163 protein-coding genes, 1 tRNA gene and 2 pseudogenes (1 of these 166 only partly in view) are annotated in these 179,291 nt (G+C 63.6%); 105 read left to right on the top strand and 61 right to left on the bottom strand.

Going from position 1 to position 179,291, the window contains the following annotated elements:
- The 6 genes from P9217_RS24785 to P9217_RS24760 form a co-directional block, all read left to right on the top strand.
- The coding region (locus P9217_RS24785) for a VCBS domain-containing protein (RefSeq protein ID WP_278088317.1) at positions 1 to 1,901 on the top strand (1,901 nt) is incomplete at its 5' end.
- A 180-nt stretch (positions 1,902 to 2,081) separates the two neighbouring features.
- Positions 2,082 to 3,782 carry a type I secretion system permease/ATPase gene (locus tag P9217_RS24780; protein ID WP_278088139.1) on the top strand — a complete coding sequence of 567 codons (1,701 nt, stop codon included), beginning with the start codon at positions 2,082 to 2,084 and terminating at the stop codon, positions 3,780 to 3,782.
- Positions 3,779 to 5,119: an HlyD family type I secretion periplasmic adaptor subunit gene (locus tag P9217_RS24775; protein ID WP_095824821.1), complete on the top strand. Its 1,341-nt coding sequence runs from the start codon at positions 3,779 to 3,781 to the stop codon at positions 5,117 to 5,119. Before P9217_RS24780 ends, P9217_RS24775 begins: the two co-directional genes overlap by 4 nt.
- 148 nt (positions 5,120 to 5,267) lie before the next feature.
- Complete coding sequence (locus P9217_RS24770; RefSeq protein ID WP_278088138.1) at positions 5,268 to 5,699, top strand: hypothetical protein; 432 nt, start codon at positions 5,268 to 5,270, stop codon at positions 5,697 to 5,699.
- Positions 5,699 to 6,565: an alpha/beta hydrolase gene (locus tag P9217_RS24765; RefSeq protein WP_278088137.1), complete on the top strand. Its 867-nt coding sequence runs from the start codon at positions 5,699 to 5,701 to the stop codon at positions 6,563 to 6,565. Before P9217_RS24770 ends, P9217_RS24765 begins: the two co-directional genes overlap by 1 nt.
- Positions 6,566 to 6,592: 27 nt before the next feature.
- A complete protein-coding gene (locus P9217_RS24760; protein WP_278088136.1) occupies positions 6,593 to 7,411 on the top strand; it encodes a hypothetical protein in 819 nt (272 codons plus the stop codon).
- On the opposite strand, the gene P9217_RS24755 is transcribed toward P9217_RS24760, so the two are convergent.
- Positions 7,400 to 8,788: a cytochrome P450 gene (locus P9217_RS24755; RefSeq protein ID WP_278088316.1), complete on the bottom strand. Its 1,389-nt coding sequence runs from the start codon at positions 8,786 to 8,788 to the stop codon at positions 7,400 to 7,402. The two genes, P9217_RS24760 and P9217_RS24755, sit on opposite strands and share 12 nt — an antisense overlap.
- Between P9217_RS24755 and P9217_RS24750 the strand changes: the two genes are divergently transcribed.
- From P9217_RS24750 to P9217_RS24715, 8 genes are all read left to right on the top strand, one after another.
- On the top strand, positions 8,783 to 9,706 hold the full coding sequence (locus P9217_RS24750) for an Lpg1974 family pore-forming outer membrane protein (protein WP_278088134.1): 924 nt from the start codon (positions 8,783 to 8,785) through the stop codon (positions 9,704 to 9,706). The two genes, P9217_RS24755 and P9217_RS24750, sit on opposite strands and share 6 nt — an antisense overlap.
- 19 nt (positions 9,707 to 9,725) lie before the next feature.
- Positions 9,726 to 10,583: an alpha/beta hydrolase gene (locus P9217_RS24745; RefSeq protein WP_278088147.1), complete on the top strand. Its 858-nt coding sequence runs from the start codon at positions 9,726 to 9,728 to the stop codon at positions 10,581 to 10,583.
- Positions 10,584 to 10,758: 175 nt separating this feature from the next.
- On the top strand, positions 10,759 to 13,200 hold the full coding sequence (locus P9217_RS24740) for an ATP-binding protein (protein ID WP_278088133.1): 2,442 nt from the start codon (positions 10,759 to 10,761) through the stop codon (positions 13,198 to 13,200).
- A gap of 5 nt (positions 13,201 to 13,205) precedes the next feature.
- Positions 13,206 to 13,592: a response regulator gene (locus P9217_RS24735; protein ID WP_278088132.1), complete on the top strand. Its 387-nt coding sequence runs from the start codon at positions 13,206 to 13,208 to the stop codon at positions 13,590 to 13,592.
- 183 nt (positions 13,593 to 13,775) lie between these two features.
- The gene (locus P9217_RS24730; RefSeq protein ID WP_067000929.1) at positions 13,776 to 14,168 is read left to right on the top strand and encodes a response regulator; all 393 of its coding nucleotides are present in this window, start codon (positions 13,776 to 13,778) and stop codon (positions 14,166 to 14,168) included.
- Positions 14,168 to 15,916 carry a YaiO family outer membrane beta-barrel protein gene (locus tag P9217_RS24725; RefSeq protein ID WP_127325160.1) on the top strand — a complete coding sequence of 583 codons (1,749 nt, stop codon included), beginning with the start codon at positions 14,168 to 14,170 and terminating at the stop codon, positions 15,914 to 15,916. The genes P9217_RS24730 and P9217_RS24725 overlap by 1 nt, the downstream gene beginning before the upstream one ends.
- 2 nt (positions 15,917 to 15,918) lie before the next feature.
- Positions 15,919 to 16,956, top strand: a complete 1,038-nt coding sequence (locus tag P9217_RS24720; protein ID WP_278088131.1) for a HEAT repeat domain-containing protein — start codon at positions 15,919 to 15,921, stop codon at positions 16,954 to 16,956.
- On the top strand, positions 16,953 to 18,380 hold the full coding sequence (locus P9217_RS24715) for a glycosyltransferase family 2 protein (RefSeq protein ID WP_278088130.1): 1,428 nt from the start codon (positions 16,953 to 16,955) through the stop codon (positions 18,378 to 18,380). The genes P9217_RS24720 and P9217_RS24715 overlap by 4 nt, the downstream gene beginning before the upstream one ends.
- A gap of 15 nt (positions 18,381 to 18,395) precedes the next feature.
- On the opposite strand, the gene P9217_RS24710 is transcribed toward P9217_RS24715, so the two are convergent.
- On the bottom strand, positions 18,396 to 18,647 hold the full coding sequence (locus P9217_RS24710; RefSeq protein WP_278088146.1) for an Hpt domain-containing protein: 252 nt from the start codon (positions 18,645 to 18,647) through the stop codon (positions 18,396 to 18,398).
- A 202-nt stretch (positions 18,648 to 18,849) separates the two neighbouring features.
- On the opposite strand from P9217_RS24710, the gene P9217_RS24705 reads away from it, so the two are divergent.
- Entirely contained in the window at positions 18,850 to 19,497 is a 648-nt protein-coding gene (locus P9217_RS24705) for a class I SAM-dependent methyltransferase (RefSeq protein ID WP_127247005.1), read from the top strand.
- Positions 19,498 to 19,652: 155 nt separating this feature from the next.
- Positions 19,653 to 21,425, top strand: coding sequence for an SLC13 family permease (locus P9217_RS24700; RefSeq protein WP_127243199.1), 1,773 nt, complete (start codon positions 19,653 to 19,655; stop codon positions 21,423 to 21,425).
- 51 nt (positions 21,426 to 21,476) lie between these two features.
- Here P9217_RS24700 and P9217_RS24695 read toward each other — a convergent pair whose 3' ends face one another.
- Positions 21,477 to 22,556 (bottom strand): mechanosensitive ion channel family protein, encoded by a 1,080-nt coding sequence (locus P9217_RS24695; protein WP_127239984.1) that lies wholly within the window; start codon positions 22,554 to 22,556, stop codon positions 21,477 to 21,479.
- A 467-nt stretch (positions 22,557 to 23,023) separates the two neighbouring features.
- Between P9217_RS24695 and P9217_RS24690 the strand changes: the two genes are divergently transcribed.
- From P9217_RS24690 to P9217_RS24665, 6 genes are read left to right on the top strand one after another with little or no spacing between them, the layout of a single operon-like run.
- Complete coding sequence (locus P9217_RS24690; protein ID WP_278088129.1) at positions 23,024 to 23,989, top strand: amino acid ABC transporter ATP-binding protein; 966 nt, start codon at positions 23,024 to 23,026, stop codon at positions 23,987 to 23,989.
- A 41-nt stretch (positions 23,990 to 24,030) separates the two neighbouring features.
- Positions 24,031 to 24,849 (top strand): transporter substrate-binding domain-containing protein, encoded by an 819-nt coding sequence (locus P9217_RS24685; protein ID WP_278056079.1) that lies wholly within the window; start codon positions 24,031 to 24,033, stop codon positions 24,847 to 24,849.
- A 54-nt stretch (positions 24,850 to 24,903) separates the two neighbouring features.
- Entirely contained in the window at positions 24,904 to 25,617 is a 714-nt protein-coding gene (locus P9217_RS24680; RefSeq protein WP_095801181.1) for an ABC transporter permease subunit, read from the top strand.
- 1 nt (position 25,618) lies between these two features.
- The gene (locus tag P9217_RS24675; RefSeq protein ID WP_067329696.1) at positions 25,619 to 26,338 is read left to right on the top strand and encodes an ABC transporter permease subunit; all 720 of its coding nucleotides are present in this window, start codon (positions 25,619 to 25,621) and stop codon (positions 26,336 to 26,338) included.
- Positions 26,326 to 26,679 (top strand): cupin domain-containing protein, encoded by a 354-nt coding sequence (locus P9217_RS24670; protein ID WP_067329699.1) that lies wholly within the window; start codon positions 26,326 to 26,328, stop codon positions 26,677 to 26,679. Before P9217_RS24675 ends, P9217_RS24670 begins: the two co-directional genes overlap by 13 nt.
- A gap of 47 nt (positions 26,680 to 26,726) precedes the next feature.
- The gene (locus P9217_RS24665; RefSeq protein WP_278088145.1) at positions 26,727 to 28,058 is read left to right on the top strand and encodes an FAD-binding oxidoreductase; all 1,332 of its coding nucleotides are present in this window, start codon (positions 26,727 to 26,729) and stop codon (positions 28,056 to 28,058) included.
- A gap of 186 nt (positions 28,059 to 28,244) precedes the next feature.
- Here the strand turns inward: P9217_RS24665 and P9217_RS24660 are convergent, their stop codons facing one another.
- On the bottom strand, positions 28,245 to 28,919 hold the full coding sequence (locus P9217_RS24660; RefSeq protein WP_095783156.1) for an FCD domain-containing protein: 675 nt from the start codon (positions 28,917 to 28,919) through the stop codon (positions 28,245 to 28,247).
- Positions 28,920 to 29,056: 137 nt separating this feature from the next.
- Here P9217_RS24660 and P9217_RS24655 point away from each other — a divergent pair, with 137 nt between their 5' ends.
- From P9217_RS24655 to P9217_RS24630, 6 genes are all read left to right on the top strand, one after another.
- Positions 29,057 to 30,553 carry an NAD-dependent succinate-semialdehyde dehydrogenase gene (locus P9217_RS24655; protein WP_278088128.1) on the top strand — a complete coding sequence of 499 codons (1,497 nt, stop codon included), beginning with the start codon at positions 29,057 to 29,059 and terminating at the stop codon, positions 30,551 to 30,553.
- Between the two features lie 321 nt (positions 30,554 to 30,874).
- Positions 30,875 to 31,930 (top strand): LacI family DNA-binding transcriptional regulator, encoded by a 1,056-nt coding sequence (locus tag P9217_RS24650; RefSeq protein ID WP_278088127.1) that lies wholly within the window; start codon positions 30,875 to 30,877, stop codon positions 31,928 to 31,930.
- 65 nt (positions 31,931 to 31,995) lie between these two features.
- Positions 31,996 to 33,243, top strand: coding sequence for a sugar ABC transporter substrate-binding protein (locus P9217_RS24645; RefSeq protein ID WP_095824811.1), 1,248 nt, complete (start codon positions 31,996 to 31,998; stop codon positions 33,241 to 33,243).
- 397 nt (positions 33,244 to 33,640) lie between these two features.
- Positions 33,641 to 34,564, top strand: a complete 924-nt coding sequence (locus P9217_RS24640; protein WP_095780001.1) for a sugar ABC transporter permease — start codon at positions 33,641 to 33,643, stop codon at positions 34,562 to 34,564.
- Positions 34,564 to 35,421, top strand: coding sequence for a carbohydrate ABC transporter permease (locus P9217_RS24635; RefSeq protein WP_067000383.1), 858 nt, complete (start codon positions 34,564 to 34,566; stop codon positions 35,419 to 35,421). Before P9217_RS24640 ends, P9217_RS24635 begins: the two co-directional genes overlap by 1 nt.
- 27 nt (positions 35,422 to 35,448) lie before the next feature.
- A complete protein-coding gene (locus P9217_RS24630) occupies positions 35,449 to 37,446 on the top strand; it encodes a glycoside hydrolase family 127 protein (protein ID WP_278088126.1) in 1,998 nt (665 codons plus the stop codon).
- Between the two features lie 10 nt (positions 37,447 to 37,456).
- On the opposite strand, the gene P9217_RS24625 is transcribed toward P9217_RS24630, so the two are convergent.
- Positions 37,457 to 38,257: an endonuclease/exonuclease/phosphatase family protein gene (locus P9217_RS24625; RefSeq protein WP_278088125.1), complete on the bottom strand. Its 801-nt coding sequence runs from the start codon at positions 38,255 to 38,257 to the stop codon at positions 37,457 to 37,459.
- Positions 38,258 to 38,282: 25 nt separating this feature from the next.
- Positions 38,283 to 39,743: a phospholipase D-like domain-containing protein gene (locus P9217_RS24620; RefSeq protein WP_278088124.1), complete on the bottom strand. Its 1,461-nt coding sequence runs from the start codon at positions 39,741 to 39,743 to the stop codon at positions 38,283 to 38,285.
- On the opposite strand from P9217_RS24620, the gene P9217_RS24615 reads away from it, so the two are divergent.
- Complete coding sequence (locus P9217_RS24615; RefSeq protein ID WP_245476926.1) at positions 39,663 to 42,704, top strand: PAS domain S-box protein; 3,042 nt, start codon at positions 39,663 to 39,665, stop codon at positions 42,702 to 42,704. The genes P9217_RS24620 and P9217_RS24615 overlap by 81 nt on opposite strands.
- A 40-nt stretch (positions 42,705 to 42,744) precedes the next feature.
- Positions 42,745 to 43,206, top strand: a complete 462-nt coding sequence (locus P9217_RS24610) for a response regulator (RefSeq protein WP_082954105.1) — start codon at positions 42,745 to 42,747, stop codon at positions 43,204 to 43,206.
- On the opposite strand, the gene P9217_RS24605 is transcribed toward P9217_RS24610, so the two are convergent.
- Both P9217_RS24605 and P9217_RS24600 read right to left on the bottom strand, forming a co-directional pair.
- Positions 43,137 to 43,466, bottom strand: a complete 330-nt coding sequence (locus P9217_RS24605) for a hypothetical protein (RefSeq protein WP_278088123.1) — start codon at positions 43,464 to 43,466, stop codon at positions 43,137 to 43,139. The genes P9217_RS24610 and P9217_RS24605 overlap by 70 nt on opposite strands.
- Before the next feature lie 77 nt (positions 43,467 to 43,543).
- Positions 43,544 to 44,293, bottom strand: a complete 750-nt coding sequence (locus tag P9217_RS24600; protein ID WP_067329733.1) for a DUF899 family protein — start codon at positions 44,291 to 44,293, stop codon at positions 43,544 to 43,546.
- Positions 44,294 to 44,427: 134 nt separating this feature from the next.
- Here P9217_RS24600 and P9217_RS24595 point away from each other — a divergent pair, with 134 nt between their 5' ends.
- The 3 genes from P9217_RS24595 (at position 44,428) to P9217_RS24585 (ending at position 46,637) form a co-directional block, all read left to right on the top strand.
- The gene (locus tag P9217_RS24595; protein ID WP_278088122.1) at positions 44,428 to 45,648 is read left to right on the top strand and encodes a helix-turn-helix domain-containing protein; all 1,221 of its coding nucleotides are present in this window, start codon (positions 44,428 to 44,430) and stop codon (positions 45,646 to 45,648) included.
- Between the two features lie 31 nt (positions 45,649 to 45,679).
- Positions 45,680 to 46,339, top strand: a complete 660-nt coding sequence (locus P9217_RS24590) for a PQQ-binding-like beta-propeller repeat protein (protein ID WP_278088121.1) — start codon at positions 45,680 to 45,682, stop codon at positions 46,337 to 46,339.
- A gap of 109 nt (positions 46,340 to 46,448) precedes the next feature.
- Positions 46,449 to 46,637 (top strand): DUF1059 domain-containing protein, encoded by a 189-nt coding sequence (locus P9217_RS24585; RefSeq protein ID WP_278088120.1) that lies wholly within the window; start codon positions 46,449 to 46,451, stop codon positions 46,635 to 46,637.
- Positions 46,638 to 46,650: 13 nt separating this feature from the next.
- Here P9217_RS24585 and P9217_RS24580 read toward each other — a convergent pair whose 3' ends face one another.
- From P9217_RS24580 to P9217_RS24570, 3 genes are all read right to left on the bottom strand, one after another.
- The gene (locus P9217_RS24580) at positions 46,651 to 47,739 is read right to left on the bottom strand and encodes an acyltransferase family protein (RefSeq protein WP_278054891.1); all 1,089 of its coding nucleotides are present in this window, start codon (positions 47,737 to 47,739) and stop codon (positions 46,651 to 46,653) included.
- A 113-nt stretch (positions 47,740 to 47,852) separates the two neighbouring features.
- The gene (locus P9217_RS24575; RefSeq protein ID WP_278088144.1) at positions 47,853 to 49,094 is read right to left on the bottom strand and encodes an MFS transporter; all 1,242 of its coding nucleotides are present in this window, start codon (positions 49,092 to 49,094) and stop codon (positions 47,853 to 47,855) included.
- Entirely contained in the window at positions 49,082 to 49,813 is a 732-nt protein-coding gene (locus tag P9217_RS24570; protein ID WP_095801194.1) for an MBL fold metallo-hydrolase, read from the bottom strand. Before P9217_RS24570 ends, P9217_RS24575 begins: the two co-directional genes overlap by 13 nt.
- Before the next feature lie 101 nt (positions 49,814 to 49,914).
- On the opposite strand from P9217_RS24570, the gene P9217_RS24565 reads away from it, so the two are divergent.
- The 7 genes from P9217_RS24565 (at position 49,915) to P9217_RS24535 (ending at position 57,865) form a co-directional block, all read left to right on the top strand.
- Positions 49,915 to 50,580, top strand: coding sequence for a metalloregulator ArsR/SmtB family transcription factor (locus P9217_RS24565; RefSeq protein ID WP_278088119.1), 666 nt, complete (start codon positions 49,915 to 49,917; stop codon positions 50,578 to 50,580).
- A 486-nt stretch (positions 50,581 to 51,066) separates the two neighbouring features.
- Complete coding sequence (locus P9217_RS24560; RefSeq protein WP_278088118.1) at positions 51,067 to 52,086, top strand: ABC transporter substrate-binding protein; 1,020 nt, start codon at positions 51,067 to 51,069, stop codon at positions 52,084 to 52,086.
- A 46-nt stretch (positions 52,087 to 52,132) separates the two neighbouring features.
- On the top strand, positions 52,133 to 53,140 hold the full coding sequence (locus P9217_RS24555) for an ABC transporter substrate-binding protein (RefSeq protein ID WP_127215904.1): 1,008 nt from the start codon (positions 52,133 to 52,135) through the stop codon (positions 53,138 to 53,140).
- A gap of 20 nt (positions 53,141 to 53,160) precedes the next feature.
- Complete coding sequence (locus P9217_RS24550; RefSeq protein WP_278088117.1) at positions 53,161 to 53,721, top strand: SCO family protein; 561 nt, start codon at positions 53,161 to 53,163, stop codon at positions 53,719 to 53,721.
- Positions 53,687 to 56,341 (top strand): GAF domain-containing protein, encoded by a 2,655-nt coding sequence (locus P9217_RS24545; protein ID WP_278088116.1) that lies wholly within the window; start codon positions 53,687 to 53,689, stop codon positions 56,339 to 56,341. The genes P9217_RS24550 and P9217_RS24545 overlap by 35 nt, the downstream gene beginning before the upstream one ends.
- On the top strand, positions 56,338 to 56,703 hold the full coding sequence (locus P9217_RS24540) for a response regulator (protein WP_127323842.1): 366 nt from the start codon (positions 56,338 to 56,340) through the stop codon (positions 56,701 to 56,703). The genes P9217_RS24545 and P9217_RS24540 overlap by 4 nt, the downstream gene beginning before the upstream one ends.
- A gap of 13 nt (positions 56,704 to 56,716) precedes the next feature.
- The gene (locus tag P9217_RS24535) at positions 56,717 to 57,865 is read left to right on the top strand and encodes a response regulator (RefSeq protein WP_278088115.1); all 1,149 of its coding nucleotides are present in this window, start codon (positions 56,717 to 56,719) and stop codon (positions 57,863 to 57,865) included.
- A 197-nt stretch (positions 57,866 to 58,062) separates the two neighbouring features.
- On the opposite strand, the gene efp is transcribed toward P9217_RS24535, so the two are convergent.
- The gene (gene efp / locus P9217_RS24530; protein ID WP_067000944.1) at positions 58,063 to 58,632 is read right to left on the bottom strand and encodes an elongation factor P; all 570 of its coding nucleotides are present in this window, start codon (positions 58,630 to 58,632) and stop codon (positions 58,063 to 58,065) included.
- 129 nt (positions 58,633 to 58,761) lie between these two features.
- On the opposite strand from efp, the gene epmA reads away from it, so the two are divergent.
- The 7 genes from epmA (at position 58,762) to lpxK (ending at position 65,679) form a co-directional block, all read left to right on the top strand.
- Positions 58,762 to 59,805, top strand: a complete 1,044-nt coding sequence (gene epmA / locus P9217_RS24525; RefSeq protein WP_067329773.1) for an EF-P lysine aminoacylase EpmA — start codon at positions 58,762 to 58,764, stop codon at positions 59,803 to 59,805.
- 218 nt (positions 59,806 to 60,023) lie between these two features.
- Positions 60,024 to 61,367, top strand: a complete 1,344-nt coding sequence (locus P9217_RS24520) for a TldD/PmbA family protein (RefSeq protein ID WP_278088114.1) — start codon at positions 60,024 to 60,026, stop codon at positions 61,365 to 61,367.
- Position 61,368: 1 nt separating this feature from the next.
- Positions 61,369 to 62,163, top strand: a complete 795-nt coding sequence (locus P9217_RS24515) for a 3'(2'),5'-bisphosphate nucleotidase CysQ (protein WP_278088113.1) — start codon at positions 61,369 to 61,371, stop codon at positions 62,161 to 62,163.
- A gap of 75 nt (positions 62,164 to 62,238) precedes the next feature.
- On the top strand, positions 62,239 to 62,484 hold the full coding sequence (locus tag P9217_RS24510; protein ID WP_040973997.1) for a DUF4170 domain-containing protein: 246 nt from the start codon (positions 62,239 to 62,241) through the stop codon (positions 62,482 to 62,484).
- A gap of 5 nt (positions 62,485 to 62,489) precedes the next feature.
- The gene (locus P9217_RS24505; RefSeq protein WP_067329783.1) at positions 62,490 to 63,266 is read left to right on the top strand and encodes a lysophospholipid acyltransferase family protein; all 777 of its coding nucleotides are present in this window, start codon (positions 62,490 to 62,492) and stop codon (positions 63,264 to 63,266) included.
- The gene (waaA, locus tag P9217_RS24500; RefSeq protein ID WP_127217314.1) at positions 63,263 to 64,579 is read left to right on the top strand and encodes a lipid IV(A) 3-deoxy-D-manno-octulosonic acid transferase; all 1,317 of its coding nucleotides are present in this window, start codon (positions 63,263 to 63,265) and stop codon (positions 64,577 to 64,579) included. Before P9217_RS24505 ends, waaA begins: the two co-directional genes overlap by 4 nt.
- Positions 64,580 to 64,641: 62 nt before the next feature.
- The gene (gene lpxK, locus P9217_RS24495) at positions 64,642 to 65,679 is read left to right on the top strand and encodes a tetraacyldisaccharide 4'-kinase (RefSeq protein WP_128293275.1); all 1,038 of its coding nucleotides are present in this window, start codon (positions 64,642 to 64,644) and stop codon (positions 65,677 to 65,679) included.
- 6 nt (positions 65,680 to 65,685) lie between these two features.
- Here lpxK and P9217_RS24490 read toward each other — a convergent pair whose 3' ends face one another.
- Positions 65,686 to 65,919, bottom strand: coding sequence for a DUF2093 domain-containing protein (locus tag P9217_RS24490; protein ID WP_067000947.1), 234 nt, complete (start codon positions 65,917 to 65,919; stop codon positions 65,686 to 65,688).
- A gap of 113 nt (positions 65,920 to 66,032) precedes the next feature.
- Between P9217_RS24490 and P9217_RS24485 the strand changes: the two genes are divergently transcribed.
- Positions 66,033 to 66,515: a hypothetical protein gene (locus P9217_RS24485; RefSeq protein WP_278088112.1), complete on the top strand. Its 483-nt coding sequence runs from the start codon at positions 66,033 to 66,035 to the stop codon at positions 66,513 to 66,515.
- A gap of 75 nt (positions 66,516 to 66,590) precedes the next feature.
- Here the strand turns inward: P9217_RS24485 and P9217_RS24480 are convergent, their stop codons facing one another.
- Complete coding sequence (locus P9217_RS24480; protein WP_278088143.1) at positions 66,591 to 67,517, bottom strand: LysR substrate-binding domain-containing protein; 927 nt, start codon at positions 67,515 to 67,517, stop codon at positions 66,591 to 66,593.
- A 90-nt stretch (positions 67,518 to 67,607) separates the two neighbouring features.
- On the opposite strand from P9217_RS24480, the gene P9217_RS24475 reads away from it, so the two are divergent.
- Positions 67,608 to 68,501, top strand: coding sequence for a DMT family transporter (locus tag P9217_RS24475; RefSeq protein WP_278088111.1), 894 nt, complete (start codon positions 67,608 to 67,610; stop codon positions 68,499 to 68,501).
- 185 nt (positions 68,502 to 68,686) lie between these two features.
- Here the strand turns inward: P9217_RS24475 and mutL are convergent, their stop codons facing one another.
- Entirely contained in the window at positions 68,687 to 70,564 is a 1,878-nt protein-coding gene (gene mutL, locus P9217_RS24470; RefSeq protein ID WP_067329800.1) for a DNA mismatch repair endonuclease MutL, read from the bottom strand.
- 45 nt (positions 70,565 to 70,609) lie between these two features.
- A complete protein-coding gene (locus P9217_RS24465) occupies positions 70,610 to 71,512 on the bottom strand; it encodes a LysR substrate-binding domain-containing protein (RefSeq protein WP_067000463.1) in 903 nt (300 codons plus the stop codon).
- 90 nt (positions 71,513 to 71,602) lie between these two features.
- Between P9217_RS24465 and P9217_RS24460 the strand changes: the two genes are divergently transcribed.
- Positions 71,603 to 73,153: a trimethylamine methyltransferase family protein gene (locus P9217_RS24460; RefSeq protein ID WP_278088110.1), complete on the top strand. Its 1,551-nt coding sequence runs from the start codon at positions 71,603 to 71,605 to the stop codon at positions 73,151 to 73,153.
- A 52-nt stretch (positions 73,154 to 73,205) separates the two neighbouring features.
- Here P9217_RS24460 and P9217_RS24455 read toward each other — a convergent pair whose 3' ends face one another.
- The gene (locus tag P9217_RS24455; RefSeq protein WP_067000956.1) at positions 73,206 to 73,889 is read right to left on the bottom strand and encodes a GntR family transcriptional regulator; all 684 of its coding nucleotides are present in this window, start codon (positions 73,887 to 73,889) and stop codon (positions 73,206 to 73,208) included.
- Between the two features lie 247 nt (positions 73,890 to 74,136).
- Between P9217_RS24455 and P9217_RS24450 the strand changes: the two genes are divergently transcribed.
- From P9217_RS24450 to P9217_RS24430, 5 genes are all read left to right on the top strand, one after another.
- Entirely contained in the window at positions 74,137 to 75,177 is a 1,041-nt protein-coding gene (locus tag P9217_RS24450) for a proline racemase family protein (RefSeq protein ID WP_278088109.1), read from the top strand.
- Positions 75,178 to 75,395: 218 nt separating this feature from the next.
- Positions 75,396 to 77,045 (top strand): ABC transporter substrate-binding protein, encoded by a 1,650-nt coding sequence (locus P9217_RS24445; RefSeq protein ID WP_067329806.1) that lies wholly within the window; start codon positions 75,396 to 75,398, stop codon positions 77,043 to 77,045.
- A 100-nt stretch (positions 77,046 to 77,145) separates the two neighbouring features.
- Positions 77,146 to 77,619 (top strand): DUF3828 domain-containing protein, encoded by a 474-nt coding sequence (locus P9217_RS24440; RefSeq protein ID WP_067000473.1) that lies wholly within the window; start codon positions 77,146 to 77,148, stop codon positions 77,617 to 77,619.
- A 4-nt stretch (positions 77,620 to 77,623) separates the two neighbouring features.
- Positions 77,624 to 78,211: a hypothetical protein gene (locus P9217_RS24435; protein ID WP_127241729.1), complete on the top strand. Its 588-nt coding sequence runs from the start codon at positions 77,624 to 77,626 to the stop codon at positions 78,209 to 78,211.
- Between the two features lie 124 nt (positions 78,212 to 78,335).
- Positions 78,336 to 79,100 carry an alpha/beta fold hydrolase gene (locus P9217_RS24430; RefSeq protein WP_278088315.1) on the top strand — a complete coding sequence of 255 codons (765 nt, stop codon included), beginning with the start codon at positions 78,336 to 78,338 and terminating at the stop codon, positions 79,098 to 79,100.
- 16 nt (positions 79,101 to 79,116) lie between these two features.
- On the opposite strand, the gene queF is transcribed toward P9217_RS24430, so the two are convergent.
- Positions 79,117 to 79,578, bottom strand: coding sequence for a preQ(1) synthase (gene queF / locus P9217_RS24425; protein WP_067330169.1), 462 nt, complete (start codon positions 79,576 to 79,578; stop codon positions 79,117 to 79,119).
- Positions 79,579 to 79,778: 200 nt separating this feature from the next.
- Here queF and P9217_RS24420 point away from each other — a divergent pair, with 200 nt between their 5' ends.
- The gene (locus P9217_RS24420) at positions 79,779 to 81,824 is read left to right on the top strand and encodes an NADH:flavin oxidoreductase (RefSeq protein WP_278088107.1); all 2,046 of its coding nucleotides are present in this window, start codon (positions 79,779 to 79,781) and stop codon (positions 81,822 to 81,824) included.
- A gap of 105 nt (positions 81,825 to 81,929) precedes the next feature.
- Entirely contained in the window at positions 81,930 to 82,667 is a 738-nt protein-coding gene (locus P9217_RS24415; RefSeq protein ID WP_278088106.1) for a hypothetical protein, read from the top strand.
- A gap of 124 nt (positions 82,668 to 82,791) precedes the next feature.
- On the opposite strand, the gene P9217_RS24410 is transcribed toward P9217_RS24415, so the two are convergent.
- Positions 82,792 to 83,199: a hypothetical protein gene (locus tag P9217_RS24410; RefSeq protein WP_278088105.1), complete on the bottom strand. Its 408-nt coding sequence runs from the start codon at positions 83,197 to 83,199 to the stop codon at positions 82,792 to 82,794.
- Between the two features lie 170 nt (positions 83,200 to 83,369).
- Here P9217_RS24410 and P9217_RS24405 point away from each other — a divergent pair, with 170 nt between their 5' ends.
- Positions 83,370 to 83,798 (top strand): MarR family winged helix-turn-helix transcriptional regulator, encoded by a 429-nt coding sequence (locus P9217_RS24405; protein WP_278088104.1) that lies wholly within the window; start codon positions 83,370 to 83,372, stop codon positions 83,796 to 83,798.
- Here P9217_RS24405 and P9217_RS24400 read toward each other — a convergent pair.
- Positions 83,795 to 85,864: an EAL domain-containing protein gene (locus tag P9217_RS24400; protein ID WP_095801219.1), complete on the bottom strand. Its 2,070-nt coding sequence runs from the start codon at positions 85,862 to 85,864 to the stop codon at positions 83,795 to 83,797. The genes P9217_RS24405 and P9217_RS24400 overlap by 4 nt on opposite strands.
- A gap of 299 nt (positions 85,865 to 86,163) precedes the next feature.
- On the opposite strand from P9217_RS24400, the gene P9217_RS24395 reads away from it, so the two are divergent.
- The 3 genes from P9217_RS24395 to tdh are packed head-to-tail and all read left to right on the top strand — an operon-like array spanning position 86,164 to position 88,897.
- Positions 86,164 to 87,351, top strand: a complete 1,188-nt coding sequence (locus tag P9217_RS24395) for a glycine C-acetyltransferase (RefSeq protein ID WP_278088102.1) — start codon at positions 86,164 to 86,166, stop codon at positions 87,349 to 87,351.
- Between the two features lie 27 nt (positions 87,352 to 87,378).
- Positions 87,379 to 87,822 carry an SRPBCC family protein gene (locus P9217_RS24390; RefSeq protein WP_095801221.1) on the top strand — a complete coding sequence of 148 codons (444 nt, stop codon included), beginning with the start codon at positions 87,379 to 87,381 and terminating at the stop codon, positions 87,820 to 87,822.
- A 40-nt stretch (positions 87,823 to 87,862) separates the two neighbouring features.
- Positions 87,863 to 88,897 carry an L-threonine 3-dehydrogenase gene (gene tdh, locus P9217_RS24385; protein WP_095801222.1) on the top strand — a complete coding sequence of 345 codons (1,035 nt, stop codon included), beginning with the start codon at positions 87,863 to 87,865 and terminating at the stop codon, positions 88,895 to 88,897.
- 82 nt (positions 88,898 to 88,979) lie between these two features.
- Here tdh and P9217_RS24380 read toward each other — a convergent pair whose 3' ends face one another.
- Positions 88,980 to 89,423, bottom strand: coding sequence for a MarR family transcriptional regulator (locus tag P9217_RS24380; RefSeq protein WP_164746692.1), 444 nt, complete (start codon positions 89,421 to 89,423; stop codon positions 88,980 to 88,982).
- A gap of 132 nt (positions 89,424 to 89,555) precedes the next feature.
- Between P9217_RS24380 and hmgA the strand changes: the two genes are divergently transcribed.
- From hmgA to P9217_RS24355, 5 genes are all read left to right on the top strand, one after another.
- Positions 89,556 to 90,869: a homogentisate 1,2-dioxygenase gene (gene hmgA / locus P9217_RS24375; protein ID WP_095801224.1), complete on the top strand. Its 1,314-nt coding sequence runs from the start codon at positions 89,556 to 89,558 to the stop codon at positions 90,867 to 90,869.
- A 106-nt stretch (positions 90,870 to 90,975) separates the two neighbouring features.
- A complete protein-coding gene (locus P9217_RS24370; RefSeq protein WP_095824778.1) occupies positions 90,976 to 92,001 on the top strand; it encodes a fumarylacetoacetate hydrolase family protein in 1,026 nt (341 codons plus the stop codon).
- 4 nt (positions 92,002 to 92,005) lie between these two features.
- Positions 92,006 to 92,542 (top strand): DinB family protein, encoded by a 537-nt coding sequence (locus P9217_RS24365; RefSeq protein WP_095801226.1) that lies wholly within the window; start codon positions 92,006 to 92,008, stop codon positions 92,540 to 92,542.
- Between the two features lie 75 nt (positions 92,543 to 92,617).
- Positions 92,618 to 92,878 carry a BrnT family toxin gene (locus P9217_RS24360; protein WP_278088101.1) on the top strand — a complete coding sequence of 87 codons (261 nt, stop codon included), beginning with the start codon at positions 92,618 to 92,620 and terminating at the stop codon, positions 92,876 to 92,878.
- Complete coding sequence (locus P9217_RS24355) at positions 92,865 to 93,185, top strand: BrnA antitoxin family protein (RefSeq protein ID WP_095801227.1); 321 nt, start codon at positions 92,865 to 92,867, stop codon at positions 93,183 to 93,185. Before P9217_RS24360 ends, P9217_RS24355 begins: the two co-directional genes overlap by 14 nt.
- Positions 93,186 to 93,214: 29 nt before the next feature.
- On the opposite strand, the gene hppD is transcribed toward P9217_RS24355, so the two are convergent.
- Positions 93,215 to 94,330, bottom strand: a complete 1,116-nt coding sequence (gene hppD, locus P9217_RS24350) for a 4-hydroxyphenylpyruvate dioxygenase (protein ID WP_278088100.1) — start codon at positions 94,328 to 94,330, stop codon at positions 93,215 to 93,217.
- Positions 94,331 to 94,468: 138 nt separating this feature from the next.
- On the opposite strand from hppD, the gene P9217_RS24345 reads away from it, so the two are divergent.
- On the top strand, positions 94,469 to 94,936 hold the full coding sequence (locus P9217_RS24345; protein WP_059187534.1) for an Lrp/AsnC family transcriptional regulator: 468 nt from the start codon (positions 94,469 to 94,471) through the stop codon (positions 94,934 to 94,936).
- 78 nt (positions 94,937 to 95,014) lie between these two features.
- Here the strand turns inward: P9217_RS24345 and P9217_RS24340 are convergent, their stop codons facing one another.
- The 4 genes from P9217_RS24340 to aztA all read right to left on the bottom strand — a co-directional run bounded on the left by P9217_RS24340 (position 95,015) and on the right by aztA (position 98,160).
- Positions 95,015 to 95,353, bottom strand: a complete 339-nt coding sequence (locus P9217_RS24340) for a TIGR01244 family sulfur transferase (protein WP_127246897.1) — start codon at positions 95,351 to 95,353, stop codon at positions 95,015 to 95,017.
- A gap of 146 nt (positions 95,354 to 95,499) precedes the next feature.
- Positions 95,500 to 96,441, bottom strand: a complete 942-nt coding sequence (aztC, locus tag P9217_RS24335; protein ID WP_278088099.1) for a zinc ABC transporter substrate-binding protein AztC — start codon at positions 96,439 to 96,441, stop codon at positions 95,500 to 95,502.
- Between the two features lie 25 nt (positions 96,442 to 96,466).
- Positions 96,467 to 97,342: a zinc ABC transporter permease AztB gene (gene aztB / locus P9217_RS24330; RefSeq protein ID WP_278088142.1), complete on the bottom strand. Its 876-nt coding sequence runs from the start codon at positions 97,340 to 97,342 to the stop codon at positions 96,467 to 96,469.
- Positions 97,342 to 98,160 (bottom strand): zinc ABC transporter ATP-binding protein AztA, encoded by an 819-nt coding sequence (gene aztA, locus P9217_RS24325; protein ID WP_278088098.1) that lies wholly within the window; start codon positions 98,158 to 98,160, stop codon positions 97,342 to 97,344. Before aztA ends, aztB begins: the two co-directional genes overlap by 1 nt.
- A gap of 229 nt (positions 98,161 to 98,389) precedes the next feature.
- Here aztA and P9217_RS24320 point away from each other — a divergent pair, with 229 nt between their 5' ends.
- Entirely contained in the window at positions 98,390 to 98,734 is a 345-nt protein-coding gene (locus P9217_RS24320; protein WP_095778583.1) for a RidA family protein, read from the top strand.
- A 51-nt stretch (positions 98,735 to 98,785) separates the two neighbouring features.
- On the opposite strand, the gene hutC is transcribed toward P9217_RS24320, so the two are convergent.
- Together hutC and P9217_RS24310 are read right to left on the bottom strand one after the other, a co-directional pair.
- Positions 98,786 to 99,532 (bottom strand): histidine utilization repressor, encoded by a 747-nt coding sequence (gene hutC / locus P9217_RS24315; RefSeq protein ID WP_278088097.1) that lies wholly within the window; start codon positions 99,530 to 99,532, stop codon positions 98,786 to 98,788.
- Positions 99,533 to 99,537: 5 nt separating this feature from the next.
- Positions 99,538 to 100,893, bottom strand: a complete 1,356-nt coding sequence (locus P9217_RS24310; protein WP_278088096.1) for a formimidoylglutamate deiminase — start codon at positions 100,891 to 100,893, stop codon at positions 99,538 to 99,540.
- 97 nt (positions 100,894 to 100,990) lie between these two features.
- On the opposite strand from P9217_RS24310, the gene hutI reads away from it, so the two are divergent.
- From hutI to P9217_RS24270, 8 genes are all read left to right on the top strand, one after another.
- Entirely contained in the window at positions 100,991 to 102,220 is a 1,230-nt protein-coding gene (gene hutI, locus P9217_RS24305; RefSeq protein ID WP_278088095.1) for an imidazolonepropionase, read from the top strand.
- On the top strand, positions 102,217 to 103,752 hold the full coding sequence (gene hutH, locus P9217_RS24300) for a histidine ammonia-lyase (protein ID WP_278088094.1): 1,536 nt from the start codon (positions 102,217 to 102,219) through the stop codon (positions 103,750 to 103,752). The genes hutI and hutH overlap by 4 nt, the downstream gene beginning before the upstream one ends.
- Positions 103,753 to 103,972: 220 nt before the next feature.
- Positions 103,973 to 104,788 (top strand): N-formylglutamate deformylase, encoded by an 816-nt coding sequence (gene hutG, locus P9217_RS24295; RefSeq protein WP_278088093.1) that lies wholly within the window; start codon positions 103,973 to 103,975, stop codon positions 104,786 to 104,788.
- 36 nt (positions 104,789 to 104,824) lie between these two features.
- Complete coding sequence (gene hutU, locus P9217_RS24290; protein ID WP_278088092.1) at positions 104,825 to 106,495, top strand: urocanate hydratase; 1,671 nt, start codon at positions 104,825 to 104,827, stop codon at positions 106,493 to 106,495.
- A gap of 4 nt (positions 106,496 to 106,499) precedes the next feature.
- Entirely contained in the window at positions 106,500 to 107,087 is a 588-nt protein-coding gene (locus P9217_RS24285) for a HutD family protein (protein WP_278088091.1), read from the top strand.
- A 270-nt stretch (positions 107,088 to 107,357) separates the two neighbouring features.
- Entirely contained in the window at positions 107,358 to 115,937 is an 8,580-nt protein-coding gene (locus tag P9217_RS24280) for a glucoamylase family protein (protein WP_278088090.1), read from the top strand.
- 375 nt (positions 115,938 to 116,312) lie between these two features.
- Entirely contained in the window at positions 116,313 to 118,082 is a 1,770-nt protein-coding gene (locus P9217_RS24275; RefSeq protein ID WP_067000546.1) for a glucan ABC transporter ATP-binding protein/ permease, read from the top strand.
- Between the two features lie 207 nt (positions 118,083 to 118,289).
- Positions 118,290 to 119,048 (top strand): heme ABC transporter permease, encoded by a 759-nt coding sequence (locus P9217_RS24270; RefSeq protein ID WP_067000549.1) that lies wholly within the window; start codon positions 118,290 to 118,292, stop codon positions 119,046 to 119,048.
- Positions 119,049 to 119,281: 233 nt separating this feature from the next.
- Here P9217_RS24270 and P9217_RS24265 read toward each other — a convergent pair whose 3' ends face one another.
- Positions 119,282 to 120,340 (bottom strand): D-TA family PLP-dependent enzyme, encoded by a 1,059-nt coding sequence (locus P9217_RS24265; protein WP_278088089.1) that lies wholly within the window; start codon positions 120,338 to 120,340, stop codon positions 119,282 to 119,284.
- A gap of 208 nt (positions 120,341 to 120,548) precedes the next feature.
- Between P9217_RS24265 and P9217_RS24260 the strand changes: the two genes are divergently transcribed.
- The gene (locus P9217_RS24260; RefSeq protein WP_067329872.1) at positions 120,549 to 121,235 is read left to right on the top strand and encodes a D-lyxose/D-mannose family sugar isomerase; all 687 of its coding nucleotides are present in this window, start codon (positions 120,549 to 120,551) and stop codon (positions 121,233 to 121,235) included.
- A gap of 9 nt (positions 121,236 to 121,244) precedes the next feature.
- Here P9217_RS24260 and P9217_RS24255 read toward each other — a convergent pair whose 3' ends face one another.
- From P9217_RS24255 to P9217_RS24225, 7 genes are read right to left on the bottom strand one after another with little or no spacing between them, the layout of a single operon-like run.
- Positions 121,245 to 121,598, bottom strand: coding sequence for a hypothetical protein (locus P9217_RS24255; RefSeq protein WP_278088088.1), 354 nt, complete (start codon positions 121,596 to 121,598; stop codon positions 121,245 to 121,247).
- Positions 121,599 to 121,613: 15 nt separating this feature from the next.
- A complete protein-coding gene (locus tag P9217_RS24250; protein WP_067329877.1) occupies positions 121,614 to 122,477 on the bottom strand; it encodes an RDD family protein in 864 nt (287 codons plus the stop codon).
- Positions 122,464 to 123,480, bottom strand: a complete 1,017-nt coding sequence (locus P9217_RS24245; RefSeq protein ID WP_278088087.1) for a stage II sporulation protein M — start codon at positions 123,478 to 123,480, stop codon at positions 122,464 to 122,466. Before P9217_RS24245 ends, P9217_RS24250 begins: the two co-directional genes overlap by 14 nt.
- On the bottom strand, positions 123,477 to 124,781 hold the full coding sequence (locus tag P9217_RS24240) for a DUF58 domain-containing protein (protein ID WP_278088086.1): 1,305 nt from the start codon (positions 124,779 to 124,781) through the stop codon (positions 123,477 to 123,479). The genes P9217_RS24245 and P9217_RS24240 overlap by 4 nt, the downstream gene beginning before the upstream one ends.
- Positions 124,778 to 125,734, bottom strand: coding sequence for a MoxR family ATPase (locus P9217_RS24235; RefSeq protein WP_067000979.1), 957 nt, complete (start codon positions 125,732 to 125,734; stop codon positions 124,778 to 124,780). The genes P9217_RS24240 and P9217_RS24235 overlap by 4 nt, the downstream gene beginning before the upstream one ends.
- Positions 125,721 to 126,932: a DUF4350 domain-containing protein gene (locus P9217_RS24230; protein WP_278088085.1), complete on the bottom strand. Its 1,212-nt coding sequence runs from the start codon at positions 126,930 to 126,932 to the stop codon at positions 125,721 to 125,723. Before P9217_RS24230 ends, P9217_RS24235 begins: the two co-directional genes overlap by 14 nt.
- Positions 126,929 to 127,561 (bottom strand): DUF4129 domain-containing protein, encoded by a 633-nt coding sequence (locus P9217_RS24225; protein WP_278088084.1) that lies wholly within the window; start codon positions 127,559 to 127,561, stop codon positions 126,929 to 126,931. Before P9217_RS24225 ends, P9217_RS24230 begins: the two co-directional genes overlap by 4 nt.
- Before the next feature lie 143 nt (positions 127,562 to 127,704).
- Between P9217_RS24225 and P9217_RS24220 the strand changes: the two genes are divergently transcribed.
- Positions 127,705 to 128,481 carry a hypothetical protein gene (locus P9217_RS24220; protein ID WP_278088083.1) on the top strand — a complete coding sequence of 259 codons (777 nt, stop codon included), beginning with the start codon at positions 127,705 to 127,707 and terminating at the stop codon, positions 128,479 to 128,481.
- Positions 128,482 to 128,729: 248 nt separating this feature from the next.
- Positions 128,730 to 129,512, top strand: coding sequence for a hypothetical protein (locus P9217_RS24215; RefSeq protein WP_278088082.1), 783 nt, complete (start codon positions 128,730 to 128,732; stop codon positions 129,510 to 129,512).
- Between the two features lie 15 nt (positions 129,513 to 129,527).
- Here P9217_RS24215 and P9217_RS24210 read toward each other — a convergent pair.
- From P9217_RS24210 to P9217_RS24190, 5 genes and pseudogenes are all read right to left on the bottom strand, one after another.
- Positions 129,528 to 129,755 (bottom strand): annotated as a pseudogene (locus P9217_RS24210) (hypothetical protein); the annotation flags it as partial.
- A gap of 17 nt (positions 129,756 to 129,772) precedes the next feature.
- Positions 129,773 to 131,413, bottom strand: a complete 1,641-nt coding sequence (locus tag P9217_RS24205) for an ABC transporter substrate-binding protein (protein WP_095801244.1) — start codon at positions 131,411 to 131,413, stop codon at positions 129,773 to 129,775.
- 273 nt (positions 131,414 to 131,686) lie between these two features.
- Entirely contained in the window at positions 131,687 to 132,364 is a 678-nt protein-coding gene (locus P9217_RS24200; RefSeq protein WP_067329902.1) for an isochorismatase family protein, read from the bottom strand.
- Positions 132,361 to 132,690, bottom strand: coding sequence for a hypothetical protein (locus P9217_RS24195; protein WP_141247075.1), 330 nt, complete (start codon positions 132,688 to 132,690; stop codon positions 132,361 to 132,363). Before P9217_RS24195 ends, P9217_RS24200 begins: the two co-directional genes overlap by 4 nt.
- Positions 132,687 to 133,982, bottom strand: a complete 1,296-nt coding sequence (locus tag P9217_RS24190; protein ID WP_095801245.1) for a Xaa-Pro peptidase family protein — start codon at positions 133,980 to 133,982, stop codon at positions 132,687 to 132,689. Before P9217_RS24190 ends, P9217_RS24195 begins: the two co-directional genes overlap by 4 nt.
- A gap of 198 nt (positions 133,983 to 134,180) precedes the next feature.
- Between P9217_RS24190 and P9217_RS24185 the strand changes: the two genes are divergently transcribed.
- Entirely contained in the window at positions 134,181 to 134,528 is a 348-nt protein-coding gene (locus P9217_RS24185; protein ID WP_067329908.1) for a hypothetical protein, read from the top strand.
- A gap of 2 nt (positions 134,529 to 134,530) precedes the next feature.
- Here the strand turns inward: P9217_RS24185 and P9217_RS24180 are convergent, their stop codons facing one another.
- Entirely contained in the window at positions 134,531 to 135,427 is an 897-nt protein-coding gene (locus P9217_RS24180) for a GlxA family transcriptional regulator (RefSeq protein WP_245433081.1), read from the bottom strand.
- A gap of 191 nt (positions 135,428 to 135,618) precedes the next feature.
- Between P9217_RS24180 and P9217_RS24175 the strand changes: the two genes are divergently transcribed.
- Together P9217_RS24175 and P9217_RS24170 are read left to right on the top strand one after the other, a co-directional pair.
- The gene (locus P9217_RS24175) at positions 135,619 to 136,116 is read left to right on the top strand and encodes a GAF domain-containing protein (RefSeq protein WP_278088081.1); all 498 of its coding nucleotides are present in this window, start codon (positions 135,619 to 135,621) and stop codon (positions 136,114 to 136,116) included.
- Between the two features lie 122 nt (positions 136,117 to 136,238).
- Complete coding sequence (locus P9217_RS24170) at positions 136,239 to 137,672, top strand: aldehyde dehydrogenase family protein (protein ID WP_095801246.1); 1,434 nt, start codon at positions 136,239 to 136,241, stop codon at positions 137,670 to 137,672.
- Between the two features lie 109 nt (positions 137,673 to 137,781).
- Here P9217_RS24170 and P9217_RS24165 read toward each other — a convergent pair whose 3' ends face one another.
- Both P9217_RS24165 and P9217_RS24160 read right to left on the bottom strand, forming a co-directional pair.
- Entirely contained in the window at positions 137,782 to 138,015 is a 234-nt protein-coding gene (locus P9217_RS24165; RefSeq protein WP_067329916.1) for a hypothetical protein, read from the bottom strand.
- A gap of 997 nt (positions 138,016 to 139,012) precedes the next feature.
- A complete protein-coding gene (locus P9217_RS24160) occupies positions 139,013 to 139,276 on the bottom strand; it encodes a hypothetical protein (protein ID WP_095801247.1) in 264 nt (87 codons plus the stop codon).
- A gap of 101 nt (positions 139,277 to 139,377) precedes the next feature.
- Here P9217_RS24160 and P9217_RS24155 point away from each other — a divergent pair, with 101 nt between their 5' ends.
- From P9217_RS24155 to P9217_RS24145, 3 genes are read left to right on the top strand one after another with little or no spacing between them, the layout of a single operon-like run.
- Positions 139,378 to 139,842 (top strand): hypothetical protein, encoded by a 465-nt coding sequence (locus P9217_RS24155; protein ID WP_067329922.1) that lies wholly within the window; start codon positions 139,378 to 139,380, stop codon positions 139,840 to 139,842.
- A gap of 46 nt (positions 139,843 to 139,888) precedes the next feature.
- Positions 139,889 to 140,404: a metallophosphoesterase gene (locus tag P9217_RS24150; RefSeq protein WP_067329925.1), complete on the top strand. Its 516-nt coding sequence runs from the start codon at positions 139,889 to 139,891 to the stop codon at positions 140,402 to 140,404.
- Between the two features lie 44 nt (positions 140,405 to 140,448).
- On the top strand, positions 140,449 to 140,673 hold the full coding sequence (locus P9217_RS24145; protein ID WP_067329928.1) for a hypothetical protein: 225 nt from the start codon (positions 140,449 to 140,451) through the stop codon (positions 140,671 to 140,673).
- Positions 140,674 to 140,683: 10 nt separating this feature from the next.
- On the opposite strand, the gene P9217_RS24140 is transcribed toward P9217_RS24145, so the two are convergent.
- Positions 140,684 to 141,577 (bottom strand): lipid kinase, encoded by an 894-nt coding sequence (locus P9217_RS24140; RefSeq protein ID WP_067329930.1) that lies wholly within the window; start codon positions 141,575 to 141,577, stop codon positions 140,684 to 140,686.
- Between the two features lie 266 nt (positions 141,578 to 141,843).
- On the bottom strand, positions 141,844 to 142,212 hold the full coding sequence (locus tag P9217_RS24135; protein WP_278088080.1) for a hypothetical protein: 369 nt from the start codon (positions 142,210 to 142,212) through the stop codon (positions 141,844 to 141,846).
- A 155-nt stretch (positions 142,213 to 142,367) separates the two neighbouring features.
- On the opposite strand from P9217_RS24135, the gene P9217_RS24130 reads away from it, so the two are divergent.
- The 4 genes from P9217_RS24130 to P9217_RS24115 all read left to right on the top strand — a co-directional run bounded on the left by P9217_RS24130 (position 142,368) and on the right by P9217_RS24115 (position 146,932).
- A complete protein-coding gene (locus P9217_RS24130; protein WP_127216275.1) occupies positions 142,368 to 142,583 on the top strand; it encodes a hypothetical protein in 216 nt (71 codons plus the stop codon).
- 403 nt (positions 142,584 to 142,986) lie between these two features.
- On the top strand, positions 142,987 to 144,942 hold the full coding sequence (locus tag P9217_RS24125) for an HWE histidine kinase domain-containing protein (RefSeq protein WP_245433073.1): 1,956 nt from the start codon (positions 142,987 to 142,989) through the stop codon (positions 144,940 to 144,942).
- A gap of 174 nt (positions 144,943 to 145,116) precedes the next feature.
- Positions 145,117 to 146,586 (top strand): winged helix-turn-helix domain-containing protein, encoded by a 1,470-nt coding sequence (locus tag P9217_RS24120; protein WP_278088079.1) that lies wholly within the window; start codon positions 145,117 to 145,119, stop codon positions 146,584 to 146,586.
- 100 nt (positions 146,587 to 146,686) lie between these two features.
- Positions 146,687 to 146,932 (top strand): hypothetical protein, encoded by a 246-nt coding sequence (locus P9217_RS24115; RefSeq protein WP_067000612.1) that lies wholly within the window; start codon positions 146,687 to 146,689, stop codon positions 146,930 to 146,932.
- A 772-nt stretch (positions 146,933 to 147,704) separates the two neighbouring features.
- On the opposite strand, the gene P9217_RS24105 is transcribed toward P9217_RS24115, so the two are convergent.
- The gene (locus P9217_RS24105) at positions 147,705 to 148,070 is read right to left on the bottom strand and encodes a hypothetical protein (protein ID WP_278088078.1); all 366 of its coding nucleotides are present in this window, start codon (positions 148,068 to 148,070) and stop codon (positions 147,705 to 147,707) included.
- A 2,172-nt stretch (positions 148,071 to 150,242) separates the two neighbouring features.
- Here P9217_RS24105 and P9217_RS24100 point away from each other — a divergent pair.
- Positions 150,243 to 150,356 (top strand): annotated as a pseudogene (locus P9217_RS24100) (PilZ domain-containing protein); the annotation flags it as partial.
- Positions 150,357 to 151,045: 689 nt separating this feature from the next.
- Here the strand turns inward: P9217_RS24100 and P9217_RS24095 are convergent.
- Together P9217_RS24095 and P9217_RS24090 are read right to left on the bottom strand one after the other, a co-directional pair.
- A tRNA-Gln gene (locus P9217_RS24095) sits at positions 151,046 to 151,119 on the bottom strand.
- 143 nt (positions 151,120 to 151,262) lie between these two features.
- Entirely contained in the window at positions 151,263 to 152,195 is a 933-nt protein-coding gene (locus tag P9217_RS24090; protein ID WP_067000626.1) for a YbhN family protein, read from the bottom strand.
- A 249-nt stretch (positions 152,196 to 152,444) separates the two neighbouring features.
- On the opposite strand from P9217_RS24090, the gene P9217_RS24085 reads away from it, so the two are divergent.
- Together P9217_RS24085 and P9217_RS24080 are read left to right on the top strand one after the other, a co-directional pair.
- The gene (locus P9217_RS24085; RefSeq protein ID WP_278088077.1) at positions 152,445 to 153,782 is read left to right on the top strand and encodes a Ppx/GppA family phosphatase; all 1,338 of its coding nucleotides are present in this window, start codon (positions 152,445 to 152,447) and stop codon (positions 153,780 to 153,782) included.
- Positions 153,779 to 154,474, top strand: coding sequence for an RlmE family RNA methyltransferase (locus P9217_RS24080; RefSeq protein ID WP_067329957.1), 696 nt, complete (start codon positions 153,779 to 153,781; stop codon positions 154,472 to 154,474). Before P9217_RS24085 ends, P9217_RS24080 begins: the two co-directional genes overlap by 4 nt.
- A 45-nt stretch (positions 154,475 to 154,519) precedes the next feature.
- On the opposite strand, the gene P9217_RS24075 is transcribed toward P9217_RS24080, so the two are convergent.
- Complete coding sequence (locus P9217_RS24075) at positions 154,520 to 155,941, bottom strand: MFS transporter (protein WP_127404114.1); 1,422 nt, start codon at positions 155,939 to 155,941, stop codon at positions 154,520 to 154,522.
- 210 nt (positions 155,942 to 156,151) lie between these two features.
- Here P9217_RS24075 and P9217_RS24070 point away from each other — a divergent pair, with 210 nt between their 5' ends.
- The 5 genes from P9217_RS24070 to P9217_RS24050 all read left to right on the top strand — a co-directional run bounded on the left by P9217_RS24070 (position 156,152) and on the right by P9217_RS24050 (position 159,514).
- A complete protein-coding gene (locus P9217_RS24070; RefSeq protein WP_278088076.1) occupies positions 156,152 to 156,397 on the top strand; it encodes a type II toxin-antitoxin system prevent-host-death family antitoxin in 246 nt (81 codons plus the stop codon).
- Entirely contained in the window at positions 156,394 to 156,843 is a 450-nt protein-coding gene (locus tag P9217_RS24065; RefSeq protein WP_127246925.1) for a PIN domain-containing protein, read from the top strand. The genes P9217_RS24070 and P9217_RS24065 overlap by 4 nt, the downstream gene beginning before the upstream one ends.
- Positions 156,844 to 156,985: 142 nt before the next feature.
- Positions 156,986 to 158,488 (top strand): IMP dehydrogenase, encoded by a 1,503-nt coding sequence (guaB, locus tag P9217_RS24060; RefSeq protein ID WP_067000642.1) that lies wholly within the window; start codon positions 156,986 to 156,988, stop codon positions 158,486 to 158,488.
- Between the two features lie 43 nt (positions 158,489 to 158,531).
- On the top strand, positions 158,532 to 159,080 hold the full coding sequence (locus P9217_RS24055; protein WP_278088141.1) for a hypothetical protein: 549 nt from the start codon (positions 158,532 to 158,534) through the stop codon (positions 159,078 to 159,080).
- Positions 159,081 to 159,094: 14 nt separating this feature from the next.
- The gene (locus tag P9217_RS24050) at positions 159,095 to 159,514 is read left to right on the top strand and encodes an MAPEG family protein (RefSeq protein ID WP_278088075.1); all 420 of its coding nucleotides are present in this window, start codon (positions 159,095 to 159,097) and stop codon (positions 159,512 to 159,514) included.
- A gap of 105 nt (positions 159,515 to 159,619) precedes the next feature.
- Here the strand turns inward: P9217_RS24050 and rnd are convergent, their stop codons facing one another.
- The 3 genes from rnd to P9217_RS24035 form a co-directional block, all read right to left on the bottom strand.
- A complete protein-coding gene (gene rnd, locus P9217_RS24045; protein ID WP_067329970.1) occupies positions 159,620 to 160,771 on the bottom strand; it encodes a ribonuclease D in 1,152 nt (383 codons plus the stop codon).
- 169 nt (positions 160,772 to 160,940) lie between these two features.
- Positions 160,941 to 162,179 carry an MFS transporter gene (locus P9217_RS24040; protein WP_127847432.1) on the bottom strand — a complete coding sequence of 413 codons (1,239 nt, stop codon included), beginning with the start codon at positions 162,177 to 162,179 and terminating at the stop codon, positions 160,941 to 160,943.
- 129 nt (positions 162,180 to 162,308) lie between these two features.
- Positions 162,309 to 163,082 (bottom strand): MFS transporter, encoded by a 774-nt coding sequence (locus tag P9217_RS24035; protein WP_278088074.1) that lies wholly within the window; start codon positions 163,080 to 163,082, stop codon positions 162,309 to 162,311.
- On the opposite strand from P9217_RS24035, the gene P9217_RS24030 reads away from it, so the two are divergent.
- Both P9217_RS24030 and aspS read left to right on the top strand, forming a co-directional pair.
- Positions 163,074 to 163,541: a DeoR/GlpR family DNA-binding transcription regulator gene (locus P9217_RS24030; protein ID WP_245457249.1), complete on the top strand. Its 468-nt coding sequence runs from the start codon at positions 163,074 to 163,076 to the stop codon at positions 163,539 to 163,541. The genes P9217_RS24035 and P9217_RS24030 overlap by 9 nt on opposite strands.
- A gap of 118 nt (positions 163,542 to 163,659) precedes the next feature.
- Positions 163,660 to 165,447, top strand: coding sequence for an aspartate--tRNA ligase (gene aspS / locus P9217_RS24025; RefSeq protein WP_067329976.1), 1,788 nt, complete (start codon positions 163,660 to 163,662; stop codon positions 165,445 to 165,447).
- Positions 165,448 to 165,756: 309 nt separating this feature from the next.
- Here aspS and P9217_RS24020 read toward each other — a convergent pair whose 3' ends face one another.
- The gene (locus P9217_RS24020; protein ID WP_278088073.1) at positions 165,757 to 166,947 is read right to left on the bottom strand and encodes a hypothetical protein; all 1,191 of its coding nucleotides are present in this window, start codon (positions 166,945 to 166,947) and stop codon (positions 165,757 to 165,759) included.
- A 391-nt stretch (positions 166,948 to 167,338) separates the two neighbouring features.
- On the opposite strand from P9217_RS24020, the gene parC reads away from it, so the two are divergent.
- Both parC and P9217_RS24010 read left to right on the top strand, forming a co-directional pair.
- The gene (parC, locus tag P9217_RS24015; protein ID WP_278088072.1) at positions 167,339 to 169,594 is read left to right on the top strand and encodes a DNA topoisomerase IV subunit A; all 2,256 of its coding nucleotides are present in this window, start codon (positions 167,339 to 167,341) and stop codon (positions 169,592 to 169,594) included.
- 242 nt (positions 169,595 to 169,836) lie between these two features.
- Positions 169,837 to 171,036, top strand: coding sequence for an AI-2E family transporter (locus P9217_RS24010; RefSeq protein WP_067329987.1), 1,200 nt, complete (start codon positions 169,837 to 169,839; stop codon positions 171,034 to 171,036).
- Here the strand turns inward: P9217_RS24010 and P9217_RS24005 are convergent.
- The 3 genes from P9217_RS24005 to P9217_RS23995 form a co-directional block, all read right to left on the bottom strand.
- Positions 171,024 to 171,920 carry a DMT family transporter gene (locus P9217_RS24005; protein ID WP_278088071.1) on the bottom strand — a complete coding sequence of 299 codons (897 nt, stop codon included), beginning with the start codon at positions 171,918 to 171,920 and terminating at the stop codon, positions 171,024 to 171,026. The genes P9217_RS24010 and P9217_RS24005 overlap by 13 nt on opposite strands.
- Positions 171,921 to 172,040: 120 nt before the next feature.
- Positions 172,041 to 172,805 (bottom strand): arginyltransferase, encoded by a 765-nt coding sequence (locus P9217_RS24000; RefSeq protein ID WP_278088070.1) that lies wholly within the window; start codon positions 172,803 to 172,805, stop codon positions 172,041 to 172,043.
- A gap of 140 nt (positions 172,806 to 172,945) precedes the next feature.
- A complete protein-coding gene (locus tag P9217_RS23995) occupies positions 172,946 to 173,416 on the bottom strand; it encodes an RDD family protein (RefSeq protein ID WP_278055998.1) in 471 nt (156 codons plus the stop codon).
- Positions 173,417 to 173,616: 200 nt separating this feature from the next.
- On the opposite strand from P9217_RS23995, the gene sthA reads away from it, so the two are divergent.
- Entirely contained in the window at positions 173,617 to 175,005 is a 1,389-nt protein-coding gene (gene sthA / locus P9217_RS23990) for a Si-specific NAD(P)(+) transhydrogenase (RefSeq protein ID WP_127216644.1), read from the top strand.
- Positions 175,006 to 175,030: 25 nt separating this feature from the next.
- On the opposite strand, the gene P9217_RS23985 is transcribed toward sthA, so the two are convergent.
- Complete coding sequence (locus P9217_RS23985; protein ID WP_067330003.1) at positions 175,031 to 175,693, bottom strand: alpha/beta hydrolase; 663 nt, start codon at positions 175,691 to 175,693, stop codon at positions 175,031 to 175,033.
- A 203-nt stretch (positions 175,694 to 175,896) separates the two neighbouring features.
- On the opposite strand from P9217_RS23985, the gene opgC reads away from it, so the two are divergent.
- The gene (opgC, locus tag P9217_RS23980; protein ID WP_067330202.1) at positions 175,897 to 177,069 is read left to right on the top strand and encodes an OpgC domain-containing protein; all 1,173 of its coding nucleotides are present in this window, start codon (positions 175,897 to 175,899) and stop codon (positions 177,067 to 177,069) included.
- A gap of 9 nt (positions 177,070 to 177,078) precedes the next feature.
- Here the strand turns inward: opgC and P9217_RS23975 are convergent, their stop codons facing one another.
- Positions 177,079 to 178,158, bottom strand: a complete 1,080-nt coding sequence (locus P9217_RS23975; protein ID WP_278088069.1) for a substrate-binding domain-containing protein — start codon at positions 178,156 to 178,158, stop codon at positions 177,079 to 177,081.
- 174 nt (positions 178,159 to 178,332) lie between these two features.
- Between P9217_RS23975 and P9217_RS23970 the strand changes: the two genes are divergently transcribed.
- Positions 178,333 to 178,476 carry a hypothetical protein gene (locus P9217_RS23970; RefSeq protein ID WP_082954112.1) on the top strand — a complete coding sequence of 48 codons (144 nt, stop codon included), beginning with the start codon at positions 178,333 to 178,335 and terminating at the stop codon, positions 178,474 to 178,476.
- 57 nt (positions 178,477 to 178,533) lie between these two features.
- Complete coding sequence (locus tag P9217_RS23965) at positions 178,534 to 178,671, top strand: hypothetical protein (protein ID WP_095801262.1); 138 nt, start codon at positions 178,534 to 178,536, stop codon at positions 178,669 to 178,671.
- Between the two features lie 44 nt (positions 178,672 to 178,715).
- Here P9217_RS23965 and P9217_RS23960 read toward each other — a convergent pair whose 3' ends face one another.
- A complete protein-coding gene (locus P9217_RS23960) occupies positions 178,716 to 179,090 on the bottom strand; it encodes a DUF423 domain-containing protein (protein ID WP_095824748.1) in 375 nt (124 codons plus the stop codon).
- Positions 179,091 to 179,120: 30 nt separating this feature from the next.
- A protein-coding gene (locus P9217_RS23955; protein ID WP_127215870.1) for a multidrug efflux MFS transporter crosses the window boundary here: on the bottom strand, positions 179,121 to 179,291 show its 3' portion. 1,074 nt of this gene lie beyond the right edge of the window; only the last 171 of its 1,245 coding nucleotides appear in the window; its start codon lies off the right edge, out of view; it ends in the stop codon at positions 179,121 to 179,123.

Raw genomic sequence — 179,291 nt, 5'->3', positions numbered from 1 at the left:
GCTTCACGGTGACGAGCCAGGACGGCACGGCGACGGGGACGGTGACGGTGACCATCACCGGCACCAACGACGCGGCGGTGATCACCGGCGATGCGAGCGGCTCGGTCACCGAGGCCTCCGGCGTTGCCAATGGCACGGCCGGCACCTCGCCGGCGACCGGCGACCTCGACGCCAGCGACGTCGACAGCGACACCGACTTCTCGGTGGTAAGCAACGGCGTGCACGGCACGCTGACCATCAATGCCGCCGGCGAGTGGAGCTACGCGCTCAACGAGAACGATGCCGCGGTGCAGGCGCTCAACGCCGGCGATCCGGCGCTGACCGACACCATCACCGTGCAGACCTCAGACGGCACCCAGCAGAACATCGTCATCTCGATCAACGGCGCCAACGACGCGGCGGTGATCACCGTCAACGGCGCCCAGGATGTCTCAGTCACGGAGAAGAGCGGCGTCGCCAACGGCACACCTGGCGATGCTTTCGCTTCGGGCGACCTCAATGCGACCGACGTGGACAATCCCGCGACCTTCAACATGCAGGCCGCAGTCGCCAAAAGCTATGGCACTTTCTCGATCGATGCCAACGGCGCCTGGAGCTACACGCTCGACGACAACAATGCGACCGTTCAGGCGCTCAACAGCAGCGGCGCGAACACCACGCTGCATGAACTGGTGACGGTCTCGACCGTCGACGGCACGCAGCAGGTGATAGACATCACCATCCACGGCGCCAACGACGCCGCGGTGATCAGCGGCACCTCGGCGGGGACCGTCATCGAAGCGGGCACCTCCAATGGCGGAGGCACGCCGACCGCCACCGGGGACCTTCTGTCGGCTGATGTCGACAACAGTACGGACGCCTTCCAGGCCGTCAATTCAGCGACGGCCAGCGCGCTCGGCTACGGCAGCTACACCGTGACCGCCGCGGGAGTCTGGACCTACACGCTCGACAACTCGAATCCGACGGTCAATGCCTTGACCGGCAGCCAGTCCTTGAGCGACAGCTTTACTGTCTTCTCCGAGGACGGCACGGCGAAACTGGTCTCGATTACCATTAATGGCGCTGACGACGGCGCACCGCGCTTTGCTCCGACTGACATCCAGCTTACACCAAGCACCACCACCGGGGATGTGAACTTCAGCTCGTTCCAGTTCACCGGAACACTGAGCGCCACCGATCCGGATCCGGGCAGCTTCGTTTACAGCATCACTTCGCAGTCGGATGCAGGCCTGTTCTCGGTCTCGGGGAACACCCTGAGCTCGGGAGATCTTTCGCCAAGCAAGACCTTCTCGGTGACCATACAGGCCACCCAGGTTGGCGACCCGATCGGACCCGCCTATCAGTATTCTGAGACCTTCCAGGTCATCACCGGCAGCAACGGTAATACTCCCAATTCACTCAATGGCGCCGCCGGTGCAGACGACATCCTCTATGGCAACGGCGGCGTGGATCAGATTTTCGGTTTGGCCGGCAACGATACACTGTTCGGCCAGAGCGGCAATGACACGCTGAACGGCGGCGATGGCAACGATATCCTTGTTGGCGGTATTGGCGCCGATACGCTCACGGGTGGCGCCGGCAACGATACGTTCCGCTATGGCTCGACTGTAACGGATTCCGCCCCTGGCGCCGGCAACTTCGACACCATCACCGACTTCGTCCATAGCGTCGACAAGATCGACCTGTCATCGATCGATGCCAATACGGTCAGCGGCGGCGATCAGGCCTTCCTGTTCGGCGGTCAGACCTCGGCCACCGTCGCCAACAGCATCACTTGGTCCGAAGTCGGCGGCAACACGATCGTTCGAGCCGATGTGAACGGAAACACCGCAGACACCGAATTCCAGATCACGCTGACTGGCGTCAACCTCGGACTGACGGCCAGCGACTTCGTGCTGTAACCAAAGAGGTGAGCCGCGCCCGCGCGGCTCACCTCGTATCCCGCTACCCCAGGATTCAGCTTACGAATTAAGGTTTACGACAGGTTTACGAGCGGATCGCGTGGCCGGGCGAGGGATCCGGAGTAGTATCGTTCCGGGCATGCAGTTTGAACAGGGGGCGGTTCTGCCGCTGGGTATTTTTTGAGTCTCGACAACAAATCCAGGATCGTCAGGGAAGCGCTTCGCGCCTGCCGCCGCTATTTCCTGTTTGCGGCGGTGTTCAGCCTGGCCATCAACCTGCTTTACCTCGCATCGCCGCTCTACATGCTGCAGATCTACGACCGGGTGGTCACCAGCGGCAGCGAGACGACGCTGGTGATGCTGACGCTGGTGCTGCTTGCGGCGTTCCTGGCGCTCGCCGGTCTGGACCTCGTGCGCGCCGCGATCCTGACGCGCGCCAGCGCGCGGCTCGACCGGCTGCTTTCGGCCAGGATCCTGGCGGCTTCCGTCGAGACCCCGTCGCAGGGTGCCTCGCCAAGCCAGCCGATCCGCGATTTCGACACCTTCCGGCAGGTGATCACCGGCAGCGGTATCCATGCCCTGTTCGACCTGCCCTGGTCGCCGATCTATATCGGCATCATCTTCCTCCTGCATCCCTGGCTCGGCTTCTTCGCGTTGGGCTCCTCGCTGCTTCTCATCGCCATGGCGGTGCTCAACGAATATATCGTGCGGGCGCCGCTGAAGCAGGCCAACGACCTTGCCACGGCCAACTACAATTTCACCGAAATGAGCCTCAGGAACGCGGAAGTCATCCGCGCCATGGGCATGATCGACGGCCTCGTCCGGCGCTGGGGGCGCGATCGCGGCCTGGCGCTCGGCCAGCAGGGGCGGGCGAGCGACCGGGCAGCGGTCATGTCCGGGCTGATCCGCTTCCTGCGCCTCACCATGCAGTCGCTTATCCTCGGCCTCGGCGCCTATCTGGTGATCGAGCGGCAGATCACCGGCGGCTCGATGTTTGCGGCCAGCCTGCTGCTGGGCAGGGGGCTGCAGCCGGTCGAGCAGATCGTCGGCCTCTGGCGCAGCCTGATCCTGGCGCGGGCCGCCCTTGGCAGGGTCGAGAGGCTGCTGGACGGCGGCGCGCAGGGCGAACGATCGTTCAACCTGCCGAAGCCCTCCGGCAAGGTCGCCGTCGAGCAGTTGAGCTTCGCCATTCCCAGCCTACAGAAGGTGCTGCTGCGCGATGTGTCGTTCCGGCTCGAAGCAGGCGAGGCGCTCGGCATCGTCGGCCCTTCCGGCGCCGGCAAGTCGACGCTGGCGCGTCACCTAGCCGGCATCATGCAGCCGAGCCGCGGCACGGTCAGGCTCGATGGCGCCGACATGACGCAGTGGGGAAGGGAGGCGCTCGGCGACCATATCGGCTACCTGCCGCAGGACATCGAGCTGTTTTCAGATACGGTGGCCGCCAATATCGGCCGCTTCAAGACCGATGTCGACCGCGAGGTGATCGAGGCGGCACGGCTCGCCGGCGTGCATGAGATGATTATCCGGCTGCCGCAAGGCTACGAGACGCAGATCGGCGAGGGCGGGGCGGTGCTGTCCGGCGGCTACCGGCAGCGCATCGCGCTTGCCCGCGCCGTCTTCGGCCTGCCGAACCTCATCGTGCTCGACGAGCCGAGCTCCAATCTCGATGCCGACGGCGATCGCGCCCTGGCCGAATGCGCGCTGGAGCTGAAGCGTCGCGGCAGCACGGTGATAATCGTCTCGCACCGGCCCTCGACTTTGGCCAATGTCGACAAGATCCTGCTCTTGCGGGATGGCGCGGTCGAAGCCTTCGGCATGAGAAACGAGATCGTGGCGCTGCTCAACCAGCGCGCGGCACCGATCACGGTGGCGGCCCAATGACCGATATCGCCGCTACCTATCGCAACCTCGCCGGCACCGAAGATGCGGGCGCCAATGCGGACTCGATCCGGGCACCGGTGTGGATCGGCCTGCTCATCATCGCCGCCTTCTTCGGCGTGTTCGGCGGCTGGGCCGCGGTCGCGCCGCTCAATGGCGCGGTGCTTGCCGATGCGGTGGTGAAGGTCGAAGGCAACCGCAAGAGCGTCCAGCATTTCGATGGCGGCACGGTGAAGGAAATCCGGGTCAAGGATGGCGACATCGTCAAGGCCGGCGATGTGCTGGTGCTGCTCGACGACACCCGCGCCCGGTCGGAATTCAACCTCTATTCCCAGCAATATGCGCTGCTGCGCGCCACCGATGCCCGCATCCGCGCCGAGCTGGACGGCCATGAGGCGGTTGCCTTCCCGAACGACATCACCGCCGAGCACCAGGCCTATCTGCAGGACGCCATGGCCAACCAGATTGCCGACCTCGAGAGCCAGCGCGCCTCGATGGCCGGCGCCAGGCAGATCCTGCAGAAGCGCATCGCCGAGCTCGACGAGCAGATCGATGGCAAGCAGGCGCGCGTCGAATCCTTTCGCGCGCAGCTCAAGTCGACGATCGACGAAAAGGCAAGCCTCAACAAGCTGCTGAAGGCGGGACTGACGACGAAGCCGCGTATCCTGGAGCTCGACCGCTCGGCCTCCGATCTGCAGGGCCTGATCGACCAGGCGCTCGGCGAGATCGCCGGAAATCGCCAGAGCAAGGCCGAACTCGAAAGCCAGATCGCGCAGCTCACCAACGAGCGTCGCGCAAAACTTTCGGCCATGCTGATCGACACCCAGTCGAACCTTGCCGATCTGGTGCCGAAGATGTTTGCCGCACAGGCCACGGTGGACCGCGCCGAAGTGCGCGCGCCCTATGACGGCCAGGTGATGGACTTGACCGTCTTTTCGACCGGCGCGATCGTCGCGCCCGGCCAGACCATTTTGGATATCGTGCCGACCAGGAATTCGCTGATCGTTCAAGCGCAGGTCAAGGTCGAGGACATATCCAGCCTGCGCGCCGACATGACGGCCGAGGTCCGCTTCACCTCGTACAAGCAGCGCACGACGCCGGTCATCCACGGCCGCGTCACCCGCGTCTCAGCGGACCGCGTCACCGATGCCAAGACCGGCTTTCCCTATTACGTTGCCGACGTGGCGGTGAATCAGCAGGAACTCGCCGCCGCGCCGCAGATCCAGCTCTATCCCGGCATGCCGGCGCAGGTCATGATCGTCACCGAGGAACGCACCGCGCTGGACTACATTCTGGGGCCGCTGACCACGTCGCTGCATACGGCCTTCCGGCAGAAGTGAGGGAACTGCCCGTCAAGGGGTAGCGCAAGCATTGGACGGCTGCAGTCCAAGCATTGCGGCGGTGCCGGCGGTCGATTCCCATTTCCGCACTAGCCCTACCTTGGCTGCTCAGCATAATCTCGCGCCCGTTTCCAACCCCCGAGTCCGCATGAGCAATCTCCTCTTCACCCGCGTTCCTTTCAACCCGGTCTCGCTCGGGCTTGTCTGCAACTTCATCGCTCACTATCCGCCATTCGACGGCTATGAATTCGGCCAGATGGTGAAGTCGCTTCGTTACCAGCTCGAGCAGCAGACGCATCTGATCGGCTCGATCGACGATGCAATCGTTGCCTATTTGGGATGGATCGTGACCAGCAGCGAAATTGCTGAGGCGTGGGTCGCGAACAATGGTCCGCTCAATTCCGATCCCAGTGGCAACTCCGTTGCCGCTACGATAATGGTGACGCGCTCATCCTCGCACATCCTGCCCTTGATCAAAGAGGCGAAGCTGCTCAACCCCGACAAATCCGTCTACTGGAAGCGCGACTTTATCGATGCGCGCGGCTCCATGAAGCGCGCCGTCCGCAAGCGGGACGCATGATGGACAAGGTAGTGTCCATCGAGGCGCTGACCCAGGAAATCCTCATCCGCCTTGGCGACCGCTATGCGTCGATGTTCGTGCGCATCTGGCAGCCGGCAGCCCAGCCGCGCGGCACCGTTTTTTGTCTGCACGGGTTCACCGGCAATGGAGCCGATTTCGACTATCTGGCGGCCTTCCTCTGCCGCAACGGCTATTTGGTAATTTGCCCTGACCTGCTCGGCCGTGGGCGCAGCGCCTATCTGGGGTCGGGTTACGACATCGAAGTCTATTCGAGGTGCTTGCGGGCGCTCGGTCAATTTGCCGGCAAGGAGAACCATTTCGTCGGCACATCGTGGGGCGGTTTGATCCTGATTCTGTTCCTGTACACGAACCGGGGCCGCGTCGATAAGATTGTCCTCAATGATGTCCCAATGATCGGCGGACCGAGAGTCGACGCGCTGCGGCGAGAGGTGATCCAGGAAAGCACGCTCATTTTCGAGACGCGCGCTGCAGCGAGGGAATATCTTCGCGCCTCAAAGCCGAGCATGGTGCAGGTCGAACAGCCGGTTTTGGACCGTTTCATCGACAACAGAATTGCTTCAGGTCCGGGCGGCTTTCGATTTGGGTTCGATCCCGCCACGACCGGAAATTTCGAGGCGATGACCGGGCGCGAGTATGACCTGTTCCCAATGATGGCCAAGCTCGACGCCCGCGTGATGCTCATGTACAGCCGCGAGAGTGAGTTCGTTGAGAGGAAGGCCTTGGAACGAGCTCGTCGCGCCCGCCCTGATCTCTGTCTCGTCGACAATATTGATGTCGGCAACTCCCCGTCGCTGATGACGCCTGATCAGCTTTACCTGATCCTCGGCTTTCTCTCGGCAGCTTGAGCGAGGTCTGCCCTGGCGAAACCACAAATGCACTTCGAGGAGGCGTATAGCAGGCTCCTTTCGACAGCTTTCGACCGACATGGTTCGTCGAGCAATCCGGCCAGGGTCTTGATCTGCACAACGCCGCGGACAGCCGGCCATACCTATTGTATGGTCATGCGGCATCTCGGGCTCGGCCTGCCGACCGAATACTTCCAGTGGCAATTTGCGGTGCCGCTCATGCGTCGTTGGACTGATGACGATACGATCGACGTCCTGGCACTTGATCGCCTGGCGGCCTCATACGGAAGGCAGCTTCTGGACAAGCGCTCGGTGAACGGCGTGTTTGCAGCCAAGCTGTTTGTCGGGAACCTGAATTTTGCCCGCCGCGCGGTCGGTGATGACGATGCCAACTCGTTTTATGTCTTCCTGAGCCGGCGGAACAAGTTTGATCAGACCGTCAGCCTGCTTTCGTTGCTCTATACCGGGCAACCATTCGACGGCGGAGAAACGCTGCCAGGAATCCCGGCGTTGAAAACCATAAGCCAGAAGGCCGTCATCGACACAGTGCGACACATTGCGGACTGCGAGGTAAGGTGGCGGAGCTACCTTTCGAGGATCGATGCGGCGAGGATAGTCCATGTCGCCTATGAGGACTTTGTTGCCAGTCCATATGACAATGTCCGGGCGACAATGCGAAACTGGTTTCCGGCCCACGACCTGGATATCGCTCCCGTGGCCGAAAGTCGGCGCTATGGAAATGATGCGGCCGTAAAGAAAATCATCGCAAGGCAATTCGGAGGCTTGATCCGGGAGCTTTGGCGCGACATGCCTGTCGGGGCGGATCAGAGCCCGTCAGCGCCTTGATACCGTTACCGACATACCGCTCGCCGGGCGCAGCGCCAGGGCATAGTCGAAGCGGATGATATCGTCCGCACGGGCGAATTCGAATTGCCGCACCACCGCGCGAACCGCCTGCTCCACTTCAAGGCGGGCGAGGCGCGCGCCTCCGCACATGCGCGGTCCGGTCAGAAAGGGGATGAAGGCGCGCCGGTCGAAACTGTTGTCGATGAACTCCTTGCGACTGGCATCGAAGGTCCGCGGATTTTCCCAGAAATCGGGATGCTGGTGCACGCCGACGACAGAAAGCATGACAAGCTGTCCGGCGCGCAATGCCGTGCCATCCAGAATGGTGTCGGAGCTCACTTCGCGCGTCAGGAATGGAATGGGCGGAAAATACCGCATCGTTTCATTGATGAAGCAGTCGGTGAATGGCGTCTGCCGCCCGTCGCCCAAGATTTCATCATGGATGCGCTCCTGCACTTTCTGGTTTGCGCCGAGCCTGTCGACCACCCACAGCACCGTCGTCACGGTGGTTTCGACGCCGGCGAAGAGGTTCATTACGAACTCCTCGATCGGGGAAAAGCTTTCGATCCCTCGGGCTTTCTCGGCGAAGCGCCCCATCTCGGCCGCCGCCCGAGGCTCTGCCATCAGTTGCGAGCCGAAATCCGCAATGACGGCGCGGGCATCCTGGATGGCGCTGTTTCGTTCGTCATTGCTCGGCGTGACCCAGGAATAGTACTGGAGACGGCGCAGTACCTCACGCACCCGGCCAAGCAGCGCCGCCGTCGGGCGGGCATCAGCAGCAAGCCCGAACGCTTGGTAGAAGATTTTCATGGCGCCCGCGAAGAGGGCCTGTTGGATGCCGACAAGCGAGGGCTCGGAGCCGGCAAGACAGTCGCTGAAGATCTCGTATACGCCTGCCTCGTGCGTGGGCTTGGCGGCAGTGAGATAGCGGTCCTGCGTGATCGCGCGCCTTGTCGACCACTCCTCGTCATTAGTGTTGAAGCGGCTGAAGCCGAGCGCCGAGATCAGCGAGAAGTTCTTGCGGAACAGGGTTGCGGCTTTGACGATCTTGTCGACGCTGTCGGGATGGTCGAATACGACGAGGTTGCCGATCTCCTTGGGACCAGCACCTTCCCGGTCATCTCGTCCGCTTTGTGCGAACAGGTTGGAGACGAGATTGTTGAGCATGCCTTCGATTTGCGTGGAATTGCTCACTCTACCTCCATGCCGGAACGCCCACGACCGCGACGTCCCTCCCAACCGGGCGATGTGCGCTATTGTTGCAAAGACGTGACAGTGACGCCGTAAAGTTGTTGGCGTCCCGCAGCGGGAATATGCCTTTATGAACTTGTCTGCAATAACACGCGGGCTGGATTCTGGGTGGGGATTGAAATGCATTCGCAGGGCAAGGGTAAACTTTTGGCGACGATGGCGGCATCGGCTGCCTCGGCGACAACTCTGGGCATGGCCACGGCTCACGCTACAGAGACGCAGCCGTCGGACCAGACCGTCATCGATTCGCGCATCAAGATGTCGTTCGAAGGTTCGTACTTCTGGAACAATGTCCATAAGGACGACAAGCTCAGCAGCGACAAGCTCGGCAACAGCAACGGCGACATCTCCGGGTCGGTCTCATTAACCAAGCAGATTTCCTCGGACTTGGATTGGCGTCTTGCCGGCGCTTTCCATATCGGCAAGGACCGGTCGGTCATCCTTGGTGAAGGACCAGTGACTGATCCAGACGGTATTTTGAGCCTTGGCTACGGCGACGGTTACACCTTCCAGGCTTTCGATTTCGACGTCGGCAAGCACGTGAAGGTTCAGCAGGCCGATATCCGCTTCTTCGGCGGCCTGCGGCTCGTGCATTCCGACGAAACGGTATTCGACGTGTCCAGCACATTCACGCCGACCAATCCTGCCGACAAGGGGGGCTCCGCCGACAAGATGGGCACGTCCGAATACTGGGGCATCGGTCCCCGGGCCGGTGCGGAGGCTTACTACCCTGTCGGCGAGAACTGGGGCCTGACGGGTGCCGTTTCGGGTGCCATCATGTGGGGCCGCCGCATCGACCGCGTCGGTCTCAACCTCTCGCAAACAAATCCGGACGCGCACGTTTCCGAGACGCTGTTCAGTCAGGGCTCGAGCGAAACGGTCTCGAACCTGGATGCATCGCTCGGCTTGAGCTGGACGCCGGTAGCAAACACCACATTCACCGCAGGCTACAAGATCGAAGCATGGCACAACCTGCTTGTGAACGCAGACCACGAAAATCAGGTTTTCCAAGGCCCGTTCCTGCGCCTCGAAGTAAAGATGTGATCGAAGTCGGTTGACTAAGGTGACTTCGGATACAGGTTTTGAGTCGAAGTTCGCATCGAACGGCAAAATAAAGCTACATTACGTTGCGGCGGGCTCAGGCCCGCCGATCGTTTTTCTACATGGGTTTCCCGATCATGGTCTCGGTTGGCGCAGGCAACTGGAAGCTCTGTGCGGCAACTTCAGGGTGCTGGCGCCGGATTTGCGCGGCTTTGGGCGAAGCGACGCTCCGCGGGGACACGCCCACTACGCCCTGCTGCCGAACCTTGTGGAGGACGTCCTGTCCGTGCTCGTGGCGGAGCAACTTTCCCAGGCCTCGATCGTCGGTCATGACTGGGGTGGAACCATAGCATGGTGGCTGGCCATGCGTGTTCCGCAGGCTGTACGCCATCTGGTTGTTCTGGCTACGCCTCACCCCCGGAATTATCTTCGTGCCATCGTCGATCCGGCCAACGCCCGATATTTCGCCTATATGCGTCTCTTCCAGGAAGTTGGTGCGGCCGCCTTGCCGGCGCCTGACGAGCTTGCCGCATGGGTTGCCGACGAGAGCGACCGGCAGGCGCTCTCGGCGTCGCTCCGACATTCCGATCCCGAGGCTATGCTGGGCTACTACAGCGCCAATATTCCGCTCGGCAGGGTGCCGGATATTGGCCAGTTGCCATTAGTCAAGGCGCCGACGTTGGTGATGTTCGGCGCTCAAGACCCGTATGTTCCTGCCGGCGCCTTCGATGGCACATACCGCGAAGTCGACAACGTCACATCGCTGCTGGCGTTGCCTGGTGCCGGGCATTTCATCCATCACCAGGCCGCTGCCTTCGTCACCCGCGAGATCGAGGGCTGGGTGTCGCGGCCACCGTCGAGCTTCCGCAGTCTGGCTTAGAGCCACTCGCCGCCGAGCTCCTCGACATATCCCGGCATGATCACGTCGGTCCGACGGGATCTTGGCGCCATGTCTCGTATTCGGCGTGTCACTCCGAATCAGCCTACTCCGCTCCCTCTTTAGACCTCGGATAGGTTTTGCCGGTATTTGTCGGAAAAAACGGAGCCGGAAAATCATGACCGAGATCTGGCACTCACTGCTGGCCAATCTTGCGCTGGTCTCCATCCTTATCGTCGCCTGGGACCTTGTGGCGGATTTCACCGGGCGTCTCTCGCGGCGGGCACATTCGCTGCTTTTGGGCGTGGTCATGTGCGCGGGCGCGGTCATTTCCATGGCGACGGCCTTGTCCGTCTCCGGCTTCATCGTCGACCTGCGTGCCGCGTTTATCGGCGCGGCCGCGTTCTTCGGCGGATGGCCGGCGATGCTCATCGCCGCTGCCGGCTCCATCGCCTATCGTCTTCATCTGGGCGGTCAGGGCGCCGAAGTCGGCGTCATGAGCATCCTGATCACCGCCGTCGTCGGCCTGGCCTGGCACCACATCGTCGCGGTCCGCTCGCGCACCATGTTCGACATACTCGGCCTCGGCCTGTCGGTCGCGCTGGCCGGGCTCATCACGCTTCTGGTCATTCCCTCGCAGGTCGTGACCGGCTTCGTGCAGCAGAGCACGTTGCCGTCGCTCCTGTTCCGCTTCCTGAGCACCTTCATCATTGCCGTGCTGCTCGACCGGCAGCAGCGGCGACGCGATCTCGCCATGTCCAACATGATATTCCGTGCCATGGTTCGCGAGCTGCCGGACAGTCTCAACGTGAAGGATGCTCGGGGGCGCTTCATCGCGGCCAATCCAGCCACCGCCGAACTGGTGCGCGCCGCCTCCGTCGAGGACCTCATCGGAAAGACGGATTTCGATTTCTATCCCAAGGACGTGGCCGAGCGCTTCAGGCAGGATGAATTGGGCGCACTGGAGGCCGGGCAGACGTTGCGCATCGATCAGCCCGCGCTCCTGCCTGACGGCAGGCAGGGCTGGCTTTACACGCTGAAGGCGCCGTTCCGCGACGAGGCCGGCAAGATCGTCGGCGTCATCACCTACAATCGCGACATCACCGAGCAGAAGCGAAACGCCCAGCTCAAGAACGACTTCATTTCCACGGTCAGCCACGAATTGCGAACGCCGCTGACATCCATCCGCGGCTCGCTTGGCCTGATCGCAGCCGGCGTCGCGGGCGAGCTGCCGCCCAAGGCCGCCAACCTCGTCAACATCGCCCACAACAACAGTGAAAGGCTGGTTCTTCTCATCAACGACATTCTCGACATGGAGAAGATCGAGTCGGGCGTCATCACCTTCAAGATCAAGCAGATGCCCGTGCGTGCGGTCCTGGAGCAGGCCATCGCCGCCAGTTCCAATTACATGGCCGATAGCGGGATCCGCATCGTCCTGGTCGACGATGCCCCGCGCGCCGAAGCCAGTATCGACCCCGATCGCCTGCACCAGGTGATGGCGAACCTGCTGTCGAACGCGATCAAGTTCTCCGATCCCGGCGGCACTGTCATGGTGAAGCTCCAGCGTCGCGAGCGCGACATGCTGCGCATCTCCGTTGTCGATGAAGGCGCCGGCATCCCGGAAGCGTTCCGCAGCCGCATATTCGGCAAGTTCGAGCAGGCCGATGCCTCCAGCACCCGCAAGAAGGGGGGCACCGGCCTGGGCCTGAGCATCGTGAAGACTATCGTCGAAAAGCTCGGCGGCGCCGTTTCCTTCGAAAGCGAGGAAGGCAAGGGGGCCTCGTTTCACGTCGATCTTGCCGAAGCGCAGAGAAGTGTCGAGAAGCCGGTTTTGGTCGAGCGCCGGTCGCGAAAGCGCGATGGCCGCCTGCGCGTCCTCATCTGCGAGGATGAGCCCGACATCGCTGCGGTGATCGCAGCGCTTCTCGACGCCGACGGCTTCTCCAGCGATGTCGCCCCCGATATCGGTACCGCAAAAGCGCTCCTGAACTCCCGCGACTATGTGGCGCTGACGCTCGACATCAAGCTGGCCGGGGAATCCGGCATCAAGCTTTTCCACGACATCAGGGTCTCACCGGTGAATTCCGAGATTTCGGTCATCGTCATCTCCGCCATCGCCGACGAGGCCAGGCGCTCGCTGAACGGAACCGCCATCGGCATCGTCGACTGGCTGGAGAAGCCGGTGGATTCGGCGCGCCTTCACGCCGCTCTCGCCAAGATCCTCGCCAGCAAGGTCGAGCGGAGGCCGAGGATCCTCCACGTCGAGGACGACGAGGGCGTCCTTGCCGTGATGTCAGCTGGCTTGGGTCCGGGCGTCTTGATCGCTTCCGCCAAAACGCTGCAGGAGGCGCGGAAGGCGGTCGCAAAGCATCGCTTCGACCTGGTCATCCTGGACATACTGCTTCCCGACGGATCGGGACTGGATCTGCTCATCGATCTGCCGCTGGAAACCCAAGTCATCGTGTTCTCGGCGGCCGAGTTGGATCAGAACCTCGGTGACCGGGTGCAGGCGATGATGACCAAGACCAAGGCGTCGGAGATCGATGTCGCCAGGCTGGTCAGGAGCATGTTGGTCTCATCGCTCGATAGCGCCAGACCCGCCTCCAGTGCCAAGGAGTGATGATTATGCCGGCAAGGATCCTCTATGTGGATGACGAGGACGACATCCGCGAAATCGCCCAGATGTCGCTGGAACTCGAGCCGGAATTCGAGGTGCGGTCCAGCGCCTCGGGCATCGCAGCGCTGACCGATGCCGCCGATTGGCGCCCTGACCTCATCCTGCTCGACGTGATGATGCCGGACATGGACGGGCCGGAAACACTGAAGCGCCTGGCCGATTCGCCGCTGACCGCCGCGATTCCGGTGGCGTTCATCACGGCGCGCACCCAGACGCATGAGGTGGAGCGTTATCTCGCCATGGGAGCCGTGGGAGTGATCGCCAAGCCGTTCGACCCGCTGGCGCTTGCGGGCGAGGTGAGAAGGCTGCTTTCGGGTCGTTCCGGCCCGGTTTAGCCGGCGAGAAAGCCGCGCAAAAGATGCCTGTCGGCAAGGTCGGTTTTGCGTTTGCCGCTCCTATACCATGGCCCAATATTCATCTAGTGATTGTGTCGAAATGCGGCCGCCGCGAATCGGCTTTATCTAAGATCGCGCGGCGTCATCTCTCCGGGGGGCGATGGAACCGGAGCAGGACTGGTGGTGGATGGAGCGAAGGCAAGAGTTCTGATCTGCGATGATGATCCCTTGTTGCTCGAGCTGATGGAATTCAGGCTGAGGGCGAAGGGCTACGAGGTCATCAAAGCGGTGGACGGCGCCGAGGCGCTGGCGAAGGCGGAGCAGGATGGCCCCGACATCATCGTGCTCGACGCGATGATGCCCAAGGCCGACGGCATCGAGGTGCTGGCGCGCATCAAGGGCGACCCGGTGCTGTCGAAGACTCCGGTGGTGATGCTGACCGCCCGCAAGGCCGAGAAGGACATCGTTTCGGCGCTTGAGAAGGGCGCCGACGATTATCTGGTGAAGCCGTTCATTCCCGAGGAGCTACTGGCCCGGCTGGCGCGTCTCATCGCCCGCAAGGGCGGGAAGCGCTGATGCGGCGCGGCCGGCGCTCAGCCTTTGCCGCATGCCTGATCCTGGCGATCGCCGCCGCTCCCGGCGCGGCGCTGGCGCAGACCGTCGACGAGCTCTACGCATCCGGCGTCAAGGCCAGGCAGGCGCAGCATTTCGACGAGGCCGCCGATCTTTTCCGGCGCGCCTTGGCGCTGAAAGCTGACAATGCCGACGCTCTTGTGCAGCTTGGCTTCGCCGAGCTCGGCCGCAACGATCTGCCGGCGGCGCGCGACGCCTTTTCCAGGGCGCTTTCCCTTGCCCCGGCCTATCGCGATGCGAGCTTCGGCATGGCCCAGGTCGAATTCCGCTCCGGCAATCTGGATGCGGCGCTGCCGCTCGCCGAGAAGGTCGCTGAGGCAGAGCCCGGCAATGCCGACGCGGCAGCACTTCTAGAGAACATCCGCAAGGCCAAGCAGGCCAGCCAGGCGAAGCCGGTTCCGGCTGCCGCGGCGCCGGCGAAGAAGCCGCCCCACCGGCGGCCCGATCCCGTCGCGATCCAGTTGGAGCAGGGCAGGCGGTTGCGGGCGGCGGGAAAGCCGGCCGAGGCCGAGACCGCCTATCGCCGCGCGCTCAAGCTGTCGCCCAGGAACACCGACACCCTGGTCGCGCTCGGCCTCGTTGTCGGCTCCACCCAGCGCTTCGACGAGGCCGGGCGGTTCTTCGACCGGGCGCTTGCGATCAGGCCCGGCCTTCTCGACGCTCGGTTGGGCAAGGTGCGCCTGGCGATCTGGCAGGGCGACGCGCCGCGCGCCCGCGCCCTGGTCGGTGATGTGCTGGCCTCGGCGCCGGACAATGTCGAGGCCCTCAACCTTGATGCGAGAATCGCCTTGCTCGAGGCCGACTACCAGCGGGCCGGGCAATCGTTGCAGCGCGCGCTGGCGCTCGATCCGCGCAATGCCGAGGCGCTGGTCGGGCTCGGCGACGTGCGCCGTGCCGAGGGCGACGACGAGGCCGCGCGGCAGGCTTACGGCCAGGCGCTCGCCATCGAGCCGGGTTCGGCCGATATCGAGCAAAGGCTGGCCGCGCCGCCGCCGCGCAAATGGCGGCTCGACCTCGGCAGCGAGGTGAGCGATCTCACCGACGGGCTTGGCGACTGGACCGACAGTTCGGCCGGCCTTTCCTATCGGCTATCGCCCCAAACGACGATCTCCGGCCGCACGCGGCTCGCCACCCGCTTCGGCAACACCGACGTCCAGATCGAGGGCCGCGTCGACCAGGCCTTCTCGCCGGCCTTCTCCGCCTATGCGCTGGCCGCGGCGACGCCGGATGCCGACTTTCTGGCGCGCTATTCGATCGGGGCCGGCGCTTCGTGGCAGGTCGTGGCGCCGGCGAAGGTCTTCGGCCCGCTTTCGCTCAACGTCGACGCCCGCTACGACAATTTCGCCGACGCCGACGTCACCAGCATCCAGCCCTGGCTGCAGGGCTATCTCCTCGACGGCCGTCTGGGGCTTTCCGCCCGCTGGGTGCATGCCGAGGACGATATCGGGACGCGCGCGGACGGCTATGTGCTTCGTGCCGACCTCGCGGTGACGCCGCATGTCAATCTCTTCGGCGGCTATGCCGACGCCCCCGAAATCTCCGACGGCACGCTGGTGCCGACGCGCACCGTCTTTGGCGGCCTCTCCGTCGACGTCAGCGATCCGCTGACGCTGCGCGCCAGCATCGCGCATGAACAACGCCCGACATTCGACCGAAGCATATTCGGGCTCGGGCTGACGGCGCGGTTCTGACCATGTGGTACGTCTGGAATCTCTCCATACTGCTCAGCGCGCTCTCCCTGGTGATCATGCTGTTTTTGATCGCGCGCCGTTTGCTGCGGGAGCGCCGGGACAGCGCCAGAGCCGGACAGCGGCGCCAGCTTCTGACGGCGCTGATCGCCTTCACCGAAGATCGCGACCGCCAGACGCTGAAAACGGCCATTCTTTCGGTGCCGCCGGGCGTGGCGATCGAGGCCGGCTTCGAGTTCGTTTCGCTGCTGCGCGGCGAGGAGCGTGACGAGGTCCTTGTCGCCTTCAACGAATGCGGCCTGCCGGCCCTCGTCGGCAGGCAGCTGGAACGGGGCAATGTGGCCGAACGCATCCACGCGGCCGAGATGCTGGCGGCGCTGGGGTCGCAGAATGCGACGGCTAGCCTGCTTTCGGCGCTGGACCAGGACCGCTCGCGCGAAGTCAGGATCGCCGCCGCCATCGCGCTCTGCGATCTCGGCAGCCTGCCCCTGCTCGGCGTCGCGCTGGACAAGATCGGCGTGGCGGGACAGCGCTCGCGACGCCTGATCGAACTGTTCAGGCGCTTTCCGCGCACGCGCTTCAACGAGCTTGCGATCCATGCATCGCGCGTCGACGCCGTGCCCTTCATCAGGGCGGCCGCGATCGACGCGCTCGCCCGCGCCGGCGGCTTCGGCTTTGCCGCCTTCTTCGCCGGCTTGACCGGCGATGCCTCACCCGAGGTTGTCGCCGCGGCTCTGCGCGCGCTGGGCCTCACCGGACACGCCGATGCACCGGCGATCCTGACGAGCGCGATGGCAAACGACGACTGGGACGTGCGCGCCGCCGCCGCCGAGTCCGCGCGACGCCTCGGCCTTCCCGAACTTGCCCCGCCGCTGTCCAGGCTGCTGGACGACGAGGTCTGGAGCGTGCGCTATGCCGCCGCCAAAGCGCTGCGCTCCTTCGGCCAGCCGGGCGAGCGGCTGCTGCGCCAGATTGCCGACAGCGAGGTCTCGCGCAGCCAGCGCACCGCCTCGCTCATTCTTGCCGAGGGGCCGGCCGCATGATTGCCGATTGGAGCGACGAGATCGTCCTTGCCGCCACCATCCTGTCCTGGTTCATCATCGCGGCGGGGCTGGCGCAGACGACAATCTATCTGCTGCAGCTCGTCCTCGCCGGCTATGCGCTGTCCAAGCGCCCGCCGGTGGCGCGCTCGGCGCTGCTCTGGCAGCGCTACGGCGAGGTCGCGCCGCCAATCGCGCTTCTGGTGCCGGCCTATAACGAGGAAGTGAATGTGGTGGAGAGCGTCCATTCGATGCTGGCGCTCGAATATCCGAATTTCGAGGTCATCGTCGTCAATGACGGCTCGAAGGACCAGACCTTGCAACGCCTGATCGAGGGCTTCAAGCTGGTGAAGTTCCATCGTCCCTACGAGGACGCGCTGGCGCACAAGCCGATCCGCGGGCTCTATTCCTCGCCGATGACCGAGCGGCTGTTCGTGGTCGACAAGGAGAATGGCGGCAAGGCGGACGCGCAGAATGCCGGCATCAATGTCTGCCGCGCGCCGCTCTTCTGTGTGATCGACGGCGATTCCATCCTCGAGCCCGACGCGCTGATGCGCGCCGCCCAGCCCTTCATCGACGATCCCGAGCGCATCATCGCCGTCGGAGGCACGATCCGCATCGCCAACGGCTCGAAGATCGAGGCCGGCAGGGTGCGCGAGGTCCATTTGCCGAGCCGCCTGCTGCCGCTCTTCCAGGTGGTCGAATATCTGCGCGCCTTCCTGATGGCCAGGCTTGCCTGGAGCAGCGTCAACACGCTGATGCTGGTTTCCGGCGCCTTCGGCATGTTCCGCCGTGCCGAAGTGGTGGCGGTGGGCGGCTTCACCAAGGGCTCGATGGGCGAGGACCTCGACCTTGTGATCAAGCTGCACCGCCACATGCGCGACAAGAAGCGCAAATACCGCGTTCAGTTCATTCCCGAGCCGGTGTGCTGGACCGAGGCGCCGGAAACGCTGAGCGTTCTGGCGAGGCAGCGCACGCGCTGGCAGCGCGGAGCGCTCGAATGCTTCTTCCGCTACCGCGCCATGTTCTTGAACCCGCGCTATGGCCGCGTCGGCTTCCTCGGCTTCGGCCACATCTTCATCGTCGATGTGATGGGGCCGGTGGCGGAGGTGCTGGGCTATATCCTGATCCCGGCCTTCTGGCTGCTCGGCATCCTGTCGGCCGAATATCTCCTGGCCTTCACCTCGCTGATCTTCACCTATGGCGTCTGTGTCAGCGTCTGCTCGCTCATCCTGGAAGAGGCCGAGCTGCAGCGCTTTCCGCGCGCCAGGGATCTCGCCGTGCTGACGGCGGCCGCCGTGATCGAGAATTTCGGCTACCGCCAGCTCAACAATTTCTGGCGCGTGAAGGGCTGGTGGCAATTCGTGCGCGGCAACCAGGGCTGGGGCGAGATGACCAGGACCGGCCTCGGCGCCGCCAAGAAGTGAGCCCGGCGGGTGCCGTCAGGCCAGCGTCCGCTCGATCTCCGCGATTAAGGCATCGAGCGCCGCGCGGACATCGCCGCTTTCCGCCTGCTCGATGAGCAGCGTCTCCAGCTCTGAGGCCCGCACGCTGATCTCCGCAAAGCCGAAAGTGCCGGCCGCGCCGGCGAGCGAATGCGCGAGCTTGGTCAGGTCGGAGCCGGGCAGCGCCTCGCGCGCCGCCTGCAGCTCCGCGAGCTGAGCCGCGCAGCGGGTGAGGAAACGTTGGCGCAGGGGGGCGAAGGGATCGGTTGAGATGGAGATTCTCCCGAGCGAATGAGGAGATATTGAAACAGAAAGCGGAGCGAAGCGGAATGGCGAGTGGGGCTACCTGTCGCTCATCTGTCGCCTTGCTTGGCTGCGTCGCCGGCCCCGCCAGTTACGCTGCGTTTAGCGCCGCCGTATAAAGAATGGGAATCCGGAGGGCAGCACGCTGATGTTGGACAATTACGAGGTGGACCGATTTGGCGTGATCCACCAGATCGACTTCACGCCGATCAAATACGACAAGCAATATATTTCCTATTACGAGGACCTGAGCGACCGGACCATCAAGCTCGGATATCAGCGGCTTGGCTGGGTGCTGGGATTGACCGGCGCGATCCCCCGCTCGGTGCTGGAGATTGGGTACGGCACCGGCACCTTCATCGAAGCCGCGAAGATAACCGGGGTCGCCGATTGCGCCGGCTACGATATCGCCGAGTTCCCGCTGCCCGCGGGGGTCCGCTTTGTCGGTTGGGACGAGGCGCTGGCCAGTTCGTGGGATCTGGTCGCCATGTTCGACGTGCTCGAACACATCCCGGATCTGGGTTTCCTTGGCCGCCTGCAGACCCGGCACCTGGCCGTCGCCGTCCCTTATTGCCGCTGGCGCGAGCTCGGCGCCGACGGCGACGCCTGGTTCCGAAGCTGGCGTATGCGTCTCCCCAACGAGCATTTGCACCACTTCGACCGCGACTCGCTGGTGGCGTTGCTCGCCCACAGCGGCTTCGAATGCGTGACGCTGAACTGCTTCGAGGACGGCATCAGGCTGCGGCCCGGCGAAGCCGGCCCGAACATTCTGTCCGGCTTCTTCAGCAAGCGATAGGGCAATTTCGCCCGCGCGCGAGGGCAGAGCCGGGCGATGGGCCGCGCTCATGCGCGATGGCCTTCAGCTCCGCCAGCAGCCCAAGACCGTCGGGCCAAAGCAACAAAGGAGCAGTCTGGGCGTTCTGATCAGCCGCTTGCGGAGCAGCCGAAGACATGACCATGCCGCAAATCCTGTCGTTCGCCGTCACCTTCGTGATGATGGCAGCGTTCGTATGGGGCCGCTATCGCTATGATCTCGTCGCTGCCGCGGCGCTGTTGCTCGCCCTCGCCGTTGGGATTGTGCCCTTTGACAAAGCCTTCAGCGGGTTTAGCGACGATATCGTGATCATTGTCGGCAGTGCTCTGCTGGTGAGCGCAGGCATAGCGCGATCGGGCATCATGGAACTCGCCATCGCGCGCTTTGCTCCGAAATTGTCGGGAGTTCGCTCGCAACTGGCGCTGCTGGTGATCGTGGTGACGTGCCTGTCTGCCTTCGTCAAGAATATAGGCGCGCTGGCGATCATGATCCCGATCGCCTTTCAGTTCGCGCGCCGGTCCGGCACCTCGCCATCGATATTTCTGATGCCCATGGCGTTCGGGTCATTGCTCGGCGGTCTCATGACGCAGGTGGGCACTTCCCCGAACATTGTTGTCTCCCGGGTGCGAGAGCAGCTGACCGGAACGGCGTTCACAATGTTCGACTTCGCGCCCGTTGGAGCGGCCGTCGCCGCCGCCGGAATGATCTTTCTGCTGTCTTTCTATTGGCTGTTGCCGGTGCGCGAAAAGCTCGGCGGGGCGCTGAATGAAGCCCTCGACATCAAGGACTACCTAACCGAGGCGCGCGTTGTCGGAGATTCCACCGTGCTTGGGAAGACCGTCGCCGACGTCATAAAGCTTGCCGGCGGCGATGCCGTCGTGACGTCGATCCTGCGCAATCGGACGATGCGGATGACGCCGCTGCCCGATGCTGTCCTGAAGGTGAACGACATCCTGTTGCTCGAAGGCGACCCGGCGGCGCTGGATCGCCTTGTCTCGCAAGGCAAGCTCAGCGTCACGGGCGATCGGGTGAATGAAGAGGTCACCACCAGCGAGATGGTCGCTATCGAGGCCGTCATTGGCGAAAGCTCGCCTTTGATCGGCTGGACGGCCCAGCGACTTGCCCTCTACGATCGCTTCAACGTCAACCTCCTGGCTGTCAGCCGTCGCGGCCAGCGCCTCGATCGCAGGCTCGCCAAGGTCGAGCTAAGGCTCGGGGACGTCGTCGTGTTGCAGGGCAATGCAACCACAATGCCCGAGACACTGCGCGGACTCGGCTGCCTGCCGCTGGCGGAAAGGCCTATCCTTCTTGGCAGCGTGCGCAAGGGTATCGTGCCCGTGGTAATCCTCGCCCTTGCCATGCTCACGACTGCCGTGGGTCTGCTCCCTGTTCCCGTCGCTTTCTTTGCGGCCGCGGTCGGGATCGTGCTGTTCAAGGTCATCCCGCTCCGCGACGTCTACCAGTCGCTGGATGGCCCAATCCTGGTGATGCTCGCCGTTCTCATCCCGGTGAGCGATTCGCTGCGCACTACGGGGGCGACCGCGCTGGTCGCCGCGGAGCTTGCCAGGTTCGGGACCGTTCTTCCGGCGCCCGGCGCCCTGACGCTGATCCTCGTTGCCGCCATGGCCGTGACGCCATTCCTCAACAATGCCGCGACCGTGCTAGTCATGGCGCCCGTCGCGTCGGAATTCGCCGCCGATCTGGGCTATAGGCCGGAAGCATTTCTGATGGCTGTCGCCATTGGCGCCGGCTGCGACTTCCTCACGCCGATCGGGCACCAATGCAACACCCTTGTCATGGGGCCGGGAGGCTATCGTTTCAGCGACTATCCGCGTCTGGGGCTGCCGCTGTCGTTCCTTGTCGTCATTGTTGCCGTGCCGATGCTGGCGATCGTCTGGCCAATGAACTGACAAGCCGTAGAAGGATGCGAACGACCTCGCTCTACCAAGCTGCCGGGAAGTTCACCGCAAATTGCTCTTTGGAAACAGCACGCGATCGGGTTCTGCATTCATTCGCGCCAGCATTTCCTTGATCAAGCGTGTCTTGGTGCGCCCCGCTTCCTTGGGCGGCACGAGGTAGCGCACGATGGCTTCGAGCCAGGTATTTTCACTGACGCGAAAATGAACCACCGGATGCTCCTTCACTTGCAGCTCGTCCACCGGCGTTTTCGACAGGATGTCCTTATAGACCTTCACCTTCTGGCTCATGATGTCGCCGATCTGCTCGTCCACGACCTCTCGCATGGTTTTCGCCACGAATTCCAGATCGCTGTCGTAGGCGAGCTGGAACTTGATTTCGTTCCAGACATAAGGAAACAGCGGCCAGGAATAGTTGAAGACCGGCGTGTCGAACACGGTGGAGTTCGGGAACTTGATGACGCGTCCGCTCGGATGATCGGTCCAAAGATGTTCGCCGCCGAATTCCCACAACGTCGTGTCGAGATAGCTGACGTCGATGACATCGCCATGGGCGTCGCCGATGCGAATCCGGTCGCCGACGCGATAGGGCGCCCGGGCCAGAATATAGATCCAGGCGATGAAACTGGAGATCGGCATCTGCAGCGCGAAGCCGAGAGTCAGTGAAATCAGCCCGAGCGAAACGACGGCGGCGTACCAGTTCACGAACAGAACCGAGATGGCCACGAAGACGACGGCGACCACGACGATCAATCGAAAGATTCGTTTCAGGTTGAAGCGCGAAACGCGATTGGGAATTCGGCCGATGAGAAAGACTTCGACGATATTCGCTATCGTCAACATGACGAAGATGAGAAGGCCGCCCCAGACGTAGTTCAGCACGCGGGCGCGCAAAGGCGCCTCAAACCATTCCACGCGCCAATTGATGAGAAGTTGGACGGCAAAGAGCAGCAAGGCTACGGCAGCGAAACCAGCCGTCCACCAGAGGTCTTCCTTGCGAAAGCTGAAGCGGAACTTTTCCTCGGGCTTTTTCGCCTGCTGCTGGATCGTTTTCGGATCGGCAGTCCGCTGCGCGGCCCGTTCGAGCCGGGAAAGGTTCTCCTGTTCCTTGTCGCGCCGTTCCATGGATTCGCCATCCGATGTCGCATCAACATCGAGGAGCGGCTAATCGTTCCGCAACGGCGGCGTTGGAATGAGGCGTTTGCCGGCGCGTGGGTCTCGTCGCTATGTGGACGTGCTCGAACCGGATCGGGTTCCCCGACCGCTGCCGACCCGTCACCTGGCGCCGCCGTCCCTTAATGCCGCTGGCGCGGGCTCGGCGCCGGCGGCGACGCGTGGGCGGCCCGGCGGAGCGACATTCTGTTTAGGAAGCGATAGGCGAGTCTATGTTCGCCTGAGGCCGGGCGAGGGGCGGATTATCTGCGATGATCTTCATTCCGCGAATTGGATCCGACGCGCCAAATGTAAGCTGTTCCTGTAGATTTTTCTCGCAACCAATTTGATCTATCTTGACACCGGTTGCGATACCAATGTCATATTGGTCCTAAGAATCCCGAGATTGGTTTCAAATAGTTGCTAGAGGCAGCGAGCCGATGAACGTGACTGACAGCAAGGGATATCGAACCGTTTCGAGGAGGAGCGCCATAGACGGCGCCGTCACCGACGAAAGTGGGAGCGATGGTCACAGTCGCCTAACACTTAACGAACTCGCGCAGACGATGGACAGCCGGGGCCAGCCCCATGTTGAGAAGGTGCGATCTGAATGGAACCGAAGACGCCGTGACACGGCCCCGGTTCTAAAGGTCCATGAACTCAGTAAGAATCTCGGCGCGATCAGGATCCTTAACGACGTCACTTTCCAGATGGCGGAAGGGGAGGTCATATCCCTTATCGGCGCGTCTGGCTCGGGAAAGAGCACGTTGTTGCGCTGCATAAATTTTCTGGAGACGCCGACCTCAGGGAGGATCGAGGTGATGGGCGACGCAATCTCCATCACCAATCGACCGGGCAAGAGCGAAATCACCAACCGCGCGAAGATCCGGCTCTTTCGCCAGCGGACTGGCATGGTGTTCCAGAACTTCAATCTCTGGCCGCACCGGACCGTGATCGGCAACGTGACAGAGGCGCTCGTCTACGTGCTCGGGAAAGGAAGGCGGGAGGCCGAGGATATGGCGCTTTCGGCGCTTTCCAAGGTGGGGATGGCCGAATTCCGCGACCGCTATCCCAGTCAGCTTTCAGGCGGTCAACAACAGCGCGTGGCGATCGCACGGGTGCTGGCGATGCGACCAAAGATCATGCTTTTTGACGAGCCCACATCCGCGCTCGATCCGGAACTCGTGGGCGAGGTGCTGAAGGTGATCCGCACGCTGGCCGAAGAGGGGGCGACCATCCTTCTCGTCACCCATGAAATGCGGTTTGCGCGCGACGTGTCGAGCCGAATGATATTCCTGCGCAAAGGTATCCTTGAGCAGGACGATGCGCCGGAAGAGTTGTTTCGCAACCCTGCCTCGGAGGCGGTGAAACGGTTTCTCTCCAGCGTCATGCCAGCCGCCGCGTGATCGCGGTTTTCTTCAGCAGAACAAGAAAAGGGGTAACACTCATGCTTTCAGTTCAAACGTTTCGTTCGATTTTCGTATCCGGTTTCATGCTCGCCGCCGCAGCCGGTGCTGCGCGCGCCGAGGAAGGCGTCCTACGCGTCGGCACGGAAGGGGACGCGCCGCTGTTCAGCATGGCCGACGCCAACGGAAACGTCACCGGCTTCGACGCCGACGTTGCCAACGGTATCTGCGCCGAACTCAAGATGAAGTGCAAATTCGTGGTGCAGGCTTTCAGTTCGCTGGTTCCCTCCATGGATAGCGACCGCTTCGACGTGATCATTTCCGGCCTTGGCATCACTGCCGAGCGTCAGAAGAAGATCGACTACTCCATCCCGTACGCCACCACCCCGCTCTATTTCGTGGTCCCCAAAGATTCCGCTCTTGCCGGGCTCAAGAGTCTCGAGGAGATCGAAAAGGCGCTCGCGGGAAAGAGTGTCGGCGTCGTGACAGGTACGACCTATGCCAAATTCATCGGCAAGCGGGCGACCAGCGCCGATCTCAAGACTTATGATGCCACCACTCAGCAGACCGCTGATCTTGCGGCTGGCCGCCTGGATGCCGCTTTCGGCGACTCCCCGACCTGGATGGATTTCCTCGCTACACCGGACGGCGCCAACTTCACGAAGATCGATGTGAAGATTACGGCGATGAGCGATCCTGAAACCCTCGGCCACGGCATGGGTGTCGGCATGCGCAAGGGGAATGCCGAACTCAAGGCTAAGGTAGATGCCGCGCTCTGCAACATGATCGATGGAGGTAAGATCAAGGAGTCTTCCCTCAAGTGGTTCAAGGACGACTACACCATTCCGTGCAATAAGTGATCCTCTCGCAACAACTGGCCGTCGCAGCCCGCGGCGGCCCGACGGGTGTCATCCATGTTTGAAACTATCTGGTCGCTGGTTGTGGAGCAGGGCTGGGGACTCGCTTTGCTGCGCGGCGCCTTCGTGACGATCTGCATCGGGCTGGTCGGCATGATGATCGGGTTGATCGCAGCCGTCCCGTTTGCCATAGCGCGCTGGCAGCGGCTCCCGGTGCTGTCCCAGATGATCGATGTCTACAGCATCGTCGTCCGCGGCGTGCCGGGTCTTCTTGTGATCTATCTCCTGTTCTTTGGCTCTGTCGACTGGGTGCAGAAGATAGCCGTTGCCTTCGGCTACCGAGACATGGCTGAAAGTGCCTACCCGTCCATTATCGGCATCCTCGCCATCGCGACCATTTCCTGCGCCTATTCGATCGAGGTGATGCGAGGCGCTTTGGAAGCCGTTCCCAACGGTCTTCTTGAAGCCGCGAAATCTTTGGCGTTGCCTCGATCGGTCGCCTTTTTCAGAATCACGTTGCCGCTCGCGTTGAGACTTGCTCTCGGCGGGATCAACAATGTCTGGCAGATGACGATCAAGGATACTTCACTCGTTTCCATCGTCGGCATGCAGGAACTCATGCGTATGGCGGCTATCGCAGCGGGCATCACGCGCTCGCCACTTCTCTTTTACTGCATCGCTGCCTCGCTGTTCTTCGCCATGACAGCAGTCAGCCAGACCCTGTTCGGCCTGGCTGAGCGCCATATCAATCGCGGCTTCAGCGGAGGTTAGAATGGATTTCACCATTATTGCCTATGCGATTCCGTTCCTTCTCACCGGCGCAAAGACAACGCTTCTGATCTCGGTGTTCGGCGTGGGCTTAGGACTGCCATTCGGCATCCTGGTGGCGCTCGCGCGCACTTCGCGCAATCGCTTGGTTTGCACGGCGGCCGACGCCTATTGCGCCGTCTTTCGCGGCACGCCCATGCTGGTGCAGATATTCGTGATCTACTACGGATTAGGGCAGGTCGGGTTCTTTCGCTCCAACCCGGTGATTTGGTGGCTGATCGGCGACGGCCTGCACGCAGCCATTCTCGCGGTCCTGTTGAACACCGGTGCCTACACAGCCGAAATCTTTCGAACCGCGTTTTTATCCCTGCCGCGCGGGCTGATCGAGGCGGCGGAAGCCTGCGGCATGTCGCCTTGGATTATCTTGCGCCGGATCAAGTTCCCGCTGGCTTTGCGACAAGCGCTGCCATCCTACAGCAGTGAGGTTGCCATCATCGTCAAAGAATCCAGCCTCGCTTCGACCATCGCTGTGCTCGAAATCACCGGTTGGGCCAAACGCCTGATGAGCGAAACCTTCGCCATTATGGACATCTTCATCATCACCTCCGTCTTCTACCTCACCCTCAATGTCGTCGGACTGACTGCCTTGAAGCTTTTGGAGCGGCAACTTTGGTTCGAACGGCGTTCAACGCGCAGAAAGGCCACATCCCTATGTCCAAGTTGACGTTCATCGACCAGAATGTTCTTCCGCGCCCACGCGAAGGGCAGCCTCTGCCCGACCGCCTTGTGGAGGGCGATCCACGTTTTCTGAGCTGGGATATCGCCCAGACCGCAGACGGCGCCGTGAAGGCAGGGGTCTGGGAGGTCACGCCTGGCGCCTATCGTTCGATTAAGGGCGAGACTTTCGAGTTCTGCTACATCCTTTCGGGTGTCTCCGAACTCACTGAGGATGGCTGCCCGCCGCGCCGCATCGCGGCTGGCGACGCCTTCGTCATGCATCCGGGATTCACCGGCGTATGGCGTGCCATCGAAACCACGCGCAAACTCTGGGTCTCACGTGATTGACCGGTTTGCGCTTGCCCGCCGATCCGACCAAAAGCTGGTATGTTCCCATGACCGCCGATTCCGCTGGCCCCTTCAAATCCACGCCCTATTGGTGGGAGGATTGCACCTTCTCTCCCCTCCCAGTCCGCCGGGTCGCCTCCAAATGCGACGTGGCGATCGTTGGGGGAGGCTATGCAGGACTTTCGGCGGCCATCGAGCTTGCTCGTGCCGGTCGCAGTGTTCAGCTTTTCGATCGCCAGTCGCTGGGGCAGGCGGCTTCCAGTCGTAATGGCGGCATGGCGAGCGGGAGCATTCGACCCGGGCGCAAGGAATTGATCAGAAGATTCGGCGAGGCCCGCGCCACCGAGATCCTGATGGAGGGAAAGGCCGCACGGGAAGACCTGTGGGCCTTTCTGAAGGAGGAGAAGGTGGAGTGTGACTTCCATCTCTCCGGCCTGTTCGTCGGCGCGATCAACGCTGATGAATGCGACGAACTCAGCCGCTCCGCCGATCTACTGCGGCGCTTTCTGGGCATCGAGGCTCATCCCGTTGGCCGGTTGGACGTGCCGACCTATATCGGAACGGATTTCTACACGGGTGGATTCGTGCGGATGGATACCGGTGGCCTGCATCCGGCCAAGCTGCTTGCGGGTATTATACGGGTGGCAATGGCAACCGGAGCGGTAATCCATGAGAACACAGCCGTTACGGGAACCATCGCCGAGGCCGGCGGGGTCCGTGTGAGAACGTCGCGCGGTGACGTTCTCGCCAGGAAGGTGCTGATCTGCACGGATGCCTATACCGACGGCTTCGATCCTTGGCTGCGACGCCGTATTGTGCCGGTGCGCAGCCGCATCATCGCTACCGAGCCATTGGCAGAAGGCGTCATGGACCGGTTGATGCCGAAGCGCATGATGTATGGCGATATGCGCCAACTCAGCTATTACTATCGCCCTTCGGCGGACGGATCGCGCATCCTCTTCGGCGGCAGGGACGGCACCACGGCGGGTGACGCGCTGGCGCCGACCATCCATTTGCGCAGCGAACTTGGCCGAATTTTCCCCGAACTGAGGGGCGTCGGCCTGACGCATAGTTGGTTTGGCCAGGTCGCCATGCATCGCGACATGGTGCCTCGGATTTTCACCTCGGGCGATACGGTTTACGCCACCGGCTTCTGCGGCTCCGGAGTGGTCTGGGCCCGCTGGCTGGGCAAGAAGGCCGCCTTCAAGATCCTCGGCGAAACCGAAAAGGCGCAGTCCGCGTTCGATTTCGACCCCGCTCCGAAGGCCGTGCCGTTTTACCGCGGCAAGCCATGGTTCATCCCGCTTGTCTATTCCCTTTACGAATGGCGGGATAAGCGTGCGATGCGCCGTCGCCAGCCCGAAGCAAAGAGGCGATAACCTTGCTCTTCCTTGGGGACGGGCCCGCCGCGTACAGGAACCTCATCTTGTCTGGATGGCGCGCACCGCGTCCGTCGTGAAAACAGTGTCAGATGCCCCGCCTTGAATAGAACGACAGGCGATTAGCGTTCGAACGCGCCATTCCGCTCGGTTCGGCAATCTCAAAATTTTGGCGATGAGGCCTACTCACCCCATTGTCTCCGATCCGAGTATGTTGGCTCTCGCGGTCAAGATATGGCTATGCATTCTTTGTTCGGCCTGCCCACCATCGCGGTCAGTGATCGCCTGTAAGATCGCGCGATGATGGGCCGTATACTCCTGCATACGCTCTTTCGTCAGAGACAGCTCTTTCATGCGCCCCCAAAGACGCCCCGCCCGAAGCGAGTGAATACCTTCGTAGAGCGAGGCCAGCAATCCATTGCGGGCCGCCACCACTACCAGTTGATGGAACGCGGCGTCCCAACGCTCGAACTCCGCCAGCGTCGCGGCGGTACTGCCATGCTGGATGACCTTGTGCATCTCTTCAGTTTCATAGGGGGTCGCCCGCAACGCCGCGAGCGCCGCCACCTTCGGCTCGATGATTAATCGTGCTTCGAAGACCTCAGCGGGATAGGTCCACAGTTCCTTCCGGGAGGCGTCGTGTGCGCGATACGGAGCGCTGGCAGTTGCCCCTCGCTCGGCGACGAAAGTGCCACGCCCGACATGGCGAAGCAGGCGCCCCTCTTGCTCCATCTCAGCCAGCATGCGCCGGAGGGCCGTGCGGGGTAAACCTAGCTTGAGCGCCAGATCGCGCTCGGGTGGCAGCCGGTCGCCTGGCTGCAATCCTGCCGCCTCGATGAAATCCCTCAAAACGACGGTCATGCAGCCACTCCAGAACGAATCGGGCAGATTTCTCCGCAACCAATTTGATCTATATTGACACCGGTTGCAATACCAATTTCATATTGGTTCCAGCGATCGTCCGACTGGTTGCGCATGTTTTCTAAAGCCGCGAGAGGATGGGTGTGAGTCAGACAGCAAGGGATATCGAACCTTTTTGCGTGGATGCTGCGGCTATCATTGCAAGCGCTCCTGTGGATCTGCTGGTGGGCGGCAAATGGACAAGTGCAACCGGCAGCAATCGGTTTAATGTCGCCGATCCATCCAACGGGCGCACGATCGCATCTGTCGCAGACGGCGCAGTCGCCGACGGAATCCGGGCGATCGATGCTGCGGAGGCTTCTGCGACGATGTGGAGGCAAACACCCTCACGCCGGCGATCGGACATCCTGATGCGCTGCCACCAGCTCATGCGCGATCGTGCCGAATGGCTGGCGCAACTGATATCTCTGGAGAACGGCAAGGCCCTCCCGGACGCTCGCGCAGAGGTAACCTATGCCGCGGAGTTTTTCCGATGGTACGCCGAGGAGGGGGTGCGTACTCTCGGCGACATCGGCCACGCGCCGGGCGGTGCAAACCGAATCCTGGTTCAATACCAGCCGATTGGCATCGCCGTTCTCGTCACGCCCTGGAATTTCCCTGCGGCCATGGCGACCCGCAAAATCGCCCCGGCGCTCGCGGCGGGTTGCACGTGCGTACTGAAGCCGGCGGCTGAGACTCCACTGACCGCGTTGGCGATCGGTGCGATCCTCATGGAAGGCGGTTTGCCCGAAGGTGCCGTCAACATCGTGACGACCACGGCCGCGGGGCCTGTGGTGAGCGCGATGCTGCACGACAGTCGGGTGCGCAAACTGTCATTCACGGGTTCGACCGCCGTTGGGCGCATCCTGTTGCGTGAGGCCGCCAACCGGGTCATCAGCTGTTCCATGGAACTCGGCGGCAACGCTCCTTTCATCGTGTTCGATGATGCGGATCTGGACGATGCCGTGGCAGGCGCCATGGTCGCCAAGATGCGCAACGGCGGAGAAGCCTGCACTGCGGCGAATCGCTTCTATGTGCAGCGCGGCATTTACGACGCTTTTGTCCGCCGGCTTACCCAGGAAATGTCGTCGCTTTCAGTGGGGCCGGGTCTTCAAGCGACGACCCAGCTCGGGCCCCTTATTACCGCGACGGCCGTGGAGAAGGTTGATCGCTTGCTGAAGGATGCCGTTGCCCGTGGGGCGCGTATCGAAACGGGCGGCAAACCGCGGCCTGGCGAGGGCTTCTTCTATCCTCCGACAGTCCTAGCTGACGTTTCCCCCGATTCCGACATCGCGAAGGAAGAGATCTTTGGGCCGGTCGCAGCGGTCACGCCCTTCGATACGGAAGACGAGGCTGTCCGGCTGGCGAACGACACGGAGTATGGCCTCATATCCTACGTCTACAGTAGTGATCTCAGACGCGCCCTGAGGGTCGCCGAACGCATCGAAAGTGGAATGGTCGGCGTCAATCGTGGCCTAGTTTCGGACCCGGCAGCGCCGTTCGGGGGGATGAAGCAAAGCGGGCTCGGCCGCGAGGGAGGGCATCACGGCCTGCTTGAATATCTCCAACCAAAATACATCGCGACCAACTGGTAAAACCGCAAAATCGCTTCTCCGCCGAGTTGCGCCACATATCGGTCGTGCAGGTTTACGCTAGCTACTTCTGGGAAACCGACAAGTCTGCTTGCGGGCCCTTCCGGTTCTTCGAGACTGGAACTTATGATATCCCACGCACGTCAACGATTGGGCGAGCAGCCGCGTCGAGTCCTTTCCCCTTGCCAACGCCGCCACCTTCGCCTAATCTCCCTTTGAGAAAACCTTTTCCCAAATCGCCCCGCGTCCGCTGACCTCACCCGTCATCTTCGCGCAGGACGATAAGGGAAAACCTTTTCCCAACTTAGGGATGCGCCTCGAACTATGTCTTCCGACGCCGAGCCAGCGCCAGTTTCCGCCAAGCCGCCGGTCACGCTGCGCGAGGTGGCGGCTGCGGCCGGCGTCAGCGTGGCGACGGCGTCGAAGGCGCTGAACGGGCAGGGGCGGATGACCGCCGAGACGCGCGAGCGCATTCGTGAGGTGGCGCAGCGTCTCGGCTTCCGGCCGAACCACCTGGCGCAGAGCCTGCTGCGCAAGCGCTCCTTCACCGTCGGCCTGCTTACCAACGATACCTATGGCCGCTTCTCGCTGCCGCTGATGGCCGGCGTTTCGGATGCGCTGGTCGACAATGGCGTCTCGGTGTTCCTGTGCAATGTCGAGGACGACACGCGGCTCGGCCAACTGCATGTCGAGGCCATGCTCGACAAGCGCGTCGACGGCATCATCGCCACGGGAAAGCGCATCGACCGCCATCTGCCGATCGATCTCTCCAATTTGCGCATTCCGGTCGTCTATGCCTTCACTCAGCCGTATGCCGGCGCGGTCGGCCTGGTCTCCGACGATGCCGGCGGCGCGCGGCTGGCGGTCGAGCATTTTTTGCGGCTCGGGCGCCGCCGCATCGCCCATGTCACCGGACCGGCGGGCTTCGCCGTGGTGCACGCGCGGGCCGAGGCTTACCGGGAAGTGCTCGAGGCGCATGGCCTGCCGGTCGGCGAGCCGCTGCTCGGCGCCTGGTCGGAAGCCTGGGGCCACGATGCGGTGGCGAAACTGTTCGGCAACGGCCGGGGCAGGCAAGGCTGGCCCGATGCCGTCTTCTGCGGCAACGACCAGATCGCGCGCGGCGTCATCGACGCGCTGCGCGAGCGCGGCATCCGCGTGCCCGACGATGTCGGCGTCATCGGCTTCGACAATTGGGAGATCGTGGCCGAGGCGACGCGCCCGCCGCTGACCTCGGTCGACATGAACCTTTCAGCGCTCGGCCGCGAGGCCGGGCTCGCTCTGCTTTCGCTCGTGGGCGGCCAGCCGGCCGCGCCGGGAATCAGGAAACTGCCGTGCCGGCTGGTGGTGCGTCAGTCATGCGGCCGTCCGCCGGGCGGCTGAGGCATCGAACGAAACGGCCGTCGCGCAACGGCCAAACTGGGAGGAGAACCATGAGGAGGAATACCGTGAAAACCATGTTTGCCAAGCTGGCCCTGGCCGCGGCCGTGATCGGCGGCGGCCTGCAGGCGGCGTCCGCCGAGACCGCCAACATCTGGGTGCGCGCCGACGGCTCGAATTTCATGCCGCGCATCGTCGACGCCTTCAACAAGGCGCATAAGGACCAGATCAAGCTCGACATCATCCCGAACGCCGAGATCATCCCGAAATATGGCGCGGCCGCAGCCGGTGGCACCGCGCCCGATGCGCTGTCGCTCGACCTGATCTACACGCCATCCTTCGCCGCCGCCGGCCAGCTCGAGGACATCACCGACTGGGCGAAATCCTTGCCCTATTTTTCGAGCCTCTCGCCGGCGCATGTGAAGACCGGCACCTATAAGGGCCGCATCTACGGCCTGCCGTTCTCGGCCGATTCTTCGGTGCTGATCTGGAACAAGAAGCTGTTCAAGCAGGCCGGGCTCGACCCCGAAAAGGGGCCGAAGACCTGGGCCGAGATCGAGGCCGACGCCGAGAAGGTCAACGCGCTCGGCGGCGACATCAAGGGCTTCTACTTCTCCGGCAATTGCGGCGGCTGCAACATCTTCACCTTCACGCCGCTGGTCTGGGCCTCGGGCGGCGACATCCTCTCCGAGGACGGCTCCAAGGCGACGCTCGATAGCCCGCAGCTGCGCGGCGCGATCGACCTCTACCGCTCGATGGTCAAGAAAGGGCTGGTGCCCGAGGGTGCGCAGACCGACACCGGCGCCAACTTCTTCGCCGCCTTTGCCGGCGGCAAGATCGGCCTCTCGCCGTCCGGCGCCTTCGCCATCGGCGCGCTCAACACGCAATACCCTGATATCGACTACGGCATCACCTTCCTGCCGGGCAAGGATGGCGGCTGGTCGTCCTTCGCCGGCGGCGACAATTTCGTCGTCACCAAGGGCACCAAGAAGATCGCCGTGGTGAAGGAGTTTTTGGACTTCGCCTACTCGCTCGAGGGCCAGACCATCCTCGCCAAATATGGTAGCCTTCCGGTGCGCGGCGACATCGCCAAGGAGGCGCTCAAGGACCTCGATCCGCGCTACCAGGTGGCGGCCGAGGCGATGGCCAAGGGCCGTACGCCCTATTCTGTGGTGTTCAACGACCTGATCAACTCCGCCAACGGGCCGTGGACGCAGATGGTCAACGAGGTCTTCTTCGGCGACGATGTCGACGGCGCCATCGCCAATGCCCAGGAGACCATGCAGTCGATCATCGACCAGGCGCCGCAGAAGTAAAGCGCGGCCCTAAACCTCCCCTCGAGGGGAGGTCGGACCGCAGGTCCGGGTGGGGTCGCCCGCGAAGTACGCCGACGCTATCTCCCCGTAGGCGCACTTCACAGCGGACCCCCACCCCCGGCCTTCGGCCGGACCCTCCCCTCAAGGGGGAGGGGGACGCCGCGCTAAATGGCAGGATTATCGCGTTGAGAAAGCTCACTCACCAGCATCGCCAATTTGAGGCGCCGCGAGGTTCGCTCCCGCTTCTCGCCCTGTGGGAGAAGGTGGATCGGCGCGCAGCGCCGAGACGGATGAGGGGTGTTCCAGGAAACACCAGCATCTCACTCCGCTGGAACACCCCGCATCCGTCGCCTTCGGCGACACCTTCTCCCACAAGGGGAGAAGGGGGAGCTCAGCCATGACCACCCTCACTGCAACCTCCGCGCCCGCCCGAGCCAGACGCATCGGCGTCAGCCGCCGGCAATGGGTGGGCCTGCTCTATGTCCTGCCGGCCGTCGCCTTCGTCACCGTGTTCTTCGTCATCCCGCTCGGCATGACGGCGTGGATGTCGCTGCACAACTGGCCGCTGATGGGCGAGCACGCTTTCATCGGCCTCGATAACTATGTCGCCATCCTGCGCGACACGCGGTTCTGGAACGCGCTCAAATTCACCTTCTACTACACGCTGATCGTCACCATCGCGATCTTCGCCGTCGCCTTCCCGCTGGCGATCTTCATCGAGCGGCCGCGCCCGCTCACCAATCTCTACCGCACAGCCTTCTTCATGCCGGCGGTGGTGGGCTTTGCTTCCGCAAGCCTGCTGTGGTCGTGGCTGCTGAACGTCGATTCCGGCCTGTTCAGCCCGGCCGCTTACGACCTCGGCCTGACCGAGAGGAAGGTCAATCTTCTCGCCACCTTCCAGCCGGCCTTCTGGTCGATCATCGCCATGGTGGTCTGGAAAGTGGCCGGCTTCACCATGATCATCCTGATGACCGGCCTGCAGTCGATCCCGCAGGACCTGCAGGAGGCCGCCGTCATCGATGGGGCAGGGCCGTTCGCCCGCTTCAGGGCGATCACCCTGCCGCTGATGCGCCGCACCTTGGCGCTGGCGCTGATCCTGTCGGTCGCGGGCTCGATCCTCGCCTTCGACCAGTTCTACATCATCCTGCGCGGCGGCCCGCGCAACCAGACGCTGACGGCGGTCTACTGGATCTTCAACCAGTCCTTCGTCTCGTTCAAGCTCGGCTACGGCGCGGCACTTTCCATGGTGCTGCTGGTCATCCTGGTGGCGCTCAGCCTCATCCAGCTCTGGCTGCTGCGCAAGCCCGAGGGGCTCGACTGATGGCCGAGGCGATGTCGCAGCACCGCAAGGCGGCCTTCAGCCTCGCCAGGCATTCCACCGGCATCATCGCCTCGGTGCTGTTTTTGGCGCCGATCGTGTGGACGGTGCTCTCCACCTTCAAGCCGGCGCAGGAAGCGCGCCAGCCGCCGCTGCCGCCCTGGCCGACCACCGGCTTCTCGGTCGAGAACTATCAGACGCTGAACACCTTCGGCGACGGGCTTTGGGCCTCGGCGCAGAACAGCATCTATGTCTCGGTGATGACGGTATTGCTCTCCGTACTGGTCAGCGTGCTTGCCGGCTACGGTTTCTCGCGTTTCCGCTTCCCGTTCCGGGACTTCTTCTTCATCCTCATCCTGTCGACGATCATGATCCCGTTCCAGTCGATCCTGACGCCGATCTTCCTGGTGCTGACGAAACTCGGTCTGCACAACACGCTGACCGGCCTGGTCTGCGTCTATGTCACGCTGCAGCTGCCGTTCTCGATCTTCATGATGCGCAACGCCTTCGACGCCGTGCCGCGCGAGATCGAGGAGGCGGCGCGCATGGATGGCGCCAACAATGTCACCATGCTGGTCAAGGTGATGCTGCCTTTGGTCTGGCCGGGCGTCGTCACCATCGCGCTTTTCGCCTTCCTCGGCGCCTGGAACGAGTTCCTGGCCGCGCTCGTGCTGATGACCGACCAGTCGAAATTCACCCTGCCGGTGATGATGACCGCGCTTCAGTCCGGCCGCTTCGGCGCCATCGATTGGGGCGCGGTGCAGGCGGGCGTCACGGTGATGATGGTGCCCTGCCTGATCCTGTTCCTGGCGCTGCAGCGCTTCTACATCCGCGGCCTGATGGCCGGGGCCGTCAAATGATTTCGCGCATTCGAATGGAGTGACGTTATGACCGCAGCACAATCCGCCACCGCAGCCCAGGCAGCCGCGGCCGCGAAGCCGAAGCTTGCCTTCCGGCCGCTGCCCGTGCCGCAGGTCGATGTCCGCGGCTTCTGGGGTGACCGGGTCGACGCGGTCGCCGCCAAGACCGCCGGCATCCTCTACGACCGCTGCGTCGAGGCGCGCATGCTTGAGCAGATCGATCCCGACCGGCCGTCGCCCGGCGTCGTCATTCCGTTCCATTCGCCGTCACCCGACGAGGCCGACGCGCAGGGCGCCGAGTTCACCGGCTCGACGGTGACGACCCAGATGTTCTGGGATTCCGATTGGGGCAAGACCATCGAGACCGCCGCCTATTCGCTTTACCGGCGCCGCAATCCGGAGCTGGAGAAAAAGATCGATGCCGTCATCGACATGTACGGCAAGCTGCAGCAGGAGGACGGTTATCTCTCGAGCTGGTACCAGCGCATCCAGCCGGGTCTCCGCTGGACCAACCTGCGCGACTGCCACGAGCTCTACTGCGCCGGCCATCTGATCGAGGGCGCCGTCGCCTACTTTCAGGCGACGGGCAAGCGCAAGCTGCTCGACATCATGAGCCGCTACGCCGACCACATCGCCTCGATGTTCGGCCCGGAGCCCGGCAAGAAAAAGGGCTATTGCGGCCATGAGGAGATCGAGCTGGCGCTGGTGAAGCTCGCGCGGGCGACGGGCGAGAAGAAGTACATGGATCTGGCGAAGTACTTCATCGACCAGCGCGGCCAGCAGCCGCATTATTTCGACGAGGAGGCGCGCGCCCGCGGCGCCGACCCGAAGGCCTATCATTTCAAGACCTACGAATACAATCAGTCGCACAAGCCGGTGCGCGAGCAGGACAAGGTCGTCGGCCACGCTGTGCGGGCGATGTACCTCTTCTCCGGCATGGCCGACATTGCCACCGAATATGGCGACGACAGCTTGCGCGCGGCGCTCGACAGGCTGTGGGACGATCTGACCACCAAGAGCCTCTATGTCACCGGCGGCCTCGGGCCGTCGGCTCACAATGAGGGTTTCACCAGCGACTACGACCTGCCCAACGAAACCGCCTATGCCGAGACCTGCGCCTCGGTCGGCCTGGTGTTCTGGGCGAGCCGGATGCTCGGCATGGGGCCGAACCGCCGCTATGCCGACATGATGGAGCGGGCGCTCTACAACGGCTCGATCTCGGGCCTGTCGCTCGACGGCTCGCTGTTCTTCTACGAGAACCCGCTGGAAAGCCGCGGCGGCCACCACCGCTGGAAATGGCACCGCTGCCCCTGCTGCCCGCCCAATATCGGCCGCATGGTGGCTTCGATCGGCAGCTATTTCTACGGCCTCGCCGACGATGCGCTGGCCGTGCATCTCTATGGCGACTCCACTGCACGCTTCGAGATCGCCGGCCGGCCCGTCAGCCTGGTCCAGACCAGCAACTATCCCTGGGACGGCGCGGTCTCGATCGAGATCGGGGCACAGACACCGCTGGAATTCACGCTTTACCTGCGCATACCCGCCTGGTGCCGCAACGCGGCGCTGAAGCTGAACGGCAACACGCTCGATCTCGATGCCTCCACGGTCGACGGCTATGCCGCGATCCGCCGTGAATGGCAAAAGGGCGACCGCGTCGAGCTCGACCTCGAAATGCCGATGGCGCGCCTCTTCGCCAATCCGGAGGTGCGGCAGGACATCGGCCGCGTCGCGCTGTCGCGCGGCCCGCTGATCTACTGCGTCGAGGAGACCGACAATGGCGGTGGTCTGCACCGCATTGCGCTGCCGCGCACGGCCAGGCTGGAGGCGCACAAAGAGCCGAACCTGCTCGGCGGTATCGTCACGCTTTCGGCTATCGGCAGCCGGGCCGAGGCGAAGAACTGGGGCGGCGATCTGTACCGCCCCGAGCCTCCGAAAACCGAAGAGACGACGCTCAAGGCGATTCCTTATTTCGCCTGGGACAACCGCGATCACGGCGAGATGCTGGTCTGGCTCAGGGAAGGGTGAGCTACCCTCCCTATAGATGCACGTAAGCCGTGAGCGGCAGGTGGTCGGACGCCACGCGCGACAGCGGCGTGTCATGCGCTTCCACCGCAGACACCATGCCGTCGCGGTTGCCCATGATCCGGTCGAGCGCCAGCACCGGCAGGCCCGACGGAAAGGTGGGCACAGCGGGCAGCGGGGGGCCGAAGGTGGTGTGCAGCGTGTTGAGCGCGGAGCGGTTGCCCAGCCGCCATTCGTTGAGGTCGCCGAGCAGGAGCGTCGGCCTTTCGTCGGCGCTGCTCATGATATCGAGCACGACGCGGGCCTGTTCCGAGCGCGAGCGCCGCAACAGGCCGAGATGCGCAGCGATCACGCGCAGCGTCCGGTTCTCGTCGAGGTCGATCTCGGCGACCAGCGCCCCGCGCGGCTCCAGGCCGGGCAGCTTGATCTGGTGCACGTCGCGCACCGTGCCGCGCTTGAACAGAAGCACGTTGCCGCGCCAGCCATGTGCCTTGCCGTTTCCGGTGACCGGCACCGGCACCAGCCCCGTTTCGATTTCGAGGCGGTTGAGGTCGAGCAGTCCGGCGCGGTCGCCGAAGCGGTTGTCGGCCTCCTGCAGCGCGATCACATCGGGGCTGATCTCGCGGATGACGCGCGCGGTCCGCTCGGGGTCGAACTTGCGGTCGGTGCCGATGCATTTGTGGACGTTGTAGGAGGCGACCACCATCTCGGCGCCGCCGACCCGTTTCGGCGCCGTGGCTTTCGCTTTCCGCATCTTTCTGCCGCGGATCGACAGGAGCACGGTTTCGGGGAGGGTGCGTCCGTTTCTCTCCATGGTTCCTGCTGCTCGTCTTCCTTGCCTACAGATAGGGCGATCCCAGCCACAGCAATCGGTCGAGGACACGAATGACGAAGGCTCTGGCCCTCAGCATCTCGAGTGTCACCGGTTTCGCCGACGCGATCGCCGCGTCGATACGCGCCTCGATCGCCCGGGCGAAGTTGGCATCCAGGACCTCCATGTCGATCTCGAAATTCAGCCTGAGCGACCGGGCGTCGAGATTGGACGAGCCGACATAAGCCCACGCGCCGTCGATTGCCATAAGTTTCGAGTGATCGAAGGGGCCCTCGTGGCGCCACACCCGGCAATAATGCTTCAGCACCTGGTCGAATTGTGCCGTCATGGCGCGGTCGACGAGGAAAAGGTTGTTCACCGCCGGCACCACGATGTCGATCTCGACACCGCGCGCGCCGGCCGTGGTCAGCGCGCTGATCAGCTCACGGTCCGGCAGGAAATAGGGCGACATGATGCGGATCGATTTGCGGGCGACCGAAAACGCACCCATCAGCAGCTTGTGGTTGGTTTCGTTCGCGGCATCCGGTCCTGTCGCCACGGCTCTGACCAGCATCGGCTGGCCGGGCGGCGGGGCGGTTCGCTCGACCTGCCAGGCGTCGCCCTTCAGCGCCTCGTTGCTGGCGAAGCGCCAGTCCTCGGCGGCGACTGAGAACAGGTCGGCCACCACCGGCCCGGTGACCTCGAAATGCGTGTCCCTGGAGCTGTCGGAACCGGCGAATTCGGCCGAGAACCCCTTGCGGATGTTCATGCCTCCGGTAAACGCCACTGTCGCGTCGATGACCAGGACCTTCCTGTGGGTTCTGAGATTCGCATAAGGAAGTCTCAAGCCCATGACGATGTTGCCGTTGAAGAGATCGACGGCGACGTTGGACACCCTGAGCTGCTTCAGGATGCTGGGTACCGAATAGCGCACGCCGACGGCGTCGATCAGCACGCGCACGGCAAGGCCGCGTTTGACCGCGGCGGAGAGCGACTGCGCGAACATCTGTCCGACGGCGTCGTTGTCGAAGATGTAAGTTTCGAGAAGCACGCTCTTTTGCGCGCCGTCGATCGCCCGGCACATCGCCGTATAGGCCTCGTCGCCGGTCTCGAGCACGGCGATCGTGTTTCCCGAAGTCAGCGGACGCCGCGCCACCCTGTCGCCCAGTGTCTTCAATCCGACGAAGCGCTGGCCGAATTGGGCCTCGATCAAGGCTTCGACGGCGACGTCGCGATTGTGCCCGGCCTCATCCGCCGAACCGGCGCTGGGTCGCATGGCGCTGATCGTCGCGCGGCGGATGCGGTTGATGCCGGCGATGGCGTAGATGATCGCGCCGAGGAAGGGCGACAGAAGCATCACGCCGACCCACCCCGTGGCGGCGCGCACGTCTTCCTTCGTCATGATGGCATGGACGATGCCGACCGCCGCCATCGCCAACGACAGGAAAAGGATAAGCGTCGACCAGTGACTCGCTATCGCCTCGAACATCGGCCCGACTATTGTGCGAGCCGGCGCGGAAGGCAATGCGCCAGGTCAAGGCGGCACGGATTCGCATGCAGCTCTTTCCGGCCCGGTTGCATGAGGGATCCCGCCAGTGTGACCGGTCGTTCGAACGCTTTGCGCCTCTGTGCGAAAATCGGTCCACCAGGCAAGACGAAATCGTCGTCGGCATTGTGTCGGCGCTGCCTCAGTGCCGAAGTGTCGGAGCTCACGCGGGAACCTTCGGCGATCCGATGCGTTTGGCTCTTCGTTGCCGAGCGGGAATGGGAGATGCGCATCGAAAGCCTTCAAGGAACCGAGGGGTTTATCCGTACCCCGCAGGACGCCGTCGCCCTGCAAATCCCGCCCGACTTCATCGAGACGCTGCCCATTGCGATCTACGCTTGCGACGCGCAAGGCCGATTGCTTTGGTTCAACAAGCGCGCTGCCGATTTGTGGGGGCGAACGCCCTTGCTTGGCTCGGACAGCGAACTCTATTGCGGATCCCACAGGCTCTATCTCGATGGACGGCAGATCGCGCGCGCCCAAACCCCGATGGCCGCGGTGCTGCGAACCGGCATTCCCGTCAGGGGGGTTGAAGGAAAGCTCGAGCGGCCGGACGGCACGGCGATATGGGTGATGGTCCACATCGAACCGATCGAAGACGAGGACGGTCGGGTCGTCGGAGCCATCAACTGTTTCCATGACGTCACGGACCGGCGTCTGACCGATGAGATCATTGGGCAACAGGAGCAGCGGCTCGCTGCAACTTACCAGCATGCGGCGATTGGCATCGCTGAAGTCAACGCGAAGGGCGAACTCGGGCGCGTCAACGGCTACCTGGCCGACCTGCTCGGCTATTCCGCCGATGAACTTGTCGGCAGGTCGGTGTTCGATGCCACTCTGGCGGAGAATGTCGATGCGGACCTGCGTCAGTTCGAGCGTCAGGTGCGAGGCGAGATCGACAGCTACCGGCACGAAAAGCGCTTCATCCGCAAGGACGGGGCAAGAGTCTGGGTCGCGGTCACGTCCTCGAGCGTAAGGGACTCCGAAGGCCGCTTCTTGTATGCGGTGCGCGTCCAGCAGGATATCACCGCCCGCAAGAAGGCCGAGGCCGCGCTCGTCCGGCATCTGGAGCAGCAGGCGGCGCTTTACGAATTCACGGACAGCCTTCAGCGCGCGGCGAATCTCGGCGAGGTTCACGAGATAGCCCTCAGCACCATCATTCGCGCATTGGGTGCGGACCGGGCCTCCATACTCTTCTTCGACAACACCGGCTTCCTCAGATTTGCCGCCTCGCGAGGCCTGTCGCAAGCTTACAGAACGGCCGTCGAAGGCCATTCCCCCTGGTCGCGCGACACACGCGATCCCGAACCGATCGCTATTGCCGACGTCGAGCAAAGCGGATTGCCGGACGACCTCAAGGCGGCTGTGCGGGACGAAGGCATTGCAGCGCTGGCTTTCATTCCGATCTCGGTGCGCGGTCAGCTGCTCGGCAAGTTCATGTCCTATTACGATCATCCGCACGATTTCGTGGAGTCCGAGCTTCGTTTTGCGCTGACAGTGGCCGGACAACTCGGCTTCGCGGTCGACCGCGTACGGCTCGAGACCGCCCGCCAGACGACGGAACGCGCGGCAAATCAGCTCGTGGCCGTTGTCGAATCCTCTCACGACGCGATCATCAGCAAGGACCTCAACGGCATTATCGCCTCATGGAATGCCAGCGCGGAGCGGCTGTTCGGCTTCACGGCCGACGAGGCGATCGGCAGGCACATCACGATGATCATCCCCGATGACCGGCTGGGCGAGGAGCCGGAGATCATCAGGCGCATCAGCAGCGGCGAAAACGTCGATCACTTCGAAACGGTGCGTCGCCGCAAGGACGGCAATCTCGTCGATATTTCCCTGACGATTTCGCCGATCCGCAACAGCCAGGGCCTCATCATCGGCGCCTCGAAGATTGCGCGCGACATCACCGACCAAAAGATGGCTGAAGCCAAGCTGCGGGCGAGCGAGCGTCAGCTGCGCGACCTGCTGGCGGCAATTCCGGCGGCGATCTACACGACGGATGCCGACGGCACGATAACCTTTTTCAACGAGGCGGCCGTCGAGCTTTCCGGGCGCGTTCCGCAGATCGGCAAGGATAAGTGGTGCGTGACGTGGAAACTGTTCTGGCCGGACGGAAGCCCGCTTCCTCACGACCAGTGCCCGATGGCGGTCGCCCTGAAGGAGGGGCGTCCGATACGCAACGCTGAAGCCGTCGCCGAGCGCCCGGACGGCGTGCGCATTCCCTTCATCCCGTATCCGACGCCGCTGCGCGATGAAGATGGCAAGATCGTCGGCGGCATCAACATGCTGGTCGATATCAGCGAACGCAAACAGGCCGAAACACAGCAGCGGCTGCTCTTCAATGAGCTCAATCATCGTGTGAAGAACAACATGCAGATGCTGCAGTCACTGCTGAGCTTGGCGGGTCAACGGGCAGCGAACCCGCAAGCGCGAGAAATCTTGCGTGAAGCCGGCAACCGCGTCGCGGCCATGGCCGCTGCTCAGCAGGTCCTGTACGAGACGGTCGATTCGACGCAGTTCAACGCGAAGGGTTTCTTGCTTGCGGTTTGCGGGACAATAAAGCAGACCTTCCCGAAGGAAGTCGCGGTTGAGTTCGAGGCTGATGATGCAAAGCTTTCGAATGACGTTGCAATGCCGCTGGCGCTGATCCTGAACGAGCTTCTGACCAACGCCATAAAATATGGAACTCCCGACGGAGCCGGCACAATCCGGGTCGGGCTTCGGCGCGATGTCGACGGCTTCCAGGTATTCGTCGAAGACAGCGGTCCCGGCTTTGACCTGGCTTCGGTCCGCGACCGTTCGTCCGGATTGAAGCTGGTTCAGGGCTTGGCGCGGCAGCTGCACGGCAAGCTTGTCGTTACCAAGGAACCGAAGACGCGCTGCAGCATTCGGTTCTCATGAAGCTCTTGCCGGCTCTTCTTCAGTTCCTGGATGGCTCTCGATGACCGAGCTTGCTGCCCCACACGGACGCCGTCGGCCAATCCCAACGAAAGCCGCGTCGGCCGAACCTGTGGCCGCCGCATTGCCCACGCGGATCTTGGTCGTCGAGGACGATTTTCTCATCTCCCTCGAGATGGAGAGCACTCTGACCGCGGCCGGTTTCGAGGTCGTAGTCGTCGGCTCGGGCGAGGAAGCGCTCGATAGCGCAGCTGCGGACCGGCCTGATCTGGTTGTGATGGATATCCGGCTGTCCGGCGCCATGGATGGAATTCAAACTGCCCTGGAGTTGTTTCGAATTTACGGTTTGCGGTCGGTTTTTGCGACGGCGCATTCCGATTCCGACGTCCGCGCCCGGGCAGCGCCAGCGGAGCCGCTGGGCTGGCTGGTAAAACCCTACACGCCGGCATCCCTGCTCTCAGCCATCCGCTCCGCGCTTAGGTCCGGCAGCTCGTCGGCAGGTTGAAGCGCCGATTCCGCCACCCCTCTGGCGAGCAGCCGCAGCCAGGGCGCGAGGTGGAAGGCAGCCATCAGGAAATACATCGGCGCCATGCCGCTGAGCACGGAGGCTCCGGGTCCGGACATGCACATCGCGTCCGGTCCGCTATCGGCGGCCGTGAGCAACGCCATGACGACAAAGGTCGGCGCCGCCGCGAGACATAACCAGTCGGCCAGGCCGAATCCGCTCAGGCCTGCCGGGCGAGGGGCGGGATTGTCGATGCTCATGATCTCCACCCTTCCAACTGCTTTCAGGAAAGTTCGGCTCTGGCGGCGCGGGCGACGCCGCCAGAGTCGCTTCGCGCTCAGGCGTTCTTGTTGCGAAACGCCGCTTCGCCGGCATCCGAGACCTCGACCCATCGCTGGTCGGGCGCGGCGCCTTCCTCATAGTTGTCGTGCCAGTTCCACCACTTGTAGGTCTGGGTCTGCGGATAGCCCTCGGGCGAATCCTCCCACACCTCCTGGCGACCGAGCGGGGTGACGTCGAGATAGCTCCACACCGTGCCGAACGCCTCGTCGCCGCGATTGTTGACGAAATAGGTGCGGAAGATGCGGTTGCCGTCATGGATGAAGACGTTGTGGCCGTGCCATTCGTCGACGCCGAAATCCTTGTCCCAGCTGTCGGTGATGGTGTACCAGGGCATCTTCCAGTCCATCCGCTGCTTCAGACGCTGAATGTCAGCCTGCGGCGCCCGGGATGCATAGGCAAGCGTAGTGTCGCGGGCGTTGAGATGGGCGAGGTTGCCGACCATGTCGGCGCCGAGCGAGCAGCCCCGGCAGGCGTGCTCCGGCCAGCCATAGACGCCGGGCTCGAAGAAGGCGCGGTAGATGACCAGTTGCCGGCGGCCTTCGAAGAGGTCGAGCAGGCTTGCCTTGCCGTTTGGGCCTTCGAACACATAGTCCTTCTCGACAGGCATCCACGGCATGCGGCGGCGTTCCGCAGCCAGCGCGTCGCGGGCGCGGGTGAGCGCCTTTTCCTTCACCAGCATTTCTTCATACGCGCCTTCCCAGGCTTCCGGCGAAACGACCGGTGGTGTCTTCATGTGTTGGGTCATTGCTCTTGTCCCGTTCTTGCGTTTGGTTGGGGTGACAAGGGAAACTTAGAGCCGGATGGCGCGATGGTGAGAGTTACAAGTGTGGCGCGATTTGATCCGGCAGACCCGGAAGGGGGCATCGGGGCGGGCATTGCATGGACTCGATGATCAATGCCGCCGGCCGCGCGCTCGCGACCGGTGATCCGCTGGCCGCCCTGAAGCGCGTCGCGCTGCGCGACGACGCCCCCGCGCTGGCGCTGCGCGGCATCGCGATGGCGCAGCTCGGCGATTTCGCCAAGGCCAAGGCGCTGCTGAAGAGCGCCGCCCGCGCCTTCAGCCCGAAAGAGGCGGTTGCGCGCGCCCGCTGCGTCGTCGCCGAGGCCGAGATCGCGCTGGTCTCGCGCGATCTCGGCTGGCCGGACAAAGCGTTGCGAGCCGCCCGCACGACGCTTCAAGCGCATGGAGATCGGGTCAACGCCGCCTATGCCGGCAGCCTCGAAGCGCGTCGCCTTATCCTGATCGGCCGGCTCGACGAAGCCGAGCGGCTGCTTGCCGGCTTCGATCCGGGGCCGTTGCCGCCGGTCGCGCGCGTCGCGCACGAGCTCGCGGCCGCGGGTATCGCGGTCAGGCGCCTGCGGACGAAGGCCGCGCGCGCCGCGCTTGGCCGGGCCGCGCTCGCAGCCTACGAAGCCAATATCCCGGCGCTGAAGGCGGAGGTCGAAAGCGCGTCGCTGGTGCTGAACACGCCCGTCGCGCGGCTCGTGTCGAAGGGCACGGAGATGCCGCTGCAGCTCGACGAAGTCGAGGCGCTGCTCACCTCAGGCGCCCTCGTCGTCGATGCCTGCCGCAATGTCGTGCGCAAAGCCGACATGGTGGTCTCGCTGGCGACGCGGCCGGTGCTGTTTGCGCTGGCGCGCACGCTGGCCGAGGCCTGGCCCGCGGATGCGTCGCGGGAGGCGCTGCTGAAGCGCGCCTTTCGCGCCAGGCACGCCGATGAATCGCATCGTGCGCGGCTCAGGGTCGAGATGGGCCGGCTGCGCGCTGAAATGAACGCGCTGGCGGAAATCAACGCGACGGCGGCCGGTTTTGCGTTAATGCCGCTGACCGCAGCCGAGGTCGTGGTGCTGGCGCCGCCTGTCGAGGAGGAGCATGGCGCGGTGCTCGCCTTCCTCGCCGACGGGGAGTCCTGGTCGAGCTCGGCGCTGGCGATCGCGCTCGGTGCCAGCCCGCGCACCGTGCAGCGGGCGCTGGAAGCGCTTTCGGCCGACAACAAGGTGCAGGCGGTCGGCCGCGGCAGGGCGCGCCGCTGGATGACGCCGCCGGTGACCGGATTCCCGACTGTCTTGTTACTCCCGGGTCCGCTGCCGAGCGACTAGTCTGCGGCCATTGTTCGAATGGAGATCGAAAATGAAACGAGCCGCTGCCGAGATCCTGCGCGAATACGGCCCCTTTCCGGATGCCGAGCGCATCAATGGCGTCACCTATGACGGCAAAAAGGTCTGGTTCGCCACCGGCGACAAGCTGAAGGCGCTTGACCCGGAGAGCGGCGCGATCGTGCAGTCGATCGACGTTGCCTCCCATGCCGGGACCGCCTTCGACGGCGAGCATCTCTACCAGATCGGCGAGGACCGCATCCACAAGGTCGACCCGAAGACAGGCAAGGTCGTTGCCACCATTCCCGCCCCCGGTAATGGCGGCGACTCTGGGCTTGCCTGGGCCGAGGGCTCGCTCTGGGTCGGCGAATACAGGGCCCACAAGATCCATCAGATCGATCCTGAAACGGGCAAGGTGATCCGCACCATCGAGTCGAAGCGTGTCGTCACCGGCGTCACCTGGGTCGACGGCGAGCTTTGGCATGCCACCTGGGAAGGGGAGGAGGGTGATCTCCTGCGCATCGACCCCCAGACGGGCGATGTGCTGCAGGAGCTGGCGATGCCCTCCGGCGTGTCGGGACTGGAATCTGACGGTGGCGGCTGCTTCTTCTGCGGAGGCGGCAGCAGCGGCAAGATCAAGGCCGTGCGCCGTCCTGGGTACAACCATGACAAGGACACGACAGTCGGCAAATAGCCGGCTCCAGTCAGGCCTTGCACGGCGGTGGTCTTCAGTCTAAGACCAGTCCATTGACAAAGGTCTCGCCCCATCGCTCCATTAGGCGTTCCTAAAAAGGGAGGCAGCGATGGCGTATACGTATCGGTGCAAGGACTATCCGGGAATGGAAGCCTGTCCCGGGAGCTTCACGGCAGAAAACGCGGAAGAGGTGATGAAGCACGTTGAGCTTCATGCCCGGTCAGCGCATGGTGAAGACCCGAGCCAATGGTCCCAAGAGGACCGGAAGCAGCTACAGGCGATGATGATCGGAAGCTAGGCGCGCTTCTGCATCAAGCCGCCTCGCGCGCCGGCCGGGCAACGCCCTTGTTTGAGATCTGGCCGGCAGTCGGTCTGTCGACATGCGCCCAGGCCGGTCGCTCGAACAGGAAGGTTCCGAAGCCGGTGCGCTTGACGATGAAGTAGAGAATGACCGGGCTAATGACCGAGACGAGCAGCACCGCGAGGCTGAGCATGCCGGTATCGGTCAGAAGGCCGCTTGCCAGCATGATCCCGCGGAAGATCGACATCGGGATGGTGAAGGCGACATAGACGACCAGCGAATGCTCGCCGAGCCAGCGCAGCCATTCCATCGCGGCGAATTTCGACAGGAAACTGCCGGCGACGCAGAGCGCCACCGCGCCGGCGACGGCCAGCGTAAGATGCAGCGGCGGCCATGCCGCCAGGCCCATCTGCATGCCGACCGGCTCGACGGCGTAGCCCGGCGAGTAGACGAGCAGGCCGTTGACGATGGCCCACACGATCAGCCCGGCAGCGGCGATCGCCGGACGAGCTTGCGTCCACGCGACCAGCCGGAACACCAGCGGCGCCATGACGAAGCCGAGATAGAAGAACACGAAATAGGCGGCGAATTGGGTGAGCGCATAGCTGTCCGAATGCGGTGCCCACATCTGCAGCGCGGCGGCAGCCGAGATGACGATCCAGTGCGGCACGCCTAGCTCGCGCAGGATGCGCGCCACGAGGCCGAACACGGCCAGCATGTAGATGAACCACAGCACGCCATAGGGCTGGACGACAGCCACGGCGAGGTCATGCAGCATGCCGGCGGGATCGCGGCTGAAGATGCCGATCTTCAGCCCGATCGAGATGACCGCCCACAGGACATAGAAATAGAGGTAGTGGACGACGCGCCGGTCGATATAGCGCCGCCAAGGCCGGTCGATCACCTGCGACAGGAAGAGCCCCGAGATCAGGAAGAATTCCGGCATCCGGAACGGGGTCGCGAAGCCGATGACATAATGCAGGAAGCCGACGCCGCCGGTATATTCACCGGTGTTGTAGGCGGAATACATCATCACCACCAGGATGATCGAAAGACCTTTTGCCGTGTCCACCCACGGCATGCGCGTCGAAATGTTCATGAAAGACCCCGCAAAGGCACCCAGCGCCATAGTACCGGACAGGCGCGTCTCTAGCAGCATGAAGCTTCGGATATCGTAAACGCGGCGCTGTCGGGCTGGAGCTCGGTGCCGGGTCAGCGGCTGGTCTCTCCCATCGCCACCGCCACGATTGCGCCCGAGAGGAAGGTCAGCGCCGCGATCGCCGCGATCGCCGCGACGAAGCCGAAGAAGTCGGCGATGAGGCCCGCCGACAGCGCTCCGATTGCGTAGCCGAGATCGCGCCAGAAGCGATAGACGCTGAGCGAGCGCGCCCGCCAGGAGGGATGCGATGCGTCCGATACCGCCGCGATCAGGCTTGGATAGACCATCGCCGTGCCAAGGCCGAGCAAGAGGCTTGCCAGCAGCCACCAGCCGAAGTCCCGCGTCATGGCGGTGAGCAGAAGTCCGGCAGCCTGCACCCACATGCCGGCGACGATCAGGCCCTTGCGGCCCCAACGGTCGCTCAATGGCCCGGTTGCGACCTGCAAGACGCCCCAGACAGCGGGATAGACCGCCTTGAGGATGCCGATGCGCTCGACGCCAAGCCCGTTGGCGACGAAGAAGAGCGGAAAAAGCCCCCAGCTCATGCCGTCGTTCAGATTGTTGACCAGGCCCGCCTGCGAGGCCGCGAACAAATTGCGGTCCCGGAAAGAGGTCAGCATGAAGATCTCGCGAAAGCCGAGCGGGGAGACAGCTTTCGGATCGTTGGCCAGTTCCAGCCGCACATGCTCGCGCGTGTCGCGCACCAGAAGGATCGACAGCGCGGCACCCAGGATCGCATAGCCGATGCCGAGATAGATCGGCACCGGGCGCAGCCCGTAGCGGCTGGCCAGATAGCCGGTCAGAAATGCGGTGACGCCGACGGCGAGGTAGCCGGCGAACTCGTTGAGGCCGACGGCGAGCCCGCGCGATTTCGGCCCGACCAGATCGACCTTCATGATGACGGTCATCGACCAGGCAAGTCCCTGGTTGATGCCGAGCAGCGCGTTGGCGGCAATGATCCACCCCCAACTCGGCGCCCAGATGATCATGAAGGGCACCGGGAGGCCGAACAGCCAGCCGAGGATCAGCACGCGCTTGCGACCCCATGTGTCGGCAAGCTGGCCGGAGACGAGATTGGCGCAGGCCTTAACCACGCCGAAGCTCACGATGAACGAGGTGACGAGCGTCGTGGAAGCAACGTGGAATTCCTCCGCGCCGATCAGCGGCACGACGGTTCGCTCGATGCCGACCATGCCGCCGACAAAGGCGTTGATCAGCACCAGCAGCGCGAACTGTTTCCAGTTGGCCTTGAGGCCGAGCGCGACGGCAGGCGCCGTTGCGCTCACGATCGCGATCCGGCGTTGGCGGCGCGGGTCCGGGCCGCGTCCGGCGGCGGGGGAGGGATGTCGGCGGTCATGGCGGCGATGAACTGGTCGACGTCCTCGATGCGGAAGGCCTTGTTGAAGCGCCGCTCAAAGCCGATGGTCGATGTCGGCTTGCCGCTGAGCGAGCGGCCGCACACCGAGCCGGAATAGGCGCCCGGCAGCACCTCGATGTGATCGGGCAATTCCTTCAGCCGGCGCACGCTGGCATAGAGCGCGCGGGCTCCGTCCTCGGCGCTCGAAGCAAGCTCGGTGCGACCGAGATCGCCAACCATCAGCGTGTGACCGGTGAGCACGAACCAGGGCTCGGTCGACCGCGTTCGGTCGGTGACTAAAAGGCTCAGATGCTCCGGCGTGTGGCCGGGCGTGTGCATCACGGTCGCCGTCACATTGCCGAGCTCCAGCACCTCGCCGTCCTTCACGTGGCGGAACGGGAAGCCCGCCTCGGCACCTTCGAACAGCACGTATTCGGCGCCCGTCGCTTCGGCGAGCGCACGGCCTGCCGAGATATGGTCGGCGTGGATATGCGTGTCGACGACATAGAGGATGCGCATGCCTGTCGCGCGCGCCGCCTCGACATAAGGCGCGATCTCGCCGACCGGATCGACGACGGCAGCAGACGCCTTGCCGCCGCAGCCGAACAGATAGGAGGCGGCAACCGGGTCGGTATGCAGGAACTGCCTGAGAATCATCGCTTTTCTCCAAAGGGCAATTGCGGGTCGCTTGGCTTGACGGCAGGTCGAAACCATCATTCAATAATTACATTGAATGACGATGGGTCGCAGAAAGGTCGATGTCAATCCGCAATCCGAAGCTGGCGCTGTACGAACAGTTCGCGATCGTCGCCAAGGCGCTCGGCAATCCGCTGCGCCTGGAACTGATCGAGCATTTGGCGCAAGGCTCGCGCAGCGTCGAAGCGCTTGCTGCGAAGCTCGGCCAGCCGATCGCCAACATCTCCCAGCATCTGCAGGCGCTGCGCCGCGCCGGCATCGTCTCGGCCGAACGCGACGGCAAATACGTGCGCTATTCGCTGAGCGATGCGAGCGTGCTGTCGGCCTTTGCTGCGGTGCGCGGCATTGCCGAGCGGCAGCTTGCTGAGGTCGATCGCATTGTGCGCGACTGTTTCGAGGCACGTGACGACATACAGCCGGTCACGCGCGGCGAGCTTCAGGCGCTGATGCGCGACGGGCTGGTGACGCTGATCGACGTGCGCCCGCCGGACGAGTTCGCGCTTGGCCACGTGCCCGGCGCGGTCAATGTTCCCCTCGGAGAAGTAAAGGTCTGGTCCCAGGGTGCCGACCCCGGCCGGGAAATCGTCGCCTACTGCCGCGGCCCCTGGTGCGTGATGTCCTTCGAGGCGGTGGCCGCGCTGCGCTCGCTTGGCCATTCGGCGCGCCGCCTCGAGGACGGCATGCCGGAATGGAAAGCCGCTGGCCTGCCGGTGGAAATGGCGGCCTGACGGTGTCGCTAAGAAATGCATGTCGCCCAGAAATGGGCAGCGGTTCTGCGACAAGGGGCGCGAGCAAGTTTTGGGCTCGCAGCCAACGCAAATTGGGCGTATCGTGACATATCGTCGGTTGCTAATAAATGAGCCGGCGACTGAGAGCGCAAGACTCCCGCATCGGACTGGGCGCTAGCATCCACACCGCTCGTCGCGCCCACAAGACCACCTGCCTCTGTCGAAACCTCTTTTGCTCGGTTCCGGCCAGAATTGCCCTTCGCAATTCGGAATGGGAGCGTTCTGATGCAGCAGATCACGCAAACCCCCCGACGTTTCCTAGCCGGTGCTGCCCTGGCAGGCGCTGCCGGTGTCGTCGTCCTTAAGATGTGAGCAACAGGCAAGCCCAGAGCCCGCCATGCAGGTACGGCCGACTGTGCACAACACAGCATCCACGGGTCAGCGTTCTCAGTGTCGCACTGGCCACCATCTGGAAAGGAGGTTCCCATGCATACCGTATATCCCGGACGGTTCAGCCGACGGAGGTTCCTGCGTGGGATGACGCTGGCGGGGACGGCGGGGCTTCTGGGCTGGCACCCCAGGCGCGCCGCTGCGGAGCCACCGCCTGAGACGACGCGGATCCGGCTCGTCCGGGTTCCCAGCATCTGTCAGGCCCCCCAGTATGTAGCCGAAGAACTGTTGCGCAGCGAAGGGTTCACCGAGGTGCACTACCTCCAAAGAGAGGGGACGGCAGACATCGCGCCGGCCCTCGCCTCCGGTGAAGCCGACCTCAGTGCGCATTTCGCCGCCCCGCTCCTTCTCCGCCTGGAGGCGGGGGATCCCATCGTCATCCTGGCAGGCCTCCACGTCGGCTGCTTTGAACTGTTCGGGACCGATCGCATCCAGTCGATCCGCGATCTCAAGGGGAAGACCGTGGCCGTGCCAGCGCTAGATTCCAGCCGATACGTCTTTCTCGCCACTATGACGGCGTATGTCGGCCTGGACCTCCATAAGGACATACACTTCGTCATGCATCCGGGACCCGAGTCCATCCGGCTCCTAGGTGAGGGGAAGATCGATGCCTATTTAGGCTTTCCCCCTGAACCGCAGGAGATGCGGGAGCAGCAGATCGGCCATGTGGTGATCAGCAGCACCGTGGACCGGCCCTGGTCGCAATACTTCTGTTGTATGTTGGCTGGGGAGCGGGAGTTCGTCCGTACGCATCCGGTGGCCACCAAACGCGCCCTCCGCGCCATCTTGAAAGCGGCGGATTTCTGCGCCAGCGAGCCCGAGCAGTCCGCCCGGTTCTTGGTGCAGCAGGGTTATACTAAGCGCTATGACCATGCCCTCCAGGTCATGAAGGCGATCCCCTACGGTTGGCGTGAGTATAGCGCTGAGGACACCCTGCGCTTCTACGCCCTGCGTCTCCACGAGGTCGGGATGCTGAAGAGCACCCCCCAGAAGCTGTTGGCCCAAGGCACCGACTGGCGTTTCTTCAACGAACTGAAGCACGAGCTGAAGACCTGACTAGGCGGCCAGCCGCGTGCCCATTTACCACGCGAGGGAGAACCCCATGCAAATCATCCAGAACCGTCGCCACTTCATGGCCGGAGCTGCGGCAGCAGGCGCTTCAGCTCTCATCGGCACAACGACTGACGCTTGGGCCGAGGCACTCCCTGAAACGACCTCCGTTCGCTTGCCGCGGTGGATCGATGGTGCCTACTGCTGGGCAGGCATGTACCTGGCCGGAGAGTTCCTCAAAGCGGAGGGCTTCACCGACGTCCGCTACGTGCAGGGCGACGAAAAAGTCGATCAGGCGGTGTGGATTGCGCGCGGCGACACGGATTTCAGCATGAACTACGCGCCGGTCCATGTCGCGTCGATCGACGCGGGCGTGCCAATCAGGGTGCTTGGCGGTCTGCATTCCGGGTGCCTCGAGCTGATCGCCAACGACAGCATCCAAGGCATCCCGGACCTCAAGGGCAAACGGGTAGGCATGCATGACATCCATGCGCCGTCGCGCGTGCTGGTCGCCCTGATGGCCGCCTATATTGGCCTGGATCCCGTCAACGACATCGAATGGGTCGAGGAAAGCAAGCCGGTGGAAGCCTTCGCCGACGGAAAGTTCGATGCATATCTCTTCACGCCTCCGGAGACGCAGCAACTGCGCGCCAAGAAAATCGGCCACACGATCCTCAACACGACCCTCGATCGCCCTTGGTCGCAGCACTTCTGCTGCATGACCTCGGCCGCTGCGGACTACGTGAACAGATACCCGGTGGCGACCAAGCGCGTGCTCAGGGCCATCCTCAAGGGCGCCGACCTATGCATTTCGGATCCCGCATGGAGTGCAGCGCAAATGGTCGATCGAGGTTTCGTCCCCAGCTACGAAATCGCGCTGCAAACGCTGAGCGACACGCGGTACGACGTATGGCGGGACTACGATGCCGAAGCCTCGATGCGCTTCTACGCGCTCCGCATGCAGGAGACGGGCATGATCAAGTCGAGCCCACAGCAGATCATCGCCGAGGGAACAGACTGGCGATTCCTGGAGCAGCTGAAGCGTGAGCTCAAGACGTGAGCGGGTTGGCAGCCCGTATCTTGCTGCTGGCGCTGGTGGCCGGGCCAGCGCAGGCGCATGATGCGCAGCACGATGAGCGATTGCCGGCAATCGGACCGGCTCCGGACTTTACGCTGACGTCGCAGGACCGGGAGCGCGTCTCGCTGCACGACTTTCGCGGCAAGGCGATCGCCATTGCATTCATCTATACGCACTGTACCGACGTCTGTCCCATGCTGACCGCCCAGATGGCCAGCGTGCAGGAAAAGTTGGGCAGTGCGTTCGGACCCAAGATCGCCTTCATTTCGATCACCGTCGACCCGGAGCGCGATACGTCCGATGTTTTGAACGAATATGCGCAGAATTTTGGCGCCGATCTGAAGGGCTGGTCGTTTCTTACCGGCGATCCGGCGATTGTCCATGAGGTTGGACGGAAATACGGGGTCTTCGCGAAGAAGGCGGCGAACGGTGAAGTCGACCATACCTTGTTGACCTCGCTCGTAGACCCGAATGGCATCTTGCGAGTACAATATCTTGGCGTCCGGTTCGACTTGGAGGAGTTCCGGGGTGACCTTCTCGGCCTCTTGGACGAAACCAAATAGCATAACGAACTGGCTCGTTGGCTGGGTTGCCCGGCTGCCGGCGCGCGTCCAGACCAAGCTCTTGATCGCGTTCCTGTCGATCGTCGGCCTGCTCATCGTGCTCGGGGCCGTCGGGTTGCAGGTGCTGAGTGGGGTCAACGATCAGACCAACGAGCTGATCAAGCTGCAGCGCAGGATCGCGGCCTACCGCCAAGTACAGCACGATACGACCACCCAGCTCTACGGTATCTCCACCGCCCTGTTGCTGCAGGATAACCGGATGCTGGATACGGCGCTGCGCCAGCTCAATCAGTTCGGCTACGACCTCGAGCGCATGGAGTTCGTCGCCAAAGCCGAGGTGGAAGTGCTTGGCCAGGTCAGGCAAGAGTACGAAAAACTGACGGCCGGGGTGACGCACGTGGCAGAGCTTGTCCGCGCGGGCCGTACCGAGGAGGCGCGCAAGGTTCAGCTTGATGAAATCATACCGTCGGCTGATCGCCTCGAGCGGCTGACAAACCAGCTGGTCAACATGGCCGAAGCCGACATGGTGGCGGCCATCGAAACGACCGAGGGTGCGTACGGCACGTCCAGACTGATCGTGGTTTCGTTTGCCGTGGGCAGTATCCTGCTAGCGTTGGGGCTCGGTTACATCATCTCCTGGTCGTTGATCGAACCGGTCAAGAAGATCGAGACGCGTCTCAGCCAGATAGCGGCCGGCGACTTCGCCCAACGGGTTGCCGTCGCCAATCGCGACGAACTTGGAGTGCTCGCTGCTAACGTCAACCAGACCTCCGACCAGCTGGGGCGCCTGTATCAAGAGATTGAGACACGCACCCAGCAGCTCGACGAAGCCCTTCAGCAGCAGACAGCCACTGCAGACGTTCTGAAGGTCATCAGCCGCTCTACCTTCGATCTACAGGTCGTGCTCGATACGTTGGTGGAATCGGCTGTCAGGCTCTGTCGCGCCGACAAGGGTGGCATCGTGCAGTTGCTTGATGGCGTATTCCGCTATGTGTCGACGCTTGGCTACCCGCCCAGTTTCCGTGCCTATGTCGACGCCAATCCACTTCCAGCGCTTGCCGCTGGGCGAGGCTCCGCCGTAGGGCGCGTAATCGAAGAACGGCGGATCGTGCAAATCGAAGACGTGACCGCTGATCCGGACTACCGCGTCGCCTTGATCGCTGAGGCAGGCGGATTCCGCACCGTCCTCGCTGCCCCGCTGTTGCGGGAAGGTGATCTCGTTGGCGTATTCGTCATGACGAGGGCTGAACCGCAACCTTTCAGTCCCAAGGAGATCGCGCTCGTCGAGACATTCGCCGACCAGGCCGTGATCGCCATCGAAAATGCGCGGCTCTTCGAGGCGGTGCAGGCACGGACGCGCGAGCTTGCGGCGTCGGTCGGTGAGCTCGAGGCGCTTGGCGAAGTGAGCAAGGCGGTCAATTCGACGCTGGATCTCGACACGGTGCTGAAGACGATCGTCGCCAAGGCGGTCCAGTTGTCGGCGACGGAAGCTGGCACCATCTACGTGTTCAGCAGCACGCGGCAGCAATTCCGTCCGCGCGCAAACTTTGGGATGAGCGATGAGCTTATCGCGGCAGTCTCGCAGCAGACGATCGGGCTGGCCGATATGGGTATTGGCGACGCGCCCGGACGGTGCATGCCGGTGCAGTTTCCCGACCTCGGCAAGGAAACCTCATCCTTCCTTGTGAGAAAGACGATCCTCGACGCCGGATATCGCGGTATCCTGATCGTTCCGCTGCTGAGGCCCAACAAGATCGTCGGTGCATTGGTCGTCAGGCGCCACAAGCCAGGCGCCTTCGATGAGCAAGTTGTTCACCTGTTGGATACCTTCGCAGCCCAATCGGTGGTCGCGATCCAGAATGCCAAGCTGTTCCGCGAGATCGAGGAGAAAGGGGAGGAGCTGGAAGCAGCCAGCCGCCACAAGTCCCAGTTCCTGGCGAATATGAGCCACGAACTCAGGACGCCGCTCAATTCGGTTCTGGGCTTCACAGAACTGCTGGTCGACGGCATCTATGGCGAACTCCCGGACAAGGCAAAGGCGACCGTCGCGCGAGTGCAGGCAAACGGCCGTCACCTCCTCGGGCTCATCAACGACGTGCTCGACCTGTCCAAGATCGAAGCCGGCCAGCTCACGCTGGCGATCGAGGACTACTCCGTCGCGCAGATTGTCCGATCGACCCTTACGGCGGTCGAGCCGCTGGCACGGGCGAAGGGTCTTGAGCTTTCAGCGACTGTTGCCGAGAACCTTCCAATCGGCCGTGGGGACGAACGCCGTTTGACGCAGATTCTGCTCAATCTCGCAGGCAATGCCGTCAAGTTCACCGAAACGGGTGCGGTCGATATTCTTGCCGATGCGGTCGATGGGCGCTTCGAGATCGCCGTCCGAGACACCGGTCCCGGTATTGCGTCCAAAGACCAGGCTCTTATCTTCGAAGAATTCCAGCAAGTCGACAACAGCAGCACCAGGCAGAAGGGTGGCACAGGTCTTGGCCTGGCGATCTCGAAGCGCATCGCCGAAATGCATGGCGGAGCCTTAGACGTCGAGTCCGTGATCGGGTCGGGGTCGACGTTCCGTCTGAAGGTCCCGATCCGGATGAATGAGGACGTGAGGGCCGCATGAGCAAACGAATCCTGATGGTGGAAGACACCGAGGACAACCGCCAAATCATCCGCGATCTCATTGCCACCACCGAATACGAACTGATCGAGGCGGCGGACGGCGCCGCCGGCATCGCTGCAGCCGCAGCACACAGGCCAGACCTGATCCTTATGGACATTCAGCTCCCGGTGATCGACGGGTATGAAGCGGCCCGCCGCATCAAGGCCGACCCGGCGCTCCGGCACATTCCGATTATCGCCGTCACCTCCTACGCGTTGTCGGGCGACAAGGCGAAAGCCCTTGGTGCTGGGTGCGATGGTTACATTGCCAAGCCATTCAGTCCACGCCAGCTGCTTTCCGAGATTCGCGGTTTCCTTTCTTGAGGGAGGCAACACCTTGCACGATCCGCCTCGCATTCTCGCGGTCGACGATACTCCGGAAAACCTCGAGATCCTGCGCATGCGCCTCGAGGCGAATGGCTATGAAGTTGTAACCGCCGCCGATGGTGAAGAGGGGCTTGCGAAAGCCCGCGAACTCACGCCGGATCTGATCCTGCTCGACATCATGATGCCGAAGCTCGACGGCATCAGTGTGGTCCGCATGCTCAAGCAGGATCACTCGCTGCGATCGATCCCCGTCATTCTGGTCACCGCGAAAGCCGACACGCGCGACGTGGTCGACGGGCTGGACGCCGGTGGCGACGATTATCTGACAAAGCCCTTCGAGCACAGGGCGCTGCTGGCGCGGGTGCGCTCGATGTTGCGCCAGAAGGCGCTTCACGACATTGTCGCGAGCCAAGCCAAACGCCTCGAGGACCAAGCCGCGCAACTTTCCGACTGGAACCGCTCGCTCCAGCAAACCGTGGCCGGCCAGGTGACGGAGCTCGAGCGAATGGCGCGGCTCAGGCGGTTCCTGCCCGAACAGGTCGCGGACCTCATCGTTGCGGCGGGCAATGGAGATGCGCTCTTGCAGAGCCACCGCCGCGAGGTGACGGTTGTCTTTTGCGATTTGCGCGGCTTCACTGCGTTCGCAGAGACCGCCGAACCCGAAGAAGTCATGACAGTTCTGGCCGAGTATCATTCCTGTCTCGGCGAACAAATCGTCCGTCACGAGGGGACGCTCGAGCGGTTCGTGGGCGACGGTATCGTCGTGGTTTTCAACGATCCAATGCCATGTGCCGACCACAGCGAGAGAGCTGTCTCGATGGCTGCCGCAATGCGCGAAGCGATTGACGAGCATTCCGAGCGATGGCGCAAGCGGGACTATTTGCTTGGCTTTGGGATCGGCATTGCCAGGGGCCACGCAACCATCGGGCGCATCGGTTTTGATCAGCGCTCGGACTATGCCGTCATCGGCACCGTGTCGAACCATGCCGCCCGTTTATGCGAGGAGGCCAAATCGCGCCAGATTCTTGTTAGCAAACGGGTCCTCGGAGCTGTCGAGTCGTTGGTCGAATCCGTTCCTGTTGGCGAACTGACGCTGAAGGGCTTTCGCCGCCCGATGCCTGCCTATGAAATCGTGCGGTGGATCGGTCGGCCAATCTAGCGTTGAGCGCACTCCGGCTTCGTTCTAGGGATGCGGTGCGTCGAACCACCGGCGCCGCGGCGCGGATCTGCCGTTCACGTCGCGGCAACTTGTAAATCCGCTTCGGGTCAGGGCCTCACGCCCAGACGGCGGACAAACCGTGCTGACGATAGGCCCGCCTGGCCGCAGGCGAGCTGTGATAGTTGACTGCTGTACCCTCAGTCCTTGGCGCGCTCGACATAGGAGCCGTCGGCGGTCATGACCACCACGCGCGTCCCGGTCGTGATGTGCGGCGGCACGGCCGTGCGCACGCCATTGGAAAGCACCGCAGGCTTGTAGGACGAGGACGCCGTCTGGCCCTTGGTGACCGGCTCGGTATCGACCACCTCGAAAACAGCGCGCTGCGGCAGCGTCAGCGAGATCGGCGCGCCGTTGAACTGCGCCAGCTGCACCGCCATGCCTTCCTGCAGGTAGGGCGCCATGTCGCCGACCACGCTTTCGGAGGCTACGACCTGGTCGTAGCTTTCCGGGTTCATGAAATGGAAGCCTTCGCCGTCGGAATAGAGGAAGGTGTGCTCGCGCTCCTCGACATAGGCGCGCTCGACCATCTCGGTCGTGCGGTAGCGCTCCGAGATCTTCACCCCGTCGCCGATGCGGCGCATGTCGAGCTGCGTCACCGGCGTGCCCTTGCCAGGGTGGATGTTTTCGGCAAAGAGGATGACATAGAGCTTGCCGTCCTTATCGACGACGTTGCCTTTGCGTAAGGAACTGGCGATGACCTTGACCACGATATTCAATCCCAATCGAGTTTTTCGGCCTGCAAGCGTCTTTGCCCACGAAGCGGCGACGGCGGCCATCGCGTGCGCCGTAGCGCATCTTGCGTCGAACCGCCAGCCTCCTCGGCGATTTTCCCGCCCATGACCACCGCTTCGCCCTGGTGGACGCCGCATGTTCATGCCGACCGCCGGCCAAGGCTGATGGCGCGCAACGCCATTGCCGCCGCCTTGCGCGGTTGGTTCGCGGAGCGCGATTTCGTTGAGGTGACGACGGCCGCCCTGCAGGTTTCGCCCGGCAACGAGGCGCACCTTGCGGCCTTCGCCACCGAGGCGATCGCGCCGGACGCGTCGCGCCAGCCGTTATACTTTCACACCTCGCCGGAATTCGCCTGCAAGAAGCTGCTTGCCGCCGGCGAGAAGCGCATCTTCAGCCTGGGCTCCGTTTACCGAAACCGCGAGCGTGGGCCGCTGCATCATCCCGAATTCACCATGCTCGAATGGTACCGCGTCGGCGAGGCCTATGAGCGCCTGATGGCCGACTGCGCCGAATTTCTGGCGCTCGCCGCGGAGAAGGCCGGGGCCAAAAGCTTTCGGTTTCGTGGCCGCGAGGCCGATCCCTTCGCCGAGCCGGAGCGGCTGAGCGTGGCGGAAGCATTCATGCGCCATGCCGGCATCGATCTGCTGGCGACCGTCGGCGCCGACGGCAGCACCGACCGCGAAGCGCTCCACCAGGGCCTGGTCCGCGCCGGCCTGCGCACCGCGCCCGACGACAATTGGGCCGACCTGTTCAGCCGCGTGATGGTGGAAAAGGTCGAGCCGGCGCTGGGGCAGGGACGGGCGACAATCCTCTATGGCTATCCAGTCTCCGAGGCGGCCCTTGCCCGGCCGAGCGCGGAGGACCCGCGCGTCGCCGAACGCTTCGAGCTCTACTGCTGCGGCGTCGAGCTCGCCAATGCGTTTGGCGAGCTCACCGATCCGGCCGAGCAGCGCCGCCGCTTCGTCGCCGAGATGGACGAGAAGGAGCGCATCTATGGCGAGCGCTATCCGCTGGACGAGGATTTCCTCACCGCGCTTGCCATCATGCCGCAGGCGAGCGGCTCGGCCCTCGGCTTCGACCGGCTGGTGATGCTGGCAACCGGCGCCGCCAGGATTGAAGATGTGATCTGGGCGCCGGTGGCCGGCTAATCCGCACTGTTCACGCGGTTACGGCGGGGCAGTGCGCTGCGAAGGGCCGCGATTGCCTTGAGATTGCCGCATCCGCCATTGCACAAGCGGTGGTGGAACAATAGATGGTGCAGCAGCATCCAAGACGATAGTGCGGGCTTCCAGAGATGGCGGCCCGACATCCATGGATGTGCGGCAGCATCTGCCCTCCCGCACAGCTTGAACAAACAGGACTAACCATGACCAACATGCTCGACGCAGGGAAACTGACCGGCCGCGTCGCGGCGCTCGTCGAGGCGGCCAAGCGCGCCGGGGCGGACGCCGCCGACGCGGTCGCCGTGCGCGGCCGTTCGGCCGGCGTGTCGGTGCGGCTGGGCAAGGTCGAAGGCACCGAATCGTCGGAAAGCGAGGACGTGTCCCTGCGCGTCTTCGTCGGCCAGCGCGTGGCGAGCGTCTCGGCCACCGCCGCCTCCGACCCGAAGGCGCTTGCCGAGCGCGCCGTCGCCATGGCGAGAGTCTCCCCCGAGGATCCGTTCCAGGGCCTTGCCGACCCGGCGCTGCTCGCCCGCAATTTGCGTGATCTCGACCTCTTCGATCCGACCGAGGTGTCGGCTGATCAGCTCAAGGAGGCGGCGCTGGCAGCGGAAGCGGCGGCCCTTGCCGTCAAGGGCGTCACCAATTCCTCCGGCAGCAGCGCCAGCGCCGGCCTTGGCGGCCTGGTGCTTGCGACCTCGCATGGCTTTGTCGGCCAATATGTCGCGTCGCGCTTTTCGCGCTCGACCAGCGTCATTGCAGGCCAAGGCACGGCGATGGAACGCGACTATGAATTCTCCTCGCGCCAGCATTTCGCCGATCTCGACGCGCCGGAGGAGATCGGCCGCAAGGCTGGCGAACGCGCCGTGCGCCGCCTCGGCGCCCGCAGGGCGGCGACCGGCCCGGTCGACGTCGTGTTCGACCCCCGTGTTGCGCGCGGCATTGCCGGCCATCTCGCCGGCGCCATCAACGGCGCCGCGGTGGCGCGCAAGACCAGCTTCCTGCGCGACATGATGGGAAAGCAGGTAGCCTCAAGCGCGATCACCGTCACCGACGAGCCGCTGCGGCGTCGCGGCCAGGCGTCGCGGCCCTTCGACGGCGAAGGCGTCGAGGGCGACAAGCTGTTGATGGTCGACAAAGGTGTGCTCAACCACTGGTTCCTGTCGACCTCGGCCGCGCGCGAGCTTGGTCTCGTCACCAACGGCCGTGGCTCGCGCAGCGGCTCTTCGGTTTCGCCGTCCTCGACCAATCTGGCCATCGAGCCCGGCGATCGCGCCCCCGAGGAGCTGATCGCCTCGCTGCAGCGCGGCTTCTACGTCACCGAGGTCTTCGGCCAGGGCGTCGACATGGTGACCGGCGAATACAGCCGCGGCGCCTCCGGCTTCTGGATCGAGAACGGCGCGCTTGCCTATCCGGTGGCCGAGGTGACGATCGCCTCCAATTTGAAGACCATGTTCCTCAACATGGTGCCGGCGAGCGATCTCGACCGCAATTTCGGCACCGCCGCGCCGACGCTGCTGATCGAGGGGATGACCCTTGCCGGCGCCTGACATGGTCATCTCAGCCGAGACGCACGAAGACCTCGCTCTGCTGCGCGAAGCCGCCCGCGAGGCGGGCACCATTGCCATGCGCTATTTCGGCCAAAACCCCCAGGTGTGGATGAAGGGCGGGACCTCGCCGGTCAGCGAGGCCGACCATGCGGCCGACGCCTATCTGCGCGAGACCCTGCTCAAGGCGCGGCCGAATTATGGCTGGCTGTCCGAAGAAACCGCCGACGATCATGCCAGGCTGTCGGCCCGCCGCACTTTCGTCGTCGACCCTATCGATGGCACGCGCGGCTTTCTCGATGGCTTGCATTCCTGGTGCGTCAGCGTCGCCGTGGTCGAGGATGGCCGCTCGCTGGCCGGCGTGCTCGAATGTCCGGCCAAGCGCGAGACCTATTGGGCGCTGCCGGGCGAGGGCGCGTTCCTCAACGGCAAGCGCATCCAGGTGCGCCAACTCGGCGATACCGTCGAGATCGGCGGGCCGAAGCCGCTGGTCGACCGCATGCCCGCTTCCTGGCAAGCCCGGATGCGCCGCGTCGCTTACATCCCCTCGCTCGCCTACCGGCTGGCGATGATCGCCAACGGCAAGCTCGACGCGACCTTCGTCAAGCCCAACGCCCATGACTGGGACATCGCCGCCGCCGACCTTATCCTCCGCGAGGCGGGCGGCGCCTTGCTCGACCGCACCGGCAAGCCGCCGCGCTATGCCGGCGAGGTGATCAACCATGGCGCGCTCGCCGCCGGCAGCGGCGAACTGCTGGGTGTCCTGGCCGGCGTCATTGCCGGAGCTGACCAAGGGTGAGTCGGCCCACGGTTTCAAAATCGGCGGCTTTGGTCTAAACGTTTCACAAAATTCATGAATCTGCGAAGGATCGGCATGGCCGTGGAAGACGGAAAGAAACAGCTTTTGCACCTGGTGTTCGGCGGCGAGCTGAAAAAGCTGGGTGGAACCGAGTTCCGTGATCTGGATGCGCTCGACATCGTCGGCATCTACCCCGACTATCAATCGGCGCACGCCGCGTGGAAGGCGAAGGCGCAGGCCAGCGTCGACAATGCCCATATGCGCTATTTCGTCGTTCACCTGCACCGGTTGCTCGATCCGGAAACAAAGGCAGCCGGTTGACATCGATGGAGCATGAAGCGGTGAAAGGAGCGACGGGGCGCGCCGCCGGGCGGGGCGGGACTCGCACGCTGTGGCGCCGCATCCGAGAGCCGCTCGCCCAGTCGCGATTCGTCAAGAATTTCATCGCCAGCCTGTTCGCCTGGTTCGTGCGGCTGATTCGCATCACCAGCCCGCTGATCAAAGGGTCGACGCAGGTCGCCGGCGGCGCCTATGCGCATCTGGAACCCGGCATCATCGCGCTGTGGCATGGCCAGCATCTCTTGACGCCGGCTTATTATCCCAAGGGCCGGCCGCTGGTCGCCATGGTCTCGCGCAGTGCCGACGCCGAGCTCAACGCGCTGATGCTGAACAGATTCGGCATCGAGGCGGTGCGCGGCTCGGGTGGCCGCGACAGTTCGAGGCATCTCGACAAAGGCGGCGCCAAAGCCTTGATTGCGCTCAAGAAAGCGCTGGTAGCCGGCAAGAATGTCGCGATGATCGCCGACATTCCGCATGGCACGCCGCGCGACGCGGGGCTGGGCATCGTGCTTTTGGCCAGGCTTTCCGGGCGCCCGATCCTGCCCTCGGCGATCGCCACCAGCCGCCGCAAGGTGCTGGAAAAGAGCTGGGACAAGACCACCATCAACCTGCCGTTCGGCCGCTCCGCCGTTATTGTCGGACAGCCGGTCTTCGTGCCGGCCAACGCCGACGACGCCGAGATGGAGCGCAAGCGCCAGGAGGTCACCGCCTCGCTCAACGCCGCGACCGCCGAGGCCTACCGCCTCGTGGACGGCGACAAATGAGCGAGCGCTGGGCGCGCGCGGCCCTGACCGCCTACCGTTACGCCGGGGCCGTCGCCTATCCGCTGATCGGACCCTATGTCGCCTGGCGCGCCTCGCGCGGCAAGGAAGACCGCGTTCGCCGTCGCGAGCGCTACGGCGTCGCCGGCCGTCCGCGTCCGGAAGGACCGGTCATCTGGATTCACGCCGCGAGCGTCGGCGAGACGATCGCCGTCGTGCCGCTGGTCGAAAGCATCCTCGATTACGGCGTTAACATCGTGCTGACGACCGGCACCGTGACCTCGGCCAAGGTCGCCGACGAGCGGCTTGGCAGCCGCATCATCCACCAATATGTGCCGCTCGACCTCAAGCCCGCGGTAAGCCGCTTCCTCGATCACTGGCTGCCGGAGCTGGCCATCATAGCCGAATCGGAGATCTGGCCGATGACCATCCTGGAACTCGGCGCGCGCAACGTGCCGCAGGTCCTGGTCAACGGGCGGCTGTCGGACCGTTCCTTCCGGTCGTGGAAGAAGCGCGCCGGCGTCGCCGAGGCGCTGTTCGAGAATCTTGCCCATGTCGTTGCCCAGTCGGATGTCGACGGCGAGCGGTTCCGCGTCCTCGGCGCCCGGCCGGTGACCGTTTCCGGCAACCTCAAGGTGGACACCAACCCGCCGCCGGTCGACGAGCGGGCGCTGGCGATCCTGCAGCGCCAGATCGGCTTACGCCCGACCTGGGCGGCGATCTCGACCCATGACGGGGAGGAGGTCGCCGCGGCGGAAGTCCATGCGACCTTGCACAAGCGCCACCCTGGACTGCTGACCATCGTCGTGCCCCGCCATCCCGACCGCGCGGACGCGCTGGCCGCGCAGATCTCCGGCATGGGGCTGAAAGTGGCGCGCCGCAGCAAGGGCGACCGCATCACGCCCGACACCGATATCCTGCTCGGCGACACGATCGGCGAGATGGGACTTTATCTCAGGCTGACCGAGATCGCGTTCGTGGGCCGCTCGCTGACCTCCGAGGGCGGCCAGAACCCGCTGGAGCCGGCGATGCTCGACACGGCGGTGCTGGCCGGCCGCAACGTGCAGAATTTCCGCGAAGCCTATCAGCGCCTGCTCGATCGCGGCGGCGCCAAGCTGGTGCGCGACCGCGACATGCTGGCCGGCGCCGTCAATTTCCTTTTGACCAACGAGGCGGTGCGCCACGAGATGATGGCGGCGGGCGCGGCGACCGTCGATGAGATGCGCGGCGCGCTTCAGCGCACGCTGAAGTCGCTCGAACCCTACATCCAGCCGCTGGTCGTCAAGGCGCGCCTGAAAGGCGCCAACGGGCGCTAGCGCATGGCCCAAAAATTCGGATCCGATCTTTGGAAAGGGTCATGCGCCATGGAAGTCGCGCCATGACCAGCGAAGCGCCGCCCTTCTGGTGGGAAAAGCCGGACTGGCGCGTGCTGGCGCTTTCGCCGGTGTCCGCGATGTATGGAATGGTGGCTGGGCGCCGCATGCGGCGCGCGCCGCGCGAGAAGGTCGCGGCACCTGTGCTGTGCGTCGGCAACTTCACCGTTGGCGGCAGCGGCAAGACGCCGGTCGCCATCGCGCTGGCTAAACAGGCAAAGCGCATGCAGCTCACGCCCGGCTTCCTGTCGCGCGGCCATGGCGGTTCCTTCGCCAAGCCGCATGTCGTCGATGCGCATCACGACGCGGCCAAGCATGTCGGCGACGAGCCGCTGCTGCTTGCCGAACATGCGCCGGTCGCGGTGACGGCCAACCGCGCCGCCGGCGCCAAACTGCTGATGGCAGAGCATGGCTGCGACTTGCTGATCATGGATGACGGTTTCCAGTCGGCGCGCATCCATATCGACTACGCGCTGGTCGTGGTCGATGCGCGTTTCGGCATCGGCAATGGCCGCGTCATTCCGGGCGGGCCGCTCCGGGCAAAGATCGTTGATCAGCTGGTGTTCACCGGCGGCTTGCTGAAGATGGGCGAGGGGAGCGCGGCCGACACGGTGGTACGCCAGGCGGCGCGCGCCGGCCGGCCGATCTTTTTGGCCCATGTCGAGCCGGCGAACCCGGCGCGCTTTGCCGGCGGGCGCTTCCTTGCCTTTGCCGGCATCGGCCATCCGGAAAAATTCTTCGATACGCTGCGCGGCGCCGGCGGCGAGGTCGCGCTGTCGCGCGCTTTTCCCGACCATCATTTCTACGCCGCGGACGAGCTTGCCGATCTGGCGGCGCTTGCCAAGCGCGAGGGGCTTCGGCTTGTCACCACGGCAAAGGATGCCGCGCGGCTTCGCCACGGCGCCGCACCCGCCGGCTTCCTGGAGCAGCTCGACGTGCTTGAGATCGACGCCGTGTTCGAGATCGACCACGTGCCGGAGCGCATCATCAATGAGACGCTGGATGCATGGCGGCAGCGCAAGATGAGACCGTCCTCATCCTAGGAGGTTCTACCCGCGCTTGCGCAGCTCCGGATGCGCCTCGATCTCACGCCGCAGCGACGCTGCCGCGTTCACATATGGCTCCTGCCTGGCGACGCTCCAGTATTTGAGCTCGTCCAGCGGGATGCTCTCGCCGGTCACCGCGCAGCGCACGAACGCGCCGGGGCTCGTCACCTGGAAGTCGCCGTCGAGATAGCGGATGCGCGCTTCCTTGCCGCCGGGGCCTTCAAAACGGTTCATCATGGAATGGCGCATAGGTTCATAGGGGTTCAATCGCCACAAATCGAAGGCAAGGTCAAGCTTGGCGCAATGCTCATGTAGTATGCCGGTTGGCACAATGGTTGTCGGGAAGCGCCATGGACATCACCAACGCCAGCGTGACGTCGCTGCTGAAAGAGGCGCTGGCGCCGCAGCCGGTGCCGTCGCCCAAGGCCGAACCTGCGACCGCGGCGCTGGTCAAGGCGCTCGTCCAGCCGCCGGCGCCCTCCGTCGTGTCCTCCGCACAGGTGGCCGCGCAGGCGCTGAACGGCACGTTGCCGGCCGCTCGACCAACTCAGCGTCTGTCCTCGGCCGAGATCGAGAACGCCTACAGAGCCGTCCTGGAATCCGATGCCGGCCCTGATGGCGCCTCGACGAAGTCTCCGGTTGGCAGGTCGGCGGCTGACGCCGATCAGCTTTCGCGGGCGCTGCCCCAGGTTCGACCGCCGGCCGCCGATGGCACCGCAAGGGTCGTGGCGGCGCCCTCTTCGCGGCCAACGCCAATGCGCCGCCGCGCGGCGGCGTTCGCAGCCCCGGCCATGCCCCGCGATCTGAACCCGGCCAGACGCCGCTGTGGATGATATCGATCGTGACGGCCGTCGTCTCGGCTGCGACCGCCACGATCGTGCTGATGCTGCTTCGCTGATCCGAGCGATCTAGTCCTCGTCCTGCAGGAAGGCTTCGAGCTTCTCCGGCGCCAGCCCCGCCTGTTCGGCGATGCGTCGGGCGAGATCGGCGGCGGCCGCGCGCGGCCGTCCGACCGGACGGTCGAGCCAGTAGGACACCGGATTGAGCGCGACCCGCTCGTCAACGGGAACAATCCGGCCCGACTTCAACTGGTCTGCCGTCAGCGGCGGCCGCGCCAGCGCGATGCCGAGCCCATGCGCCGCCGCGTCGAGCACCAGATTGTAGTCCTCGAAACGCCGGTCCTGCGGGCGCGGGCGATAATCGACCTCCTGTGCCGCGAACCAGGCGCGCCAGGCGGATGCGTCGGAATCGTTGATCAGCGGGAATTTGAGCAGCCGAGCCGGGTCGCCTTGCCCGATCTCCTTCGCCAGCTCCGGCGAGGCGATCGGGAAAATGTGCTCCTCGAAAAGCTGCACCGAGACGCGGCCCGGGATGCGGCCGCGCCCGCAGCGCACCGAAAGGTCGATGCCTTCGTCGGCAAGGTCCGCCTGGCGGTTGTCGACGTCGAGCACGATGCGCAGCCGGGTCGGGTTGTTTTCGAGCGCCGCCATGCGCGGCATCAGCCAAAGGCCGCTGACCGAAGGGATCGAAGCCAGCCGCACCACCGCGGTGCCGCGCGGCTCGACCCAGCGATCGGAATTGACCGAGATCAGCGCGAAGGCCTCGGTGGTGCGCAGGTGCAGCCGGTTGCCCTCATTGGTCAGCGTGACGCCGCGCGCGTTGCGCTCGAACACCTTGAGCCCGAGCCAGTCCTCCAGCTTGGCGATCTGACGGCTGATCGCGCCATGGGTGAGGTTGAGCCTTTCGGCCGCCGCGGAAAAGCTTCCTGTCCGCGCCGCCGCGTCGAAGGCGCGCAAAGTCTCGAGCGGCAATAGCTGGTCAGAGCTGTGAAGCATGCTCACAGCTGACCCCCGAATTGCTCGTTTGTCAATCGGCGGGCAATGACGTTTTCTCTCTCTATGGCACTGAGAGACGAGGATTCGGCAATGAGCGCTTACACCGCCACGTTGAATGAGACACAGCGCATGGACACCACGGCCGCGATCGCGGTGGCACTGACGGTGGTCGGCTGGGCGTCTGCCTTCCCGGCGATCCGCGCTGGCCTTGCCGCCTTCCAGCCGCTGGAGCTCGGGGCGCTGCGCTTCGCCATCGCGGCCGTGCCGGCAGCGATCTTCCTTGCGGTCAAGCGTCCGGCGCTGCCGAGGATCGATGAGCTGTGGCGTTTCGGCTTCGGCGGTGCCATCTTCGTCGCGCTCTACACCGCCATGCTCAATTTCGGCGAGCTCACCGTCTCGGCGGGCGCCGCCGGCTTCATCATCAATGTCAGCCCGATCTTCACGGCCATCATGGCCATGGCGCTGCTCGGCGAGCGCTTTTCCGGCATGGCCTGGCTTGGCACGGTGATCTCGTTTGCCGGCATCGGCATCATCGCGGTGGCGGACGGCCATGGCCTGCATTTCAACACCGGAGCGCTGCTGGTGCTGGGCTCCGCCCTTTGCTCGGCCGTCAACACCATCGTCCAGAAGCCGCTCTTTGCCCGCCACCATCCGCTGACGATCGCCGCTTCCAACATGGTGCTCGGCGCGCTCTGCCTGTCGCCCTTCCTGGCGGAAGCGTTTTCGCAGGCCGCGGTCGCCGACATGGCCGGCCTCGGCGCCGTCATCTATCTAGGCATTGTGCCCAGCCTGATCGCCTACGCCGCCTGGGCCACCGCGCTGTCGCGCCTGCCGGCCGCGCGCGCCTCGAACTTCCTCTATCTGGTCTCGCCGACCTCCGCTCTGATTGGATTCTTCTGGCTCGGCGAAGTACCGACTCTCCTCGGCATGCTCGGCGGCGCGCTGGCGCTCGGCGGTGTGATCGTGGTGAATTTGAAGCGGTAAGTCAAAGGGTTGAGGCCGGTGCCTTGACTGAAGGAAAGAGCCGCCTCGAGCGGCCCTTTTCTTGCCCCTCATCCGGCCGCTACGCGGCCACGAGAACGGGTTGGCGCCGGCGCTGAAGGTCTCCTCTCCCCATAGGGAGAAGTCAGCGGAGTGAAGCGGAGGCTGGGTGAGGGGAATTGGCGCGCTCACCTTCGCCCGAACAATCTTTCAATGTCGGCGAGTTTCAGCTCGATATAGGTCGGCCTGCCATGGTTGCAGGTGCCGGAGCCGGGCGTCGCCTCCATTTGGCGCAGCAGCGCGTTCATCTCCTCGGCCTTGAGCAGGCGGCCCGAGCGCACCGAGCCGTGACAAGCCATGGTCGCGGCTATTCTGTCCAGCCGTTCCTTCAGCGTCTCGACCGTGTCGGTGTCGGCGATCTCGTCGGCGAGGTCACGCACCAGTTGCTGCACATTGGTTTCGCCGAGCATCGACGGCGTCTCGCGCACCGCCACCGCGCCCGGGCCGAAGCGCTCCAGGCCGAGGCCGAATTTGGCCAGCGTCTCGGAATGCATCGCCAGCCGCTCGGCATCCTCTTCCGCAAGGTCGACGATCTCGGGCAAAAGCAGCATCTGCGAAGGCACGGCGCGCGAGTGCAGCGCGTTCTTCAAGGCCTCGTAGACCAGGCGCTCATGTGCGGCATGCTGGTCGACGATGATGAGCGAATCCCGGGTCTGGGCGACGATATAGTTCTCATGCACCTGAGCGCGCGCCGCGCCCAGCACCGTGCCGAGCAGCGCCTCGGCCGGCTCGGCGATGCCCGCCCGCGCGTCGGCGCTTGCCAGCGGCCTGGTGTCGAAGGCAGCCTGATCGTTCTCGGCGAAGCCGCCTCGCGCCGGCCGCGCTTCGCCCATGTCGAGCGGCCGCTGCGGCGAGCGCGCCAAATTCGAACCGTGGTCGAAGCTGGAGCCGGAGGCGCGAAAAGCGGCCTCATAGCTGCGGTGGCCATTGGCCGGTCCGGGATGCGAATAGGACGCCGCGCCGGGCCGGAAAGCCGCCATCATGCCGGCCGCGCCGGTGGTCGCGGCCCGGATGCCGGCGCCGGCCATCGCCTCGCGGATGGCGCCGACAATCAACCCGCGCACCAGGCCCGGATCGCGGAAGCGCACATCGGCCTTGGCCGGGTGGACATTGACGTCGACGGTTGCCGGATCGAGCGAAAGGAACAGCACGGTCACCGCATGCCGGTCGCGCGGCAGCACGTCGGCGAAGGCGCCGCGGATCGCGCCGGCGATCAGCTTGTCGCGCACCGGCCGGCCGTTGACATAGGCATATTGCTGCAGCGCGTTGGCGCGGGTGTAGGAAGGGATCGAGACGTGGCCGGCAAGATGCACGCCGTCGCGCATTGCATGGATGGCAATGGCATTGTCGGGAAAGTCGGCGCCCATCACTTGCGCGACGCGGGCGAGCCGGCCCTCTGGCGTGTCGCCGGTCGCCGGCAGCTCCAGCGTCGAGCGGTCGGATCCGGCAAGCGTGAAGCGCACGGCGGGGAAGGCAATGGCGATGCGCTTCACCACGTCGCCGGTGGCCGAGCTTTCGGCGCGCTCGCCTTTCATGAATTTGAGCCGTGCCGGCGTGGCGAAGAACAGGTCGCGCACTTCCACGGTGGTGCCGCGGTTGGCCGCCGCCGGCTTGACGGCCGACACCCGGCCGCCCTCGATGCTGATCTCGGCCGCGCTGTCGCCGGCGGCCGTGCGCGAGCGGATCGAAAGCCTGGCCACCGAGCCGATCGACGGCAACGCCTCGCCGCGGAATCCCAGCGAGCGGATGTCGTGGATATCGTCCGACAGCTTCGATGTGCAGTGTCGGGCAACTGCCAGCGCCAGTTCGCGCTCGGGAATGCCCGAGCCGTCATCGGTGACGCGGATGAGCGAGAGCCCGCCGCCGGCGGTGACGATCTCGACGCGCGACGCGCCGGCGTCGAGCGCATTCTCGACCAACTCCTTCACCACGCTTGCGGGACGCTCGATGACCTCGCCGGCGGCGATCTGGTTGATCATCGTTTCGGAAAGCTGGCGAATGGGCATCCGAGGATTATAGGCGGATTCGAACGGTGTGGGGGAGGGGCTACTTCATGCCTGCGCCACCAGCCAGTCCCTGACCTTGCGCGCGTTGTCGCTGAGCTCGCGGTTCTTCGGCCAGATGACGTGGAAGCCGATGCCGGTCCTCATCACATGGTCGGTCACGGGCACCAGCAGCCCTGATGCCACCAGCCGCTCGACCAGATGCCGCCAGCCAAGCGAGATGCCTTGCCCTTCCATCACCGCCTGGATCACCAGGGCATAGTCGTTGATGCGCAGGCCGCGCTCGGCATTGCGCAGGCTGGTTCCGGCCGACGCGAACCATTCGTCCCAGTTCGGCGCCTCGCGATAGGGCTCCTCGAGATGGATCAGCCGGTGCGTGGCCAGTTCCTCGACCGTCTTCGGCATGCCGAATTTGGCGAGATAGCTCGGTCCCGCGACGGGGAAGATCTCTTCGTCGGACAGCGACAGCGAGTGATAGTCCGGCCAGTCGCGCGGCACACCGCCGCGCACGCCGAGCGGAATACCCTCGGCAATGATGTCGAGGTCGCGGTCGGCGGTCTGGATGCGCAGGTCGATGCCCGGCAGTTGGTCGCGGAACTGCTGCAGGCGCGGCATCATCCAGAACGAGCCGAAGGCGGTCGAGGCCGCAAGGGTGACATGGCCGCCGGTCGCCTGCAGGCGAAGGTCCTCGGCAGATTTGCGGATATGCGACAGCCCCAGCGAGACGTCCGCGTGGAAGCGCTCGCCGGCCTCGGTCAGGAGCACCTGGCGGTGGCGGCGCTGAAACAGCTTGGCGCCGAGCTGTTCCTCCAGTCCGCGCACCGCATAGGATACGGCCGCCTGGGTCATGCCGAGCTCGCGCCCGGCGGCGGTGAAGCTCGACAGCCGGCCTGCCGCCTCGAAGACGACGAGGCTGCCGGCCGAGGGCAGGAGGTGGCGTAGGCTTCGCATAAGCGCAGCTTATACAAGAGATCAGGATTTTCCAGCGTCACATCCATATTTCGTGTCGCTAACTTGGTCGGGCGGGATGAAGGAGACAACATGAACGCACCGGCCGCTGAATTGACTGAGCCGACCCACCGTCGCGGCGGCGGCCGCCTTGGGCGCAAGGCGCTGAGAAGCGCGCCGGTCGCGTCTTTCCCGACGCTCGTTCGCCAGATTCCGGCCTATGAGATCGTGCCCGACGAGGCGGTGGAGCTGATCCACGAGGAGTCGCTCAAAATCCTCGAGGAGGTTGGCTGCGAGTTCCGCGACGACGAAGCGATCGCGCTCTGGAAGGCGGCGGGCGCCGACGTCAAGGACACACGCGTCCGCATCGATCGCGCGCTGCTGATGGAGCTTGTCTCGAAGGTCCCGCCGGAATTCACGCTCAATGCGCGCAACCCCGAGCGTACGGTTCGCGTCGGCGGCAAGAACTCGATCTTCGTGCCGATGTATGGCGCGCCCTATGTGCGCGACCTCGACAACAAGCGGCGCTACGGCACGCTGAACGACCTCAACAATTTCCACAAGCTCGCCTACATGGCGCCGGCGCTGCATTCGTCGAGCTCGATCATCTGCGAGCCGATGGAGATCCCGGTGCCGAAGCGGCACCTCCACATCATTCATTCGGCGCTCAAGCACTCCGACAAGCCGTTCATGGGCATCGTGACGTCGAAGGAGCGGGCCGAAGACACGATGGCGATGGCTGCGATCGTGTTCGGCGAGGAGTTCGTGCGCGACAATCCGGTGCTGGTGGCGATCACCAATTGCAATTCGCCGCTGGTGTGGGACGCCACCATGCTTGACGCGATGCGGGTCTATGCCCGCCACAACCAGCCGCTGATCCTGGCACCCTTCGCGCTCTGCGGCGCCTCGACCTCGGCCTCCGCCGTCGGCGCGGTCGCGCAGGTCAATGCCGAGGCGCTGGCAGGCGTCGCATTCACCCAACTGATCCGCCCCGGCTCGCCGCAGATCTATGGCCAGTTCATGGTGACCGTCGACATGAAGACCGGCGCCCCGATGGGGGGCACGCCGGAGGCCGCGCAGATGATGTATCTGATGGGTGCGCTGGCGCGGAAATACAAACTGCCGTGGCGCACCTCGGGCTTCCACGTCGGCTCCAAGCTCAACGACGCCCAGGCCGGCTACGAGGCGAACATGCTTATGCATGCCGCGATCCTCGCCGGCGCCAATTACATCTGGCACTCCGCCGGCTGGCTTGAAGCCGGCCTTACCTGCGGCTATTCGAAATTCGCCACCGACTGCGAACAGCTCGTCGGTTGGTACAAATATGCCGGCGGCGTTCCCTTCGACGATTTCAAGGAGGCCATGGCGGCGATCCGCGAGGTCGGTCCGCAAGGGCATTTTCTCGGCACGCAGCACACGCTCGAGCATTTCGAGCGCGCCTTCTTCATGCCGAGCATCATGGACTTCAATTCCTTCGAACAATGGACAGCCGAGGGCGCGAAGGATCACGACACGCGCGGCCGCGAAAGGGCGCGCAACATGCTCGCCGACTACCAGGAGCCGAAGCTCGACGACGGCATCGCCGAAGGTCTCAAGGATTTGATCGCGCAGCGCGAGGAAAAGCTGCCTGATACCGTTAGTTGACAAAATATGGGCAAAGGCCGTCGGCAATCGTGACTGACAGCAAGCCAGTGGCTCAGCCAGCGCGCACCTTGCCGTTCGCAAGGTGTTTCTGAAGCGATTGACAGGCGTTCATAATATGATCGTAGACCAACTTTGCGGCCTGTTCGGTCTCGCCAGCGCGGCAGGCGGCCAGGATTTCGCGATGTTCTCGATCCGCAAGCTCATGACCGCCGGAAATCGTCAGCTGAACTCGCAGATAGCGTTCGATGCGATCGTTAACCGACCGGATCATGCGGAGCAGATATGGTCGCCCGGCGTCTAGATAAAGACTGGAATGGAACTCCCAATTTAGTTCCGCCCAGCGGCCGACGTCGGTTTCCTTCGCGAAGGAGTCGCAACTTGCTTGCGCCTTATCGAAGGTCTTCTCGTTCATGTGAGGAAGGGAAAGCCGAATTGCGTTCGATTCCAGCATGGCTCGGACCTCGAAAATCTGCACGATCTCCGGTTCCGACATGCTGGCGACAATTGCGCCCTTGTTTCGCTGAAATGCCACGAATCCCTCTGCCTCGAGCCGCTTCAAAGCTTCGCGCACCGGAATCTTGCTGATGTTGAACATGCGGGCGACGTCGTCTTGCCTGATCGGTTCGCCCTCATCAAGCGACCCGGATATGATTGCTCCGCGGATGAACTTCAAAACCACGTCGGAAGCGGTGGGGGCGGCACCCAGATCGGGAATGTCGGCAAATGCAAATGGCACGTGTAGAGTCTCCGCACGGAGCGTCAGATCTGCAAACATAGATATCGTAGACGATGTTCGCGATCAAATACGCTCGCGATTCTGCTCAACCCGAGTGTCTGTATGGCCTGAGATGCCGTCCGGCGTGGGCTCTTTTGAGCCCGGCCGATCAGCAGCAACTGGCGCATTTCCCTTCAATCGAGCCTTGACGAGAGCCGAAGATCGTATACGATATCCAATCGGAAGCCGCGGCTCTGGGGACTCCCGAATGCGAAGCACGAAAGTCATCCATGTTGTTTCCTGCCACGCGGAGGGCGAAGTCGGGGATGTCATCGTTGGCGGAGTTTCTCCTCCGCCGGGAGACACCGTCTGGGACCAGCGCAAATGGATCGCAGAAGACAACGGACTTCGTAACTTCGTTCTCAACGAACCGCGCGGCGGCGTCTTCCGGCACGTCAACCTTCTGGTCCCTCCGAAGCATCCCGATGCGCAGATGGCTTGGATCATAATGGAACCGGAGGATACGCCCCCGATGTCCGGTTCCAATTCGATCTGCGTGTCGACGGTAATTCTGGACACCGGGATCATCCCCATGCAGGAGCCAGTAACCGAAATGGTGCTCGAGGCGCCGGGCGGTCTGGTACGCGTGCGGGCCGAGTGTGCCGGAGGAAAAGCCCAGCGCATCACGGTCGAAAACGTACCATCATTCGCCAACAGGGTCGGTGTGCCGCTTGAGGTCGATGGCCTCGGTACCATCACGGTCGACACGGCCTATGGAGGCGACAGTTTCGTCGTCGTGGACGCACCTGCCCTAGGGTTAGCGCTTGAAACCGACGAGGCTCGTGATCTCGCCGAACTTGGGGTGCGCATCACCGATGCGGCCAATCGACAAATGGCGTTCTTCCACCCTGAGCGTCCCGATTGGCGCCACCATTCGTTCTGTCTTTTTGCCGGCGCCATCACCCAGGATGGCAACCGCCTCCGCGCAAAATCGGTCGTTTCGATAAAACCTGGCAAGCTCGACCGATCGCCGACCGGAACGGCGGTGTCGGCCCGCATGGCGCTCTTGCACGCGAAGGGTCAAATGACAGCCGAGGATTGGTTCACCGGTGTGTCCATCATCGGGTCAGAATTTCACGGAAAGATTCTCGGCACCACGCAGGTTGGCGGTATGCCCGCAATACGCCCCCAGATCAGCGGTCGCGGTTGGATCACCGGCATCCATCAGCACATGCTGGATCCTGAAGATCCTTGGCCGGCGGGCTATCGCGTGGCGGACACCTGGCCGATGAAGCGTGCGAAGGTGTGAAGGTGGTTCTTCGCCCGGCATCTTTCTCCAGCTCATGCCCCAAGAAGCTTGACGCTCAACAAGGCTCGTATACGATATTCGAAATGCCGCAGGATGGAGCGAGTTCTCACTATCTCAGGCAAGGCAGCGTCTGGACGCACGCTCACGCTGCAGGCGCCATCTACAGCTGAAAAAAAGTGCACCAGGATGGCCAATGTTTCGCAACATGGGAGGAAAAAATGACAATCTTCAAAAGCAACGGTGATCGCGTTCCTGCCGCCATCGAGGCGATGGCTAAAGAAGCGCGCGCGGGCCGCGTGGACCGGCGCGAATTCCTGGCGCTGGCAAGCGCCTTCGGCGCGTCGACGGCGTTCGCCTATGGCATGATTGGCCTTGCCGCGCCGACAAAAGCCCTGGCGCAAGAGCCGAAGAAAGGCGGAACGCTGCATGTCGCGATGTCGGTCAAGGCGCAGAAGGACCCGCGCACCTATGACTGGACGGAGATGGCGAACGTCACCCGCACCTGGCTGGAGCCGCTCGTGCGCTACACGCACCAGTTCACCTTCGAGCCGGTGCTGCTCGAAAGCTGGGACGTCAACGACGACGCCACCGAATACACGCTGCATCTGCGCAAAGGCGTCACCTGGAACAACGGCGATGCCTTCAACGCCGATGACGTCGTCTTCAACCTCAATCGCTGGTGCGAGAAGGGGGCTTCCGGCAATTCCATGGCCGCCCGCGTCGGCGCGCTGGTCGACGCCAAGACCGGCAAGGCAAGGGATGGCGCGATCACCAAGGTCGATGACCATACGGTCAAGCTGAAGCTGTCCGAAGCCGATATCGCGATCATCCCGGGCTTCACCGACTATCCGGCGCTGGTCGTGCATCGCAACTTCGACAAGGATGGCGCCGATCCGATCAAGAAGCCGATCGGCACCGGGGCTTTCGAGCTGGTGTCTTACGATGTGGGCCAGAAAGCCGTGGTCAAGCGCCGCGAGAACGGCAAGTGGTGGGGCGGCGAAGCGCCGCTCGACGGGGTCGAGTTCATCGACTACGGCACCGACTTCAACGCCACGCTGAATGCCTTCGATTCCGGCGAGATCGATCTCGATTTCGAGACGCCGGCCGACTTCATCGACCCCCTAGACAAGATGGAGCTGGTGAAATCGGAAGTCGCGACGGCGACCACGCTCGTTGCGCGCACCAATATCACCCACAAGCCTTACGATGACAAACGGGTGCGCAATGCGCTGCAGATGGCGGTCGACAACAACCAGGTCATGCAGCTCGGCTACGCCGGCCGCGGCACGGTCGGCGAGAACCACCATGTCAGCCCGATCCATCCGGAATATTACCCGCTGCCGAAGAAGGAACGGGACGCGGCGGGCGCCAAGAAACTGATGGCCGACGCCGGGCAGGCCGACTTCGAGCACGAGCTGATCACGGTCGAGGACGAATGGCAGAAGAACACCGGCGACGCGATCGCCGGCCAGTTGCGCGATGCCGGCATCAAGGTGAAGCGCACGGTGCTGCCCGGTTCGACCTTCTGGAACGACTGGACGAAATATCCTTATTCCATGACCATCTGGTACATGCGCCCGCTCGGCGTGCAGGTGCTGGCGCTGGGCTACCGTACCGGCGAGGCCTGGAACGAGACCGCGTTCTCGAACCCGGATTTCGACGCCAAGCTCAAGGAGGCGCTGTCGCAGATCGACGTCGCCAAGCGCAAGGAGGTGATGAAGGACGTCGAGCAGATCCTGCAGGACTCCGGCGTCATCATCCAGCCGTTCTGGCAGAAGCTCTACTGCCACATGAACAAGAAGGTGAAGAACTACGCCATGCACCAGACCTATCAAATGGACTTCCAGAACGTCTGGCTGGAAGCTTAAGGCGCGCAGCGCAAGGACTTCATGCGCCGTGAAAAAGCCGATATGCAGGATGCGTGGTGGTGATCGTGCCACCACGCCGCCGACCATCCGGAGATCCTGCATGAGACCGATGATGCTGGCAGTTGCCATCTCGATCGCCTTGCCTGCCGCGGCACTCGCCGGGCCGGCTTCCAACGCCGTGAAGTTCTTCTATGTGCCTGAAGTGAAGTTCGAGGCGGACGCGAAATACCGCGACCGCTTCACCGAGCCGGTCACCAAGCTCTTCGAAGCCAACGACAAGGCCCGCAAGGAGAAGCCCGACGAGGTATCCTGCATCGACTTCGACCCAGGCCTCGACGCCCAGGATTTCGACCAGAAGACCGTGTCGAAGACGCTGAAGCTTGCCGAGGCCGTCAATGGCGACACCGCTGAGGTGACGGCAAGCTTCAATCTTTTCCCGGAAGGCGATGACTCCAAACGCGAAATGGTGTGGTCGCTGAAGAAAGTGGACGGCAAGTGGAAGATCGCCGACATCACCTCCAAAACCAGCGACTGGACGCTCAGCGCGCTGGAATGCGGCTCCTCGACGGAGTGACGCCGTGCTTCGGCGTCTGGTCCTCGCGCTGTCGAGCTTGTCGATGCTGACCGCGGGGCTGAACGGCGGCGCCTACGGGCAAGGACTGTTCGGCTCGCCGCCGCCGAACGCGTCCTCTGGCGACAATGCGCCGGCGATCGAGAAGTCGGCGCCGGCCACAACGCCTGAAAGCAAGCTGGCCGAACCGGCGCCAGCTGCGCCCGTCCTGCCCGGATCGCCGACGGCGGTGGTGAAGCCCTTCTACGAGCATCTCGGGCTGGAATTGGACCCCAGCCAGCGCAAGAACTTCAGCGATCCGGCGAAGAGTGTACTCGACAAAGCCGACGCGCTGCGCGCCTCGGGTCAGGGCGAGTGCCTCGATCCCAACATGGCGCTCGACAATGCCGATTACGACAAGCTCGCCATCGACAAGAGCCTGCGCACCATCGAAGCGATCAATGGTGACGAGGCCAAGGTGGTGGTCGTCTTCGTCGTCGAAGGCCACCAGCACCGTCTCGAATGGAAGCTGAAGAAGGTCGGCGGCGACTGGAAGATCTCCGACCTCCTGTCGGTCACCGGCGAATGGGCGCTCAGCCAGTACCAGTGCGAATGATGAAGTCGCGGTCAGGGCATCACAGATGAAACTCCGTGCTATCCTAGCGGCGGCGATTATCGGACTTTGCGCGGCCGACTGGGCGGCTGGAACAACGCTGATCGCCCGCGGGCTCCGTCAGAACTTGACGGCGCCGAGCGAGGTGCCCGTCGAGCGCGTCGTGCTCAACCAGGCTGGTGCGCCCGAACTTGTCGGTTGGGTGATTGGTCGAAAAGACAGTTGCGGTGCGATCGTCCTGTTGCACGGGCGCGGCGCCAACAGGCTAGCGATGCTGCAACGCGCAAAACTGCTATCCGATAACGGCTATTCGGTTGCCCTGTTCGATCTGTCGGGGCACGGCGAGAGCGGCGGAACCGTACAAGGCTTCGGCTACATTGAAGGGCAGGACGCTGTCCGCATCCTGACATATGCCCGACAGCGCTTCCCCGGGCAAAAGATCGGCGCCGTGGGATCCTCGCTGGGAGCGGCAGCCTTTGTCTTTGCTGCACCGAAGGCGATCGCCGATGCCTACGTGCTGGAACAGCTCTACGCGACATTGCGCGAGACGACGGCTCGTCGAATGCCGTTCAGCATGCTGCGTAGCCTCCAAGCGGATGTCCTTCTGGCGCAGATGCCGCTTCGGCTCGGAATAAGCGCCGACGATGTCAGGCCGGTCGACCGCCTCGGCGAAATCGGCAAGCCGTTACTCTTGCTCGCCGGCGGCGAGGATCCCTTTATAGACCACGGGCAGGTAATGGCGCTGAAAAAAGCCGCTGCCTCGCAATTGGTCTGGTTCAACGGCGCCGGTCATGTCGATCTGTTGCGCCACGACCAGCAACGCTATCGCATTTCGGTCGTTCCGTTTCTTGCGACCAACCTGTGCCGAACCAATGCGGCCGGCCATGTCTGATGGCCGCTCGATAAACTCACCCGCGCCCGCGATATGGCGCGACCCCGGTGTCGGGCAGCCAGGCGCCTTCGGGCGGCGCGCCGGTCTGCCAGAAGACGTCGATGGGGATGCCGCCCCGCGGGAACCAGTAGCCGCCGACGCGCAGCCAGAGCGGCTTGGTCGCTTCGACGATGCGGCGGCCGATCATGACGGTGCATTCCTCGTGAAAGGCGCCATGGTTGCGGAACGAGGTCATGAACAGCTTCAGCGACTTCGATTCCACCAGCGTCTTGTCGGGCGCGTAGTCGATGACGATGTGGGCGAAGTCGGGCTGGCCGGTGACCGGGCAGAGCGAGGTGAATTCCGGGCAGGTGAAGCGCACGATCGCGGGCGGGCCGTCGCCTCGCTCGAACGGCACGGTTTCCAGGACTGCCTGTTCGGGACTCTGCGGCGTCTCGACGTGTTTGCCGAGCTGGGTCAGGTTTTTGGCGTCGGTCATCGATGGCTCCTCGCTGCCGCCGATGATTGCAAGGGCGGCAGGTGCAATCAGTTGAAAGTGCGCCGCGATCGAACGGACCCGGCGTGTTTGGCGGCTCATTAGCATTGGAGCGAAAGCCGCGCAGCGGTTTTCGGATGAATCCGATGCGTGAAATGGAAGCGGGAGCAGCTCCCGCGCAATTTTGATACGGCAGGAAGACGATGACCAGCAACGACCCGCTTCTCCAACCTTATCAGCTCAAGCACCTGACGCTGAAGAACCGGGTGATGTCGACCAGCCATGAGCCGGCTTATTCCGAGGACGGCATGCCGAAGGAGCGCTACCGGCTCTACCACGCCGAGAAGGCCAAGGGCGGCATGGCGCTGACGATGACAGCGGGCTCTGCCATCGTGTCACGCGACAGCCCGGCCGCCTTCGGCAACCTGCATGTCTATGACGACGCCATCGTGCCGTGGCTCGCCGAACTTGCGGATGCCTGTCATGAGCATGACTGCAAGGTCATGATCCAGATCACCCATCTCGGTCGCCGCACCGGCTGGAACAAGGCCGACTGGCTGCCGGTGCTGTCCGCCTCGCCGGTGCGCGAGCCGGCGCATCGCGCCTTTCCCAAGACCATCGAGGACTGGGACATCGAGCGCATCGTTGCCGATTATGCTTCCGCCGCCCAGCGCTGCCAGGCGGCCGGCCTCGACGGCATCGAATTCGAATCCTACGGCCATCTGATGGACGGCTTCTGGTCGCCCGCCACCAACCATCGCGACGATGATTTCGGCGGCTCGCTCGACAACCGGCTGCGCTTCACCAACATGGTGCTGGATGCGGTTCGCGCCGCGGTCGGCGAGAAATTCGTCGTCGGCATCCGCATGGTCGCCGACGAGGATTTCGAAAAAGGCCTGTCGAAGGAGGAGGGCGTCGAGATCGCGAAACGTCTGGCTCGCTCCGGCAAGGTCGATTTCCTCAACATCATCCGCGGCTCGATCGAGACCGACGCGGCGCTGACCAAGGTCATCCCGGTGACCGGCATGCGCTCGTCGCCGCATCTCGATTTCGCCGGCGAGGTGAGGGCGGCGACGAAATTCCCGACTTTCCACGCGGCGCGGATCTCCGATGTCGCCACCGCGCGTCATGCGATCGCCTCCGGCAAGCTCGACATGGTCGGCATGACGCGCGCCCACATCGCCGATCCGCATATCATCAGGAAAGTGATGGAAGGGCGCGAGCACGAGATCCGGCCTTGCGTCGGCGCCACCTACTGCCTCGATCGCATCTATGAAGGCGGTGAGGCGCTCTGCGTCCACAACGCCGCCACCGGCCGCGAAGCGACGATCCCGCATGTCATCGCGAAAAGCGAAGGGCCGAAGAGGCGGGTGGTGGTCGTCGGAGCCGGGGCGGGTGGTCTGGAAGCGGCGCGCGTCGCCGCCGAACGCGGCCATCAGGTGATGGTCCTCGAAGCGTCCAGCCAGGCCGGCGGCCAGGTGCGGCTCGCGACGCAAAATCCCCGCCGCAAGGAACTGATCGGTATCATCGACTGGCGGCTTGCCGAGCTCGATCGCCTCGGCGTCGAGATCCGCTACGACACATGGGCCGAAAAGGACGATGTCCTCGCACTTTCGCCGGATGTGGTGATTGTCGCCACCGGCGGCCTGCCGCAGAACCCGCCGCTGGCAGCGGGCGACAATCTCGTCACCTCGAGCTGGGACATTATGGCCGGCAGCGTCAAACCGGCCGAGAACGTGCTGCTCTATGACGACAATGGCGGCCATCAGGGCATGGGCGCGGCGGAATTGATTGCCAACAGCGGCTCGAAGCTGGAGCTGGTCTCGCCCGAACGCTTCTTCGCGCCGGAAATGGGCGGCCTGAACCACGTGCCCTATATGCGGGCTTTCCACGAGAAAGGCGTCACCGTCACCATCAACACTCGTCTGCGCTCCGTGCGACGCGAGGGTAACCAGCTCATCGCCGAGCTGGCGTCGGACTTCGCCGATGGCTGGCGCGGCGAGCGGCGCGTCGACCAGGTGGTGGTCGAGCATGGCACCGCGCCGCTCGACGATCTCTACCTCGCGCTGAAGCCGCTGTCGAAGAATGGCGGCGCGGTCGACTACGAGCGGCTGGTAAGCGGCGGCGACATTTTTCCGCCGCGCAATCCGGAAGGCGGCTTTGTTCTGTTCCGCATCGGCGACGCAGTCGCCTCGCGCAACATCCACGCCGCTATCTATGACGGCATCAGGTTCGGCATCCGGATCTGAACCTCGGTCCTCCAATGGCCAGGCTAGACCTGACAGATCTTATTTGCAATTTTCGGGCGCGGATTCGGAGGGCTGCAACCGGGGTCGCATAGTCGGGGGGCTTGCTTGACCGGAAAAGATCTGTTCGTTCCGCGCCAGACCAATACGGCGCTCTATATCCAATTGCACGAGTCCGGGCACTCGTTGGGCGATCTTCTACGCGTGCAGAAGGCCTATCGCGTGGCATGCGCGATGTTCAACGGCCGCTATCGAAAGTCGGGACGGCCCTTTATCTGCCATGCGGTAGGCGCCGCCTCGTCTGTGGCGCATTTCGAAAGGGATCTCGATTTCGTCCTCGCGGCGATGTTCCATGCTGCCTATGATAGCGGCCAGTATCCGGACGGCAGGTCCAGCAGGCGCAGCGAGGCGCACCGGAAATGGCTGGAGGCGCGGATCGGGCCGAGGGCTGAAGGCCTCGTCGCCCGCGTCGCGGCCATGAAATTCGACACCGGCGACCCCGAGCGCCTTCTGCAGGAGGGCGTGCCGGCCGGCGATGAGGACATCCTGTTCCTGCAGCTTGCGCACGAGGTCGACGACCTCGCCGACGGCGGCTTGGCATTCGCACCCAAATATGGCCGCTCGATCGAAACGCGGGTCGCGGCCTGCGCCATCTTGGCCAGGCAACTGGGCCGCGAGGATCTCGCCGCGACGATCGACCCATATGGCGGCCGTTATGAAGCGCTTGGCTGGGCGGCAGCGCTTAAGGACGTCAGACTGGAAGGTTTTCGCATCGCGCCGAATATGCGGACCTATATAAAGCTGCGACGGGAAAAACTACGCGGCGGTTCCATTGAGGTGATCTGATGCACCGGTGACGGCCGCACCACGGAAACGCACCGGACCTTCAAGGAGAGCCACCTGCCGCGTTGGTCCGGTGCGCCGCGCGCGGCCGCCGGCCTGCACCGGTACCGCGCGAGCTGTTGAGGGGTCAGAACATCCTGGCCGTGGCCATGCACAATACGGTGATGACCAGCAGCCCGCCGGCGAGGCGTTCGCCTTTGGTCATTTTCGCGCGCAACTGCGTTTGCGTCGCCGCATCGGCACCGGCCAATCGCCTGCTGGAAGAGGCTACAAGGGCGCTCTGCACGCCGGCGGTGATCAGCGCCGTCGCAATGCCCAGCGCCAGCACCATTTCCATCGGGCCGAAAGCGCCTTCGTGGAAGAAATACCAAAGCAGCAGACCGGTCAAAAAGACCATGCCGGAGGCGCCGAGTTGCGGCCGGATAAAGCGCTCCGCCTTGATCTCCGGATCACGGGCAACCGCAATGGTCGTGCCGGCCCAGAAGACGCCGGCCATAACATGCAGGCCGATGACGATGATGTAGACATATTGCATGACCGCATTCCTCTCGTTCGCCCCGCCACCGGTGTGACGCTTTGCCTGTCGGTTTTTGTCTGTCGGCTGGGTCCGACAACGTTAATAAGGCAAAGTTAGATATCTAATAGTTAGATGTCAATGCTTCATGCGGAGTTCCGCCAATCCATTGCTTGTTCTAGTGTCCAGCCATGACGCCATTTGATCGCCCGCCCATCGGCATGAATCTCGCTCGCACCGCCAAACTGGTGGCGCAGGCCTTTGACGCTGCCTTGGTGGAAGTCGGCGGAACGCTGCCGGTCTGGGTGACCTTGCTCTCGGTCAAGTCGAAGGAACTGGCCAACCAGCGCGAGCTTGCCGGCATGATCGGCATCCAGGGCGCGACGCTGACGCATCACCTCAACGCCATGGAGGCGCAAGGGCTGCTGACGCGCCGCCGCGATCCGCAGAACCGCAGGGTGCATCAGGTGGCGCTGACCGAAACCGGTGAAGCGCTGTTCGAGAAGATGCGCCTCGCGGCCGTCGCCTTCGACAAAAGGCTGAGAGCTGGGCTGCCGGACGACCGGCTTGCGGAATTCGCCGAGGTGCTGGCGGCGCTTCGGGCGAATGTGGGAGGTTAAGCCCGGCTGCCCTGCAGCACCTTGAGCTTCGCCTTCTTCGGGCTGCGCGCGGTAAGCCATTCGCGCGCCTTGTCCTGAGGCATCGGGAAGGCGATCGAATAGCCCTGCACCTGGTCGCAGCCGATCGCCATCAGCGAGTCGAGCTCGGCCTCGGTTTCCGCGCCCTCGGCGACGATCGAGATGCCGAGGCCGCGGGCAAGCTCGGTGATGGCGCGCACGATCTTAGTGTTGTCGCCGTTCTCGTTGATGTTCTGGACGAAGCGGCGGTCGATCTTCAGCCGATCGATCTCGTTCGGGTTGACATGGCTGAGTGAAGCATAGCCCGTGCCGAAATCGTCGAGCTCGAGATGGACGCCCGCCGCGCGGATATGCCTGAGCTTGGCGGCGATGCCGGTCTTCTCGTCGTCGAGGATGACCGATTCAACGATTTCCAGGGACAGCTTCTGCGGCGCAAGCCCGGCTCGTTCCAGCGTTCCGAACAGGAAATTGTCGAAATCCGGCTCGCGCAGCTCGGTGCCCGAGACATTGACGGCGATGCGTCCGAAATCGATGCCGGCGCGATCCCATTCGGCGGCTTCGTTGATCGCCTTGCTGATGACGATGCGGCCGATATCCGGCATGAAGCCGCACTTCTCCGCCACCGGGATGAATTCGCCGGGCGAGATCATGCCGCGCGTGGCGTGCTTCCAGCGCACCAGTGCTTCGATACCGCTGATCTTGCCGCTGGTGAGCGACACTTGAGGCTGGAAATAGACCTCGAAGGTCTTTTCCGCGATCGCCGTGCGGATGTCCTGCTCGAGCTGCTTGCGGTAGTCGAGCTCGCGCCGCAGCTCTTCGGAGAAGAAGGAGAAGCTGCCGCCGCCGAGCTTCTTGGCCGAATAGAGGGCGAGATCGGCATGGACGAGCAGGTCCTGTGCGTTGTCGGCGTCGACTGGATAGACGGCGATGCCGGCGCTGGCGCCAGGCATTATGGTCGTGCCCTGGAAGGTGATCGGCTCGTTGATGTTGGCGATGATGCGCTTGGCCAGTGCATGGATGTCCTCGGTGCTGCCGGCGCCGTTGAGGATCATCACGAACTCGTCGCCGCCCAGACGGGCGCAAAGATCCGATGCGCGGCAGGAATCGCGCATGCGTTGCGCGGTGACGACAAGCACATAGTCGCCCGCCGCGTGCCCCAGCGTGTCGTTGATCTGCTTGAAGCGGTCGAGGTCGAGTTGGATCACCGCCAGCCGCTCGCGGCGACGATGCGCGCCCTTGATCAGCGTGTCGAAATGATCGGTGAGGAAGGTGCGGTTGTGCAAGCCGGTCAGGCCGTCATGCACGGCAATGAAGGCCATCGAATTGCGGGCGTCGACCAGTTCATGCGTCTTGCGCAGGATGGCCTTGGACATCGGCCGGAAGATGAATAGCGCGACCAGCACGATGACGCCGATGGTGGCAAAGAACAGCGTGCGGTGCAGGCTGAGCATCTCATCCGACCGCTCGGTGGCGAAGGCGCTGATGCGCTGGCCGAGCGCGGCATAGCCGGACAAAGTCGCATTGGCGACGGAGGCGTCGAGGCCGACGCGCTCGCCGCCGCCCTTATAGCCGTCGCTTTGCATGCCAAGCTGGGATGCAAATGATGAAACCAGTCGATCGCCGTTGGCGATAAGGCCGACCGAGAAATAGTCGAGATGGAACGGCTTGCTAAACAGCACATATTCGATCGATTGCGGATCGTTGCGCGACGGCGATAGCGGATCGGCGCCGGTCTCCTTGAGCAGCCGGTCGTAATTGGTCTCGAACTCGCCCGTTGCCTGCTTGAGCGCTGTGACCAGCGCCGGCTGCTTGTCGCGCGGGGCGGCACCGGTCGCGCTGGCCAGGAAAACGATGCGCTGCGACAGCGCTTTCTGCGTGGAGACGATGTTGAGCAGTGCGTCATTGTGCTGCTGCTGCGCCATCAACTGCTGCAGCAGGATGAAGGAAGCCATCACCATGGCGGCGATGATCAGCAAGGCCAGCCAGTAGCCGCTCTTGATCAGCAGAATCAGCTTGCGCGAAACGCTGTGCACCGGCTGCTGCGACATAACTGAGTGACCCCTCCCGATCGACGGATTCCTGCCATGAATATGCGGCGCCAGAACCCTTGACGTGAAAGGGTTAACAGCTCGGCAAACCGGCACGGTGCCGGAGCCGGCGGCGCGACAAAGCTGAGAGGATGGTTATTATGTCCTTTCGCAGATCGTCGCATTTGAACACATCCTTGTCCGGCTGCGCTGAAGGAGCTGCGGCGCGGCTTGCGCAACGCCACCGAAGCGGTCGTTTTTGCGATGGATTTTTCTTTTCCGCAGCGCGACAGTCCGCATCGAACAAACAGGGCCAGACCATGAGCGCAGCGTTTCTCTCCCACATCGACAACGAGCTTGAAGGCCTGAAATCGGCCGGGCTCTACAAGTCCGAGCGCGTGATTTCCTCCACGCAGTCGGCCCTGATCGATGTTGCCGGCCAGAAGGTGGTGAATTTCTGCGCCAACAACTATCTCGGCCTCGCCGACAGCCCCGAGCTGCGCGATGCGGCGAAGCAGGCGCTCGACCGCTACGGCTACGGCATGGCGTCGGTGCGCTTCATCTGCGGCACCCAGGAAGAACACAAAGAGCTCGAAGCCACCATCTCATCCTTCCTCGGCATGGACGACACCATTCTCTACGGCTCCTGCTTCGACGCCAATGGCGGCCTGTTCGAGACGCTGCTCGGCGAGGAGGATGCCGTCATCTCGGACGCGCTGAACCACGCCTCGATCATCGACGGGGTGAGGCTCTCCAAGGCCAAGCGCTTCCGCTACGCCAACAACGACATGGCCGACCTCGAGGCGCGGCTGAAGGAGGCGAAGGACTGCCGCTTCCGACTGATCGCCACCGACGGCGTGTTCTCGATGGACGGCATCATCGCCAACCTGCAAGGAGTCTGCGACCTCGCCGAGAAATACGACGCCATGGTCATGGTCGATGACAGCCATGCCGTCGGCTTCGTCGGCAAGAACGGCCGTGGCTCGGCCGAGCACTGCGGCGTCGAGGGCAGGGTGGACATCATCACGGGCACGCTCGGCAAGGCGCTGGGCGGCGCGTCCGGCGGCTATACCGCGGGGAAGAAACAGGTGGTCGACTGGCTGCGTCAGCGCTCGCGGCCCTATCTCTTCTCCAACACGCTGATGCCGACGATCGCCGGCGCCTCGCTGAAAGTCTTCGAGCTGATCCGCAATGGCGATGCGCTGCGCCGCCGCCTATATGCCAATGCGGAACGCTTCCGGTCTCAAATGGGCAAGCTCGGCTTTACGCTTGCCGGCGCGAATCATCCGATCATCCCGGTAATGCTGGGCGACGCCGCCCTTGCGCAGGAGATGGCGGCTCGCATGCTGAAGCGTGGCATCTACGTCATCGGCTTTTCGTTCCCGGTGGTGCCGAAGGGCCAGGCGCGCATTCGCACCCAGATGTCGGCGGCGCACTCCGGCGCCGATATCGATCGCGCCGTCGAGGCGTTCGGCGAGGTCGGGAAGGAACTGGGTGTAATCGCTTGACGCTACCGCCGGCAATGGAAAAGGGCCATGGCGATCGATGTAACGAGGAGTATCGAGATCGCCAGGCCGCGCGCGGTTGTCGCCGCCTTTTCTTCCGATCCGGACAATGTTCCGCGCTGGTACGTCAACATCAAGTCGGTGGAATGGAAGACTCCCCGACCGGCCCAGATAGGATCGAGAATTGCATTCGAGGCGCAGTTCCTCGGACGGCGGCTCGCTTATACCTACAAGATCCTGGATCTCGTGCCGGGCGAGAGGCTGGTGATGCGATCCGACGAAGGACCGTTTCCGATGGAGACGAGCTATGGATGGCGGGATTCCGGCGAAGGCCGCACGCATATGACGCTCCGGAATCGCGGCTCGCCGGCCGGCTTTTCCCGTCTCATGACCCCGCTCATAGCCGTGGCTGTCCGGCGTTCGACCGATCGCGATCTGCTGCGACTGAAGAGCATCCTGGAAGCGGCAGGTTGATGATCCGTCAGGACAGGGAAGATTTTCTGGAGAGTGTTCGATGTCCAACGTGATGAAGGCGCTGGTGAAGGCCAAGGCCGAGCCGGGCATCTGGATGGAAGAAGTGCCGGTGCCGGAAATCGGCCCCAACGACGTGCTGATCAAGGTCAGGAAGACCGCGATCTGCGGCACCGACGTCCACATCTACAATTGGGACCAGTGGGCGCAGAAGACCGTGCCGGTGCCGATGGTGACCGGCCATGAATTTGTCGGCACCGTCGCGGATTTCGGCGCGGCCGTCACCGAATACAAGGTCGGACAGCGCGTCTCGGGCGAGGGTCACATCGTCTGCGGCCACTGCCGCAACTGCCGCGCGGGGCGAGGGCATCTCTGCCGCAACACGCTCGGCGTCGGCGTCAACCGGCCCGGCGCCTTCGGCGAGTATGTAGCGATCCCACAGCACAATGTCGTGCCGATCCCCGACGACGTGCCGGACGAGATCGCGGCGATCTTTGATCCATTAGGCAACGCCGTCCACACCGCACTGTCCTTCGACCTGGTCGGCGAGGATGTGCTGGTCACCGGCGCCGGCCCGATCGGCATCATGGGCGCGCTGGTCGCGCAATGCGTCGGCGCGCGGAAAGTCGTCATCACCGACATCAACCCGGTCCGGCTGGAACTGGCGCGCAAGCTCGGCGTCCAGCATGTGGTCGACGCCTCGAAGGAGAAGCTGCGCGACGTGATGCCGGCACTCGGCATGACCGAAGGTTTCGACGTCGGGCTGGAGATGTCGGGCGCCGCGCCAGCCTTCCGCGACATGATTGACACCATGAACAATGGCGGCAAGATCGCCATCCTCGGCATCGCTCCCACCGGCTTCGAGATCGACTGGAACAAGGTCATCTTCAAGATGCTGCATCTCAAAGGCATCTACGGCCGCGAGATGTTCGAGACCTGGTACAAGATGATCGCCCTGGTGCAGGGGCCGCTGGATGTCTCGGGTCTGATCACGCATCGCATCGGCATCGACGATTTCCAGGTTGGGTTCGATGCGATGCGCAGCGGCAGTTCCGGCAAAGTGGTGATGGACTGGTAGGGTTTGGTTGAAGCAGCATCCTGGCAATGCTGCGGGACAGCTCCCTCTTTGGCCTGCCGGACAGAGGGGGTGTGAAGGATCGCTACGAAGAAGATAAAGCCTCTTCCAGTGCTGCCACCCCCCTGACAATCGCCGCTCTCTCTTCCTCGCTCAGCCTCGCCAGCAGCTCCCTTTCAAACGCCTTCGCCAGCGGCACCATTTCCCGGTAAGCGGCGAGCCCCGCCTTGGTCAGCGTCAGATGCTCGACGCGGCGGTCGTTCTCGTCCGGCGCTCTTGTCAGCCAGCGCCGGCGTTCGAGCTCGGCGACCGCGCGCGACACCTTGGTCTTGTGCATGGCCGACTGCTCGCCGAGTTCCGTCGCCGTCATCATCCCGCGCTGCCCGAGGCCTGAGAGCGTGCGCCATTCCGGCCGCGTCAGACCGTGGCGCTCCTTGTAGATGCGCGAGAATTCGCGGCTCACGGTGTCGGCCAGCCGGTAGAGCCGGTAGGGCAGGAAGTTTTCTAGCTCGAGAATTTCCGGTTTCATTTGGCGCACCATCGCGGGGTTCGGCGTTGATAGTTACATTTTCGATGGTTACATATGAAACCAGTTTGGTCAACATCACCGGAAAGCCTTCCTCAACGCTGAGGGCGGCAGCCCGGGATCAGGGAGGATCGGATGGCCTTTTCCTATATGCCGGGCTTCGGCAATGATTTTGAGACCGAGACGCTGCCGGGATCGCTGCCGCAGGGCCGCAACTCGCCGCAGCGGCCGGCCTACGGGCTCTATGCCGAGCAGCTTTCGGGCTCGCCCTTCACCGCGCCGCGCGGCACCAACGAGCGCTCCTGGCTTTACCGCATCCGTCCCAGCGTGAAACACACCGGCCGCTTCAAGGGCGCGAGCTATCCCATGTGGAAGACGGCGCCCAACGTCGGCGACCACGAGCTGGCGCTCGGCCAATACCGATGGAACCCTGTTCCGATCCCGACCGAGCCGACCGACTTCATCTCCGGCATGCGCACCATGACCACCGCCGGCGACGCGGTCGGCCAGTCCGGCATGGCGGCGCATGTCTATGTCGCCAACCGCTCGATGGTCGACGACCATTTCTTCAATGCCGACGGCGAGCTCATGATCGTGCCGCAGGTCGGCACGCTGCGCTTTGTCACCGAGATGGGCGTCATCGAGCTTCGCCCCGGCGAGATCGCGGTGCTGCCGCGGGGCCTCGTCTTCAAGGTCGAGCTCGCCGACAGTCAGGCGCGCGGCTATGTTTGCGAGAACTACGGGGCAAAATTCACCATGCCCGACCGCGGCCCGATCGGCGCCAATTGCCTGGCCAATCCGCGCGACTTCAAGACCCCCTGCGCCTGGTTCGAGGAGAAGGAGACGCCATGCCGGCTGATTGTCAAATGGTGCGGCACTTTCCACGTCACTGAGCTCGGCCATTCGCCGCTCGACGTCGTCGCCTGGCACGGCAACTACGCGCCCTATAAATATGATCTGGCGACGTTTTCGCCGGTCGGCGCCATCCTGTTCGATCACCCTGACCCGTCGATCTTCACCGTGCTGACGGCGCCGAGCGGCGAGGAGGGCACCGCCAATGTCGACTTCGTCATCTTCCCGCCGCGCTGGCTGGTGGCGGAAAACACTTTTCGGCCGCCCTGGTACCACCGCAACATCATGAGCGAGTTCATGGGCCTGATCCACGGCCAGTACGATGCCAAGGAGGAAGGTTTTGTCCCCGGCGGCATCAGCCTGCATAACCAGATGCTGGCGCACGGACCCGACGCCTCCGGCTTTGAGAAGGCCTCCCGCGCCGACCTGAAACCGGTCAAGCTCGACAACACCATGGCCTTCATGTTCGAGACGCGCTTTCCGCAGATGCTGACGCGCTACGCCGCCGAGCTCGAAACCTTGCAGGAGAACTACATCGACTGCTGGGCCGACCTGAAGAAGCGCTTCAATGGCACGCCGGAAGGCGACTGGCCCTGATTGGTGAGGTCAGAGTCAGGAAAACATCGGCGGGTGGCTTGACGATCACTCGCCACGGCCTTGTTGTGGGACGAGCGGCACGAAGCCCGCGAGGAGAGGAAACCGCATGAAGCTTGCCACTTTGAAGAACGGGACGCGCGACGGAAAACTGGTCGTGGTCTCGCGCGATCTGACGCGGTTCACCGACGCTTCTTTCCTGGTGCCGACGCTGCAGGCTGCGCTCGACAATTGGGAGCGCTTGGCGCCGCATCTGGCGGCGATGGCGGAATCGCTCGAGACCAACGCGGTGCCCTCGGCCCGCTTTCACGAGCATGACGCCCATTCGCCGCTGCCGCGCGCCTATCAATGGGCGGACGGCTCCGCCTATGTGAACCATGTCGAGCTGGTGCGGAAGGCACGCGGCGCCGAGATGCCGGCGAGTTTCTGGACCGATCCGCTGATCTACCAGGGCGGCTCGGACTCCTTCCTTGCGCCGCGCGATCCGATCCGCATGGCCGACGAAGCCTTCGGCATCGACATGGAGGCGGAAGTTGCCGTCATCGTTGGCGATGTGCCGATGGGCGCCGGGCTGGGCGAGGCACGCGAGGCCATCCGCCTCGTCATGCTGGTCAATGATGTGACGCTTCGCGCCATCACGGGGCCGGAACTGGCAAAGGGCTTCGGCTTCTTCCAGTCGAAGCCGTCTTCTGCTTTCTCGCCGGTCGCGGTGACGCCGGACGAGCTTGGTGATGCCTGGGACGGCGGCAAGGTCAGCCTGCCGCTGCTCGCCGATCTCAACGGCAAACCGTTCGGCCGTGCCAATGCCGGCATCGACATGACCTTCGATTTCCCGGCCTTGATCGTGCATGCCGCGAAAACGCGGCCGCTCGCCGCCGGCGCCATCATCGGCTCCGGCACCGTCTCCAATAAGCTGAATGATGGGCCAGGCAAGCCGGTCGCGGCAGGCGGCGCCGGCTATTCGTGCATCGCCGAACTGCGCATGATCGAGACCATCGAGAGCGGCGAGCCGAAGACACCGTTCCTGCGCTTCGGCGACACGGTGCGGATCGAGATGAAGGACAAGGCCGGCCATTCGATCTTCGGCGCCATCGAGCAGAAGGTCGAGAAATACGAGGGGGAGAAAGGAACCTGAAAGGGTGACCTTGCTCGAGCACCTGCGCCGGATGGCGCGCAACAATTTGTGGTCGAACGACCGGCTCTACCGCGCCGTGCTGGAGCTTCAGCCCGGCGAGTTCGAGGCCGGTCGAACCAGTTTCTTTCCCTCGATCAAGGAGACGCTCAACCACATCCTTGCGGTCGATCGTCTCTATCTCGATTTTCTGACCGGTGGCGGCCTCGGTGCTGCGGCCTATGACGACTTCATACCGTTTGACGATGCGTCAAGCCTGGCCGCTACACAGACCGATTTTGACCGCAGGCTTGTCGCCTTCTGCGACGGCCTGTCGGAGGCAGATCTCGACCGCCGCGTCATCACCGACCGCCGCGAGGACGGCATGATCCCCGAAAGGATCGGCGACATCCTCGCCCATGTCTTCCTGCACGACATCCACCATCGCGGCCAAGTGCACGCGATGCTGTCGGGCACCTCGGTTGCACCGCCGCAATTGGATGAGTTCTTGCTCGATTACGACATTAAGCTCAGGAAGGACGAGGTCGAGCGGCTTGGGTTGTGAACAAGTGAGAACGCTTCGGGAATTATGGTAGTTACGAAAATTATTGACTTAATTCATGTAGGTACATAAATTCAGATGCAGATCGTCTGGGATGAACCTAAACGGTTGGCCAACATTGACAAACACGGCTTGGATTTCGCGGCGCTAGACGAGGAGTTTTTCCTTGCCTCGGCGATCCGGGCGGCCAAATCCGGCCGTTTCATAGCGATTGGTCGGGTAGTCGGCGGCGGCGTTGTTGCAGTGGTCTTTTCCCGGCTTGGCTCCGAAGGCATCTCGGTTATTTCAATGCGGGCGGCCAACCAGACGGAAAGGAGATTGTTCGATGGCGAAAGCTAAGCTGAACACTACAAAGCTGGACAACGGATTCAAGTCAGGCAAGGGATTCACCGAGGAAGATTGGGATGCGGTTTCGGACAATCCCGAATGGACCGAGGAGGATTTTCGGAATGCTCGTCCCTTCGCCGACGTGTTTCCGGACCTTGCCGAAAGCATTCGCCGCTCACGTGGTCGGCCGGCACTCGACAATCCGAAGAAGCAGGTAACGCTGCGCCTCGACAGCGATGTGGTTGCTCGTTTCCGTGCCAGCGGGCCCGGCTGGCAGAGCCGAATCAACGAAATTCTGAGGAAGGCCGCCGGCCTTTAGAGTAGCCGGCGGCTTGGTCTTTCGGCTGACTACGCCGCCCTGCCATCCAGCTTGATCACGCCACGCTTGATCTGGTCCTGCTCGATCGATTCGAACAGCGCGCGGAAATTCCCTTCGCCAAAACCTTCGTCGCCCTTCCTTTGGATAAATTCGAAGAAGATCGGCCCGATCAACGTCTTCGAGAAGATCTGCAGCAAGATCTTGGTCATACCGCCGTCGACGACGCCTTCGCCGTCGATCAGGATGCCGTGCTTCTTCATGCGCTCGATCGGCTCGTCATGGCCGTGCACGCGCTCATGCGACATCTCGTAATAGGTGTCGGGCGGGCCGGGCATGAACTTCAGCCCGTTGGCGGCGAGCTTGTCGGTGGCATCGTAGATCGCGTCCGTACCGACGGCAATGTGCTGGATGCCCTCGCCATTGTACTTCTTCAAATACTCGGCGATCTGGCTGGTTTCGTCCTTGGACTCGTTGAGCGGAATGCGAATCTTGCCGCAGGGCGAGGTGATCGCCCGGCTGACCAGTCCGGTGATCCTGCCGTCGATGTCGAAGAAATGGATCTGCTTGAAGCCGAACAGGTCACGGTAGAAATCCCACCACTTGTCCATGTTGCCGCGATAGACATTGTGGGTCAGGTGGTCGAGATAGTAGAAGCCGACGCCGTCGGGTTTTGGATTGCGCTCGCCCAGCCACTCGAACTCGGCATCGTAAGCCGAGCCCTTCTCGCCATAGATTTCGACGAAATAGAGGAGCGATCCGCCGATGCCGACGATCGCCGGCGCGTCGAGCGCCTTGTCGGTGCCCTCATAGCGCACAGCACCCTTCGACACGGCATGTTCGAAGGCATGCTTGGCATCGACCACGCGCCACGCCATCGAGGCGGCGCAGGGGCCGTGCTTTTCGACGAATTTCATCGCATGCGAGCCTGGCTCGGCATTGACGACATAGTTGATGTCGCCCTGGCGCCAGACGGTAATGTCCTTGGTGCGGTGCTTCGCCACCGCGACATAGCCCATGCGGGCAAAGAGCTCGGCGAGTTTTGCCGGGTCTGAATGCGCGAACTCGACGAATTCGAAGCCGTCGGTGCCGGCGGGATTCGCCTTGCTGATCTTGGCAGGCGGGGCGTCATGCGGGAAGGGGCCCATGGCAGTCCTCCGAAAGCTGGTGCGGCCGTGCTTGGCCAGTTTTCACCATAATAACGCTGGACGGCTGCATGGTGCTTGCATTCAACCGCCTGGAATGCCCATCATGTGCGTAGATTGTGCATGATTGGGGAGAAAATCATGGATGATGCGCGCCTTGATCAATTTGACCGCAAGATACTGGCGCTCCTGCAGGGCGATGCGCGGCTCACCAACAACGACCTTTCGGAGCGTGTGAACCTGTCGGCCTCGCAATGCTCGCGCCGCCGCCAGCGGCTGGAGGAAGATGGCTATATCAGGGGCTATCGCGCCGTGCTCGACCGCGACCGTCTCGGCTTTTCGCTGGTCAATGTGATTTCGGTGACCTTGGCCACCCACAACCGCGACAATGCCCGCCGCTTCGGCGAGCTGGTGGCGCGGCTGCCCGAGGTGCAGGAAGCGCACGCGCTGACCGGCGAGATGGATTACATCCTGAAGGTGGTGACGCCCGATCTCAAATCGCTGTCCGAGTTCGTCAACGGCGTGCTGCTGCCGCATGAATCGGTGCAGCACGTCAAGACAGCGATCGTGCTGGAGACGCTGAAAGAGACCGGCGCGCTGCCGATTTAGTTTGCGGAGATCTTTGTTGGATGCGACGGCGACGGAACGGGAACCTGCGGAATTGGCTCTCGCCAATGCGCCAAGCTTTCACCCCCGCTGCTGCTGGATCAGCCCATAGAGGTTGGTGCAGCGCGCGCCGGAGCGGCAATAGGCGAAGACCGGGCCTTCGAGCTCGTCGAGCGCCTCGGCCTGATCCTCGACATTGTCCATGGTGAGCTGGCCGCTGATCACCGGAATGTAGCGGAAGGCGAGCCCCGCGGCTTCCGCGGCCGCCTTGACGCTGTCGGCCGAGGGCTGGCCGGGCTGTTCGTCGTCCGGGCGGTTGCAGATGATGCTCTTGAAGCCGGCGTCCTTGATGGCAACGATATCCTCAGGCTGGATCTGGCCGGAGACCGAATAGTCTTCGCTGATCTGGCGGTATTCCATGGCATCGTCCTCGCAATCTCTTTGGCCGCAGTCATGCCACCGCGCGGCATTAGCGGCAATCCGTAGCACCGGATCTCTCTGCCAAATAGAGAGTGCGGGGCGGAAAATCCAACCGGGCCGATTTTAGCCCGGTTGGATGATGCCGCTTAGCTTCCGAGCAGCGCGCCTTTGAACTGCTCGATGTTGTTGTGCATCATGTCGATATAGGTCGAGGCCGGGCCGTCGGGCGGCGACAGCGCATCGGAATAGAGCGTGCCGCCGACCTTGATGCCGGTCTCGCTGGCGATCTGCTCGATGAGCCTGGGGTTGGTGATGTTCTCGATGAAGATCGCCGCCGCCTTGTCCTCCTTGACCTGGTTGACCAGCTTGGCCACGTCGGCCGCCGAAGGCTCGGAATCGGTCGAGATGCCTTGCGGAGCAAGGAAGGTCAGGCCGTATGCATGCTCGAAATAGCCGAAGGCGTCGTGCGAGGTGATGACGACGCGCTTGGCCTCGGGGATCGCCTGGATCGCCGTGGTCACTTCGCCCTCCAGCGCGCCGAGCTTCTGGGTGTAGGCGGCGGCATTGGCCTTGTAGCTGTCGCAGCCCGCGCTATCGGCGGCGCAGAATGCATCGGCGATATTCTTCACGTAGATCTTCGCATTGGCGATCGACTGGAAGGCGTGCGGGTCGTTGACCGTCTTGCCGCCGCCGGTGCCGGCGCCTTCGGCCGCGTCGGCATCGGCGAATTCCGGCTTGAAGGCGATTGGCGTCACGCCCTTGGTCAGCGTCACGATCGTCGCCTTGGTGGCGCTGGTGTCGACCAGGCGCTGCAAAAAACCTTCGAAATGCAAGCCGTTGACCAGCACGACGTCGGCGCCGGCCATCGCCACCGCATCGGCCGGGGTCGGCTCGTAGACATGCGCGTCGCCGTCCGGGCCGACGATGGTGGTGATGTTGACGCGGTCGCCGCCGACATTTTTCGCAAAGTCAGCGATCACCGTGAAGCTCGCCACCACCTTGAGCGGCGCCGCAAAAGCGGACGATGTGGCGAAAGCGCTTAATGTTATAACGCTCAGCGCCAGGGCGGCGCGGAAGGATTTCAACATTGGGAAGAGTCTCCTTGCTTGGGGATTAAGCTGTGCGGTGGCGGTGATGCACGATACGGGCGCGCAGCGCGCCGCGCGTGCCGAACAGGATCGAGCAGAAATAAACGACGCCGGCCGAAAGGATGATAGCCGGGCCGGACGGCAGTGAGGCGTGATAGGACAAAAGCAATCCGGCTATGCAGGAGGCAAAGCCGATCAGCACCGCCAGCGCGCACATCGGCTCGACGCGAACCGTCCAGAAGCGGGCGGCGGCGGCCGGCAGCATCATCAGCCCGACCGAGAGCAGCGTGCCCAGCGCCTGGAAACCGCCGACGAGGTTGAGCACGACCAGCCCAAGAAAGATGAAATGGACCGGGCTGCCCATGCGGCTCACCGAGCGCAGGAACAGCGGATCGAGGCATTCGGCGACCAGCGCCCGCCAGAAGATGGCGAGGCAGGCGAGCGTCACAACCACGATGCCGCAGATCAGGATCAGCGCCTCGTTGTTGAGCGCCAGCACGGTGCCGAACAGCACATGCATCAGGTCGACGCTTGAGCCGCGGATCGACACCATAAGCACGCCGATGGCGAGCGAGATCAGATAGAAGGCCGCCATCGAAGCGTCCTCGCGCTGGATGGTGAAGCGCGAAACCGCCCCTGCGCCGAGCGCGACGATGATGCCGGCGATCAGCCCGCCGACGGTCATCGGCAGGATCTCGAGGCCATAGAACAGGAAGCCCGCGGCGGCACCGGGCAGGATGGCGTGCGCCATTGCGTCGCCCGACAGGCTCATGCGCCTGAGCATCAGGAAGACGCCGACCGGGCAGGCGCCGAGCGACAGCATCAGCGAGCCGAACAGCGCCCGTTGCATGAAGGCGAAATCGGCGAAGGGCTGGATGAACAGGCCGTAGAAAAACTCCATCACGCCGCCCTCGGTCCGGAGCCATGGCCGTGATGATGATCATGCGCGTGCGCGTGTTCATGATGTTCGTGGTCATGGCCATGGTCATCGGGCTCGCACCAGGGCGCGTTCTCTTCCCAGGCCTCGTGAAAACGCCGCGCCTTGAGCAGGTTTTCAGGCCTGAGCGTCTGTTTTGTGTCGCCCCAGGCGACAGGCTGGCGGGCGAGCAGCAGCGTCTCGGGAAAATTCCGCCGCACGAGATCGAGGTCGTGGACGACCACCATGATCGTGCGCTCCTCGCCATGCCAGCGCTTTATCAGCTGGATGAGGTCGCCGACGGTCTTGGCGTCGACGGCATTGAACGGCTCGTCGAGCAGGATGAGGTCGGCATCCTGCAACAGCACGCGGGCAAACAACGTGCGCTGCAGCTGACCCCCGGAGAGCGTGTCGATCGGCCGCTTCTCGAAGCCGCCGAGCCCGACCGCCATCAGCGCCTTGCTGACCGACTCGCGATCCTCTTTGGTGTAGCGGCCGAGCATGCCGCGCTTCGGCCACAGGCCAAGCGAGACCAGGTCGACCACCCGCGCCGGGAAGCTGCGGTCGAGCTCCGACTGCTGCGGCAGATAAGCGGTGCGCACGCCGGGCGCGCGGACAACCGTGCCCTCCATCGGCTTCAGCACGCCGACAATGCCCTTCATCAGCGTCGACTTGCCCGAGCCGTTGGCGCCGACAACGGCAGTCAGCGAGCCTTTTCGGACCGTGCCGTTGAGGTGATGAATGGCCGGATGGCTGTTGTAACCGAGCGTCAGGTCGCGGAAGGTCAGGCAGGCATTTGTCATCAGGCGTTCCGGATCGGACACGAATTCGAGAGCACTCGTCGATATGTGATGTTATTACATTAGTCAACATGCCGGTTCGGCAGAATTGTGTCCAGATCGGTCAACTCGCCGTGTACACGGAAGCGGTCCGGAGCCGATAAATTGGCTCAATCGGTTTCGCGCCGGTCGGCCTTGCCCGGAGCCGGCACGAACTCTAAACAGGCGCGACCCTAGAAAGAAGGAACCTCCCATGAGCATTCGTCGTATCGATGTCGGCCCGCGCATGAGCCAGATCGTCATTCACGGCAACACTGTCTATCTGGCCGGCCAAGTCGGTGAGCCCGGCGGCAACGTCGCCTCGCAGACTCGCGACATCCTGAAGACCATCGACGAATTGCTGGCCAAGGCTGGCACCGACAAGACCAAGATCGTGCAGGCGATCATCTGGCTGGCCGACATGGGCACCTTCGCCGAGATGAATTCGGAGTGGGACAAGTGGGTGCCGCAAGGCCACACGCCCGCCCGCGCCACCGGCGAAGCCAAGCTCGCCACCCCGGAATATCTGGTCGAGATCATTATCACGGCGGCGCTGTAAGGCGCTGGATCCGCCAATCTTCCCCTCGTGGGCCCGCGAGGGGAAGATTGCTCATCCCTGCGAAGGCGTGAACCGCGCCACAAGCGTGTGGCTTTCCGCCGGATAGATGAAGCGCACATGCGTGACCGGATGCTCGGCGCTCCAGGTGCGGCGCTCGACCACCAGGCAGGGCGCGCCGGGATCGATGTCGAGCGTGTCGGCGATAGTTTCGTCAGCCGCCATGGCGCGGATACGGTGCTCGGCCTCGCTCCACGGCACGCGGCCGATCAGCCAGGGGCCGGGCGCGATGTCGAGAAATTCTTCCTCGCTGGCCTCGCCCACCGCCGAAAGATTGATCAGGCGCTGCTCGAGCGCGAATGGCCGTTCGCCGGCAAAATGCAGCCCCTCCAGCCAAAGCACTGGACCCGTGGCAGATAGCCCAAGCAGCGACCGATCCTCGGCATTGCCGCGTCGTTTCATGCGCTCCAGCCGTTCATAACGATAGGGCAGGCCAAGCGCCTCGACCTCGATCCTGATGTCGTGCAGTTCCAGCACCGCCGCCTGCGACTGCGGCTGGCGCACGAAGCTGCCCGAGCGGCGGCGGCGCTCGATCAACCCCGCCTTGGCGAGCTGCGACAGCGCCTTGTTCACAGTCATGCGGGAACAAACATACTGAGCCGTCAGCTCGTGCTCGAACGGGATGCGGTGGCCGGGCGCCCATGCACCCGACAGGATTTTTTCCCGGATGTCGGACAGGATCCGCTGGTGCAGCGACAGGGTCTCGCCGTCTTCCATCTCTGCCGTTTCGGTCATGCTCATCGGGATCAGCCCTCGGAAAGCGCCATCATCACTTTGCGGAAGCGCCCGGCGACCGCCTCGCGTTTGACATGCCTGCCGCCGCTCACTTGCTTCTTGCCATGCACCCAGACGCAATCGACCTTGCCGCCATTGGCAAAGATCCAGGCGTCTAGGATGGCATCGCCCGCCTTGCCGGCAAGCGAGGGATGACCGGCGTCGAGCGAGACGAAATCGGCGGGCCTGCCTACGGCGAGAGTTGAGGGGCCGGCGCCGAGCGCGATGCTGCCGCCATCGAGCGCGGCATCGAACAGCGCGCGGCCGGTAGAGCCGCCGGCGCGCGCCAGCACATTGCGAGCGCGGTGGGCAAGGCGCTGCGAATATTCGAGCTGCCGAAGCTCGTCCGGCAGGCCGATCAGCACATTGGAGTCGGAGCCGATCCCGAAGCGGCCGCCATGTTCGATGAACGAGGGGGCGGCGAAAGTGCCGTCGCCGAGATTGGCTTCGGTGACGGGGCACAGCCCAGCGACGGCGCCGCTCTTGGCCATGGCGATCGTCTCGGCCTCGGTCATATGCGTGGCGTGGATCAGGCACCAGCGCCTGTCCACCTCAGCATGTCCGAGCAGCAACTCGACCGGACGCTTGCCTGACCAGGCGATGCAGTCCTCGATTTCCTTCACCTGCTCGGCGACATGGATGTGGATCGGCCCGTTCGGCGCCATTGCTGCAACCGCGTTGAGTTCGTCCGGCGTTGCGGCGCGCAGGCTGTGCGGCGCGACGCCGACGACGGCTTGCTCCAGCGAGCGAACGCCTTCGCGAGTTTTCTCAAGCAGACGTTCGAAGCGTCCGACATCATTGATGAATCGCCGCTGGCCTTCGTTGGGAGCAGCGCCGCCGAAGGCCGAATGGGCATAGAAGACCGGCAGCAGCGTCAGTCCGATGCCGGTGTCGGCGGCGGCAGCCGCGATCCGCTCCGCCATCTCGGCGATGTTGGCGTAAGGCTGCCCGTCGCGGTCGTGATGCAGATAGTGAAACTCGCCGACGCGCGAAAACCCGGCTTCCAGCATCTCCACATAAAGCTGCGCCGCGACCGCCTCGACCTGGTCCGGCGTCATCGACAGCGCGAAGCGGTACATCACCTCGCGCCAGCTCCAGAAACTGTCGGCCGAGGGACCGCGCAGTTCGGCAAGCCCCGCCATGCCGCGCTGGAAGGCGTGGCTATGCAGGTTGGGCATGCCGGGCAGGACGATGGCGTGGCGTTCGTCGCCGGCGTGTGCCGAAGAGCCCGCTTCGACTTCAGAGATACGGCCGCCCTCGAAAGCGATCCTCACATTGCCCCGCCAACCGCCGGGCAGCAGCGCCTGTTCCGCAAAGATCGCCGTCACGTCCAAACTCCCAATCCGAATGCCCGAGCGACATTAACACTTGCGTCGTGTTTCAATATGTATATACATAATCGTCATCTTTCAAATGGAAAAGATGATGGGTGGAGCAAACGGAAAGAGCGGCCTTCGTCTGTGGCGCAATGCGCGCCTGGCGACTATGGCCGAGGGTGCTGCCGGTCTCGGCATCGTCGAGAAAGGTGCGATCGCCGCGCGCGACGGGCTGATCGTCTATGCCGGATCGGAGGCCGACCTGCCGGCAGCCGCCGGGCAGGGCGCCGAAACGGTCGATTGCCAGGGCCGCTGGATCACCCCCGGCCTGATCGATTGCCACACCCACCTTGTCTATGCAGGCAACCGCGCCAACGAATTCGAGATGCGCTTGGCCGGCGCCACGTATGAGGAGGTGGCGAGGGCAGGGGGTGGCATCGTTTCCTCGGTCAAGTCGCTGCGCGCCGCGAGCGAAGACGAGCTCGTCTCCCAGACGCTGCCCCGCCTCGACGCGCTGATGGCCGAAGGCGTGACGACCGTCGAGGTCAAGTCGGGCTACGGCCTCGATGCCGACAATGAAAAAAAGTCGCTGCGCGCTGCCCGCCGTCTGGCCAGTGAGCGTCCAATCACGATCCTCACGACCTGTCTCGCCGCCCATGCGCTGCCGCCCGAAGCCAGGGGCGACAAGGACGCTTTCATCGATCTCGTCGCCGGCACGATCCTCCCGGCGGTTGCCGCCGAAAAGCTCGCGGACGCCGTCGACGGCTTTTGCGAGGGCATTGCCTTCTCACCGGAACAGATCGCGCGCGTCTTCGATAAGGCGAAAGCGCTCGGCCTGCCGGTGAAGCTTCACGCCGACCAACTCTCCAACCTGCATGGCGCGGCGCTTGCCGCGCGCTACGGCGCGCTGTCGGCTGATCACCTGGAATACACCGATGAGGAGGGCGCCGCGGCGATGGCCGGGTCCGGCGCGGTCGCGACCATCCTGCCCGGCGCCTACTACTTCATCCGCGAGACCAAGAGGCCGCCGGTCGAGCTGTTCCGCCGGCATGGCGTGAAGATGGCGGTCGCCACCGACTCCAATCCCGGTACCTCGCCGCTCACCTCGCTGCTGCTCACCATGAACATGGCCGCGACGCTCTTTGGCCTGACCGTCGACGAATGCCTCGCCGGCGTCACCCGGGAGGCCGCGCGTGCGCTGGGGCTTCTCGACAGGACCGGCACGCTGGAAGCCGGCAAATCGGCCGACCTTGCCGTCTGGGACATCGAGCGTCCGGCCGAACTTGTCTACCGCATGGGCTTCAATCCGCTCCATGCCCGCATCTGGAGAGGACAATGACCGAACTGATCCTGAAGCCCGGCAGCGCAACGCTTGCCGACTGGCGCGCCATCTATCGCGGCGCCGTGCCGAAGCTCGACGATGCCTGCCGGCCGAAGATCAAGGCCAGCGCCGAAGCCGTCGCCCGCATCGTCGCCAAAGGCGAGCCGGTCTACGGCATCAACACCGGCTTCGGTAAGCTCGCCAGCGTTCGCATTCCGGCAAACGATCTTGAAACGCTGCAACGCAACATCGTGCTTTCCCACGCCGCGGGCGTCGGCGAACCGATGCCGGCCCCCGTGGTGCGGCTGATGATGGCGCTGAAGCTGGCGAGCCTCGCCCAGGGCGCTTCCGGCGTGCGCGCCGAGACCATCGACCTGCTCCAGGCGATGCTCGCCAACGACGTCATTCCGGTGGTGCCGGCGCAAGGTTCGGTCGGCGCCTCGGGCGACCTCGCGCCGCTCGCGCATATGACGGCGGTCATGATCGGCGTCGGTGAATGTTTTACCCCGCATGGTCGCTTCCCGGCCAAGGTCGCCTTCGTCTCGCATGGGCTGGAACCGGTCACGCTCGTTGCCAAGGAGGGCCTGGCGCTGCTCAACGGCACCCAGTTCTCGACCGCCTTCGCGCTCGCCGGCCTGTTCGAAGCCGAGACGCTCTACCAGTCGGCGCTGGTCGCCGGCGCCCTGTCGACCGATGCTGCCCGCGGCTCCGACGCGCCTTTCGACCCGCGCATTCATCTGTTGCGCAAGCATCGCGGCCAGATCGAGACCGCGGACGCGTTGCGCAATCTGATGGCCGGCAGCGCCATTCGTGAATCGCACCGCGTTGGCGACGAGCGCGTGCAGGATCCATACTGCCTGCGCTGCCAGCCGCAGGTGATGGGCGCCGCGCTCGACGTCCTGCGCAAGGCGGCCGACACGCTGGAGACCGAAGCCAACGGCGTCACCGACAACCCGCTGATCTTCGCCGAGGACGACACCGCGCTCTCGGGCGGCAACTTTCACGCCGAGCCGGTGGCCTTTGCCGCCGACATGATCGCGCTTGCGGTCTGCGAGATCGGCTCGCTGTCTGAGCGCCGCATCGCCATGCTGGTCGATCCGGCGCTCTCCGGCATGCCGGCTTTCCTGACGCCGAAGCCTGGCCTCAATTCCGGTTTCATGATCCCGCAGGTGACGGCGGCGGCGCTCGTTTCGGAAAACAAGCAGAAGGCCTATCCGGCGAGCGTCGATTCCATCCCGACCTCGGCCAACCAGGAAGACCATGTCTCGATGGCTGCCCACGGCGCGCGCCGCCTGCTCGGCATGATCGAGAATGCAACGGCCGTCATCGGCATCGAGCTGTTGGCAGCCGCGCAAGGTTGCGATTTCCATGCCCCGCTCGCTTCGAGCGAAGCGCTGGAAACGGTGCGCAAGCTGGTCCGAGCCGAGGTGCCGCATCTCGACAACGACCGGCATTTCCACCCCGACATGGAAAAGGCGATCGCCCTGGTCCGCAGCGGCGCGGCGGTTAAGGCGGCGGCTGCGGTGGCGCTGCCGGGGATTGCGTCATGAGATTGAATGCTCTGATAGGTCGCGATCCTTCACGCCCCCCGCTGTCCTGCCGGACATCTCGCTCACAAGGGGGGAGATTGGCAACTTTGGCGCCCTGCTCCTTCTTGCAACGTGGACGATTGGCGAAAGCCGGCCTGATATCTGATCTCCCCCCTCGTGGGGGAGATGTCCGGCAGGACAGAGGGGGGCGCCGTAGAGCTCCAACCCTTGGAGAGCTCCAATGACCACGCCCTGGCTCACCATCACACGCGGTACGGCGCCGCTGCTGGTCTCGATCCCGCACACCGGCATCGATCTCGCCGGCCTCGATGCGCGGGTTGTCTCGCCGTGGCTCGGCCGCCGCGACTGCGACTGGTGGATCGACAAGCTGTACGACTTCGCGAACGATCTTGGCGCCACGGTCGTTCACACCGCCATCTCGCGCACCGTAATCGATGTCAACCGCGATCCTTCCGGCGTCTCGCTTTATCCTGGACAGGCGACGACCACGCTCTGCCCCACCGACACGTTTGATGGCGACCCGCTCTACCGCATGGGCGAGGAGCCGACGCCGTCCGAGATCGACCTGCGCCGCGAGACTTACTTCGCGCCTTACCATGCCGCCCTGCAGGCTGAGATCGACCGTCTGCGCGGCATGCACGAGAAGATCGTGCTCTATGACTGCCATTCAATTCGCTCGGTGCTGCCGCGCCTGTTCGAAGGCACGCTGCCGGTGTTCAATCTCGGCACCAATGACGGCAAGAGCACCGAACCATCCCTGCAGGAAAAGGTAGCCGCCATCCTCGCGGCGAGCAGCCAGTCCTGGGTGGTCAATGGGCGCTTCAAGGGCGGCTGGATCACCAGAAGTTTCGGCCGGCCGCAGAGCGGCGTCCATGCGCTGCAGATGGAGCTCTCGAACCGCGGCTATATGCGCGAGCCGTCGGAAAAGGGCGCGCCGGACAACTGGCCGGTGCCTTACGACCCAACCTACGCGGCGCCGATCCGCGCCACGCTGAAAACCATTCTCGAAACCGCGATTGCCTGGGCCGCGCGCTGACGCTCCCGCCGCACCTGATCGAAGGGAACTGCCGACATGACCGACCCTCGCCACAACATCCGTGAAGTCCGCGCGCCGCGCGGCGACAAGCTCAACGCCCGCTATTGGACGACCGAGGCGCCGCTGCGCATGCTGATGAACAATCTCGATCCGGAGGTTGCCGAGAACCCGAACGAGCTCGTGGTCTATGGCGGCATCGGCCGGGCGGCGCGCACCTGGAACGATTTCGACCGCATCGCCGCGTCGCTGAAGACGCTCGGCGAGGACGAGACGCTCTTGGTGCAGTCGGGCAAGCCGGTCGGCGTCTTCCGCACCCACAAGGACGCGCCGCGCGTCTTGATCGCCAATTCCAACATCGTGCCGCACTGGGCGACCTGGGAAAAATTCAACGATCTCGATAGGAAGGGCCTGATGATGTACGGCCAGATGACGGCCGGTTCCTGGATCTATATCGGCACGCAAGGCATCGTTCAGGGCACCTACGAGACCTTCGTCGAGGCCGGCCGCCAGCACTATGGCGGCAATCTCAAGGGCAAGTGGATCCTGACCGCCGGCCTCGGCGGCATGGGCGGCGCCCAGCCTCTGGCCGCTGTCATGGCCGGCGCCTCCTGCCTCGCCATCGAATGCAATCCGGACTCGATCGACTTCCGCTTGCGCACTCGCTACCTGGACGAGAAGGCCAAAACGCTCGACGAGGCGATGGAAATGATCGAGCGCTGGACCAAGGCCGGCGAGGCGAAGTCCGTCGGCCTGCTCGGCAATGCCGCCGAGATCGTGCCGGAGATGTTCAGGCGTGGGATCCGCCCCGATATCCTTACCGACCAGACCTCGGCGCATGACCCGATCAACGGCTATCTGCCCAAGGGCTGGACCATGGCCGAATGGCGCGAGAAGCGCGTCAGTGATCCGAAGGCGGTGGAGAAGGCGGCGCGCGCGTCGATGCGCGAGCATGTCGAGGCGATGGTGGCGTTCTGGAACGCCGGCGTGCCGACGCTCGACTACGGTAACAACATCCGCCAGGTCGCCAAGGACGAGGGTTTCGAAAATGCCTTCGCCTTCCCCGGCTTCGTGCCGGCTTACATCCGTCCGCTGTTCTGCCGCGGCATCGGCCCGTTCCGCTGGGCTGCGCTCTCGGGCGATCCGGAAGATATCTACAAGACCGACGCCAAGGTGCGCGAACTCACCCCCGGCAACACGCATCTGCACAATTGGCTCGACATGGCGCGCGAACGCATCTCCTTCCAGGGCCTGCCGGCGCGCATCTGCTGGGTCGGGCTTGGCGACCGCCACCGATTGGGGCTCGCCTTCAACGAAATGGTGGCCAACGGCGAGCTCAAGGCGCCGGTCGTCATCGGCCGCGACCATCTCGATTCCGGCTCGGTCGCCTCGCCGAACCGCGAGACCGAGGCGATGAAGGATGGCTCCGACGCCATTTCCGACTGGCCGCTGCTCAACGCGCTGCTCAACACCGCGTCCGGCGCCACCTGGGTCTCGCTGCATCACGGCGGCGGCGTCGGCATGGGCTTCTCGCAACATGCCGGCATGGTGATCGTCGCCGACGGAACGCCTGACGCGGCCAGGCGCCTGGAGCGCGTGCTGTGGAACGACCCGGCGACCGGCGTCATGCGTCACGCCGATGCCGGTTACGACATCGCCATCGAGTGCGCGAAGGAGCACCAGCTCAACCTGCCGGGCATACTGGGTTGAGGCGATGCGCATCCTTCGTGCCGCCGGCTATCGCGTCATGCCGTGGAAGAACGGCGGCGGCACGACCACCGAGATCGCCGTCTCGCCTGATGGCGCCGGTCTCGAGGATTTCGACTGGCGCATCTCCATGGCGCGCGTCGAGACCAGCGGGCCATTCTCCAGCTTCGCCGGGGTCGACCGCACGCTGTCGGTGCTGGAAGGCGACGGCATTATGCTCGACATCGCCGCTCCACCGCCGGCGCGGCTGACGCCAGCCTCGGCGCCGCTTCCTTTTCCCGGCGACGTGCCGACCCGCGCCACGTTGATGGGCGGCCCGATCACCGATCTCAACGTCATGAGCCGCCGCGGCTGCATCAGCCATACGGTCGAGCGCTTGCCTGTTTCGGGTGAAGTCGAGATAAGGTCGACCGACGGCACGACGATTATCTTGCCGGTTGGCGGTGGCGTCACAGTCCTCACGGACACCGCTGCCAGCCTCGGACCGCTTGATGCGCTCGTCCTCGATCAGCAGAGCCGGAAACTGCGCCTCCAGCCTGAAGGGCATGAGCTGATTTTTGTGATCCGCCTGCGCGTCACCGCCGCCAATGGTTAACGGCTGTTGCCAAACATGATCGCGGCGCGGGCGAAATATCGCCTGGGCCCTTGCATGTATCACGAAAAAGCCTGAATCCTTTCCCTGATCGGACCCGGGGCGGGAAGCGAGGGGCGTTCGCCCTTGAGTTGTCGAAAGGGGACGCCCCTGTCATGGAGCGCAAACAAACTTTCGGCCGAACCTGCCATGCAACAGATTGCATTTGAACCGGTTTTAGGGCCATTGCCGTGGCGGTGACGCCGCATCGCGCCCCGCCTTACGGAATAATCAATGAACATCCAGACGAATCCCGCCAAGATTGAACAAACTAGTGCCGGCTTCCCGACCGTCACGGAAGCGCCGATACGCTCCAATTTCCTGCCGGAAGACCGGCTGCGCGCGCTGGGCGCAGCACTCGCCAAGGGCGATGTCAGGGACCTGTTCGGGCTTTCGCCGTTCGAATTCCAGGCCCGCATCCGTGATAGCGCCAAGAAGATTCTCGAAGTCTACCGTTCGACCAACGCCGCCCAGGCCAAGGGCGAGACGATCACGCCCGCGGCGCAATGGCTGCTCGACAACAACTACCTGGTCGAAGAGACCATATTTCAGGTCAAGCGCGATCTGCCGCGCCGTTTCTACCGCCAGTTGCCGACACTCAAGCTTGCGGGCGGCACGGCGTTGCCGCGCGCCTTCGTCGTCGCCTGGAGCTATGTCGAGCATTCCGACAGCGCCGTCTCGGCGACCATGTTCAAGGCCATCGTCGAGGGCTTTCAATCGGTCGAGCCGCTGAAGATCGGCGAGCTCTGGGCGCTGCCGTCGCTGCTGCGGTTCGTGCTGATCGAAAACCTCCGACGCATCGCAGTGCGCGTCAACCGTACCAGAGAGATGCGCCAGATCGCCAACGAGGTCGCCGACCGGGTGCTGGCGACCGACGACAATGCCGACCGGACCAGGATCCTGTCGAGCTACGCCGCGCATGCGCAGGATACCACTTTCGCCACCCAGCTCCTTTATCGCCTGCGTGACGGTTCGCAGAACGCCGGCCGCGCGCTGGAATGGCTGGAGGGCGAGCTCGAGAAGACCGGCTCCGACGCCGAGGAGATCATCATCTCCGAGCATCAGACGCTGTCCAGCGGCAACGTCACCACCGGCAATATCATCCGCGGCCTGCGCCTCATCAACGACGTCGACTGGACGGTCTGGTTCGAGGGCGTCAGCCGCATCGACACGCTGCTGCGCGAGAAGACCGATTTCGCCGCGCTCGATTTCTTCTCGCGCGATCAGTATCGCACCGCGATCGAGCAGCTTGCGCGCCGCTCCGACCTTTCCGAATTCCGCGTCGCCGAAACGGCGATCGAGCTTGCAGGCCACATGCCTGGGGTCACCGATGCGTCCGGCGTGCCGGAAACTGCCGACCCCTCCGTGCATACCGATGTCGGCTTCTTCCTGGTCGGACCGCGTCGGCCGGAGCTGGAACAGGCGATCGGCTACCGGGCTCCCTTCTATGTGACTTTCAAGCGCGCCTTTGCCGCCACCGGCTGGCTCGGCATCGTCGTGCCGGTCTTCCTGCTGACGGTGCTCCTGCTTGTGCTGTCCGGCAACGCGCTTGCCAATCTCGGCCTCTCGGCGGGGGCGATCACGCTGATGCTGGCTTTGTTCGCGGTGCCGGCGAGCGAAGGCGCGTTGGCCTTCTTCAACACCGTCGTGGCGCTCTTCCTCAAGCCGACGCGGCTCGTCGGCTATGACTACAAGCACGGCATCCCCACCTCAGCGCGCACGCTGGTCGTCGTGCCTTCGCTCATCGGGTCGCGCGACGACGTCGAGGAAAACATCCGCAACATCGAGGTGCATCATCTCGCCAACACGGCAGAAGAGATCCATTTCGCGCTTTTGTCCGACTGGCCGGATTCCAAAACCGAAATCGACGCAGCCGACATCGAGATCCTGCAATATGCCCGCGACGAGATCGCCAGGCTGAACGCCCGCTACCCGTCGGAAGGTGCTCCGCGCTTCTATCTTCTGCATCGCCGCCGGCTCTACAATCAGGCCCAGGGCTGCTGGATGGGCTGGGAACGCAAGCGCGGCAAGCTGCACGAGCTCAACCTTCTGCTGCGCGGCGACAGCGATACCACCTTCCTGCCGCTCGATGTGCCGCTGCCGGACAAAGTCACCTATGTGATGACGCTCGACGCCGATACGCGCACCACCCGCGACGCCGTCTCGAGCCTTGTCGGCAAGCTCGCGCATCCGCTCAACCGTCCGCATTTCGATCCGGCAAAGCGCGTCGTCACAGCCGGCTACACCATCCTGCAGCCGCGCATCACCGCCTCGCTCACCAGCGGCGACGATGCCTCCTTCTTCCAGCGCGTCTTCTCGGCCAATCGCGGTCTTGACCCGTACGTCTTTGCCGTGTCCGACGTCTATCAGGACGTCTTCGGCGACGGCACTTTCACCGGCAAGGGCCTCTACCATATCGACGCCTTCGAAACGGCGCTGAAGGGCCGCATCGAGGAAAACACCATCCTCAGCCACGATTTGCTCGAAGGCGCCCTGGCGCGCGCCGCGCTCGTCACCGATGTCGAACTGGTCGAGGACTATCCGACCCGCTACTCGGTCGACGCCTCACGCCACCACCGCTGGGCGCGCGGCGACTGGCAATTGCTCGGCTTCATGTTCGATCCGCGCTCTGGCGTTCCGGCACTGTCGCGCTGGAAGATGGTCGATAACCTCCGCCGCTCGGTGACCCCGATCTTCTGGGTGATGGCCTGTATCGCCGGCTGGACGCTGCTGCCGTTCACGCAGGCCGCGCAGTGGCAGGCGCTGATGATCCTCAGCCTGTTCATGGCCCCGACTTTCGACATCGTCAACGGCATCCTGCCGAAGAGCGGCGACCAGACGCCGCGCGGCCATTTCTCGGCGCTGGCCCGCGACACTGTGTTCGGCACCGCGCTGGTGGCGCTGAAGGTGCTTTTGATGGCGCACCTTGCCTGGATGATGGGCGATGCCATCGTCCGCACTCTTTACCGGCTCTTCGTCAGCCGCCAGAACCTTCTGGAGTGGCGCACCGCCTCGCAGGCGCACAAGACCGGCGGCAGCGATCTCGGCGCCTATTACAGCATGATGTATGGCGCCGTGATCATCGGCGTCGTCGGCCTTGCCGTGCCGGTGCTGGCCGATTCCACCGGCGCGTTCGTCGCCTTCTTCTTCGCGATTTTCTGGATCGGCTCGCCCGCCGTCGCCTGCTGGATCAGCCGCTCGGCCGAGACCGAGGACAGGCTGCGCATTTCCGCCGCTGACATCCATGCGCTGCGCACCGTGGCGCGTCGCACCTGGCATTATTTCGAGACCTTCGTGACGGCCGAGCATCACCATCTGCCGCCCGACAATTTCCAGGAAAGCCCGGCCCCGGTGGTGGCGCCGCGTACCTCGCCGACCAACATCGGCGTCTACCTGCTCTCGGTGGTGTCGGCGCGCGACTTCGGCTGGATCAGCCTGTCGGATGCCATCACCCGCATCGACGCCACGATGACGACCATCGAGAACATGCCGCGAGATCGCGGGCATCTCTACAATTGGTACGACACGACGACGCTGAAGCCGCTTTATCCGCTCTATATCTCGGCGGTCGACAGCGGCAATCTCGCCGGCCATCTGGTCGCCGTGGCCGCGGCCTGCGCCGAATGGGCCGAGGCGCCTTCCGTCCACCTGCAGGGCGATTTCGAGGGCATCCTCGACACCGTCACCATCCTCGACGAGAGCCTGGAGGAACTGCCCGACGACCGCCGCCAGCTGCGGCCGCTGCGCCAGCGTCTTGCCGACCGCCTCGACGGCATGCGCCGGGCAGTGATGACCATCAAGGCGCAGCCCGAGATGGCCTCGATCCGCACGATCAATCTCGCGGTGCTGGCCGGCGAGATCCGCAAGCTCGCCACGGCCATCCACGTCGAGGCGGCGTCGCCCAAGAGCGACGTCATCGCCGACTGGGCGGCCAGGCTGGAGGCGACCTGCGAGGCCCATGTGCACGATTCGCACAATGACGAAAGCGCGGTCTCGGCGCTCCGCACCAAGCTGCTCGCGCTGCGCGGGCGCTGCCGCCGCTACGCCTTCGAGATGGATTTCTCCTTCCTGATGCGGCAGGAGCGCAAGCTCCTGTCGATTGGCTATCGCGTCGAGGAGCACCAGCTCGACGAGAGCTGCTACGACTTGCTCGCCTCCGAGGCGCGGCTGACCAGCCTGTTCGGCATCGCCAAGGGCGACTTGCCGACCGAGCACTGGTTCCGGCTCGGCAGGCCGATTGTCGAGATCGGTTTCAAGGGCGCGCTGATGTCCTGGTCGGGCTCGATGTTCGAGTACCTGATGCCGCCGCTGGTGATGAAGGAGCCGCAGGGCTCGATCCTCAACCAGACCAGCAAGCTCATCATCAAGCGCCAGATCCAGTATGCGCGCTCGAAGAACGTGCCCTGGGGCATCTCGGAAGCGGCCTACAATGCCCGCGACCGCGAGCTCACCTACCAGTACACCAACTTCGGCGTGCCCGGCCTCGGCCTGAAGCGTGGTCTCGGCCAGAACACCGTGATCGCGCCTTACGCCACCATCCTGGCGGCGCAGTTCAATCCGCGTGAGGCGGTGCAGAACCTGATGCGGCTGCGCGCGATCGGCGCGCTCGGCCGGCACGGCTTTTACGATGCGGTCGACTTCACGCCGCAGCGCGTGCCGGAAGGCACCGACCATGCCGTCGTCCAGAACTACATGGCCCACCATTCCGGCATGTCGATCGCCGCCGTGGCGGACGCCATCTTCGAGGGTCGGCTGCGCGAACGCTTCCACAGCGATCCGGTGATTGAGTCGGCCGAACTCCTCTTGCAGGAGAAGGCGCCGCGCGACATCCCGACCGCCACCGTCAGGACCGAGGCCGACGAGCGCTCCAAGGACGAGACCGAGACCGAGAGCCCGGACAGCCGCATCATCCTTGACCCGATCAAGGCGCTGCGCGCGACCAACGTCATGTCGAATGGCCGTTACTCGGTCATGGTCACCGCCACCGGCTCCGGCTACAGCCGCTTCGGCGAGCTTGCCATCACCCGTTGGCAGCCGGACCCGAGCGAAGACCGTCTCGGCTCCTATATCTTCTTGCGCGACACCGCGACCGGCGACTGGTGGTCGGCCACCGCCGAGCCGAAGCGCGCCGAGGGCGAGCGCGTGCAGACGCTGTTTGCCGACGACAAGGCGAGCTTTACCAAATCGATCGGCTCGCTGCGTTCGGAGGTCGAGTGCATCGTCATCTCCGAAGGGAACGGCGAAGGCCGGCGCGTCACGCTTTACAATGACGGCCCCACCGACCGGCACATCGAGGTGACGTCCTTTGCCGAGCTGGTGCTGGGCAACGAAGCCTCCGACAACGCCCATCCGGCGTTCTCGAAGATGTTCGTCGAGACCGAGATCTCCGCTAACAACGGCGCGATCTTCGCCACCAGGCGCAAGCGCGAAAAGAACGAGCCCGACCTAACCATGGTGCATTTCGTCACCGATCCGTCGGGTCCCTCGCGCGACGCCGAGGCCGAAACCGATCGCCGCGCCTTCATCGGCCGTGGCCGCACCATCGCCGACGCTGCCGCCTTCGACCCCGGCGCCCGGCTCTCCGGCAGCCACGGCTTCACGCTCGACCCGGTGGCGGCACTTCGCCGCCAGGTGCGCGTGCCGGCCAACAAGAAGATCTCGCTGACCTTCTGGACCGTCGTCGGCGCCAACCGCGGCGAGCTCGACGAGGCGATCGGCCGCCTCGACCATCAGGAGAGCTTCGCCCGCCAGGCTATGCTCGCCTGGACGCGCAGCCAGGTGCAGACCCGCCATCTCGGCCTCAGCCTGACCGATGCCGCCAATGTGCAGAAGCTGGCGCGTTACCTGATCTATCCCGATCCGTTCCTGCGTCTGCCCGCCGACTCCATCGCCTCGGGCCTCGGCCGCCAGTCGAGCCTCTGGCCGACCAGCATCTCCGGCGATTTCCCGATCTTCCTGGTGCGCATCGGCGACGTCGCCGATCTCGAGATCGTCGCCCAGGCGCTGCGCTTCCAGGAATACATGCGCGCCCGCGGCATGATGATCGACTTCGTCGTCGTCAACGAGCAGGCATCCTCCTACGTGCAGGACCTGCAGCGCGCAGTGGAGACGCTGTGCGAGAACAGCCGCCTGCGTGGTCGCGAGCTTGGCCCGCGTCAGCACATCTTCGCCGTGCGCCGCGACCTGATGGACGAGCCGACCTACAAGACCCTGCTGTCGGTCGCGCGTGTCGCTCTCCACACCCGCAACGGCACCATCTTCGACCAGCTCGAGCGGGCCGAGACGGCGGCATTGCAGGCTCGCGACGCTTTGCAGCAGGCGGAAGGCGTTCCGGCCCGCCAGCCGTCGCCGCCTTTGCCTGAGCCGACGCGGGCAAGCGAGGGGGGAGCCGATATTGCCGCCGACGGCACCGGCCTCAGCCTCTGGAACGGCTTTGGCGGCTTCGACGGCGACGGCCGCCACTACGTGACGCGGCTGACCGGCCGTCGTGTGACGCCGCAGCCCTGGATCAACGTCATCTCCAACGCTTCCTTCGGCTTCCACGTCTCGGCCGAGGGCGCCGGCTTCACCTGGAGCCGCAACAGCCGCGACTACCAGCTGACGCCGTGGTCGAACGACCCGGTGTCGAACCGGCCGGGCGAGGGCTTCTATATCTACGACCAGTTGAGCGGCAAGGCGTTCTCGCCGATGGCCGCGGTGGTGCGCGATCCCTCGATGACCTACGAGACCTGGCACGGGCAGGGGTTCTCGACCTTCCGCTCGAAGCGCGGGCCGCTGTCGATGGATCTGACGCAGGTCGTCGACCCGGTGGATCCGGTGAAGATCACCCGGCTGCGCATCCAGAATGCCGGCCCCGCGCCGGCAAGGCTGCGCGTCTATGCCTATGCCGAGTGGGTGCTCGGCGGCCATCGCTCGCGCACGGCGGCAACCATCGTGCCGACCAGGGACGCCGCGACGGGCGCCATGCTGGCGCAGAACCCCTACGGGCTCGACTTCGGCGAGCGGGTGGCTTTCCTCGCCGCGACGGCGCCTGTTCATTCGGTGACCGCCGACCGCGGCGAGTTCGTCGGCAGGCACGGCACGACCGAATATCCGCAGGCCGTGCTTGGCGGAGTTGCTTTGTCCGGCCGCGTCGAGGCAGGCGACGATCCGTGCGCGGTGATCGCCAGCGACATCGACATCCCGGCCGGCGGCGACGTGACGCTGTTCTGGCTGCTTGGCGACGCCGCCACGGCCGCCGAGGCGAGCGCCCTGGTCCAGACCCACAGGGACAAGGATTTCGACCGGCGTCTGGCCGACAATGAGCGCGTCTGGCGGGGCTTCCTCGACACCATTCAGGTCGAAACGCCGGACAAGGCGCTCAACGCCATGGTCAACCACTGGCTGCCCTACCAGAGCCTGGCCTGCCGCATCCGCGCGCGGTCGGCCTTCTACCAGGCGAGCGGCGCCTTCGGCTTCCGCGACCAGTTGCAGGATACGCTGGCCTTGCTGGCGCATGATCCGAAGCTGGCGCGCGACCAGATTCTCAACGCCGCGCGCCGGCAGTTCCAGGAGGGCGACGTGCAGCACTGGTGGCTGCCCCGCACCGATGCCGGCGTGCGCACCATGATCTCGGACGATGTCGTGTGGCTGGCGCACGCGACGGCCCGCTACATCGAGGTGACGGGCGATGCCGCCATCCTCAAGGAGCAGATACCGTTCATCGACGGGCAGGAGCTTGGCGAGGGGGAGCACGACGCCTTCTTCACGCCCGAGATCACCAAGACCACAGCCTCGCTTTACGAGCACTGCGCGCGGGCGCTCGATCTGGCCATCAAGCGCAGCAGCCCGGCCGGCCTGCCGCTGATCCTCGGCGGCGACTGGAACGACGGCATGAACCGTGTCGGCGAGGGCGGCAAGGGCGAAAGCGTCTGGCTAGGCTGGTTCCTGCTGAAGACGCTGGGTGACTTCGCCCCCATCGCCAAGGGACAGAGCGATGGCAAGCGGGCGCAGGCCTGGACGAAGCACGCGGACCTGCTGAAGCGGGCGCTGGAGAGCACGGCCTGGGACGGCCAGTGGTACCGGCGCGGCAGCTTCGACGACGGCACGCCGCTTGGCTCCCGCAATTCGGATGAGTGCAAGATCGACTCCATCGCCCAGTCCTGGAGCGTGCTGTCGGGCGAGGGGGATCCTGCCCGCTCGACCACGGCCATGGAACAGGCGACGAAGATGCTCGTCGACGACAAGCACAAGATCGTCAAGCTGTTCACGCCGCCCTTCTCGAACAGCGACAAGGATCCCGGCTATATCAAGAGCTACCCGCCGGGCGTGCGCGAGAACGGCGGCCAGTACACCCATGCCGCCACCTGGTTCGTCATCGCGCTGGCCGAGATGGGACGCACCGACGAGGCCTATCGCTGCTTCTCGATGCTGAACCCGGTCAACCACGCCTCGGACGAGGCGGCGGCCGAGCATTACCGCGTCGAGCCTTACGTCGTGGCGGCGGACATCTACGCCGGCGAAGGAAAAGGCGGCCGCGGCGGCTGGACCTGGTACACGGGGTCGGCCGGCTGGCTCTACCGGGCCGCGGTGGAAGGAATCCTCGGCATCGAGCGGCGCGGCAAGCAGATCACGTTTAGGCCGAAGCTGCCTGGCCACTGGGACGGCTACGCCGCCACACTCAAGATGTTCGGCGGCGAAATCAAGGTTCGCGTCATCCGCGACAAAAAGACCAAGTCGATCGCGCTTGAAGTCAATGGTTCGAAGACCAAATCAGGGTCTTTCGAACCGAAGGCCGGTGAGATGACCGACGTCGTCGTCAAGATACCTGCGTAGGATCAAAGACTTGACTTGCAGGCCGCGCATCTCTCGGGATGCGCGGCCGAGCTTGGCGTTTTACTTGCCAATGGGCCGGGCAGCGTGCGCCCACGCTGCTTCAGGCACGGCTAAGCAAGCGCCAAGTGATTAAAAATGTGGCAGCGCTGGGCAGGTGCCATTGTTTTGCCGCAAGGCTGACATTTCACCTTTTATCTCAAACCGTTAGGTGATCACGTCAGATTTCGCACCGTCGTCATCTTTTGTTCGCTAAATGGGAACGGAAGGGATAGACGACGCATTGTTTCGCGACACATAAACCGGTACGTGTCAAAAAATGGTGCGGCGCACAATACCGACATTGAGCACGGACAAGAGTTTGGCGGAGTAGCTGAAGTGTCACTTCTGCAGATCTACTTTAGAGCGCTGAGTTATCTGGCTGCGGACAAGAAGCGCGTCGCGCTGATCTGCGGCGCCAACGTCGCGCTTGCCGCGATCGCCATTCTCGAGCCGATCCTTTTGGGCCGGGTGATCGGCGCCATTTCCGAAAAAGGTCCGGTGTTTTCGACGCTCGCCGTCTGGGCCGCTCTCGGTGTCTTCAATGTCATAGCTTTCGTGCTGGTGTCGCGCGGCGCCGACCGCTTCGCCCATGCCCGGCGTTCGGAAGTGCTGTGCCAGTCCTTCGAGCGCGTCATCACCATGCCGCTCGCTTGGCACCACCAGCGCGGCACGTCCAATTCGCTGCACACGCTGCTGCGCGCCGTCGAAACCCTGTTCAGCCTGTGGCTCGAATTCATGCGCGTGCATCTCTCGACGGCCATTGCGCTGGTGCTGCTGGTGCCGACCGCGCTTTCCATGGACATCCGCATGTCCATCGTGCTGCTGGGCCTCGGCGTGCTTTACGTCGGAATCGGCCGTATCGTCATGCGCCGTACCAAGTCGGGGCAGACCGCCGTCGAGCGCCACTACCACACCGTCTTTGCCCATGTGACCGACAGCGTCAGCAACGTCGCCGTGCTGCAGAGCTATAACCGCATCGGCCATGAGACCGCGACGCTGAAGCGCTACGTCAAGGACCTGCTCGACGCGCAGAACCCGGTGCTCGACTGGTGGGCTATCGCCAATGCGCTGAACCGCCTGTCGTCGACCATCTCGATGATGATCGTGCTCTCGATTGGGGCTTATCTCGTCACCCGTGGCCAGCTCCGTGTCGGAGACGTCGTCGCCTTCACCGGCTTTGCCGGAATGCTGATCGCCCGTCTCGACCAGATGTCGGCCTTCACGACGCAGATTTCCGAGGCCCGCGCCAAGCTCGAGGATTTCTATCGCCTCGAGGACTCGGCCGCCGAAACCGCCGAGCCGGACGGCCTGCGCGAGTTGACCAACGTCACCGGCCGTGTGCGCTTCGAGGACGTCAGCTTCGAGTTCGCGAACTCGGGCCATGGTATCGAGAATGTCTCCTTCGAGGTGCCGGCCGGCAAGACCGTCGCCATCGTCGGCCCGACCGGCGCCGGCAAGACGACGCTTATCAACCTGCTGCAGCGCGTGTTCACGCCGTCCAGCGGCCGCATCCTGATCGACGGCATCGACACTCGCACGGTGACCCGCAAGTCGCTGCGCCACTCGATCGCCACCGTCTTCCAGGACGCCGGCCTGCTCAACCGCTCGATCGAGGATAACATCCGGGTCGGCCGCGCCGATGCGAGCAATGACGAGGTGCACGCCGCCGCCAATGCCGCCGCCGCACAGGACTTCATCCTGGCCAAGAGCAGCGGCTACGATACCGTCGTCGGCGAGCGCGGCGGCCAGCTCTCGGGCGGCGAGCGCCAGCGCATCGCCATCGCCCGCGCCGTGCTGAAGGATGCGCCGATCCTGGTGCTCGACGAGGCGACCAGCGCGCTCGACGTCGAGACCGAGGACCGAGTCAAGGAAGCGATCGACGAACTGCGCCGCAACCGCACGACCTTCATCATCGCCCACCGCCTGACCACCGTGCGCGACGCCGACTTGGTCGTCTTCATGGACAAGGGCAAGGTGGTCGAATACGGCGGCTTCACCGAGCTGTCGCTGCGCAACGGCCGCTTCGCAGCCCTGCTGCGCGCCGGCGGCCTGCTCAACGACGAGGAGGTCCGTCGCCTCAGCCGTCCGGTGACGGAAGCGGCGTAAGCTTTCTTCCCTTCTCCCCTTGTGGGACAAGGTGTCGCTGCAGGCGACAGATGAAGGTGTTCCAGGAAGATCAGCGTCTCACTCCGTCGCGCACCCTATCCGTCTCGGCGCTCGCGCGCCGATCCACCTTCTCTCACAAGGGGAGAAGGAGAGAGTGCGACAACCGTCCGATTGCCCCTGATGCATCGCCGGTCTATTTAGATCGGCATGAGCGACACCACCTCACGCCTCGCCGGCTGGATCGATCTCGCCAACCCGACGCGCTTCGTCGGGCTGGCCGACAAGGTCATTCCGTGGCTCGCGGCGACCGCGGCGATACTGCTCGGCGTCGGCCTCTATATGAGCTTCACCGCGCCGGAGGATTTCCAGCAGGGCATCACGGTGCGCATCATGTACATCCACGTGCCTTTCGCCTGGCTTGCGATGATGTGCTACACCATCATGGCGATCTCGGCGCTCGGCACGCTGGTCTGGCGCCACCCGCTGGCCGACGTGGCGCTGAAGGCAGCGGCTCCGATCGGCGCCACCTTCACCGCGCTCGCGCTGATCACCGGCTCGATCTGGGGCAAGCCGATGTGGGGCACCTGGTGGGTGTGGGACGCTCGGCTGACCTCGGTCTTCGTGCTTTTCCTCATGTATCTTGGGATTATCGCGCTGACCCGCGCACTGGACGACGCCGGCCGCGCCGCCTGGGCCGCCGCCATCATCACGCTGGTCGGCTTCATCAACATCCCGATCATCAAATTCTCGGTCGATTGGTGGAACACGCTGCACCAGCCGGCCTCGGTCTTCCGCCTCGGCGGCCCGACCATCGACCCTTCGATGCTGTGGCCGCTCGCCGTGATGGCGCTTGGCTTCACCGTGCTGTTCTTCGCGCTGCACCTGATGGCGATCCGCACGGAGATTTTCAGGCGCCGCGTGATCGCGATGCGCAGGGTTGCGGCGCGGCAGGCGGAACGGCAGTAGATTTTCGACCAATAGCGGTCTGTCGCGTTCCTTCTCGCCCCCCTCTGTCCTGCCGGACATCTCCCCCACAAGGATGGTGCGATTGCTTTCGGCAACTTTCAGCGTTTGGAGGAGGGCGCGACGCCCGAGCCGCCAATCTCCCCCCAAAGTGGGGGAGATGTCCGGCAGGACACGGGGGGCGCTGTCCCGCCAGCCTAGACGAACTTAAAACATCTGCGTGCGTCTCAGGATCCTCAAGCCATCTTCCCCCGCGCCGCCACCGGCAGCGTTTCCAGCACCTTGTCGCCGTCGATCAGATGCACCTGGTCGAACAAATTCGTCACCACGCAGCAATGATCGGGAACCACGCGCACGCGCTCGCCAATGCGCAGGGCGCCGCCGTCTGAAAGCGTGACGTTGCCGTGCTCCTCGCTCAGTCCAGTCACTCGCGCGCTGGGCACGCCGAGCAGCTCGCCGAAATCCGGCAGTCCTAGCGTATCGGAGGACAAAGCCTTGCTGCCGCTGTCGAGGATGGCGCGGGAGGGCGTCGGGTGGCTGACCACGGTGGCCAGCACCGTCAGCGCGCAATCGTCGAGCGTGCCGACGCCTTTGGCGACCTGGTAGCGGTCGAGATAGATGTAGGTGCCGGGCCTATATTCGGTGACGACGCTGTCCTCGCCCGAGCGCCACATGTCCGGCGTGCCTCCGCTGGAGATGCGCCGGCATTCGAGCCCGGCCGCCGCAAGCGTCTCGCGCGCGTTCCGCAGCCACGCCTCGGCTTCGGCGGCGCGGCCCGCCGCCGGATAAGTCATCAGCCCGCCGAAGGTCAGGCCCTTGGCCTGGTCGATCACTTTCGCCAGTGCAACCGCTTCGGCCGGGCTCTGCACGCCGCAGCGGCCCATGCCGGTGTCGCATTCGACCAGCACCGGCAGCGGGTGGCCGGTATCGGTGAAGGTCGCGGCTAGCCCTGCCAGCGTTTCGTGGCTGTCCGCCGTGACCGACAGCGTGACGCGGCCATGCAGTGCCTTCAGCCGCTCCAGCTTGGCGCGGCCGAGAATGTTGTAGGGCAGGAAAATGTCCTCAAGCCCGGCATCGGCCATCACCTCGGCCTCGCCGATCTTCTGGCAGGTTATGCCGACCGCGCCAGCCGCGACCTGCTTCTTCGCCCAGTAGGGCAGCTTGTGCGTCTTGATGTGCGGGCGGAGCTTCAGCCCGCGGCGGTCGGCATGCGCCTGCGCCTTTGCGATGTTGGCTTCGGCGCGGGCCGCGTCGATCAGGATCGCCGGCGTGTCGAGATCGTCTATGCTTGCCATGAAGATCACCGTTCAAAAGCATGTCTCCCGAAGGTGGGAACCGGTTTCGGGAATGAAGACATGCGCGATCAAAAACCCGTTGGGGTTATGGGCTTGATCGGGCCGGATGTCACGAGGCCAGAGCCGTCAGTTTGCGTCGACAGCGGACCGGCATTGCGATATTCGGGTTGGCAGATTTCAGCAGGCAGCGGCCGGAAGGAAAACGACCATGAAGCGCTCCAAAATCAACGACATCATCCGCGAAGCCGACGCCTTCATCCGCTCGTTCGGCTACATCATGCCGCCCTTCGCCTACTGGTCGCCGGAAGAGATGAAGGCGCACAAGGCGGACTCTTCGGCCATTTTCAGCTCGCGTCTCGGCTGGGACATCACCGACTACGGCCAGGAGAAGTTCGATGAGCTTGGTCTCTTCCTTTTTACCGTCCGCAACGGCCGCTACGCGGACATGAAGCTCGGCATGGGCATGCTCTACGCCGAGAAGATCATGATCTCGCGCAAGGACCAGCTGTCGCCCATGCACCGCCACAACATCAAGGCCGAGGACATCATCAACCGCGGCGGCGGCAAGCTGGTGCTGGAACTGTTCATGCACGACCGCGACGGCGGCATCGACCCGAAGGCCGAAGTGTCGGTGCCGGTCGACGGCACCATCACCAGATTGCCCGCCGGCGGGCTCCTGAAGCTCGACCCGGGCCAGAGCGTGACGCTGCTGCCGGGCGTCTGGCACGCCTTCTGGGCCGAGGGCAAGGACGTGCTCATCGGCGAGGTCTCGACCGTCAATGACGACCTCACCGACAACGTCTTCCGCGATCCGATCGGCCGCTTCTCCAACATCGAGGAGGATGTGGCGCCGGTTCACCTTCTGGTGTCGGATTATGAAAAATGGGTGGGGTAGGGCGAGGGCCTAGTCGTCCCAATTTCGCTGCTGAAAGAAGGTCCAGATACTGATAGTGCTGTCGTCCCGGTCGCTCGTGCTGTGCAGCGTGAGGACAATATCCACGGTGGGCGGCGCTTTGATCATGGCTGTGATCACGCGCGTCCCGTCGTCGGGTACGATGCCTATGCCCCATTTCATTTCCCAATTTCCTCCGGCCTGCTGCAGTCGGGGAGTGGAATCTTCGAACTGCTCCCTCATCGTCGCATCGTTTGGAAACGGTTCATCGGTGAGTTTTGCAAAAACCTCCCACGACCCGGCAACTGCTGCCTGAATGGCGCTTTCTATTCTGGCGCTCTCGGCTTGGCTGATTGTTTCAGACATACTGAGAGTTCCAATCTACCGCGCGTACTTGTCCGCCTTCCGATTGCCCAGCAGCAGCTTGCGCTCCAGGTGCGCGCGCAGCTCGCCGTAATAGGCGGTGAGGAATGCCCGTGAATCGACCGGCTCGACCCTGGCGCCGATCTTGCGGCCTATCGTTTCCGCCACCGCTTTCATCGCGAAATAGTCGTCGCGGCGCAGCACTTCCTCCAGCTTGTGCAGCTCGGCGATGCCATAGGCGTCGAGCTGCGCGGCGCTGAACTGGAAGCGGGTCGCGACCGGATCCTTGCGCAGCGACAGATCCTCGAGCAGCGCCACCTTCGGCGCCTCGACCACCCAGGTTCCGGCGAGCAGGTCGCCAATCCGCAGCCGGTCGCGGTTGAAGAGCGGGAATAAGGAGAACAGCAGCGCCCACACCAGGCCGAAGATGGTCGACAGCGTGTCGGCGACGCCGGCGCTGCCGCGCGCCGCCAGGATCGACAGCGGCAGGAACACCTCGATCTCGCGCATCAGGTTGCGCGCGATGACCTGGTCGAGGCTGAGGCCGGCGCCGCTGCGCGAAGCGACGCGGACGCCGACCATCCGCTTGCCGGGCGTCGCCGCCCGCCGGCCCGCCTCGAAGGCGATGAAATAGACGTTGCGCAGCAGGAAGATGAAAATGATCCAGACGATGAAGAGCGGTTCGGCGTCCTTCACGCCGAGCCCGCCCAGGCCGAAGATCGCGACAAGGCTGACCGCGACGGCGGCGACGACGATGATCACCACATCGAGCAGGAATCCCGAAGCCCGCGTCCCGGCATCCGCCAGCTTGACGCGCAGGTCCACGCCCTCCGGCGTGACCAGCGGGCGCACCAGCGCGGCGGGATTCCTAGCCGTTGCCATGCCGCACCATCCGGAACAGGTAGAAGTAAGAAATCCAGAGCGCCAGCATGCCGCCGCCGATCGAATAGCGGGCGATATCGCTTGTGATCGTCTGCCGGCCGATGCCTTCGAGCAGGCCGGCAAACAGCAGCATCACGACGACGCCGACCATCGCGGTCGCCGCCACGCGGCCCGCTCGTGAGGCCGCGGCCATGCGCGTCAGCTCGCCGGGAAAGGCGATGCTGGTGCCGATGCGCATGCCGGCCGCGCCCGCGATGGCGATGGCGAAAAGCTCCGTCGTGCCGTGGATCGACAGCCAGCCGCCGAGCTCGAAACCGAGCCCCTTGGCGGCATAGATCTGGAAGATGGCGCCGAGCATGCAGCCATTCATCAGGATGATCAGCACGCTGGGCACCGCGAAGGCGAAGCCGAGCGCGAAGGCCAGGATCGACACCTGCGTGTTGTGGGTGAAGAGATAAGCGGCGAAGCCCGAGAGAAAGTGGTCGCCGCCGCCATAAAGCACGCTGCGCAGCATCTCGGCCGACGAATCCGGATTGCGCCCGCCGGCGAGGCTCGGCGCGATGATGGCGTCGTACCAGCGCTTGTCGGAGGCGACCAGCCAGTACCCGGCAATGGCGCCGATCACCGTCAGGGCGACCGATGCCCACACCTCGCGCCACAAGTCGCGGATCGCCGCCGGCCAGTCGTGCAGGAAGAAGTCGCCGATGCGCATTCTCAAGGATCGCCGCGCGCCATAGAGGTAAAAATAGCCGCGCAGGCAGAGCGCTTCGAGGTAAGCAATCAGTGCGCTGTCGAGCGAAGTGGCGCGTGCCACCGAAAGCGAGGACAGCGCCGAGCGGTAGAGAAGGGGCAGTGACAGCAGCTCCTCTTCCGACAGCGCGCGCGGCGCGCGCTTCTCGACGCGGGCAAGCAGCGCCTCGAACGCCTTCCAGTCGGCCTCGCGCTCCTGGCGGAAGCTTGCCAGCGACTGGCGGACGGCATCGGTGCCGGCGGGCAGCGTCATAAGAGGTTTTCCTCCTTGAGCTGGATAAAGCGCTCGACCAGCGCCGGGCCGAGCCGCTGGTGGTCGGCCTCGATGACATGCGCGCCGAGCAGCCTGAGTCTGCCGATCACCACCTGCCGCTGTCTGAGCAGGTCGCCGGCGGTGACCGCGCGGGCCACGTCCTCCGGAGCGGTAGGCGCCATATCGGCCAAGGTCTCCAGCTCGACATCCTTCATCAGCATGAACAGCACCAGATGCCGCTCGGTCAGCCGCCCGACGGTGCGCAGCATCAGCTCGGCGCTGATCGGGTCGACGAAATCGGTGAAGACGATGACCAGCGAGCGCCGGTCGAGCTTCGCGGCGAGCGTCGTCAGCGCCAGGGTGAAATTGGTCTCCTCGGTCGAATAGTCGATCTCGGCGGCGCGCTTCTGGATCATGGTGAAGCTCGGCGAGCCGCGCACGGCGCCGCTGGAAACGCGCGGCCTGGCGTCGAAAGAAAACAGGCTGACGAGGTCGCCACCCTTGAGCGCAATGAAGGCGGACAACAGCGCCGCCGTCACGGCCCGGTCGACTTTCGGCACGCCCTCGACCGGCTCGCACATCAGCCGCCCGCTATCGATGGCCAAGACGATGTTGTTGTTCTCTTCGATGCGGAATTCGCGGGCAAGCAATTTGCCGTGGCGGGCGCTGCGCTTCCAGTCGATCATGCGCCGGCCCATGCCGGGCTGGTAGTCCTTGAGCGCCTCGAACTCGCGGCCCTGGCCGGCGCGCTTCTGCGCATGGCCGTCGGCAAGAGCGGAGCGCTGCAGCAGCGTGATCGCCTCGTCGCGCGCGCGGCTGACATCGGGCAAAACCGCTATCTTGCGGTCCACCGGCAGCACGGCCTGGTTCCAGACCAGCCCGAACGGCCCTTGCCAGCGCAGCCATAGCCGATCGAAGCTGGCGATGCCGCGCCGAACGGCGTCGAATTCGAGACCGAGCGTGCCGCCATTCGCCGGCAGCGTGCCGCCCGTGCCGTTGACCGGCGCCAGCCGCTGGTCATGCCCGACGCGCGCCTGCAGCCGCCGCGTTCGCGCCCCGAGACCGGCCGCGATGTGCAGCGTGAAACGTCCGCCGACGCCGACCTGCGGCGGTGCGGTGAGCGTGGCGTTGAGCGACGCGCGTCCGCGCCCGGCCGCCGCATCGACCGCCAGGAAGGCAAGCAAAGCGCAAATCCAGAGCAACCCGAGATACCAGACATGCGGCAGCGCGAGCGCGATCAGGAAGGCGGGAATCGCTCCCGCCGCCGCCGCCCATACCGCTCTGCCGCTCGGATAGATCAACGCGGCGCTTCCGTCTGGTCGACGAGGTCGGAAACGATCTGCTCGACCAGCCGTCCATCGATCTGCGCCGCCGGCGAGAGGATGACGCGGTGGCGCAGCGCCGGCACGGCTAAAGCCTTGACGTCGTCGGGGATGACATAGTTGCGGCCGTCGAGCGCGGCCCGGGCTCGCGCCGCGCGCGCCAGCATGGCGCCGGCACGCGGGCTTGCGCCGACCTCCAGATCCGGGCTTTCGCGCGTGCCGCGCACGAGGGCAGCGATGTAGCCGACGACGTCGTCGACCAGCGTGACGGCGCCCACTGTGGCAAGCGCCGCCTCCAGCGTCTTGCGGTCGGTCTGCGCCTTGATGCCGTATTGCTCGATATTGTGCGAGGCGGAGCCGCCGCCGTGGTGGATGATGATGGCACGTTCTTCCTGCGCGTCCGGATAGCTGACCCGGTGCTTGAACAGGAAGCGGTCGAGCTGGGCCTCGGGGAGCGGATAGACGCCTTGATGCTCGATCGGGTTCTGCGTCGCCACCACCATGAAGTTCTTGCCGAGCGAATGGGTCGTGCCGTCGAATGTGACAGCGTGCTCCTGCATGGCTTCGAGCAGTGCAGCCTGCGTCTTCGGCGGCGTGCGGTTGATCTCGTCGGCAAGCAGCAGATCGCAGAAGATCGGGCCGCGCGTCAGCGTGAACTGGCCGGTCTGGAAATTGTAGATGTTGGCGCCGACGATGTCGCCGGGCATCAGGTCGGGCGTGAACTGGATGCGCCCATAGGCGACGCCGAGCGCCTGCGCGAAGCAGCGCGCGGTCATGGTCTTTGCGGTACCGGGCGGACCTTCGAGCAATATATGCCCGCCGGCGAACAGCGCCGTCAGCATCAGATCGACCGTGTCGCGTTGCCCGGTGATCGCTTTAGCCACCTCTTCCCTGATCGCGCTCGCCAGGGCTTTCACTTCATCGACGTTCACCGAGCCTCCTTGCCGTCCAGTCATGCAGCTCTTCCGCTGCTTCATGCATTGCGGCCAATGTTTTGGAACCGTTCGCAGCCTTGAACCGCGCGGTGAAGCCGTTCGCTTCATTTTTGTCGCGGGAATCCAGCCAGCGGTCTAGCGCTTCACCCTGCAGCCCGTGCGGCGCGCCAAGCAGCGCGGCGGCGCGCTGGCGCATCAGCGCGGCATAGCGGTCGCCGAGTTCCTGCAGCCGTCCTGCCCGCTTCAGGAGCATTGCCGTGGTGTCGACCAGCGCCTGCTTGCCGAAGGCGATGGCGCGACCCTCGGTGCGCGGCGGCCCGAAGCGACCGAGCCCGTGCAGGAAGGCGAGGGCAGCCGCCACCAGCACCGACAGCGTCAGCGCCAGGAAGGGCGGTTCGACCAGGAGCTTGCCGAGATCGTAGTTCTGGCCGATGCCGTGAAGCGTCAGGTCGAACATGACCGCGCCCTTGGCGGGCTCCAGCATGGCGATCATGTCGAGCGCCGCTGCCGCCTTTTGCGGATCCTTCAGCGCCGCGTTGTTGATGAGATCGGGATCGGTCAGGATGTAGAAGGGTTCGCTGTCGAGTTCGGTGAGAACAGCCTTGCCGTCACCCGCGGCAATCAGCGGATGATTGTCGGCTACCCATTGCAACTCCTCGGGCACGGCGATCTTGCGCCCCTCTATATCGATCCGATCGACCGATGGCTTGCCGTCGCCGAGCTTGGCCTTGGCGAGGCGACCGAGCCAGTCGTTGACCGCCGTTGCGGGCAGCCGCTCGACTTTCGTCTCCCAGCCCTCCTGGCCCGGCTGCGGAAAGGTGACCCATTTGGGCAGCACGAAAAGCGTGTGCTTGCCCAAGCGGAGCTTGATGATGCGCTGAAGCGCCGCCGGGTCGCTGTTGGGCGCGATGGTGACGATCAGCAGGAATGTGGATGCCAGGGGAGATTGCAGATCCTTCTCCCCGCGCGCCATGGGCGGCGCCTGCCCGTTGGTGAGCTTCAGCCATTCCACGAGCCCGGCATAGCCGGTGCCGCCCTTGGAGAGCGGTGTTGCGCCGCCCTGGGGCTGACGAAAGTCCGGAGCGTAGGTCGAGAGCAGGAAGAATCCGGCAGCCGCGAGCAGGCTGGCGAAGATGCCCCAGAACAGCGTCCTGCGGCTGAACGGCTCTTGTGCCTCCGTCGCCTCCGCGCTCATGCCCAGGCATCCCGGAAGGCAAAGCGCTCATAGGCGCCGCGCGCCTGCTGCCAGCCCTCGGCGCCGACCGGCCGGCGAGCGAACAAGGCAGCCTCGACGATGCGCGCGATCTCACTGAAGGCAGCGCGGGGGCGGGACGGGATGGAACCTGCGGCGGCGATGTCGCGCGCGGTCAGCGACGGGCGCAGGAAGTCGGGCAGGCGGCTGGCGATGTCGGCAACGCTGCGGCGCAAGAGAAGATGCACCGCCTCGTCATAGTCGCCGCGCGCGGCGAGCGCATCGGCTTCGGAGAGCAGGATCTGAGCCGCGCCGGCATCCGGGCGCCATTCCTCCTTCGTCTCGTCCTCCTTGCCGGGGCGCCGCCATGGCAGCCGCCAGGCGATGCCCTTCGCCTCGAGCACGAGCAGGAACACGATGATCGCGACGCCGATGATCACCGCGCCCCAGAACAGATAGATCATGTAGGGGCCAAGCTTTGCCAGGGCTTCCAGAAAAGGCTTAAGCCATTCCGGCGGTTCCGGCCGCACCAGCCCCGGCAGGTCAAACTGGATCGTATCGTCCGCCAGCAGCTGCTTGTGCATCTTGGCCAGCCATTCGGCGTCCGCTGTGGCCGGCTGTGCCGCTGTCACCAACTCGCTCCCCTGCTACCCACGGGTTCGACACTGGCAATACCGCAGGACAATTGCAAGTGATTGGACTCGTCTCGTCAATACTGGCAGATTTGCTTTGGGGCCATAGGCTGGCGCAGAGCGGCCGAGCAGGGGAGGGCGTCATGACTTCAGCCGCGTTGGTACGGCCGGAGAATTTTCAGATCGGCCGAGTGTTCAACAACACTTTCTCCGTGATCGGTCGTAATATTGGACTCTGCGTTGGTCTTGCCGCGCTGTTTTCAGGACTGCCGCAACTGGTCACGCAGCTCGTGCGTCTGAATTTCCATCCTGGAAATCCGGCGAATTTCGCCGCGGCTACCACGAACTACAAGCTCGGCTACATCAGTGGAACTGCGGTCGTTATAATACTTTATTTCGCTTTTGCGTTTCTGTTGCAGTCGAGCCTCGTCCGGGTGGCGATTGAGGACATGAACGGGAAGAAGCCCACTTTTAGTGATTGCGTCCGCATCGCAATCCGCTTTTTGTTGCCAACAGTCGGAATGGGCCTACTCGTCGGGCTCGGCGTAGGCGCCGCATCGATTGCCCTGCTGGTGCCGGGAATTATCCTCGGGCTCGGCTGGTCGATGGCGGTGCCAGTGCTGATTCAGGAGCGACTTGGCGTCTTCGGTTCTATGTCGCGCAGCCGCGCGCTGACCAAGGGGAGCCGCTGGGCTCTGTTGGGACTGTTCGTGATCCTGGTGATCATAGGGTTTGTGATCCAGTCGATAAGCGCGGTCGTTATCTATCTTTTTCACGGCATTGTCGCCGCGTTGTTGGCCGCCATGGTACAGAGTGTCGTTTCTATGGTGACTTCGGTTGCCACGGCGGTCAGCTATGTCGAACTGCGCCAGGTCAAGGAAGGCACCGGCGTCGATGAACTGGCGGAGATATTCTCGTAGTCTGGGATGCTGGCGAGGCCGGCCGAAGTGCTGGTGAGCGGCAGCCCCCGCTGAGAGCCTGCCTGAAAATCGCCATCCTGGCCTCAAATCAGAGCGCGACCGTGAGCTTTTTCTGCTGCCGGCGGTTCTGGCTCACACCGGGAATACCCGAAACAATTGCAAGTCCACTGGACGGAGCTCGCAGTTCTTGGCAAATTTACTTTGAAGTTGCCGAATTGGATTCGGCGGCGGCTCGGGGGAAAGCTATCATGACCACTGCGACATTGGGACGACCAGGCAGATTCGAAATCGGCAGGGTGTTCAACAGCACTTTTGCCGTCATCACGCGCAACATAGGACTCTGCGTCGGGCTTGGGCTTTTGTTCGCCGGCCTCCCGACGCTGCTCATCAGGTTATGGACCCAACCGCAGATGGAAGCGGTGATGAATGGCGATCCGGGTGCCATGGCGGATCCGAACGCGGTGCTGCGCAACTCCTATCTCAGCATCCTCGCGGGATTGATTTCCTTCGTCTTCACGCTGCTGCTCCAGTCGTCGCTGGTGCGGGCAACAATCGAGGATCTGAACGGAAGGCGGCCATCCTTCGGAGACAGCGTGCAGATTGCCATCCGCTTCCTGTTGCCGACGCTCGCGATCGGCCTGCTCGTCGGCATCGGCTCAGCGCTTGCGATGATCGCGCTGATCGTTCCCGGCATCATCCTGTGGCTCGGCTGGTCGATGTCGGTTCCCGTCCTCATCCAGGAACGGTTGGGCGTATTCGGCTCGATGTCGCGCAGCCGAGCGCTGACCAAAGGCAATCGCTGGTCGCTGTTCGGCCTCTTCCTCATTCTGGTCATCATCGCGATGGTCATCCAGTGGGGGATCCTGGTGGTGCTGCTTCTCTTCGGCGGGATCCTCGCCGAACTGGGCGCCGCCGTGGTGCAGGCCGTCGTCTCGATGGTGCTCTCCGTTGCCACCGCGGTCAGCTATGTCGAACTGCGCCAAGTCAAGGAAGGCACCAGCGTCGACGAATTGGCGAAAATCTTCTCTTAGCGGCCGCCCGCTGTCTCAAGGACAACAGCAGTGGTCTGCCTGCACGCTCGTGCGGCAGAGGCATGACGATGTGATCGGCACGTCCGCCTTGGTCAGCGCCAAAGCAAGTTTCGCCTGCAAGCCCGGCAGCTCCTCGCTCTCGCGGCGCCCCTTCAGGCATTCGACCAGCCCGTGTAGCGCCCAGACATTGTCCGGATGCTGGGCGCAGCGCTGCACGGCGCCGCTGAGGCCCAGATCGTCGCGATCGGTCCTGGGAGGAATCAGGACTCGAGCCAAACCGTCTCGAAATGCTGCTCGAGCGCCTGGTGCTGCTCGCAGCCATGCACGCCCTTGCGGTAGGTGCGGTAGACCGAGCGCCAGTAGGGCTGGATGATGATGCCGGAGTCGCGCAAATTCTGCTCGATCTTGGCCATGATCTCCTTGCGCTGGGCGGCATCCGGGGTCGCAAGTGCTTTATCGAGAAGCTCGTCGAACTCCTTGTTCGAATAAGCGCTTTCGTTCCAGGCCGCGCCCGATTTATAGGCCAGCGCCAGCACCTGGACGCCGAGCGGACGGCCGAGCCATTCGGTGCAGGAGTAGGGGAACTTGCTCCAGTCGTTCCAGAAGGTGGCGGCCGGCAGCACGGTGCGCTTGATCTTGAGGCCGGCCTCGCGGATCTGGGCGGCGATCGCGTCGGCGGTGCTCTTTTGCCATTCGATGTCGACCGAGATCAGCTCGTATTCGTGCTCGGCCTTGCCGGATTCGGCCAACAGCTTCTTCGCCGCGTCGACATCGCGCTTGGCAGGGCCGATATCGGCGAATTCGGGATGCATCGGTCCGACATGGTGGTTATCGGCGGGCTTGCCCCTGCCGTCGAGGCCGAGCTTCAGCACGGCCGCATTGTCGACGGCAAGCTGGGCGGCACGGCGCACCTTGACGTCGTCATAGGGCGCGTTGCCGACATTGAAGCGCGCGACGATGGTCGAGCCGGTCGCGATCTCAGAATTTTCGAGTCCCATCTGCTCGGTCTGCGACACGGCGTCCGAGGCGGTCTCGTGGTCGGTGTCGATCTCGCCGGATTCGAAGGCCGACAGCATGGCGTTGGGATCGGAGCCGTAGTCGACCCACTTGATGCCGTCGAGATAGAACTCGCCCTTCCACCAAGGCTTGTCCTTGCGCTTCACCTCCGCACCGGTCTCGGCGTCCCAACTCACCAGCTCGCACGGGCCGGTGGTGATGGCCAAAGCCTTCTTCGGATCGGCATCGCCTTCATAGGAGCGGTGCATGATCAGCGCCGGATAGTCGGCCATGCCGGCGATCAGCGAGATGTCGGGCTTTGGCAGGTTGAGCTTGACGGTGTAGTCGTCGACTTTCTGGATGCCGCCGTCGACCGGCTTCTTGGTGTCGGCGTTGACCAGCGCGCCCATGCGCGCGGCGACCGAATTGCCGGCGACCGAGGCATCGCACCAGCGGTTGAGGTTGTGGATCACGTCGTCGGCGTTGAAAGTGTCGCCGTTCGACCAGGTGATGCCTTTGCGCACGTGAAGCGTGATCGTCTTGGCGTCGTCGCTGGTCTCCCAGTTTTCGAGCAGCCAGGGCTCGAAGGTGAAGTCGGTTTTCCAGCGCACCAGATATTCGTTGCAATGGCGCGCCACATTCGACATCTCGACGCCATCGAAAGTGCGCGGATCCTTGAAGCCCTTCACGTTCATGGCGACGCGCAGGACCCCGCCGCGCTTCGGCTCCTCGGCCCGAGCGGGCGAGGGAGTAAGGCCGCCCAGCGCCAGCGCGCCGGCGGCGCTGACGCCCAAGCCGGCCATAAGCGCCAGATACTCGCGCCGGCTGATCGCGCCCTTCTTGAAATCACCCGCGGTCGGCTTTGCCCGCGGGTGCAGTTTTCTGTCGGTCAGCATGAATTTCATTGTCGTTCCCTCTATTGTTGGTCCAGGTCGCCCGCGCGGCGGCTTTTGGCGGCGACGACCTGCACGAAACCCGGTGGGCGGCCCCGATTGCCGTCAGGCGCGGAGGTGGATACGGCCGCCGGGCGCCGTTGCCTGCGAGGGGATCATAGGTCCGCTTTCCGCGACGAAATGTTTGGTTTTCCGCAATTCTTGTGCGCTGTTCCGCAGGCTAAAGTTGGCTGACGCGCATAATTGCTGCGCCTTGCCGGGCGGCTGGGTCTCCGGTCTTCGCGGTCAGAGCTCTGCGTAAAGTTGCGCCGCATTCTCGAAGGTGAAGCGCAGCGGCACCGATCCCTCGACCTGCCACACGCTCACCGTGTCGCCTGCCATCAGCCGGCAAGCGTCGAGCGTGTTGGTCACGGCGCCGCCATAGAGGCGGTTGGCGAGGTTGAGGATGCCGGTCTGGTGCATGGCGCTGCTGCCGCTGCCGCAGGCATCCTTGACCAGGAGCACGCGAAAACCGTGCGCCACCGCGTCCTTCACCGTGGCGTCGATGCAGGCTTCGGTCCACACGCCGGCAATCACCAGCCATTCGATGCCGGCTGCTTCGAGCTTGTCGCCAAAATCGTTCTTGCCGAAGACGCTGGCTTCCTGCTTGACCAGAGTGGCTTCGCCGTTTTGCGGCGCCACTTCATGGCAGATCGCCGTCAACGGATCGTCCTTGTCGGAGAAGGCCGACTTGCCGCTCTCGTCGAGCGGATGGAACGGCCGCGCCTCGGCGAGGTCGACGATATAGGCCCAATGATAGAGCGGCACGAAATTGCGCCGCGCCGCCTCCTGCAGGCGTTCGACGTTGGCGAGGATGTCGGCAAAGCCCTCGACCAGATAGCGTTTGTCCTTGCGATGCTCCTCCTGGAGATCGATGAACACCGCGGCCACCGTGCCGCGCCGGATGGAAATGGGGGATTTCATGCGGATGCTCTCAAAGGGGTGCGGCGGCGCGTCGGAATGTGCCGCAGCGTATCAGCTTCGTCATTCCAGCGCGAAGCAGCCGCGAAGCGGCGTCGCGAAGACCCTGGAATCCATTCCGTTACCTTGACCGAAGAGTGCGGCCCAACAGAATTCTGCACCGTTGCGGCGCTCGGACGTAACGGAATGGATCCTAGGGTCTGCGCCGCGTCGCTTCGCACCTTGCTTCGCCCGAGGATGACGACGACATGAGTGCTGCGGCCAATCTCGAACGCCTGCGACAACGTATGGGCGGCGCCAACACAGCGTATCGGCGTCAAACCGCTCATTCCAGAAACTCATCCTCATAAGGAAACCGCGAAAGCAGCTCGGTCCCCGTTTCGGTAATGAGAATCTCGTCCTCCAGCTTGACGCCCTCGCGGCCGCCTTTCTCGCCGATATAGCTTTCGACGCTCACCACCATGCCCGGCACGATCATGCCGTCGCGGCCGTACGTCTCGTAATCCATCGCGTGGGCGATGAAGGGCGTCTCGCCATGCATGCCGACGCCGTGCATGACCGAGGTATAGCGCTGGTCGACGAAGCGGTCCGGGATTTTCCAGGCCCTCTCGGCGATCTCGCGGAAGGCCATGCCGGGTTTCACGATGGAAATGTTGTGCTGCACCTGGTCGTGCGCCATGCGGTAGAGCGATTTCTGGTAGGGCGTCGGCTTGCCCGGGCCGCAGCGGAAGGTGCGCGAGAAGTCGGAATAATAGCCGTAGCAGCCGATGGTGTCGGTATCGAGCGCGACCAGCTCGCCCGGCCTGATCTTGCGGCCGCTCGCCTCGTTGAACCACGGATTGGTGCGCTGTCCTGAAGTCAGCAGCCGGGTCTCGATGAACTCGCCGCCCTGGCGGATCACCTCGTGATACATAATGGCGAAGAGCTCGTTTTCGGAAACGCCGGGCTTGATCGCCTCGCGCACGGCGGCCACCGCGGCTTCGGCTCCGGCCATGGAAGCCTGCAGGCATCTCACCTCCTCCGGCGTTTTCACCGCGCGCACGGCAAGAATCTCGCCCTGGCAGTCCTTCACCTCGCAGCCGCGCTTTTCCAGAGCCACCGCCTGCAGATGGCTGCAGCGGTCGAGGCCGAGCTTCATCGAGCCGCCGCCATGCCTCTTCAGAAGCTCGGTGATCTCGTCGGCGAACGGCCCCGCCGTCTCGTCGTCGCGACCGGAGACGGAGGACCAGACGAGCTTGGAAGGACGCGCCTCGTCGATCGTGTCGAGCACCATCGAGACATGGTAGCTCTGCGGATATTCGAACAGCACGATTGGCCCATCGGTCGGGATGAAGAAGTAGCGGGTCGAATTGCGCAGGAAATAGCCGAACATGTTGCGCGAGCCGGTGGCGTAGCGCTGGTTATAGGGGTCGAACAGCACGACGCCGCCATAGCCCGCCTCGCGCATCCAGGCGCGCAGTTTGGCGAGCCGCCCCTTGCGCAGAGCGTCAGCGTCGATGAAGGACGGCTCGGTGTCGGAGAGCCACATGCCGCCGGCGGGATCGGCCGCGGCCGGATGGCGCATGCGGTCCTTGAAGTCCACATCCTCGGTGCTGTCGGGATCGAAAACGACGATGCTCATGGGTGCCTGGCCTTGAGTAGGTTGTAAATGCCGACCATGGCGCAGGAGGGGAGAAGGTATTGTGCGGAAAGCCGCTCATGCTGTGCCGGATGCCGCTGGCCGTGTGGAACTGCAACCGCTAAAATTCTGCTCGATGCCTCATCAGCTTTGAGACTTTGTGGTAAAGTCGCTGAATAATCTGGTATTGCGGACCACACCGTGGATTATCGAATAGCGCTTGGCCCCTTATACATCCTGCTTTTTTTCAGCTTCTGCCTTCTGGCCTATATTCAGCCGATTCTGCATTGGCTGGCCGACGATTTTGGCAACACAACCATGCTCGCATGTCTGGCGGCATATTTCGGCATTATCGTCGGATTGGTTTGGGCTATCAACAAAATCAACAAAGCATTCCCGACATTGGACCTTCCGCCTTCTTCCAATCGCCAAGGGGTGATCTGGGATGTCGCGGCGACCTATGAAGAGGCAAGGCCCAACGTCGCCGCCGAGAAATCGCCGCCTGTCAAAGTCCGGTCGGAAACTGGCAAACCGGACGTTGAACTCTGATCCTACCGCCGCCGCATCGCCTTCGGCGCCTGCCCATGCTCCTCCTTGAAAGCCCGCGCGAAACTCGACATCGAAGCAAAACCGCAGGCCAGCGCAACATCGCGCACCATCAGCGTCGAATGCGCCAGCAGATCGGCGGCGCGCTTCAGCCTGAGCCGCCGGTAATAGCCGTTCGGCGAGATATCCAGCTCGGCGCGGAAATTGCGCTCGAGCTTGTCGGGCGAGACCCCAAGCCGCTCAGCCAGCTCCGCCATGCCGAGCCGTTCCTCGACCGCGTCCTCCATGATGGCGATCGCCGACAGCACCAGCTCGTTCTGCACCCCGGTGCGCAGGCGCAGCGGCATCAGCTTGCGGTCGACGCTCGACCGCAGGGGAGAGTGCACGAACCATTCCGCGACACCAGCGGCAAGCTCTGCGCCGTAGTCGCGCGTGATGATCTCCAGCATCATGTCGAGGCTGCCGACGCCGCCGGCCGAGGTAAAACGCTTGCGGTCGATGACGAAGAGATCGCGCCTGAGCTCGATGTCGGGAAACGCCTCGGTGAAAGCGGCCTGGCTGGTCCAGTGCAAGGTGCAGGCATGGCCGTCGAGCAGGCCGGCGCGGGCGAGGAAGAACGCCGCATCCGCCACCGCGCCGATATGCGCGCCACCGCGCAGGCTTTTGCGGATCCAGCTCATCGCCTCGTCGGCCACGACATGGTCGGCATCGCCGCCCGAGCAGACGACGATGCGATCGACCTTCGGTGCGTTGGCGGCCGAGAAGCCGGGCTGGATGACGACGCCGTTGGAGGCTTCGACCGTGCCCTGATCCGCGCCGACGATCACCCATCGGTAGCAGTCGCGCTTCGCAAGAATGTTGGCGCCGCGCAGCGGCTCGATGACAGAAGAAAACGCCATCATCGGAAAGCCGGGAAAGACCAGCACCGCAAAGGTGAGCGGGGTCTCGCCTGCCTCCGGCTGCGCGCGGTCGCGTTTTCGGTTGGCGAGAATGGCGCTCACGACTTGTGTATTTCCCGCGCGCAGCATTGGTGGCAGATAAGGCCAAACTGTAGCGGGCGCTTCAGCGCCTTAGCAACGGAGAAACGACCAGGATGTTTGCGGCAACGGCCCTCGACACGAGCAACAAGCCGGCCTTCTACGATGAGCTGGCCAGGCAATTGAAAGCGCTGCTGGAAGGCGAGCGAGACTCGATCGCCAACGCCGCCAACACCTCGGCGCTCATCTACCAGATGGTGCCCGACCTCAACTGGGCGGGTTTCTATTTCCTTCAATCCGACGAAGAGCTGGTGCTCGGCCCCTTCCAGGGCAAGCCGGCCTACGTGCGCATAGCGGTCGGCAAGGGCGTCTGCGGCACGGCGGTCGATCTCGATATGTCGATGCTGATCAAGGACGTGCACGATTTTCCCGGCCACATCGCCTGCGATGCCGACTCGCGCTCGGAACTGGTCGTGCTCTTGCGCGACGACGAAGGCATCTTCGGCGTGCTCGATCTCGACAGCCCGCTGCCAGGCCGCTTCGACAAGGAAGACCAGGCCGGCATCGAGAAGCTTGCCGCGATCTATGTGGCCGCCAGTTCCTTTGAGGACTGAACTCTTAGCGGACTGCGGTACGGCTCCGCCGCTGGCTCAACGACCCTGTCTTGCGTTGCCATACGCGCGTCGTTATCTCTGGCGGAATATGACGCTCGCCAAGCGCGCCGAAGGGAGAAGATATGTCGCACAATCTGCAGTTCTATATCGAAGGCGTGTGGGTCGATCCGGTGGTGCCGAACAATTTCGACGTCATCGATCCGTCGAACGAAGACGCCTTCGCGCAGATCTCGCTGGGCACCAAGGCCGATGTCGACAAGGCGGTCGCTGCCGCCAGGCGCGCCTTCGCTACTTTCGGCTTCAGTGAAGTCGAGGAGCGCCTCGACATCCTCAACCGCGTCATCGAGGTCTACAAGAAGCGCAGCAAGGACCTTGCGCTCGCCGTCTCGCGCGAGATGGGCGCGCCGCGCCAGATGGCGCTGGACAGCCAGGTCGGCGTCGGCCAGGCGCATCTGGAGAAGATGGCCGAGGTGCTGAAGACCTTCCAGTTTCGCCATGTCAAAGGCTCCTCGCTGATCGTCAAGGAGCCGATCGGCGTCGTCGGCCTGATCACGCCCTGGAACTGGCCGCTCAACCAGATCACCTGCAAGGTCGGCCCGGCGCTCGCCGCCGGCTGCACCATGGTGCTGAAGCCGTCGGAGATCGCGCCGCTCGACGCCATCATCTTCGCAGAGATCATGGACGAGGCCGGTGTGCCGAAGGGCGTCTTCAACCTGGTCAACGGCGATGGCCCAACTGTCGGGCAGGCTTTGGCCAGCCATCCGGATGTCGACATGATGTCCTTCACCGGCTCGACGCGGGCCGGCATCCTCGTCGCCAAGGCGGCCGCCGACACGGTGAAGCGTGTGCATCAGGAGCTCGGCGGTAAATCCGCCAACATCCTGTTCCCCGACGTCGATCTGCAAAGGGCGGTGACCAAGGGCGTGGCCGGCTGCTTTGGCAATAGCGGCCAGTCCTGCAACGCGCCGACCCGCATGTTCGTGCCGCGCGACCGGCATGACGAGGCCGCCGGCTATGCCAGGACGGCGGCGGAGAAACTCACCGTCGGGCCGGCCGACGCGCCGGGAACGAAGCTCGGCCCGGTGGTAAGCCAGCTGCAGTTCGACAAGATTCAAGACCTGATCCAGAGCGGCATCGACGAAGGCGCGACCCTGATCGCTGGCGGCCCCGGCCGTCCGGCCGAGCTCAACCGCGGCTACTATGTCCGCCCGACCGTCTTCGCCAACGTGACGCACGACATGCGCATCGCGCGCGAAGAAATCTTCGGGCCGGTGCTGTCGATCATGCCTTACGACACGGTCGAGCAGGCGATCGAGCTGGCCAACGACACCGTCTTCGGCCTCGCCTCCTACATCCAGGCCAAGGACATCGAGAAGGCGCGCCAGGCCGCGGCCCGCATGCGCTCCGGCAACGTCTATATCAACTATCCGACGTGGGACGCCGGCCTGCCCTTCGGCGGCTACAAGCAGTCCGGCAACGGCCGCGAATATGCCGAATACGGTCTCGAGGATTTTCTGGAGATCAAGGGCATCGCGGGATACGCGGCGGCGGAGTAGGCGGAGCAGAGGCCGGCGCAGGCAGATAGGGAAAGGGCGCGATCTCGGCTTCGCCATTTGCCATGAGCCGCTTGCCGCGACAGCCGATCAGCTCTTCCTCGCCGCCTTCTTACCCGCGCCTTGCCTCGATGATGCCCACCATGGCGCGGGTGAATTCGACCACGCTGTTTGCCGTGATGGCGGCATTGTCGGGGCTCTGGCCGATTTGCTCGGCTGCTCCGCAGCACGAGCGGCGGATGAGGTCGTAATGAGCAAGTCTTTCATCGTCCGGCAACGCCGCCAGGTTCAAGGCTCGACGGTGAAGCATGCGCAACAGCTGCGCCAGCGCTGTTTCGACACTCATGCGTTTGGCTCCGCATCGGTCGAACGTCTCGGCACATAAAGCGCCGGATCGTCGATCAGGGGGCGGTTCTCGTCCCCGATCCGGCAAGGCTGCGCCTTAGTCGTTAATACATCGTTGATCGCTAATATGATCGGCGAAGCTTTTGGGGCGGATTCCCGGATGCTATCGGATGCGGCGGAGGCAGATCATCCCCGCGCGGTACGGCTAACATCCTCGACATTTCAAAATCTAACGATCGGCAAAATGCACCAGTAAGGATGCTTGGTAAGGGTTGATTCAACCCTTGCTGGTATGTAAAAGGTGGCGGCTCCGGCCAGGGGTAGGGTTGCCTGAAAGCCGGAGCCGCCTGCGCGGCCGATGGGTAGTGTCCGCGCTGTCCCAGAATAGGACAGCGCGGTCTACGATTCGTTAATTCGCTAATATATCGTCGTATGGGAAGCTCGCGGACAGCGATGCCGGCAAACGACATATCCCAAGCAATTGAATTCTCACACGAAGTTCTAGCTGCAAATCTGGATTCGAACCAGGACCGGCGGAGTTAATAGTCCGCTGGTCTACCCGTTCCCTATCACCAGCAAACGCTGCCAGCTCCCAGATAAGATCCACCATGTCTTTGGCCTTGTTTTCGGGGGGCGTTGGGATCGAGTAGGGATGGTGATGGGGTCGACAGACCGGCCCGGCCGTCATCCTGAATGATGATTGCATCGATGCACTTCGTCGCCCAATGCTCAAGCCCTTTGCCATGGTTAACGAGTCATGGGCCGGCGGGACCTTCATAAAGACTTTGCTAATATTAGAAAGAAGACAAGCCGTTCAGCGGAACAAGCCTCGCTGAACGCAGTTCGGTGCGACGTGGCGTCGGCTATTGCCGTCGCGTTGGGAGACAGCAGCGCAAGCGAACCCGACAGGAAGCCAAGCCTTCGCAAGGCCTCTCGCGAGCTGCCAAGAAATGAGTGGAACATCACCCAGGTGCGCAATGACTACCTCCAAACACATTTCAGCGTTCGACCTCGATCAGTTGCGAGAAGCCTTCAAGCAATTGACTCGCGAGCAAGGTATCACAGTCGAAGAACGGGACGTATACGCCCAGCTTTTCCTGAAGCAGACCTGCGCCCCAGTTTTTCCGCTCGGGCCTGAACGGCGGCCGGTTCAGGCTTCGAGTTAGCTTGGTGTGCCGCATCGACGGTTGCGGGTCCACGGCAGCTTCCCGCAAAGTCCGGCGACACACTTGCGCCAAGCCAGGCTTGTCCGTCGAGATCATGGCCCGAACGCCGCTGCAGCTCTGCGATAGATCACCAGATGGTGGGCCGGGGGGCCCCCAACTGATCTGGACGCCCTATGAAGCGGCGCTAAATCAAGCCGATGCGGGTTGCGTTCAGTATATTTACTTTTCTTTTTTGCACCGCCTCTCTTCAGGCCCAGGAGTGGCAGCCGTTTGGGGTCCGGCAACTGGGCTTCACATTCGATGTTCCGCCTGGTTTCGTCCTCACCCAGCATTCGGATCAGGGTGCTGCATTCCAAGGCGAACAAGACGCGTTTCTTGCCGTGTGGGGCGCCAGACTTGGAAGAGCCAGCTTTCGGGCCGAGATCGAGCATCGCATGCTGGAAGACGAAAAGGCCGGCTGGAAGTTGACGTACCGGCGCCTGACCTCGACCTGGGCCAGCTATTCAGGGATCAACAACGGCGAGATCCGATATGTTCGCGCCATCAGGGTCTGTGATGACCGCGCCGCGCTTTTCACGATCAACTACAGCAGATCGGAGAAAACGCCTTATGATCGGATCATTGTGCGAATGGTAAGATCCCTAAGGGCCGAAGGCTGCTAGCCTTAGGCCCAGGGTGGGTTTCGATCTGCATTGCCGGCATGCCCTGATGCTATTTTTTACGAGCGACACGCATTTCAATGATGCCCGCATCCTGCGGATTGACCGGCGGCCTTTCGCATCGCTTGCCGAACATGACGAAGCGCTGATCTCTTTCTGGAACGAGACCGTCACGCCTGACGACGAGGTCTGGCATCTTGGCGACTTCGCGCGCCACGGCAAAGCAGGCGGGGAGGCACTTCTGTCGCGCCTCAATGGGCGCAAGAACCTGATCATCGGCAACAATGACCCGGACGAAACGACCGCCGCCGACGGATGGGCCAGTATTCAGCATTACGCGGAACTCAGGTTCAATGGGGTGCTTCTCATCCTGTGCCACTATCCGTTCCGCACCTGGAATCAGATGGGCAAGAAGTCGATCAATTTGCACGGTCACTCGCATGGGAAGCTTAAGCCGCTTCCACGCCAGTACGACGTTGGCGTAGATGCTTGGAACTTTCGGCCGGTCCCGCTTCCAGCATTGATCCAAAAAGGCGGTGCCCGGGCGCAAGCTTCGCTAGCTTAAAGTAGGTCAGCCGGCCAGCGAGAGCATCAGGGGCGGCCGTTCTTTTGGACCGCGCTAACCGAACACCCGAGTCCTTCATCATCGACGGCGAGATGATCACGCGGGATCCCGACGGACGGCCGAACTTCCATGCCATCCATTCGCGCATGACCTGGAACGCCCAGGCTCGCCTTCGTCGCTTTCGACCTTCTCTCCTCAACGGCGAGCACATTCGTGCTCTGCCGCTGATCGAGCGCAAGGCGAGGCACTGGAAACTGATCAAACCGTAAGACGGGGCGCTCACACGGCGCGATCCGGCGCGAAGACCGAGATCGCCTTTGGGTGAACCTTGAAATGGGCCGGTGTCGACGTGACGATCTCGCCATCGGTGTTGACCGGCATCGCCTTCCGCGTCTCGATGTCGAACTCGACGCACCTGGCCGTGCGCACCTCACGCCATGCGCCATGCGTTCCAGAACGGAAAGAGCGGAGCATCAACGCCAGCTTCCAGAGGTTCGTCATTTCCAAGCTATAGAGATCGAGATGTCCGTCATCGATCTCGGCCGTTTCTTCCACGACGTTGCCGCCGCCGTAGTGCCGACCGTTTCCAACCGCGATCTGGTAGGTTTCCACCTCGATCGCCGCGCCTTTCTCGGTAATCTTCGCGTGAAACCGCGCGGCCCGGGTCAACACTTTCATCGCCGCCAGCGCATAGCCCAGCCTGCCGAAGCGCTTCTTCAGTGCGGGGTCAAGACCCTGCGCCAGTTCGGTGCTGAGTCCGATACTTGCGACATTGAAAAAGGCATGACCGTTGACCGTCCCGACATCGATCAGTCGGGTTCGGCCTCGCGCGATCACATCGGCGGCCTGCAGGAGATCCATCGGAATGTTGAGCGTACGAGCAAGGTCATTCGCCGTCCCCATAGGAATGATGCCCATCGGCAGGCCGCTTTCCATGATCGCCGTCGCCGCCGAGGACACCGAACCATCGCCACCGCACACGACCACAAGATCGGCCATATGGCGTAAGCGAACGATGTCTCGAGCGATTTCAGGCAACGCCTCGAACATCTCAACGGTGACGGAAAGCCGACCTCGCCCCAGCCGCTCCACAATTGGCGCGAGCATCTCCTGGCCCCGCCGAGCCTTGGGATTGAGGAGCAGCAACGCGCGCCTTTTGGCTGCTTCGCTCATTCAAAGATCGGTCCGACTGATCATGGCTCAACGCAAATAGGGTGACTGCTTCCGGATTTCGACCGCAAACCGACGCGAAACGTCACACCTGCCCCGCCTATGGCGCGCGGTTTCTAAGCGACGGAGAGCGTAGCGCGCCTGCGGCGTCGGATAATTCGCGGGCAAAAGGTCCACATTGGCTATGGCGAAGCGCTTTCTTGAGAAGGCGGGCTGAAGCGATCCGCTTTTTGCAGTAGGACTCCCGAGGAGCGAGAGAGCCGCCTTGGCTAGTGAAGTTTGTCCTTGGAAGGTTTGGCGGCCGACTCGCTCAAGATTTCTTTAAGCGCTTGCTCCAGCTCCAGCCCGAGCCCGATAATGGGCTCGGGAATCGCAATCACGTCATTCCGGCCCGCCACCACTTGCGTCTCGGCCGAAAGCTCCGAGACTGCTTTACCGGCCGATTTCGATAGCAGTCGCGACAGGTGCTGCCGCTGCAATGCGTGAACCTCTTCCAACAGGCTCAGGAGCCTCAATGCATTCTCGATCGGCAGCCTGCTGGTTCTGAGGCAGGCAATCCGCTCGTGCTGACGTGCGATGTGCCGCTCGCCCTGTCGGACGTGGCGCCGCGCCATGCTGATGTGGTCGTGGAGAAGCATTGCCCACAACGCGAAATCCGCCGCGTCGTTCCGTTGTGGTTTTGAGGCGCAAATCACAAAGGTTAATGCAGCGAGTTTCTTGCCCGCTTACATGCAGCAAGGCCGCAGTCTGCTCAAGCTTGTCGGTGCCGGTCGGATGATGAGAAGGGAATCTGATGAAGGCAATGAAGAGGGAAAATCGTCGCCGCTTGCTGATCCAACTCCGCCAGCAGGAGATGCGCTATCTAGAGCTGATCGACCAGACGCGAGTGATGATTGCCAAGAGCTCCAGACTGGTCGAGCAATCCAGAAAACTCCTGTTGGTTCAGCGCAGCGGCGCATGCAAGACCAAGCCGGCAATTGTCAGCCCGACGGTATCGCGTTCGCTGTAGCGCAGACCGCTCGGGCTGACCCCGCGCTCGGGCGCGCTTATTATCCATCTAGGGAGGCGTACCGTCTTGCCGGCGAAGGGGTACGTCACCTTTTCGTCCCTCGAATGAAAGGCGACGAGATACGCTGGCCCGCCGAGCCGGAAATGACGGCAAAACCAAGCTCTGGTTCCCGCGTGGCTCCTCTGTCCACCCCTCGGGCGGGACTCTTTGCAACTCAGTGATTTTCGCTTAGCCGCATTGTCTGGCGCCAAGCGGCCTTCGAACTTGGCCATGTTCAGCAGTGTTAATCTAAGCTTGTCGTTCGCCAGCTTGCGGCTAAGCTTGCAGTATTGGGGAAGACAGGGAAACAGATTTGCCTCGTCGATCGGTACGAGCCCATCTGCTTGGACTAATCGCAGCGGCCGTGTTGCCGGTCTGGCTGTTTGCTGCCTATCTGTTCGTTGCCTACGCCCTGCATGAGCAGTCTCGTATCGAGCAGGAGGCGCTTTGGATTGCTCGTCAGGTGTCGCTGGTCGTTGATGGCGAACTCGTCAATCTCAAGACCCTTCTGGAAGGGCTCTCCAAGTCGCCTGCTCTCGCCAATGATGATCTGCAGGCTTTTAGCAACGAGGCGAGCCGCCTCGTCCAGGGTACGGATCAGGTAATCACGCTGCGTGATCTCGGTGGCCGCGCCTTGGCAAGCACTCAATCCGCCAAGGGCTCCGAGCCTTCGGCCGAACCGCTGACGCCCGAGGAGCGCGAGCACCTGGATCTTGCTGGCGTGCTGGTCAGCAACGTGTTCGCCGCGCCGCGATCGAACGCATACCGGATCGCAGTCACCAGACAAGTGTCGGGCTCGAAAGGCCAGTCGTTGCTGCTTTCGATGTCGGTCCCGACGGAACGCATTCGCCTTGCTATGCTGCCCGCGGTCCCAGCGGGGTGGACGGTCGCTGTCGGTGATCGTGAGGGCAACTACGTTGCAAGGTCCAAGTTGCATGGTGAGGTGACCGGCAAGCCCGGTTTGCCGGAATATTTAGCAAAGGTCGTCGGCCGCTCCGGTACGTTCCGATCTCGCAATTTCGAAGGCACCACGCTGCTGGCCGGGTACTATCGATCGCCCTATTCGGACTGGTTCTACACCGCAAATGTTCCGCTCTCTGATGTTCAGGCACCTCTCTGGTGGTCTCTCGCACAGATTGGTGCAACAGGCCTAACAGCGCTGCTTTTTTCGCTCACTCTGGGCTACGTGGTCGGTAAAACCTTCACCAAGGCCACAGTCGATCTCGCCGCGCGCGCCGATGCGCTCGGCAAAGGGAGCGAGGTCAAACCTATGTCGACGTCTGTCGCCGAGTTCGACACGATTGCCCAAGCCATGATCAAAGCCGGCCGTGCAATCGCGGAACGCACGCGCGAGTTGGAAACCGTTCTGGATACGGCGCCGGTGGCGGTCTGGTTCACCTATGATCCGCAAGCGCGACAGGTGATCCGCAACCGGTTCGCGGCGGAACTGATGGGCCTGTCGACGGAGTCCCGGAGATCCTTTGGGACGCCCGACTTGGTGATCGAAACGCTGGCGTACAAAGACGGCCAGACCATCAGCCGGGAAGACCGTCCGCTGAGCAGAGCCATGCGCGGCGAGGAAACTGACAGTGAGGAATTCGCCTATACGCTGCCATCCGGGGTGCAACGTTACCTGCTTTCCAGCGCGCGGCCCGTCCGCGATGCGGCAGGCTCGGTAATAGGCGCTGTCCAGATCAGCCTCGACATCTCCGAGCGCAAACGGAGTGAGGAGCAGCGCCAACTGTTGATCAATGAACTAAACCACCGGGTCAAGAACACGCTGGCCGTAGTTCAGGCAATCGCGAGCCAGACCATGCGCAGCGCAACCAGCCTCGCGCTCGCAAAGGAGGCGCTTTCGGCCCGGCTGGTTTCGCTGGCACAAGCGCATGATATCCTCACCCGGGAGAATTGGAGCGGTGCCGATCTCAGCACGCTCATTGCCGCCTCGATCGACCCGCATGCCTCTCTCGATCGGTTCGATCTCACAGGCGAGCCGGTTTGGTTGCCCTCGAACGTGGCGCTTTCCTTCGCGCTGGCCATTCATGAACTTACCACGAACGCCATCAAATATGGGGCGCTCTCCAATCCTACCGGATCGGTCTCGATCTCGTGGCGGTTGGAATACGTCGATGGGGGCCGAATTCTGGTCCTGGAATGGTGCGAGGAAGGCGGCCCGCCGGTCGTGCCTGGCAAACACGGCTTTGGTACGCAACTCCTGCAGCGAGTGTTCGACAGCGAAAGAACGGGCGGGGTTGAGCTGGTCTACGATCGCTCCGGGCTGCGTTGCATTTTTAAGGTGGGATTGGACCGCAGCAAGTAGCGTAAGTGCCGACGCAAACACCAGACGGCGACGAGACCCGCGACGTCTTTCAGCACTACCACCTAGGAAGGAATGGAGAGTTTGGCCCGGGAATTTAGGGGGTGCCTGTTCCGACAACTTCCAAAAGTCTAATATGCCCAAATGCAGCGGTGTCGCATCGCCTTCGGTCCGTTCGTGCTCGATCCCGACATGGGGACGCTTCTTAGAGACCAGATCCCGATCACTGTTGGGCATCGTGGGCTGACGCTGCTTGCTGCCCTTACCGCACGGCCCGGTGAGATCCTGACGAAGGCCGAGCTGATGGACGCTGCCTGGCCGGGCACCGCCGTTGAGGAAGGCAACCTTACCGTCCAAATCGCGACGCTGAGAAAGGCACTCGGTCCGGCTGATAACGGCGGTGAGTGGATCGCCACAGTGCCTCGCCTCGGGTACCGCTTCACGGGGGCTGTCGAGCCGGTGGCGAGCGCGTCCTACGGAGCGATCCCACCGCCCGGCAAGCCGTCGATCGCGGTGCTGCCCTTTGTCAACTCGGGCGGCGATCCGGACCAGCAGTATCTCAGCGACGGCATAACCGAGGACATAATTACGGAGCTGGCCAGGTTCCGCTCCCTGCTCGTCATCGCACGCAATTCATCGTTTCAGTTCCGTCACCCCGCATTGGACACTGCCGAAGCCCACCGCAAGCTCGGAGTTCGCTACCTCGTCGCAGGCAGCATACGAAAGCTCGGTGACCGCATTCGGATCACCACACAATTGATTGATGCCGCCACCGGTACCCACCTTTGGGCCCAACGGTACGACCGGGCCCTCAACGACATCTTCGCATTGCAAGACGAGGTTGCGGCTCTTATCGCCTCGATGGTCGAAGGCCAAGCGGAGGCCGATTCTGCGAGCCGCAGCAGACGCAAGCGTCCGACCGATTGGGACGCATACGACTACTACCTGCAGGGGCGCGCGCACTTCTACCGATATGAACTGGACAAGGCCGAGCCCCTCTTCGCGCAGTGTATCAAGCTCGATTCGGCATTCGCTCAAGGTCACGCCTTCCTGGCGCAGGCCCTCGTCGGCAGATTTTGGTACGACAACGATCTGCGGACGCTACAGAAGGCCTGGGACGCCGCTCGAACGGCGCTCGCTCTCGACAGGAGCGATGGCGTCTGTCATCAGAGCATGGGGCTGGTGCTTACCCACATGCGCCAACACAGCGATGCGGGAGTGCATTTCGAGCGAGCGCGCTCGTTGAACCCGCTGGACGTGAACATAGCGGGGGATTACGCAAGCTGGCTCAACTACGGCGGACGGGCCGAGGCGGCGCTCAACGTGCTCGAAACAGCGCTCCTCCGCGACCCGGTACCACCGATGTGGTTCTGGGAGGTGAAGGGTAGCTCCCTGTTCCTGCTTGGAAGGTACTCGGAAGCCGTCGGTTCGTATCAGAAGGCTGGCGACCAGTTCTTCGTCCATGCCTTCCTCGCAGCGTCGTACGCACATTTAGGCGAGGCGGAGAAGGCGCGCGCTGAAGTCGAGGAAGCACTGACCAGGAAACACGACCTGACTCTCCGGCTGATTTCAAATCTCCCGTTCGCCGACCATGTCGCCCTCGGGCTTTTCACATCAGGCTTCAGAAAGGCGGGTTTTCCCGCCTGAACGCACCCCAGTGAAGGCTACGTTCACACTCGGAGGGGTGGATGCTTTCCCATCTCTCAAATTTGAATGCGGGTGCAGCTCGTGCGGCCCACAATAATGCATGCCGAACTATCTGTTCGAAGTCTTCCGAAATGGGCAAAGCCTCGGCGATGCTTGGGTCGACCTCGGCAATCTCACCGACCTGCGACGAGAAGCGCTGAAGGCGCTTCACGATATCGCTGCAGACGAAATCGCCTCAAGCGACTTGGATGAGACTGTGACCGTTGCCGTTCATGACGAAGCCGGCAGGCCAGTATATTCCGCAAGTCTCACCGTCTCGCAGCCGTTGCCCGCCTTCAACGGCTAGGAGTCGTCCGCTCATCCTCCAGCGGCAGGAACGCGCCCGGTCGCAGCGAAGCCGGGACTGGCAGTTTGATGAGGGGAAAGACGGCAGCGGAAGAGAGCCTTTCCTGCTGCTGATCCTGATCTCGCCGCTCGCGGCCAACGCGAGTGGCGTTCCTCTTCAGCATCTCGGCTTGGAACACCACCAACCAGCCGGTTGAGCCTGAAGCCGCACATTATTCACCGTGGTGATGAGTGTTTCTGCGTTTTCCAAATTGGACGCGTACAACCTTTTTGGGCGATGGTTCGAGCCCGGGAAGCGCGCAGCGGCGATCGTGGCGCGCGATGGCCGATATGCCGGCACCGCGTTTATAGCGCTGCCCAGCGGCCTCAGGGAACGGCTGTGGAAGCGCGTCCAAGAGGCCAGGGCCTCAAAGCCAGCGCAGCGGGTGCCGAGCGCCTTCGCCGACGATGTCGATTGGGTTAAGCCGGGCATCACCGGCTGGGTGAAATTCCTTCGCGGGGAGCACGCGCTTCGTCATACGACACTGCAGGATTTCCTCGATGGTAGAAGTTCACCGCCGTGGCGGTCCGCAAAAGAGCAGTAGAAGCGGGAATTTTCAATCCGGCTGAGCTGGAACTCCCGGCCTGGGTCTTCGATGGTTTGAAATATGATGGCCAAACTACGGAGCAGCGTGAGGCCCTAGCTTCCCGCATGATCGCCAACTTCATGGCGGGTATTGTCGACGAGCATGAACCCGTTTCGCTATCCCGGCTCCCTTTAGGCGATACAGGGCTCACATCGCGTCGGCCGGCGCGAAGAAGCAATTCTCGTCTTCTTCGGTCGGATGAAGGCAGATGTGGAAATTGTCGTCGCCAGACGGAATGACCACGTGGTAAGCAACGAAGTATCGGTTTTGGTGAGTGACTCTGTGGTGATCGCCTGGTCGAAGGATGATTACATACCCGTCAGGCCGCGGCGTCACGGCGATGGCGGGGATCTTGCCGCATTCTCCGGTGATGGGATCGCCATGGCAACAGGCAGGTGGATACGTCCAGCTTCTACTGTGGCTATGCGCCAGGGCTAGACCACCATTGAGGGCCGCAGCTGTGACCACAATGCTCGCCAGCCCTGCGCGTTCTCGCGTGCTGACCTGATGCATAGTCGCCCTCGCGTGACCACGTCAACATCTAGATTAGCATCTACTAATATGTTAAGCAAATGCAAGGGTCTTTGCGGGCGAGGCCGGTGCGCACGATTGGTATACGGGCAAGAGGGATTCGGTTCTCCAGTACGATTGCTAGGGCCGTTGACCCCACTTATGAATTTCGAGGCCTATCACAGCTTTAGGTGACCTGTTTTTTCGCCCCGACATGCACAAGTTCAATCGGCCAAAGATAGGACAACAAAACAGATGCCCGCCATCCCAGGCAACGGGATGGCGGGCATCTATCCACTCTCTCATGCCGCCGAACGAAGGGACACATGCTCGCCGGCTCTATCAAATGATGCAGCGACGCGAAGGTTTCAGCACAGGGACCAAAGTGTCCGTCTCTACGACTTCTGTCTGAATAGAACATCTCAACGGGCATGCGATCATGGTCGCGACGGCACGGGTCGACCTCGCATTCTATCCGTGCCGTCTCAAAGCATGGAGCCCGCTCGTCCCCCTCAAACGAGCGGGTTCTTGCATGCGACGGATTTCGAGGAAGGACCCGAAGGTAGCGGCCAGATTTTCCTCAGTATGAGCGCGCGGGCTTTGAAATTTCTGGACCGATGGATGGCAGAACATCTGCCAAACGTGAGCACCGAAACCCAGGGGCCATTGCCATCTTGTCGTCGAACTCCTGGCTACTGCCGGGCGTCAGGGCATCGCGCCCAAAGAGATATACGAGGAGTTCGATAGCTTGTTTCACCTTCTGACCGAAGCGATGGAGCGCCGTAGGGGCGGCTTGGCCCGCTAAAACGGCGACTAGATGCCACTCCACTTACATCATTTCTGAATGACGGTGCGCTTCTGCCCTCGCCAGATAACGGGCCATGTTCAAGCACGGGGGTCTGATGGGTTGTCGCCCTTGAGCGATGCTCCAATTTATTAGCGGAAAGCCAATGAACCATGGCCGACAAGAAAATAGGCAATGGCGGAAACGGCTTTGAGATCACTATGGTCGCCGTCATCGTCTTCGCCGCGATGGGCTGATCCTGGTCGCAGCTACGGCAATACACTGAATCGCCGCCGAGGAAGCCGCTTCAGCTGTGGAAGGCGTCAGCCGGAAAGACTTGCGTTGCTGTTGGAACATACGCGAGGGTAAGCGGCGGCACGGTTCGTCCCCGGCATCCGAGCCGCCTGCATAAGAGCAACGGTCCGTTCGACTTCCCAAGGCGAGCGGGCTTTTGCGTCCGTCGCGGGCGAGCTGAGGCGCCTAGATGGCGGGTGGCGGCCCGGTAGCCTTTGGGTGTGGCTTAGGGGTGGCCACCGGGCCTTGGCCGGCAGGGCCTATCGGGAACGCCATGCCGGCAAAGAAGTATATGCGCATCTCCTAATAAGCCGAAATTCAGCGAAAAGGGGCTGATCGACATGCAGCACTCCGCGCCGCTCAGAATTTTCCATCCAAGCCTGAACCTGTCCGCCTTTCGGTAGTTGGAAAGGCAGGAGGTTCCATGAACGAAGACACCGGCGATGGGGACTTGAGCGACGCCCCGATGAGATCCTGGCCAGCCGATTGGCCAGAGAGGTAGAGATTTCCGAAGAGCAAGCGCGCGAGCTGATCGAGTTGATCGGGACCGATTGGAATGCGCTGCTTCGAGAGGCTCATTTTCTAAAGGCGCGGCATTGAGCGGACGCGGGGCAGAATTCTTTGCCGAATGGATTGCCGACAACTTGATGCGCGGCAGCGTGGGCGCTGGCTTCCTCAAGAAGCATGCAGTATTCGGCAATCCTATAACCCGCCGCTCGGTGTGCCCCCACACCCAGCGGCGGGCTAAGGTGACCGGCGCCTTTTCTCGTGGGGGAGAATTGCCTGAGAGCCCGGCGCCGGCCTAGCGACTAGTGGTCCGCCGCATATGCAAGATAGCTAATTTCTACCTCAAAAGGACATGGTGTGATCGCGTAACCTCTTTGGCAATCGCCCCGGCGATCAGGAATAATCCTCACCGGTGCGGCGATCCCAATTTGCGAGGATCGCCATGACAATGAAATTTCCCTTCACGGAAGACACACTCGGCAAAAGCTGAGGCCGGGACGGGTCTTTCTGTCTATTGCCTCACTTGCCGGCGGTCGGCGGTATTGGACGTTGCCGCACTGGTGAAACGGCTCGGGCCAGACCATAAATGCCTGCTTTGCGTACCAGTTGATGGGATCGCCTACAGGACTGTTGTTCGATGGCGCAAGAGTGATCGCGTAGGCGTTGAATTCAAGGGCACCGAGCCAAAGCCGAAGTTCCTTTGAATGCCGGCTCCGGCCTTCCTGTCTCTAGTGGCAGAAATGTCACGCAATCTGAATATGCAGCGCTTCAACTAGGGCGCGCTTATGATCCCTCTTACCGAGGCGTACCGTCTTGGCTGCGAGGGATGCGGGGACCACTGGAGCGCTCGCTGCGGCAACGCAGCGGGCGCTTCGCATGGGAGCGATGGCGATGTGCACCAGAGCAGGGCTAGCATCCAGCTTCCGGGCTTTCTGTCAGCTCACTCTCCGGCTGGACCGCCAGCGCGCGGTCTCGATGTCGTCGCGCGAAATCCCCATGTCGCTGAGCATGTCGTCCGGTGAGTCGCTCAGATCGTCAGTTGCCTTCAATAGCGCCCTCTGATCGGCTCGGCGACCAAACCAATCGACAACGGGACCAGCAACGACTAGAGCAAGGTTCATAAGCATAGGAAGGTTCACAAGCATCACGGCACTCCCTTCACTGCACAAGCTAGGCCGATGCGCCAGGAGCGTATGTGACAGGACTCACAGACCCGTTAGTGCCTGCTAATTCAAGAACGTGCCGAGAACATCACCGCCATTCCGTGTGAGCGGGAATGTTTTGCACTGCACGGAAGACAAGGGCTTAGGTGAGAGCGTGTTGCAAATGTGATGTAACCACGGTCCGGAGACCATGTTTTCATCTAAGGCATTGTTCTGCTTGGATATTTCGTTGGCTGGGGAACCTGGATTCGAACCAGGACTAACGGAGTCAGAGTCCGCTGGTCTACCGTTAACCTATTCCCCAGCAGGCGCGGTCGGCATCGCGCGAAGCGGGCGGCTCAAGCGCCGCCAGCGCTGCCTTGTAGCCGCCATCCGAAAATAGTCAACCCCGCGCCGCAGTTCAACCGCAGCCTTTTTCTCATTCGGTCGCGGGCCGCACGGGAACGCTCAACCTTCGCCGCGGCTGTATTGCGAATGCTCGAAGAACAGCACCACGCCGAGCCCGATCAGCAGCGGGATGATCAGGTAGAACAGGCGGAACACCAGGAGTGCGGCGAGCACGCCGACCGGATCCATATGCGACAGTCCGGCCAGGAAGACGACCTCGAAAACGCCGAGGGCGCCCGGCGCATGCGACAGCAAGCCGACCGAAAAGGATATCATGAAGACGCCCAGCACGACGAAATAGCCGGGATTGCCGGCCGCCGGCAAGGCAAAGTAGATGATGGCCGCCGCCGCGAGCAGCTCGACCGGGCCGATCAGCAATTGCCGCGCCACGATCGGCAGTGCCGGGTAATGCAGCTGGAAGCTGCCGACCTTGAGCGGCCTCAGATGCAGCCAGCTGCAGAACACATAGACCGCAACCAGGATCAGCATGGCGAGGCCGGCGGCTGTTGCCAGCTCGTGGTGCGGGGTCGTGGTGAAACGGTCGACGATCTGCGGCTCCAGCACCAGCACGAGGCCCCCGACAAGCAGGCTGGAGAGCACGAAGGTGATCCAGCAGATCGCCACCAGCACGCCGACATCCTGGCCGGTCAGCCCCCGGGTCCCATAGGCGCGGTAGCGGATCACCGCGCCAGACAGCACCGAGCCGCCGATATTGTGCGACAGCGCATAGGTGGTGAAGGAGCAGAGCGTGACGAACAGCCACGAAACTTTCTTGCCGATATGGAGCAGCGCAATGTGGTCGTAGCCGGCGAGGGAGGCATAGGCGACGACGGAACTCAGCGCCGCCAGCACCCAGGCGCGCGGGGGGATGGCGACGATACCGGCCCAGACATCGTCGAGTGAGATGCCGCGCAACTCATGGATGAGCAGCCAGAGCGAGAACACCACGGCCGCTATGCCGATGACCGGCCAGAAATAGCGCGTCCAGTTCATGGCGTCGTCGTCATGCGATTAAGCTCATTGCTATGATGTTGCCCAAACCCGTTCCAAGTCTCATTGAGACATGCCTGATTGAAGCCGGCTATTCAACCGGCATGAGGTGGCCCCTGCGTGACGGCGCCAAAAATCGGGGCATGCGCTCTTGGTGATTGCAAAGCGCGCTGCTAGTCTGTTCTCAACTTGAAACAAATCGAGGTGCCTGCTGCGTCCTTGCTGGTTCGCGCGGCGCCGAAAGGAATTGAAGTGGAAGACCACGATACCGGCGCGGGCGCGTCGGCAGTGGGCGTGTCCGGGGCATCGCCGGCGGTACCGGCGGGCCCGCCCGCGGGGCGTTTCAGCCGCCATGCGGGCGCGCACGCAAGACATGCCGACAATCAAGGCAGCGAGAACCCGAAAGGCAAAACGCGCAAGCGCCGCAAGCGCAGGCGCGGCCGCAAGGTTTTCGCACGCGATGAGAACGGCGGAATACCGTCGCCGGGGCCCGTCGCCGCTCCCGCCAGCCTCGCGCCTGAACCCGCGCCGATCGTCCCCCAGCCGCGACCGTCGCTTCCGAATGGCGCGCGCCCGCCGCATCAGGAACTGCCGGTATTCGCAGCGCTCGATCTCGGCACCAACAATTGCCGGCTGCTGGTCGCGGTGCCCGCCCGCCACGGCCAGTTCCGCGTCATCGATGCGTTCTCGCGCATTGTCAGGCTGGGCGAGGGGCTTTCGGCCAGCGGCCGGCTCGGCCAGGCGGCCATGGACCGTGCCGTCGAGGCGTTGAAGGTCTGCGGAGACAAGCTGCGCAACCGCAAGATCAGGAAGGCGAGGCTGATCGCCACCGAGGCCTGCCGCTCGGCCGAAAACGGCGTCGACTTCCTCGAACGGGTCGAGCGCGAGGCCGGTCTGAAGCTGGAGATCATCGATCGCCAGACCGAGGCCCGGCTGGCCGTCTCTGGCTGCGGCTCGCTGGTCGAGCGCGAAACGCGCGGCGTGGTGCTGTTCGACATTGGCGGCGGCTCGTCCGAGATCGCACTGATCGACCTCACGCGCGGCCAACGCTCGCCGCAGCTTGCCAACCACATCGTCTCCTGGACGTCGCTGCCCGTGGGTGTCGTCTCGCTCGCCGAACGTTTCGGCGGTCGCACGGTGACGCGCGAGACCTTCGCCGCCATGGTCGATGACGTTGCGGTGCGGCTCAAAGCCTTCGACGGGCGCGACCGGCTCGCGCATGTGCTCGCCAGTCCGAATTTCCATCTGCTCGGCACCTCCGGCACGGTGACGACGCTGGCCGGCGTCCATCTCGACCTCGAGCGCTACGATCGCCGCCGCGTCGACGGGCTGTGGATGGACCGTCAGAGCGTCGACCGCATGGTGGAAAAACTGATCGGCTGGGATTTTCAGCAGCGCGTCGCCAATCCCTGCATCGGCGCCGACCGCGCCGACCTGGTGCTTGCTGGATGCGCCATCCTGGAAGCGATCCGCGGCGTGTGGCCGTCGGAGCGGCTGCGGGTCGCCGACCGCGGCCTGCGCGAAGGTATATTGAGCGAACTGATGGCCGATGACGGCGTCTGGCGTCATGACGGGCGTGGCCGGCAATGAGCAGGAAGCCAGAGAAGCCGGGCTCGGCCGGCATGCGCGTGTTGAAGACCCGGATCAAGAAGAAGAGCGGCCTGAAGGAATCCTCGCGCCGCTGGCTCGAGCGGCACATGAACGACCCATATGTGCAGCGCTCCAAGGCCGATGGGTACCGTTCGCGCGCCGCCTACAAGCTCACCGAGATCGACGACAAGCATCATCTTTTGAGACCCGGCATGAAGGTGATCGACCTCGGCGCCGCGCCCGGCGGCTGGTGCCAGGTGGCGGCGGCCCGCACGAAATCGAGCGCGGAAAACCCGCATGTCGTCGGCATCGACTATCTTGAGATGGACGCGGTGCCGGGCGCTGTCATCCTGCAGTTGGATTTCCTCGATCACGACGCGCCGCAAAAGCTGTCAGAGGCGCTCGGCGGTCAGCCCGATGTCGTGCTGTCGGACATGGCTGCCCCCACCACCGGGCATCGCCGGACCGATCATCTGCGCACCATGCATTTGTGCGAAGTGGCGGCGGATTTCGCCCTGCAGGTTTTGAAGCCCGGCGGCCATTTCCTCGCCAAGACCTTTCAGGGCGGGGCCGAGAACGAGCTGCTCTCGCGGCTCAAGCAGAATTTCCGCTCGGTTCATCATGTGAAGCCGCCGGCCTCGCGCGACGAGTCGGTGGAGCTTTACCTGCTGGCGAAGGAGTTCAAGGGGTAGCGCCTAACCTTCTCCCCTTGTCAGGAGAGAAGGGAAAGGTGGCGCTCATTTCCCCGCGGTCCCCACCGCCTCCAGCGTCTTCGGCGTCGTCAATTTGCCATGTCCCGACACCGCATTGCCGGCGTCCGGCGCCAGCCGCATGAAGGTCAGCGATGCCGCCGCCGAAACCGCCGCGACGATGAAGAAGGCGATGTGGAAATCGCCAAGCGTCAGCGGGCCGCCATGGATCGAAGTCGACACTTCGAGGATGCCGCCGGCCAGCGCCACGCCGAGCGCGATCGACAACTGCTGGAACACGGCAACGATCGGCGTCGCCTTGCTGGTGTCGGCGGTCGATACTTCGGCGTAGGACAGCGCGTTGACGCCGGTGAAGAACATCGAGCGGATGAAGCCGCCGACCAAAAGGATCGCGAGCATCAGCGCATAGGGGGTTGCGGGGGTGAAAAGGCCGTAGATGGCAATCGAGCCGGCGGCGATCAGCGATCCCCAGACCAGCACCCGCCGGAACCCGGCGAGCCTGAAGAGCAGCGCGGTGACGAACTTCATGCCGATGGCGCCGACCGCGGAGACGAAGGTGATCATACCGGACTGGAACGGCGTCAGCCCGAAGCCGATCTGGAACATCAGCGGCAGCAGGAAAGGCACCGCGCCGATGCCGATGCGGAACAGCGAGCCGCCGAGCACGGAGGAGCGGAACACCTGGTTTCTGAAGAGCTCCAGCGCCAACAGCGGGTTCCTGGCGCGCCGAGCATGCAGCAGATAAAGCACGCCCGAAACCAGGCCGACGGCAACGGTAATGAAGCCGGCGATCGGCGGCAAAGCGGGGAGGCTGACCACCGAGAGGCCGAAGACGATGCCGGACGCCGCGAGGCCGCTGAGCACGAAGCCCGGGAAGTCGAGCGGCGGCGTTTTGGCGGGGTCGGTTTCCGGCAAATAGCGGGTGGCAAGCCAGATGCCCAAAAGCCCGATCGGCACGTTGATCAAAAAGATCCAGTGCCAAGTGAAATAGGTGGTGATGAAGCCGCCGATCGGCGGGCCGACCAACGGCCCGACCAGCGCCGGCACCGTCAGCCATGACATCGCCGCGACGAGCTCGCTCTTTGGCGTCGCGCGCACCAGCACCAGGCGCCCGACCGGCGTCATCATGGCGCCGCCCATGCCTTGCAGGAAACGCGACACCACGAAGGCCGGCAGCGAATTGGAGAAGGCGCAGGCGACCGAGCCGGCAATGAAGACGGCGATCGCGGCGCGAAACACCTTCTTGGCCCCGAACCGGTCCGCCATCCAGCCGCTAATCGGAATGAAGATTGCCAGCGACACGAGATAGGCCGTCAGCGCCAGCTTCAGCGCGATCGGACTGGTGTGGATGTCGATGGCGATTGCCGGCAGCGAGGTCGCGATCACGGTCGAATCCATGTTCTCCATGAAAAGTGCGACCGCCAGGATGAGCGGGATGATGCGGTTCAAGGGGACGCCCTGATTTGACTTCGCGATTCCGGGCCTGGCTTTGGGGGCGAGCCGGCACGCCGGGGCGGTACCACCAATTGGCCCGGATGTCGCATTAATTTGCTGTCACTTTTGTGCGACCGCAACCCTCGCTGGGAAACATCGCGCGCGCCGCTTGATAAACAGAGCCTCTGGGTTATTGTAGTGAAAATAACTACAGGTTATGCAGCCATGGACGAAACCGTTTCGGCAGCCGATGCCAATCGCAGGTTCTCCCACATCCTGCGTGATGTACGCGAGGGCCACAGCTACGTCGTGACCACCCATGGGCGGCCGGTGGCGCGGATCGTGCCTCCGCAGAAGCACGAGGGCGTGGCCTCCCGCTCGCACGCAGCATTGCTGTCGCGCCTCGAACGGCAGCCGATCCTCAATGCCGGACACTGGACCCGCGATGAACTTTATGAGGACGATCGGTGAAGGTCGCCATCGACCCCAACGTCCTGGCCTATGCTGAGGGCGTTAACAACGCGGAGAAGCGCGACGCCGTTATCGAACTGCTACGCAACGTTCCACGAGAGGCCGCGGTCATTCCGGTCCAGGTGCTGGGCGAACTGTTCAATGTTCTCGTCCGCAAGGCCGGAAGACATTCCCAGGAAGCTCGGGATAAGCTGCTTAGCTGGAGCGACGCCTTCGCGGTTGCCGGAACGACGCCGGAAGTGATGATGAAGGCTGTCGATCTTGCGGCAGACCATCGTTTCGGCATCTGGGATGCTGTCATTCTCTCGACTGCTTCGCAAACGGGTTGCCGGCTACTCCTGTCGGAAGATCTGCAGGATGGCTTTACCTGGGGCGGTGTAACCGTCGTCAATCCTTTTGCATCGCCGCGGCACGCTCTGCTGGATGCTCTCCTAGGTGCGGAATAGGAACCTGAAGCGTCTCGCAACGATCGGCTTTTCATCGCCTGCGGGACGTGTTACCAGCCAGCGCCAATCCTGAAAGGGAAGATGAGAGTCGGCGCTGGCCATTTCGGCCCAGCGCCTTTTCCGCATTCAAAAAGGACTGGCCATGGCAAAAATCATCGAGACGTCCACCGGCGCATTGGCGCTGACCTTCGACGACGTGCTGTTGCAGCCCGGCCATTCGGAGGTCATGCCCGGCGAGACCGATATCCGCACCCGCATCGCCACCGACATCGACCTCAACGTGCCGATCCTCTCGGCCGCCATGGACACGGTCACCGAAGCGAGGCTGGCGATCGCCATGGCGCAAGCCGGCGGGATCGGCGTCATCCACCGCAATTTCTCGCCGGCCGAGCAGGCCGAGCAGGTCAGGCAGGTGAAGAAGTTCGAATCCGGCATGGTGGTCAATCCCGTTACCATCGGCCCCGACGCCACGCTCGCCGACGCCCTGGCACTGATGCGCGCTCATGGCATTTCCGGCATTCCGGTGGTCGAGAACGGCGGCACCGGCGGTCATACGGTCGGCCGGCTGGTCGGGATCCTCACCAACCGCGACGTGCGCTTCGCCTCCGATCCGTCGCAGAAGGTCTACGAATTGATGACCCGAGAGAACCTGATCACGGTGAAAGAGAATGTCGACCAGGACGAGGCCAAGCGCCTGTTGCACAAGCATCGCATCGAGAAGCTGGTGGTGGTCGACCGCAAGGGCAATTGCGTCGGCCTGATCACCGTCAAGGACATCGAGAAGTCGCAGCTCAACCCGCACGCCACCAAGGACGCTCAGGGGCGGCTGCGCGCCGCGGCCGCCACCAGCGTCGGCGACGACGGCTTCGAGCGCGCCGAGCGCCTGATCGATGCCGGCGTCGACCTTCTGGTCATCGACACCGCGCACGGCCATTCGCAGCGCGTGCTGGACGCGGTGACGCGTGCGAAGAAGCTCTCCAATTCGGTGCGCATCCTGGCCGGCAACGTGGCCACCGCCGAGGGCACGCAGGCGCTGATCGATGCCGGCGCCGACGCCGTCAAGGTCGGTATCGGTCCGGGCTCGATCTGCACCACCCGCATCGTCGCCGGCGTCGGCGTGCCGCAGCTCTCGGCGATCATGTCGGCGGTTGAGACGGCTGAGAAGTCGGGCGTGAGCGTCATCGCCGATGGCGGCATCAAATATTCGGGCGACCTCGCCAAGGCGCTCGCCGCCGGCGCAAGTGCCGCCATGATCGGCTCGCTGCTTGCCGGCACCGACGAGAGCCCGGGCGAGGTCTATCTGCACCAGGGCCGCTCCTTCAAGGCTTATCGCGGCATGGGTTCGGTCGGTGCGATGGCGCGTGGCTCGGCCGATCGCTACTTCCAGGCCGAGGTGCGCGACACCTTGAAACTGGTTCCGGAGGGCATCGAAGGCCAGGTTCCCTACAAAGGACCTGTGGCTGGCGTGCTGCACCAGCTTGCGGGCGGCCTGAAAGCCGCTATGGGTTATGTCGGTGGGCGCGATCTTGCCGAGTTCCGCGAACGCGCCACCTTTGTGCGCATATCAAACGCCGGACTTCGTGAAAGCCACGCCCATGACGTCACGATCACCCGCGAAAGCCCGAACTATCCGGGCGGACTTTGATCAGGCGGACGAGCGGCCGGATCGCTTGGGGCTATGGCGCAACCTGATCGTCACGGTGTTGCGCCTGTCGCGTCACGCGGCGGCGCTCTCGATTGCGTCCGCGGCGATCTTCATCGCCATGACGGCGCTCGAGTTCTTTTATTTCCGCCACCTGAGCGACGGGCTTCCTTCGCTCGACATGCGTGTTACCGGCTTCACGCCGGATGAGGGCATGGCATGGCTGACGGCGCTCGGCCGGCGCGGCAGCGAGATCATCATCGTTTGGCATTATCTGACGTTTGATCTGCTCTTCCCGGCGCTGCTGTCGCTCACCTTGCTCAGCCTGATCCTGGCCTTCGGCAGGCGGCTGAGCACTTTCCGCTCCATGCCCGCGCAATTGAAGGCGCTGTCGGCACTGGTCCTGGTGTTGCCCTATACGATCGCCGACTACGCGCAGAACTTCGCCGTGGCGCGGCTTTTGTCGGATTTCCAGTCGGCCAATCCCGACTCGCTGGCCTTCGCCTCGTCGCTGACCGTGACAAAGTTCACGCTTCTGGCGATCCCCTTCGCGGTCGTTGCGGTCCTGGCGCTTGCCGGGCAGCGGCGGCGTTAAACGGTAGGGGCAAGATGAACCAGACCGCCATCTTCTGGCCGATGCTGGCGCAGGTGCTGCTCGTCTACATCGTCTATCTGGTAATGCTGAAGCGGCGTCATCTTGCCGTGAAGTCCGGCGAGGCCAAGATCAGCCAGTACAAGGTCCGCTCGACCGAGCCGGCCTCAAGCGTCACCGTCGCCAACAACCTCATCAACCAGTTCGAGCTGCCGGTCCTCTTTCACGTGCTATGCTTGGCGCTGTTCGTCACCAATGGCGTGAATTACCTGACGCTGACGCTGATGTGGCTCTTCGTCGTGACGCGCTATGTGCACGCCTGGGTGCATCTCACCAGAAACTATCTGCTGCACCGCAGCCGCGCCTTCTTCCTGGGCGCGGGCATTCTTCTCGTCGCCTGGATCTGGTTCGCGCTGCACCTGCTTGGGGCGGTGTAGACTGATGCTTGTCGCTCAGAAGTGTGCGCGGTTCTGGGACAACGACACGCCATCAACTCAAGTATTTGAAGCACGTTGCCGGAAACCGTTTCAGCGCGACGCGCTTTAGAGGTCGAACACCGCTATCCTGCGCTTGTCGAACTTGATGCCGATCTCGCCGCGCACCAGTCTAAGCGCCTGCTCGCCGAACACGGCACGCCGCCAGCCTTGCAACGCCGGCACGTCGGCGGCATCGCCCTCGGCGGCGATGCGGTCGATGTCGTCGCTGGAGGCGAGCACCTTGGAGGCGACGCCTTCCTTCTCGGCGACGATCCTGAGCAGCACCTTGAGCAGTTCCGCCGCCGCGCTCGAGCCCTCCGGCGGCTGGAATGTCTTCGGCAGCTTGGGCATCGCTTCCTTCGGAAGGGAAAGGGCGGTGTTGACGGCGCTGAGCAGCGCGGTTGCCGTCGCCGAACGCTCCCAGCCCTTCGGCGTCGTCCGCAGCCGCCCCAACGCAGTCGCGTCGCGCGGCGCCTGTTGCGCGATTTCGTAGATCGCATCGTCCTTGAGCACGCGGCCGCGCGGCACGTCGCGCTCGCGCGCCTCGCGTTCGCGCCATGCCGCCACCGCCTGCACGATCGCCAGCTCCTGCGGCTTGCGCAGCCGCATCTTCAGCCGCTTCCAGGCATCTTCCGGATGCGGATCGTAGGTCTGGCGCGAGGTGAGGACGTCCATCTCCTCGTTGAGCCAGTGGGCGCGGTCCTCGCGCTTCAGCTCGGCGCTGAGGTGCTCATATACCTTGATCAGGTGGGTGACGTCGGCGAGCGCGTATTCGAGTTGCTTGTCGGAGAGCGGCCGGTGCCGCCAGTCGGTGAAGCGCGAGGATTTGTCGAGCCGCGCGCCGGTGATGCGCTGCACCAGCTGATCGTAGGAGACGCTGTCGCCGAAGCCGCAGACCATGGCCGCCACCTGCGTGTCGAACACAGGATGCGGCACCAGGTCGCCCAGATGAACGATGATTTCGATGTCCTGGCGTGCGGCGTGAAAAACCTTGACCACCGCTTCGTTGGCCATCAGCCGGAAGAAGGGTTTGAGGTCGATGTCGGGCGAAAGCGGATCGATCAGCGCCGTCACGCCTGGCGCGGCCATCTGGATGAGGCAGAGGATCGGCCAGAAGGTCGTTTCGCGGATGAATTCGGTGTCGACGGTTACGAATTCGGACTTTTCGAACGCCGCGATGACGCTCTCGAGTTCTTTCTGGGTGGTGATGACGTGCATCAATTCGCTTTTGGCATCATATCAGGCCTCTTCAATTTCAGCCGCAAGCGCTTTCGTCAAGCCGCAGTTAGAGCAATTCCAGGAAAAGTGACGAACAGTTTTCCGTCCGGAATTGCGTAAAAACAAAGAGATAGAGCGGTTCGGCGTTTCCGCGAAACGCTGAAACGCTCTAGTCCTGCTTGTCGGAATCGCCGCCCCGCCGCGCCAGCCGTGCGAACAGCGTCGACGTGCGCAAAAGCGCGGTGAAGCGGCTACGGCTGCCGGCCGGCACACTCGACCGCACCTGCATGCGGTAGAGGATCACAATGATGAGAACGGCATAGACGACGGCGTTGAAAACGAACAGCGCGCTCGGCCCGAAATGTTGCATCACCGCCGAGGCCGCAATCGGACCGCCGATCGCGCCGAAGGAGTAGAACAGCATCAGCGCCGCGTTGATCAGCACGAATTCGCCTTTGCCGGCCCGGTCGTTGGCATGCGCGGCCGATAGTGAATAGAGCGGCATGGCGAAGCTGCCGAAGATGAAAACGATGATGAAGTTGAGGAACGGGTCGGCGCGCGCCACGAAGGCCAGCGCCAGCGCGGCAAGCATGGCGCAGCACGTCGTCGCCAGCAGCACCGAGCGGCGGTCTCGGCGGTCGGAGAGATAGCCAAGCGGATATTGGATGAGGGCGCCTCCAAAAATGCCGACGCTGACGAAGGTCACGACATCGGCAACCGACATGCCGATCTCCTCGGCATAGACCGGCGACAGCGTGCGAAAGGCGCTGTTTGTGACGCCGACGGCGATGCAGCCGATCGAGCCGAGCGGCGAGATCCGCCAGACGCGCGGCAGGTCGAGCTTGACGTCTTCCGGAGGCGCCGGGTTCGAGCGGTCCCCGAGCGAGACCGGCACCAGCGAAAAGGTGATCATCATCGACATGACGGCGAAGATGGCGAAACCGCCGGCGCCGAAGATCGGAATCAGGAATTGCGCGCCGGTAACCGAGCCGATGTCGACCATGCGATATATGGCGAGCACCCGCGCGCGGTCCTTGTTGCCGACGCCGGAATTCAGCCAGGCTTCCATGACGGTGAACAGGCCGGCAAAGCAGAAGCCGCCGGCAAAGCGCACCGCGCACCACATGACGGGGTCGATGACGAGCACCAGAAGCAGCGTACCGACCGAGGCGATCGCGGCCAGCGCGGCAAAAGTCCGGACGTGGCCGACCGCCTTCAGGATACGCGTGACGGCTAGGCAGCCGAGCAGGAAACCGGCGAAATAGAACGTGCCCATCAGGCCGATATCGGAAGCGGAAAAGCCTTCCTGCGCCCCGCGCAAGGCAATCAGCGTTCCCTGCAGCCCATTGCCGCCAAGCAGGATGCCTGCGGCAATCAGGAGCGGAATAAGCGGACGGATGGACGACATTAAAGAGAGGCAATCACGGATCTGTGACCTCTTCTTGGACCATAGATCCTGTCAACGCCAGCGGCAAATGCAACTTCACATCCTTGCACCCGGCCGAGGAGATGGGCTGCCAATTAGGGTAGGGGTGTCCTAAGCCTTGCCGGCCCATATTTCTATCTCCAGCTCGACCGTAGCAGGTGTCTCGCCCGGAAACGCATGGATGTTCTCCGCGGCCGGCCTCCGGCCAAGTGAACCTAGCGTCAGCAGGCTGAGCGCGATGAAGGGGATGCCGATGCCATAGGCGGAGCGGATGCCCCAATGGTCCGATACGAAGCCGAGCAGCGGCGGGCCGAGCAGGAAAGCGATGAAGGAAATCTGTGAGAGCGCCGCGACGTTGATCGCCGCCGGGCGATCCGTCCGTTGCGCGGCGGCGGAGACCGCCAGCGGGAAGAGGGCGCTGCTGCCAATGCCCAACAGGGCAAAGCCAAGCATCGAAACGGCCGGCAGCGGCGAGAAGAAGACGATGAGCACGCCGGCCGCCATCGCTGCCAAGAGCACGCGCGCGACCCCGCTTGGCGAGTGGCGGTCGACGAAGGAGTCGGCGAAAAAGCGTGTGGTTGCCTGCGAGAAGGCAAACAGCGCCACGGTCAAGCCGGTGACGAAGGGGCCGGAGTCGAAGGCGGTGCGCATGTAGATCGCCGACCAGTCGATGCTGGCGCCTTCGAGGAGCATCGCCGAAAGCGTCACGGCGACCAGGACCAGGATCGGCAATGTCGGCCGCGCGAACATCGGCGCCTTGTCGCCGGAGTTGGCGAAGCGGGCGGGCGCCGGCTCGAAGCCGCCGAGAAACAGGGCCGTTGCAATGGTCACCATCGGCACCACCAGCGCCAGATGCAACTGCGGCGACAGGCCGAGATGCGCCATGGCGCCGCCGAACAGCCCGGCGCCGAAGAAGCCCGCGCTCCAGAGCTGACGGTCGCTACCAATTCGCCGGGCGTCGCATCGGCACTCGCCGATCTGCCCCTGGTCGAGCTGTTTGTGCTGGGCGGCAGGTATGTCCGCGACCTCGGCACCTGTGTCGGCGGCGATACGCTGGCCGCCGTGGCGCAGCTTGGCGCCGATCTGTTCTTCCTTGGCTCCTGCGGCCTCGATGCCTCGCGTGGCGTCACCGCCTTCGATTCGGCGGAAGCGGAGGTCAAGCGCGCCATGGCCGGGAATAGCGCCGGCATCGTGATCGTCGTCACCAACGACAAGCTCGCCACCGCGGCGCCTTATCGCGTCGCCGCGCCCGACGCGATAAGCCATCTGGTGGTGGACAAGACGGCGCCTTCACCCATCCTTGCCGATTTCGAGCGCCTGGGTGCCGAAATCCACTTTGTCTGACCTGGGGCACCGCGCCTGCGTGTGACCGCTTGCCTTGACAAAGCCGGCCTCTCATGCGCTTTTCGCGCCAATTTTCCAGCCGGGCTTTCGCCCGCAATTCCGGACTCCACCAATGACAATGCATCGTTACCGCAGCCACACCTGTGCCCAATTGAGAAAGACCGACGTCGGCAATTCGGTCCGCCTGTCCGGCTGGGTGCATCGCGTGCGCGACCATGGCGGGCTGCTCTTCATCGATCTGCGCGACCATTACGGCCTGACCCAGATCGTCGCCGACCCGGACTCGCCGGCCTTCAAGGTCGCCGAGACGGTGCGCGGCGAATGGGTGATCCGCATCGACGGCGAGGTCAAGGCGCGCCTGCCGGAGACCGTCAACGCCAATTTGCCGACTGGCGAGATCGAGATTTTCGCGCGCGAGATCGAAGTGCTCTCGGCGGCCAAGGAGCTGCCGCTGCCGGTGTTCGGCGAGCCTGAATACCCCGAGGACATCCGCCTGAAATACCGCTTCCTCGACCTGCGCCGCGAGACGCTGCACAGGAACATCGTTGCGCGCACCAAGATCATCGCCGAGATGCGCAAGCGCATGGGCGAGGTCGGTTTCACCGAATTCTCGACGCCGATCCTGACCGCGTCGTCGCCCGAAGGCGCGCGCGACTTCCTGGTGCCGTCGCGCATCCATCCCGGCACCTTCTATGCCCTGCCGCAGGCGCCGCAGCAGTACAAGCAGCTGATCATGGTCTCCGGCTTCGACCGCTACTTCCAGATCGCGCCCTGCTTCCGTGACGAGGATCCGCGCGCCGACCGCCTGCCCGGCGAGTTCTACCAGCTCGACCTCGAGATGAGCTTCGTCGAGCAGGATGACGTGCTCTCCACCATGGAGCCGGTGCTTCGCGGCGTCTTCGAGACCTTTGCCGCCGGCAAGCCGGTGACTCAGCAATTCCGCCGCATTCCCTTCGACGAGGCGATGCGGACCTACGGCACCGACAAGCCGGACCTGCGCAACCCGATCGAGATGCAGGCGGTCTCGGATCATTTCCGCGATTCCGGCTTCAAGGTCTTCGCCAACATCCTGGCCAACGATCCGAAGGCCGAAGTCTGGGCTATCCCCGCCAAGACCGGCGGCAGCCGCGCCTTCTGCGATCGCATGAACTCCTGGGCGCAGGGCGAGGGCCAGCCAGGCCTCGGATACATCTTCTGGCGCAAGGAGGGCGACAAGCTCGAAGGCGCCGGACCGATCGCCAAGAACATCGGTGAGGAACGCACCGAGGCGGTGCGCCAGCAGCTTGGCCTTGCCGATGGCGATGCCGCCTTCTTCGTCGCCGGCGACCCGAAGAAGTTCGTTTCTTTCGCGGGCGCCGCGCGCACCCGCGCCGGCGAGGAATTGAACCTCGTCGACCGCGATCGCTTCGAACTCTGCTGGATCGTCGACTTTCCGTTCTTCGAATGGAACGAGGATGAGAAGAAGATCGACTTCGCCCACAATCCGTTCTCCATGCCGCAGGGCGGCATCGACGCGCTCGGCGGCCAGGAGCCGCTGGGCATCAAGGCGTTCCAATACGACATGGTCTGCAACGGTTTCGAGATCGCATCCGGCGGCATCCGCAACCACCTGCCGGAGACCATGGTCAAGGCCTTCGAGATGGTCGGCCTCGATCGCCAGACGGTCGAGGAGCGCTTCGGCGGCCTCTACCGCGCCTTCCAGTATGGCGCGCCGCCGCATGGCGGCATGGCGGCCGGCATCGACCGCATCGTCATGCTTTTGGTCGGCGCCAAGAACCTGCGCGAAGTGACCATGTTCCCGATGAACCAGCAGGCCTATGACCTGCTGATGAACGCGCCTTCGGAGGCCACCCCGCAGCAGCTTCGGGAGCTGTCGCTGCGCGTCGCCGTCGCGAAGAAGGACTGACGCGGGGGCTCATCCTGAATCGATGGTAGCCCTGGGAGCGATTGGCGGCTGGCCATCGCTCCCAGAGCCATTTTCTCAAGGATTGGGTCAGAGCGTGTGGGCAACCGCCCGGGTTTCAACCAATTGCTGCGGGAATGCCAAACCCGAGACCCCGAGGAGGGTCACGGCGGGCCGGTGTGGTCCGACATACTCTTTGTAAAGAGCGACGAACGCCTTCGTCGAGGAGGTCAGGCCCTGATCTTACGAAAACGGCGATCCGGATCATCCGAACCGCCGTTGGATAATGCTGGCAGGTGCGAAGCGCCCCGATCAGTCCTCGTTCGCCTTGACCTTCACGCCCAGCGTCTTCGGCAGGTCGAGCGGGTTGGACATGGCGCCGGCCATGATCAGCGCGAACGGCACCGACGCCGGCGGTTCGGCCGAGATCTCTAGGCTCTTGGGGTCGTCGAGGAACTTGTTGACCGCGGCCGATACCTCGGCCGTCAGTTCGGGATTGTTGAGCTGCGCCATGCCGAACGGCACGATCGCCTTGGCCTGGTTGGCGACGTCCTTGCCGGACATGCCCTGCTGCTTGCCGACATAGTCGAGCACCTTGCCGGTCAGCGAATCGTCGTCGAAGCGCACCGAGGCGCCGTTGAAGGACAGCTGCTGCAAGAGGCCGAGCATGGCCATGCCCTGCGCGGAATTGTCGGCACCCTCCGGCTGTGCGGCGAACTTCTTTTGCATCTCCTGCATCGACTTGATGAAGTCGAGGGTGTAGCCGCCGAGATTGAAGGTCATGCCGAGCGTGCCGGCATTCTCGACCGAGATGTCGTATTTCGACAGCTCCATCTTGCCGTCGCTGGGCTGCCAGGTGCCGGCCATCGAGACCGTACCGGAGATATTCTGGTAGCCGAGCGCTTGGATCGCCTCCTTCGACTTCGGGTCCTCGACCAGTGTCAGGTCGGCGTTGAACTTTTCCGTGTTGGCGGTGAAGTCCATCGCCTTGCCGTCGGCCGGCGGGGTGATCTGGACGGCCAGCCCGTCCATCGAGAAGGCCGTCTTGTCGCCGACCTTGACGGTCATGTTGGAGAGCTCGGCCGACTTGTACATCATCAGCGAGCCGAGCGGGTCGGTGCTGCCTTCGGCCGGCACCTTCATGCCGTGAATGACAACGGGGCTGAGGTTGAGCGTCACGCCGTCCTGGCTGCGCTCGAAGGCCGAGCTCGAGACGGTCGCGATCTCGAAGCCGCCATTGGCCTCGGTGATGCCCTCCAGCTTCACGTCGCCGATCGGCAGGGCTTGCTTCTCGGCTGCCGGCTTGATGGAGACGCCCTGCAGCACCGCGTTCGAATTGTCGCCGGAGACGCCGGTCCAGGAAATGTCGACGCCCTGGGCGGCAAGGGCCGCCTTGACGCGGTCGGCCACCGCCGGATCGGCGGCGAAGGCGGTGTTGAGCGGCAGGGCCAGCAGAATGGTTGAAAAAGCCAGTTTCTTGAGCATTGAGCGTTGAATTTTCATGGCGAGTTCCCTGTCCTGAAAAGTGTTTTTGAATTCTACTCCATCACCATTCCGCGACGAACGGGTCGGGAACAAGGCGTTTCCCGGCACATTTGTCGAAAACGGCGATGAAAAGCAAACCCGGCCGGCACGCATTGCATGATGCGGTGAATTTGTCATGAAGACCGCGGCTCTCCTGCGCCGGCGCGTTGCCTGCCCAGATAGAGGGCGCATGTAACAGATTGATGTTGGCCGGTTAGCCCGCTTGCTGCCGGGGCCGGTTGCAGAATGGGCAAACTGGAATGTTCAACTTGCCGCTTCCGTGAAATCCTTCACGTCGCCATTTGCGACGAATCCGCCGACTGCCAACCCGGCGCTTGCCGCGAATCACCCGCTCGGCTAGTCCAAATCCATGGGCAAAAGGCATTTGCCGCCTGAAGACAGTGGCGGCGGCGACAACATCGAACCGGTCGATCTGAAGGAAGCGCTCGAGAAGCGCTATCTCGCCTATGCGCTGTCGACCATCATGCACCGGGCGCTGCCGGATGTGCGGGACGGACTGAAGCCGGTCCATCGCCGCATCATGCATGCCATGCGGCTCTTGCGGCTCAACCCGGATCAGGGCTTCGCCAAATGCGCCCGCATCGTCGGCGAGGTGATGGGTAAGTTCCATCCGCATGGCGACCAGTCGATCTACGACGCGCTGGTGCGGCTCGCGCAGGAATTCTCGATGCGCTACCCGCTGGTCGACGGGCAGGGCAATTTCGGCAATATCGACGGCGATAACGCCGCCGCCATGCGCTACACCGAGGCGCGCATGACGGAGGTGGCGACCGAGCTGCTTGCCGGCATCACCGAGGACGCCGTCGACTTCCGGCCGACCTATAATGAGGAGGACGAGGAACCCTCCGTTCTTCCCGGCGCCTTCCCGAACCTGCTCGCCAACGGCTCGTCCGGGATTGCGGTCGGCATGGCGACCTCGATCCCGCCGCACAACGCCGCCGAGCTTTGCGACGCGGCACTTCATCTGATCGAGCATCCGGACGCGCCGGTGGCGAAGCTGATGGATTTCGTCCAAGGGCCGGATTTCCCGACCGGCGGCATCATCGTCGACAGCCGCGCCTCGATCCTCGAAGCCTATGAGAGCGGCCGCGGCGGTTTCCGCGTGCGCTCCAGATGGAGCCAGGAGGACCAGGGCAGGGGCACCTGGAGCATCGTCGTCACCGAAATCCCCTATGGCGTCCAGAAGGCCAGGCTGATCGAGAAGATCGCCGAGCTCCTGATGGCGCGCAAGCTGCCGCTGCTCGAGGACGTCCGCGACGAAAGCGCCGAGGATATCCGTATCGTGCTGGTGCCGAAGAGCCGCAGCGTCGATCCAGGCATCCTGATGGAATCGCTGTTCAAGCTGACCGAGCTCGAAAGCCGCTTCCCGCTCAACATGAACGTGCTGTCGCGCGGCAAGGTGCCGAACGTCCTGTCGCTGAAGGGCGTGCTGAAGGAATGGCTCGATCACCGCCGCGACGTGCTGATCCGCCGCTCGAGATATCGGCTGGGCGAGATCGAGAAGCGGCTGGAAATCCTGGCCGGCTATCTGATCGCCTATTTGAACATCGACGAGGTGATCAGGATCATCCGCGAGGAGGACGAGCCCAAGCAGGTGATGATGGCCCGCTGGTCGCTCACCGACAATCAGGCCGAAGCCATCCTGAACATGCGGCTGCGCGCCCTGCGCAAGCTGGAAGAGATCGAAATCCGCAAGGAGTTCGACGGCCTTACCGAGGAGAAGAAGCAGATCGAGGCATTGCTTGCCTCCGACGCCAAGCAATGGGCGACGATCAAGTGGGAAGTCGCTGAGGTTCGTAAGAAGTTCGGTCCGGAGACCGAGCTCGGCAAACGCCGCACCCAGTTCGCCGACGCGCCCGAGCATGACCTCACCGATATCGCGCACGCCATGATCGAGCGCGAGCCTGTCACCGTCGTGGTTTCGGAAAAGGGCTGGCTCCGCGCGATGAAGGGTCACCTGACCGACTATTCGCAGCTTGCCTTCAAGGAAGGCGACAGCCTGAAGCTCGCCTTCCACGCGCAGACGACGGACAAGATCCTGGTCTTCACCACCGGCGGCAAGTTCTACACCATCGGCGCCGATCGGCTGCCGGGCGGGCGCGGCCATGGCGAGCCGATCCGCATCATCGTCGACATGGAGAACGACCAGGACATCGTCACCGCCTTTGTCCACGACCCGAAGCGCAAGCTGCTCTTGGTTTCCTACGACGCCAACGGCTTCGTCGTCTCCGAGGAAGAGGTGATCGCCAACACCCGCAAGGGCAAGCAGGTGATGAACGTCAAAGCGCCGGACGAGGCCAAACGCTGCATTCCGGTTGCCGGCGACCATCTCGCCATCGTCGGCGAGAATCGCAAGATGCTGATCTTCCCGCTGTCCGAAATCCCGGAAATGGCGCGCGGCAAGGGTGTGCGACTGCAGAAATACAAGGACGGCGGCGTGCTGGACCTTAAGACCTTCACGATTGCAGCGGGGCTGACCTGGCAGGATTCGGCCGACCGCACCTTCACCAAGTCGCGCGAGGAATTGGCCGAGTGGATCGGCGCCCGTGCAGCCGCCGGTCGCATGGTGCCGAAGGGTTTCCCGAGGACGGGCAAGTTCGGGTAGCGGGGCTCCCTCTTCTCCCCGTGTGGGAGAAGGTGTCGCCGAAGGCGACGGATGAGCGTGTTCCAAGGAACGCAGAGGTCTCGCTCCGCTGGAACATCCTTTATCCGTCTCGGCGCTACGTGCCGATCCACCTTCTCCCTCACGGGGAGGAGGCTAGGCGCAAACATTTGGACTATCGTCACGATTGCTGCACTATGATGGTGCATAAGCAACCATCGAGCTGGCAGGGGAGAACCGCCGCGTTGAAGCGGGCTGAGATCCAGAAACCAGGGCAGCGACTGTTCGGTCTGTCGGCGCCGCTGAGGGCTGCCGTCATCCCGCCGCTGTCGGCGGCGCGCTGGCTCCTGGTGCTGATCGTCGCCGCCGGCGTCTATTTCTTCCACGGCTTCCTGTTCCCGGTGCTGGCGGCGCTCGTCATCGCCTTCGCCAGCTGGCCGCTCTACCGCCGGCTGCTCGCCGGGGTCGGCGGCAACCGCACGATCGCCGCGACCCTCGCGATCCTGTTCATTCTGACCTTCCTGGTGGTGCCGATAGCGCTCGCCGGCACTTACGCCATCAACGAGCTTCGCGAGTGGGTGGTCTGGGCGATCGAGACCAACCGCCACGGCTCTGCCACGCCCCAATGGATCGCCACCATGCCGGTCGTCGGCGAATGGCTGAACCAGCAGTGGACGGCCAATCTCGGCCATCCCGGCGGCATCGGCGAATTGATCCAGATGGTCAGCGGCTCCAACATCGGCACCATCTATCGCGGCGCGCTGGCCGCCGGCGGCAGCGCCTTCGGGCTGCTGCTCACGCTGCTTTTCATGCTGATCGCGCTGTTCTTTGCCTATCGCGACGGCGAGGGCTTCGCGGCGCAGGTTGATCGCCTCGGCGAGCGCATCCTGCCGACGCGCTGGGAGCGCATCTCGCGCGTCGTGCCGGCTACCATTTCATCGACCGTCACCGGCATGACCGTCATCGCCATCGGCGAGGGCGTGGTGCTGGGCGTCGCCTATTGGCTGGCCGGCGTGCCGTCGCCGGTCACGCTCGGCGCGCTTACCGGCATCATGGCACTAATCCCGGGCGGGGCGCCGCTCTCCTTTACGCTGGTGTCGATCTACCTCGCGGCCAGCGGCAAGTTGTTTGCGGGCCTTGCGCTGTTCGTCTGGGGCGCGGTCGAGCTTTTCATCGTCGACAAGACGCTGCGCCCGAAGCTGGTCGGCGGGCCGATCAAGCTGCCTTTCCTGCCGACCTTCTTCGGCCTGATCGGCGGCGTCAAGACGATGGGCTTCCTCGGCCTGTTCATAGGCCCTGTACTGATGGCGCTGCTCGTCGCCATCTGGCGCGAATGGCTGCGCGAGGTCGAGCTGATGGATGAGCTTCCACCTGCCGCTGAAGAAGGGAACGGGCCGCCACGGATCGAGACGGCGCCTGAGACCAGGAAAATTCAGGCCGGGTAGGCGACGGCGAGCGCCGCGCGGCGCCTGCGGCCTTCGTGCAATTGCCAGAGCGAGTGGGCTACCAGCGCCACGATCAGGATCGCGCCGCCGATCAGGCTGTTTCGTGTCGGAGCCTCGGCAAAGACCAGCCAGACCCAGACAGGCGCGAGCACCGTCTCCAGAACGTAAAACATCGCCACCTCCGGCCCTGAAATATATTTCGGGCCGGCGGCGAGACAGAAGAACGAGATCGGCATGATCACCGCGCCGTTGAAGATGATCCACCATGGCGCGTTGACGTGCAGTCCTTCACCCGAGACCATGAATGCGGCGAGCGCCAGCGGAAGGACGACGCCGACCAGCGCGGTGAAGCCCATGTCCTTGCCGCTGGCGCGCGAGATGGTGATGGCGAGTGCGACGAAGAAGGCCGAGCAGAGCGCCATGAAATCGCCGAACAGTTTTCCGGTGCCGACCGAACCGCCGACGATGATCAGCACGCCGACGATCATCGCCAGCATTGCGATCACGGTGCTCAGCCGCGGTCGTTCTCTGAGGAACAGCCAGGAGAGCAGCGCCGCGAAGACGGTGTTGAAGGCCAGGATGAAGACGAGGTCGGCGGTCGAGGTATGATAGACGGCGGTGACGAAGGTGATCGAAGTCAGGCCGTAGCAGATCGCCGCCGCCAGGCCCGACCAGCCGGGGATGAGCTTCGGCACTTTGCCGCGCACCGCGCGCCAGACGACCCAAATCAACAGGGTGGCGACAAGCGTTGTCCCGGTCCGCAGCGCCATGATGGTCCACGGGCTGCCATCCGCGAGCCGGATCAGGGGAATGTCGAAGGTGAGCACCAGGCCGCCGATCGCGGTGATCAGCAGGCCTTTCTGATGGTCGTGGTGGGAAGACATGATTGGTCTCGCAATGATTTGCAGGCGGCGGCTGGATCGATGGCGCACTCTTCCAGCGAGTGGCGGAAACACCAGCTTCCTGCCCCTTGAAACAGTTTAAGAACGGGCTTTGGAAAAACGTCAGCGAATGACCGCTTGGTGGTCGTATCGTTCCCAGCCTTTCGGACCGAGATGCTCCTGCGGCATGAAACGCATCTTATAGCTCATCTTGCGCGAGCCGTTGACCCAGTAGCCGAGATAGACGTGGGGCAGTCCCATCGCCTTGGCGCGGGCGATGTGATCGAGGATCATGAAGGTGCCGAGCGAGCGGTCCTCGAAATCGGGATTGAAGTAGGAATAGACCATCGACAGGCCGTCGGCCATCTTGTCGGTCAGCGCCACCGCAATCAATTCACCCTGGCCCTTGCCGGTGATGAAGGTGTCGGGGCCGCGGCGCCGGTATTCGATGATCTTGGTGTCGACATGCGTGTCCTCGACCATCATCGCATAGTCGAGCACTGTCATGTCGGACATCCCGCCGCGGCGATGGCGCGCGTCGAGATAGGCGCGAAACAGCGAATATTGCTCGGTGGAAGGCTGCGCGTCGTGCATGGCGCCGATGAGGTCGGCATTGCGCTGGGTGACACGGCGCATGTTGCGGCTGGCGGTGAACTCCTGCGCCAGGATGCGCACCGAAACGCAGGCGCGGCAGGATTCGCAGGCCGGTCGGTAGGCGATGTTCTGGGAACGCCGGAAGCCGCCTTGAGTGAGCAGATCGTTCATCTCGGGCGCCTTGTCGCCGACAAGGTGCGTGAACACCTTGCGCTCGAACTGGCCCTCCAGATAGGGGCACGGGGACGGCGCGGTCAGGAAGAACTGCGGCGACTGGGTCGGATGCTGCGTCATCGATTCTTGGACACGCTCCTGCGAATCGCCCTACCTTTGGCCCGGCCGGCGAAAAATTCAACAGGATTGTGCTGTCTCGGCCGGCCCAAGCTGTTCATAATCTAGCACAACCGGCGCGGCGAGGGCGGCCGCACATAGCGTCAGCTATCGGTGCGGGTGACGACGGTGCCGAGAAGCAGGTCGTGCAGCGTGCGCTTGCGATCGGAAAACAGCGTGACCAGCAGCACCAGCGGCGTCAGGATGACGTTGCCGGCCCAGAACAGCACCGAATGCACGACGGCGGTCAGGCCGTCGATGCGCGTGCCGTCGAGCCTCTCAAGCCGGATGCCCATGATCTTCATGCCGGCTGTGGCCTGGTCGCGGCTGCCCAGCGTGTTCCAGATATAGAGGATGGCAACCGCCGGAAGCAGGACGGAGAACAGGGCCCAGCCCAGGCCGAAGGTCAAAAGCCCGAGTAGGGCGACCAATATGGCGAAGGGGATGGTGAGCAGCGCCACGAAGAAATAGTCGAGGATGAAGGCGAAGACGCGCCTGGTGCGCACGCCGCGGTAGGCGCGTGTATCCTCGAGCCTTGTGGTGATAATCTCGCCGTCCAGCACGCGCGTGTTCATGTGTCATGCCCTCGCAACAGGCCGGAAATAAGTCTCGGCCATTCGCCTCTGAAATGGTGAAAGCCGATGGCGGAATCAAGATGGACTGCTCGTGACGCCGGCGCGGCAGGCTGTGGCGAGCGGCGCTGCGGCGATTGAATTCCAGGCGCGGATCGCGTTAGCCTGCTGCGGCGCAAAAAGACGCCGAGGGGATGGGGAATATGGATTACGACATGTTGGTCATCGGCAGCGGCCCCTCCGGGCGCCGCGCCGCGGTGCAGTCGGCCAAGCTCGGCAAGTCGGTTTTGGTCGTCGATAGAGGCCGGCGTCTCGGCGGCGTCTCCGTGCACACCGGCACCATTCCATCCAAGACGCTGCGCGAAACCGTGCTCAATCTCTCCGGCTGGCGCGAGCGCGGCTTCTACGGGCGCGGCTACCGGGTCAAGCAGGATATTTCGGTCAGCGACCTCGTCGAGCGCCTGCACAAGACGCTCGATCACGAAGTCGAGGTGCTGCAGCATCAGTTCATGCGCAACGCGGTCAAAAGCGCGCGGGCCACGGCCAAGTTCATCGGCGCCAACAAGGTCAGCCTGACCACCGACAATGGCGACTACAGCGAGATCGGTTTCGCCAATGCGCTGATCGCGGTCGGCACCAGGCCGCACCGCCCGCGCGACGTGCCGTTCGACAAGACACGCGTCTTCGACAGCGACGAGATGCTGGAACTTAACCGGTTGCCGCGAACGCTGACCGTCATCGGCGCCGGCGTTATCGGCGTCGAATACGCGACCATCTTTTCGGCGCTCGACGTGCCGGTGACGCTGGTCGAGCCGCGCAACACCATCCTCGATTTCGTCGATCGCGAAATCGTCGACGACTTCATCCATCAGATGCGCGACCGCGGCATGACCATTCGCCTCGGCAGCACGGTAAAAGAAATCGCCTCCAAGCCCGATCATGCCGAAGTGACCCTTGCCGACGGCCGCACCATCCGCTCCGAAATCGTGCTTTACGCTGCAGGCCGCAGCGGCAATCTTGGCAGCCTCGGGCTCGACATGGTCGGCATCGAGGCCGACAGCCGCGGCCGCATCAAGGTCGATCCCCAGACATTTCAGACCAGCGCGCCCAATATCTATGCCACCGGCGACGTCATCGGCTTTCCGAGTCTGGCCTCGACCTCGATGGAGCAGGGCAGGGTGGCTGCCTGCCATGCCTTCGGCGTGGCGCTGCCGCCGCCGCCGGAAACGTTTCCTTACGGCATCTACGCCGTGCCGGAAATCTCCACCGTCGGCCAGTCCGAGGAGCAGGTGCGCGAGAGCGGGATCGCCTATGAGGTCGGCGTGGCGCGCTTCCGGGAAACCTCGCGCGGCCACATCATGGGCGTCAACTCAGGTTTCCTGAAACTCCTGTTCTCGGTCGACACGCGCCGCCTGCTCGGCGCCCATATCGTCGGCGAGGGTGCGACCGAGCTCATCCATATCGGCCAGGCGGTGATCAATCTCGGCGGCACGGTCGACTTCTTCGTCAACAACACCTTCAACTATCCGACGCTGGCCGAAGCCTACAAGATCGCCGGGCTGGATGCCTGGAACCGGATGGGGCAGGGCTAGCCTTGGCAGCAGCGTCTATCTCTCGTCAGGCGGCCGGCGTCGAGGTCGCGGCAAGCCACTGCCGGGCGATCGCGGCATCCGCTTCGCCGAACTCATGGCCGGAGGCGACGATGCGCGCATCGACCTCGGCACGGCGCTGGCTGAAGAGCGTAACCAAGGCTGGCGCGAACGGGCCGTAGGTCTGGTCGGCCGCGCCGGCGATGATCAGCACCCGCGTTCCGGCAAGGTTCGTCGCCGGCGCATCGTCGAGCACCGGCATCGCCCTGAGCAGCGCCGCCTGCCTGACCAGGCCGGGATGAAGCAGCATCAGCGTGGAAACCAGATTGGCGCCGTTTGAGTAACCCAGGAAGGTCGCGCGGGTGAGATCAAGCTCGTGGAGCCGTGCGGCTTCCACTGCGAATTGGGCGAAAGCGGCCGTCTCCGCGCGGATACTCGACTGCTCGAAGCTGGTCGGCGTGATTCGTTCGAACCAGCGAAAACCGTCCTCCTGGCGGATGCGGCCGCGTGCTGCGACAACCACCGCGCGCGGCGCGATCCGCCTCGCCAGCGGCAAAAGTGTCGCTTCGTCCACGCCCGATCCATGCAGCACGAAAAGGCATTCGCCGCTCGCATTTTCCGGTCTGATCAGACGATAGGAAAAGGGCAGATCACGCTGCAGCTCGCTGTTTTTGCTGTCATGTTCGGACATGATCAGATCCTTTTGATTCTACGGTGATTTCGCTGATTTGCCGGCTTCAAAACGGAATGTTTTCAAGCTCCGCGAAAGTTGATTGAACCTGGCGCATTTCGGGCCGTTTCTGCGCCGATACACTCCCGAACGGGAGGAATCGAAGCGGTGCGTCGGGGGTCGCATTGCTGGACATGAAACACCAGCTCTGAGGCCTTTTGTCGATGACCATCCCCGTTTCTCAACGCGATACGCGTATCGATGTGCTGCGCGCGCTCGCCTTGCTCACCATTTTCGTCGACCACGTGCCGGGTACCGTCTTCGAAAACCTGACCTACAAGAACCTCGGCTTTTCCGATGCGGCAGAGGCCTTCGTTTTGATCTCCGGCATCTCGGTGGCGCTCGCCTATGGCACCAAGTTCAAGCCGGGGGGCAGGCTGCTGGCGACCCTCAAGATGTGGCGGCGCGCCGGCGTGCTCTACGTCACCCACATCGTCATCACCATGCTGGTGATCGCCCTGTTTTCCGCCACGGCCGTGTTCGCCCACCGCCCGGAGCTGTTGAAGATGATCAACATCGAGCCGCTGATGAAGGACACGCCGGAGGTGCTTTTCGGCATCGTCACCCTCGGCCATCAGCTCGGCTACAACAACATCCTGCCGGTCTATGCGGCGCTGCTTCTCGCGGCGCCGGCCTTCGTTCTGTTCGTCAGCTACAGGCCCGTGGCGGCACTGACCGTGTCCGGGCTGCTGTGGCTGGTCGCCGGCATCTGGCAGATCGCTCCGCCGAATTATCCCGAGCCGGGTCTCTGGTTCTTGAACCCGCTGTCCTGGCAGTTTCTGTTCAACATCGGCCTTGCCGCCATGCTGCATATCAAGCGCGGCGGCACCATCCCCGTAAACCGGTGGCTGGTGGGTTTCGCCGGCGTCTATGTGGTGGGCGCGGCGATCTGGGTGCACAGCCCACTCTGGGGGCAGATCACCTGGTTCAATCTGCCGGTGGTGATCGGCGGCTTCGACAAGACCTTCCTGTCGCTGCCGCGGCTGCTGCATATCTTGGCCGTCAGCTATCTGGTAGTCGCCCTGCCGGCCGTATCGAACCTTTTCCGCGCCAAGCCCGACAATCCGCTGGCGATCCTCGGCAAGCGTTCGCTGCCCGTCTTCGTTGCCGGCACGCTGATTGCCATGGCCGCTCAGGTGCTCAAGCTGATCAATCCGGGCGGCCTCGCCTATGACACGTTGTTGATCGCTGCCGGCATCGCCATGCAGTTCGCACTGGCGCTCTATCTCGAATGGCTCGCCGGTCTCGGCCCGACCCGCATCAAACCGGCGCGTGCGGAGCCGGCGCGCACCGGGTTCGCTGCGCCGCCCATGCCGGCGCGGGTCGGCGGATATTGAGATGTGGTTCTAGGATATGGGAGCAGGGCCCGTCGAGGCCCTGACGACGAGCTCAACGCCCATCGTCTCGCGCCGCACGGCGCCGTCATAGTCGAGGATCATGCGCGCGGCCCGCCGGCCGATCTCGGTGATCGGCTGCGCGATGGTGGTCAGCGGCGGGTCGCAGAGCGCGCCGTCGGGCACGCCGTCGAAGCCGACAACGGAAACGTCTTCCGGCACTTTCAGACCGCGCGCAGTCAGCCAGTCGATGGCGATCATGGCCATCCTGTCCGACATTGCCAGAATGGCGGTCGGCCGCTCGCCGCCGGCAAAGATCGCTTCGAGCCCCGCCCAGGTGCTCCTTTGCTCGTTCTCGGTCTCGAAGACCGGGATGCTCTTCGTGTCGACACCGAAGCCGGACAGTTCCTCGAAATAGCCGGCCAGACGGTCGCGCGTTCCCGTGTAGACGGCCGAGCGGACCATTTCGGGTGTGACGAAGCCGGTGCGGTCATCACCGAGAGTAAGCGACAGCACGGCGAAACGGCGATGTCCGAGTTCGGCAAGATGCTGCGCGGCGAGCCGTCCGCCGGCGATGTTGTCGACGCCGATCGCCGAGATCGTCTCGTCGTGAAAGCCGAGCTCCAACGCCACGAAGGGCAGCCTGCGTTCGCGCGTCAGCGCGACGAGACGCGAGCCACCTTCGATGCAGAACAGGATGAAACCGTCGACCAGCGCGCTCTGGATGTTCCAGGCGAGCTTCTCCTGGTTGGCCGCCGAAACCAATGCGATCCCGGCGCCGGTGGCGTCGCAGGCCTCGGAAATGCCCGCCATCATGACGCGGGCGAAGGGATCCTCGAAGAAGTAGGAAAGGGGCTCGGTCGTGCCGACGCCGATGGCATTGACCTTGCCGGCGCGCAGCAGGCGGCCTTTCGGATCAGGCCCGGCGTAACCCATCGCCTCCGCCACCGCCCTGACCCGCTCGCGCACCTCGGCGCGCACGACCTCCGGGCGACTGAAGACATTGGAGGCCGTCCCATGCGAGACGCCCGCCGCCTTGGCAATATCCGCCAGCCGGATGGGGCGTGCCTGGCCTTCGATAAGTGATGCCATGTCTGTTCTCCGAATCCGGTCGCATGTCGAACATGGACGCGGAAAGTCTGACGGTCCACTTACTACTTTTATTGGATCGATTCAAATTTTCGCTTGACTACGGCGGTGCAGGGGTTATGATTTGAATCGATCCAAGTCTCTTGACATGAAGCAAGATTCGAGAAGGAGGGTGCCGTGCATCCGGTCAACTTTTTGTTCGAGGACGTCTACCGCAACGATTGGGGCATTGCTTCAGCCGAGCAGAGTGAGCGGCGCCGCGGCAAGACAGGCCCGTGGAAGCGTCAGCCCCGCTTCATCGTGGAGCGCAAGCGCGCCTGAGCAGCCGTCTTTTTCGCGTCGGTCTATTGGATCGATTCAATTCCAAGGAAGTAAGTCATGCATCCCATCAGCCATCTCTTCGAGGACATCTATCGCAACTACTGGGGCATCTCGCGGCCAACCGACCGGCCGGAACGGCGGCGCGCGGCGGAGCCGGCGTCGCGCAAGCGGCGGCTGCGTCGGGGAGGGCGGTAGTCGCGGCCCATTTTCCGACGAGCCTCAGCAATGGCAAGGCGGATCTAGGGCCCTGGGCGCCACTGCGCCGAGATCGCAATCGCCAGCCAGCCGACGATAAGCAGCGTGCCGCCGATCGGCGCCGACATCGGAAACAGCCGCGAACCGAGGAAATCCCGGGCGAGAAGATCGACCGAGAACAGCAGCAGGCCGACAAGCAGCGCCAGGCTTGCGATCCTGAGATACCGGCTGCCGCCGATAAGACCGATGGCGAGGAAGACCGGCGCATGCATCAGCAGGAAGGATGCGGCCGTGCCGGTGAAGGCGCCGCCGCGATGCGCGGCCGCCGCCGACAGCGCCACCCCTGCCGCGCCGACGAGACCGCCTGCCAGCACGAGGATGCGGCTGCCGCCGTCTGATGGTTGCCCGGCAAGACTCATTTCGATGCTCCGTCTTCGATCGCGCGCGGCTCAGGATTCGCCGGCCTCGAGCAGCATATGCCGTGCGCGCCGCGTCTGGACAATCCAGTTATAGACCGCCCCCAGCGCCATCAGCACCGATGTGCCCAAGAACACCGCCCGCATGCCGAAATGGCCGCCGACGAAGCCGCCGGCGAGCGGTCCCGCGACCTGGCCGACATA

It is taken from the genome of Mesorhizobium sp. WSM4989, assembly GCF_029625795.1.
GTDB lineage: Bacteria > Pseudomonadota > Alphaproteobacteria > Rhizobiales > Rhizobiaceae > Mesorhizobium.
Note: the sequence above shows the minus strand (reverse complement) of the source record. Positions and strands in the feature narration are given on the sequence as shown.

Excerpts from the sequence above, each read along its gene's own strand:
- P9217_RS24775 (WP_095824821.1), top strand. The coding sequence starts at position 3,779 with ATGACCGATATCGCCGCTACCTATCGCAACCTCGCCGGCACCGAAGAT.
- P9217_RS24770 (WP_278088138.1), top strand. The coding sequence starts at position 5,268 with ATGAGCAATCTCCTCTTCACCCGCGTTCCTTTCAACCCGGTCTCGCTC.
- P9217_RS24765 (WP_278088137.1), top strand. The coding sequence starts at position 5,699 with ATGGACAAGGTAGTGTCCATCGAGGCGCTGACCCAGGAAATCCTCATC.
- P9217_RS24760 (WP_278088136.1), top strand. The coding sequence starts at position 6,593 with ATGCACTTCGAGGAGGCGTATAGCAGGCTCCTTTCGACAGCTTTCGAC.
- P9217_RS24750 (WP_278088134.1), top strand. The coding sequence starts at position 8,783 with ATGCATTCGCAGGGCAAGGGTAAACTTTTGGCGACGATGGCGGCATCG.
- P9217_RS24755 (WP_278088316.1), bottom strand. The coding sequence starts at position 8,788 with ATGCATTTCAATCCCCACCCAGAATCCAGCCCGCGTGTTATTGCAGAC.
- P9217_RS24740 (WP_278088133.1), top strand. The coding sequence starts at position 10,759 with ATGACCGAGATCTGGCACTCACTGCTGGCCAATCTTGCGCTGGTCTCC.
- P9217_RS24735 (WP_278088132.1), top strand. The coding sequence starts at position 13,206 with ATGCCGGCAAGGATCCTCTATGTGGATGACGAGGACGACATCCGCGAA.
- P9217_RS24725 (WP_127325160.1), top strand. The coding sequence starts at position 14,168 with ATGCGGCGCGGCCGGCGCTCAGCCTTTGCCGCATGCCTGATCCTGGCG.
- P9217_RS24720 (WP_278088131.1), top strand. The coding sequence starts at position 15,919 with ATGTGGTACGTCTGGAATCTCTCCATACTGCTCAGCGCGCTCTCCCTG.
- P9217_RS24715 (WP_278088130.1), top strand. The coding sequence starts at position 16,953 with ATGATTGCCGATTGGAGCGACGAGATCGTCCTTGCCGCCACCATCCTG.
- P9217_RS24705 (WP_127247005.1), top strand. The coding sequence starts at position 18,850 with ATGTTGGACAATTACGAGGTGGACCGATTTGGCGTGATCCACCAGATC.
- P9217_RS24700 (WP_127243199.1), top strand. The coding sequence starts at position 19,653 with ATGACCATGCCGCAAATCCTGTCGTTCGCCGTCACCTTCGTGATGATG.
- P9217_RS24695 (WP_127239984.1), bottom strand. The coding sequence starts at position 22,556 with ATGGAACGGCGCGACAAGGAACAGGAGAACCTTTCCCGGCTCGAACGG.
- P9217_RS24690 (WP_278088129.1), top strand. The coding sequence starts at position 23,024 with ATGAACGTGACTGACAGCAAGGGATATCGAACCGTTTCGAGGAGGAGC.
- P9217_RS24685 (WP_278056079.1), top strand. The coding sequence starts at position 24,031 with ATGCTTTCAGTTCAAACGTTTCGTTCGATTTTCGTATCCGGTTTCATG.
- P9217_RS24680 (WP_095801181.1), top strand. The coding sequence starts at position 24,904 with ATGTTTGAAACTATCTGGTCGCTGGTTGTGGAGCAGGGCTGGGGACTC.
- P9217_RS24675 (WP_067329696.1), top strand. The coding sequence starts at position 25,619 with ATGGATTTCACCATTATTGCCTATGCGATTCCGTTCCTTCTCACCGGC.
- P9217_RS24670 (WP_067329699.1), top strand. The coding sequence starts at position 26,326 with ATGTCCAAGTTGACGTTCATCGACCAGAATGTTCTTCCGCGCCCACGC.
- P9217_RS24665 (WP_278088145.1), top strand. The coding sequence starts at position 26,727 with ATGACCGCCGATTCCGCTGGCCCCTTCAAATCCACGCCCTATTGGTGG.
- P9217_RS24660 (WP_095783156.1), bottom strand. The coding sequence starts at position 28,919 with ATGACCGTCGTTTTGAGGGATTTCATCGAGGCGGCAGGATTGCAGCCA.
- P9217_RS24655 (WP_278088128.1), top strand. The coding sequence starts at position 29,057 with ATGGGTGTGAGTCAGACAGCAAGGGATATCGAACCTTTTTGCGTGGAT.
- P9217_RS24650 (WP_278088127.1), top strand. The coding sequence starts at position 30,875 with ATGTCTTCCGACGCCGAGCCAGCGCCAGTTTCCGCCAAGCCGCCGGTC.
- P9217_RS24640 (WP_095780001.1), top strand. The coding sequence starts at position 33,641 with ATGACCACCCTCACTGCAACCTCCGCGCCCGCCCGAGCCAGACGCATC.
- P9217_RS24635 (WP_067000383.1), top strand. The coding sequence starts at position 34,564 with ATGGCCGAGGCGATGTCGCAGCACCGCAAGGCGGCCTTCAGCCTCGCC.
- P9217_RS24630 (WP_278088126.1), top strand. The coding sequence starts at position 35,449 with ATGACCGCAGCACAATCCGCCACCGCAGCCCAGGCAGCCGCGGCCGCG.
- P9217_RS24625 (WP_278088125.1), bottom strand. The coding sequence starts at position 38,257 with ATGGAGAGAAACGGACGCACCCTCCCCGAAACCGTGCTCCTGTCGATC.
- P9217_RS24615 (WP_245476926.1), top strand. The coding sequence starts at position 39,663 with ATGGACGATGCCGACCGCCGCCATCGCCAACGACAGGAAAAGGATAAG.
- P9217_RS24620 (WP_278088124.1), bottom strand. The coding sequence starts at position 39,743 with ATGTTCGAGGCGATAGCGAGTCACTGGTCGACGCTTATCCTTTTCCTG.
- P9217_RS24610 (WP_082954105.1), top strand. The coding sequence starts at position 42,745 with ATGACCGAGCTTGCTGCCCCACACGGACGCCGTCGGCCAATCCCAACG.
- P9217_RS24605 (WP_278088123.1), bottom strand. The coding sequence starts at position 43,466 with ATGAGCATCGACAATCCCGCCCCTCGCCCGGCAGGCCTGAGCGGATTC.
- P9217_RS24600 (WP_067329733.1), bottom strand. The coding sequence starts at position 44,293 with ATGACCCAACACATGAAGACACCACCGGTCGTTTCGCCGGAAGCCTGG.
- P9217_RS24595 (WP_278088122.1), top strand. The coding sequence starts at position 44,428 with ATGGACTCGATGATCAATGCCGCCGGCCGCGCGCTCGCGACCGGTGAT.
- P9217_RS24590 (WP_278088121.1), top strand. The coding sequence starts at position 45,680 with ATGAAACGAGCCGCTGCCGAGATCCTGCGCGAATACGGCCCCTTTCCG.
- P9217_RS24585 (WP_278088120.1), top strand. The coding sequence starts at position 46,449 with ATGGCGTATACGTATCGGTGCAAGGACTATCCGGGAATGGAAGCCTGT.
- P9217_RS24580 (WP_278054891.1), bottom strand. The coding sequence starts at position 47,739 with ATGAACATTTCGACGCGCATGCCGTGGGTGGACACGGCAAAAGGTCTT.
- P9217_RS24570 (WP_095801194.1), bottom strand. The coding sequence starts at position 49,813 with ATGATTCTCAGGCAGTTCCTGCATACCGACCCGGTTGCCGCCTCCTAT.
- P9217_RS24565 (WP_278088119.1), top strand. The coding sequence starts at position 49,915 with ATGTCAATCCGCAATCCGAAGCTGGCGCTGTACGAACAGTTCGCGATC.
- P9217_RS24560 (WP_278088118.1), top strand. The coding sequence starts at position 51,067 with ATGCATACCGTATATCCCGGACGGTTCAGCCGACGGAGGTTCCTGCGT.
- P9217_RS24555 (WP_127215904.1), top strand. The coding sequence starts at position 52,133 with ATGCAAATCATCCAGAACCGTCGCCACTTCATGGCCGGAGCTGCGGCA.
- P9217_RS24540 (WP_127323842.1), top strand. The coding sequence starts at position 56,338 with ATGAGCAAACGAATCCTGATGGTGGAAGACACCGAGGACAACCGCCAA.
- epmA (WP_067329773.1), top strand. The coding sequence starts at position 58,762 with ATGACCACCGCTTCGCCCTGGTGGACGCCGCATGTTCATGCCGACCGC.
- P9217_RS24520 (WP_278088114.1), top strand. The coding sequence starts at position 60,024 with ATGACCAACATGCTCGACGCAGGGAAACTGACCGGCCGCGTCGCGGCG.
- P9217_RS24515 (WP_278088113.1), top strand. The coding sequence starts at position 61,369 with ATGGTCATCTCAGCCGAGACGCACGAAGACCTCGCTCTGCTGCGCGAA.
- P9217_RS24510 (WP_040973997.1), top strand. The coding sequence starts at position 62,239 with ATGGCCGTGGAAGACGGAAAGAAACAGCTTTTGCACCTGGTGTTCGGC.
- P9217_RS24505 (WP_067329783.1), top strand. The coding sequence starts at position 62,490 with ATGGAGCATGAAGCGGTGAAAGGAGCGACGGGGCGCGCCGCCGGGCGG.
- waaA (WP_127217314.1), top strand. The coding sequence starts at position 63,263 with ATGAGCGAGCGCTGGGCGCGCGCGGCCCTGACCGCCTACCGTTACGCC.
- lpxK (WP_128293275.1), top strand. The coding sequence starts at position 64,642 with ATGACCAGCGAAGCGCCGCCCTTCTGGTGGGAAAAGCCGGACTGGCGC.
- P9217_RS24490 (WP_067000947.1), bottom strand. The coding sequence starts at position 65,919 with ATGATGAACCGTTTTGAAGGCCCCGGCGGCAAGGAAGCGCGCATCCGC.
- P9217_RS24485 (WP_278088112.1), top strand. The coding sequence starts at position 66,033 with ATGGACATCACCAACGCCAGCGTGACGTCGCTGCTGAAAGAGGCGCTG.
- P9217_RS24480 (WP_278088143.1), bottom strand. The coding sequence starts at position 67,517 with ATGCTTCACAGCTCTGACCAGCTATTGCCGCTCGAGACTTTGCGCGCC.
- P9217_RS24475 (WP_278088111.1), top strand. The coding sequence starts at position 67,608 with ATGAGCGCTTACACCGCCACGTTGAATGAGACACAGCGCATGGACACC.
- mutL (WP_067329800.1), bottom strand. The coding sequence starts at position 70,564 with ATGCCCATTCGCCAGCTTTCCGAAACGATGATCAACCAGATCGCCGCC.
- P9217_RS24465 (WP_067000463.1), bottom strand. The coding sequence starts at position 71,512 with ATGCGAAGCCTACGCCACCTCCTGCCCTCGGCCGGCAGCCTCGTCGTC.
- P9217_RS24460 (WP_278088110.1), top strand. The coding sequence starts at position 71,603 with ATGAACGCACCGGCCGCTGAATTGACTGAGCCGACCCACCGTCGCGGC.
- P9217_RS24450 (WP_278088109.1), top strand. The coding sequence starts at position 74,137 with ATGCGAAGCACGAAAGTCATCCATGTTGTTTCCTGCCACGCGGAGGGC.
- P9217_RS24445 (WP_067329806.1), top strand. The coding sequence starts at position 75,396 with ATGACAATCTTCAAAAGCAACGGTGATCGCGTTCCTGCCGCCATCGAG.
- P9217_RS24440 (WP_067000473.1), top strand. The coding sequence starts at position 77,146 with ATGAGACCGATGATGCTGGCAGTTGCCATCTCGATCGCCTTGCCTGCC.
- queF (WP_067330169.1), bottom strand. The coding sequence starts at position 79,578 with ATGACCGACGCCAAAAACCTGACCCAGCTCGGCAAACACGTCGAGACG.
- P9217_RS24420 (WP_278088107.1), top strand. The coding sequence starts at position 79,779 with ATGACCAGCAACGACCCGCTTCTCCAACCTTATCAGCTCAAGCACCTG.
- P9217_RS24410 (WP_278088105.1), bottom strand. The coding sequence starts at position 83,199 with ATGCAATATGTCTACATCATCGTCATCGGCCTGCATGTTATGGCCGGC.
- P9217_RS24405 (WP_278088104.1), top strand. The coding sequence starts at position 83,370 with ATGACGCCATTTGATCGCCCGCCCATCGGCATGAATCTCGCTCGCACC.
- P9217_RS24400 (WP_095801219.1), bottom strand. The coding sequence starts at position 85,864 with ATGTCGCAGCAGCCGGTGCACAGCGTTTCGCGCAAGCTGATTCTGCTG.
- P9217_RS24395 (WP_278088102.1), top strand. The coding sequence starts at position 86,164 with ATGAGCGCAGCGTTTCTCTCCCACATCGACAACGAGCTTGAAGGCCTG.
- P9217_RS24390 (WP_095801221.1), top strand. The coding sequence starts at position 87,379 with ATGGCGATCGATGTAACGAGGAGTATCGAGATCGCCAGGCCGCGCGCG.
- tdh (WP_095801222.1), top strand. The coding sequence starts at position 87,863 with ATGTCCAACGTGATGAAGGCGCTGGTGAAGGCCAAGGCCGAGCCGGGC.
- P9217_RS24380 (WP_164746692.1), bottom strand. The coding sequence starts at position 89,423 with ATGAAACCGGAAATTCTCGAGCTAGAAAACTTCCTGCCCTACCGGCTC.
- hmgA (WP_095801224.1), top strand. The coding sequence starts at position 89,556 with ATGGCCTTTTCCTATATGCCGGGCTTCGGCAATGATTTTGAGACCGAG.
- P9217_RS24370 (WP_095824778.1), top strand. The coding sequence starts at position 90,976 with ATGAAGCTTGCCACTTTGAAGAACGGGACGCGCGACGGAAAACTGGTC.
- P9217_RS24360 (WP_278088101.1), top strand. The coding sequence starts at position 92,618 with ATGCAGATCGTCTGGGATGAACCTAAACGGTTGGCCAACATTGACAAA.
- P9217_RS24355 (WP_095801227.1), top strand. The coding sequence starts at position 92,865 with ATGGCGAAAGCTAAGCTGAACACTACAAAGCTGGACAACGGATTCAAG.
- hppD (WP_278088100.1), bottom strand. The coding sequence starts at position 94,330 with ATGGGCCCCTTCCCGCATGACGCCCCGCCTGCCAAGATCAGCAAGGCG.
- P9217_RS24345 (WP_059187534.1), top strand. The coding sequence starts at position 94,469 with ATGGATGATGCGCGCCTTGATCAATTTGACCGCAAGATACTGGCGCTC.
- P9217_RS24340 (WP_127246897.1), bottom strand. The coding sequence starts at position 95,353 with ATGGAATACCGCCAGATCAGCGAAGACTATTCGGTCTCCGGCCAGATC.
- aztC (WP_278088099.1), bottom strand. The coding sequence starts at position 96,441 with ATGTTGAAATCCTTCCGCGCCGCCCTGGCGCTGAGCGTTATAACATTA.
- aztB (WP_278088142.1), bottom strand. The coding sequence starts at position 97,342 with ATGGAGTTTTTCTACGGCCTGTTCATCCAGCCCTTCGCCGATTTCGCC.
- aztA (WP_278088098.1), bottom strand. The coding sequence starts at position 98,160 with ATGACAAATGCCTGCCTGACCTTCCGCGACCTGACGCTCGGTTACAAC.
- P9217_RS24320 (WP_095778583.1), top strand. The coding sequence starts at position 98,390 with ATGAGCATTCGTCGTATCGATGTCGGCCCGCGCATGAGCCAGATCGTC.
- hutC (WP_278088097.1), bottom strand. The coding sequence starts at position 99,532 with ATGAGCATGACCGAAACGGCAGAGATGGAAGACGGCGAGACCCTGTCG.
- hutI (WP_278088095.1), top strand. The coding sequence starts at position 100,991 with ATGGGTGGAGCAAACGGAAAGAGCGGCCTTCGTCTGTGGCGCAATGCG.
- hutH (WP_278088094.1), top strand. The coding sequence starts at position 102,217 with ATGACCGAACTGATCCTGAAGCCCGGCAGCGCAACGCTTGCCGACTGG.
- hutG (WP_278088093.1), top strand. The coding sequence starts at position 103,973 with ATGACCACGCCCTGGCTCACCATCACACGCGGTACGGCGCCGCTGCTG.
- hutU (WP_278088092.1), top strand. The coding sequence starts at position 104,825 with ATGACCGACCCTCGCCACAACATCCGTGAAGTCCGCGCGCCGCGCGGC.
- P9217_RS24285 (WP_278088091.1), top strand. The coding sequence starts at position 106,500 with ATGCGCATCCTTCGTGCCGCCGGCTATCGCGTCATGCCGTGGAAGAAC.
- P9217_RS24280 (WP_278088090.1), top strand. The coding sequence starts at position 107,358 with ATGAACATCCAGACGAATCCCGCCAAGATTGAACAAACTAGTGCCGGC.
- P9217_RS24270 (WP_067000549.1), top strand. The coding sequence starts at position 118,290 with ATGAGCGACACCACCTCACGCCTCGCCGGCTGGATCGATCTCGCCAAC.
- P9217_RS24265 (WP_278088089.1), bottom strand. The coding sequence starts at position 120,340 with ATGGCAAGCATAGACGATCTCGACACGCCGGCGATCCTGATCGACGCG.
- P9217_RS24260 (WP_067329872.1), top strand. The coding sequence starts at position 120,549 with ATGAAGCGCTCCAAAATCAACGACATCATCCGCGAAGCCGACGCCTTC.
- P9217_RS24255 (WP_278088088.1), bottom strand. The coding sequence starts at position 121,598 with ATGTCTGAAACAATCAGCCAAGCCGAGAGCGCCAGAATAGAAAGCGCC.
- P9217_RS24250 (WP_067329877.1), bottom strand. The coding sequence starts at position 122,477 with ATGGCAACGGCTAGGAATCCCGCCGCGCTGGTGCGCCCGCTGGTCACG.
- P9217_RS24245 (WP_278088087.1), bottom strand. The coding sequence starts at position 123,480 with ATGACGCTGCCCGCCGGCACCGATGCCGTCCGCCAGTCGCTGGCAAGC.
- P9217_RS24230 (WP_278088085.1), bottom strand. The coding sequence starts at position 126,932 with ATGAGCGCGGAGGCGACGGAGGCACAAGAGCCGTTCAGCCGCAGGACG.
- P9217_RS24220 (WP_278088083.1), top strand. The coding sequence starts at position 127,705 with ATGACTTCAGCCGCGTTGGTACGGCCGGAGAATTTTCAGATCGGCCGA.
- P9217_RS24215 (WP_278088082.1), top strand. The coding sequence starts at position 128,730 with ATGACCACTGCGACATTGGGACGACCAGGCAGATTCGAAATCGGCAGG.
- P9217_RS24205 (WP_095801244.1), bottom strand. The coding sequence starts at position 131,413 with ATGAAATTCATGCTGACCGACAGAAAACTGCACCCGCGGGCAAAGCCG.
- P9217_RS24200 (WP_067329902.1), bottom strand. The coding sequence starts at position 132,364 with ATGAAATCCCCCATTTCCATCCGGCGCGGCACGGTGGCCGCGGTGTTC.
- P9217_RS24195 (WP_141247075.1), bottom strand. The coding sequence starts at position 132,690 with ATGAGCGGTTTGACGCCGATACGCTGTGTTGGCGCCGCCCATACGTTG.
- P9217_RS24190 (WP_095801245.1), bottom strand. The coding sequence starts at position 133,982 with ATGAGCATCGTCGTTTTCGATCCCGACAGCACCGAGGATGTGGACTTC.
- P9217_RS24180 (WP_245433081.1), bottom strand. The coding sequence starts at position 135,427 with ATGATGGCGTTTTCTTCTGTCATCGAGCCGCTGCGCGGCGCCAACATT.
- P9217_RS24175 (WP_278088081.1), top strand. The coding sequence starts at position 135,619 with ATGTTTGCGGCAACGGCCCTCGACACGAGCAACAAGCCGGCCTTCTAC.
- P9217_RS24170 (WP_095801246.1), top strand. The coding sequence starts at position 136,239 with ATGTCGCACAATCTGCAGTTCTATATCGAAGGCGTGTGGGTCGATCCG.
- P9217_RS24165 (WP_067329916.1), bottom strand. The coding sequence starts at position 138,015 with ATGAGTGTCGAAACAGCGCTGGCGCAGCTGTTGCGCATGCTTCACCGT.
- P9217_RS24160 (WP_095801247.1), bottom strand. The coding sequence starts at position 139,276 with ATGATCTCGACGGACAAGCCTGGCTTGGCGCAAGTGTGTCGCCGGACT.
- P9217_RS24155 (WP_067329922.1), top strand. The coding sequence starts at position 139,378 with ATGCGGGTTGCGTTCAGTATATTTACTTTTCTTTTTTGCACCGCCTCT.
- P9217_RS24150 (WP_067329925.1), top strand. The coding sequence starts at position 139,889 with ATGCTATTTTTTACGAGCGACACGCATTTCAATGATGCCCGCATCCTG.
- P9217_RS24140 (WP_067329930.1), bottom strand. The coding sequence starts at position 141,577 with ATGAGCGAAGCAGCCAAAAGGCGCGCGTTGCTGCTCCTCAATCCCAAG.
- P9217_RS24135 (WP_278088080.1), bottom strand. The coding sequence starts at position 142,212 with ATGCTTCTCCACGACCACATCAGCATGGCGCGGCGCCACGTCCGACAG.
- P9217_RS24130 (WP_127216275.1), top strand. The coding sequence starts at position 142,368 with ATGAAGGCAATGAAGAGGGAAAATCGTCGCCGCTTGCTGATCCAACTC.
- P9217_RS24115 (WP_067000612.1), top strand. The coding sequence starts at position 146,687 with ATGCCGAACTATCTGTTCGAAGTCTTCCGAAATGGGCAAAGCCTCGGC.
- P9217_RS24105 (WP_278088078.1), bottom strand. The coding sequence starts at position 148,070 with ATGCATCAGGTCAGCACGCGAGAACGCGCAGGGCTGGCGAGCATTGTG.
- P9217_RS24090 (WP_067000626.1), bottom strand. The coding sequence starts at position 152,195 with ATGAACTGGACGCGCTATTTCTGGCCGGTCATCGGCATAGCGGCCGTG.
- P9217_RS24080 (WP_067329957.1), top strand. The coding sequence starts at position 153,779 with ATGAGCAGGAAGCCAGAGAAGCCGGGCTCGGCCGGCATGCGCGTGTTG.
- P9217_RS24070 (WP_278088076.1), top strand. The coding sequence starts at position 156,152 with ATGGACGAAACCGTTTCGGCAGCCGATGCCAATCGCAGGTTCTCCCAC.
- guaB (WP_067000642.1), top strand. The coding sequence starts at position 156,986 with ATGGCAAAAATCATCGAGACGTCCACCGGCGCATTGGCGCTGACCTTC.
- P9217_RS24050 (WP_278088075.1), top strand. The coding sequence starts at position 159,095 with ATGAACCAGACCGCCATCTTCTGGCCGATGCTGGCGCAGGTGCTGCTC.
- rnd (WP_067329970.1), bottom strand. The coding sequence starts at position 160,771 with ATGCACGTCATCACCACCCAGAAAGAACTCGAGAGCGTCATCGCGGCG.
- P9217_RS24040 (WP_127847432.1), bottom strand. The coding sequence starts at position 162,179 with ATGTCGTCCATCCGTCCGCTTATTCCGCTCCTGATTGCCGCAGGCATC.
- P9217_RS24030 (WP_245457249.1), top strand. The coding sequence starts at position 163,074 with ATGCGCCATGGCGCCGCCGAACAGCCCGGCGCCGAAGAAGCCCGCGCT.
- P9217_RS24035 (WP_278088074.1), bottom strand. The coding sequence starts at position 163,082 with ATGGCGCATCTCGGCCTGTCGCCGCAGTTGCATCTGGCGCTGGTGGTG.
- aspS (WP_067329976.1), top strand. The coding sequence starts at position 163,660 with ATGCATCGTTACCGCAGCCACACCTGTGCCCAATTGAGAAAGACCGAC.
- P9217_RS24020 (WP_278088073.1), bottom strand. The coding sequence starts at position 166,947 with ATGAAAATTCAACGCTCAATGCTCAAGAAACTGGCTTTTTCAACCATT.
- parC (WP_278088072.1), top strand. The coding sequence starts at position 167,339 with ATGGGCAAAAGGCATTTGCCGCCTGAAGACAGTGGCGGCGGCGACAAC.
- P9217_RS24005 (WP_278088071.1), bottom strand. The coding sequence starts at position 171,920 with ATGTCTTCCCACCACGACCATCAGAAAGGCCTGCTGATCACCGCGATC.
- P9217_RS24000 (WP_278088070.1), bottom strand. The coding sequence starts at position 172,805 with ATGACGCAGCATCCGACCCAGTCGCCGCAGTTCTTCCTGACCGCGCCG.
- P9217_RS23995 (WP_278055998.1), bottom strand. The coding sequence starts at position 173,416 with ATGAACACGCGCGTGCTGGACGGCGAGATTATCACCACAAGGCTCGAG.
- sthA (WP_127216644.1), top strand. The coding sequence starts at position 173,617 with ATGGATTACGACATGTTGGTCATCGGCAGCGGCCCCTCCGGGCGCCGC.
- P9217_RS23985 (WP_067330003.1), bottom strand. The coding sequence starts at position 175,693 with ATGTCCGAACATGACAGCAAAAACAGCGAGCTGCAGCGTGATCTGCCC.
- opgC (WP_067330202.1), top strand. The coding sequence starts at position 175,897 with ATGACCATCCCCGTTTCTCAACGCGATACGCGTATCGATGTGCTGCGC.
- P9217_RS23975 (WP_278088069.1), bottom strand. The coding sequence starts at position 178,158 with ATGGCATCACTTATCGAAGGCCAGGCACGCCCCATCCGGCTGGCGGAT.
- P9217_RS23965 (WP_095801262.1), top strand. The coding sequence starts at position 178,534 with ATGCATCCCATCAGCCATCTCTTCGAGGACATCTATCGCAACTACTGG.
- P9217_RS23960 (WP_095824748.1), bottom strand. The coding sequence starts at position 179,090 with ATGAGTCTTGCCGGGCAACCATCAGACGGCGGCAGCCGCATCCTCGTG.